A 221,890-nucleotide genomic window follows, 5' to 3' on the forward strand; every position below is an offset into this window, starting at 1 on the left:
CCTCGGCGCCGGTCTTCTTCGCAGCCTCGATCAGCCGCTCGACATTGAGATAGCTGTCGCGGGCGCGCGCGGGCCCGAGCAGCACGGCCTCGTCGGCGAGCGCGACATGCATCGCGTCGCGGTCGGCCTCGGAATAGACCGCGACCGTGCGCAGTCCCATGGTGCGGGCTGTGCGGATGACGCGGCAGGCGATCTCGCCGCGGTTGGCGATCAGGAGCGTACGAAATCGGCGGTAAAGCTTTGAGCGGTCCATCGCATCACATCCTGAACAGGCCGAATTTCGTCGGCTCGATCGGCGCATTCGACGCCGCCGAAAGGCCAAGGCCGAGCACGAGCCGCGTGTCCGCGGGGTCAATCACGCCGTCGTCCCACAGACGCGCCGTCGCGTAATACGGATGCCCCTGGCTCTCATATTGCGCGCGGATGGGCTCGCGGAATTTATCTTCCGCTTCCTTCGACCAGCTATCGCCCTTGGCCTCGATATTGTCGCGGCGAACCTGGCTCAGCACCATCGAGGCCTGCTCGCCGCCCATCACCGAGATGCGCGCGTTCGGCCACATCCACAGGAAGCGCGGTGAGTAGGCGCGGCCGCACATGCCGTAATTGCCAGCACCATAGGAGCCGCCGATCACGACAGTGAATTTCGGCACCGAGGCGGTCGCAACCGCCGTCACGAGCTTCGCGCCGTCGCGCGCGATGCCGCCGGCCTCATATTTCTTGCCGACCATGAAGCCGGTGATGTTCTGCAGAAATACCAGGGGAATGCCGCGCTGGCAGCACAGTTCGATGAAATGCGCGCCCTTCAGCGAGCTCTCGCTGAAGAGAATGCCGTTGTTGGCGATGATGCCGACCGGATAGCCCCAGATATGGGCGAAGCCGCACACCAGCGTGGTGCCATAGAGCTTCTTGAACTCATCGAATTCGGACCCATCAACCACGCGGGCGATGATATCGCGCACGTCGAACGGCTTTCTGCCATCGACCGGCACCACGCCGTAAATCTCCTCCGCCGCGAACAGAGGATCGCGCGGCGGATGCATGTTGAGGTTCGGCCGCGCCGACGGCTTCAGCGTGCCGACGATGCGCCGGGCAATGCCGATCGCATGCGCATCGTTCTGGGCGTAATGATCGGTCACGCCCGATTGACGCGAATGCACATCGGCGCCGCCGAGTTCCTCCGCGCTAACGACCTCGCCGGTCGCGGCCTTCACCAGCGGCGGGCCGCCGAGGAAGATGGTGCCCTGGTTGCGCACGATGATGCTCTCGTCCGACATCGCCGGAACATAGGCGCCGCCGGCGGTGCAGGAGCCCATCACGACCGCGATCTGCGGAATGCCTTGTGAGGACATCTGCGCCTGGTTGTAGAAGATGCGCCCGAAATGCCGTTCGTCCGGGAAGATCTCGTCCTGCAGCGGCAGGAACGCGCCGCCGGAATCGACCATGTAGACGCAGGGCAGATTGTTCTGCCGCGCGATGTCCTGCGCGCGCAGATGCTTCTTCACGGTCATCGGATAATACGTGCCGCCTTTGATCGTGGCGTCGTTGGCAACGATGACGCATTCGCGGCCCGAGATGCGTCCCACGCCGGTGACGACGCTCGCCGAATGGACGTCGCCGCCATAAAGCCCGTGAGCTGCGAGTGGCGACAGCTCCAGGAACGAGGTGCCGGGATCAACGAGGAGATCGACGCGCTCGCGCGCCAGCATCTTGCCGCGAGAGGTGTGGCGGTTGCGCGAGGCCTCCCCGCCGCCGCCGGCGACTTGGGCGAGCTTCTCGCGCAGATCGGCGACGAGCGCGCGCATGGAGTCGGAGTTGCGCGCAAAATCCTGGGAGGATGGATCGATGCTGGAATGGAGCGGCATGGGGTCCCGCGTTTCTGATGACGTGGTTGAAGGTTTAAGCGGTTTCGGACATCAGCTCGCGGCCAATCAGCATGCGGCGAACCTCCGAGGTGCCCGCGCCGATCTCGTAGAGCTTGGCATCGCGCCAGAGACGACCGACCGGAAACTCGGAGGTATAGCCGACGCCGCCGAGCGCCTGGATCGCCTCGCCCGCCATCCATGTCGCCTTCTCCGCGGAATAGAGGATCGCGGCGGCGGAATCCTTGCGCAGTGTGCGCGCGTGATCGGCGCGGTCGCAGGCCTTTCCCACCGCATAGACATAGGCGCGCGTGGCCTGCCAGGTCGAATACATGTCGGCGAGCTTGCCTTGCATCAGCTGGAAGTCGCCGATCGGCTGGCCGAACTGCTTGCGCTCGTGCATGTACGGCACCACCGCATCCATGCAGGCAGCCATGATGCCGAGCGGGCCGCCGGAGAGCACGGCGCGCTCGTAGTCGAGGCCGGACATCAGGACCTTGGTGCCCTCGCCCACCTTGCCCAGCACATTCTCCTCCGGCACCTCGCAATCGTCGAAGAACAGCGGATAGGTGTTGGAGCCGCGCATGCCGAGCTTGTCGAGATGCTGCCCGTGGGTGAAGCCCTTGAAGCCTTTCTCGATCAGGAAGGCGGTCATGCCGCGCGGTCCGGCTTCGGGATCGGTCTTGGCGTAGACCACCAGCACGTCGGCATCGCCGCCATTCGTGATCCACATCTTGGAGCCGTTGAGCACATAGCGGTCGCCACGCTTGTCGGCGCGCAGCTTCATCGAGACCACGTCGGAGCCGGCGCCCGGCTCGGACATCGCCAGCGCGCCGACATACTCGCCGGAAATCAACTTGGGCAGATAGCGCGCCCGCTGCGCGTCATTGCCGTTGCGGCGGATCTGATTGACGCAGAGGTTGGAGTGGGCGCCGTAGGAGAGCCCGACCGCGGCCGAGCCGCGCGAAATCTCCTCCATCGCGACGATATGGGCGAGATAACCCATGTTGGAGCCGCCATATTGCTCCGGCGCGGTCATGCCGAGCAGACCGAGGTCGCCAAAGCGCTTCCAGAGGTCGGCCGGGAACAAATTGGCCTTCTCGACCTCGGCAGCGCGCGGGGCGACCTCCGCTTCCACGAAGGCGCGCACGGTGTCGCGCAGCATGCCGATGTCTTCGCCCAGATCGAAGTCGATGCTCGGGATGTTCAAGGCGATTCCTCCAGATTTCTTATCGGCCCCGAACCTACCCCCGCCCGGGCGCCGTGGCGGTCGAAAAGGTTGCATTTTCCGCCAAGTTTGGCGAGGATTTTCCAAAGGACGTCCGATGCCCTTCCAGGCCGCAACCGCCACACCCCGCCGCGCCATGACCCCTGCCGCCTTCGTCCGTGGCGTGGTCGCGGCCTATCGCCGCTACGGGCGGGATCCGGCCGAGGCGCTGAGCAAGGGGCAGGTCCTGCCCGACCTGATCGGATCGGCCGACGGCCGGGTCACGGCGGCGCAGTTCGAGGCGCTGGCAGGCCATGCCATGCGCGAGCTCGACGACGAGGCCCTCGGCTGGTTCTCGCGGAAGCTGCCCTGGGGCACCTATGGCATGCTGTGCCGCGCCTCCATCACGGCCCCCACGCTCGAGGTCGCTTTGAAGCGCTGGTGCCGGCATCATCGCCTGCTGACGGAAGACGTGCTGTTCGAACTTGTGGTCAGCGGCGAGATCGCGACCATCTCCCTGCGCGAGCAACGCGATCTCGGAGCCTTGCGCGAATTCTGCCTCGTCACCCTGCTCCGCTATGTGCTCGGCTTCTCGTGTTGGGCGGTGGACTCCGCAATTGCGCTACGCGCGGCGGAATTCCCGTATCCCGAGCCCGCGCACGTGTCCGTCTATCCGACCATCTTCTGCAAGCACGTCCGCTTCGATGCGAACGGTGCCCGCATCGTCTTCGACAAGCATTATCTCTCGCTGCCGCTGACCCGCAGCGCGGCCGATCTCGACAGCATGCTAAAAGGCGCGCTACGCCTGACCGTGCTGCCCTATCGCCGCGACCGCCTTTTGGTCGAGCGCGTCAGGCGCGTGCTGCGCGCGGCGCGCGGCCGCATTCTGGGTGCGGAGGATGTCGCCGGCGAACTCGCCCTCTCCACCCGCACCATGCACCGGCGGCTGCGCGAGGAAGCCACCTCTCTGCGCGACCTCAAGGAGGAAGCCAAGCTCGAGCTCGCCAAGCAGGAGCTGATGCGCGGCCGCACCCCGATCAAGCGAATCGCGGAGATCGCAGGCTTCCGCAACGAAAAGAGCTTTTCCCGCGCTTTCCGGACCTGGACCGGCGCCAGCCCGCGCGAGTTTCGCTGCCGGTATCGCTGAGGGCGCACTGAGCCGATGCGGCGCTTATCCCGCCGGTGCCGCAGCCACGATCTCCTGCACCGGCAGCGGCACGTCCTTGGCGACACCGAGCACAGGAAAGCTGCGGACGTTCTTCACGTTGGGCATGGCGGCGAAATGCAGGAGCTGCTGGCGCATGCTCTCGACGCTCGGCGCCACGCATTTGAGCAGATAATCGGTGTCCCCCGAAATCCGCCAGCATTGCTGGATCCGCGGGATCGCTGATATCGAGCCCTCGAACGCCTCGAGCACCGGCTGGGCCTGGCTGCCGAGCTGGATCGAGACGAACGACACCACCTCGTAACCGAGCAGCCGCTCGTCGATGACGGCGCGCACGGCGCGGATCACGCCGCGGCTGAACAGCGATTTGAGCCGCCGCAGGCAGTTCGGGGCGGACACGCCGACGCGTAGCGCCAGCTCGTTGTTGCGAACGCGCCCATCCTGCTGGAGCTCGGAGAGTATCTTCAGATCGACGCCGTCGAGCTGGTCACGCCCGGCCATCCCCCACCTCGTCATGGTCGTGTCATGCGAGGCAGCGAAGCACGCTGTAGACGGAGTGCCAAGGGCTCTCCGGAGGGACGGCCGAAGGGTGGGCCCTCAGTGCGTCCAGGGCTCGCCGCGGCGGAAGGAGAAGTTGTCGGCGTAGGCGACCTGGCGGTGCAGCGATTCCTGGGGCTCGATCACCTGGTAGGCGATACCCTTGCGCTCGCAATAGGCGACCGCCTCGTCCTTGGTTTGGAAGCGCAGCGTGATCTGCTGCTTCATGTCGCCGGACGAGGTCCAGCCCATCAGCGGCTCGACCGCACGCGGCTGCTCCGGCTCGTAATCGAGCTGCCATTCCTTGGTCTTGGACCGGCCGGATTGCATCGCGTTCTTGGCGGGCTTGAAAATGCGTGCGGTCATTGGTGGTCCGGCCTCTTGGTCTATTCGTTCGATTTTAATGCGTCACGGTAGCGATTGGTGGAAACCGCGGGCATAGTATAGAGACACCTTTCGGGAACTGATCGGTGATTCCGGCTCGTCCGGGTCTCTCGCCGATGGGTATAGTCATTATGCTGCACTGTGACAATTGCGTCCCCGCCTGCCGCCCGGGAATACCGCCCGGCGGCTCCTCCTCGCCGTATCCGTCCCCTTCGAGAGCTTCCGTCGCATGGCCTTCCTGAACATCAACGCCACGCTCCCCGAAAAGGGCCGTGACCTCAGGCTCGACCTGTTTCGCGGCATCGCCAACTGGGCGATCTTCCTCGATCACATCCCCGACAACGTCGTCAACTGGATCACGACGCGCAACTACGGCTTTTCCGACGCGGCCGACCTGTTCGTCTTCATCTCCGGCTACACCGCATCCTTCGTCTATGCGCGGATGATGCTGGAGCGCGGCTTCATCGTCGGCGCCACGCGCCTGACCAAGCGGGTCTGGCAGCTTTACGTCGCCCACATCATCCTGTTCGTGATCTACATCGCCTCGATCAGCTATCTGGCGCTGCGCTTCGGCGATTCCGAGATGATCAACGAATTCAACGTCGCCGGCCTCGTCGACAACGCCACCGAGACGCTGCGCCAGGGCCTGTTCCTGCGCTTCAAGCCGCTCAATCTCGACGTGTTGCCGCTCTACATCGTGCTGATGGGCCTGTTTCCGCCGGTGCTGTGGTTCATGCTGCGCAAGCCTGACCTGACGATGATACTGTCGATCATCCTGTGGCTGACCGCGCGGCACTTCAGCCTGAACCTGAACGCCTATCCGGCCGGCCAGTGGTACTTCAACCCCTATTGCTGGCAGGTGCTGTTCGTGTTCGGCGCCTGGTGTGCGATGGGCGGCGCGCGCCGCTCGGGCAAGCTGATCAACTCACCGATCACGATATGGCTTTGCTTTGCCTATCTGGCGTTCGCACTCGTCATGACCATGGCCGGTCGCTTCCCGACCCTCGGCGGCATGTTTCCGGAATGGCTGTTCTCGGCGTTCAACCCGAACGACAAGACCAATCTGGCGCCCTACCGCTTCCTCCACTTCGTCGTGATCGTGATCCTGGTGATCCGCTTCGTGCCGAAGGAATGGCCGGGCCTGGAGTGGAAGATCTTCGATCCGGTGATCGTGTGCGGCCAGCAATCGCTCGCCGTGTTCTGCGTCGGCGTTTTCCTGTCCTTCGTCGGTCACTTCGAGCTGTCGATGAGTTCGGGCTCGTTGTTCGCCCAGCTTTTCGTCTCCATCGCGGGCATCGCGATCATGACGACGGTTGCCTACTACATCTCCTGGTCGAAGCGGCAGGACAAGCCGCTGAAGCCTCCGCCGGCGAAGCCCGTAGCTTCCCCGGCCACCAAGGCTGCCGAGAAGGCCGCCTGAGACCCGTGGCGGCGCCAGCTCAGGCCGCCGCCCCGCCGTCGTATTCGGTGAATTTCTTGTAGATCCAGTCGCGCCCGTCGTGACGGCGCCAGACCTTGCCGTAGACGAGCTGCCCGTTGATCGAGCGGCGCGGCACAAGGACGGTCCAGAGATGCCAGATCTCGGTCCAGTTCGACCGTTGGGGAAGAGTTTTCGAGGTGAGATCGAAAGCCATGACGGACAACTCGCGCGAAACGAAACGCCGCGACGAATGTGTGATCTCGTGTGAGCCGCTGATGGGCGTCGTCGCGTGCCGGGACCGGTTTGATACCAGTCGTCGAAGCCGCCGCAACGACAGCTCGTGCTTAACCTAACCGATCAACCTTACCTGACGACGGATAAGCCGCCTTGACGGTTGAAACGCCCGCCCATCTTTCCTAAGATGCTTGCGCAATTTGAGAATGCGCACGCCGTTTGCGAAGTGCCTGCCCTTTGATTTCGAACTCAGACCGAATTTTGAAACACTGATTGCGCAGGTTGACGATCATGAATTTGCACAGTGCATATTTGCGCCTGGCGATGTTTTCATCGCCGGCTATACCGGTTGGCAAGTCGACCCATGACAAGTCAACCCACGGCAAGCCAACCCACGACGGGTCTCCGAAAGCCGCAAACGACAACTATCCCGTCTGGCCGCTAATTCCGTTTCCGGCAGGCTGGCACGCCTCGAGCTGAACCCGAAAAGCGCAACGCCGCTCAAGCGGAATATCATCGCTTGGCGGCGTCCGTTTAGACATTGGGCGCTGAAATCCCCAACACTGATATGTCTATGGCGACGTCGAAAGGTTCGATGGAGCCCGGGTAATTCTGCGCGAGGAGAGCACATCCCGCCCTGTTCTGCTCTTCAACGCGGGGAATGCATGAAGCAGGCGCTGCAAAGGCTAAAAATGTGCGGCTGCGATCGCCGTCCCGGCTCCGGGCCTGCAACCAATGATCGCGTTGCGAGTTGCAGGTTCTTCCCACCTGTCCGCTGGGCTCGCGCGCAGTTCGCTGTCGGCTCCCGCTTGCCGTGAGTGGACATTTCATCCCGTCTCACGTCCGTGTGAGTTGGAGCGCGGCCGGTGAATTTTCGTGAGCCAACAGAGACCTATAAACGGCAGGCCGATGGCCAGGGGGATACTGTGAGCCAGGCTGATACGACCGAGAAACTGTCCGAGGCCGGGGCGCCCCGGACATCGTTGTTTGCCATGTGCTGGCTGGGGGTCGCAGCGATCGCGATGACCGGCTGGATCTGCGCGTTGGGCTGGGCGGCTTGGCGTCTCGTCGATTGGCTACTGTCGTGACGGCCGCGCCGGCCAGCTGCTCCCGAACAAATGAGTAGTGGCAGTTCACGCCGATCATCGTCGCGGCATGAATCGCGTGCTTGAGATGGGCCACCGCGAGGCCTCGCCCGGACTGAATTGAATCAGGTCGCTATCGACGGTGCATGCACGCTTGCACGTACTCCTTGATGGCGGGATCCCCGGCGCTCTTGGTGAGCCCCATCGATCGGGCCTCGCCCTTGCACCTTTCCAGTCTTCCTTCGAACCCCGGATGGTTCGCGGCCGCGCACTGACGGCGAAGGGGACCTTGAGGAATTTGCGCGCAGTTTTGCGCTTGAGCGCTCGAACTGCCGAGAACCAATGAGACAACAACCAGCTTTCGGAGAGTGCCTGAATGAATGGTCTGCACCATGTCATTTCTCCTCGCCCTGACCCAACGAGCAGATGCTCCAGCAACCACGGAGCGCCCGCAAGCGAATTTCCCCGAGCTGGGGGATCTCTCGAATTGAAGAACAGGCAAATGAGCCGCGAGATGTCCGGGGGACTCAAGGCCCACCTCGGATTTCTCGGAGGCTGGACGATTCTTTTCTGCTGCAAGTGCTTGAAAATGCTGGTCGGGGCAGCTGGATTCGAACCAACGACCTGCAGTACCCAAAACTGCCGCGCTACCAGGCTGCGCTATACCCCGAATGTCCGGCGAGCCCCGTCGATACACGCTTCCAGGGGGGCCAGCAAGCGTCCGGCCGCCAGTCAGGGCGCGCTCCAGAACCTATTTGCTACCAAACAGGGGGTGACCGACCCGATCGCCGGGGCGGATGCCGTACTTCTGCGCTGTTCCCGCCACGACCTCCAGGACGGCCCGGGCGGGACCTTTTGACGAAATGATCCTGGTCGAGAGTGGCTCGGTATTTTCCGCGATGCGCAGGATGCGACCGTCGGCGCGAATGAAGATCATGTCGAGCGAGACATAGGTGTTCTTCATCCACATCGAGACTTCCTGCTCGGGGTTGAAGTCGAACAGCATGCCTTTGCCGTCCGCCAACTCCTTGCGGTACATCAACCCGGTCTGCTTCTCCTCCTCCGTGGTCGCCATCTCCACGGAGAACACCTGCACGCCGTTCTTGGTGACGATCTCGAGCGGCTGGAAGCTGGCGGCGCGAACAGGCGCGCCGCCGTTGCCCAGGCCGACAATGACGAGAGCGGCGGCAAGCCAGCCCCGGGCAACGGACCAGGCGGTCTTTCGATCAAAGCTCATGGGCGGGAAACTCGCAGGAAACTCGGGATGGCACGGGACCACAAGGATCGGGCCCGACGGCGTGGCACTGCGACATCCTTACGCGGCCACCGTCCCAAAAGCCAGAAGCGCGCGACCCCGGCCGCGCGCTTCTGCTCACAATCCGGATATTTGAAGCTGTTAGTGCGACTGGAGCCCAGGCGAGCCCGTCTCCGGATGGATCTCGGCTGCCATCATGCCCTTGGAGCCAGGCCCAAAACGGACGAGCACGTACTGGCCTGGCCGCAGCTCGGTCATGCCAAAGCGACGCAGCGTCTCCATATGCACGAAGATATCGGGAGTGCCCTCCCCACAGGTCAGGAAGCCGAAGCCGCGCAGCCGGTTGAACCATTTGACCTGGGCCCGCTCAAGCCCGCTGGTCGCGGTGACCGTGACGTGAGTGCGCGGCGGCAGCATCTGCGCGGGATGGATCGCGGTCGATTCGTCCATCGAGACCACGCGGAAGGCCTGGTAACCCTTGGCCCGCTGGATGCACTCGACGACGATTCGGGCGCCCTCATACGCGGTCTGAAAGCCGTCGCGCCTGAGCACGGTAACGTGCAGCAGCACGTCAGGCCACCCATTGTCGGGAACGATGAAGCCGTAGCCCTTTGAAGCGTCAAACCATTTGATGACGCCGTGGACCTCGACAAGGTTGCCGGTCCCCTCACCTAACCCGGTGAAGGGACTGAGCGCCGCGCTATCGCGACCGGCGCCGTGCTCGCCCGTCGCAGGAACTCCCAGCTTCTTGGACTCAAATCCGTCCGACGACCCCATAACCCCGGACCCCACACATGCCATGCAACCCGCCACATTGGCGGCGCTCGAATCACGCGTCTTAAGAGAATGTTCTCACTTCGACGCGACGCGAATCTTTCGACTCAAAAGATAACACTCCCGGTTGAGAGGGATAGACAAAAAAGAGATTCGCCGGAACCTATGAACAGCTTGCACAGGCGCGAATCAAACTAACGCCTCAATTGGCGACGAAGGGCCCGAGTGCTTCGCCGATGTCGTGGCGGATGACGAGGTCGGCGATGTCGTCCTGCTCGGTTGGCTCGCGGTTGATGATCACCAGACGTGCACCGGCGTTCTTGGCCATCATCGGAAAACCCGCCGCCGGCCACACCACGAGCGAGGAACCGATCGCGATGAAGAGATCGCAGGTCTGAGACAGTTCGGTCGCGCGTTGCATTTCATCCTCGGGCATCGCCTGACCGAATGAGATCGTTGCGGTTTTCACCGGCTCGTCGCAAGCGGTGCAGTCGGGCGCGGCGCCGTCCTGGTCGAACCGCTGTTTCACCCAGTCGAGCGGATAGGCCAGCCCGCATCCGATGCAGCGCGCGTAAGTCGTGTTGCCGTGAAGTTCAATCACGCGATCGGCCGCGAAGCCCGAGGCCTGGTGCAGATTGTCGATGTTCTGGGTGATCACCGCGGGAATCTTGCCGGCCCGATGCAGCGAGGCGAGCGCGCGATGACCGCGTCCGGGTTTGGCTGCGGCGAACACCTCCTCCATCGCAAAACGCCGGCGCCAGGATTCATCGCGCGCTTCCTGGCTTGCGACGAACTCGTCGAATTGAATCGGCCGGTTGCGAGTCCAAATTCCGCCCGGCGAGCGGAAGTCAGGGATGCCGCATTCGGTCGAGATGCCGGCGCCGGTGAACGGCACGATGATTTCTGCATCAGCGATCATCTCGCCGAGCCGTTCGACGCCGCTCTGAAGGTCCTTTGCAATCACGCGCCGCCCCCCGATTCAAATTCGTGCTGTGCATCATGCGCAAGCGACAAGATTGTTGACGCTCTTATCCGCCGCCGCGCAAGTCGCGCTCTGTCGGTGGGCGGCAATTTTTTCCGACCTTCGCTTATCACAATCCTGCAATGCCTCCTCCCCATTGACGCCCCAATCCAAAGCGCCAATGCATGTGTTGACGCGACTCAGTGATTGCGGCGGCAGTACTTGAGTTCAGAAGTGCACACATACTCCGGTGTAGTGGGGATTTGACATGACCGAAGACGAACAACGCAAGATCCGCGAACGCGAAGAGATCGCCGCCCGCGTCGCCGCATTCCGTGCCACGCAGGAAAAATTCAAGCGCGAACGCGAAGAGTATTTCGTGTCGACACTCGATAACGCCCGCAAGGCGGAGCGGCCCTCGCTCTGGCCGTGACAGATCGCGCGGGACTGCGCGCGTACGAAAAAAGCCCGGAGCATCGCTCCGGGCTTTTCGATTCATCCGCCGTTACCAATGACGGTAATAGCGATGGTGTCGATAGTAGGGTCGGCCGTAATAGGCGTACGGGCCGGGGCCGTAATATGCGGGGCCGCCATAATAGGCGTAACCTGGGCCGTAATAGCCATAGCCGTACGGATGGGACGCCGCGACGGCGCCCGCGGTGAGCGCACCAGCGGCCAGACCGAACGCGAGGCCTGGGCCGATGCCGCGTGCCTCCGCAGGGGCCGGTGTCGCGACCGCGGCCACGCCGACGGCAGCGACGGTCGCCAGAACTGCGAGTGTCTTCTTCATGATTTCCTCCTTCGCATCTCGCAGGGACAACGCGGACCTGGCGTGATGGTTCGCGTCTCTTGGAACCGCGCGGTGCGGAAAAAAATCTCGCCGCCAACGGAACAATCTCTGCAAACGCGGATTGGAGTTGCAAGTGCAGGAGCCTCCGCCATCCGGGTCGAGGCGCCAGCGCGAAGACCCCGTCAGCATCTCCGCGGTGCTGGCGGGGTTTTCAGTTTCGAACGACATAAATGGCAGCAACCATAAAGCGCTGCCAACGGGGCGGAGATCGAGGAGGAGAGATTGCCGATATCCGCTTTGCTGGCCCGCATCCGCAGACTTGTTCCCAGATCCAACCCGCGACACTACGACGAAATCGTCCGCAATTTCGGTGTGGGCGCGCTACGTCCGCCGCCGACACCGATGAGCGACAGTGAACTTGCCCGCGCCATTGCCGAGTTCCTGAAGGACTCGCCGAATCCGGAATCGGTTGCAGCGCTGGGCCGGCGGCTCGATCCGACCTCGCCGCTCTGAGCGTTTCGTTTGCCGGCCCGGAACCTATTGCCGCGCACACACGTTGAGGTAGTCTTCCTTCAAGAGGAGGCCCGCCATGCCCGCCTGGCTCGAAGTTTTGCTCAATTTGTCCGGCTATGCCGGCTTCGTCGCGCTGGCGACCAGCGGCGTCGCATGCCCGCGGGAATCCGCCGATGACGAGGTCTACGGCGGCAAGCGCTAGTTGGCGTGCAGCGGCTGGCCCGCGGTGCGCACCAGACGATCGGCCTTGACCGCGACGCGCGTGTCCTCGAATTGCGGCCGCAGCGAAAAGCTGATCACCACAAAAGCGAGACAGAACAGCGTGCCGACGACGGCGACGCGGCGATAGGTCTGGCGGTCGCCCTGATAAAATGACGGCTCTAAAAAAGGTGTCATGAATGGGTACTTGGCAATGAGCGGTATTCTTGTTGTCGTTGCCAGACACCTATCCCAACGCACGCCAAGTGCAACGCGATTGGGCTTTTAACCTAACCGAATAGGGTTATCGCGATCCGCGCAAGTTTTCGTTAGGAGGTTGCGCGGGCGCCGCCGCGCTTCAGATTTCGGCGAGCCACTTCAGCGACGCGCGAAAGCCGAGACTGCGATGGCCTGCAACCAGCACGGTCCCGTACACCTCGGCCCCCTCCTCGCTGAACGTGCCGGAGAAGCCGCTTGTCGCCTCGGCGCCGGCGAACAATGGTCTCACAAGGGGATCGGCGAACGGCGTATGCTGGTTGGTGGCAAGCTCGCCCTTCCAGGTGCCGTTGTCTGCCGTGTAGGAGCCGTGCGACCAGAAGTAAGGTCCGCCACCGAGCAGCACGCCATCGCGCAGGATCAGCACGCCGCTGTCGCGGCCCTTCACGCCGTCGAGCATGTGGATGTGAACCGAGTAGAGCCCGTTCTTCATGGGATGCGCCTGCCGTCCTCCAGGACGATAGCGCGGGCTATGGGAAGCGTCGAGACGGTAACCAGCTTTGTTCCGGCTTCACCGCCATTTTCGTTCCTGGGGAACGAATCGGAATCGACGAAATCAATGCGAGGCGTCTCTTAAAAATTCGTTTGCACGCAAACAAGCGGCAAAACGCCGCGAGCGAACGATCGTACCGTGTCGTCGGACAGAGTTCGAGGCGGCCGCAGCGATATCATGATGATGCGCAGCATCGCGCCGACTCGTTTTGATACAAGCCGCGAGCATGACCGCGAGTGCGCGCGACCTGTTCTGCAAACGACTCCATTTCGTTCCCGAAGAACGAATCGGGCCGGCAAAAACCAGTGGGACGCAATTCCTAACGGTCGATGAAGCGACGTGCCGTCGCGTCTCCGCGGCTTCGGGCCGAAAACGCTCAGGCCGCGCGCTTGGCGCTGTTCTTCTCCGAAAAGCATTCCAGGATCTGGATGCGGAGTTCCTCCGCGGCCGGACCCTCGACCTTCCTGAGCTGGTTCCAGAGCCGGATCACTTCGCGCTGTTTCTCGACGGTCATGAGTCATCTCCCAGACTGATGACTCAATAGAACAAACTGAGAACAAAAAGTCCAGCCCGCCTCCCTGATTTCCTGTGGGCGTCGCGTTGAACCTTTTCGGCGCGCCGAGGACCAATGAAGGCTGGGGATTTCAGCGCCCAGGCAATATGGCAGCGCCGCGATCGACGAACATATTCCGTCACCGCGGCGCTGTTGCTTTTTAGATTTTCAACCTTAAGTTAGAGGCACCGCTGGCGGCCAGGCGCTGAAATCCCAACGCCGTCGGCAAGAGAGCCCCGTGCGCAAGCGCGGGGTTTTTCTCTGGGCTGTTCTGTTGCTGGAGAGATCGACGGAAGCGCAGGAACGAACGCGCGGCCTCCGCATTGTCAGACCGAAATCAGTGGTGCTGTCGGTTGTGCGACGCGACCGCCAGCTTGGAAAAACCCCGTAGCCCCTGCACGGGGTTTTTCTTGTTGGAATCCTGCGGGTGATCGTGATGACGGTCGCCGTGTTCGCGATCATGGTCGTGCAGCACTATCACTTCGCGCGATGAACTTTTTCGGTGCTGGCGCGTCTAATCAATGAAGCTTCCCCCAGGCTTCACCCCATCAGAAAACCCCGCTTCCCCCAGGCGGGGTTTTCCCCTTTTTGCCGACATCGCATCGTCAGCCCCTGCGCGGCGCTTGGGCCGCGCGAACGGCTCGATCAGACGGAGTCCTTGGCAACCTTCAGTGGCGAGGCCTTGACCGACTTGCTCGCCGGCTTCGCCGCGAACTGCATCGGCTCCTTGGTGAAGGGATTGACGCCCATGCGGGCTTCGGTCGCGGGCTTGTTGACGACCGACATCTTCACGAAACCGGGAATAACGAACTCGCCGGACTCGTTGAGCTCCTTGTAGCCGACGGTCGCCATGTACTCGATGACCGACTTCACGTCGTTCTTCGCAAGCTGCGTGCCCTCGGCAATCGCATCGATCAACTGAGTCTTGGTCATCTTCGCCATGTCTGAATTCCTCTGAATTGGGTGCGCACAAGCCGCGATGTTGCTTGGTCCGGGAAGCGGTAAAACTGCGCGGGCAGCGCGTCTGTTCATGCCTGTCGGCCACGAAGCAGCCGGGCTTAGAACCTATCGACGCCGAAAACGCAAGCAGCAGTTCTACCTGAGTTCCGTATTGTTTGCCTCAGGCAATTGCGCCCGAGCAACACTGGCGAGATATTTGGCCGGCGGCTTGCCCAGCGCCTTCCTGAACATGGTGATGAAGGCCGTCACCGATTCATAGCCAAGGTCTGCCGAGACCTGCTGCACGCTCGCGCCCGCCGAAAGTTCTCGGATCGCGACGATCAGATGCAGCTGCTGACGCCAGCGTCCGAACGTCAGCCCCGTCTCCTTCGCGACGAGACGCGCAAGACTGCTCTCACTGAGCGCGACGCGATCGGCCCATTGCGCAAGCGTGCGACGGTCCGCCGGATTGTCCGCCAATGCGCTGGCGATGCGCTTCAATCGCGGTTCGGTCGAGAGCGGCAGATGCAATTGCTGCAAAGGCATGCGCGGCAACTCGCCGAGCAGCACGCCGATCAGACGCTCCCGCCTCGCCTCGTCATGCTGCGCGCCATCGGACAGCTCGACGATCAATTCACGCAGCAAGGGCGAGATCGAAATCGTGCAGCAGCGCTCCGGCAGATCGACCAGCTCGGCCTCGATGTAGACGAAGAACAGCCGTGCATTGGCGGTCGCGCGATTGCTGTGCGCCATGTCCGAGGGAATCCAGACCGCGCAGTGCGGCGGCACCATCCAAAGACCATCAGGCACGCGGCACGTGACGCCGCCGCCAAGCGACACGACGAGCTGTCCCTTGCGATGCCTGTGGTCGGGCACCTCGCCCCTGGTCCCGTCGGCATCGACGCGCACGGCAATGACCGGCGCGGACCGGTCGTCCACGTCCAGGTCGAGCCAGGGATATCGAAGCCTTTGCCTGATCATTGCCGGTTTTTAGCTATCGATTGGAATTATACGCAAATTCACCCAGCCGCAAAGTCGATAGTTCTGACGTCGCCCCAACAAGGAGATCCGACCGTGCATGGCTCGATGACCTCTGGAGCTGCCCGGCTAAGCCGACAGGTCCACACCCAAGCCGGCCAGGTGCGCGGCCAGCCACGCGACGCAAGCGGCGTGCTCGCGTTCAAGGGCATCCCCTACGCTGCAGCTCCGCTCGGGCCGTTGCGCTGGCGCGCACCGCAGCCGCCGACGCCGTGGACTGGCGTGCGCGATGCGCTCGATTTCGGCGCGGCAAGCCTCTCGTCGCTCGCAGACGATCCGCGACCGGGGCCGCACGCTGAGGATTGCCTCACGCTCAATATCTGGACCGCCGCGCGAGAGGCGGACGAGAAGCGGCCGGTGATGGTGTGGATCCACGGCGGCGGCTTTCAGTTCGGCTCCTCGGCCAATCCCGCCACCGACGGCGCCCTGCTTGCAGCCAAGGGCGTCGTCGTCGTCAGCTTCAACTATCGCCTGGGTCTCCTGGGCTTTCTCGCCCATCCCGAGCTCGATGCGGAAGCCCCCTCAGGCAATTACGGCCTCCTGGATCAGCTCGCCGCGCTGCGCTGGGTCCAGGCCAATATCGCGGCGTTCGGCGGCGACGCCGATAACGTCACCCTCTTCGGTGAATCCGCCGGCGCGATGGCCGTCGGCATTCTGATGGCGTCGCCGCTCGCGCATGGACTGTTCCGCAAGGCCATCGCCGAGAGCGGCGCCTTCTGGGATGGCCGGCACGGGCCGCTGCAAAGCTACGGGGAAGCCCGCGCGCGCGGCCTCGCCTTCGCGCGCCGGCAAGGCGATGTCTCGATCGCAGCCTTGCGCGCCATGCCGGCCGCGCACCTGAATGCGGCCGCGCCCTGGAGTTTTGCCCAGGATCACGTCACGCAGGCCTTCTCGCCGAGCATCGATCACCATGTGGTGCCGGACGCGCCCGCGCGACGCTTCCTGCGCGGCGAACAGATGCACATCCCCCTGCTCGCCGGGTGGAACAGCGCCGAGGAATTCCCCTTCATGTCGCTGTCGCTTCCGCATCAACAGGCGCGGGTCTTTCGCGCAGCCGCTGAGGCGATGTTCGGCAAGCACCGGATGGCGGAGGCCCTGAAGGTTTACCCCGCCGACACCGACGCACAGGCCAGGGCATCCGCCGCAGCGCTCGCCGGCGACTTGGTGATCGGCGAGCAGTGCTGGCAGGCGCTGCGCCTGCATCGGCGCGGCACGCGCGCGCCCGTTTACGGCTATCACTTCAACTACACCTCACCCTACACGCCGATCGCCTCGCACGTCACCGAGATCCCCTTCGTGTTCGGCACGCTGACGCCGCAGCGGGTGATCGGCAGCACGACGCCGCCGGCTGAAGCCGACCGCGCCCTGGCGCAGACGATGATGAGCTACTGGATCAACTTCGCGACCTCAGGGGATCCCAACGCATCAGGCCTGCCGTTCTGGCCCGCCTATGATGAGGCCGATATCGTGCAGATCCTCGGCGCCTCGATCGAAGCCCGTCCCAATCCGCAGGCGGATCGATTCCGCCTCCTCGGCAGCTTCAGAGAGGACGGCGTTCTGCCGATGCGCTGGCGCGAGGTAAATTAGCGCCAGCGGGGAGCTTGCGCCTGTTCTCCAAGGCGGAGTTTTCCACACGCGGTGTCACCTCACCGTGAAAGTTTCATCTCGATCGATGTTGTTCAGACTCTGGTAACCCAACGCCGCCACTCTCCATCCAGTCTTGTTGCGTTGGAGTACCCCACAGTGCTGAATTTTGATGAGCTGCGTGAACTCGCAGCCGATGTCCGCGTGTTTGTCGATGTCGCCGAAGACAAGGCCGCGGCGCTCCGATCCGTCATCGACGCCTATGACGTCGTGCTGGCGATATTCCCGTCCGGGGACGGCATGGGCCTGCACGTCATCAAGGGCAAGGCGATCCTGGACGGAATCGCAAAGTCCGGCTCGATCTACAGCCACACGGCGATCGCGGTTCCCGATCTCGAGCATGCCGAAGTTCTGAAGTACCTGACAGCGCCCGTCGATCAGCGGATCGCGGCGTAAACGGGTCATCGACAAACCTCGTGCGGGCGGAATTTGCGCTCAGCCCATTTGAACCGGCTGGGCAGAACGGCGTTGTCCAACGCACTGCCGGGTGTCAACCGGACGCAACAGAGATGTCGGACGCGGAGCATTTTTCCGGTTTCTGCCCGCGACATCAACGCATCGGTACGCGCTGACGACTAACCTGTTCCCGGCAGATGCACCTTCGCCACGTGCGGACGCCTTCACGATGTCCGGCTCACTGTCCCCACACGGTGACTGCGAAGCCGATCGCGATGAAGCCGAGCCCGATGATGACAGCAGCCACTTCGGCAGCGTTGTCCCCACCGAATAATTTAACGATGACAGCCCCGGCCGTGCTGAGGACGATCTCAAAGATCATGCCGAACAGGGCATCGAGCATGGCCGCTCATCCTGCCTTGCCGTACTTCATGCCGTGCACCACGTCGCCGATGGTGCCGCCGACGACCAGCGCGGCGAACACAGGCCAGCCTGCGGACGCAACCAGGATCGTCGCCAGATTCGCGTCTTCGCCCGGCCGCCTGTAGGCATCGAGGCCGGCGAAGAACACCGCCGCGATCAGGCAGCCAATCAGATATCGTTTGGACCAGCTCACGGCGAAATGCCCTTGTTTACAGGCATTCGTCGCCTCAGGCGCCACGCGGGTTCACCGCGCCGGCTTCGCCGCTGTTGGGTTCATCTGCTCTGTGACAACGATCACAGCGGCCCGCGAGCGTTCGACGTACTGCTGCAATCACTGGTGCAAGGGGATCACTCCCCGTCGACGGCGGAATGGTCCGCCGCTCGATCCCAACAGGAGCAGACCATGCAGAGCAGTGATCATGCGAAACCGGGAATGACCGAGCTGACCGATGCTGAACTCGATACGATCGTCGGCGGCAACTGGCTGGGCGACGCGTTCCGCGCCATCGGCAGCGCCATCGTCCACGCCGTCGAATGGGTCGGCGGCTTCATCACTGGCGGCTTGCAGGGCCCCGGCAATCTCCGCGGTCCGTTCGGCCCCGGCTCGGGACCGGGCCAGCCGCCGCTGTAATAACCATCCTTCCGGATCTCATCGCGAAAGCTGGAGGCCGCCTCGATTGGCGGCCTCCTTGATTCATGATCCGCATCTGCGGCTTGCTGCCGTCGCGCGATCGAACCGAGCGCGTGCACGACGCCGGTCTGGAACGCCTCGCCCGCCGCAGAGTTGGCCATGCATGAGCAGAGAATCCCTCGAGCATCAGGCCGACCGGGCCGAAGCCCTCGCCGCACAGACCGCAGATGCGGAGGTCAAGCAAAACCTCCTCGACGCGGCGCGGGAATATCGAAGCCGGCTCAAGTCGGAGCCGTTCGAGCCGAAGCCCGAATGGGACTTGCCGAAAGAGATTTCCTGACCGTTCTCGCTGCTTAGCGCCACATCGTCGGAGCGCTCTTCAGCGCGTTCATCCCGGCTTCCCTGATGCTTTCAAGCGTCGCCTCGCGACCGGCTGCCGCAAGCATCTGCGCGGCCACATGAGCCCTCGTGGCGGTCTGATACTGGTCGATCTGTCCGCAGACTTCGTCCAGAATGGTGCGCAGCAGCGCTCTGGTATCGGCATCGAACATGGAATGCCCCTCGATCTGAAAGGCGCATCATTCCGGCGGCGCGGAGTTCCGACATTTACATTGGTTAACATGCGTAAGGAAATCGATGCTGCAACGCCGCTGTGTGCGCGATCTGTCTGGCTAGCTTCCATCTCACTTCGCTTTTGCTATCGCCGCAGGCCTGGACGGAACCGCCATTTACTGAGGTAAACGCGGATTCAAGGCCGGTAAAAACACGGAGACTGGCTTAGCTTTCGGAGAACAATTGACCGCCGACAGCACGAATTGCCGCAAAACCGTGCGGTTGTTAAGCATCAATCTAACGTCGCCTTTACCGGAGCGCTCCTAGCATTCAAGCATAAGCTGAGGCTGGGAGGAACGCATGTCCATTGATCGCACTGCTGCTCGTGCATTGGTTGAAGCCGGCTATATGCCGCTTTCGGAGTACGTCAGACTTTTCGGCGACACCGTCACCGCACCTGACATCGTCCCGTCGATCGACACCGCGCCGCGTGAAGACACAGGTCCGGACGCCGGTACCGCTGCATCTGGCGGCGTCAGCCACAATTCCTGAGACCGCCGGTTACTGCCGAAAGCGCATTGATATCTCCGACCATGATGGTGTGCGGCGCGAGCAGTCTGCAACTGCTCCCTGCGATGAATAGAAAAGGCCGCGGCTTTCACGGAGGCCCATCCCTCATCCGGTCCTGCTTCACCGACCCATGCACTTGTCCCAAGCCCTGCGCTGAGCCTTGGTCGTCTGCCCGGCCTGCCATTGCGCGAACGTGAACCCGGCTTGCTGCTGGCATTCGCTTGCTGTCTTGCCGCTCGCGCCAGTGTTGGGCTTGGTGCCGCCGGCCGCACGGGCCGCTTCGCAATTGCCCGCATTGCGCAGGCTCTGGCAGGTAGGATTGTTGTTGCACACCATCCCGCCGCAGCCTGCGGCAAAGGCGTCCGATGCAAAAACACAAATCGCGAGTACCGCAAAAAACGCTGATTTCATAACTCTTCCCCAAGTTGCAATATAGTACAATACTCAACCGATGAAGTTCGGCAAGCCCGGCCAGCGCGGCCGCAACCCAGGGAAGATTCATGAAACGCGTCGTCATCATTGCTTCGATACTTTGCTGTGCGGTCCCGCTCCATGCCGCCACGAACAACACGCCCCATGCGCTCGATTGCATGGCGAAGAACGGCTTCACGCACGAGATGTGGGTGGCGAAACATGCCGGGACCAACGCGCAGGTTCAGTCCTACATCGCCTGCCGCGACGGCATTTCGATCCAGAAGGCCAGAGCTGTCGGAAGAAAGGACGGAAATTTCGACACCGGAAATCCGAGCAGGCACTAAAGCCCGCCGGGAATTAAGGTGACGGTGCACTCAATTCGCTGAGCACTAGAAGCCCGCGAGCGCCGTGACGGTCACGATTGAGACGATGGCCGTCACGCCGAGAAGCAGCCCGATGACGACCCGCCCCGCCCGGCTCGGAATCCTGGCATCAAGCCAGTTTGCCAGCTTCAGGAATAGCGCGCTGCCCCAGTCCGAAATGAAGGACCTCACCATGGGAGCCAGCAGATCGTGGACAACCTTTTCCATGGCCGGTTAGTCGCAGCCAAATTGGCGCGGGTTCACGGCTCCTGAGCCTCACTCCGGCTTTGCCGTGCCCAGCAACCCGAGCATGAGCAAGATGACGGCCAGGATGATGGCCAGGCCGATGAAGACGAACCCGCCGGTGATCATTGCCTCCTTCCAGGGCTCGGCTTCGTGCCCCACCGCCGTGATCGGCGAGAGCGCGGCTGTCCCAAGCACGGCGGCCGATGTCGTGACGATCCAATTGCCGTATGTCCCGACGAGCAGTGCCCAAAAGGCCGCGGCTTTCGTTGGTGCCGATAGCCTGACCTCATTCCAGATGGCGCCGACCGCCAGCAGGAACGTGCCGTTCATCACGCCCTCCAGATGAGCGGCCAACGCCATCCTCACATTGGTGAAGTGCTGCTCGACCAGCCCGGTCAGCAATCCGATCAGAAACAAGACTGTGCCATGCCAGAGGAGCCTTCGCTTCGCGTCCACCATAAGCCTGCCCTCCTGTCGCGGACGTTGAATGACCGTACTCTATTTCAAGCCGCAGCAAGCGGCACCCTTTCAACATGACACATGTGCTGGACGAATATCCGGATCTCGCGGCCTGCGTGGCGCGCGGTGAAGCGCGGCCGGCGTTCCGGCGCGCGTTCGATGCGCAATTGGCGGTGTTCACCGCCACATCGCGCGGCTCACGCGCTACAATCCCGGTGATCTCGCCGCCCAGGCCTTGGTGGCCTGGCAGCTGTCCATCGCGCGGGCGTAGGCCGGGCGTGAAGTCGTGCGCGCGAGATAGTCCCGCTCGATGGTACCGGGAACGTAGTTGCCGGTTCGCAGGCCGAGCAGGAGCGCGTAGCTCACCGAGATGTCGGCAGCGGTGAAGCGGTCGCCGGCGAGATAAGGGCAATCCGCCAGGCGGCGGATCACCAAACCCAGCCGGCTCTCAAAGGTCTCGAATGCCCATCGGGTCACCCGGGCATTTCGCTCGGCTTCGGGTGCAAGTGCGCGACCGACAAGGACGGCGTTCATCGGCCCGGCGAGCCCCGCTTCGCCCAGATGGAGAAATTGCAGAAAGGACGCGAAGGCGGGATCATCAGGGGCGACGGCAAGCGAGCCTGCCCCATGGCGCGCGAGCAGGTACTGAAGGATCGCGATGGACTCGACCATGATCGTCTCGCCGTCCTGCAGCGCGGGAATGAAGCCGGCGGGGTTGATCGCAAGAAATTCGCGATCACTCTCGTCCGCAAGCAGATCGACCGGCCGCAGCCGATAAGCCAGTCCGAGTTCTTCGAGCAGCCAAACAACACGGAACCCGCGACCTTCGCCATAGACGGTGAGCATGGTTGAGCATTCCCAAATTGGGCTGGATGTACCAACTCGAATTACAGTGGCAGCACTGTCACCGTAATCTCCAAAATTTCAAACCCCATGACGGATTTGTCCGCAGCGATGAAGCCACGCGCGAAGCAGTCGTACAGGATCAGGATGGCACCGACGGACGGCCCAGAGCAGTTATTGCCCTGGGCCTGAGGCCGGATCCGAATTCAGCTGCTCACATGGCCCTTGGGAGGCTCGACCATGTTGATGCGGTTGCCCTCAGCGTCGAATATCTGAGCCACGGCCCCAAACTTGCCTTCCACCTTGTTGACGAGTTGCAAGCCGAGGCTCGCCAGCCGTGCGTTCTCGACTGCGAGCACGGGCGTGACGATCGTCATGATCCCCTTGCCGGCGCGTTCGTCATCCTTCCAGAGCTGCAGGCCGGCCGCGCCCATGTTGCGCCATTGGGCCATGCCCGGAATCGGTTGGTCGTCGGCCGGGCGCCCCATCAGCTTCTCATACCAGACGAGAGCCTCGTCGAAGTTGGAAACGGTGGCGCAAGCGTAAATGCCTTGGACAGTCATCCTTGTCGTCATGATCGTTCTCCTGGGTTGGACCAACGGATGTCGTCCAGGACGTCCCGATTTCGACAGGCGACGACAAAAAGTTCGCGATCAGCTCAAAATTTTTGAGCGCTGTTCTTCGAGGTAGCGCCGTTCCCCCTCCGACCAGCACAAGCCGATCGCGACTGTGAAAGCTTCCACCGCCTCCGTGCGCTTGCCGAGATCGGCACAAATCTGCGCACGGGCCGCCCAATAGGGCAAATAATCGGCCATCCTGGCATCGCCAGAAAGTGCATCGATGTCGGCAAGAGCCGCATCCCGGTGCCCCATCCGCGCAAGAGCAACGGCGCGGTTGAGTGTCACGACCGGCGAAGGCGCGATCTTTCCCAGCACATCGTAGAGAGACACCACAGTCTGCCAGTTCGACGCGCCGCCCAGACGGCGCGCGACATGGGCGGACTGGATCGCGGCCTCGATCTGATAACGACCGGTGGGACCGTTGGCGTTGGCCTCATGCAAGAGCCCCTCCGCCATCTGCAATTGCGCGCGATCCCAAAGCCTGACGTCCTGCTGGTCCAGCGGCACGAATTCCCCGTCGCGGCCCTGGCGGGATGACCGTCGCGCTTCCGCATAAAGCATCAGCGCGAGCAGGCCTTTTGCCTCGGGCTCCTGCGGAAGCAGGGATACGACCACATGCCCAAGCCAAATCGCCTCGTGTCCAAGCGCTTTCGCACCATCAATCTCCATCCACCCGTTCGTGTAGGCGGCATAGATCGAGGCCAGCACCGGCGGCAGACGTGTCGGCAGTTCCTCTCTTTCAGGCACGAGGAACGGAATATTCTCGTCCCTGATCTTCGCCTTGGCTCTCACGAGCCTCTGGCCCATGGTCTTTGGGGACACGAGAAATCGTGCGCTGATATCGATCGCGGTCAGGCCCAGCACGGTCTGAAGCATGAGTGGCGTTCGGGCCGCCGCATCGATGCTGGGATGCGCACAAGCAAACATGAGTGCCAGTCGCCTGTCCGGAATCCCGTCAGCCAGCTCCGCTGCGGCCGAGAGCTCGTCGGCAACGAGATCGAGATGATCTGCGCCCTTTTCCCTGACTTTCTCCTTGCGCCAATCATCGAGCCTGCGCCTTCGCGCAATGGTCAGCAGCCAGGCATCGGGATTATCGGGCACGCCGGTATCAGGCCATTTCTCGAGTGCCGCCAAAAACGCTTCCGCGAGTGCATCCTCTGCCGACGCCAGATCACCCGAGCGCCCGCTGAGATAAGCGACCAGGCGACCATAGCTCTCGCGCGCGACTTTTTCCGCAAGGGATCGCGCCACGGCGGACTCCGAAACCGTCATCCCGCATATTCCGATCGATCCCTGATGCGGCGCACTTCAACCGAGCCCCATGTCGCGGCAGGACAGCGTGCTGCCCATTTGTTGGCTTCGTCGATATTGGCAACGTCGATGATGAAATAGCCGCCCAACTGTTCGCGAGCATCGGCATAGGGGCCGTCCAGAACACTGACCTCACCGCCCTTAACGCGTACGATGCTCGCCTCCGAGGAACCGACGAGGGCATCCGTCGAGATGAATACCGCGGCCTTCTCCAGAGCCTGTTGATAGGCAAACATCTGACCCATGAAACGCGCCATGTCCTGCGGTGCCACGGCTTGTCCGTCGGCTTCGTTGGCGTGGAGCATAAGCATGTAACGCATGAAGTCCCGTCCTCAATGAACGCTTGCGAAGTCAATTTAGCGCAGAAGTTCCTGAAGCGGAGTCAAATTCGATGGTTTGGAGAGCGCCTGCGAGTCCGCAACAAAAAAGCCCGACCGCTCGACGCGGCCGGGCTGAGTTTTTGACTGGAACAGATCCTTCAGACGATCAGTAACGCGCGACGACCGGGCCGCCGAACTTGTAGTTCACGCCGATCTTGGCGATCGACAGCTTGTTCTTAATGTCGACGTTCGCAATCGTCGTGACACCGCCAGCGAGCGGCGACAAATCCCAGACGACGGTCTTCTTGTCGAACTCGATGTAGTTGTATTCGATGAAGGCGCTCCAATTGTGGTCGAACGCATATTCGGCGCCGAGGCCGAGCACCCAGCCAAGCGGCGTCGTGCTCGAGCGCGACTCGAACACGCCCGGGACACCGATCGAATCGCTGGAGTGCATCCAGGCCGCGCCGCCCTTCGCGTAAACCAGCGTGCGATCAGCCACGACACCACCGATGCGGCCCGTGACGGTCGCCAGCCAATCGCTCTTCGTGGTGCAGGTCACGAAGCCAACGCACGGCGCGTTGCCCTTCACGTCCAGTCCGGAGATGTCACCCTGGACACCGAACACGACCCAGCCGCTCTGCCAGTTGTAACCGAGCTGGCCACCGCCCAGGAAACCGCTGCGGCTGTTCTGGGCCAGAGCCGTACCGACGGGAATTGCGCCGATGGCGCCGTTGACCGAAGCCAGGGTGGATTCCGTGGTGCCCCAACCGGCGCCGACATTGCCGCCGAGATAGAATCCGGTCCACGACCACACGGCGGCGGGAGCGTACGGGGCCTTGACGGCCAGGTCAGCCGCGAAGCTCAGGCTTGTTGACGCAAGAAGCAGTGCAGCGGCGGCGAGATTTGTTTTCATACTTTCCTCGGACTTCCAAAAATTCCGGCCAATGGCCATTCACGCAGCGGTTGTACAGACCGAAAAACCGCAGCCTAGTGCACGGCAGCAACACGTCTGTCGTTTCGTCACAAGTCACAACGAATTCACGACGACACTTCTCAACGCGCGCACGCAGTCGCTGAACGGTGCGCGCGATGACCGCAACGGCAGCGCAAGTTTGCTCAAGCACGCAGTCTATCACGGCAATGAATACGTCTGCTTCGCCGTGCTTTTCGCTCTGATTCATTCAAAAAAGAATCGTGATGCGCTTGCCATCTGGGGGCATGTGATGGTGATGAGATCGTACGGGAGCGAGCGTGACTCGCTCACATCACGCTGTGAAGCATGAACGCTGCTGGCAGCCTCTTCAATTCGTCGTGGTCTTGCCGCCGCGCATGAACACGAGCTTTTCCTCACGAAATCGGAGAATGAGCCATGCGGTCTCATCGAAACCGTGTGCGAGCTTTCCGGCGTGGGAATACACCATCTGAGCAGCTTCCGACTTCGACGGCGGTCCCAGCACCGTCACGACCTCCGAACGCGACATCCCTAAATGCAGCTTGCCGTCGAAGACGAGCGGCGCGGACTTTTCCGGGATGATGGCGCAATCGGTCGAGGTCTCGGTGTCTTTTTCGGTGAGCTCTTCAACGATCTCTGTGACACGATGGTCCGGGCCGCCCATCTCTCCGCTGGACACGACCCATAGTCGATGCTGCGCGCGCCTGTAACACAGCCAATAAACGCTACCTCCAGCGTCGCCCTGGTGTTGGATGGTCCCTTCGCCCACGGCTTCGCGGACCGCGCCGAGCGACGTCTCCTCCAAGCGGCCGGCGAATGCGCCCAGCGAAAAGCGGGTCGCCAATCTCTTCGCGACCGTCGGCGGCACGCGCTCGAGCGCATGTTCGTCGAATGGCGGCGGCGGTGTCTGCGCGGAGCAGTCGTCGGCGGGGATCGCGAAAAGGAGAAGCAGCAAGAAGAGCGTCTTTGTCTGAGCCATGCAGCTTAGTCGCGTTGGCTCGACAAGGGTTCAGACGGCTTTCACCATTCACTGCAGAGTCTTGATGCCGTTGGGAATACCGTGACAGTGCACGAAACGCCACACATCACCGCGTGCGGTTGCTAACGGTCATCGTGAAATGGATTCACCTTCACCGCAATTGCGACGGCGCCCTGCCGAAGGAATTTTACAAACCCTTTACCGCTGCTCGGTGGCAATGCGTAAACCCAGAGCAATCAGGACCATTCCAGTCACGCCCTCCACGAGGCGACGCACGGTAGGCCGTTGAAGTGCATTCCGCACCTTGTGGATCGCTGCGGCATAAAATGCGAGCCAGAGGAAGGTCATTCCCGCAAAGACAATTCCAAGCGCGAGCAGTGTCGCAAAGGTCGAACCGCCGATCGGCGCGAACTGGGGAAGCAGGCTTGTGAAGAAAACGGCCATCTTGGGATTGCCGAGATCGCTGATGAGCCCCTGCCTGAAAGCCATCCAGGGGCTGACGCGGCCATGCGAGTGGTTCTCCATCGCGATCCACGAACCTTGCTCCCGCGGCCAAAGGGCTTCGTACAACGCGACGATGCCCAGATAGATCAGATAAGCAGCCCCCAGATACTTGATCGCAAGAAACAGTGGCGCCGAAGCCACCAGAAGAGCAGCAAGGCCGACGCTGGTCGCCAGCGCCCAGACCACCTGTCCAACTGCGATGCCAGCCGCTGTGCAAATCCCGCCAGTCCGCCCGGCCAACAGGGTGCTGCGGATTGTCGTGGCCGTGTCGGGCCCCGGCGTGACAATGACGATGATCGACGTCCCGATGAATGCAAGAAACGATAACATGCTCCGCTGCTCCTCCGCTCGTCGTCGATTAGAGGCATGAGTTCGTAGGATGTGTTGAGCCCCTGCGAAACCCATATCTTCTCGATCGCCGCTCCGTAAGCCCGACACCACCTATCAGCAACGTCAGCTTCCGCTCGGCCGGATTGACCTTGAAGAAGCCTTTACCCGGAACGAAGTTGTGACGGTCCACGGTCATGCCGAGTCTCGACCACGCAACAGGAGCGATGGGTTTCGCGAGAGCTCAACCCATCCTACGGGCTACGAAATGGGAGTTCGGCCACAAGGCGGGTTCTCATTTCGAGCCAAACATTGCACAATGCGACATGGCTAAAGCAAGAGTGACTTTCAGAACCGTACGTGTCGCCGAGGGCGACTGGAAAATACTCGCTGACTATCCGGACGCCGAGCAGCGTGAAATCACCGGATTCGCCAGCAAGGTGGATGCCGACGCCTGGATCAACGGTGACCGCAAGATCGCGTGGCTGCGCTCTCAAGGCTACGCCAAGTGACCTAACAGGTCCCGACAATTCGCCGCGAGCACATCGCGATAGAGCGCATGGTCGCGATCGTCAAAGAACGTACGCGCCAAGCCATTGCCGCTCTGAGTGACATGGTGGGGACGATCGGGGGCGACGACAGGAGCAAAACGGGCCATGCCGCAACATGCTCGTAACCGCGAATTGCATCAATTTGCTGCAGAAACACAGCAATTCGTAATTCTTCACGAGCGATCACGGCAAGGAAAGCGCGGCAACGGAACTCATTAGCGCGGACTTCCGAGGCCCTTTACGAACTCCCATAGGCGAACGTTGATTTCCCCGAGTTTGTCAGCTGTATCTTTGACGTTGGAGACCTTCAAAGGTTTTCCGCGGCTCTGATAGAACAACGGCATAAGCAACACATCAACGACAGGCGTTGCACCCGTGGTTTCTATCCGCAACCCTTGGCGAGCAATCAGGTTGCGAACGGCTTTGTGCGCCTTCAGGTCTTTGTAAATGGCCTGCCATGCGGCTATTTCCTCTGGGTGATTGGCACGCGTAACCATGAAGTCAACCAGCTTCAGCTTACGCTCAAAGCTGAATTGCGAAGCGAACATCTCCTTCGCAGTTTCATAAGGGACGGGGTTGCTCACGATACAGAAGATAGCCGCTAGAAGGTTTTCCGCGTTTGATAGTTCGATGATGGCGCGGCCGGCCTCCGAGTAGAGTTCTTTCTTCTCATCATCGCCCGGACGGGGCATCAATGCTTTGGCAAGAGCACTGACTGCCGAATTCGACTTTTTCGACATCGACCATCACCCCGCACGTAAGCAGCGGCAGAAATCACGCCCGCCGCCGTCCGACTACCGCAGCAACAATACCAACAATGATGATTGCAGCGACGATAGCCCAGAGGCCTTCGGCGCTGATACTCACGCCCCACAGGTTCACCAGCAACTTATCAGACATGATCACAGCTCTCTGTTGCGCAACTCCGGTTTTTCCGGCGCGCTATGCGATTGACAGAAAGCCTGGAGAAAGCGACAACGCTCAACGTTGCGGAGGAGAAGTCATCTGCTCTCCACCAGGCTGTAGGTAGTGCTCGCCAAAGCACTACCTACTTCCCGCATATCAGCGGTTCGCGTTGACCGAAAGGCCACTGCGGAATATGAGCATCACTTATCCCGTGGTGATTTGAGCGGTCGATTTTGACAGTCTCGCCCTTGATTTGTGAATCCGGCAAAGCCGTCAAAGCCTTAGGGTGTTGATAAGTATCCGCCCTGCTACCTTGACATGGGATAACTTTTTTCAGACCTCCCGGCCCGTACGTGCCTTTCCCCGCTCTTGATGCTGATTCGCAAATCACCGCTGATGGCCACAAGGGTACTGCCCATGAGCACGCTGACGTATTGGGTCTACTGGGCCCTAGGGATAATTGTTGAGGCTTCGGTTGGCGCCGGGATGGCTGAAAGCCTGCTGTGGCTACGTCCCGCCTGCGGCTGATGAGTCTTCGAACGACTTCCGCCTGAAGTTTCGGTGACAGTAAATTCGTCCGGCGCTGCCGCGCCTGCAGCTTCGGTCGACACTGTGCCGATTTACTTCACTACACACCCCTCACGCACACGTTTCCCCCCGCCCCCTGCCCCTCCCGCCACTTTCCTGCTATCTCTCCCCCGCCGTTCCGGCCCAGACAAAACCCTCTGATCATCCAAGGGAGCAAGAAACATGCGTTATCTCCACACCATGCTGCGCGTGCGCAATCTCGATGTCGCGCTGAAGTTTTACCAGGATGCGCTGGGGCTGAAGGAGGTGCGGCGGATCGAGAACGACAAGGGGCGCTTCACGCTCGTGTTCCTGTGCTCGGCTGACGATCTCGAGGCGCTGAAAAAGCAACCGCAGACGCGCGGCGCGCCGCTGGTCGAGCTCACCTGGAATTGGGACGAGGAGAAGTATGGCGAGGATCGCTTCTTCGGCCATCTCGCCTATGAGGTCGACGACATCTACGCCACCTGCGAGAAGCTGATGAAGGCGGGCGTCACCATCAACCGGCCGCCGCGCGACGGCAACATGGCCTTCGTCCGCTCGCCCGACCTGCACTCGATCGAGATCCTGCAGAAGGGCGACCCGAAGGCGCCGGCCGAGCCGTGGGCGTCGATGCCGAATACCGGCCATTGGTAGGCGAACTCGGCAGGAACCAGCGCCGTACCCCCGCGTTCACTCCAGGACAATGCGATTGGAGGAGAACGCGATGGGACGCGGAATTTTGTTGTGGCTGCTGGGCGTGCCGATACCGGTGATCATTCTGCTGTGGCTGTTCTTCGGCCACTGATATCAGCGCAAACGCATCTCGTGTTTGTCGCGCCGGCTGACTTCCAGCAATGAAAGCTCCGCTCTTCGAGCGGAGCTTTTTGCATGAGGGGCTCGCGACAATGCGCATCGTTCGCCGGGGCGAATTCGGCTATCACCTGCGGCACATGAACGCCGCGGGAGATGCTTGATGCCGGACACACAGCTGACGATCTGGGGCCGCGCCAATTCGGTCAACGTGCAGAAGGTGCTGTGGTGCCTCGCGGAGCTCAGCCTGTCCTATCAGCGCATCGATGCCGGCATGCAATACGGCAAGACGCGCGAGCCGAATTATCTCGCGATGAACCCCAATGCGCGGATCCCGACGCTGGTCGAGGGTGACTTCGTGCTATGGGAGTCCAATTCGATCATGCGCTATCTCTGCATGGCGCATGGGCGCGGCACGCCGATCTATCCGGAAGCGCCGAAGAGCCGCGCCGGCGTCGACCGCTGGCTCGACTGGACGCTGTCGACCGTGCAGCCGGTCGACCGCCCGGTGTTCTGGGGCATCGTGCGCACGGCGCCCGCCGAGCGCGACATGGTCAAGGTGCAGAAGGATGCCGATACGGCCGCCGAGGTCTGGGCGATCGCCGACCGCCTGCTCGCCACGCGGCCGTTCCTGGAGGGCGACGCGTTCACGCTCGCCGATATCGCAGTCGGCGCCTATGCGCGGCGCTGGCTCGGCGTCGAGGGAATCACCCGGCCGGCGCAACCGAACCTCACGCGGTGGCTCGCCGAGCTCGGCCGGCGGCCCGGATTTGCCCGGCACGTGGCGCCGCCGATGTCGTGAGCCGCTGACGCGGCTTAAGCTGTGGTGACAACGCGCGGAATCGCGCCGGCCGCGCAAATGGCCCGGATCGGCCGGCTACTGTGCATGGGGTTGTTTTCGCGTTTTTGCTTGGGCGGCCTAGTGCCAGCCGCGCTCGACCAGCAGGACGACGGCGATCAGCGCCAGCGTGACGACCGCGGTGGCGAGCTTTGCGGTCATGGAGAGCCCGCGGCCGACCCACCACAGCAGCGCGCAATACATCAGCGCGGGAACGAGCAAATCGAGCCGCAACAGGTCCGGCGACATCGGAGGCCCTCAGCGCCTTACCGTGGCGTCGATCGAGCCGCCGATCTTCACGCAGGTCCCGGTCGCCTCGACGAAGGTGAAGCCCTGACCATAGGAAGCGCAGCCGTTGGCTTTGGCTGCTCCGGTGGCGCCCCTCAGCGGCAGGGCCTTGCCGGACTGCGGCTGCCCGGTCGGCGGCAGGCGCAAGGTCTCGGCCCCGGCCGCGGAGGTCAGTGCGAAAGAGATCAGGAAGAGGACCGTTGCGCGCATGCGGTCTTGTAACCCGGACCCGGGCCAGGCGCTATCCGGCGGCCTCAGAGGAACCGGACGCCGGCCGACTTGCCCCGGCGCCAGACCACCTGGCAGCTCCGCCCGGTCCGCGCGTCCCGCGCAAAGGCCATCCGGATCACGCCCGGGAGCTGGCTCGCATCATCGTCCATAGTGATCCTGGCGCCCGAGGCCGATATGTCCTGAACCAGGCAATGCCGCGCCGCGAATCCGCCCTCGAGCGTGATCCAGGCATGCTGCGACAGCAATTTGCGGGCTGCGCGCTTCTTGGGCTGCGGCATCGGCGAAAAAATCTCCAGCCCCAGCGCTAACCCATGGAACCCTAAAAAACCGTTGAAATGGCCGTCCGAACGATCCCGGACGAGGCTATCCACCGGCCCAAAAGAGCGTTCCGGAACGGCTTGCCCATGGACGCAAAGGCCACTATACGTTCGCCCGCTGCAAGCCACCGGGCACGACTCGGACGGCCAGCGGGCCTGTCGCCACGTGCTATCAGGCCTTGCGTTTGCTCCCTTCGTCTATCGGTTAGGACGCCACCCTTTCACGGTGGAGAGAGCGGTTCGATTCCGCTAGGGAGCGCCAACAAAATCAATTACTTAGCGTCCTGCTTTGCCACCATGTCCAACACATGGCCAATAAACGCGCGTGGACACTTGAGCAGCGGCGACTGCGCGAGTTGGAGCGCATTTGCCTGGAATGGGCAGATCATGCGGATCTGATCCTGGCGCGAGACGGGCTGATCGCGCTGGCGGCCGGCTCCGGCGCCGCGGCGGACGCGATCGCGAGATCGTCGATGCCCTGCTGATGCTGCCTCACGTCGCGCGGTGGATTTTGTGTTTCTGTTGCGTTTTGTGTTTCTGTTGCGTGCGGTAAGATGCCCCCCGGTAGCCACTCACAGTTTGCTCTGGAGTGCATGATGCAGAACTTTGTAACCGGAAGCGTTGTGGTCGCTGTAGGTTTTATGGTCTTGCTTGCCTTCTCCCAAAAGCACCATCAATGCTGGAATGGGCACGTGCTGCAAGATTTGCACGAGCATGTGCTAACTCACCAGCCTTGCGGATCCCTCAGTAGCGCCTCGATGTAGGAGCCCGCCGCTCTCTGGAGCTTTCCACACCGCGCAGTGGGTCGCGTCCGTTCGGAGCCGATCGACGATTTGCGGGGCAGGCTTGACGACAAACTACAGCGCTATTCAATTCGCAGCCATGCCGGATTTGCCGGCAAGCGTGGAGCCCGGTTTGCCCCATGACTCACCAGCCGCGCGCCGTATTTCCGGCGGTGCGCGACTCCCCGAACTCGACGGTGCGCGCGGACTTGCCGCTCTCAGCGTCGTCATTGCGCATTATTTCGGCGAGGTCGATCACGCTCTGTATGGCTTCGAATTCGGCTGGATGGGCATTGACCTGTTCTTCGTACTCTCGGGGTTTCTGATCGGCTCGATCATTATGGAGCGAAAGGATAGTCCGAATTTCCTCGCCGTGTTCTACGCCAAGCGCAGCTTGCGCATCCTGCCGGTCTACGCGCTGATCCTGACCGCGACGCTCGGGTTCATTCAGCTGAAGGCGCCGGAGCCGTGGATCGCTAACACTCTCCCCGCAGCAACTTACGCCACCTTCACGCAGAACATTGCAATGGCTTGGCTCGGCGATCGCGGCTCCCTTTGGCTGCTGCCGACATGGACGCTCGCGGTCGAAGAGCAATTCTACCTAGCCGTTCCCCTTTTGATGATGCTGATCTCAGCACGCGCGCTGCTGCCGGCGATCCTGGCTGGCATCGGGCTCTGCCTGCTGACGCGCACCGCGCTCTACCTAGTCGGATCGGACTTTCCCTCGCGGCTGCTGCTCGTTAGCAATGGCCACATCCTTTTGATCGGGGTGCTCGCCGCCTACATCCAGCACCACGACGTCAGGATTCCGCAGCTGGTTCTACGCCTCGTTCCGCTGGCGTCGATCGTAGTTTTCGATGCCATCATTTTGATGGCGCAAGTCCATGTGTTCCTGGCGCTGCTCGCTCCCCTGTTTGCCTCGTACATTCTACTCGCGGCGCGCGGCTGGCCACGGCTCGGCTTCCTACGGGCACGTTGGCTGCGCGCGCTCGGGGCCATCTCCTATTGCCTCTATTTGGTTCATCAGCCGATCAGCGGCATGATGCATGGCCTGATCCTCAACGGAGTGCCTGATATCGCGACGATGCCTCAGGTTCTGGTGACGTTCGGCGCAATAGTCGTTTCGGTCGCCATCGCTACCGTCTCGTATTTTCTATTGGAACGACCATTTGTGCGGTTCGCCAGAACCATCTTCTATGCCGATGCGCTCCCGCGCGGCGAAAGGCCAGACCACCAGCCGTTGTCGGCCGACGAGCTGCACTGATGGGATGTTCGAGCACAGCATATGAGCATTTTTTCTATCTTCTTGGTGTCGCTAAAGCGGGCGGACCGCCAGCGTGAACCGGCGGGCCGCTCGATCTGCGTTCGGCATCTAATTCCGATCACCCGCCGGCTCGAATGCCGCAGGGTAACTGCGCGGGCGGCTTTTCCTCGGTCCAGCCCAGCACTTGGCATGCAAGCGTCGCCATATAGGGCGTCGGCTCGGTGATGCGGGCTACGACCTGTCGGTGATCAGGGTATTCCGTCCCAGGCACGGTGGAGAGAGCGGTTCAATTCCGCTATGCAGCGCCACCTCATCCAGGTCCCTTCACCGTTCGGCCAGGAAGCTGTCGCGCACCTTCGCGCAGGCGAGCCCGACGGTATAGACGTGGACCCCCTCGATCTCGCAATGGTCCAGCTTGAGCGCCAGCAGCCCGATCGCATTCTCGGAATCAAGCGCCACCGACGAGCGGACGACGATGCAGGGATAGTCGGTCGCAAGCTTGGCGTAGCTATAGGGGCGAAAGTCGTACTTGAGGACGTGCGTGTAGATGTTGTGATCCAGCAGCGGCACCGTGAAGTCGCTGGCGTAGGCCGCGGAAAACCTCTCCCGCATCGCCCGGTCGCCCCACAGCTGCAGCGTCATGTCCCAGCCGTGGTTCATGTCGTTCTCCGGCGCGCGCACGAACATGCCGGAGACGTTGGCGCAGGCGGGGCCGGCCGCGACCACGGCCTTCGAGAGCCTCGCCCCGATCGCGTTCAGGGCTGACGATTGCAGCGCCGCAGCGCGGGCGTCGATCAGCGTCACCGCACCCGTCACGACGCACAGGCTGCCTGCGAGCAGGCTCGGCGCAGCCCGCCAAATCGCCGGCACGAGACGCCTGAGCAGCACCACGACCAGCACCAGCACGCCCCCAGTCTGGACCCACGGCACCAGCATGTAGTGAAGCGCAAAATGCTTCGACGTCGCCACCAGATGCGTACCGTAGATCAAGACGGCAGCACCGAGCGTCAGGCTGACCGGATCCTGCCGGCTCCGACTTTTGATGGACCACGCCAGTGCCGTGCTCGCAGCAGCGACGTAGACGCCCGGCACCAGCGGCGCTGATGCCACGATCTCGCGCATGTTGGACCAGAACGTCCCGAAATCGATGAACCCTGCCTCGCCCTCGCCGTACTGTCCCTTGTGAGTGGCGATTTGCGCAAGCCATCCGAACCCGCGCGTGATCGTTCCGGGATTGAAGATCAGACTGAACGCCACGAAGCCGACCGCGCCGGTGATCATGGAGGCCACCAACGCCCGCCGGTTTCGCAGCAGGCACACGGCAAACAGCGCTTGCGGGAGATAGAGATATTTGGTCGAGAAACCGAGCGCGAAGATCACCCCGGACACGACACCGAGGCTGGTCGACGGAGCTTGCTCGTCGAGCGCAGCCTTGACCACCATCGCCATGCCGAACAGCGCGAACGCGGCCATCAGGCCTTCCGGCGCCAGCACCATCTGATAGTGAAATGCATCGGGGTGCACGAACGCACCGGCCTGAAACAGCATCGCAGCGATCGCGCTCCGCGTCGTCCGCCCGATGATGAGGCCGCCCGCCAGCAACGCGCCCGTCAGCACCAGCGCCTCGCCGGTTCGCGCCGCCCATGTGATCGCATCATAGTGCTTGAGCCCGAACGCAACGATATCCTCGGCACCGGAGACCAGCGCCCAGCCCCTGACGATCAGCTCGACGAGCAGCGTCGTCGTCGTTCCCGGGTGGTCGAATTTCAGCGAGCCGTATCCGGCCGCCGCCACCAGTCCATTCATGGTGTAGGCCGATTCCGGATCGACCTGGACGCCCCACACCGCCTGCCAGGCAGAATAGAGCAGCGTCGCCGCCAGATACAGCGACGGGACAACAAAGATCAGCAGCGTTCTGATCCTCCCGCTCACGTGCGTGTCCGGAAAGCAGCAATCGTCTGACATATATTGCGGCCTAGATCGCCTTGATCTTGAAGAAGGCGAACGCCACCATCTTCAGCAGCATCCAGCCATGGCGAAACCTGGAGATCTGAGTCTCGCCATAGGTGCGTGCGGCGTAGCGGATCGGCAGATCCACGGATTTCAGATTGAGCTTCGATGCGCCGAAGATCAGATCGAAATCGCCGAACGGGTCGAAATCACCGAAATAGGCTTTGCCGGCCTTCAGGCGTTGATAGTCGCTGCGCCGCAGGACCTTGGTGCCGCACAGCGTATCCGTGTAGCGCTGATTGAGCAGCCAGGAGAACAGGTAGGAAAAGATCTTGTTGGCGATCAGATTGAGAAAGCGCATCGCGCCGTCGTCCATGGGATAGACCAGACGCGATCCGTTGACGAACTCGCCCTTGCCCGACAACAGCGCTTCGGCAAATTTCGGAATCTGCTCCGGCGGCATGGTCAGGTCGGCGTCCAGAATGATCAGCACATCACCTCGGGCTACGTCGAATGCGGTGAACACGGCATCGGCTTTGCCCTTGCCGGGCTGGCGCATCACCTTGATGTCCCTGGACGGGTACGCCTGCCTGACCCGCTCCATCTCCTCGAAGGTCCCGTCCTGACTATGGCCTTCGATGAAGATGATTTCGATATCGCTGCAAAAGTCTGGAATGCGCTGAACCGCAGGCTCGATATTGCCGCACTCGTTGCGCGCAGGCACGACGACAGTAGCCGAGGCGAATGTCTCCCTCGCCCTGCGGTTCGAGCGTGCCACCAGATAGTGCCGAAGTGCCAGCTGGCGGATCCCCGGCAGAACGCTGACGAAACGATTGAGAAAACGTCCAAGCCCGAACATCCGCACCGGCGAAAGCACGCGTTGCTCCGACTTCACTGGGTCGAAATCCGCAAGCCTGGCAAGGCCGCGCAAGTCGGACGGCGACAGCACGTTCTGCGCCGGCTGCGGCATTCTGAGGCCGACGAACTCGGCGAATTTCAGAACGGGGTACCAGAGGTGCGAGAAGTAACCGATCACCAGCCGCGTATCCCGCGTGCAGAAGGGATGCAGCTGGGCGATGAACTTCTGGCAATCCTCCAGCGAGCCGATCGTATCGAGGACGAGAATGAAGTCGAACGGACCTTGCAACGCTTCGAGCGTCGCCGGGTCTTCGGCATCGCCTTCGACGAAAGTCAGGTCAGGGTGGCGCTGCCGCGCGATTGCGATTTGCTTGTGACAGAAATCGACTCCAACGCCATGTGATGGTGCGAGGCTTGCGAGCGTATCGCCAATGCCGCAGCCGATGTCGAGGACGCGACTTCCCGGCGGGATCAGAAACCGGAGATACCGTTCATCCTCGTCGTGGAAAAAGCCGTTCCTTTCGCGCCACGCCAAACGATCCGCGGCGATACGGTCAGCATGATCGAGAATACCTGCTTTCCGCGGCGCCAGGCAGCCGGACGTCACAGTCATGTCCATCGGAGGACACAGGTCTCGATGAGCCTGCCCGAACTGAAACGAACTGCAAAATCAAACGCGGCTGCGCAAAACGCAGCCATGAAAATAGCCATCAACATGGTCCCCCCAGACCTGTCCGTACACAAGCGCAACTAGGGCGCGAGATCAACAGAAAGATGGTCGATGAACGATTACGCGATGGATCCGGCATCGATCCCGTGAAAATCCGCAATGCCGGGATGAACCTCCCCGGCCCTTACGTCCGACCAATGTCCGGAGGAACCGTCTCGCTCGCCGGAACGCCTCACGAATGGAAGGATCTGGATGGGCCATGGAGCAGCGCAAGTCGATCCCGGAAGGCCAGTCCGGCGCGCCGCTGCCGGCATGGATGCAGCGCACGGCGTCCTACTCGCCGGACCGACGCGCCAAGATGCTGGAACACATGGCGCGCGCGAGATCGGTGCCGCCGGCCCAAGTCGCTCAGGCCAGACTCGCCAAGGCCCAAGTTGCTAGGGCCCAAGTCGCGGAAGTAACAGAGCCGTCGCGCATGAGCGGCTGGGACATTCTCCGCGACGCCTACGTCTGCGCCGTCCTGTCAGCGATCATCGCGTTCATTTTCCAATCACGCGTGCCCTTTTATCTCGGCGCGTTCATGTTCCTGACAGACGGCGAGCGTATCGAAAGCGCGCTCGGCATGGTCGGCATCCGGTTCGAGCCCGAAGCGATCGGGCCCGACATCGTCAAGGGTTTCATCTCCCTGTTCGGATGGTTCGCGCTGCTCGCGTCATTGCGGAGCTCCGCCCCCTCCTGGCTCGCAACGTGGATGCCTCCGACCGACCCATCCTGGTCTTTTATCGCCGGAATTGCCCTCGCGTTCGTTATCCTCGAAACGCTCGCGACACGCGCGATGCGACGCGGATTGCCGTGGTTCGGTTGGGACAACCTGACCTGGAAGATCGGCAAGCTCGCCCTGGCCATTGGCGCACTGGCTCTGCTGGTACTGCTCAGGGCTCTCTGAACGCGACCGCTCCGGGTGGACCAAAAGCCCCGCGTCAGGTCTCCGTAAGCCCATACAGCTAATTTGACAGCGCCCGATTCCGGGCCCCCAACCTCCAGCAGCAGATGGCGTTGCCGCGCGGTGAGACATGAGCTCCTTGGAGCCGCAGAAGCTCCGACAGATCGCGATCGTATCGCGCGCGCTGGCACGTCGGGACGGGATCGACTATCGGCAGACATCGCGGCACGAACGGCATCGATATCGTCGCGAGGCGATCATCACACTCCTCGGCAACTGGACCCTCGACGACATGCGCCTGGTCGACGGCAGTAAATGCCGGAGCGGCTGACGCAGCGAGACTCCCGATTACTCCGCATCGCTCCGCCCTTCGATCCTTGGCGGCCAGTCGCAATGACGTGGTTGTGAACCTACGCGCCCCACGACTGGGTCGTTTTGCCGCCATACCCGGCACATTTCCGCGCCGGCCATTTACCGGAAATTTACCCCTGCTCCTGAGCCGCGGTATCATTTGCTTAGAATTTGATCGCTACCGTGGAATTACGGAAACAATCCGAAACACAATCTGGCACCCATGTCCGTCGCAGAATTCCTCAGGCAGCGAGCAGTGGAAGTGAGCGTGAGCGGCAACTATTCGCTGCATCGCTGGTACGATTGCGAGGGTAAACTGCGAAACTTCGCCTGCCGTACCAAGCGCGTCTCGCCGTTCCGCATGATCGTGGACGTGCCGGTCGTCGGCAAGATCGGCGAGCGCGTGACCTCTTACTTCCAGGATTTCGGCGAATTCCAATGCACGATCAGCGCGACGCTGAAGTCGGGCTTTCTGATGGAGCTCGACATGACGCGGGCACGTCGCGCCTGGATGTCGGAAAAGCTGACCTGGCTCGAAAAGAAGCAGAAGGACGACAGCATCCTGGAGCTGCGGCGCGACGCGCGCTTCGTTCCGCAGTCCTCGCACACGGCCCTGACGCTTGCCGACGGCAGCACTCATTCCTGCTTCATCATCGACGTCTCCACGGCCGGCGTCGCGATCTCCTGCGAGTACGATCCGCCGGTCGGAACTCCGCTCGCAATCGGCGCCTGTGTCGGGCGCGTCATTCGCAAGTTCCAGAACGGCTTTGCGGTGCAGTTCGCCGAGAAGCAGCAGCAGGACGACCTCGTCCGCCTGATCGTACGCCAATCGGTGCCGCAGCCTGTCTGAAGCCGGCCAGATCAATCCGCATCGCTGCCCTATCACGGCCCCATTGCGGGATCAGCTTCTGGCAGGTCGAAGCCTTGGGCCGGACGTCAATGGCGGACTTGCGATCGGGGGACCGGATGGCAGTCAACAAGATTACCTGGGACAGGGTCGGCCGGGTCAGTGAGCCCGGACGCTACATGTATACGTTCGGCTGGCTCACCATCACGGCCGGCGACCTCGATATCTGGAAGCAATATCCGCAGGCCGCATTCACGCTGCTCGCGCACCATTCCGAGCCCGACGAGACCATCGGCGAAGAATTCAGTCTCGGCGCTTTCGACATCGCTCCCAACACCCCGCCGCCTTTCACCACTCACTGAGGACGGCAAGCGGGAACGCTCATGGCCCGGCGGGGCAACGTCACGGCGCGCCAGCCAAGCCCATTCAGGAACACATGGCATGGGCGTTGCTTATTCAACGCATGACCCAGATTCCTCCTGCCGACCAGGCCTTCCTGTTGCTGCTCATCGTCTCCTGCCTTGGCACGTGCCTCATACGCGCGCTTTGGGAGCTCGAGCAGATGCGAGGCCGCCGGATTGCGTCACGCGCCCGCGGGCGCCAAACCAAGCCTGACTAGGCCAAGCAGCTGGCCGCGCGTCGTCCAAACGAGGTTCATCCTGCCTCTGGACTCGCCGCGGGCGTACGTGCATCGTGAATCGAAGAAACCTGCACATTGCCTTGATCCGACTTATCAATCGCAATCCGGTGACGCCCGCGAACCCGTTACCGTCGCCGATGACGGGGTGGTTCTGTCATGCAATTGATTGCGCTCATGTTCTACACCTTGCGGTCCTGATGAACGCCATCTGTCGCGCCTGTTAAGCAACGCGACAGCAAACGAATGACAGATGGTCGCATCGGGAGACGTGGATAAGCGGACCGAGGGAACCTATTTTCGCGCCGATGTACCTGATTGAATCGCTCCCCACCGTCATCGGAACGGCCGCCATCGCCCCGGCGCTGCTGATGCTCTGGCTTGTCATTGCCGCCGAAGAACGCCCCGGACCGCCGGCCCAGGTCTGGACCGCCTTCCTGTTAGGAGCGGCCAGTATCTCGCTGCTGGGTCTCGCCCGGGCCCCGTTCGCCAAAATGGTTGCGGCGCCCGACAATCCCTGGGCGGCGCTCGTCATGCATTCGGTCTTCGGCGTCGCGCTGCCCGAGGAGGCTGTGAAGGTGATCGCGATCGTGCTGGTGTCCTCGACCAAGCGGCGAACCTTCGCCAACCCGATGGACACCGTGGTCTATGGCGCGGCCGTTGGCCTCGGCTTCGCGGCCTACGAAAACCTCGCTTATCTGGTTCAGCATGCCGAGATGTGGCGGTCGCTGGCGGCCCTTCGCAGCGTCCTGACCGTGCCATTCCACGGCGCGCTCGGCATCATCGCCGGCGCCTATTTGACGCTCGCGCGTGCCGGTACGGCGCTCGGCGCGAACCGCCATCATCGCGACTGGGCCCGCCTCTCCAGCCGCCTGCTGATCTTCGCCGGCCCGCTGGCGCTGCATTCGGCCTTCGACTTTCCGCTGCTCACGCTCCAGCGCATGCCGGACCTCGATCCCAACTTGCGAATGTGGCTGGGCGGCGCGAGCCTGCTGATCGGCTTCAGCTCGATCGCCTTCGCCATTCGCCTGGTCCGCCGCGTCGCGCGCCATCACGTGCCCCGCACCGACATCGCGCGGGAACGGCTGAGCCAGTTGCGGCGGATGTGGGCGCTGCTGCTCGCCGGAGGCGGTGTCGGCTTCCTTGGTCTCGCCTTCGTGCTGACCTCGATCCACCATTGGCTCGTCAACCCCGAGCGCAATCTGACGCTGGCATTGATCCCCATCGGCTTCGTCTCGATCCTGCTCGGCCTTGCGCTCCTGATCGTCACGACCGCGATCTACATTCTCGGCCGCAATCGCATCCGCACCAGCGGCGAGGGTTTTTCGTCAGCGCACGGCGGCGGTTGACCCGCGGGATGGCAAGCGTGGTGTGTGCGTATTAGATTGTGTGCACATCTATCGATCCGGAGCTTGCCGATGACATCGCCTGAGGATTTTTCACGGCTGCAATCCGCGATGAGCCGGGCGGTGAAGGCGCATTGGAAAGCGTTTCTGTTCGAAGGCATCTTGCTCACCATCCTCGGCATTGCCGCGCTGATCCTGCCGCCGCTCGCAAGCCTGGCCATCACGATCTTCCTCGGCTGGATGTTCATGGTCAGCGGGGTCGGCGGATTGATCGCGACCTATTGGGCGCGCGCCACGCCGGGCTTCTGGTGGTCGTTGATCTCGGCGGCGCTGGCCGTACTTGCCGGCATGCTGCTGCTGGCCCGCCCGATGCAGGCCGTGCTGACGTTGACCATCGTGCTCGGCGCCTACTTCCTCGCTGAGGGCGTCACCACCATCATGTACGCGCTGGAGCATCGCCGCGAGCTGAGCGGCCGCTGGTCGTGGCTGCTGATCTCGGGTTTCGTCGACATTGCGATCGCGTTCATGGTGATCACGGGACTGCCGAGCACGGCGGAATGGGCCATTGGGGTGCTGGTCGGCATCAACCTGCTGTTCGGCGGCGCGACCCTGATCGGCATGGCGCTGGCGGCGCGCAAAAGCAACAGTTGAGGCGCCTCGAAGCCCCGCCTTCCCAATTGGGGGGTGACAAGGCGCCAGTGGCACGCTATATGGCGATCCATGATCACCGTCGCCACCAGCTATTTTTGGTACTTTAGCTACGACAGCTTGCTGGCGGCAGGAGGATCGCGCTCAATCTAGAATATTGAAGCAAACGTCCGAACAGCCGCCAGACCTGGCGGCTTTTTTATTGGCCGGCAGGTTCTCAACAGACAGGAGCCCGCCGTGCTGAGCACGACTGACGATCTTCGTATCCGCGAACTGAAAGAGCTGAGCACGCCCGAGGAGGTGATGCGGGAAGTCCCGCGCACCCTCACGGCTACCCGCGTGGTGATGGCGGCGCGCAACGCCATCCACGCCATCCTCAATGGCCAGGACGACCGGCTCCTGGTTGTCGTCGGCCCCTGCTCGGTGCACGATCCCAGGGCCGCGCTCGAATATGCAGAACGGCTTGCGGCCTTGCGCGAAGAACTCGCCGACCAGCTCGAGATCGTGATGCGGGTCTATTTCGAGAAGCCGCGCACCACGGTCGGCTGGAAGGGCCTGATCAACGATCCCGATCTCGACGGCAGCTTCGACATCAACAAGGGCTTGCGGCTGGCGCGCAACGTGCTGTCGGCGATCAACAACCTCGGTCTGCCCGCCGGCGCCGAATTCCTCGACATGACGACGCCGCAATACATCGCCGACCTCGTGTCGTGGGCGGCGATCGGCGCGCGCACGACCGAGAGCCAGATCCATCGCGAGCTGGCCTCGGGGCTGTCATGCCCGGTCGGGTTCAAGAACGGCACCGACGGCAATGTCCGCATTGCGGCCGATGCGGTGAAGTCGGCTTCGCATCCGCATCATTTCATGGCGGTGACCAAGCTCGGCCGTTCGGCGATCGCCTCGACCGCGGGCAATGAAGACTGCCACATCATCCTGCGCGGCGGCAGCAAGCCGAACTACGATGCGGCAAGCGTCGCGTCGGCTTGCAACGATCTGGCGAAATCCGGTGTCGCGCCGCTGGTGATGGTGGATGCGAGCCACGCCAATTCGAGCAAGAAGCCGGACAACCAGCCTCTGGTCACGGCCGACATCGCCGGCCAGATCTCGGGCGGCGAGAACCGCATCATGGGCGTGATGATCGAGAGCAATCTCGTCGCGGGTCGTCAGGACGTGGTGCCCGGCAAGCCGCTGACTTACGGCCAGAGCATCACGGACGGATGCATAGATTGGGCGACCACGGCCACCGTGCTGGAGCAGCTCGCTGATGCGGTCGAGATCCGCCGCAACGCCGCGCGCGCCGGACTGCACGAGCGCTCCGCGTAGTCAGGGCCAAAGGCGGGCGGGGCGATGCTGTTCGCGCCCTGCCCGTCACTTCGCAGGTGCGGTCTAACAGCCGCGGCAGATGCTCTTGATCTTCTTGTCGAGCAGAGCGTCTTCCTTGTTCACGGGATTGTTCGGATCGTTCAAGCTCTTCTCGCTCGGCACGTCGCCGGCACGCGGCTGGCGGTGACCGATGGGCGCCTGCGGCACCGTTCCCGACGTGGCGCCGCCCGACGTCGACGATCCTTTTGCGCCGCTCTGCGCAATCGCCGTGCCGCCCAGCAAGACCACGAGCGATGCTGCCACGATGATCTTCTTCATGTCCGATCCTCCATTCCTCAACCCGGCGTCTCCTCCGTCACCGCTCAGGTTTCGGGCGGATAGAGATGAACGTCGCCGCAATAGTCCACGATACGATAGCGCGTTTCCGTCCCCGCAGCATCCGCATCTGGTGCGGTATTTTGCGCCGCCAACACATAATTCGGTCCGACCGGCGACTTGCCGGCCCCACCGGGAATGTCGATCACATATTCCGGCTGACACAGCCCCGACACCCGCCCGCGCAGCTCGCGCATCAAGTCCTGCCCATGCGCCAGCGTCGTGCGCAGATGCGCCGTGCCAGGCGCGAGATCGCCGTGATGCAGGTAATACGGCTTGATCCGGCACTCGACGAAAGCCCGCATCAGATCCGACAGAGCGACGACATTGTCATTGACGCCGCGCAGCAGCACGGACTGGCTCACCATGGGAATCCCGGCATCGACCAGCCGCGCACAGGCGGCTCGGGCCGTGTCCGTCAGCTCGCGCGCATGGTTGGCATGCAGAGCGACCCACGTGGTTGCGCCTTCAACCTTCAGCGCAGCGACCATGTCGTCGCTGATCCGCGCAGGATCGGCCACGGGCACACGGGTGTGAAGACGGATAATCCTGACGTGATCGATCGCGGCGAGGTCGGCCATGATCTCGCTCATTCGCCTCGGCGACAGCATCAAGGGATCGCCGCCGGTCAGGATCACCTCCCAGATCTCGCTGCGCGAGCGGATGTAATCGATCGCGGCGCGGTAGGCGGCCTCCGAGAGTGCGTTCTCCTTGCCTGGTCCGACCATCTCGCGGCGGAAGCAGAAACGGCAATAGACCGCGCAGACGTGAACCAGCTTGAACAGCACGCGATCGGGATAGCGGTGCACGATCCCCGGCACCGGTGAGTGCGGATGATCGCCGATCGGATCGACGTTCTCGCCCGGCTGCATCTCAAGCTCAGCGGCGGTCGGAACGAACTGGCGGGCGATCGGGTCGTCGGGATCGGATGTGTCGATGAGTTCGACCAACGCCGGCGTGATCGCGACCGCATAACGCGCGGCAACGCGCTCGAGCGCCGGCAGCGCCGTGGCAGGCGCGAGGTCCGCAGCTACGAGTTCGGCTGGTTCGCGCAAAGTCCGTGCAAGGTTGCTTTTGGTCATCTCTCGTTCAACGTCTCTTCTGCAGGCGGTGTCCACACCACCTGATCAATCCGTGTTGCGCCGCTCGCCAGCATCACCAGCCGGTCGAACCCGAGCGCGACACCGCTCGCCTCCGGCATCGCCGCAACTGCGGCCAAAAAGTCATCGTCCAGGGGATAGGCCTCGCCATAGCGGCGCTGCTTCTCCGCCATCGACTCGGTGAAGCGCTTGCGCTGTTCATCGGCGTCGGTGAGTTCGCCAAAACCGTTGGCGAGTTCGACGCCACAGGCATAGACCTCGAACCGCTCGGCGACCCTGGGATCGCTGGCCTTCACCCGCGCCAGCGCAGCCTCTGGAGATGGGTATTCGAACAGGATGGTCAAACGCCCCTGCCCCAGATGCGGCTCGACATGCTCAACCAGGACCTTGCTGAAGATGTCCGACCAGGTGTCGTCCTCGGCGACCCGGACCTTGCCGGCGGCGGCTTGAGCGAGCGCGGCACGGTTACCCTCATTGCCCGAGATTGTCGACAGCAGGTCGAGCCCGGCAAACCGTTCGAAGGCGCCCGCAACGGTCAGCAACTCCGGCTCGGCGAAGGGGTCGGCCATCCGGCCCCGGAAGGCAAAGGTCCCGATCCCCGTCGCCTGCGCGGCCTGGGCTATGACAACCACCGTGTCGGCCATGATGGCGTCGTAGGGGGCGCCCGCCCGGTACCATTCCAGCATGGTGAATTCGGGCAGATGCAGGTCGCCGCGCTCGCGGTCGCGGAACACCCGGGCGAACTCGAAAATCCGCTCCTCCCCGGCCGCCAGCAGCTTCTTGCAGGCGAATTCGGGCGAAGTCCGCAAGTATCGGCTGGCCCGGCTGCCATCAGGCCGGATGATCTCGGTCCGGGGGGCGTGCAGATGGGTCTCATTGCCTGGGGAGACCTGGAGGACAGAGGTTTCGACCTCGACAAAGCCCTGCTCGGTGAAGAAGCCCCTGACAGCCCCGGTGATGGCTCCCCTGGCCTGGAGGAACGGCCGCCGGTCGAGGTGCCGCGAAGGGGTCCAGAACGGCGAAATCAGCTTGTCCCCAGCCATTAACCGACTGCCCCCTGAGCCAGCAAAGTGCTGGCATCCAACGGCAAAATCAGTATGTTGCGGCCCGAAACGGGCGCCGAGGTCTGATTTGAGGCCCCAAGTCCCCCATCGAATTGACCACGTCCTGGCCTGAGCCGGGCCAAGCAAGCAGGAAATATAGCTTTGAGAGTCATCGCCAGTTCTATTCGCAAGGGCAACGTGATCGAGCAAGACGGCAAGCTGTATGTCGTCGTCAGCGCCGAAAACATCCATCCCGGCAAGGGCACCCCGGTCAGCCAGATCGAAATGCGCCGAATCTCGGACGGGGTAAAGATCTCCGAACGCTACAAGACCACCGATCAGGTCGAAAAGGCCACCATCGAAGAGCGCAACTACACCTTCCTGTATGAAGATGGCGACGGCTACCACTTCATGAACCCCGAGACCTACGATCAGGTCCAGGTCTCCAAGGATGTTGTCGGCGAAGCCGCCGCCTATCTTCAGCCGGAGATGATGGTCAAGCTTTCGACCCACGACGTCAACGTGGTCTCGCTGGCGCTGCCGCAGCGCGTGACGCTGGAAGTGGTCGAGACCGAGCCGGTCACCAAGGGCCAGACTGCCTCGTCGTCTTACAAGCCGGCGGTGCTTTCCAACGGCATCCGCACCACCGTGCCGCCGCATATCGCCGTCGGCACCCGCATCGTGGTAATGACCGAAGACGGCTCCTACTCCGAGCGCGCCAAGGACTAAGCGAGATCAGGACAGGTGCCGCCGGGGGGCGAGACAGTGGTTGGGAAGAGTTTCCGCTTCGTCTCGCTGTTTCTGGCGTCGCTCTCGCTCCTCACCGCCACGCCGGTCGCTGCGGACGAGATCCGCAGCCCGTCCCTCACGGCTTTGCGCGTCGACTGGCGCGCAGCGCTCGACCAGCTCCGCACCGAGATCAACAGCCACCCGCAGATCGCGGGTGATTTCATCTTCATGCCGCGTCGTTCGGTACCGCGCTTCGATCCGCGCGCGATGCCGGCGCTGGTGCAACTCAACGCGGTCTCCTCGCAATTCTTCACCGGCATCGCCCGCAGCCCCGTTCCCGTGCTGTTGCCGTTCGATGCCGCCGCCTATCTCGAAGCGCAACGCAGCGGTGCCCAGACCCCACTGGCACTGTCGCGCTACCAGGCCGACTTTAATCCCGTCGACATGTTCGACGCCGGCCCCGCCGGCTACAGCGCGAGTTTTTCGCTAGAGCCCGGCGCCGGTGACGGCATGCCGACACGTGCCTTCGCGAGGCCGGTGGAGATTCAGATCACGGGATCCGCGCTCGTGTACGACATCGCCGATCCCGCCGGCGGCAAGGGCGAGCAGTTCAAACCGCTTGCGACCATCTACCCGGACCTGCGCAGATTCATCCGCGAAGGCTATGTGCGTTACGCCTTCACACGCTTCGGCGCCGCCTATGTGGTGTCGGTCCAGTGCCTCGACAGCGTCGCAAAGCCGCGGCGGCTCGCCTGCAAGGAAGCCTATCCCGTTGCCGAGCGCTTCCTGAAGGCGCTGCACGTCGCCGGTGGCCAGCGTATGCGGCCACTGATGGATGTTGCCTCGTACGTGATCGATCGCCCCGCCGCGCGTTCGGCGGATTTCAGCTACCGGCCGAGCGGCGACATCATCCCCAATACCGGCTATCGCAAACAGGGCGGCCATCCCGATCCGATGGCCTATGCACAGATCCGTTTCCCACTTGAGAAGGCGCCGGCCTTTGTGCATTCGCAATCCTATGCCAAACGCGACAAGGACGAGGGCCCGAGGGCTTATCCCTGGCGCGACAATTTCTGCGAGTCTCGCAGCTTCGAGGTCTGGCAATGCGGCAGCGGCTACGGCCACCAGGGAGAGGACATCCGCGCCGCCGACTGCGCCTCGCCAAGCGATGCCCGTGAGCCCTGCGATCCCAAGCAGCGCGGCGTCGTTGCCGTGCGCGACGCCATGGTGATCCGAGCTTCCAAGGACCAGGCCGCGACGCTCGAGGTCAACACGCGCACGGAGCACATCCGCTTCCGCTATATGCACATGAACCCGCAGGCGTTGAACGCCGATGGGGTGCTGAATGGCCGCATCGTCGCGGAAGGCGAGAAGATCGGCGTGATCTCGAACTATCTCGACCATCCCGCGGGCACGTCGATGCACCTGCATTTCGACGTCCAGGTGTTCACGCGCGATGGCTGGATCTGGGTCAGCCCCTACGTCACGCTGGTCTCGGCCTACGAACGCCTGATCCACGCGCGCGGGCGCGAAATCGGCCCGGAGATCGCGAGCACCCCGCAGCCGGTCGCGCACGCGCTACCGGAAGATGTAATCAAGCCTGATCTGCGTGAGGGATCGAGCAGCGAAGAGAATTGAGCGCGAAGACCTCGATCGGATCCCGGACGAGCGAAGCCTCATCCGGGATCCGATCGGCTCGCTAGTCCAGATACGTCGTGAGCTGGGCGCCCTCATCAGCCACGAATACGGCGATCAGTTCGGCGGGTTCGGTGGTGCTGGCATTGGCGGAAACCAGATGCGTGGCGCCCGGCGGCTCGAAGAAAGACTGGCCGACGCCGAATGTCTCAACCGGACCACCACCCAGTTGGGAGCGGATCTCGCCCTTGGTAATGTAAGCGGTCACCGAGCCAGCATGCCGGTGCGGTCGTGAAAATCCACCTGGACCGTAGAACACGCGCACGATGGTCACGCGCTTTCCCGGAACGTTGGGCAGCGCGTAGGACCCGATCGGCTCGACCTTGTCGAGCGGCGAACTTTCGGCAGCGGTGGCGCAGAGTGGCGCGAGCGCACCCGATACGGTGTCCATCGTCGCCGGAAGCACCTTGCCGATCGCAAGCGCGCAGACAAGCCCGCCGACGACGGCCAGCGCCATCGAGCGCAATGGCACAGGTCCCTGCATGGTGGCCAAACTCATTGCAGTCATGACAACCTCCCTCGTTGCGATCAGGATGCCGCGGCATTCGCCGCGACCGGCCGCTTCGCCGGTGTCCAGCGATAGGCCGCACCGAAACGATTCCAGACATTGATCGAAGCAATGGCCGACGTCAGGTACATCAGTTCGGTCTCGGAAAATTCGCGGGACGCCTCAGCATAGACCTCATCGCTAACGCCGTCAGGCAGGAAAGTCAGCGCTTCGGTCCACGCCAGCGCGGCGCGCTCTCGGGCCGAAAAGATCGGCGCCTCGCGCCAGACCGCTACCAGATTGACCTTGTCGACCGACACATGGAGCCGCTCCGAGAACAGAATGTGGTGCTGCACGCAAAAGGCACAGCCGTTGATCTGCGAAGCGCGCAACTTGACGAGTTCAAGGAGCTGCTTGTCGAGGCCGGCCTTGGCCGCAACCTGGCCCAGCGCAAGCACCAGATCATACGCGTCCGGCGCAATCCTCTTGAAGTCCTCGTATTCGCTGCGGGCGTGTGACATTGCCGTTTACCTCGTGATATTGTAAGAAGGCTTATATCTTATAAGAGTTCTTATATGTCACGCAAGACTACCGATATCACAAGATCGCAACCGGAGCGGAAGACGCCCGCCAGCGCACAGGATAGCCTGGTGCACCTGCCCGCGCCCGGTGAAGGCAAGCGCGGCGAGCAGGGTTATCTCGGCTACCTCCTGCGCCAAGCCCATGCTGCGGTCCGGCTCAAGATGGAACGGACGCTGGCCGATCTCGGCGTGACCTCGCCCCAATTCGCGGTGCTGACCATGCTGAATGCCTATCCGGGCCTGTCAGGAGCCGACGTCGCCCGCCTCACCTTCCTGACGCCGCAAACCGTCGGGGTGATCATCCGCAACCTCGACCGTGACGGTGCGATTGTGATGACGCCGCATCCCGTCCACGGCCGCATCCAGCAATGGACGGTGACACCCCGCGGATCGACGCTCTTGAAGGCCTGCAGGGAGCGCGTGATTGAATTGGAGAAGCGTCTTGCCAGCGGTCTCGATGCCAAGGCGGAGGCAAACATTCGCCGCTGGCTCGCCAACGTCGCGGCGGGGTTGCAGGAAGGTTAGGCGAGCCTAGTCGCCGCCTCCTCCGTCGCCGCCACCATCGCACCCGCCGAAATCAGCGAAATCACCGCCCGTGCCGCCGTCACCCTGAATGCCGCGGCCAAAGTTCTCGGCGATGATCATGAGGACGACGACGAGCAATCCGGCGCCGAACGGCCAGGGATTGGCTCGGATGATGCTGAAAAGCTCGTGCATGCCCGCATTCTGCACAGGCAGAAGCGAACCGAGCGTAAAGCGACGCGCATAAAAATGGGGATACCCGGCGTGGCGCGAGCGAGCCCTAGTCGCCCCTCAACACTTTCTTAACTTGGCCGTCGGTCCAGCTTTCGCCGGCGGCGCTCACGCGAACGCGGCTTTGGTCCGTGCCATTGACCAGCACATGCGAACTCACCCGGTCACCGCTCGGCTCCAGGTTCGGCTCCAGGTGCAACTCGGTTTCAGGTTTCCAACTCAGCGTCGCCGCCAGATCGCCGGGAAAAATCTTCCAGCACGATCCGTCGTCCAGCTGGACCACATGGCTTTCCGTGTGCGCGCGCATCTTCATTCCACCCCGAAGTCTCGCTCCTGACGAAGGCGGGCCCCGGCGTGCGGCCGGGGCCCTGCTCCGTCAATCGTTGTCGTGATGAATCACGGTCTTGCTGCGATTGCCGAATCCATCTTCCTTCTTGATGACAGTGGTGCGGTCGGCGGGCGCCCGCTCCTTGATCACGGTGGTCCGATCGCGGTCGCGATACGCATGAGATTCGCCGACCGTCACGCCGGCCCCGACCGGACCAACGTGAACACCAACCTCGTCCGCGAACGCCGGAGCTGCAATGGCGGTGACCATCGCAGCTGCAAACAGATATTTCCGCATCTCGTCCTCCTCAGTGTTGTGCGAAGAGAATGCGGACGTGCGACACTTTGTTCCGGACGGAACACAGGCTGAGGCGTCACTCGTGTTCCAGGAACCGGCCCCCCATAGCGGCGTGATTCCGGCTACAATGCTCCGATGAAACACGATGATTCCACCCATCGCATTAGCCGCCGCACCCTGCTCCGCTCCACGCTAGGTGCAACCACGCTGCTCGCAGTCCCGACGCGTGTCCTCGCCTCGCCACCCGGCTTCGACGAATGGCGCGAAGGCTTTCGCGCACGCGCGATGGCGAAAGGCATTTCGGCCGCCACCTGGCAGCGCGCGATGGCGCGGGTCGAACCCGACATGAGCGTGTTCAAGCAGATGCGCAGCCAGCCCGAATTCCACGAGCAGATCTGGCAATACATCAACCGCCGCGTCTCGGACTGGCGCATCATCAACGGCAAGATCGCGCTGAAGAGCAACGAGGCGCTGTTTTCGCGGGTCGAGCGCGACTTCGGCGTGGAGCGCGGCACGCTGCTGGCGTTGTGGGGTGTGGAGTCGGCTTACGGCGATCCGCTGGTGCAGCAGAACCACATGACGCCGGTGTTTCCGTCGCTCGCCGCACTCGCCTGGAACGAGCCTCGCCGCAAAGCCTATTGGGAGACCGAGTTGATCAATGCGCTGCGCATCGTCGACAAGGGCTGGAGCACGCCCGACGAGATGCGCGGCTCGTGGGCGGGTGCGATGGGCCACTCGCAATGGATGCCTGAGGTCTGGCTCAATGTCGGCATCGACTATAACGGCGACGGCAAGGTCTCGCCGTTCGGCAAGCCCGACGACGCGCTGGGATCGACGGCAAAATATCTGGTCAATCGCGGCAAATGGCACCGTGGCGAGCATTGGGGTTACGAGGTGCGCGCGTCCAGCCAGATGAGCGGCAGCCGCACCTACGCGGCGTGGCAGGCGGCCGGCGTCGCCCGCGCCGACGGCCAGCCATTTCCGCAGCCAAATGCATCAGCGCAGATGTGGACGCCGGTTGCAGGCGGACCAACGTTCCTGCTCGGGCCGAACTTCTATTCGGTGAAGAGCTACAATCCATCGATGAACTATGCGCTGGCGATCTGCCATCTCGGCGATCGCTGCCTCGGCGCGCCACCCTTCATCCAACCCTTCCCTGGCTCCGAGCGCGTGCTGACGCTGGCCGAGGTGCAGGAGATGCAGACGCGGCTGACCAAGGCTGGTTTCGATACCGGCGGCACCGACGGCCGCGTCGGCAACGACACGATGAAAGCGGTCAAGGATTTTCAGCAACGCGCCGGCATCACGCCCGCCGACGGATATGGCGGGCTGAAGGTGCTGGCGAAGCTGCGGCAGGGATCGTAGCCGACCTTAGTGCCGGTACTGCGGTTCCTCAGCATCGAGCTGTCTACGGATCGCGGCGAGATGCAGCCGGGCGGATTCGGAATCGCCTTCGCGCATCTGCTTGTAGGTTTCAGCGGCTATCGCCGGATCGACCGGCTGCACCTTTCGTCCCGTCGACATCGCCAGCACCTGCACCTCGGCAGCGCGTTCGAGATAGTAGAGATCGTCCCAAGCCTCCGCGATGGTCGGGGCCAGGACCATCACGCCGTGATGCTTCATGAAGACGATGTCGGCGTCGCCCACTGCGGAAGCGATGCGGGCGCCCTCGCGGTTGTCGAGCGCAAGGCCGTTGTAATCGCGGTCCACTGCCGTGCGACCGTAGAATTTCAGCGCGGTCTGACCGGCCCAGATCAAGGGATCGCCCTCGATCATCGACAGCGCCGTGGCGTAGGGCATGTGGGTGTGGAAGGCGACCTTCGCGCGCGGCAAGCGCTTGTGCATCTCGGCGTGGATGTAGAACGCCGTCGCCTCGGGCTCACCCTCGCCGTCCAGCACGTGACCGTGGAAATCGCAGATCAGAAGCTTCGACGCTGTCAGCTCACGAAAGGCGTATCCATAGGGGTTGACCAGAAAGAGATCATCATGCCCGGGCACGACGGCCGAGAAGTGATTGCAGATGCCTTCCTCAAAACCGTTGCGCGCGGCCATGCGGAAGCAGGCGGCGAGATCCTCGCGCGCGGTGCGGATCGCATCGGTCGCGAGGTCCGGCCGGTTCGAGCGAACGGCTGCGGGTGAGGAGGCATGAAGGCTGTGCGCCATGGCGAAGGAAACCTCTTTCGGGCGGGAGACGGCTGCGTTTTACAGGGCCGGCGACTGCGCGTCAGCCCCTGCGGCCGCCACCCTGCCCTGCGCGTCTCAGGCCCGCCGCGGCACCCCGCCGGCGTTCATGCCTCCGTCGATGACGAGTTCGCTACCGGTGACGTAGCGCGAGGCATCTGACGCCAGATACAGCACGCCCGAGGCAATCTCTGCAGCCTGGCCTGCGCGAGCGAGCGGGGTTGCGACCTTGGCGCGCTCCTCCGGATCAATCGGCGCGTTCTGGCCCGCGCCATTCGCGCCGGTGGGGATCTTGCCCCAGATCGGCGTGTCGATAATCCCGGGGTGGACCGAATTGACGCGAATTCCGTCGCCTGCTGCCGCGCACTCCATGGCGATCGATTTTGCGAAAAGCCGGACGCCACCTTTGGTCAGCGAATAGGCCGAGAGGCCCGGCGCGCCGCGCAGGCCCGCCAGCGAAGACATCATCACGATCGAACCGCCGCCGGTCTTGCGCATCAAAGGCAGGCAATGCTTCGCGGAAAGAAACACGCCATCGAGATTGATGGCGTTCTGCTTGCGCCAGTCAGAGAGCGTCATGTCGGTGATCGAGGGCACGGCGATGCCGATGCCGGCATTGGAGACCATGATGTCGAGCCGGCCGTGACGCTTGGCGATTTCTGCGACGATCTCGACCCAGCGCTCCTCGCTGGCGACGTCCTGCTCCAGGAAGATGGCCTTGCCGCCGGCTTTTGTCACGCGCTTGGCCAGTTCGGGACCGCGGAGCTCATCGATGTCGGTGATGACGACAGTCGCGCCTTCGCGCGCAAACAGCTCGACAATGGCCTCGCCAATTCCGGACGCGCCGCCTGTGACCAGCGCAACCTTGCCTTCAACCTGCCCTGCCATGCTCACTCCCTTTTTTGTTGTTTGAAGTCGCTACCTGATCACGGATGGTCCTTGGTCCGGTAGTGCGACGTCGATGACGCGGAACTGCACCCGCTCGGCACCCTGGTAGCGATCGACCGACAACGAGCCCGCGACATGCAATTGCTGGCCGCGGTTGGCGAGCAGTGCATTGCCAAGCTTTTGCCCGACCGAACGGAACGCGATGCCGTTGACGATGGCGCCGTCGCCCGACTTGAAGCGCAGCCGCAGATGCGCTTGTCCGACCTCATCGGCAAAGACGAGCTGATGCGCCGGCAGCGCAAGCACCGGCTCCGGATTGCCGCTACCGAAGGGCCCTGCGCGATTGAGCGTGGTCGCAAGCTCCGTCGTCACCGCCCGCGCCGAGATCGCGCCGTCGATGTAGAGCTCGTTGACGTGACGCGCTTCAGCGACGTCCTGCGCCAGCGCGTTTTCGAGATAGGCACGGAATTCGGCGAGTTTCTCTTTCCGCAGCGTGACGCCCGCGGCCATCGCGTGGCCACCGCCCTTGAGCAGAATACCGTCGGCGACCGCCTGCCGGACCACCTTGCCGAGATCGACGCCGGTGATCGAGCGGCCGGAGCCGGTGCCGATGCCGCCGGGCTCAAGCGCAATCGCGAAAGCCGGCCGCGAAAACTTCTCTTTCAATCGCGAAGCGACGAGGCCCACCACGCCGGGATGCCAGCCTTCGGACGCGGTGACGATGACGCCGAGCTTGTCCTCCAGCCCGATCGAGGCAAGCGCCTCGGCTTCGGCCTGCGCTTCGGCGGCCTGCTCGATGACGCGGCGCTCGCTGTTGAGGCGGTCGAGCTCGGCGGCGATCCGTGCGGCCTCCACGCTGTCGCCTTCCAGCAAGAGCCGCACGCCGAGATCGGCGCGGCCGATGCGGCCGCCGGCGTTGACGCGCGGGCCCAGCATGAAACCGAGATGCCAGGCCTCCGGCGGACCGTTGAGCCGCGCCACGTCCATTAGCGCGGTGTGGCCGATATGGTCGCGACGCCGCATCGCGATCAGCCCTTTTGCAACGAAGGCGCGGTTCAGGCCGATCAACGGGGCGACGTCGGCGACGGTGCCGAGCGCGACGTGATGCAGCATGCCGAGCAGATCGGGCTCGGGCATCTCCGCGTTCCAGAAGCCGCGCTGCCGCAGCTCGCGATTGACGGCCACCAGCGTCACCAGCACGAGGCCGACGGCGGCGAGGTGGCCGAGGCCGGAGAGATCGTCGAGCCGGTTCGGGTTGACCAGCGCGTCAACCTCCGGAAGCTCCGTGCCAGCCTGGTGATGATCGATCACGACGACGGACATGCCGAGCCGCTTGGCTTCGGCCAGCGGCTCGATGCTGGTGGTGCCGCAATCGACGGTCACGAGCAGCGTGGCGCCCTTGGCAGCCAATCCACGCACCGCTTCCACGTTGGGGCCATAGCCCTCGAAAATGCGGTCGGGAATGTGGATCAGCGGATCGAGCCCGCAATGACGCAGATGCCAGGCGAGCAGCGCCGCCGAGGTCGCACCGTCAACGTCGTAGTCGCCGAAGATCGCGACGGTCTCGTTCCCGGCGGCAGCATCGGCGATGCGCTTTGCGGCGACCTCCATCTCCGTCACGGTGAACGGATCGGGCATCAGTTTGCGGATGGTCGGGTCGAGGAAGTCGGGCACAGCGTCGATCTCGACACCGCGGCCGGCCAGCACCCGCGCCAGCAATTCCGGCAACTGGTGACGCTGCACGATGGCGAGCGCCGTTGCCGCCCCCCGCGCATCCAGCCGCGTGCGCCAGAGCTTGTCGGTGAGCGAGCGGGCGACGCCCAGGAAAGCCTGGGGCATTTCGACGGGCAAGGCGGTGGCGGGCGGCGTCATGATTCGTGGTTCAGGTCGTCGGGGAGTTACGCAACGGCGCGGTGGCCGGTCTGAAGGATTCACCGGGAATCCTCCGCCAATTGCAATGTCAGCGCCTCACAAAGCGGTGGATTGCCGAAATGCTGAGCGAGTTGACTACCATTTGAGCAGCGGCGCGGACAGCAAATTAAGTGGGCGTTAGCGGGAATCTTCGAAAACCGCGCTTATTCGATCTGTGATTGTTGTTCCCGGTTCATTGCAGATCAGACCTCATTGCCAAGGGAAGTCCCGATGTCTGCTGCGCTGGGTCTGAAAACCAAGCCTGTTGCCACTGAGCCCACCGACGATTCCGATATCTCCGCGCTGATCAATCGCCTGACCGCGGAGGTCAACCAGATCGCGGTCGACAAGACCAAGTCGATCCAGCAGATCACCAACCAGATGAAGATGCTGGCGCTGAACGCACTGATCGAGAGTTCGCGTGCCGGCGCGCAAGGCGCGGGCTTCGCCGTGGTGGCTCAGGAGGTGCGCGGCGTCGGCCAGCAGGTCGAGACCATCGCCCGCGAGCTCGAGACGCAGCTGACCAAGCGCACCGGCGATCTCGTCGCCTCGATCGAGCGCATGAGCCAGCGCTCGCGCGGCGAGCGGATGATGGATCTGTCCTTGAACGCGGTCGAGCTGATCGACCGCAACCTCTATGAGCGTACCTGCGACGTACGCTGGTGGGCGACCGACTCCGCCGTGGTCGATTGCGCGGCCTCGCCGGCGCCTGCGGCGGTCAGCCATGCTTCGCAGCGCCTCGGCGTCATCCTTGGCGCCTACACCGTCTATCTCGACCTCTGGCTCTGCGACCTCGACGGCAACGTCGTCGCCAATGGGCGCGCGGATCGTTTTCGTGTCGTCGGCCAGAACGTCGCCCACACCAAATGGTTTCGCGAGGCGAAGACCTTGCGCTCCGGCGACGACTATGTCGCGGGCGACATCGAGAACCAGCCGCTGCTCGGCAACGCAGAGGTCGCGACCTACTGCGCCAGCGTCCGCGCCGGTGGCCAGGCCAGCGGCGCGCCGATCGGCGTGCTCGCCATCCATTTCGACTGGCAGCCGCAGGCGCGCGCGATCGTGCAAGGCGTGCGCGTCGGCGACGCCGACAAGGCGCGCGTGCTGCTGGTCGACTCGCATTTCCGCGTCATCGCCGCCTCCGACGGCCAGGGCATTTTGAGCGAGCGCATCTCGCTCTCCCTCAACGGCCAGCGCTCCGGCGTCTACCACGACCGGTCAGGCGCGATGATCGCCTTCCACGCAACGCCGGGCTACGAGACCTATCGCGGGCTCGGCTGGTACGGCGTAATCGTCTGCGCGGCGTAAGGCTCGATCTCAAACCGTGAAACAACCCCATGCACAGTAGCGATGGGGTTGTTTTCACGACGGTTTCTGGTCTGCCATTTGACGCGTCGGGCAAAGTGGTTTGACACGTCGGGCAAAACACCGGCATGATGCGATGATGGCGCCGTTGGCAGCCGAGGCTGTTTGCGTCAGATGACCAAGCCCCCTATTTCAGATCCTGTCGCCCGCGCGACCTCCGACAGCACGGGCAGCGCACCACGTGACGGCTTTGCTGATCTCGTGCCCGAGCTCAGCGTTTCGAACATCCAGGCCAGCCTGTCGTTCTGGTGTGACCTGCTCGGGTTCGATATCGCTTATGACCGTCCTGAGGCGCGATTTGCTTACCTCGTCAGGGGGCGCTTGCAGGTGATGCTATGCGAGTTGAACGGCCGTTGGGAGACGGCAGAGATGCAGCGCCCGTTCGGGCGCGGCGCCAATTTCCAGATGGTCGTTGATCGCATCGATCCCATGCTGAGGGCACTCGACCACGCGAAATGGCCGCTCTACGAGCCACCGAATGAGGCCTGGTACCGGGTCGGCGAGCAGGAGGTCGGGCAGCGTGAGTTTCTCGTTCAGGATCCCGATGGTTATCTCGTGCGCTTCGTTGAACGCCTGGGAACGCGCGCCCCCTTGTGAGGCAGAGCGTCTTCGTGACTCGGCTCCAAGCGCAACGAGCCGTCAAGCCATATTCCGATAAAGCAGGTCTGTTCCTACAAGAGCGCGCCGCCTTACTCTGGTAAGCTGCATCTGGCATCACGCCTGGCGGCGTAACGTGGTGGCTGAAAGTCTTGACCGCGTCGCGTTCGCCACATGCTGAGGAGACTTTTGTCATGAAGATCGTCGTGATTGGCGGAACCGGGTTGATCGGGTCCAAGCTCGTGGCGCAACTGAGGCAGCAGGGCCACGACGCCGTGGCTGCCTCCCCCAGATCGGGAGTGAACGCCGTGACCGGTGAAGGCCTCGCTGCGGCACTGGCCGGCGCGGACGTCGTCGTCGACGTCGCCAACGCACCGTCCTGGGAGCCTGCCGCCGTGCTCGAATTCTTCGAGCGTTCGAGCAAGAATCTCATCGCGACCGAGGCCGCGGCGGGCGTCAAACATCACGTCGCGCTGTCGATCGTGGGGACCGATCGCTCGCCCGGCATCGCCTATTTTCGCGCCAAGCTGGCGCAGGAGACCATCATCAAGGCAGGTTCGGTCCCCTACTCGATCGTCCGCGCCACCCAATTCCTCGAATTCCTCGGCGCAATCGGCGAAGCCGGCGTCGCCGGAGACAGGATCGTCGTCCCATCGGCGTCGTTTCAGCCGATCGCCTCCGACGACGTGGCCGATTGTCTCGCGGATATCGCGACGGGAGCGCCGCTGAATGGCACGATTGATCTCGCGGGCCCTGAGAAGGCTCCCTTCAACGAATTCGTAGCGCGCCGGCTGAAGGCGGCCGGTGACACGCGTTCCGTGGTGGGAGACCCGAAGGCGCACTATTACGGCGCCACCATCGACGACACGACGCTGGTCCCGCTTGGCGAGGCCCGGCTCGGAAAGACGTCGCTCGCGACATGGCTCGCCGGCCTCTGACGGACTCCGCCTTCGTGACGGGACGTCGCATCGCGAATTTCTGGTCCAGGATCGCCATGGCTATTTGATCCGCCTCGTCGAACGCCCAGGCAGGCGCGCGCCGCAGTAAGCTGCGGCGGCGCTAGGCCCTGCCGACGCCGTCCGCTTCCGACTGCCATGTCGTAACGCCGAGCGTCTGCGACGGGCGCTCTCCGAACATCGCGAGGTAATACTGCGCGAAGCGGCCGAGCTCGTAAAAACCCTGATCCATCGCCACGGCCGCCACGGTGGTCGAGCCGGGCGCGCTCTCACGCAGGATGGAATGCACCGCGCAGAGCCGCTTGTGCCGGAGGAAGCTGACCGGGCCGAGACCGAACACTTCCTGGAAGGCACGGTGCAGGGTCCGGCGGGACACGCTCATGGCGGCACAGATTTCCGACACATGCACCGGGCGCGTGCCGGTTGCGTCGAGATAATCCTCGACGCGGCGGATCAGCCGGCGCGCCGAAGGCAGCCAGCCGCTATCGTCTGGAGGTAGCGACGACATGACGTTGACCGCCATGCACTCAGCGATCGCTCGCCGCCAATATTCGGCGGTCGATGGCGTCAGGCCCAGCTTGTTGGTGCGCAAATGCGACATGATCGCGACAAGACGGCGCGTGGCGATGGCGCCGTTCGCCGCGTCGGCCCTGAAATGACCGCGGCTACGCCAATTGTCGGGATCGCTGAGTTTCGCCTCGCCGCCGAACAGGGACGCGACCTCGCTGAGATCGAGGCGCATCGCCGCGTATGCGGACGCGCCGTGAAACACTCCGTCATGCTCGAGCAGGGGCGGAATGACGAGCACATCGTTCAGCTGCATGTCGAACGACCAATGGGCGACGCGGTCCTCCGCCGCCAGGAGCATTCCGATGATCAGCTTGTCATCGCTGGAGACACGCTGCGTGCGCATACCGACATTGAAAGTGCCGATGCTGAGCGAGAAGTCGCCGATCCCGATGTGAGACAACGTCCCGCGCAAGCGCCCGCGGCCGAGCTGCATGACGTCGACATGCGATCCGTGGACGGCCTGATGAAGACCTTCAAAGCCATCCAGCTTTTTCGAATCAACCAGAAGAAATTGCCCCATGGCCCTACCCTGTTACTGAAGCGCGACAATTCTGGGGCAGATAGCAGCATAATACTACCATAGCGCGAGGCCTTGCGGCAAAGTGATCTCGCGTTTTGATCTAAATCAATGCCGAATTTGACGCGAGGTAAGTGCCGGATCGCGCTGCAGATTGAGCGATTTTCGACATGGGTCATTAAGTCTCACCTGCCGCCTGCACGTACTGGCACAATTTGCACATCACAGCCGTCCAATCTTCGGATACCGTTTGCAACCTTAGCGATACAGAACGACAGCGCTCTGCGGATGGCCGAGTGCACGTGGTGATTATTTGCCGCGTGCTGGAATGCGCGCGCAAAGGAAAGAGATGTTGACGCAATGGCGCGTCTTCATCCCGCGCGCCAAAATGAGGGGACCAGGCAATGCGTCCAACGTACCGGGAAACGTGCCGTCGCCTGCCGATGCGTGCGCCATAGCGTCAGTGGAATACGCGTATCGGAGTTTCCACCATGCTGCGGGCAGACCTGGACCACTGCGAGTGGTTGCCGGATGATGTGAAGACAGGCGAGATGGTCTTCATTCCTGGCGGGACCTTTCGCATGGGGTCCGACCATCATTATCCCGAGGAGGCGCCGAGCCACCGCGTCTCCGTCGACGGCTTCTGGATCGATCGGACGCCGGTCACAAACCGGCAATTCAAGCAATTCGTCAACGCGACCGGCCATGTCACTGAAGCGCAGATCGTTCCCGATGCGAAGGACTATCCCGGCGCGGTGAAGGAGATGCTCTTCGCCGGATCGCTGGTGTTCTCGCCGCTGCCGCGCATCACCGACCTTACCGACTGGAGCCAGTGGTGGTCCTTCATGCGCGGTGCCAACTGGCGCCATCCTTACGGCCCAGGCAGCAACATCAAAGGCCTCGACGACCATCCGGTGGTGCACATCTCCTATAGCGATGCCGAAGCCTATGCGCGCTGGGCCGGCAAGGACCTGCCGACCGAAGCGGAATGGGAGTTTGCCGCCCGCGGCGGCCTCGAGGCCGAAGAGTTCGCCTGGGGCGATGCACTCATGCCCGGCGGCAAGCACGTGGCCAACATCTGGCAGGGCAACTTCCCTGTCCAGAATCTCGCCGAGGATGGGTTCGAGCGGACGTCGCCGGTCATGGCCTTCCCGCCCAACGGCTACGGCCTCCACGACATGATCGGCAATGTCTGGGAATGGACCTCCGACTGGTGGTCAGCCCGGCACGCAGCCGATGCCGCAAAGCCCTGCTGCATCCCGCAAAATCCCCGTGGCGGCGGCGAGGCTGCAAGCTACGACCCTCGCCTCCCCGACATCAGAATTCCCCGCAAGGTCCTGAAGGGCGGCTCGCATCTCTGCGCCCCCAATTACTGCCGCCGCTACCGCCCGGCCGCGCGCCACGCCGAGCCGGTCGACACTTCGACCAGCCATGTCGGCTTCCGCTGCGTCGCGCGGTCGCCGCTCACCATTCACCGCGAACACGAAGGATCTGCTGCAACATAGGGAGTGAAGCATGAGCAGCGAGTCGAAGAACAATAACAACCAGTCCGGGGCTGACCAATGCAAGCCTGACCAGCCGATCAATCGCCGAAACCTCCTGTTGGGCACATCCTCAATCGTCGCCGCGGCGACGCTGACCTCAGAAGCGCTGGCGCAAGCGCAGAAGGCGGCGCCGGCTGCCGCGCCGGCAGCAACCGCGCCTGCGGGCAGCAAGCCGAACATCCTCATCATCTGGGGCGACGATATCGGCATCACCGACATCAGCGCCTATTCAAGCGGGCTGATGGGCTTCGAGACGCCCAACATCGACCGCATCGCTCGCGAAGGCCTGAAGATGCAGCATTACTACGGCGAGCAATCCTGCACCGCTGGCCGCGCGGCTTTCCTTACCGGTCAGCACGGCATCCGCACCGGCCTCACCAAGGTGGGCTATCCTGGCGCGCCGATGGGCGTCAGCCAACTCGATCCGACCGTCGGCGGCCTGATGAAGAACCTTGGCTACGCCACCGGCCAGTTCGGCAAGAACCATGTCGGCGACCGCAACGAGAACCTGCCGACGGTGAACGGATTCGACGAATTCTTCGGCAATCTCTACCACCTCAATGCCGAGGAAGAGCCGGAGTTGCCGGACTATCCCAAGGATCCCGCGTACCGCGCAAAATTCGGCCCGCGCGGCGTGCTCCGTTGCAAGGCGACCGACCGCGACGATCCAACCGAAGACCCGCGCTTCGGCAAGATCGGCAAGCAGACCATCGAGGACACGGGCCCGCTCACCAAGAAGCGGATGGAGACGGTCGACGACGAGACCTCGGCCGCCGCGATCGACTTCATGAAGCGACAGCAAGGCGCCGGCAAACCGTTCTTCTGCTGGTTCAACGCCACGCGCATGCATCTGCGCACCCATGTGCGACAAGACCATCGCGGCCGCTACGGCCACGGAGATAGCGAATACATCGACGGAATGATGGAGCACGACGACATCGTCGGAAATCTGCTGAAGGCGCTCGACGACATGGGGATCGCTAACAACACCATCGTTGTCTACTCCACCGACAACGGGCCCCACATGAACACATGGCCGGATGCGGCCATGACCTGGTTCCGCTCGGAGAAGAATACCAATTGGGAAGGCGCGTTCCGCGTCCCGTGCGTCGTGCGCTGGCCCGGCAACATCAAGCCCGGCACGGTCAGCAACGAGCTGATGAGCCACAACGACTGGATCCCGACACTGTGTGCGATCGCGGGCGAGCCCGACATCGTCAACAAGCTGAAGGCCGGATACACCGCGAACGGCAACTCCTACAAGGTGCACCTCGACGGCTACGACCAGTCGGCCTTCCTGCGCAATGTGAGCGGGTCTGCCGCCAACAACAACGGCACCAAGAGCGCGCGCAACACATTCTTCTATTCAGATGATGACGGCATGCTCGTGGCTATCCGGCAGGGTGACTACAAATACACATTCGCCGAACAGCGCCTGCAGGGCACGATGGGTGTCTGGGCCGAGCCTTTCACCACGCTGCGCATGCAGAAGATCTACAATCTGTTCCAGGATCCCTTCGAGCGCGCGGACATCACCTCGAACACCTACTGGGACTGGCTGATCAACCACGTCGGCACGGTCTACGGCGTCATCGATGAAGTTGCGGTCTTCGCCGTAAGCCTGAAGGAATTTCCACCGCGCTCGTTCCCACCGAGCTTCAACCCTACAACGATCGTGGAGGAGATCACCGACGGCATCAAGGACGAACGAAGCCGCGCGGCAGGGAGAGCACAGAGCATCGACAGGATCCGCTCCAATCTCAGGCAGATGATCGACCAGCAGATCCAGCAGCGCGGGCGATAGCGATCCCGGAATGTGATGAAAGGGGATCGGATATGATCCGCCGCGGATTGGTGATTGGCTTGGCGATGCTCGGTGCGGCGAGCATCGGGCAAGTCTTTGCCCAGTCCGATCCCCTGCCGTCCTGGAACGACGGCGCGACGAAGACCTCGATCGCGGCCTTCGTCGCGCGGGTGACCAAAGACGGCGGGCCGGACTTCGTCCCGCCCGCCGAACGCATCGCCGTGTTCGACAATGACGGCACGCTGTGGTGCGAACAGCCCATCTATTTCCAGCTCGCCTTTGGTCTCGACAGCGTCAAGGCCATGGCGGCCACGCATCCCGAATGGAAGCAGCAGCAACCGTTCAAGGCATTCCTCGCCGGCGACAAGGATGCCCTCGCCGCGCAAGGCGAGAAGGGCCTGCTGACATTGGTCGCCGCTGCCCATAGCGGCATGACGACGGACACCTTCGCGGCATCGGTCGCCGACTGGCTCGGCCGGGCCAGACATCCGCGCTTTCATCGCCCGTACAACGATCTCGTCTACCAACCCATGGTAGAGCTGCTCGCTTATCTCCGCGGCAACGGCTTCAAGACCTTCATCGTCTCCGGCGGCGGGGTGGAATTCATGCGGGTGTGGGCCGAGAAAGCCTACGGCATTCCGCCGGAGCAGATGATCGGCTCCTCCGGGGTCACGCAGTTCAAGCTTGGCGCCGATGGCCGGCCGGTCCTGCTGAAGCTGCCGAAAGTCGAGTTCATCGATGACGGCCCCGGCAAGCCGTCCGGCATCAATCGCTTCATCGGTCGCCGCCCGATACTCGCCTTCGGCAACTCCGACGGCGACCACCAGATGCTGCAATGGACCGCGGCCGGATCGGGCGCGCGCTTCCTCGGCATCGTCCATCACACCGATGCCGCCCGCGAATACGCCTACGACCGGCAGTCCAGGATCGGAAAGCTCGACAAGGCCTGGGACGAGGCCATGCAGCGCGGCTGGACGGTCGTCGACATGGCGAAGGACTGGAAGACGGTGTTCGCATTCGAGCGTGGCGGCACGGGAGCTTCGCAATGACGAGGCGCCGCGGGTGAAACGAAGGACTGAAGAGAAGAAAAAGAAAGGTACAACGATGTCTGATCATGCGCACATGACACGACTGGCAGGCTGCGTTCTGGTGCTGGCGGCCACCATATCGATGTCACCGGCCACGGTATCGGCCGCCCCCCTTCATCCGGCTGCGATCGAGCGTGACGCCGCGCCTGCACCCGACCTGATCGAGGTCCGAGCCGCCGGCCGCCATGGCGGAGCCGTGGTCGGTCCGCGGGGCGGCGCGGTGGTCCATCGCGGCGGCGCGGTCGTTGGCCCGCGCGGCGCGGCCTATCGCGGACGAACGGTGGCTGTCGGACCTCGCGGCAATGTCGCGGTTCGCAGCACCACGGCGGTGGTGGGACGCGGAGGCTGGGCACGACCGGGCTGGTACGGATGGCCGCGCGGCGGTGCGATCGCCGCAGGGGCAGCGATCGGCGTCGTGGCAGCGGCAACGGCCGTGGCGTGGGCCGGCGCTCCGCCCGCGCCGGGCATGTGCTGGTATTACACCGATCCTTCGCGGACCCAGGGCTTCTGGGACTATTGCCAGTGACGGCGGCACACCAATGAAAGCGGGGCGTCCGTCATGAGCGGATACGACATCTTCGCCTGGATCGTGCTGGTGATCCTGCTCGCCAGCGCCATCGGGGTGATCTGCATTGCCGGCTGGCTGCCCGGCCACATCGCCAAGTCGCGCAACCATCCCTATGCGCAGGCCGTCACCGTCGCCGGCTGGATCACGCTGATCTTCGGCTTCGCGCTCTGGCCCCTCGCCTTCATCTGGGCCTATGTCGATGTGCCCGCGCGCAACGCTGGAGAGGCGTGATGGGCGTCGCGATCTTCAACACCTACCTTGTGCTGCTGTTCTTGCTGGTGCACTTCGGAATCGTGCGCTTCAACCTGTTCTGGAAGGCCTCTCCCGTCATCGTCATGGTGCTGCTGCTGTTCGGGCTCCTGATCCCGATGGGCTGGGGCGCGCCGCAAGGCAATGCGCTGGTCGTGCGTAACGCGGTCGCGATCGTTCCTGATGTCGCAGGCGAAGTGACCGACGTCCCCGTTGTCGCCAACGTGCCGCTGCGATCCGGCGACGTGCTGTTCAAGATCGATCCGACGCCTTATGCCGCGCAGGTCAAGGCGATCGACGCCCAGTTCAAGCTTGCCAGGACGCGGCTCGGCCAGATGACGGAGCTGTTCCAGCGCGACGCCGGCCGCGGCTTCGACGTCGAACAGCGCCAGTCCGAGGCCGACCAGCTCTCCGGCCAGCTCGAGGCCGCGCAGTGGAATCTCGACAAGACCGTGGTGCGGGCGCCGGCCGACGGATACGTCACCAACCTCGCGCTGCGCAAGGGCGCGCGCGTCGCCAATCTGCCGCTGTCGCCGGTGATGGCGTTCATCGACACCTCCAGCACCATCATCGGCGTCGAGATCAACCAGATCGATGCGCGCTATGTCGCGCCTGGACAGGAGGTCGAGGCCACCTTCAAATTCGCGCCCGGGCAGATTTTGACCGGCAAGGTCGAAAGCGTGCTGCAGGCAATCGCGACCGGGCAGACGCAAACCTCAGGTCGGGCCGTCATGCCGAACACGATCGAGGCCGCGCCCTTCATCGTCCGCGTCAGGCTCGACGATGCGGAGTTCGCAAGGCGCCTGCCCGCCGGCAGCGCCGGCACGGCCGCAATCTACACCGATCACGTCGCGCCGACCCACGTCGTCCGCCGGGTTATCCTACGCCAGCTCGCGATCCTGAACTACGTCAATCCGTTCTGAACGAGAGAAAGCAATGAAAAGAACCACGCTGATCGCCCCGATCCTCCTCGTGACCACCGCCCTCGCCCATGCGCAGACCATTCCGGTGACAGTCGACAATTTCGTGCGCGCCGAGTCCGACAGCTACATGGGGACTCTTGCCAAACAGGCTGGAGCACTTGGCAAGATCTTCCACCATCGCGAGCCGGCTCCGATCGACGACCAATCCATCATCAGACTCAATCGCGACACGCTGTACAGCTTTGCCGTCGTCGATCTCGACGCCGGACCGGTCACGGTGACGCTGCCGGATGCAGGCGGTCGCTTCATGTCGCTGATGTCGGTCAGCCAGGACCACTACGCGACCACCGTGTACGGCAAGGGCGAGCATGTCTTCAGCCGCGACAAGATCGGCACGCGCTACGCGCTGATCGGCGTTCGCACCTTTGCCGATCCGAACGATCCGGCGGACGTCGAAAAAGTCCATGCGCTCCAGGACAAGATCAAGCTGGCGCAGAAGGAGACCGGCAAGCTGGATCTGCCGAGCTGGGATAAGGCCAGCCAGAAGAAGGTTCACGATGCCCTGCTCGTGCTCGGCTCGACCATCACCAGCTTCGACCACGCGTTCGGCACCAAATCGGAGGTCGATCCCATCCGTCATCTGATCGGCGCCGCCGCAGGCTGGGGCGGAAATCCCGACCGGGATGCCAAGTACCTCAACATCATGCCGGCGAAGAACGACGGCACGACGGTCTACCAGCTCAAGGTCAAGAACGTGCCGGTGGACGCGTTCTGGTCGGTCAGCGTCTACAATGCCGACGGCTTCTACACGAAGAATCCGTACAACGCCTATTCGCTCAACAGCGTCACCGCGAAGAAGGACAGCGACGGCACTGTCGCCATCCAGTTCGGCGGCTGTGATGGCAAGATTCCGAACTGCCTCCCCATCGTGAAGGACTGGAACTGCACCGTCAGGCTCTATCGGCCGCGCCAGGACATCCTGAGCGGCAAATGGAAATTCCCGGAGCCGCAGCCGGTGAACACGGTGGGAAGCGCAACGAAGTAAGCGCAGGTCGCCATGCGCGAGCTGTTGGGATGGAAGGACACACGACATGACGGGACATTTTCGCAAGGCCACGCTCGCGACCGCATTGGCCATGGCGGGCTTCGGCACACAACCGGCCCTCGCTGACGCCGGTGGCGTCAGCTTCTGGCTGCCGGGCTTGATGGGCAGCCTTGCTGCGACACCGGCGGTGCCGGGCTGGGCCTATTCGACCATCTATATCCATCTCCAGGACAATGCCGGAAAGGGCCAGAGCTTCATTACGCCCGGCGGCGGCACCGGCGCGGTGACCGCCGGCCTCAACGCGCATGCCGACGTGCTTGTGCAGGGCCTCACCTACACATCGCCGCTGTCGGTGTTCGGCGGCCAGGCAGCCTTCACCGTGCTCGCCGCGCCCGGCAACATCGGCGTCGGGATCGATGCGACCCTGACGGGGCCGAGGGGCAACACCATCTCCGGGAGCGCGTCCGACAATCGCACGACCATGACCGACGTGTTCTACCAGGGCACGCTGAAATGGAATCAAGGTGTGCACAACGAGATGGTCTACATCACCGGCAACATCCCGAGCGGCACCTATGATTCGAGCCGTCTTGCCAATCTCAGTTTTGGCTTTCCAGCGGTCGATGCGGGCGCCGGATACACCTATCTCGACCCCAAAAGCGGCCATGAATTCTCGGTCGTCAGCGGCCTCACCTACAATTTCATGAACGGCGCGCTGCAATACCAGAACGGCATCGACTTCCACGTCGACTGGGCCGCTTCGCAATTCATCACCAAGACCATCCATGTCGGACTTGCCGGCTATTACTTCCAGCAGCTCACGGACGACAGCGGACCGGGCGCCAAGCTCGGCGGCTTCCGCGGCATGTCGGTCGGAATCGGTCCGCAGATCGGCTTTATCATTCCGATGAACAACGGCTACCAGGGCTATCTCAACCTCAGGGGCTACAAGGACCTCGAAGTCGAGAACCGTCCCAAGAGCTGGACCGGCTGGGTTACCTTTTCGCTCTCGCCGGCGGCGCCGGAGCCGGCGGTGACAAAACCCATCGTTCGAAAATACTGACGGAGGCGTCAGCGCAGCTCCGATGACCGGGGAGAAGACCAGGCGCGTCATTCGCATCGGCTTCCAGACATCGATCATCACGGTGTTCGTGGGCGTCGTGCTGCTCGTCGGCCTGACGCTGGTCTATCTCAGCTTCGCGCGGGTGACGTCGATCACGCGGACGGCCGCAAGCGGCTTCATCGAGAAGGTGGCGCAGCTGGGGGCCGATCACGTCGACGAGCAGTTCAAGAACGTGCGCGACAGTCTCGACATCCTGTCGGGCCTGCCGCCGATCCAGGAAGCGGACATTGCGGACAATTCACGGCTCTACAGCCTGATGGCCGCGATGCTGCGCAACAATCCGCAGCTGTTCAATCTCTATGTCGGTTACGAGGACGGCTCGTTCATCGAGATGGACGTGATCGACCGCGCCAAGCCGGCGTTCAGGGCGGGTCTCAAGGTGGATCAGGACGCGGCGTTCCGGCTGGTCGTGATCACCCGCACGGCGGGAGCCGCACCGGTCACGCAATATCTGTCGGAAAACCTGATCCAGGTTGCGGAGGTGCCCGGCCCCACCGGCTACGACCCGCGGCAGCGGCCATGGTACGTCGAGGCGTTCAAGAACGACAAGACGCTGCTGACCGGGCCTTACGTTTTCTACGCCACCGGCGAGCCCGGCTACACGCTGCGGACGCCGCTGAAGGAGGGACGCCGCGGCGTCGTCGCCGGCGACGTGCTGTTGAACCGGTTCGAGGACATGCTGGCGGAGCAGAAGCTCGGCCAGTCCGGCCAAGCCTTCCTGTTCAACGATGCCGAACGCATCGTCGGCCATCCCGGGATGAACCGCCTGATGGCCGAGATGCCGGGGCGACAGGACGAGCTGCCGCAAATCGGCGCGCTGAAGCTGCCCGCGCTGGTCCCAATCATCCGGTCCTGGCGCGACGGCGGACCGGCGCAGCAGTTCTTCGACGATGCCGCCGGCCGGACCTATGTCGCGGCGGTCCACCGGCTCGATACCACCGGCTCGGCCAATGTCCGGCTCGCGCTGGTCGCGCCGCTTGACGAATTCTACGCCCGGATCATCAACGAGCGCCGCACGCTGTTCGCGCTGGCGCTCGCCTTCGTCGGCGCCACGATCCCCTTCGCGTTCTGGCTGGGATCACGGATGGCGCGGCCGCTGCGCAAGCTGGTCGAAGAGACCGACGCGATCCAGCGCTTCGACATCGCCGAGCGGCCGCGCATCCATTCCGCCATCGCCGAGATCGAGGAACTCGGCCGCTCGGTCTTCACCATGCGCAGCGTGGTCAGCAGTTTTGCGAGCTTCATACCGCGCCCGATCGTGCAGCAGCTGATCGAGACCGGCTCATCGCTGCGCCTCGGCGGTTCAAGGCGCGAGGTTACGGTGCTGTTCACTGATGTCGCCGACTTCACCGCCAAGACCGAGCAGGCCGATCCAACGCAGGTGATGATCTATACCTCGCGCTATTTCGCAGCGCTTTCTGACAAGATCATGCGATGTCACGGCACAGTCGACAAATATATCGGCGACGCCGTGATGGCGCTGTGGAATGCACCTGCGGATGATCCCGATCACACCGTCAACGCCTGCCGCGCCGTCCTTGCCTGCCTCTCGGCAAACGACGCGCTCAACAGGGAGTTCCGGCGCGAGGGTTGGCCGCCATACGAGACGCGTTACGGCCTGCATGTCGGCGACGCCGTGGTCGGCAATGTCGGCTCCAGCGACCGCATGAACTACACCGCGCTTGGCGCCACCGTGAACCTGGCCTCGCGGCTCGAAGGCCTCAACAAGAACTACGGCACGCGCGTGCTGGTCAGCGCCGCCGTCCGTGCGCGCGTGGGCCATGCGTTCCTGTTCCGCAGCGTCGACAGCATCACCCCGAAGGGATTTGCCGAGCCGATCGAGGTGAGCGAGTTGCGGGGCGAGCTAGCGCAGACCAAAGAGGCCGAGATGACCATGTGCCGGCGCTGGGACGAGGTGTTCGCGTCGATCGCGCAGGATGGCGCGACGGACACGACCCTGGTCCGCCTGTCCGGCTTCCTGCTCGACTATCCCAAGGACGGTATCGCGGAGTTCCACGCCCGGCGTTTTCGGGCCGCGGTCGGGAATGTGGGAACAGCAGCATGAGCGCCCGCCTCGTCAATCGTCGGCGACTTCTAGGCGGTGGCGCGGCGCTGGCAGCCGCCACGGTCCTCGGCGCGCCGACCATCGCGCAGGCGCGCACAAGAGTCCGGCTCGGCTATCTCCATGTGGTCGCCGTGGACGGGCACATCTGGACCGGCCTCGATCGCGGCTCGTTCGAGCGTGAAGGTATCGACTTCGATCTGCACGAATTCGACACGGGCCCCGAGGTGTTCGAGGCGATGATGCGAGGCGAGCTCGACGTCGCCTCGGCCGGCGGCGTCATCTCCAATTACCTGGCGCTCGACCGCGGCCGGGGCTTTCTCATCAACGACATCGAGGTCGCGACGGCACAGCTCTGGGTCCGGCCGGCGCTTGGCGTGAAGGCAATCGCCGACCTCAGGGGCAAGCGGATCGCGACGACGATGAAGACGACGGCGCACATCTTTCTCGACCGGGCCTTGCGGGCCAACAACATCAAGCCGTCCGAGGTCGAAATCGTCAGCGCCAGCATGCCGGACGCGGTCAGGACATTCATCGCCGGCGACGTTCCAGCCGTCGCACTCTGGGTACCATTCAATGTCGCCGTACGTGAGGCACTGCCGGATGCCGTGAAGCTGGTGGACGCTTCGGCGTTCTATCCCCAATCCGCCGTGCTCGGCGGTTGGGCGGCTCGGAAGGACTATTTCGACGGCAACAGCGAGGTCCTGAGCCGGATCATCCGTGGCTGGATCGATGCCAACGACCACATGGTGCGCAACTCCGCCGCGACCGCGGATGCGCTCCAGGCGCACTACAAGTCGTCGCGCCCCGCCGATATCACCGAGGCGTTCAAGGCGCAAAAGCTCTACTCCGCACGCGAATGGCGACGGCTCTACGCGGACGGCACGGTCGCCAAATGGCTGCAGCAGGTCAGCGACTTCTTCATGGCGGACGCCGGCGTTACCGGCGCGCTGCGCGCGTCGGATTATTTCGATACGCAGCTTTACCTGGCGGCGGTCGGATAAGGGCGATCCGGGCCGCCCCCTTCCGGCCTCCGATCGCATCCTCTTGATGCAAATCAACACCAGAAGGTCGTCGGGGCCGCGATCCTGCTCGTAGCGGACGATTCCGGGATGAGCGGCGCAATGGATGATCTCTCGAAATTTGGCATCGATGCCGGCCGGCTGCCAGCCTGGCTTCGTATCGTCCTGGTCGCGGCATTCGTCGCGCTCGTCAGCGGCGCCGGCCTGTTTGCCTATCGCTGGTACGTACAACCGGTCACATTGTCGATCGCGGTTGGATCGCTCGATGGCGACGCCCCGAAGATCGTCTCGGCGCTTGCGAGCCGGCTTACCGTGAACAATGCGCAGGTGCGGCTGAGGGTGGTCGAAACCGGTGGTCCGCGCGAGTCCGCAGCCTCGCTCTCATCTGACAAGACCGATCTCGCCGTCGTCCGCGGCGACGTCGGCGACCTCTCGCAGGCTCAGGCCATCGTCGTGCTCGCCGAGGCCGTCGCCATGCTCGTGGCTCCGCCCGGGTCGACCATCGCCGATCTCGCGGATCTGAAGCGTGCAACTGTGGGCGTCGTTGCCGGTGACACCAATCAGAAGATCACCAGCATCCTGACCAGCTCGTACAATCTCGACCGTGCCAATGTCATCTTCAGGAACCTTGCTCTCGACGAGGTCCGCGGCGCGTTCGACAGCAAGCAGATCCGCGCGGCGCTCTTCGTCATGCCGCTCAGCGAGAAATACCTGTCACTGGTCCGGGGGCTGTTTCCGCAAAACGCCAAGACCGCGCCCGTGCTGATCGCCATCGAGAATGCAGGAGCTATCGCGGAGAAAGAGCACGCCTACGAGAGTTTTGACATTCCCAAGGGAACGTTGCGTGGATCACCGCCCGTCCCCGACGACGACGTAACCACCCTGCGCGTGCCCTACTACATCGTCGGCAAGAAAAGCCTAGACAACGACGTGATCGCCAACCTGACCAAGGCCCTCACGGCCGCGCGCAGGGACATCTTGCCGGAATGGCCGATCGTCGCACAGTTCAAGGCGCCCGATACCGACGCGGGCGCCTATCTTCCCGTTCATGCCGGTGCCGCGGAGTACTACAACGGCACTCAGCTGAGCTTCCTGGACAAATGGGGCAATGCCATCTTCCTTGCACCAATGGTCCTGGGTCTGCTGGCCTCGGTCGGCGCAGCGCTGTGGCGATTTCTCCGGTCCGGCGAACGCAAGCCGAAACAGCCGGCGCTCGACGCGCTCTACGCACTGGGACGCAGGATACGTCAGGCGAACAGCGACGCCGAGCTTACGGAGATCGAAAATCAGATCGATGATGTGCTACGCGCCCAACGCTCCGGTACCGATGAGGACGAAAACACGCTCGATGCGGCGACACTCAATGTGGCGGCGCACCGGCTGGAAAACCTCATTCATGACCGCAAGATCGCGCTGAACGCGACCCATTCCTAGCGAACGCCGTCAGCAAGGCGCCTCGCATCAACCCGAGCCCTCGACGAACGCGACCGGCGTCCCCTTCGCGACGCTGGATGCGACCCGTTCCGCATCCCAATTCGTCAGGCGCACGCAACCATGCGACTGCCCCTTGGAGATGTTTTGCGGCGACGGGGTGCCATGAATGCCGTAGCCGTCGGCGGACAGGTTGATCCACACGATTCCGACCGGATTGTTCGGACCCGGCCTGATCTTGAAGGGCTTTTGGGAATGCACACCCTTGAAGTGATAAGCGGGGTTATAGCGATAGGTCGGATTTTGATCGATCTCGGTGACCTTCAGCGTGCCGGAAGGTGACGGCTTCTCCTCACTTCCGACGCTCGCCGGATAGAAGCCGATCAGTGCATTCGACTTGTCGAACAGCTTGACGGTTTGCCTGGCCTTGTCGATCTCGACCCTGTCGGCCTTGGCAGGAGTTGCACTCCCGCTGTCCCCTGTGTCGACGACGGCGATCGTCTCTCCGGCCCGGTCGAAGTGGCGGCCAGGATTGAGCGCCGCCAGCAGTTGCTCGCTCATGTGAAACTTCTCGGCTAGCTCCTCCCGCGGGCTGGTGTAGCCGAGATGCGGGATATCCTTCATGTCCTCCATCTTCGACGGAAGCTTGTGCAGGAATGGGCCCGCAACGTCCTTGTCGGTGATGGTGTAGGTCGTCGTCAGTTGCCGGTCGTCCGTCTGGAGCGCTTTCCAGACGTCATCCGTCAGCTGATCCGAGTTCGGCAATTGCCACGCCTCTGCAAAAGCGCGAAGCGCCTTCCTGGCGTTCTCGCCGAACTTGCCGTCGATTTCGCCGGGCGAGAAGTGGGCCCGATCCAGCAAGACCTGCAGACGCACGCCCGCCGGGGTCGGCTTCTCACGCGAGAGGCTCTTCTTGGAAGGTTCGGCGGAAGCGATGGATGCCGCATCCATCCCGGCGGCGAGCGCGGGCGCGGCCGCGAGACCGAAGAGCGCAACAGCGAGCGCCATAGCTGCCGCGCGTGGCACCTGCACGGTCATGTTCCAGCTCCGACATGGATAGGTTCGTCGGATCGGCAACGCGCTCAGCCGCGGAAGTTTCCAGTTTTTCCCGTCAGCGCCGGCCCGGTCAGCCCGCCCGACGCCCAGCCATCTCGGCTGCCAGCAGCACCGCGGCGCGGCTGGCGCCGGTCGATGCAATGCCCTGCCCCGCGATGTCGTAGGCGGTACCGTGCGCGGGCGTGCAGATCGGGAACGGGAAGCCACCGAGCAAGGTAACGCCGCGGTCGAACCCCATCAGCTTCATCGCGATCTGGCCCTGGTCGTGATACATCGTCAGCACCGCATCGAAGGCGCCTGCCTTGGCACGCAGGAACACGGTGTCGGCGGGAAACGGCCCCTCGACGGCAATGCCGGCGCGCTGGCCCGCGTCCACCACGGGTGCGATGACATCGATCTCCTCGCGGCCGAAATTGCCGCCATCGCCGGCGTGCGGGTTGAGGCCCGCCACCGCGATACGCGGCCGCGCAAAGCCGGCGTTGCGCATGCAGCTATCGGTCAGTTTGAGCGCGCGCTGGATGCGCTCACCGGAAAGTTTTGAAGCCACGTCCTTGAGGGGAATGTGCGAGGTCACCCGCGCGTTCCAGAGCTCACCCAGCACGTTGAATTCGCTCGCCGGGGTCTTGAGGCCGGCCACCTCCGCCGAGAACGCGATCTCGTCGTCGTAGTCGGCGCGGGCGTACCGCATCGCCTGCTTGTTGAACGGCGTGAAACAGACGGCATCGACACGGCCGTCGCGGGCGAATTCGAGCGCATGGCGATAGTTCGTCAGCGCGAATTTGCCGCCGGCCAGGGTCGCGGTCTTCGGTTCGACTTCTGCGGGATCAAGATGGCCGAGATCGACGAACAGCGCATCGCCCTTCGTCGCGCGAAAATCACTCCCCTGCTCCGCCCTCGTCAGCTCCGGCGTGACACCGGCGACCCGCGCCCCCTCGTCGAAGATGCGGCGGTCGCCGATCACCACGAGGCGGGCACGACTGCGGATCTCGTCCAGTGCCACGAGCCTGGCGGTCAGCTCCGGACTGATGCCGGCGGGATCTCCCATTGCCAGCGCGACAAGCGGCTTTACGGTCATATGATCACCTTTTCCTGGGCGGTCGTCTCGGTGGTGGGCGCGGCGGGCTTGCGAAACAGACGGGCGAGCTGCAGCACGAGCGGAAGCAGCAGCAGCGCGATTCCGCCCACGACCAGGCACGTCACCAGCTTGTTGGCAAAGAAGATGCCGAGGGATCCCTTGGACATCAGCATCGACTGCCGGAATGCATCCTCGGCCTTGTCGCCGATCACGATCGCGAGCACCAGCGGCGCCAGCGGATAGTACAACTTCTTGAAGAGATAGCCGACCACGCCGAAGCCGAGCATCATCACCACGTCGAGATAGGAATTCGACACCGAATAGGCGCCGACGACGCAGATGATGACGATCAGCGGTGCGATGATCACGAAGGGAATGCGCATCAGGGCGGCAAACACCGGCACGGTGAGCAGGACCAGCGCGACCGCGACGATATTGCCGACATACATCGAGGCGATCAGGCCCCAGACGAAATCCTTCTGGTCGACGAACAGCATCGGCCCCGGATTGAGCCCCCAGATCATCAACCCGCCCATCATGACGGCGGCGGTCGCAGAGCCGGGAATGCCGAGCGAGAGCATCGGCAGCAGCGCACTGGTGCCGGCGGCGTGATCGGCGGTCTCCGGTGAGATGATGCCTTCGACCTCGCCGGTGCCAAAGTAGCGGCCTCGGCGCGAGAAGCGGCGGGCGATGCCGTAGCTCATGAAGGATGCCGCAGTCGGGCCACCCGGCGTGATCCCCATCCAGCAACCGATCGCGGCACTCCGCAGCAGCGCAACGCCGTGGCGCGGCAGGCGACCGACGGCGCGAAACACCTCGCGCCATTCGATCTTCGACGAGACGGCGCGGGCATGAAACTCCTCCTCGACCGCAACCAGCAGCTCACCGATGCCGAACAGGCCCATCACCGCGACGACGAAATTCACGCCCTTGACCAGCTCGTCGATGCCCATGGTGAGGCGGACGCTGCCGGAGACGGTGTCGATGCCGATCGCGGCGATCGCAAAGCCGATCGCAAGCGCCACTACCGTCTTGATCGGAGCCGCGCCGCCCATGCCGACGAAGCTCGCAAACGCCAGGAAATAGACCGCGAAATACTCCGCAGGCCCGAACGCAAGCGCGACCTGCGCCACCCATGACGCCAGGAAGGTGATCAGGATGACACCCATCAACGCGCCAAACGCCGCCGAGCCGAAGGCGGTGGCAAGCGCGGTGGTCGGCCGGCCGTCGCGCGCCATCGGATAGCCGTCGAAGGTGGTTGCGACCGAGGACGGCTCGCCGGGGATGTTGAACAGGATCGAGGTGACGGAGCCCCCGAACAGCGCGCCCCAATACATGCTGGAGAGCAGGATGATCGCCGAGACCGGCTGCATGCCGAAGGTCAACGGCAGCAGCAGCGACACGCCGTTCGGCGCGCCCAGCCCCGGCAGCACGCCGACGAGAATGCCGAGCAGCACACCGATGGCCATCAAGGCCAGATGCGGCACGGTGACCGCGATGGTGAAACCGTGGAGGAGCTCTGAGAGATTGTCCACCGCCCTCTCCTTCAGAACCCGAGCGCCGCGGCGAGCACGCCGTGCGGCAGGCTCACCTGGAACATGCGCTCGAACACGACATAGAGCGCCAGCGCCGTTGCCGCCGCCGTGACCGCCGAACGCAGAAGCGATTGATGCCGGGGGATCGCGAGCACAGCGAAGATGTAAGCCGCCGAGGCGATGTACATCCCGAGCAGCGGGATCGCGGCAACGAAGATCGCGGCCGGCACGAACAAGCCCGCGAGCCGCCGCAGCTCAATCGACGTGATCGCGATGGGGACGCTTGCCAGCGAAACAACCGGCACGACCCCGCGCCCCAGATTGTAGAGGCTGCCGGCGATGATGATGATGCCGGTCAGGAACGGAAACGTGCCGGAATCGACACCCGCGCTCGACCAGCCGATGCCGTTATCCAGGCTCTGGACCACCACCGCAACACCGAAACTGCCGGTGAGGATGGCGGTCGCAAGTTCGAGAGCGCGGCGTGAGATCATGGGAGACTCCGGTCAAGCGTCGCACTGGGGCCGGTTATGCATCGCCACCGCGCTTTCCCCGGCATCCGGTGTCGTCCCGGCGAAGGCCGGGACCCGTGACCCCAGGGAGACGTTTGACGAAGGCCAGACGTGCAACGTTCCACGGTACGACGAGTGCCGCTCAAAGATAGATCACGCGGTATGGGTCCCGGCATTCGCCGGGACGACAACGGAGCGTGAGGCGAGCCCTGGCTCACTTAACCAGCCAGCCCTGCTCGCTCGCGACCTGCTTGACGTGCTCGAGGTCCTCCTTGATGAACTTGTCGAACTCGGCTCCCGTGAGGAACGTGTCGATCTGCGAGCTCTTCTCGATGTAGTCCTTCCATTCCGGCGTGGCCTGCACCTTCTTCATGAGGTCGACATAGTAGGCGGCCTGCTCCGGCGTGACCTTGCCGGGCAGCCAGACCGTGCGCGGCTGCTCGTATTGCTTGATATCGAGCCCCTGCTCGACGCAGGTCGGAACGTCACTCCAGCCCTCGGTGGCCGTGATCTTGGGGCCTGCCGGAAGCCGCTTCGGGCTGAAGGCGCACAACGGACGCTGCGTGCCGCCGCGCCATTGCCCGAGGCTTTCGCTGGGGTTGTTGACGTGGGAATCGATGTGTCCGCCGGCGAGCTGCACCGCGGCCTCGGCGCCGCTCTTGAAGGGAATGTAGGTCAACTTCACATGGCCGGTCTTCTCGATCATGCGGGTCAGCACCTCGTCGGTGTCCTTAGACTGCGCGCCGCCCATCTTGAACTCGCCAGATGCGGCCGCCTTCAGATAGTCGCCCGCAGTCTTGTAGGGCGCATCCTGCTTGACCCAGAGCAGGAACTCGTCCTGCGCCATCGCCGCGATCGGCGTGAGGTCCGTGTAGTTGAAGGCCACCTTGGAGACGAGCGGCTGCTGCCATGCATTCGAGGTCCCGAAGATCACCTTGTAGGGATCACCGGCGGAGGCCTTGCCGTAGACGTAGCCTTCGGCGCCGCTGCCGCCGCCCTTGTTGACGACGACGATCGGCTGATCCGTCAGCTTGTACTTGGTGATGATGTTCTGCACCGCGCGGGCGATGTTGTCGGTTCCACCGCCCGGACCTGCGGTCGCCACGAACTCGATCGGCTTCTGCGGCTGCCAGGCCGCAAACGCCGGCGCGCTGCCTGCGAGCACGGCCGCACTGACGGACAACAGGAGTAAAGACGTCCCACGCATGATTTCCTCCAACTGATTTTTCTGTTTTGTTAGATCAGCCGTCTCGACGTCCGTTCAGGCGACGCGTTCTTCGCGCTCCCTGGAAGCCGAGACGATTGCGCCTTCCTTCTCGAGCGCTTCGATTTGTGTCTGGTCGAATCCATGTTCGGCCAGCACCTCGCGCGTATGTTCGCCGTAGACCGGCGCACCGGACACGACCTTGCCCGGGGTCTCCGAGAACTTGACGGGCAGACCGATCGTCTTGACCGGGCCGAGCGTGGAATGCTCGACCTCGACGACCATCTCGCGCGCCAGCGTCTGCGGATCGCTCAGCGCCTCCAGCATGTCATGCACGGGGCCGCACGGCACGCCCTTCTCATCCAGCGCCGCGAGCCAGTGCGCGCGCGTCCGGGTGCGGAAGCGTTCGCTCAAGACGGCTTCCAGCTCCTTCAAATTCGCCATACGGTCGGCGCCATTCACGAAGCGCGGATCGGCAGCGAGTTCGCTTGCGCCGAGCGCTTCCAGCATCAACAGCCAGTGCTTCTTGTTGGCGCCGCCAACCACCAGCCAGCCGTCCGAGGCCTCAAAGGCCTGATACGGCGCGTTGAGCGGATGCGCCGAGCCCATCGCGCGCGGCGCCGTGCCGGCTGCGAGCGCGATGGTCGACTGCCAATAGGTCTGCACCAGCGCGGCCTCATAGAGCGAGGTTTCGACCCATTGCCCCTCGCCGGTCTTGAGGCGATGCGTGTAGGCCGCAAGGATACCCATGCTCGCGAGCAGGCCCGCGGTGATGTCCGAGAGCGGGGGTCCGCACTTCACCGGCGGACCATCGGGCCGCTCGCCGGTAAAGCTCATGATGCCGCTCATGGCCTGTGCGACCAGATCAAAGCCGCGACGGTGCTTGTAAGGGCCGGTGCGACCAAAACCCGACAGCGAGCAATAGATCAGCGCCGGGAACTTGTCGTGCAATTCTTCGTAGCCGAAGCCCAGACGTTCCATTGCGCCCGGCGCAAAGTTCTCGACCAGCACGTCGGCATCCGCGATCAGCCGCCGCAATACCTCCTTGCCGCCGTCGGTCTTCAGATCCAGCACGATGCCGCGCTTGTTGCGGTTCATCATCAGGAACGACGCGGCTTCGTCACCGATCTTCGGCGGCACCGAGTGACGCGTATCGTCGCCGTTCGGCCATTTCTCGATCTTGATGACGTCGGCGCCCATGTCGGCGAGCATCAGGGTGCAGGTCGGCCCCGCCATGACATGGGTAAGATCGATAACCCTGAGGCCGGCGAGCGGCCCGGAACGGCGTGAAGTGGATTGCGATCGATCGCTTTGCATCGGGGCGTCCTGTTTATTGACCGCGCCACTGCGGGGCGCGCTTGCTGAGGAAAGCATCGAGCCCTTCGCGAAAATCCTGGCTCGTGTAGCACATCAGGATGAGGTCTTCGCCCTCGTCCCGCGTCAGCCGCTTTTGCAGGCGGGCCACCGCCTGCTTGGTCGCATTGAGCGTCAGCGGCGCGTTGCCGGCAATGAGGTGCGCAACCTCGTCGGCGCGCTTCTCGAGTGCCGCAAGGTCCTCGACGACCTCGCCGAGCAGCCCGACAGAAGCGGCTTCCGCAGCATCCACAAGGCGCGCAGTGAAGATGAGGTCCTTGACCCTCGCGGCGCCAATGAGCGCCGTGAGACGGCTGACATTGGACATCGAGAGGCAATTGCCGAGGGTTCGAGCGATGGGAAATCCGATTTTTGTGCTGCGGGTGCCGATGCGCAGGTCGCAGGCCGCGGCGATGCCCGCCCCGCCGCCGGTGCAGAAGCCGTTGATCGCCGCGATGGTCGGCACCCGGCATTGCTCGAGGGTCGAGAGCACCCGGTCGATCCGGTTCTCGTAGTCGATGGAATCCTGCGGCGTTTTGAACTCGCGGAACTGATTGATGTCGGTACCCGAGGCAAAGGCCTTGTCGCCGGCCCCGCGCAGCACCAGCACCTTGATGGACCTGTCGTCATTGGCCTGCTCGCAGATGGCGGCGAGCCGCTCGTACATCGCGAAAGTGAAGGCGTTGCGCGCCTGAGGGCGGTTGAAAGTGATCCGCCCAATCCCGTCCTTGCATTCAAAAACGAGGTCGTCCGCCTCCACGGCCTGATCCATTTCCTCAATCCCTCATGTTTTTTGCATTTTTGAATGCAAAACTTGGGAATATCAAGATATAATTACCTGACTTTCGTCTATTGGATCATTTTTGCATTCAAAATAGGGATTATCCCATGCTGCATGAGGAGGTCGTCGGCCGCATCCGCGACATTCTGCTCGACGGCGAGATTCCACCGGGCGCGCGAATCCCCGAGCGCGAACTGTGCGAGCGGCTCGAGATTTCGCGCACACCGCTGCGTGAAGCGCTCAAGGTTCTTGCAGCCGAGGGCCTCGTGCAGCTCCTGCCCCATCGCGGCTCGCGCGCGGCAAAGTTGACCGACAAGGACATGCGCGACCTCTTCGAGGTCTGCCAGGGTCTCGAAGCATTGGCCGGCGAGCTTGCCTGCGAGCGCATCACCGATCGCGAGATCGCGGAGATTGCCGCGGCTCACGCAGCGATGGTGCAGCATTATCGCGAGGACGATCTGCTCCAGTATTATCGCGGCAACCGCGCCATTCACGAGGGAATTGTCAACGCCGCCGGCAACCCCGTGCTTTCGGGGCTCTACGCGTCAGTAACCGCGCGCATCCGCCGCGCCCGCTACGTCACGCCGATGACGCCGCAGCGCTGGGCCTTTGCCGTCAGCGAGCACGAGGCCATCCTGAACGCGCTGCAGCGCCGCGATGGCGCCGGCCTCTCCCACATCCTGCGTGCCCATCTGCGGCACAAGCGTGAAGAGGTCCTGCAGGCGGGCTTTGCAGAGACGGAGACGAGCGAGCTCGCGCTGAAGATCGCGTGAGGCACCTCACCTCTCTTTCCTAGGCGCGATTGCCGAACAGATCGAGCGTGATCGACCGCAGCCAACGATGGGCGGGATCGCGATGGTAGCGCTCGTGCCAATATTGCGCGATCTCGATCCGCGGCAACACAACCGGCGTCTTGAACACCGTCATTCCGAGCGGTTCGGCGATGATGGCGGCGAGATTGGCGGGCAAGGTCGCGATACCATCGGTTTGCGAGGCCACAATCGCGCCGGCGATGAAGCTCGGCACCTGCAACAGGATATTCGTGCGCGCGATCGCGCGCGCCAGCACGCGTCGCGTTTCGCGATGGGCCGCATGCCCGGTCTCGGACGCCGTGATCAGGATATGCTTCTCATCCAGAAATCCCCGGCGCGTGCGCGCCTCCGCCGGTCTCGGATGGCCCCGCCGCACGACGCTTGCATAGCCGTCCGAATAGAGCCGCTGCGAGCGAAGATGCCCGGCCGCGCGCGGCAAGGCGCCGAGCGCAAGATCTGCCTCGCCGGACTCGAGCTTGACCGCGAAATGCCGGGAGTCGAGCGGGATTGCGCGCAACTGAACGCGCGGTGCGAGCTCTGACAGGCGCGCGACCAGCGGCGGCAGGAACCGCACCATGCCGACGTCGGTCAAAAGCAGGCTGAAAGTCTTCTCCGATTTTGCGGGATCGAACGGCAGCCGCTCCTGCCACAGCCGGTCGGCCATTTCGAGCAAGGCGCGGATCTGGTCCGCCATCTCGACCGCGCGCGCCGTCGGCTGCACGCCGCTGCCACGTCGCACGAACAGTGGATCGTCAAAGCGCAGCCGCAACCGCGCCAGCAACTTGCTGATCGCCGGCTGCGTGGTCTCGAGGCTGACGGCCGCGCGCGTGATGCTGCCCTCTCGGATCAGCGCGTCGAGCACGCGCAGATCGCGAAAGTCGATCCCGGAAGATTCCATTTTGGACATGCGAAACATTCCCTTGCAGCCATGGACCGAGCTTCGCCCTTTGCTATCCTGCAGTCAATCGAACGGCCGAAGGGCCGCAGCAGACCCGGAGGACGCCATGACCAAATTCGTGATCGAGTCTCATTTCCGCCTGCAGGAATGGGTGGCCGAGGAGAAGGGCTACTTCCGCGACGAAGGGCTCGACTACGAGTTTCGCGAACTGATCCGCTCGACCGAGGGCCAGCACCACAACAAGGTCAATGAAGGCGCCTTCCAGAGCATCGAGAAGGGCCGCAAGGCCGACGTCAGCTGCGCCTGCCACTGGACCGTCAATGTCGCCGCATCGACCGGCCACGCCAAGCTCTACGCCGACGTCTATTCGGTCGCGCCGTCGGGCATCTTCGTTCCCCAGGATTCGAAGATCCGTACGCCTGCCGATCTCGCCGGCGTGCCGATCTCGGTCGGCTTCCAGTCGGGTAGCCATTACTCGACGATCCAGGCGCTCGAGCCTTATTTGGCGCCCGAACAGATCAATCTCACCTTCGAGGACGGCATGCTGTTCCGCCGGATGGAGCTGCTGTTCGAAGGCAAGAGCGAGGCAGCCTCGCTGTTCAACGGCCCCTATTATTTCGCCGAGCAGCTCGGCTATCGCAAGATCATCGACACCACGTTCATGATCGCGTCCATGATCAATGGCGATCCGGCGCCCGAGGACATCAAGCGCTACTTCCGCGCGCTGAAGAAAGCCCAGCGCGATATCGACCTGCGCCCGGAGCTGTTCACGCACTACTACAAGAACGAATTTCCGGATCGCTTTCACGCCGTCATGGACACCAGGCGCTGGGGGCCCGGCGAGCGGATCGTGTTCGAACCCTATTCGCGCGAGATCTACGAGCAGTCGTTCGACTGGATCGAGAAGCACGGCATCTTCGAAGCCGGCACGATGGGTGACGGCGCCTACGACAAGGCGACGGTGGCGTTCGGCAGGATATGAGCGTCGGCGGAGCCGCGCGCTAGCAGCCGAGTTTGTCGGCGACGCCGCCAAAATCCCTGGCGACGATGTCCCAGGCGCCGGTGGCGTCGAAATCGACCTTCTGCAACGGGCCGTACTCGGTCGGCCGCGCCACGAAAGCCGTCTTCAGTCCGTACTTCTGGGCGGCGGCAAGATCGCCGTTGTGGGCGGCGACCATCATGACCTGCTCGGGCTTGAGACAGAGCAGCTTTGCGGCGCCGAGATAGGCTTCGGGATCCGGCTTGTAATGCTGGAACAGCTCGGCCGACATCACGAGGTCCCACGGCAGGCCGGCATGCTTCGCCATGTTGGTGAGCAGCGCGACGTTGCCGTTCGACAGCGGCGAGATTACGAATTTGGTCTTCAGCCGCGTCAGGCCGGCGACGCTGTCCGGCCAGGGATTGAGGCGATGCCAGCCCTTGGTGAGATGATCGAGATCGGCCTCGGTGAGGCCCTTGATGGCGAATTTCTCGACCAGCTTCTCCAGCGAACGCCGATGCAGATCGTCGAGCATGACATAGCCGCGCTCGGGATGCTCACGCACGTCCTGCATGGAGGCGACATACATGCCGCGCCAGCCGTCGACCAGCGCGGTCCAGTCGGCGCTGATGCCGCGCCCCTTTCCCCACCACATGAAGTCGGTGATCAAGCTGGTGCGCCAGTCGACGACGGTGCCGAACACGTCGAACACCAGGGCTTTGACGGCGGAGAGATCGGACATGGCGCTTCCTTGTTATTTTTATCGTTGTCATTCCGGGGCGATGCGCAGCATCGAGTCCGGAATCCATTTCACCTCTGTCTCTGCTGCCCGATGGATTCCGGGCACTCGCTTCGCGAGACCCGGAATGACAGGCTCTTAATCCAGGTGGAACTTCGCGAGCTCGCGGTGCTCGGCCTTGATGTAACGCACGGTGCCGGTCACGGAGCGCATCACCACCGTCTCGGTCTCGATCACGCCGTCCTTGCGGAACTTGACGCCCGACAGCAGCGAACCCGTGGTCACGCCGGTGGCGGCGAACAGGCAGTCGCCGCGCGCCATGTCCTCGATGCCGTAGATCATCTTGGGATCGTTGACGCCCATCTTGGCGGCGCGCTCGATCTTCTCGCCGGAATCCAGGATCAGGCGGCACTGCATCTGGCCGCCGATGCAGCGCAGCGCGACGGCCGCAAGCACGCCTTCCGGCGCGCCGCCGGTGCCGAGATACATGTCGACGCCGGTGTTATCGGGATCAGCGCAGTGGATCACGCCGGCAACGTCGCCGTCTGTGATCAGGCGCACGGCAGCGCCCGTCGAGCGCACGCTCTCGATGATGCTGGCGTGACGCGGACGGTCGAGCACGAGGACGGTGATGCCGTCAGGCTTGACGCCCTTGGCCTTGGCGAGGCGGCGAACGTTGTCGGCCGGGCTCGCGTCGAGATCGACGACACCCTTGTCGTAGCCGGGTCCGATCGCGAGCTTCTGCATGTAGACGTCGGGTGCGTGCAGCAGCGTGCCGCCGTCGGCCATCGCCATGGTGGCGATCGAGCCCGGCATGTTCTTGGCGCACAGCGTGGTGCCTTCGAGCGGGTCGACCGCGATGTCGACTTCCGGACCCGTGTTCATGCCGACCTTCTCGCCGATGAAGAGCATCGGCGCCTCGTCGCGCTCGCCCTCGCCGATCACGATGGTGCCCTGGATCGGCAGCTTGTTGAGCTCGCGGCGCATGGCATCGACCGCGGCCTGGTCGGCCGGCTTCTCCTGCCCATGTCCGCGCAGCCGCGCCGACGACACCGCTGCCCGTTCCGTCACGCGCACGATCTCCAGCGTGAGAATACGCTCGAGCAAGGCGTGCGGGGGGACTTCAATATGGGTCGACATCGGCTAACTCCTTCGAAACCGTTTTGGGCGGGCATCTGCGCCCACATCAACTCGTAACACCCACAGTTCGTTCGAACCGTGTCAGTTCTTCTCAATCCTGATGACCTGCGGCCGACCGCTGATCACCTTGTCCTTCTGCACGGCCGCGAGCGCGCGGCGAACCGCGTCTTCATGCGTCGCATAGGTGATCAGGATGACAGGCACAGGCACGGCCTTGCCATTTGCCGGTGCGGCGCCGCCATTGGGATGGCGCTGCACGATCGACTCGATCGAAATCTTCTGCTCCGCGAGCCGGGTCGCGATCGCGGCCGCAGTGCCCGGGAAATCGCGCGCCAGCAGGCGGATGTAATAGCCGCCCTCGTGCCGCTCCATCGGGGCTTTCTTGGTATCGCGTAGTTGCGCGATCGGCCGGCCGAACGGATTGGCGCGGATGCCGCGCGCGACGTCGGCGATATCGGCGACGACGGCCGATGCGGTCGCGGCACCGCCGGCGCCGGGGCCGACCAGCGTGATTGGCGGAATGCCCTCGCCATCGATCGTGACCGCATTGGTGACCCCCATCACCTGCGCAATCGACGAGGATTTCGGAACCATGGTCGGATGCACGCGCTGCTCGATGCCCTTGGCCGTGCGAACGGCAACGCCGAGCAGCTTGACGCGGTAGCCGAGATCAGCGGCCGCACGTAGATCTTCCGGCGCGATGGAGGAGATGCCTTCGACATACACGGCGCTTTGAGCAACCTTTGTGCCGAAAGCGAGGCTGGCGAGGATCGCGAGCTTTTGCGCGGTGTCGTGGCCGTCGACGTCGAAGGACGGATTGGCCTCGGCATAGCCGAGCCGCTGCGCATCCTTGAGGCATTCGGCGAAGGACAGGCCCTCCTGCTCCATCCGGGTCAGGATGTAATTGCAGGTGCCGTTGAGGATGCCGTAGACGCGGTTGATGCCGGTTCCCGCAAGACCTTCGCGCAGCGTCTTGATGACGGGGATCGCGGCGCCGACCGCTGCCTCGTAGTTCAGCGCACCGCCATGTTTTTCGGCGGCTTTTGCCAGCTTCAGACCGTGCTTGGCGAGCAGTGCCTTGTTGGCGGTGACGACGGACTTGCCGGCGGTCAGCGCGGCCTCGACCGCAGAGAGCGCGGGATCGCCGGCGCCGCCCATCAATTCGACGAAACAGTCGATGCCGGGATGCGTGGCGAGGGCAAGCGGATCCTTCACCCACTCGACGCCGCGCAGATCGACGCTGCGCTTCTTGGCTTTCGAACGCGCGGTGACGGCGACGACGCGAATGCCGCGGCCGCTGCGGCCCGCGAGCACGCGCGCCTGCGTTTCAATCAAACGGACAACTTCGGCGCCCACGGTGCCGAGCCCCGCTATGCCCACTTTCAGGGGTGCAACCATGATGCTTTAGTGAACCTGCAGAAGAGAATTAGCGCCTGTTGGCGAGTGGAACGACGTTGTGCAACGTTTCGATGCCGCTTTCAAGGAAGCGGCGCACGCCGCGCGCGGCCTGCCTGATCCGTTGCTCGTTTTCCACCATGGCGATGCGGACATATCCTTCGCCATGCTCGCCGAAGCCGACGCCGGGCGAGACCGCGACGCCTGACTTCTCCACCATCAGGGTCGCGAACTGCATGCTGCCGACACTACGGAAGGCTTCCGGCAGCGGCACCCAGGCGAACATCGAGGCTTCCGGCGGCGGAATCTCCCAGCCGGCGCGGCCGAACGATTCCACCAGCGCGTCGCGACGTTTGCGATAGGTATCGCGCATCTCCTTGATGCAATCGTCAGGACCGTTCAGCGCGGCGGTCGCGGCCACCTGCACCGGCGTGAACGCGCCGTAATCGAGATAGGATTTGACGCGGGCGAGTGCTGCGATCACGCGCTCATTGCCGACCGCAAAGCCCATGCGCCAGCCGGCCATCGAATAGGTCTTCGACATCGAGGTGAACTCGACGGTGACGTCGATCGCACCCGGCACCTGCAGCACCGAGGGCGGCGGATTGTTCTCGTCGAAATAGACCTCGGCATAAGCAAGGTCCGACAGGATCAGGATCTCGTGCTTCTTCGCGAAGGCGACGAGATCCTTGTAGAAATCGAGGCTCGCGACGTAGGCCGTCGGGTTCGAGGGATAGCAGACGACGAGCGCGAGCGGCTTCGGGATCGAATGCACGATCGCACGCTCCACCGCCTCGAAGAATTGCGGCGTCGGCTCCGACGGCACAGAGCGGATCACACCGCCCGCCATCAGGAAGCCGAAGGCGTGAATCGGGTAACTCGGGTTCGGACAGAGGATGACGTCGCCGGGCGCGGTGATCGCCTGCGCCACATTGGCAAAGCCCTCCTTCGAGCCCAGCGTCGCCACCACCTGGGTATCGGGATTGAGCTTCACACCGAAGCGGCGGGCGTAGTAGCCGGCCTGGGCCCGGCGCAGGCCGGGGATGCCGCGGGACGCCGAGTAGCGGTCGGTGCGCGGTTTGCCGAGCGTTTCCTTGAGCTTCTCCAGCACATGCGGGGGCGCCGGCAGATCCGGGTTGCCCATGCCGAGATCGATGATGTCGGCGCCGGCATTCCGCGCGGCCGCCTTGGCCCGGTTGACCTGCTCGAACACGTAAGGCGGAAGGCGGCGAATGCGGTAAAAATCGTCCATGGCTCTCTGGGCTCCGGGCCATTGGTCAGGACAGAATCGAGGGGCAATGATTGCCCCATCGAGGAGACATCGCCTGACACACGAAAATCGTCCACAATCAACTACTTGGAGCGATCTTCGGCGACAAGGACTGAACTCCTTCGCCCTGACTCTCGGCTGAATTGAAGTCTTTTTAGCACGGAGTGGCGGGCGTGCCAGCGATTACCTTGCGGGCCGCGACGGTCCTCCCGCCCGTGTTTGGCGCTGCTATTTGGCGTCCTTGGCGGCGACAGCCTGGCGGTCGCGGGCGGCCGCAAGCTCGGCTTCGATCTTGGCGCGCTGGTCGGGTGGGATGATCGCCTGATCGCGGTCCGGCGGCAAATCGTGGACGGGCAGATAGGCACCAGGCTCTCTAGGATGAGCCGGCGCGTCGGCGGCCGTCATGTCGGCAAGCTGACTCGAGCAGCCCCCCAACGCGAACGTCGCCATCAGCAGCGCGCAGCACGCAAGCCGCGTCTTTTGCAGGTCCCACAACGCCAACACTTGGGAAATCCCCTACTCGTCCCAATGCAAGGCTGTCGGAAGCTTAACCAACAACCTGCCCAAGCTCAAACCATTGCTGCCCACAAATGGCACGAGCGAGAAATCATCCAAGGCCCACGGCACTAGAGGTGCACGCCGATTGTGACAAAAGCAAGAAGGCTTGTCGCAGTGCAGCACATCTTCGCGTCTGTTTAACGCGAAACCAGCGAGCTTCGCGGTGACGAATACGGAATGAATCGTTACTGTCGCCTTCATGAGTACCGCCACGACCGACACGCCCAAGTCAAAGCCCGAAACGAAGTTCGATGCCGAGGCCTTCGCGATGAATGTCGCGCGGGCGATGGAGAGCGGCGGCAAGGCACTCGCCGCCTATCTGAAGCCGCGTGAAAGCGGCGAAGTGCAGGACCGTCCGCCGGCCGAGCTCACCGAAATGGTCAAGACCTTCTCGTCGGTCGCCGAATACTGGCTCTCGGATCAATCGCGATCGTCCAGTCTCCAGACCAAGCTCGCCAAGGATTATCTCGATCTCTGGGGCTCGGCGGCGCGACGGATGGCCGGCCAGGACGCTCAGCCCGCGATCGCACCCTCGCCGCGCGACAAGCGCTTTGCCGATCCGGAATGGAAATCGAACCAGTTCTTCGATTTCATGATGCAGCTCTATCTGCTCACGACCAAATGGGCGCAGGCGCTGGTGCATGACGCCGAAGGGCTCGATCCGCAGACGCGGCGCAAGGCCGAGTTCTACATGCAGCAGGTCACCAACGCGATCTCGCCGTCGAACTTCGTGCTGACCAATCCGGAGGTGCTGCGCGAGACAGTTGCAAGCAGCGGCGAGAACCTCGCACGCGGCCTGACCATGCTCGCGGAGGACATCGCCGCCGGCAAGGGCATGCTGAAGATCCGCCAATCCAACCCGGACAACCTCGTCGTCGGCGTCAACATGGCAACGACACCGGGCAAGGTGATCTACCAGAACGAAATGATGCAGCTGATCCAGTATTCTCCGACCACGGAGAAGGTGCTGCGCACGCCGCTGCTGATCGTGCCGCCCTGGATCAACAAGTTCTACATCCTCGATCTCAAGCCGGAGAAATCCTACATCAAGTGGTGCGTCGACCAGGGCATCACCGTGTTCGTGATCTCATGGGTCAACCCCGACAAGCGGCTCGGTGCCAAGAGCTGGGAAGACTACATGAAGGAAGGCCCGCTCACGGCGATGGACGTGATCGAGAAGGTGACCGGCGAACTGAAGGTGCACACGGCCGGCTATTGCGTCGGCGGCACCATGCTGGCGACCACACTCGCCTGGCTTGCCGAGAAGCGACGCCAGCGCGTGACCTCGGCGACGTTCTTCGCTGCGCAAGTCGACTTCACCCATGCCGGCGATCTCCTCGTCTTCGTCGACGAGGACCAGATCGCGGCGCTCGAGCAGGACATGAAGGCCTCCGGCGTACTCGAAGGCTCCAAGATGGCGATGGCCTTCAACATGCTGCGCTCGAACGATCTGATCTGGTCCTACGTGGTCAGCAACTACCTGAAGGGCCAGCAGCCGAGCGCGTTCGACCTCCTGCACTGGAATTCCGACGCGACGCGGATGACCCAGGCGAACCATTCCTACTATTTGCGCAACTGCTACCTGGAGAACCGGCTGTCGACGGGCACGATGGTGCTCGACAACACGCTGCTCGATCTCTCCAAGGTGAAGGTGCCCGTCTACAACCTCGCCACCCGCGAGGATCACATCGCGCCGGCGGAATCGGTGCTGTACGGCTCGCAGTTCTTCGGCGGTCCCGTGAAATACGTGCTGTCGGGCTCCGGCCACATCGCCGGCGTCGTCAATCCGCCGGCCTCGAACAAGTATCAGTACTGGACCAACGACAACATCAAGGACGTCAACGTCGCCCAGTGGATGAACGGCGCGGTGGAGCACAAGGGTTCGTGGTGGCCGGACTGGCGCGAATGGCTGGGCGGGCTCGATCCGGAGGAAGTCCCGGCGCGCAGCCCCGGCACGGACGCACTGCCCCCGCTCGAGGATGCCCCCGGCAGCTATGTCAGGGTACGCGCGTAGCCGGATTCCATTGCGCATGGCGCAATCCTGGCCGCTTGTATAAGCTTACTCTCGACACAGCGACGACAGAGGGGACTGGGCTATGACGCGTGAATTGTTCTGGCTGACGTGCACGGTGATCCTGACGGGAATTCTCTGGATTCCTTACACCATCAACCGCTGTCAGATTCGCGGCCTCGGCGGCGCGATGGCCAACCCCTCGCGTGGTGACAAGCCACAGTCGGAGTGGGCAAACCGTCTGATGTTCGCGCACGACAATGCGGTCGAGAACCTCGTGCTGTTCGCACCGCTGGTGCTGATCCTGAACGCGATCGACTATTCCTCGAAATGGACCGTGCTCGCCTGCGTCGTCTATTTCTGGTCGCGCGTCGCGCATTTGATCGTCTATGCGCTCGGAGTCCCGGTGTTCCGCACGCTGGCCTTCAGCGTCGGCTTCCTGGCACAGGCCGTGCTGGTACTGGCGATCTTCAAGGTATTCTGATCGCCCTCTCCGTCATTGCGAAGCGACGAAGCGATCCAGGCTATCTCCGCGATGGGATTCTGGATTGCTTCGCTTTGCTCGCAATGACGAAGACTGACGGTGCGCTGGCGCCTACTCCTCCGGCAAGCCCAGCATCAGCCGCATATTCTGCACCGCGGCGCCCGAGGCGCCCTTGCCGAGATTGTCCAGCCGCGCGACCAGCACCGCCTGGTGGTACTTGTCACTGGCGAAGACGTAGAGCTCGAGCATGTTGGTCTCGTTCAGTGCTTCCGGCTCGAGCCGGCCGCCCTTTGACGCCTCGTTCTGAAGCGGCATCGCCGAGACGTATTTTGAACCCGCATAGCGCTTGGCGAGCGCGGCTTGCAAATCCGCCCCCGTCGGCTTGCCCGGCAGCGTGTCGAGCTGGAGCGGGATCGAGACGAGCATGCCCTGCCGGTAATTGCCGACCGAGGGAATGAAGATCGGCCGCCGCGTCAGGTTCGAATAGAGCTGCAGCTCGGGCAGGTGCTTGTGCTCGAAGCCGAGACCGTAGAGCTCGAAGGACGGTGCGCTGCCGTCGTCAAAACTCGCAATCATCGACTTGCCGCCGCCCGAATAGCCGCTCACCGCGTTGACGCTGATGGGATAGTCGGGCGGCAACAGCCCGGCATCGACGATCGGCCGCAGCAATGCAATGCCGCCGGTCGGATAGCAGCCGGGGTTGGAGACCTTCTTGGCGGCCTTGATCTTGCCGGCCTGGTCCGGCGCCATCTCAGCAAAGCCGTAAGCCCAATCCGGCGCAACCCGGTAGGCGGTGGAAGCATCCAGCACCTTCGGCCCCGAGGAGCCCATGCTGTCGATCAGCGCGACCGTCTCCCTGGCGGCATCATCGGGCAGGCAGAGGATGACGAGATCCACCTCCTCCATCAGCGCCTTCTTGGCCGCGGGATCCTTGCGCTTGTCGTCGGCGATCGTCTTCACCACGACATCGTTCTGGAGCTTGAGCCGTTCGTTGATGCCGAGCCCGGTCGTGCCGGAACCGCCGTCGACGAAGACGGTGGCGGGCTTGCTAACGGTGCCCGACTTCGGGGCGCTCTTGGTGTCAACGAGGCTCATGGCACGCTCCTTTCGAGCTTTTTCGTATCGTCTGCAAAAACGTGCGGCCTTGCCTGCCGCATCAACTCTGAAATTTGCTTCGCGTCGGCATCGCCTTCGCCAAGCGCATTCGCGATCGCTGCATAGTCGGCGTCCGACTTGTGCTGGTTGAGCTTGAAGCTGCCTTCGACCTCTTCAACCGTCATCACCAGACCCACGATCGCCTTCTTCAACGTCTCGAACCGGCCTGCCGTCATCTTGCCTGATGTCCACGGCGTCTTCGGCAACAGCCAGCTCTCGAAGATGTCGCTGAGCGTGTCGATCTGCACCGCCAGCTCATCGTCCGACAACAGCCGCACCGGGCCGCTGAGATGCACCGACTGGTAGAGCCAGGTCGGCACCTGATCAGGCGAGACGTACCAGTCAGGCGATACATAGGCATCGGGGCCGTTGACCGCGAGCAGCCAGGACACCGCGCCATCCGCAAGCGTTACCAGCGGATTGTGACGGGCGACATGAAAGGCAGCCTGTGGCGTGCCGTCGGCCGCATACGTCAAGTAAAACGGCAACGGCGATGCGACCGGCTTGTGGCCGTCGAAGGCGCACATGGTGCCGAAACCGCGCTCGCCCGCGAATTTCAGGCTTGCGGCGCGATCCGGCTTGAAAAAGGGTGGCGTGTACATCGTGGTCTCCTGCTGGGCCTCCTTGGGGGCCGCCGGATCAGATCGCGCTGACAGGAGAGAGAATGCCGCGGATCGGATCCAGCGGCAAAGACGATGATCTCAAACGCGATCGACCGCCCAAACCGCTAAAGAGCGGCGGCGGCGACGGGCGAACAGGATGGTCGCGGCGTTGATCATGGCGCGCGGCTATAAGGCGAGATGCGGTTCTCGTCAAGTTTCCGGCGTCAGATCACCCGCCAGATCCACTCCATGACCGTCGCGATCACGTCACCGAACAGCAGAAGCGCGGCCGACCAGACCAGGGCCGAGGTGAAATTGGCGGCCTGGAAGCTCCAGTACGGCATCTCGAAAATGCCTGCGGCGAGCGGCACGGAGGCGCGCAAGGGGCCGAAGAAACGGCCGATGAAGATGCTAGGCACGCCCCAGCTGCGCACGAACGCCTCGCCCTTGGGCAGGAGTTCCGGATAGCGCGAAAGCGGCCACATCTGCGCGACCCGCTCCTTGTAGCGATAGCCGAACCAATAGGAGACCCAGTCGCCGAGCGCCGCCCCGATCCCGCCAGCGATCCAGACCGGATAAAAGCTGATGCCGCTCGCGCCGATCAGTGCGCCGATCGCCACCAGCGCACCCCAGGCCGGGATCAGCAGCGAGATGAAAGCGAGCGACTCCCCAAACGCCAACAGGAACACGATCGGAGCAGCCCAGGCCTGGTGAAGGCGCACGAAATCGGCCATTGCGTGCGCGTACTGCTCCATTCCAGATCGCCTTCCCGCGCCGCCCTGATGAGGTCCTACTCGATGAAAAGCACTGGTAAGCCAGGGACTTGTGTGACATCAAGTCACAAAGCCCGGCACCGAGCGGACCGCAGCGTCAAATTGCCGGGATTGGTTAGTCTGCGGCGTAAAATCGCCGGGATTGGCTCCCAACGACGCCTTGGAGCGGCCCGGCGGTGACCTTTGCCGGCCAGCCGTGGCATAGTCGCCCTGACCGATTCGCCGCCCGCGCGGCCCTCAAAACCTATCAAGATATATGTCCAAGCAGTTGAAAACGAAAACAAAAGACGATTTGTTCGCGGGAAATGAGCCGAAGGGGCGCGCGAGCGCCGCGAAGGCCGCTCCGCGCGCCAGCGGTGGCGAAGCCGATTACACGGCCGCCGATATCGAAGTGCTCGAAGGCCTGGAACCGGTGCGGCGCCGGCCCGGCATGTATATCGGCGGCACCGACGAAAAGGCGCTGCACCACCTCTTTGCCGAGGTCATCGACAATTCGATGGACGAGGCGCTGGCCGGACACGCGACCTTCATCGGCGTGGAACTCACCGCAGACGGCTTCCTCACCGTCACCGACAACGGCCGCGGCATCCCGATCGATCCGCATCCGAAGTTCCCGAAGAAGTCGGCGCTCGAAGTCATCATGTGCACGCTGCATTCGGGCGGCAAGTTCGACAGCAAGGTCTATGAGACCTCGGGCGGCCTGCATGGCGTCGGCATCTCCGTCGTGAACGCCCTCTCCTCGCTCCTTGAGGTCGAGGTCGCGCGCAGCCAGAAGCTCTACCGCATGACGTTCGAGCGCGGCCACCCCAAGGGCAAGCTCGAGGACCTCGGCAAGATCAACAACCGCCGCGGAACGCGTGTGCGCTTCAAGCCCGACACCGACATCTTCGGCGCCAAGGCCGCGTTCAAGCCGCAGCGCTTGTTCAAGATGACGCGCTCGAAGGCGTATCTGTTCGGCGGCGTCGAGATCCGTTGGAACTGCGCGCCCGAGTTGCTGAAGGGCGTCGAGGATGTCCCGGCGGAAGCGACCTTCCATTTCCCCGGCGGTCTCAAGGACTATCTGGCGGCGGCGATCCACGCCGACACGCTGGTGCATCCCGATATCTTCTCCGGCAAATCGGGCCGCAACGGCGCGCATGGCGCCTGCGAATGGGCCGTCGCCTGGACCGCTGACGCCGACGGCTTCCTGTCGTCCTACACCAACACTGTGCCGACGCCCGATGGCGGCACGCATGAATCCGGCCTGCGCAGCGCGCTGCTGCGCGGCCTGAAAGACCACGCCGAGCGCGTCGGCCAGGGCAAGCGCGCCTCGTCCATCACCTCGGAAGACGTGATGGTGGGCGCAGCCGTGATGCTGTCGGTGTTCGTGCGCGAGCCTGAATTCCAGGGCCAGACCAAGGATCGTCTCGCCACTGCCGAGGCGCAGCGCATCGTCGAACAGGCGATGAAGGATCCGTTCGACCATTGGCTGTCGGGCAATCCGAACATGGCCAACCGGCTGCTCGATTTCGTGATCGACCGCGCCGAGGAAAGGCTGCGGCGGCGTCAGGAAAAAGAGACCGCGCGGAAAACCGCCGGCAAGAAGCTGCGCCTGCCGGGCAAGCTCGCCGACTGCAGCAACGCCGGCCTGGACGGCTCCGAGTTGTTCATCGTCGAGGGCGACTCGGCCGGTGGTAGCGCCAAACAGGCCCGCAACCGTGAAACACAGGCCGTGCTGCCGCTGCGCGGCAAGATCCTCAACGTCGCTTCAGCCGGCAAGGACAAGCTGACCGCGAACGCGCAGCTCTCCGATCTCGTGCAGGCGATCGGCTGCGGTCAGCTCCTGCAATACCGCGAAGAGGATCTGCGCTATCAGCGCATCATCATCATGACCGACGCAGACGTCGACGGCGCGCACATTGCCTCGCTGTTGATCACCTTCTTCTACCGGCAGATGCCGAAGCTGATCGACGAAGGACATCTCTTCCTCGCAGTGCCGCCGCTCTACAAGCTGACCCACGGGCAGAAGTCGGTCTACGCACGCGACGACAAGCACAAGGAAGAGCTGATCAAGAGCGCCTTCAACGCCAACGCCAAGGTCGAGGTGAACCGCTTCAAAGGCCTCGGCGAGATGATGCCGGCCCAGCTCAAGGAAACCACCATGGATCCGGGCAAGCGGACGCTGCTCAAGGTGGTCCTGCTGCCAGACGACCGCGACACTACGGCGGATTCGGTCGAGCGCCTGATGGGCACCAAGGCCGAGGCCCGCTTTGCCTTCATCTCCGACAAGGCCGAATTCGCGAGCGACGAGCTGCTCGACGTCTGAACGCCCGATTCCCGCTCAAAGCCCCGGCCCAGGCCGGGGCTTTGTCGTTTTGGGGACAGTGTGGCCGTCCTCCAGCGATGCATCCGGGCAATCCTCGGCCAACGACTCACCGTCGACCCAGCCGCCGTCGAGGTGAGGCAGGATTGCCGCCATTTCCGACGAAGCCGAATTCCTAACGAAAACCTACCCAAAAGGAAAACTCTGGAAAGTTCGCAATATATTGAATTTGCTTGGCTTTCCTTGAACTCGTGACGACGCCCCAAATCCCAACCGGCGGGCGTTTTCCGGCGACTGTGCCTGCGCTGCAACAGCATTTCGGCGAGAACTGTCTATAGTCCGGGCATCAGATCACACGGACTTCAGTGCGCTCGCGCCTGCTACGAACCAAGGTTGGGGATTTTATCATGAAGAAGATTGCTCTCGCACTGACCGCGATTGCGGCGATGACCGGTTCGGCTTCGGCGGCTGACCTTGCGGCCCGTCCCTATGTCAAGGCTCCGATGGTTGCTCCGGTTGCCAACTGGACCGGCTTCTACATCTTCGGCGGTGGCGGCGCTGGCCTCTCGAACTCCGACCAGTCGATCCAGACCAATCCGGGCGCGGTTCCGCTCACCATCACCCAGCGTCAGGGCGGTTCGGGCTGGTTCGGCACCGTCGGCGCCGGCTACGACTGGCAGTTCAGCGGCACCTGGGTGGCCGGCGTGTTCGCTGACGGTCAGTTCGGCAGCATCCGCTCCACTCTGCAGGATCCGATCAACGGGTTCACTGGCAACCAGAAGCTGGAAGACTCCTGGGCCGCTGGTGTTCGCCTCGGCTGGCTGGTTGCCCCGAACGTTCTCTCCTACGTCAACGGCGGTTACTCGGGCGCACACTTCGGCGGCACCAACTTCACGACCCTGGGCGGCGCTGCGACGGGTATCCACACCAACAGCTACAACCGCAACGGCTGGTTTGTTGGCGGCGGTGTTGAGAACAGCCTGAACATCTTCGGCATCTCCTCCCCCGGCTGGTTCATGAAGACCGAGTATCGTTCGGCCTTCTACGACACCAAGACCATCAACGAGCTTGATGCGACGAATGCTACCAATGGCTTCGACATTCGTGCGAACCACTGGAACCAGACGATTTCGACCTCCCTGGTCTATCGTTTCAACTGGACCGGCCCGGTCGTCGCCAAGTACTGATACGATCTGAACTCAACCTCAGACGTCAAAGCCCCGGCATTGCCGGGGCTTTTTCGTTTTGGCCACCTCGTCAGCTGACGTTCTCCTTTAACGACTTGCACGCTGCTCCAAGTGGGCCGCTCGGATCGAACGCCCGCAGATGCGCCTTGCGCACGGACATGCATCCTCCCCGCGGCCTGCGTCCTCGGCCATTGTATCAGAGCCGAAGCTACGGCTAGTCTGGCGGGAAGTTTTCGTACCCCGCGGCGATCGTTCCAGCCGTGGGTCTCGACAGAACCAGTCCAACGGGGAGGAATGCATGCGCAGATTTCTGCTTGTAGCAGGCCTGTTTGCCCTCGCCGTCGGGCTGCTCTGGATCGGACAGGGCACAGGCACCGTCGCCTGGCCCCGATCGAGCTTCATGGTCAACCAGCTGCAATGGGCCGGCTATGGCGCCGCCATGGCCGGCTTCGGATTGGTCCTGATCTGGCAAAGCAACCAATAGAAGAAACCAGGAAGTGAAAGCATGACATCCAACCGGTTCGATCTCCGCGGCAAGGTCGCGATCGTCACAGGAGGCAATGGCGGCATCGGGCTTGGCCTCGCGCACGGGCTCGCCGACGCCGGCGCCGATATCGCCGTGGTCGGACGCAACGAGGCCAAGTCGGCCGCGGCCGTCGCCGATCTCAAGGCGCGCGGCGTGAAGGCGATCTCGGTCACCACCGACGTCGCCGACAAGGCTGCGATCGCCGCGATGGTGGACCGCGTCGTCAAGGATCTCGGCCGTATCGACATCCTCATCAACAATGCCGGCATGAGCATCCGCAAACCGCCGCACGAGCTCGAGCTCGACGAGTGGAACACGGTGATTCAAACCAACCTCACCGCAGCCTTCCTGTGCTCGAAGCTGGCCTATCCGGCGCTGAAGGCGTCGGGCAACGGCAAGGTGATCAACATCGGCTCGATGATGTCGATCTTCGGCGCGAGCTTCGCCGCCGCCTATGCTGCGAGCAAGGGCGGCATCGTGCAATACACGCGCGCCTGCGCCAACGCCTGGGCGCCCGACAACATCCAGGTCAACGCCATCCTGCCGGGCTGGATCGATACCGATCTCACCCGCGGTGCGCGGAAGCAGGTGTCGGGCCTGCACGAGCGCGTGCTGGCGCGCACGCCGGCGGGACGCTGGGGCGACATCGACGACTTCGCCGGCATCGCCGTCTTCCTCGCCTCATCCGCCTCGAACTTCGTCACGGGTACCGCCATCCCCGTCGACGGCGGGTTCTCCGTGATGGCCTGATGCGCCGTGACGGCAGCACGCAAAAAAGAAGCCCCGGTGGAAACCGGGGCTTTTAATTTGGTCGTGATCTTTTCTTTGATTGGTCGTTTGTTGCTCAGTAGCGCGCGATCACAGGCGCGTCGAACTTGTAGCTGGCGCGAACGACAGCCCACTGGATGTCGCGCGGCTTGGCATCGAACGTGTAATTGCCCGAGGTGCCGCCGAGCTGATAGGTCTGGCTGCCGAAGGCTGCGTAATTGTACTCGAGGCCGACGATCCAGTTGCGGGTGATGCCGTATTCCCAGCCAGCACCGACGGTCCAGCCGTTGGCCCAGTGCGTCTGACCGCCCGTCCCCGTCACGACCGGGTCGGTGACCGAGAGCCGATTGTTGACGCCGGCGTAGCCGCCCTTGAAGTAGAACAGGTTATTCTGAACCGCGAAGCCAGCGCGACCGACGACTGTCGCCAGCAGATTGGCGCGCCAGGAGAACACGTCGTTCGCCGCACCGAAAGCGGTGTTCGTGAACGAGCCCTTGTTGTCGAGGCCCGAGATCGTGCCTTCCATGCCGAACACGTAATTGTTGGCCTGCCAGTTGTATCCGATCTGGGCGCCGCCCATGATGCCGGAGTTGCGCTGACGATAGCCCTGGCCCGGCGTCAGATCGCCGAACGGTGCGCCGACGCCATTGTTGATGAACTGCTCGTTGGTCCAGGCGCCACCGATATGGCCGCCGACATAGAAGCCGGTCCAGTTGAACAGCGGCTCGATATAGGCCGGCGCCTTCGTGTAGGGGCGCGCAGCGAGGTCGGCGGCGGAAGCGGCGCCGGTCGAAACCAGAGCGGTCGTGCAGGCGAAGGCGGCAATCAGTTTATTACGCATGGTACATCCCGTGTCCTTTGATGGGCGCACGCTCACACGCAGTTCTTACTCAAATTTGAATCAAGAAAGTTAAGGCGCCGGATTGGCCCGTCGCGGTCCTTGAATCCGGTTGCGCTGTTGCACGCGCGCAACGCGGAAGCCGCAATTTAACGCGGCATTATCCCTACCAAATCGCTTTCGTCAGGATGCCGGCGCAGCTTTCGAATGCACGTGCTCGGGTCGCACGCCGATGGCGATGAAGCGCGCGGGAATGCCCTGAAGCCACGGCCAGGCGGAGATCAGGCGCAGGATCAGCGGCACCTTGAGCGGCCGATCGCCGCCCTTCAGCGCGCCGCTGATGATGTTGTTCTGCACGATCACCTGCATCGCCTGCGTCATCTTCACCGGGAATTCGCGCCGGCGCCTGACGGCATCGAGTTCATCGTCGGATGGACAGCCGCGCGTCAGCTTGTCGGCGAGCAGGTTGGCGGTCGCGACCGCGTCCTGCACGGCCAAGTTGACGCCGACGCCACCGACCGGCGACATCGCATGGGCGGCGTCGCCGATACAAAGCAGCCCGGGCCGCGTCCAGCGGCTCAAGCGGTTGATCGCGACCGTCAGCAACTTCACGTCGTCGAAGCTCTTGACGTCGGCAATGCCGTGCTTGAGAACCGGCGCCATGCGCACGACATCGTCGAGCAGCGCCGGCAATCCCCTCGCCTTCACCGCTTCATGTTGCCCCTTGGCGATGACGTAGGCGCATTGCCAATAATCGCCGCGATCGAAGGTGACCATCATCTTGCCGGGCTCGATGCGCGCAAACAGGTTCTCGGTCTCGTCCGGCTTGCGGCCGACGCGGAACCAGAGCACGTCCATCGGCGCACCGATCTCCGCGACGGCAAACCCTGCACGTTCGCGCACCGTCGAATGCCGGCCGTCGCAGGCGATGGTGAGATCGGCCTCGATGTCGATGACACCACCAGGCGTTCTGGCGCGCACGCCGGCGATGGCCTCTCCGCGGTGGATGAGGTCGACGGCTTCGGTGTTCATCAGCACTTCGAGCGAAGCAAAGCGCTTGCCCGCCTCGCGCAGGAAATTGAGAAAGTCCCATTGCGGCATGAAGGCGATGAATGGGTATTTCGTGTTCAGCCGCCTGAGATCGGCGATCCGCACCTTGGTGCCGCCGATCAGGCCATCCATCGTCTGCAGGCGCTGATGCGGCAGCTTGAGGAAATCGTCGATCAGGCCGAGTTCGTCCATCACCTGAAGCGTCGAGGGATGCACGGTGTCGCCGCGAAAGTCGCGGAAGAAGTCAGCGTGTTTCTCCAGCACCACGACATCGATGCCGGCACGTCCCAGCAGATAGCCGAGCATCATGCCCGCGGGCCCGCCGCCGACGATACAGCAGCGGACTTTTCGAACGCGCGCCACCGGCTGTTCTGGGGTAACTGTCTCCATGATCCGACTTTCGCTGCTGCGTCACTCGCGTGACTGTAGCGCCGGCGAGCGTCGGACGCATGTTCAATTTAAGATAACGCTCAATTGTTGCTGCGGTTCGCCGTGCGGAAACTCTTCACCTCCGACACGCTGCCGTCGCGGTAGGTCAATTCGACCGACATGAACTGCGTCGCCGGGGGCAGCTTCTCATAGAGCATCATGCCGGCCGTGATGGCCGAGGGATCGCGGAGATCGCAGGGCGGCAGCTTCAGCACCTTGTCCGGCACCGCCGTGTCGATGCCGATCCGCACCTCGCGGATCGCGCAGCGATACGACACCAGATGGGAATAATAGACCAGCAGCCCGTTGAACTGCCGGAACGACAGCCAGCTCGTCGCGGTCATGTCGAGGATCTTGCGCTGATCGCGGATCAGCGCCGCCTCCGGATCGAACTTGATCGGGAACGGGCCCTGCATGTCGCCGGAGGCATCGACGTAACGGACCTCGATCGTGCCGGCCTGCGCATCCGGCGGCAGCTCGATCGAAGGATTTGGCATTCGCTTGCGCGTGCGCGGATCGAGCGCGTCGATGAATCCGGTCTCGCGGAAATCACCGCTGCCGGCCATGCGCCAGGACACCCCGAGCGTCGGATCGGCAAAGGAGAACGTCACGCTCCAGCCGCCATTGTGGCGGGAGAAGCTCGCAATCGGCGCGTTGGTGGTCTCCTCTTTCGGCACGCGTGGCACCGAGACCGGCGGCAGCGCCGCAAGCTTCTGCGGCGCCGGATCGGCCGGACGCGCCGCGGCGGCAGCCGCGTCCTTCGCAGCACCGCTGAGGAAGACGTCGTCGACCATCTGGTCGAAATAGACCGGCACCTGCTTGTGCTTGACGGTGTCGGCCATCTCGCTGACGAGGCGACGCGTGTGCTGCGCGACCTGCACGAGGTTTTCGCCGGGCTGAAGCAGCTCTCGGGCGAACGTGCGCGTGAATACCGAATTGGGATTGGCATCGTCGTTGGAGAGACGATCGAGCGCGGTCTGGCGCGGGCCTGCCGAGAACACCGAGAACACGCCCTCGGGCAACTGCGTCATCGGCGCGAGGCCGCCGCCGCCGGCGACCGCGCGCGTGCCCGAACGCTCGAACGGATTGTTGCGGCAGGCGTCGAACACCAGGATCGAGGTGCGCGCCCTCTTGTTCTGGAGACGCTCGACGACACGGTCGGCGAGAATGGAGGCGTCACGCACCAGCTCTTCCTGGCCTTCGGTCGCCGCCGGCACGTCGGTCGGCAGCAGATAGTTCTGGCCCGCGATCTCGAAACCGTGGCCGGCGTAAAAGAAGAATGCGGTGTCGCCGGGCTCGATCGCGCGGTCGAAGGCGAGCAACGTCTCGGAGAATTGCTGGCGGTTCTGGTTTTCGGCGACCATCACCTGGAAGCCGAGCTGCTTCAGCGTATCACCCATGGTGCGGGCGTCGTTGACGGCCTTCAGGAGTTTTGGAACGTTCTTGTAGTCGTTGTTGCCGACGACGAGCGCGACACGCTTTTCGGCGTGTGCAAAGCTGGCAAAACCGCAAAGGCTCGCAGCCAGGCCTAGCGCTGCCAGAATTCTGAAAACCCGACGCGTCATCGTGACATTCCCGTTGCAGAACGGCTCCCGTTTGGCGCCATGCGGAACCTTACGCCGTTGATGTGATAGTCGGTCCAGCCGCAACGGCGGTTCAACCGCCGTGCTTGCGGTTCCATCATCTGGCCTATGGCAGATTCGCGCGGAATCTGCTTTTTCTTGGGTGCAATTCCGTTCGAGACGAGGGGCTGCCGTGTATCGCTGGTGCACCGACGAGGTCGAGCCGCACGATCGCTTCGACTATTGGCGCGAGGTTCGCGCCAAGGGACTGTTCGGTGTCACCGCCGAACTGGAGCGCGAACAGCGCGGCGACTTTTACGGCGAATTCTCGCTGGGCCAGGTCGGCAATGGCGCCCTGGTGGAGCTGAAGGCCTCGTCCTACGCGGTCGAACGCAGCCAGGCCGACATCGGCTACGCACCGGGTGACAGCATCTGCGTCTACCAGCAACTCGGCGGCGGCGGCTGGTTTGGCGGCATGCGCTCCAGCGATTTCGCCATTGCCAATGGCAGCTTCGCCACCAGCCATACCGATTTGCCCTACCGCACGAGGCCGCTGGGTGGCGCCGGCTTCCACCTGCGGATCCTGAAGATCCCCGTCAGCGGCCTGGCGACCCAGGACAAGCGCGCGCGAGAGCTTGCGCCCAAGCCCTTCAACGATCCCGCGCTCGCCCCCCTGCTCGACGCCTGCTTTACCGATCTCGGCGAGGCGGCCGCGAGTGAGGGGTCGCTTGACGCCGTCCCGCTGGTGCAGGCGTTGGGGCATCTGGCGCTGATCGAGCGGGGTATCGTCAGGCCGGGCAGCCGGCGCGGACAGGCCGCACTCCGGACCGCCCGCCTGTCCCTGGCGCGGCGCCTGATCGCGCGCAATTTACAAGACCCCGATCTGGCGCCGACGCGGGTGGCCGACCTGCTCGGGGTCTCCGTGCGCCATTTGCACATGCTGTTCGAGGTGGCTGACCGCAGCTTCTCCCAGACCGTGACGGAAGAACGGCTGAAACAGAGCCGCCGCCTGATGCGTGAAGCGCCGGAGCGGCTGATCGCCGACATTGCCACCGCCTGCGGTTTCGAAAGCCTGGCGACCTACTACCGGGTCTTCAACGCCGCCTATGGCATGGCACCCGGCGATTTCCGGGCCCAGGCCGCAGGGGCGCGTTAACCACCCGACCGGCCGCCGTGGCGAAAAGCCCAGCCGCGCCCGTTATTTGGTAAAACCTGAGGGTTTTTAGGACCTTCCCGTGCCTGCTCCATTGACTTTGGCCGATTCCGCCCTATGTTCCGGGTCGACGCAGCTCAGATCGAAAAGCGATTCCTGAGCTTGGCGCTTTGTTCGCGTGAGTCAGCACCCCCAGCTTCTTTGAGAGCGCGCCGTTTCGGGGTGGAACGCGACAGCCTTTTTACTCTCGATTCCGAACGGCGGTTTCGACCAGAGGCTCAATGTCCTTTTCCAATCTCGGACTATCCGAAAAAGTCCTCGCCGCAGTGGCGGCCACCGGTTACACCACCCCTACCCCCATCCAGGAACAGGCGATTCCCCACGTCCTCGCACGCAAGGATGTGCTCGGCATCGCCCAGACCGGCACCGGCAAGACCGCAGCCTTCGTGCTGCCGATGCTCACCATCCTCGAAAAGGGCAGAGCCCGGGCGCGCATGCCGCGGACGCTGATCCTCGAGCCCACCCGCGAACTCGCGGCTCAGGTGAAGGAAAACTTCGACCGCTACGGTGCCGGCCAGAAACTCAACGTCGCGCTCCTGATCGGCGGCGTTTCCTTCGGTGACCAGGATGCCAAGCTGACGCGCGGCGTCGACGTGCTGATCGCGACCCCGGGCCGGCTGCTCGACCACACCGAGCGCGGCGGCCTGCTGCTCACCGGCGTCGAACTGCTGGTCATCGACGAAGCCGACCGCATGCTGGACATGGGTTTCATTCCCGACATCGAGCGCATCTGCAAGCTCGTCCCCTTCACGCGGCAGACCCTGTTCTTCACCGCGACCATGCCGCCGGAAATCCGGCGCATCACCGAGGCCTTCCTGCACAATCCGCAGAAGGTCGAAGTCTCCAAGCCGGCCACCACCGCCGTCACCGTCACGCAGTCGCAAGTTCCTGCCGGTCGCGAGGCGCACGAGAAGCGCGAGCTGCTTCGCCGCCTGCTGCGCGAGGCCAAGGATCTCAAGAACGCGATCATCTTCTGCAATCGCAAGCGCGAAGTCGCGATCGTGCACAAATCCCTCCAGAAGCACGGCTTCAGTGTCGGCGCCCTGCATGGCGACATGGACCAGCCGGCCCGCATGGCGGCGCTCGAACAATTCCGCAAGGGCGAGCTGCCGCTGCTGGTCGCCTCCGACGTCGCCGCCCGCGGCCTCGACATTCCCGAGGTCAGCCACGTCTTCAATTTCGACGTCCCTCATCATCCCGATGATTACGTCCACCGCGTCGGTCGAACCGGCCGCGCCGGCCGCACCGGCACCGCGATCTCGATCGTTACGCCGCTCGACCAGAAGTCGATGGTTGCGATCGAGAAGCTGATCGGCCAGAGCATTCCGCGCGCCGAAGGCGATTACGAGGTGCAAGCGGATTCGGGTGAGCAGCGCGACCGACCGCGCGAGTCGCGCGGCCGCGATCGTGAACGTTCCCGTGGCGGACGCGGCAAGCCGCAGCGCGGTCGCGATCGTGGTGAGCGCAGCCACGAGGCACGCCCCTCCTCCGAGGCAACGTCTTCGCCGGACGCAAGGCCGGCTGCCGAGGCACGGCCTGCTCGCGAAGCACGGCCGGCACGCGAGGCAAGGCCGCCACGCGAAGCCCGGCAATCGTCCGAGCCGCGTCATGGTTCGCGCCAGCAGGCCAACAACTCGCACGTGCCGTCGATCGGCCGTCCCGAGCCGCGCCGCCAGCGCGAAGCCGACACCGAGCCCGGCGATCACTCGCATCTTCCGGCATTCCTGCTACGGCCGGTCCGCTCCCCCGCCGGAGCCTGACGCCACAATACACGCGTGAGTTGAACGGCGGGCCGTTTACCGACCGTTCATGAACGTCCGTTAGCCTGCGAACATAATTTAAGCATTGCTGCGGTCGATGGGCGCATCGACCGCATGGGGTATGTTCCGTGGTCAAGGTGCTCGACGAACACGAACGCACGATGGCGTTCGCCGAGGTGGCGCTCGGTCAGATCCGATCGCTCAAGCAGACTGCAATCCCCCGCAATTACGAGATCTGGTACGTCTACGCGACCGGCTACAACGCGCCGCTCAACAAGATCATCAACGAGACGCTCGCGCGCAACGGCAAGCTTTCCGAATCCGATCTCGAGCAGATCTACGATACCTATCTCTCCCACATCAAAACGACCGACCGCATCGACAAGGTCGGCTCGCGCGTCATCGGCGAGATCGACGACGTGATGACAGTGTTGAGCGACGCGCTCGGCATGACCGGCGCCTACGACGCCAGCCTGGCGGGCGCGACCGACCAGCTGTCCTCGGCCAAGAGCCGCGAGCAGATCAAGACGATCGTCGAAGCGCTGCTGCGCTCGACCGGCGAGATGCGTGAGACCAACAAGGCACTCGAAGACCGGCTGACCTTGTCGAAAAGCGAGATCAGCAATCTCCAGCAGAGCCTGGAGGCGATCCGCGCCGAGAGCCTGACCGATCCCCTGACCGGTCTCGGCAACCGCAAATATTTCGATCGTATGATCGGCATGGCCGTGCAGAGCGCGCTTGCGAGCGGCGAGCCGCTGTCGCTGCTGATGTTCGACATCGACCACTTCAAGTCGTTCAACGATTCCTATGGCCACCTGACCGGCGATCAGGTGCTCCGGCTGGTCGGCCTGTCGCTGAAGCAAACCATCAAGGGCCAGGACATCACCGCGCGCTATGGCGGCGAGGAATTCGCGGTCGTGCTGCCCAACACCGCGTTGCGTCAGGCTCTCACTGTCGCCGACCATATCCGGCGCGCCGTGATGGCCAAGGAATTGAAGAAGAAATCCACCGGCGAGATTCTCGGCCGCGTCACCATTTCCGTCGGCGTCTCCATGCTGAAGCAGGGCGACGACACCGACGCGCTGATCGAGCGTGCGGATGCCTGCCTCTATGCCGCCAAGCGCAACGGCCGCAACCGCGTGATCTGTGAAATCGACCCGGAGTTCGCGGTCGAGTCGCACAACCGGGTGGCTTGATACGGGCAGCGGACCCGGCTCAGCTTGACATTCCGACCTGACGAACAACATCTTCCTCGCCAATCCGCATCGGGGACTTGTCGTCGTGCCCAATCCTCTTGATTTTCACGCACCGCAGCCGTCCTACACCAGAGACGAGCTGCTGAGATCGAGCGAAGGCGGCTATTTCGGCCCAGGCAACGCGCAATTGCCGGCTCCGCCGATGCTGATGATGGACCGCATCTCCGAGATCAGCCTGGATGGCGGCGAATACGGCAAGGGCCACATCGTCGGCGAGCTCGACATTGTGCCGGACCACTGGTTCTTCGACGCTCATTATATTGGTGACGCCATCATGCCGCCGACGCTCGCGCTGGACGCCATGTGGCAGATGGTCGGCTATTGGCTCGGCTGGTCGGGCTCGCCCGGCAAGGGCCGCGCCATCGGCGTCGGCGAGGTCGAGGCCACGGGCGAAGTCACACCAAACGCAAAACGCGTGCGGTACGAGGTCGCCATGCGCATGGTCCGGCGCGGCAAGCTGGTGCTCGGCATTGCGGACGGTCGTGTCATCGCCGACGGCGTCAGCGTCTTCATCGCCAAGGATATGCGGGTCGGCCTGACCAAAGCCGCTGATTAAGGTCTCGTAGGGTGGGCAAAGGCGCACCGCGCCGTGCCCACGATCTCTTCCCGTAACGACCTCATCGCGGGCACGCTCCGCTTTGCCCACCCTACCGTACCGGTTTCTTGGCAACTTTCTTGGCCGACCGCTTCTTTGCTGCAGACTTCTTCGGCGCGACCTTTTTCGTTGCCTTCTTCCCCTTCGGCCGCTTCTTCACCTTGGCACGCTGGGCGGCGGCGAGCGCTGCCCTCGCCCATTGCGCGAGCTCCGCGGAATCGTCGAACAGGCGCGCCGGCAACTCCCAATAGGAATTCACCAGCACCGTCTTGGCGCGGGTCGAATACTGGAACGGCTTTGAACCCTCTGCCTCAAAGTCCGGGATCGTCACCTCATCGGCGCGGAAGAACAGGCCGGCCCGCAGCGACAGCGCGAAGTTGATGCCATCGGCGGAGATGCCGTGGCCGGAGAACATCTTTCGGATGGTCACGGGGCCGAAATCGGCGAACAGGTCGATCAGGAATTCGCGGTCCATGGCCCAACTCTCCCCCACGGTCGTCCTGGCGAAAGCCAGGACCCATTGCCCCAGGGAGTAGTTTAGCGAAGACTGGAAGTGGTGCCAGCTTTGGTACCGACACCGCGCGTCACCGTCACATCACGCGGGATGAATCCTGGCTTTCACCAGGTTGACAGCTGAGCAAAGCGTGAAAGCCGGGTCTACCCGTCGATCTTCGCCGGGCGTAACTCGACTGACTCGCCGCAGCCGCAGGCGGAGATCTGGTTGGGGTTGTTGAAGACGAACTGGGCCTGCATCTTGTCGGCCGTGTAGTCCATCTCGGTGCCGAGCAGGAACAGCACGGCCTTCGGATCGACCAGGATCTTGACGCCCTTGTCCTCGACGACCTCGTCGGTCGGGCGGACGTCATGGGCATACTCGACCGTGTAGGACTGGCCGGCGCAGCCGCCGTTCTTCACGCCGACGCGCAGGCCGACGATCTCGGAGTCTGCGCGCTGGGTCAGCTCGGTGATGCGCTGGGCAGCGGCATCCGTCAGCCGCATCACCTGCGGACGCGGGCGCCGCGGCTTCGGAGTAGATGCTGGTGTTGCCTGTGTCATGTCAGTGATGTGGTCCGTTGCGGAGCGAATTCAATATCGAGGTTACACGTCACCACATGTTGAGGACGAGGCGCGCCTCGTCGCTCATGCGTTCCGGCGTCCAGGCCGGCTCCCAGACGACCTTGACGTCGACCACGCCGACGCCGGGGACGCTGGCGACCGCGTTCTCGACCATGGTCGGCAGCTCACCGGCGGCCGGGCAGTTCGGCGTCGTCAGCGTCATCTGCACGTCGACCGAACGGTCGTCCTTGATCTCGACCTTGTAGATCAGGCCGAGCTCGTAGATGTCGGCCGGGATCTCCGGGTCGAACACAGTCTTGAGCCCGGCGATGATCTCGGTGGTGAGACGCTCGGTCTCCTCCGGCGGCAGCGCCGAATGGGTCTGCATCGGATTGGCTTTGATTTCGGCCGTGTCACTCATGCGAACAAATCCCGCGCCTTGAGCAGCGCCTGTGCCAGATGATCGACTTCTTCCCGTGTATTATACATGCCGAACGAGGCGCGGCAGGTGGCCGTCACGTTGAACCGCTCTAAAAGCGGCATCACGCAATGGGTGCCCGCGCGCACCGCGATGCCCTGACGATCGATCACGGTGGCGACGTCATGGGCATGCGCGCCCTTCAGCTCGAAGGAGATCACCGGGCCCTTGCCTCTTGCCGTGCCGATCAGCCGCAGCGAGTTGATCTCGCGCAGCTTCTCCTGGGCGTAGGCGGTGAGATCGGCCTCATGCGCGGCGATGCGCTCCTTGCCGATCGAATTGACGTAGTCGATGGCCGCACCAAGGCCGACAGCCTCGACGATCGCCGGCGTGCCGGCCTCGAACTTGTGCGGGGGATCGCCATAGGTGACGATCTCGCGCGAGACCTCGCGGATCATCTCGCCGCCACCGTTGAAGGGGCGCATCGCGACGAGGTGATCGTACTTGGCCCAGAGAACGCCGATACCGGTCGGGCCGTACACCTTGTGGCCGGTGAAGACGTAGAAATCGCAGCCGATGTCCTGGACGTCGACCGGCAGATGAACCGCGCCCTGGCTGCCGTCGACCAGCACAGGAATGCCGCGGGCGTGGGCGATCTTCACGACGTCCTTAACCGGCACGATGGTGCCGAGCGCATTCGACATCTGCGTGATCGCGACCAGCTTGGTCTTCGGCGTCAGCAGCTTCTCGAACTCGTCGATGAGGAAGTTGCCCTCGTCGTCGACCGGCGCCCACTTGATCACGGCGCCCTGACGTTCCCTGAGGAAATGCCAGGGCACGATGTTGGAGTGATGCTCCATGATCGAGATGACGATCTCGTCGCCTTCTCCGATATTCGGCCCGCCCCAGGACGACGCGACCAGATTGATCGCTTCCGTCGCATTTCGAGTGAAAATCACTTCTTCCGTGCGGGGTGCGTTGATGAACTGCGCGACCTTGGTGCGGCCGCCCTCATAGGCTTCAGTCGCAGCGTTCGCGAGGTAATGCAGGCCACGATGCACGTTGGCGTATTCGCTACTGTAGGCCTGCGTCATCCGGTCGAGCACAGCGCTCGGCTTCTGGGCCGAGGCGGCGTTGTCGAGATAGACCAGATTCTTGCCGTAGACCTGCATGGCAAGCGCCGGAAAATCCTGGCGCACGCGCGCGACGTCATAGGCGCCGTTCTTGACCGCGGGATGCGTACTCATGACCGACGCTCCAGCCAGCGCTCGGCAATGCCGATCACATGCTCGCGCAAATCATCTGCAGCGATCTGCTCGATCGCCTCACCGACGAACGCCTGGATCAGCAGCGCCTGGGCTTGCTTTTCCGGCAGGCCGCGGGCCTTCAGGTAGAACAGCAGGCTGTCGTCCAGCGCGCCGGCGGTGGCACCATGGCCGCAGGAGACGTCGTCGGCGAAGATCTCGAGCTCAGGCTTGTTGTCGGCCTCGGCTTCGTCCGAGAGCAGCAGCGCGCGCGTCATCATCTTGCCGTCGGTCTTCTGCGCGTCGGGACGGACGATGATGCGGCCCTGGAACACCGAATGGGCGCGGTCGTCGATCACCGCGCGGAACACTTCGCGGCTGACGCAGTTCGGCACGGCATGGTCGACCACCAGCGTGGTGTCGCCATGCTCGGTCTTCTGCAACAGGTTCACGCCATTGGCCGAGAGCTCGCTGCCCTCGCCCGCCAAGGTAATGAAACCCTGCAGGCGGCTGACAGCCGCACCGGTCGTCATGTTGAAGAAGTTGAATTTGACGTTCGCGCCGATGGTGACGAAGTGCGACGACACGTTTACCGCGTCAGGCGCATCGTCCATCAGGCGGATATGGGCAACATCGGCATCGTCGCCGACCGTGAGGATCACGGCGTCGTTGACCTGGTAGGCCTTGGCCCCGGCCGCAACGAAGCTCTCGACGATGGTGGCGCGAGCGCCCTTCCCGATCGCCACCTGCGAACGGGTGAAGGCCGACGCCGACGCAGCGGTCGCGATGTGGAGGATCTGGATCGGTGCGGATAGCTGCGCGCCGTCGGCGATATCAAGCACAAGGCCGTCTGTTGCCATCGCCGCGTTGAGCGCGATCACGGCGTCGGTGGCCGCCGTCTTCAGCAGGCCGGCATCCTTCTCCAGCGTCTCATGCAATGTCTTGAAACCCGCCTCGGCGGTGAGCGCCTTGAGGTCGGAGAGATCAGCCGCGAACACGCCGTCGACCAGCACCAGCTTGCGAGCACCCGCGATCGCGTGTGCCTTCACGGCATCTGCCGCGCGCTTCAGCGCGGCCGCATCGGGCGCGGCTGCCAGCGGCAGCACCTCGCCGACCAGCGCGCGCAGATCGGTGTATTTCCATTCCTCGATCCGGCGGTGCGGCAGGCCGAGACGCTCATAGGTCTCGAACGCCTCGCGGCGCACTGCGACCACTCCAGGCGAACCCGGCAGCCGGCCCTCAGCGCTGGCGAAGAGATCGCTCACCGCGCGGCCGTTTCCGGTCTTTGCCACAGCAACGTTCATCGCAAAATTCCTTACGCGGCATCCTCGAACTGGGCGTAGCCGGACGCTTCCAGCTCCAGCGCCAGTTCCTTGCCGCCGCTCTTCACGACACGGCCCTTCGACATGACGTGCACGATGTCGGGCACGATGTAGTTCAGCAGGCGCTGATAATGGGTGATGACGACCATCGCGCGCTTGGGCGAGTGCAGCGCATTGACGCCGTCGGCTGCGATGCGCAGCGCGTCGATGTCCAGGCCTGAATCCATCTCGTCGAGGATGCACAGGCTCGGCTCGAACAGCGCCATCTGCAGCACCTCGTTGCGCTTCTTCTCGCCGCCGGAGAAGCCGACATTGACGCCGCGCTTGAGCATGTCCTGCGGGATGTTCAGCGACTTCGAGACTTCGCGGACCTTCTTCAGGAAGTCCGGCGTCGAATATTCGCTCTCGCCGCGGGCCTTGCGCTGCGCGTTCAGCGCGGTGCGCAGGAAGTTCATGGTGGCGACGCCGGGAATCTCGACCGGATACTGGAACGCCAGGAACACGCCCTTGGCGGCGCGCATGTCCGGCGACATCTCCAGGAGGTCTTCGCCCCTAAACAGGATCTGGCCGTCGGTGACCTCGTAACCGGGCTTGCCGGCAATGACGTGCGAGAGCGTCGACTTGCCCGAGCCGTTCGGCCCCATGATCGCGTGGATTTCGCCTTCGTTCACGGTCAGCGTCAGGCCGTGGAGGATCTCACGCTCCTCGACACGAACCTTGAGGTCTTTCACTTCAAGCAAAGCCATCTTGGTATCCAGTTTAATTCAGATGATGCATGGAGCGCCTAAGCGCACCGCTGGGGTCGGCGATCAGCCGACCGACCCTTCAAGCGAGATCGAAATCAGCTTCTGCGCTTCCACCGCAAATTCCATCGGCAGTTGCTGCAGCACGTCCTTGACGAAGCCGTTGACGACGAGGCCGACAGCCTCTTCCTGGCTAAGGCCGCGCTGGACGCAGTAGAACAGCACGTCCTCGGAGATCTTCGACGTCGTCGCCTCGTGCTCGAACGTTGCCGAGGAGTTCTTGGCCTCGATGTACGGCACGGTGTGCGCGCCGCATTTGTCGCCGATCAACAGGGAATCGCAGGCCGTGAAGTTGCGGGCGCCGGTCGCCTTGCGATGCGCGGTGACGAGGCCGCGATAGGTGTTCTGCGACTTGCCGGCGGCGATGCCCTTGGAGATGATGCGGCTCGACGTGTTCTTGCCGAGATGGATCATCTTGGTGCCCGAATCGACCTGCTGGAAGCCGTTCGAGATCGCGATCGAGTAGAACTCGCCGCGGGAGTTATCTCCGCGCAGGATGCAGCTCGGATATTTCCAGGTGATCGCCGACCCCGTCTCGACCTGGGTCCAGGAGATCTTGGAATTATTGCCACGGCAGTCGCCACGCTTGGTGACGAAATTGTAGATGCCGCCCTTGCCTTCCGAGTTGCCCGGATACCAATTCTGCACCGTCGAATACTTGATCTCGGCGTCGTCATGCGCGACGAGCTCGACCACGGCGGCGTGCAGCTGGTTCTCGTCGCGCTGCGGCGCGGTGCAGCCTTCGAGATAGGAGACGTAGGAGCCCTTGTCGGCGATGATCAGCGTGCGCTCGAACTGGCCGGTGTTGCGCTCGTTGATACGGAAATAGGTCGACAGCTCCATCGGGCAACGCACGCCCGGCGGCACGTAGACGAACGAGCCGTCGGAGAACACCGCCGAGTTCAGCGTCGCGTAGAAATTGTCCGAGGTCGGAACCACCGAGCCCAGATATTTCTGCACCAATTCGGGGTGCTCGCGGATCGCCTCCGAGATCGGCATGAAGATCACGCCGGCCTTCTTCAACTCCGCTTTGAAGGTGGTCGCGACCGAAACCGAATCGAAGACAGCATCGACCGCGATCTTGCGGCGCGCGGGGTCTTGCTCGCCGGGCTTGGGCTCGACGCCCTCGAGCATGGCAACTTCCCGCAGGGGAATGCCGAGCTTCTCGTAGGTCTTGAGGATCTCCGGGTCGATCTCGTCGAGCGAGGTCACCGTCTTCTTCGGCTTCGGCGCCGCGTAGTAATAGAGGTCCTGGAAGTCGATCTTGGGATAATCGACGCGCGCCCAGGTCGGCTCGGTCATGGTCAGCCAGCGGCGATAGGCCTCAAGCCGCCACTGGAGCATCCAGGCGGGTTCATTCTTCTTCTGCGAGATGAATTTTACGATCTCTTCCGACAGCCCTTTGGGGGCCTTCTCGGAGTCGATCAGGGTTTCAAACCCATAACGATACTGGTCGACGTCGATGCGCTTGACGCGCTCGACCGTCTCCTGGACGGCTGGCATTCTATCCTCCGCTCGTGGTTTCAAGGACCACGGTGGATCAAACTCGGACGAGTATTACGATGTTTCTGTGCGGAAAGCACGGGCTTAGAACCGTTCAAGCCGTGTTTCATCGCTTAGGCTCTAAGTAGGGTATTACCGAGCTTTCGCCAAGCCTCTAACGCCCTATTGATGTCCTCAGGCTCCGTGGACCAGCCCAGACTGAGACGCACCGCTCCTTGGGCCACGACAGGGTCAAACCCCATCGCCGAGAGCACGTGGGAGGGCTGGACCTTGCCTGAGGAACAGGCGGAGCCCGAGGAGACGGCGATACCTTCGAGATCGAATCCGATCACCGCGGTCTCGGCCTTCAGCCCGGGTGCGGTAAACAAGACGGTATTCGGCAACCTCCTCCCGTTGTCCGAGAAGACGCTCGCTCCCGCAATGGATTTGAGGCCATTTTCCAAGCGATCTCTGAGGCTTGATATCCGTTCCGCATCCTCCTGAAGAGTCTGAAGCCCGGCCCTCACCGCGGCGCCGAAGCCCGCGATCCCAGCGACATTCTCGGTTCCCGCCCGCCGGCCGAGTTCCTGTCCGCCACCCCTGAGCACCGGCTCAAGTCCGGCCAGCCCTTCGGCCACGACCAGCGCTCCGACACCCTTGGGGCCGCCGATCTTATGCGCAGAAAAGGTCGCAAGGTCCGCGCCAACTGTATTCATATTGAATGCAATTTTGCCGAGCGCCTGGATCGCGTCGACATGCAGGAGGCCGCCGGCCTCCTGCACGAGCCCTGCCGCCTCCGCCACCGGTTGGAGCGCACCGGTCTCGTTGTTGGCCGCCATGATCGAGACCAGCGCCGGCGGTCCATCGGCGAGCAGTTCTCTGAGGTGATCGAGATCAACCACGCCGGAGCGCGTGACCCGGACCTGGCGCGCACTCTCTGCCGGGAACCGGCCGCCCGCCAGCACGGAGGCATGCTCGACCGCGGAGACCAGAAGCCGCAGCACCGGCTCGCCCGATCGGCCGCGCAGACCGGGCGAAAGCGCCAGCGTATTGGCTTCGGTTCCAGCGGACGTGAAGACCACGTTCCGCGGCAGCGCGCCTACGGCCGTCGCCAGCACACCACGTGCATCCTCCACCAGCCGCCGCGCCTCCCGTCCCTCGGCATGGACCGAGGACGGGTTGCCGATCAGTTCGTATGCGGCCAGCATCGCTGCGCGTGCTTCGACGCGCAGCGGTGTGGTCGCATTCCAATCGAGATAGACACGGCTCGGCATGACGCCCTCTTAGCACCTTTTGGCATCGCGCCAATCGGGGGCCACCGCACATCAGGCCGGCTGCTGCCGCGCGATCGCCGGCGCAGAACGCAACTCCATCCGCAGCCCGAACAGCGGACGCAGCCAGCCAATCCGCCGCACGATCTCGTAGGTCGCCGCACAGGTCAGCGCGGTGCCAGAAATCACGATTGCGGCCTCGCTTGCGGCAGACAGCCCGGTGCCCTGCAGCGCGTGCCCAATCACGATGATCGCGGTCTGATGCACGATGTAATAGGGAAAGATCGCATCGGTCAGATAGCGGCGCACGGGGCCGTCGGCGGTCAAATGGCGCCGCGCGAAGCCAAGCACGGCCGCCATCGCGAGCCATTGGTAGCAGCCATAGGCAGAGCCTGCGAACCATCGCAGCATTGGCGATCGCGGGAACACGCCCGCATAAATCAGGATGAAGACGATGAAGCAAACGGCTGCGAGCATGAACGCCAGCCATCGCTGTTGCTCAAGGTCACGCCAGATGCCGCCCTGGCGTGCCAGCAGGAAGCCGATCAAGAACGCGCTCGCGTAGTCGGCGTGGGCGTACCAGTCGCCGAACAGGGCGTGCGTCGCGGGGAAGATCGGCGACAGAAACAGCCGCCAGGCCGCAAACACCATGCACGGCAGCACTAGAAGCCACGGCCCGGCGAGCACCACCGCGAGCCTCTCGCCGATCCGGTCGGCGGCCGTCGGCCACAGGACCAGCACGCCAGCCAGGGCCATCGTGTAGACCCAGAGATAGACCACGAACCAGAGATGGTTCCAGGTCGGCTGCGCGATGCAGGGGTTCGGACAGAATTGCGCGCTGAACGCCAGATAGTGGTGGACGTAATAATCAGCAAAGCCTTGAAGGTAAGAGGCGTGGGAATAGCCAAGGCTCTCGACAATCTGGAGATAGGATTGCGGCGGCACGATCACGAGCATGCCGAAGATCAGCGGGATCAGCAGCCGTACCGACCGCGCCCGGGCGAAGGCGGCGAGCGGAACCTTGCCCAGCATGAAGCGGCTGGCGACCCCGGAGACCACGAACAGCAGCGACAGCCGCCAGGGATTGAGCACCAGCATCACGGGCTCGAGCCAGGTCAGCCTGTGCGCACTCTTGATGTGAAATCCCCAGGACACGTAAAGCATGCCGACGTGGTAGAAGATCAGCAGCCCGAAGGCTAAAATCCGCACCCAGTCCAGATCGATGCGTCGTTCCGGGTTTGATTCTTGCTGTGGTGTTGACATGAGTTTCTGCTCCTTGACGTCTCGATATCAGCGGTTTTCGGGCCATGGCTGACGGCCAAAATGCGCCGGAAACGGAGCCGGTCGAGACGGTTTGGGATCAGAACCGGACGCGAGGGGACGAGGTGTCGTCCTCAGGGACCAGCGGTTGGTCCCGCGGGATCAGTGGCGACTGGACGATGTTCGCCGCGATCGCCGCCATCGCGATCGTCATCGGCATCGTCAATGCGCTCTCCGGCGCACAGGACGCCGCCTGGCGCGGCGACAGCTCCGATATCGGCCGGCGACTGTTCTGGGAGATGTCGAGCATCATCGTCATTCTGGTGCTGGTGCCGATCCTGATGCTGTCGGTGCGGCGCATGCGCCGGACCACGAGCCTCGCGGCGCGGATCGGAATCGGTGCGGCCGCCCTGCTCGGCTTCTCGGTCCTCCACATCACCGGCATGGTGGGGCTGCGGAAGTTCATGCTCTGGCTCGCGGGCAGCGCCTACGACTTCCATTTCTCGCTGGCGTCGATCCTCTACGAGTTCCGCAAGGATGCGGTGACCGCATCGCTGATTGGGGCAACGCTCTGGCTGATCGACAGCCGCCGCGACCTGCGCAAGGCCGCAGCGGAAACCCTCTCCATACCGGCCGCCCAGCAGGAGCAACCGTCCCCCGATCTGATCTGGCTCCGGGATGGCACCAGTCGAATTCGCGTCACACCGCGCGATATCCTGTGGGTCGCCTCCGCGGGCAACTACATCGAATACAGCCTCGCCAACGGCACCCAGCACCTGATCCGGGGCACGCTTGCCGCGACCGAAAGCGAGCTCGCCCGCTTCGCCATCGTGCGCGTTCACCGCACCCGGCTTGCCAATCTCGCCCGTGTCAGCGGCGTGGACTTCAAGCCGTCAGGCGATTTCGAGCTCACATTCGACAACGGCAGGACGCTTGGCGGCAGCCGCCGCTACCGGCCCGCCGTTGCCTCGCTCGGAGGCCGTACCGCGCCTGTGTGAACCGCCGTTGAGATCGTCCGACCGTCGATAAACGATCGTGATTTCAAATGGTTGTCGCCCCACGGAGCGCTTACCGTCCCCTGTTCGCTCCCGGCCGTGTCAGGCGTGACGCCGGCATGACCGGCTAAGGTCTTGAGCAGATTGGCGGATGTCGAAGATGCTTGCTTTCTGCCCCGCTGCCTATGTTAGAACGCGGCCGTCAAATCACCGCGCGCCATCAGCGCATCACCGCGAGACGCACGCCTTCTCATCCTTCCATTCGCGCTTTCGTCGGCATCGCCGTCGATGAGGCCACAATCGGTTGATTGCCCAGGGTCACCTCTCCAGCCAATCAATCCAGAGATCATCGATGCCTGAAGTTATTTTCACTGGCCCCGCCGGCCGTCTCGAAGGCCGCTATCACCCGGCCAAGCAGAAGAACGCGCCGATCGCGATGATCCTGCACCCGCATCCGCAGTTTCACGGCACGATGAACCATCAGATCGTGTACCAGTGCTACTACGCCTTTGCGCATCGCGGCTTCTCGGTCTTGCGCTTCAACTTCCGCGGCGTCGGCCGCAGCCAGGGTTCGTTCGACCACGGCACCGGTGAATTGTCGGATGCGGCCGCAGCCCTCGACTGGGCGCAGACCATCAATCCCGAAGCGCGCGCCTGCTGGGTTGCCGGCTTCTCCTTCGGCGCCTGGATCGGCATGCAGCTTCTGATGCGCCGCCCCGAGGTCGAAGGTTTTATCTCGATCGCTCCGCCCGCCAATCTCTACGATTTCTCGTTCCTCGCGCCCTGCCCGTCCTCGGGCCTGATCGTGCATGGCGAGAAGGACGCCGTGGTGCCGCCGAAGGACGTCAACACGCTGGTCGAGAAGCTGAAGACGCAGAAGGGCATCGTGATCGACCAGCAGGTCATTCCCGGCGCCAACCACTTCTTCGACGCCAAGCTCGAGCCGCTGATGGAAACCATCACGGCCTATCTCGACATGCGCCTCGCCAACGTGCGCTAGCGCTGTCATGGGCGCGTTCGTGGCTTTGCTGCGGGCCGTCAATGTCGGAGGCACCGGCAAGCTGCCGATGACCGAGCTCAAGGCGATGTGCGAGGAGCTCGGCTTTGCCGCCGTACGCACCTACATCGCCAGCGGCAATGTCGTCTTCACCAGCCGCAAATCGGAATCCGCGATCAAAGGTACGCTGGAGAAGCGCCTGCACGCCTATGCCGGCGCACCGGTCGGCGTGCTCGTGCGCAGCGCTGCCGAGATGGCGCAAGTGGCCGCTGACAATCCCTTTCCGAAAGCCGCGCCCAACCGCACCGTCGCAATCTTCCTCGACAAGCCGCCGCCCAAGGACGTATTCGCTGGCGTCCGCGGTCAGAAGGATGAAGAGATCAAGCTCGGCCGCCGCGAGATCTACGTGCACTATGGCCACGGCATGGGGACCTCAAAACTCGCCATCCCCGCCGCCAAGACAGGCACGGCGCGCAACATGAACACGATCGCGACGTTGGCGAAGATGGCCGCGGAACTCTAGGCCAGCTTGAGCGCGACGATCCCCGTCAAGACAAGCGCGATGCCCGCAAGCTTCATCGCGCTCATGGTCTCGCCGAACAGCACGACGCCCATGACGAAGGTGCCGGCGGCACCGATGCCGGTCCACACGGAATAGGCGACGCCGATCTCGAGCACCTTCAAGGCGCGCCCGAGCAGGAAGACGAAGGCCGCCAGCAACACGAGCGAAGCGATGCTCCAGCCTGCGCGTGTGTAGCCTTCCGCATATTTCATCGAGATCGCCCAGCCGACATCGAGGGCGCCGGCAATCACCAGCATGAGCCAGGCCAAAGATTGCGACATGAGGCTCAGGCCGCGAGCTTGAGCAGATGTGCATCGTGGCGCACGAGGAACGCGCGCAGCAACTCCGGATAGTCCGCGCCGACCGCCGTGCGGACACTCGGACGTTTCGCGAGCTCCGCGCGCCAGGCGCGCACCTTCGGCACGTCATCAAAGATACCGTGCTCGGTCAGTTCGTCGAACAGGTCGAAATAGCGGAAGACCGGTGCGAAGACCGCATCGACGAGACTGAACGCTTCGCCGGCGAAATAAGGCCCAGCTCCAAGCGCTTCCTCGACACGCGCGAACTTCTCCGCAAGTGCCTGGCGCTTGCTCTCGAACGTCGCCGGATCCGCCGTGGTCTCCAGGCCCCAGAGATCGCCGAGGATCGCCGAGCCGAACTCCATCCAGGCGCGATGTTCGGCGCGCGTGAGCGCATCGTCCGGATGCAGCTTGAGGCCTGCCTGCGTCTCCTCGATGTACTCGCAGATCACGTTGCTCTCGAACAGAGCGACCTCGCCCTTGTCGGTCGCAACCACCAGCACGGGCACCTTGCCGAGCGGCGACAGCTTCAGAAACCAGTCGGGCTTTTTGGCGAGATCGATATCGACGCGCTCAAAAGGCACGCCCTTCTCTTTCAGCGCGATCACCGCGCGCTGAACGTACGGGCAAAGCTTGTGGCTGATCAGTTTCAGTGAAGCGGTCATGGCGTTGATCCCGGCGGTTCGATGCATCTGCATCTAATATAGATGCAATTGCATGCACTCGTCAAGATCAATGCACTTGCATCAACCAGGCGTGACCTCAGGCGATCGTCCTATGGTCTGGCGATCACCCCGCCCGTCATCGGCATCGGCACGCCCGTGGTGGCCGGATAGGACAGCGGCAGGCCCTTCAGGCCGCGCGCGGCGAGGAAGCCGAAGGCCTGCGCCTCGATGGCATCGGAGGCCCAGCCGAGCGTCTCTGCGGCCTCGACGGTCGCCGAGCCCACCCGCTCTCGCAGCATGCGAAGCATGGTGAGATTGCGGGCTCCGCCGCCGCAGATGATCCAGCTGCGCGGCCGCCGCGGCAGCAGGGGAATGATGCGCGCGATCGCAGCGGCGGTGAAAGCGGTCAGTGTCGCAGCGCCGTCCGCCGGCTGGACGTCGCCGAGCTTGAGCGCGGCAAAGTCGTTACGGTCGAGCGATTTCGGCGGCGGAAGAGCGAAGAACGGCAGTCCCAGCGCCCTTGCGATCCAGGCCTCATCGGCCTTGCCGAGGGCTGCGAACTTGCCTTCCGTATCGAACGCCTGGTTCATGGTGCGGTACATGAAATCGTCGAGCAGCGCGTTGCCGGGCCCTGTGTCGCACGCGATCAGCGTGTCACTGCCGTCGATATAAGTGATGTTCGAGACGCCGCCGATATTGACCACGACGATCGGCCCCTCGCGCGCCAGTGAATTGGCGAGTGCCCGGTGATAGACCGGCACGAATGGCGCGCCCTGCCCGCCGGCCTCGACGTCGGCGGCGCGGAAATCATGCATCACGGGGATATGGATCGCCTTCGCCAGCGCCGGTGCGTCGCCGATCTGGACCGTCAGCCGCCGCTCGGGACGGTGCAGCACAGTCTGGCCGTGGAAGCCAACAATGTCGATCTCCTCCGGCTTCATCCGGTTCTGGGCGACGAAGGCGGCGACCGCCTCGGCATGCGCCAGCGTCACCACGCGCTCGGCCTCGGCCAGGATCCCCGGCCTGGCATCGCGCTGCGGAAGGTTCACGGCCTCGGTCAGCGCCTGACGCAGCAGGCTGCGCTCGGCCGGGCTGTAGGGCCGGTAGCCGGACGGTCCGAACGATTTCACCTGCTTTCCGTCGGTTTCGATCAGCGCGACGTCCACCCCGTCCAGCGAGGTGCCGCTCATCAAACCGAGTGCCGTCAACATCATCTCAAGCTGGCCTCGACGCCCCCCGCCCCGACGCCTGACTTGTATCAAACAAGCACATCTTATAATGCCACAACGCGCATTATTGCGGCAGCCCGGATGGCGCGGGTTCCTCAACTTGCGGCAATGATCGTAAAATAAGAATGATCAGGTTCGCCGACAGATGACTGTATTTAAATCGGATTTCCTCAATACCCTGCAAGAGCGTGGATTCATCCACCAGTGCTCCGATTTCGAGGGGCTGGACGCCCTCGCCGCCAAGGGCGAGGCGATCGCCTATGTCGGCTACGACTGTACCGCCCGCTCGCTGCACATCGGTAACTACCTGACCATGATGATGCTGCACTGGCTGCAGCAGTCCGGCAACAAGCCGATTACGCTGATGGGCGGCGGCACCACCATGGTGGGCGATCCCTCCGGCAAGGACGAGACGCGCGCGATCCGCACCGTCGCCGAAATCGAAGCCAACAAGGCGTCGATCCGCGGCGTGTTCGCAAAGGTACTGCGCTATGGCGAGGCCAAGAGCGACGCCATCATGCTGGACAATGCCGAGTGGCTGACCAAGCTCAACTGGATCGAGATGCTGCGCGACGTCGGCAAGCATTTCTCGGTCAACCGCATGCTGACGATGGACTCCGTACGCCTGCGCCTCGAGCGCGAGCAGGAGATGAGCTTCATCGAGTTCAACTACATGATTTGCCAGGCCTACGACTTCGTCGAATTGGCCAAGCGCACCGGCTGCCATTTGCAGATGGGCGGCTCGGACCAGTGGGGCAATATCATCATGGGCGTCGATCTCGGCCGCCGCATGGGCACGCATCAGCTGTTTGCCCTGACGACGCCGCTGCTGACGACCGCCTCGGGCGCCAAGATGGGCAAGACTGCACAAGGCGCGGTGTGGCTCAACGCCGACCAGTTCTCGCCCTATGATTTCTGGCAGTACTGGCGCAATACCGAGGATGCCGACGTCGGCAAATTCCTGAAGTTGTTCACGACGCTGCCAATGAGCGAGATCAAGAAGCTCGAGGCGCTCGGCGGCTCCGAGATCAACGAGGCCAAGAAGGTGCTCGCAACGGAAGCGACCGCGCTGCTGCATGGTCGCGACGCCGCGAACGAAGCCGCCGAAACAGCGCGCCGCACCTTCGAGGAAGGTGCGCTCGCCGAAAGCCTGCCGACGGTAGAAATTCCGCGCGGCGAACTGGACGCCGGGCTCGGCGTGCTGAACGCCTTCGTCAAGGCCGGCCTCGTTGCCTCCAATGGCGAAGCGCGTCGCCAGATCAAGGGCGGCGGCCTGCGCGTCAACGATGCGGCAGTCACCGACGAGAAAATGGCGCTGTCGGCAGCCAGTCTGACGCCGGAAGGCGTGATCAAGCTGTCCTTCGGCAAGAAGAAGCACGTCCTCCTCAAGCCTGCATAGGCGTATGAGCTTTTGATGCTTGTCAGGGCGCGCCGAAGCGCGCTCCCTGACGGACAATGGATCAGAAGACACCCAAGGAAACGGCTGGGGAACAAGAAGTCGCACAGCAAGGCGCGGTGCGCACCGCCCTCGTCGTGCTCGCGCTGTGCTTCACGCTGGCCGTGCTCGGCCGCGGCCTGAGCGAGAGCTTCACCGTCTTCCTCAAGCCGATCTCTGAAAACTTCGGCTGGGACCGCGGTCAGGTCGTCTCGATCTATTCGCTGACATGGCTCATCAGCGGACTAACCGCGCCACTGGTCGGTCGCCTGTTCGATCATTCCGGACCACGCATCGTCTACGCGCTCGGCCTGTTGCTGCTCGGCTCGGCCTTCCTGATTGCGGGGCATGCACAGTCGCTCTGGCAATTCCAGCTTTCGATCGGATTGTGCGTCGGCATCGGCGTCGCCTTCATCGGCAACGTGCCGAACTCGATCCTGCTCGGCCGCTGGTTCGGGCCAAAGCTGCCGACCGCGATGGCGGTTGTGTACTCGGCCATGGGCGGCGGTGTGTTGGCACTGCTGCCGGCGTCGCAACTCCTGATCGATCATCTCGGCTGGCGCGAGACCTACCAGCTCTACGGCTTCGCCGCGCTCGGCCTGCTGGTGCCGTTCATGCTCCTGCCCTGGCGCAGATTCGCAGCCGGCTCGCCTTATGTGGCAAAGAAGACCGATCCTGATTTCATCGACAATGGCTGGACGCTCGTGAGCGCGATGCGCCACCATGCGTTCTGGGCGCTGTTCTCGACCTTCTTCTTCACCGCGGTCGGCATGTACTGCATCGCGGCCCAGATCGTTGCCTATCTGATCGATGCCGGCTTCCCGCCGCTTCAGGCTGCAACGGCCTGGGGCTTTTCGGGGGTCGTGCTGGTGTTTGGCATGATCGGCGTCTCCGCGCTCGACGGGCTGATCGGACGCCGACCGTCCGTGCTGCTCAGCTACGCGATCTCGATCCTCGGCATCTTCCTGCTCTGGCTGCTTCAGTATTATCCAAACGTCATTCTGCTCACCGGCTTCGTCGTGTGCTTCGGCAGCATGATGGGATCGCGCGGGCCGCTGATCACGGCGACCGCGATGAAGATCTTCCGGGGCAAACGGGTCGGCACCATCTTCGGCACGATCTCGATCGGCAGCGGCCTTGGCTCTGCGTTCGGCTCCTGGAGCGGCGGCCTGATCCACGACGCCACCCATGGCTACAACGCGCTGCTCGTCTTCGCACTTGCGAGCGTCGTGCTTGGAATGATTCCATTTCTGATTGTGCCCGCCTTGCGGCGCTAGGTCTCCCAGAGGTAACCTGCATTCATCGGCGTCACCGGGGAACTACGGGCGGTGCGACGCGTAGTCGCTTAAAAATGCGAACAGCGCGTGGCTGAAATCACAGCCTGCGGTGTTTTGTCCGACATGACAAAATTGTCAGCGCTAATTGACCTGGCGCAGCTTGCAGGGCGGAACCGAATGCGGTCCTAGTCGCAGCATTGGATGGAGGGCACGAACCAATGAACTTTCCCTATCTCACTCGCTTTCAGCCGGTTCTCTTGAGCCTGTTTCGCTTCATCACTGGACTGCTGCTGTTCCAGTATGGCGTGGCCAAGCTGTTCAAGTTCCCGGTGCTTCCCTACTTCGCCGACATTCCGCCGTTGATCTATGTGGCCGGCACGCTTGAGCTGGTGCTCGGCGCGGCCCTGATGCTCGGCTTGTTCACCCGCCTCACTGCTTTCATCCTGTCGGGTGAAATGGCCTTCGCCTACTTCATGGGCCATGTGATGAAGACCGGAACGCCGGTGCTCCTGCCGCTGCTCAACGGCGGCACCGCCGCGATCCTGTTCTGCTTCGCCTGCCTCTACATCTCGGCAGCCGGCGGCGGTTCGGTCAGCGTCGATGCGTTGATCGGCAAGGAGAGCGACGCAACGGGCGGCGCCTTCGCACGGCGCTGACGCGCACCACCAACCACGCGCAAGATGGCGCCGGCGATTTGCCGGCGCCGTCTTAGCGAGAGCCCAGCACGTTCCAGATCAGAACGAGGGCCGCGACAAGCAGCACGGACATGATGAGGCGGTGAACGATTCGGTTCATTGCAGGTCCGGCCAGGTGCGATCATCACCAAAGTCTGAGATCGTTTTTCTCCCGCAAGAATACGGGTGCGCGGCGCTGCATGGCGTTTTGCCTGCACGCTTGCGCATATGGCGGCAAAGCCGCTCCAGTGCGGCAAGCGCCGACAGGTCTATCTTCATGATTGGTAAGAACTTCATGCTAGCGATGGGACCAATAACAAACATGTCGTAGGGGCTACGATGAAGCTGCTGAGTCATTTGAAGATCCGCACCAAGCTCACCAGCATGGTGTGCCTCGCAGCTCTAACCGTCACCGCTATCATCGCGGTATCGGCGGTCCTCAGCAAGAGCCGCATGATGGACGACAGGGTCCAGCAGATGAAGGCCGCGGTCGATCTGCTCCACGGCCTTGCGCAGAATTTCCAGGATGACGTCGCCGCCGGCAAGATGACGTTGGACGACGCCAAGCTCCAGTTTCGCCAGCGTGCCCGCAACATGAAGTTCGGCGGCGGCCAAGGCTATCCCGTCGTCTACAACCCCGACACGTCGATCCTGGTCAACGGCGCCAATCCTCAGCTCGAAGGCAAGATCACAGGCGCCACGGATTCGAACGGCGTCTTGATTGCCGATGCTCAGCTCAATGCCGCGAGGCAAGCGCCGCAAGGCGGAGTCACATCCTATCTCTACCCGCGTCCGGGACAGAAGGAGGCCGTCCGCAAGACCGTGTTCGTCCGCCAGTTCACGCCCTGGAACGCCACGATCAGCTACGGCCTTTACGTCGACGATATCGACGCCGACGTGCGTGCGCTCACGCTCGAACTGGCCGCGATCGGCGGCGGCCTGATGCTGCTGATGGCGACGCTGTCCTGGCTGATCGCCCGCGATGTGCTCAGCGCGCTCAACCGCCAGAAGTCCCGTATGCAGGACATTGCCGACGGCTCCATCGACAGGCCGGTCGAGGAGACCGATCGCGGCGACGAGATCGGCCGCATGGCAGAGACGCTGGAAGTGCTCAGGCGGACCGCCTTGACGGCACGTAACCTGGAGGCCGAGCAGGTCGCAGCCAAGGCGCGCAGCGAGCAGGAAAAGCGTGACGCCCTGATCTCGCTTGCCGATCGTTTCGATGCGTCCGTCGGTCAGCTCGTCGGCATGATGGCCTCGGGCTCCGGCGAGCTGGAGACCACGGCCAAGTCGATGTCGTCGACTGCGGAGGGCACCAATCAACGCGCCACCCTGGTCGGCTCGGCTGCGACTGAAGCAAGCCAGCGCGTGCAGACGGTGGCGGCCGCCGCCGAAGAGCTCTCCTCCTCCATCACTGAAATCAGCCGCCAGGTCGCGCAGTCGGCCGAAGTGACCGGCCGCGCGGTGGAAAGCGCACGCCGCACCGACACCATCGTGCGCGCACTGTCCGAGGGCGCCCAGCAGATCGAGCACGTCGCCGAGCTGATTTCCAGCATCGCGGCACAGACCAATCTCCTCGCACTCAACGCCACCATCGAGGCCGCGCGCGCCGGTGAAGCCGGCCGCGGTTTTGCCGTCGTCGCCTCCGAGGTGAAGTCGCTGGCGAGCCAGACCGCGGAAGCCACCCGCGAGATCGGTGACAAGATCGCCCAGATCCAGGGCGCAACGAAAGAAGCCGTCGACGCCATCGGCGGCATCACCACCACCATCGAGGAAGTCAGCCGGATCGCCACCTCGATCGGCGCGGCCATCGAGGAGCAAGGTGCTGCCACCGCCGAGATCGCGCGCAGCGTCTCGCAGACCGCCGAGGCCACCAAGGAGGTCACCACCAATATCGGTGGCGTCAGCACGGCGGCCAACGAAACCGGCAACGCGGCCGGCATGGTGCTCGCGGCCGCGTCGAATCTCTCCAAGCAAGCCGAGCAGCTTTCGGGCGAAGTCGGAACATTTTTGGCAGGCGTGCGCGCGGCGTAAGCGGCGCAAAAGTCTCAGCGGGAGATCTTCAGGCCCGGGCACATTCCCGGGCAAGGACGGCGCGGCTAACGCCGCGCGAGGCTGCAGCCGTTCGACAACGTCCTTGCCGATCCCGTCGAGCTGTCACCGGAATGCGACGACGGCAGTTCGTCGATCGGCGCGTTCTGCTGCTTGCCGGTGTTGAACTCGAAGATCTTGCGGAACAATCCCGGTGCCATCGCGGAAATCGGGTTCACGCGCATCGACGGCTTGTCCGGCGTACCGACCACCTCGTAGGTCACTCCGATCAAGCCCTCGTTGTTGCCGCCACCGAGGAAGATACCGAAAAGCGGAATCTGTCCGAAGATGTTGTTCACGCCGTACATCGGCACGAACGTGCCGCTCATGCACACCTGGTTGCCGGGATAGTCGATCGAACCTTCAATGGTGGCGCCGATCATCGGACCTTTCACCACGCCATCGCGGACTGTCAGCGCGCCGTTCTGCCGGGTGAATTCGGCGCGCAACGCGCTGAAGGACACCCCGGTCCCGGTCCCGTTGGGTGCGCCCGCAGCCACCCGATCGAGCTGCCCCTCTCCCTTCACGGTGAAATCGCGCACATTGATGAGGCCTTCCCTGGGCACCGAAGCATCCGCCGCGGGCGGCTCCATCGCCACCACCATCTGGCCACCGACGGCCTTGGTATAGGTGTCGGTGAACTTCAGCAGCGATCCGGCATCATTGGTCTGGAGATAGATCACCTCGCGGCTGCCTTGCGCCCGCCCGCCGCGCAGATCGGCCGCAACCGGGGTGTTCTGGCCGATCCTGCCGCTCAGCGAGAACGCCTTGATGGCCCCGCTCCGCTTCGACATCTTGGCGTCGACGCTGCGCATCGTCTCGCCGTTGAATCCGGCGACCGTGCCGAGCTTCACATCGATGTCGAAATCGACATTCTTCAGCTTGCTCTTGCTGTCGTCCTTGGAATTGCCTGAGATCGCCGACTTCAGGAAGCCGCGGCCGTCGAACACGTCGCCGCGCATGGTGCCCCTGATCACGCCGTCCTGACCTCGCTCCACCTTCAACGACGTCTTGTCGCCATCGGACGGCGCGTAGACCGGGAAATTCGCGTTCATGAGGTCGCCGTTCGGGTCGACTTCCAGCGACCCCTTGATCGAAGCGCCGCCGCCTTCGATCACGATGTCCTCGAGCCGCGTCGATTGTGCTGTCGGCACCACCTTGAACGTCGCCTTGCTCGATTTGCCCGGCAGCTTGACCCAGCCGGGAAGGATGTTGTCGAGCTTGACCGAGGTGAGGTCAGCCTCGATGCCGAGCTTCGTCGTCTGGTCGGGACCGCCGGCAATCTTGCCCGAGACCTTGATCGGCACTGATCCGCTGACCGCGGGGCTGAGGTCGAAGCCCAGCCGGGCCCGGCCGGCGTCGTCCAGCGTCGTCTGGAGCTTGACGTCGGCGTCGCCATCAGTCGCCTTGCGGTAGTCGAGCGAGGCCGCCTGCCCGTTGATCTTGACGTCGCCCTTGACCTGATAGCCCTGGTTGTTGGCGACGATCTTGAGATTGTTGGCCTCGAGCTTCTGGTTCATCACCAGCTTGTCGGCGGCAAAGCCGTTGAGATCGGCCGTGACGGCGTAGACGGTGTCCGCCTTGGTCAGTTCACCCTTGACCGGCAGAGCGAGCTGGATGTTCGCCGTGAACGTGCCCTTGCTGGTGTTGGGATCGACGACGGTCGACGACAGATCGCTGAGCCGATCATTCGACAGCATTTCGGCCGCCGCCGGCACCGGACCATCGACGCGGAAGCGCGTCCGCGACGGCGACGGCTTCGGCGCCATGTCGGGCACTTCGAAGGTGAAGTCGGAGATCGTGATCTTGCGGCCCGCGGGCGTGTCGGCAATGCCCTGGGCGATATTCACGGTGGCCGTGCGTCCGGTCACGTGCGCCTTGAGGTCGGCGTCGTGCACGACGGGCATGCCGTCCACGGGGCGAACCGTGACGCCGCTCGCCACGATATTGACCGACAGGCCGTCATCCGGAATCGGCGGTCCTTTGCGCGGAAGGTTGCGCGTCGGTGAGTTGACGCCGACCTCGATGCGCTGAAGCGTTCCGCGCTCGATCCGCTCGATCACCCATTGGCGCAACTCCGGCACCACCAGCGTCGGCCACATCCGCTTCAGCGCGGAGGCCGACATTGGCGTTCCCGCAAAGCCGAGCGTCAGGCGCGGCTCACCCGAATAGTCGATCGCGCCGGTGCCGGCGACACCGATCTCGCCGTTGCTGATGTCGGCCTGCGTCAGCAGCAGGCGCTTGTGGTCGGTGTCGAAGCGGAAGCCGATCGCGATGCGGTTGAAGACCAGCGGAGGCTCGTTGTCGATGCCGCCGAGCAGGATCGAACCGCCGCTGAAGCCGAGCTGCCAGTCGTTGGTGGTGCCGTTCGGCGGCTCCAGATGAGCCAGCAGCGTCATGCGATTGGCGCCCGACAGAATCTTGAACGGTGCGACCAGCACCCGCCGTCCCGCGTCCCACTCGACGTTGATCTCGGCCGAGTCGATCGCCATCGGATAGTCAGGCGTGTCGGTGTCGATGATGTTGCCCGCGCCGATCGTGACCTTGCCGCGGAAGAAGGTTGGCACGCCGTCACGGCCGAGTTCGCCCTTCATCTCGCCGGTCAGGGGCAGATCGGCCGTATAGGTCAGGTCCTTGACGCGCAGCGCCAGCAGGATGTTGGAGGTCGAGACCTTGTCTGCGCGGATATCGACCGAACGTACGCCGTTCTCTGTGGGCCCGATCGTGGCGCGCAGCGACCACGGATGCGCTCCCTCCTCGCCGAGGCTGAGGGCAACACCGCCATGGCTCGGCCGGCGCAGGCTGAGCGTGATGTTCTCGAACGTCCATTTGCTGCCGCGCTGCTGGTCGTCGACAATCAGATTGCCGTTCTTGAGACCGATCTCGTTGAGGTTCTGGCCGTCGAGGCCGGTCATGCTCAGGCTGTCGAGCCAGTCGAGGCCCTGAAGAATTCCGCTTTGCGCAGTGGCCTGCGGTGCGGCCGGAGTCGCATCCGGGGTTGCGGGCGCCATCCCGAAGGGCGGCGGCGGGACGCCGTTGCGCGGGAATGTCGGCGGCAGGCCCGCTTCCTTCTTGGACGCGACGCCGGTTGCGAGCGGCTTGGCGGTGTCGCCTGCGGAAACCGTCACGGTGCCGTCGGGCGCGATCCGGATCGCGAGTTCGGCATCGACGAGGTTGAGGCTTTCGGCGCGCAGATGCCCGGTGAGAAGTGCGACGCCCGACAGCCTGACCTCGGCCTTCGGAGCGCTGGCGACGATGGCGCGGTCATGATCGCGAACGATGATGTCGCGGATACGCACCGCAATCCTGATCCGCCCGGCACGCTCGATCTGGGTGCCGCCGACCTCCACGGTGTTGCCGTGGCCGATATTGTCCTCGATCGCGGCCGCGAGCCAGGGCGTTGCCATGTCGAGATTGATCGGGCCGGCGCCAAGCCGCCACCACAGGGCGCCAAAGCAGCCGACGAAGATGACGATCAGGGCTCCGAGGACGACTGAGATGCGGCGCAGCCAGCGGCCGCTCGGCAGTACCCGCCGGAATGCCGAGAAGCCGTCACCGACCCGGAAGCGCGAGCTGGAACGCGACAGCAGGCGGCGTGCGCGATGCCCCGCCTCCTCCTCCTGATCCTGATCCCAGTCGGCCTCGTCCCATTCCGGCTGCTCGTGACGGCCGCCGTGCCGATCGAGGTCCCTGATGTGATCCTGGGGCGACGTATTCCTTGCCATTGCCTCTCGATACAGGCGCCCGTCATAGGATTGAGCGCCGCCGGGACCGCAGCCGTCGACGGGAATCGACGCTCCCCGCCCCGGCACTGCCGCCATACCTCTGATGTTCCTGCTGTTCGTCATTTCGCCCCGGGAGCGCGTTCAACGAGCAGTGGGGTGGTGCGTGGAATTCCTTGTAACCATACTCCGTCGCCGCCAAAATTGCCCAGCCGAGGGCGCGAATCCGGCACACCGGACGAGAGCTGCAATACCGCTTTGGTTGACCCGCCGAAAGCGACGAAAGGAAGGCGTATGTCCAAGAAATCCCGAAAGAAATCGTCCAAAACGCCCTCCGGCAGTTCGACCGCCAAAAAGAAGTCCCTGAAAATACGGGCATCGAGTCAAACACGCAGCGCGAAAACACAACCGGCATCCGCCGGCAAATCCAGCAAGGCAGGCGCGAAGTCAGCATCGCACAAGGCCGCATCGAAACGGTTAAAATCTTCTGAAAAGGCCTCCAAGCCCGCCGCTGCGGCGGCCGGCGCCAAATCGACTCTGGCCGAGGGCCGGAAGGCCCCGGCGTTTCGCCTGCCGCGCGACGGCGGCCAAGTCGTCACATCGGCGGATTATTCCGGCAAGAAGCTCGTCTTGTTCTTCTATCCCCGGGCCGACACGCCGGGCTGCACCCGCGAGGCGATCGACTTCACCCGCCTCAAGGACGCCTTCACCTCTGCCGACACTGCCGTGCTCGGCATTTCGGCCGATCCGTTAAAGGCCCAGGAGAAGTTCCGCGACAAGCACAGCCTTGGCATTCCCCTGATCTCGGACGAGCAGCACGAGATGCTGGAGGCCTATGGCGCCTGGGGCGAAAAATCCATGTACGGCAGGACCTTCCTTGGGATTCTTCGCACCACGGTGCTGATCGGCGCCGACGGCAAAGTGGCCAGGATCTGGCGCAACGTCAGGGTCGATGGGCATGCCGACGAGGTGCTCGCCGCGGCAAGAGGTCTTTAACCAGCCCGTTAAAATCGAGCGTTCCCGTTTCCGGAAAATTAACCATGACAGGCCCAGATTGCCGCGGCAATTAGGCCGCAAGGAACGTTCCGACCGGCGCGGGAGTGCCGATGTCGAAAAGTTCTGCCCAATATTCGCAGTACCCCCAGCATCACCCCCACGACCACGGACGGGCCTATCATCGCCGTCCCGCCGCCGCAGCAGCAGCCGCTATTCCCCTTCCCGATACCGACGACGCCTACACCATCCAGCATCACGGCAAGCAGGTTCGCCTCGGCCCGGTGGTGTTCTGGATCGTGGTCGGCACCGTCGTCCTGCTCGGGCTGTGGTCGGCTGCGACCGCCACCTATTTCGCCTTCCGCGACGACGTCCTGACCCGGCTGATCGCCCGCCAGGCCGAGATGCAGTACGCCTATGAGGACCGCATCGCCGAGCTGCGCGCCAAGGTCGACCGCGCCACCAGCCGCCAGCTGCTCGACCAGGAACAGTTCGACCAGAAGCTCGACCAGATCATGAAGCGCCAGACGGCGCTGGAGTCCCGTGCCACGGCGCTCGGCGCCATGCCCGATGTCACGGGGTCGATTCCCCGCTCGACGCAGCAGCGCGGCGAGACGACGACGCAAGGCACGCCGAAACCGTCGCCAATCAGCGACACCGTGACCTTCGTGGCGCCGCCCGACCGCGAAGCGCGGCTCGAATCGCGCGCGCCTGCCGTGGTCGCCCCGCCGGCCAATCAATTCGCGAGGAACCAGGGCTTTGACAACGTTCTGGTCCGGCTGACGAACTCGCTTGATCAGGTTGAGCGTCGCCAGGTCGCGGCGCTCGGCGCCGTTGAGGAAGGCATGGATTCGCGCATGCGCCGGATGCGCGGCGTGGTCAGCGATCTCGGCCTGAACCTCGCCAGCCTTGAGGCCGCCGTACCGCGCGCGGCGATGGGCGGCCCGTTCGTGCCGGTGAAGCTCACCGCCAACGCGGGCCCGTTCGAGAAGCAGCTCTATCGCATCAACGTCACCCGCGCCGAGCTGGATCGGCTCAATCGCACGCTCGCGCAGGTGCCCTATCGCAAGCCCGTCGTCGGCGAGGTCGAGTTCACCTCGGGCTTCGGCGTTCGCAGCGATCCCTTCCTCGGCCGGCCCGCGATGCACACCGGTCTCGACTTCCGCGCCGCCACCGGCGATCCCGCACGCGTCACGGCCAACGGCAAGGTGGTCTCAGCCGGCTGGTCCGGCGGTTACGGCCGCATGGTCGAGGTCGATCACGGCAACGGCCTGTCGACGCGCTACGGCCATCTCTCCGAGATCAACGTCAAGGTCGGCGAGATCGTGAAGATCGGCCAGGTCATCGGCCTCGTCGGCTCGACCGGCCGCTCCACCGGTCCGCATCTGCACTATGAGACCCGCATCGACGGCGAAGCCGTCGACCCGCAGAAATTCCTGCGCGCCGGAGTGCGCCTCAGCGCGGGCTAGGCCCGCGTCCTGCGCGTGCAGCGTATTCGCCCCCTTACGCGGGCCCCCGGCGGCTCCGCCTCCGGGACCTCCAAAGCCGCCGCTACTGGCTGTGTTCGTGGCCGACCTCGCCGGTGATGACCTCGCCGAACGGCTGCCAGGACTGGCCGTTGAAACGCATCAGCTGCATCTGCTCGATCGGGAAGTAATCGTCAGGCGACGTGTTGACCATGATGCCGGGCATCATCAGGTCACTGTGAAAATTCTTCAGATTCGCCGCCTGCTTCATGACGTTGTCGCGCGTAAGATTGTCACCGCACTGCTTCAACACCTGCACCATCGCCTCGGCCTGCACATAGCCGTAGACATTGTTGGCATTGGTCTTGTCGCCATCGGGATAATATTTGTCCATGAAGTCGCGCCACTTCACCACCGCCGGATCCTTGTCCCAGGTCGGATCGGTCGGCTCCTTCAGATAGATCGTCGAGATGATGTCCTTGGAATATTCGAGGCCGGCGGGCTTGAGCACCGAGGCGACCGACGTTGCTGTATTGGCCAGGAAGAACTTCGGTTTCCAGCCGAGCTCGCCGACCTTCCGGATCGCCTGCGCCGAGCCCTTCGGCGCAGCCCATGAAAAGAAGATATCGGCGCCGGAATCATGCAAGGCGACGATCTGCGAGTCGATCGAGGGATCGCTGACCTCGTAGGATTTGTCGGCGATGATCATGCTGGCCTTGTCGCCGAGCCCGTCCTTCAGACCCTTGAACTGGTCCTTGCCGGCATCGTCGTTCTGCCAGAACACCGCGATCTTGCCGTTCGGAAAATTGTCGCGAATGTATTTTGCGTAGATCCGCCCCTCGCTCTGGTAGTTGGGCTGAAAGCCCATGGTCCACGGAAAGTTCTTGGGGTCACCGAACTTGGTGCCGCCGGAGGCAACGAACAGCTGCGGCACCTTCTTCGCGTTCATGTATTTCATGATCGCGGAATTCGAGGGTGTGCCGAGCGACTGGAAGATCAGCAGCACCTCGTCGCTCTCGACCAGCTTGCGTGCCTGCTCGATCGCCTTCGGCGGCGAATAGGCATCGTCATAGCTGACGAAGTTGATCTTGCGGCCGTTGATGCCGCCCTGATCGTTGATCATCTTGAAGAACGCGGCCTCGGTCTTGCCGATCACGCCATAGGACGACGCAGGGCCGCTATAGGGCATGATGTTGCCGATCTTGATTTCGGTGTCGCTGGCGCCGGGATCATATTTCTTCTGCGCAAAAGCCGGTGCCGTGAAGAGCACTCCGGCAGCAAGCATAGCGAGGGCAGCAAAGCCAATCCGACGACCCGGCATCGTTCTCTCCCCAATTTTGTAGTCTTGTTTTGTGGAGAGTGTCGCAAGGTGTCCTGCGGCTGGCAAGCGCTTCGATTTTCCGCGAGGTGAAACGACGTATCGGAACTTACCCGACGCGCTGCAGCATTCGCAGCGCCCGTCCGTCGATCACGATCAACGCGCCGCCGATGACGATCGCACCGGCGATCTCGCGCATGGAAATGGGCTCACCCAGCACCAGCCATCCCAGAAGGATCGCGGTGACAGGAATGAGGAGCGTCACCAGCATCACGTTCGTTGCGCCTGAGCGCCGCATGATCTGGAAGAACACGATGTAGGCGAGTGCCGTCGAGAGCGCGGCAAGGCCAAGCACGGCGAGCCAGGTGGTCAGCCCCGGCATCGGTAGCCGCCACGGCTGCTCTACCACAGCGGCGACGACCGCCATCATCGCCGTCGACGCCATTAGTTGAAACGTCGCTGTACCCAGCGGCGCCGAGTCCTTCAGCAGCCTCCGGGCGGCGAGCGCGGCAAAGCCATAGCTCAGCGCGCCACCGAGGCAGAGCAGGATGCCGAGCCCCTGCCCCGACAACGCATCGATCCCCCATCCCCGCAGAATGATCACGCCGGCGAGGCCAAGCACGACGCCAGCCACCCGCCGCGCCTGCAATGCCTCTTCGCCCGCAGCTGCCATCACCAACACCGTGAACAGCGGCGTCGTGGCGTTGAGGATCGACGCCAGTCCACTCGGGATGAAGGTCTGTCCGGCCACGATCAGCGAGAACGGAATGACGTTGTTGAGCAGCCCGATCACGAGGAACGGCTTCCAGCCCGCAACACCTCTCGGCAAACTGATCCCCTGCCGGCGCAGCAGCGGCAGCAGCATGGCAGCGCCAAGCGCGACGCGCAAAAACACGAGCGTCAGCGGCGGCAATTCCCGCAACGCCGCGCCGTTGAAGAAGAAGGAGCCGCCCCAGAGGATCGAGAGCAAAGCGAGCAGCGACCAGTCTCGCGCGTCGATCCTGATATCGTTCGGGGGCATGGGATCTCGCATCAGCAACTGATGCAGTCGCTAGTACGACGTGGCAGGCATTGCCACCCGATTTCCGAGACCGCGTTCCGATCGCGGCTGTCCGATGTCGAATTCCAGTTAAGACGGCTTCTTCGGCCGCGACACCAGCTCGATCATCTTGCCCTCATCGTCGTCGGGCATCGCGGCCTTCGCCTGCGCGTAGGACTCGACGGCGGCGCGCGAGACCAGCGGCTTGTCGGCCAGCAGGCTCTCGGCGAGTTTCACGGCGTAGGCGGCATCCTTGTGCCGCAGGGCCGCCGTGAACGTCGCGCCGCTGAAGTCGCGGGCGACCATGCGCTTGGAATGGCGTTGCACCTGCGGGCTCGCAGCCACGCTCGCCTGGATCGACTCCAGCACCAGCTTCATGTCGAGCCCGGCCTGCTCGGCAATTGCTAAGCCCTCGGCGAGGCCCGCGATCTGGATCGCGCCCATCAGATTGTTGATCAGCTTGTAGACCGTGCCGGAGCCGACCGCGCCGAAATGGCGGATGGTCGAACCGATGGGTTCGAGGAACGGTCGCGCACGCTCGAGGTCGGCGGGGTCGGCACCGGCAAGCAGCGTCAGCTTTCCGGCCGCGGCCGCATCCGGCAGTCCCGTTACCGGGCAATCGATATAGATCAATCCACGCGCATTGAGCTCGCGGCCCATCTCGCGCGCGTGGTCGTAGGAAACCGTGGAGCACTCAATCGCGATGCTGCCTGCTTTCGCTGTCTTGGCCGCGCCGTTGAGCCCGATCCAGACAGCGCGCGAAGCCTCGTCGTCGGCGACCATGGTCACTACGGCGTCGGCATCGATCGCGGCATCTTCAGGCGAGGTCGCCCACTTCGCGCCGCGCGCGATCAGGTCTTCAGCTTTTGACTTGCTGCGATTCCACAGCGTCACCGTAAAACCGGCACTGACATAGCGGCCGGCCATCCCATGGCCCATCCGCCCCAATCCGATGAAGGCGACGCGGGGCATGGTCAGTCCACGTCCTCGATGTCGGCGCCGGTGGTGCCGAAGGCGCGCTGCGCCAGGGTCGCGGCCATGAAGTCGTCGAGCTCGCCGTTGAGCACGCCCGAGGTATCGGAGGTCTGCACGCCGGTGCGCAGGTCCTTCACCATCTGGTAGGGCTGCAGCACGTAGGAGCGGATCTGGTGGCCCCAGCCGATATCGGTCTTGGCGGCCTGGTCGGCGGCGGCCTTCTCCTCACGCTTCTTCAGCTCGATCTCGTACAGGCGCGCGCGCAGCATGTCCCAGGCCTGGGCCCGGTTCTTGTGCTGGGAGCGGCCGGCCTGGCAGACCACCGCAACGCCCGTCGGAATATGCGTCAGGCGCACCGCGGATTCGGTCTTGTTGACGTGCTGACCGCCGGCGCCGCCCGACCGCATCGTGTCGGTACGAACGTCGGATTCCTTGATGTCGATCTTGATGCTGTCGTCGATGACGGGGAACACCTGCACGCTCGAGAACGAGGTGTGTCGCCGCGCATTGGAATCGAACGGCGAGATCCGCACCAGACGATGCACGCCAGCTTCGGTCTTCAGCCAGCCATAGGCATTATGCCCGGAGACCTGGATGGTCGCGGACTTGATGCCGGCCTCTTCGCCCTCGGACTCTTCAAGAAATTCGACCTTGAAGCCGTGCGTTTCGGCCCAGCGCGTGTACATGCGCAAGAGCATCTGCGCCCAGTCCTGGCTCTCGGTACCGCCGGCGCCGGCATGCACTTCGAGATAGGAATCGAAGCGGTCAGCCTCGCCCGACAGCAGCGCCTCGAGCTCGCGGCGCGCGACTTCCTTCTTGAGGTTCTTGAGTGCCGCTTCAGCCTCGGCCACGACGCCGGCATCGCCCTCGGCCTCGCCGAGTTCGATCATGCCGACATCGTCTTCGAGCTGCTGCTCGACCTTGCCGATGCCGGAGAGCGAGTCCTCGAGCGAGGTTCGCTCCTGCATCAGTTTCTGGGCTTTCTGGGGATCGTTCCAGAGGTTGGGATCTTCTGCGAGCTTGTTCAGCTCAGCGAGGCGCGCCGTCGATGTCTCGACGTCAAAGATGCCTCCTCAGCAGCCCGACTGACTGCTTGATCTCTTCTACCAACCGTTCGATTTCGGCGCGCATGTCGTTCTCTGGTCTCGCGGAATCCCGCGTGCAATTCAGATGGGGGATGTAGCGGCGGCGGCTGCAAAGCGCAACCGCCGGAACCGCCCTCGTCAGTCTTATCCGCTGGCCTAGTACAGCCCGCCGGTGCCCGACCGCATGAAGAAGCCTGAGTCCGGTGCCTGCGTCGGCGGCGGCGGAACGACGCCGCGTCCGTCGGCGTCGGCGACGCCGATGACAGAGTAATTGTCCGGCGGCGCGGTGCCCGGCTTGAAAGCTTCGAGGATGGTTCCACCGGTTTCGCCGGGGCCGGCGCGCATGCCGGTCTTGGAGACGACACGGATCAGCTTGATGCCGGCCGGCACCTTGAACGGAACGGCGGGCTTGTCGGCCAGCGCAAGCTTGAGGAAATCGCGTGCGATGGGCGCGGCCAGATGGCCGCCGGTCGCGGCGTTGCCTTTGCCGAGCGGACGCGGCTTGTCGTAGCCCATGTAGATGGCAACCGCGATGTCGGGCGAGAAGCCGACGAACCAGGCGTCCTTGGCCTCGTTGGTCGTACCGGTCTTGCCGGCGATCGGCTTGCCGACCTCCCTCACGACGGTTGCGGTACCGGCCTGGACCACGCCTTCCAACAGCTCGGTGATCTGATAGGCGGTCATGGAATCCAGCACCTGCTCGCGGCGGTCGATCAGCTGCGGCTCGGGCTGGTTCTTCCAGCCACCGGGCGCGTCGCAGCCGCGGCATTCGCGCTGGTCGTGCTTGAAGATGGTGTGGCCGTAACGGTCCTGGATGCGGTCGATCAGGGTCGGCTTCACGCGGCGGCCGCCATTTGCCAGCATCGAATAGGCCGTGACCATGCGCATCGCCGTCGTCTCGCCGGCGCCGAGCGCGTAGGAGAGATAGTTCGGCAATTCGTCATAGACGCCGAAGCGGCGCGCATATTCGCCGATCAGGGGCATGCCGATGTCCTGCGCGAGGCGCACCGTCACCGTGTTGAGTGACTGCCGCAGCGCGTTCCGCAGCGTCACCGGTCCCTGATATTTGTTCGCCGAGAAGTTTTCGGGCCGCCAGACGCCGGCGCCCTGGCCCTGGTCGATTTCGATCGGCGCGTCGAGCACCACGGTCGACGGTGTATAACCGTTGTCGAGCGCGGCCGAATAGACGATCGGCTTGAACGACGAGCCGGGCTGCCGGTAGGCCTGCGTGGCGCGGTTGAACTGGCTCTGGTCGAACGAGAAGCCGCCGACCATCGCGAGCACGCGACCGGTCCAGGGGTCCATCACCACCATCGCGCCCGACACTTCGGGAATCTGGCGCAGACGGTACTGGCCTTCGACTGGTTGCCCTTCCTTGGTGAAGAGCGGATCGGCATAGATCACGTCGCCGGGCTGCAGCACCTGCGCCACCGATGTCGGCGTCTTGCCCTTGGTGTTGCCCTGGGCCGCCTTCGCCCATTTGACGCCATCGAGCGTGACAAGCCCGGTCTCGCGTTGCTTGCTGACGGCGCCGCCGAGTTCGCGGTTCGGCTGGAAGCCGATGCGCGCGGACTGGTCGCTGGTCTCGAGCACCACCGCCATCCGCCACGGCGAGATGTCGGAGAGCGACTTGATCTCGGCGAGCTTCACGCCCCAATCGCCCGAAATATCGAGCTTGCTGATGGCGCCGCGATAGCCCTGCTGCTCGTCATAGTTCACGAGGCCGGCGACCATGGTCTTGCGCGCCATGACCTGAATCTTCGGATCGAGCGTGGTGCGGACCGAGAGGCCGCCCTCATAGAGCTTCTTCTCGCCATAGCGCTCGAAGATGTCGCGGCGGACTTCCTCGGCGAAATATTCGCCGGCAAAGGTGTGGGCGCCGTTGGAGCGGCTGGTGACGACCAGCGGCTCCTTGCGCGCCTTGTCGGCGTCGGCCTGCTTGATCCAGCCGTTCTCCTGGAGACGGTCGATCACGTAGTTGCGGCGCTCGATGGCGCGGTCGCGGTTACGCACGGGATGCAGCGTCGCCGGCATCTTCGGCAGCGCCGCGAGGTAAGCAGCTTCCGCCACGGTGAGTTCGTTCACCGACTTGTCGAAATAGACCAACGACGCGGCGGCGATGCCGTAAGCGCCGAGGCCGAGATAGATCTCGTTCAGATACAGCTCGAGGATCTTGTCCTTCGAATACGTCTTCTCGATACGCATCGCGAGCAAGGCTTCCTTGATCTTGCGCGCGAACGAGACTTCGTTGGTCAGAAGGAAGTTCTTGGCGACCTGCTGGGTAATGGTCGAGGCACCCTGCGGGCGGCGGTTGGAACCGTAATTCTGCAGGTACAGCAGGCCCGCGCGCGCCATGCCGGTGTAGTCGATGCCGCCATGCTCGTAGAAATTCTTGTCTTCGGCGGCGAGGAACGCGTTGATCACGAGCTTCGGCACCGCCTGGATCGGCAGGTACAGCCGCCGCTCCTTGGCGTATTCGCCGAGCAGCGAGCCGTCGACCGCATGCACGCGGGTCATGACCGGCGGCTCGTAATCCTGAAGCTGAGAGTAGTCGGGCAAGTCCTTGGAGAAATGCCAGATCAGGCCTGCCACGGCACCGACACCGACAAGGAACACCACCGTTCCCGCGGCGAACAGGAAGCCCATGAACCGCACAAGCAAGCGCATTATATGTTTATCCGTTCAATCCCAGGATCAGCCCAAGGCGCCCAAACAAGGCGCCCCAACGGCGCCGTCCTCACGTCGCGAATTCACCGGCCTACTCAATACCATCGATGCCGGACCGAAAGACGCTTGCCGAACGGGATTCTCGTCGATTCCGGAACCCCCTGCGCCGTTTTTATAAGGCGTCCGCTGTGGCCAAACTAGGGCTTAACAGCGGAACCCGCATGCGCTTCTCAATTGCTGGCCCCCGCCGTCGCCATCCGCTTCGCCAGGAACGTGTCGATTGCCTGGGCCATCGAGCCCACCGCACGCGACCGCCAGCCCTCGGAGATGAGGTGTTCAAGGTCGCCCTTGTTGGAGACGTAGCCGATTTCGACCAGCACCGCGGGCACGTCCGGGGCCTTCAGCACCCGGAATCCGGCCGACTTCAGAGGGTGCTTGTGCATCCGCACAGTCGACTTCATTTCCCCCATCAGCAAATGGGCAAAGCGGTTTGAAAAGGTGCGGGTTTCCCGCTGCGTGAGGTCGATCAGGATATCGGCGACGTCAGTCGGCTCTTCCGCCAGATTGAAGCCGGCAATGGCGTCGGCGCGGTTTTCGGCGTCCGCCAGACGCTGGGCCTCGGCGTCGGAGGCCTTGTCCGAGAGCGTGTAGATCGTAGCGCCCTGGGCGTCGCCCTCGGCCTTCGGCAGCGCATCGGCATGAATGGAGACGAACAGCGCGGCGTTCAGATTGCGGGCAACCTTGGGCCGGTCATTGAGCGGGATGAAGGTGTCGTCGTCCCGGGTCATCACCACCCGGTACTTGCCTGATTTCTCCAGCCGGTCGCGCAGCGCTAGGCCAAAGGCCAGCACCAGATTCTTCTCGCTCTCGCCGCTCGACTGGGTGCCGTTGTCGATCCCACCATGGCCGGGATCGATCACGACGACCGGCCGCCCGTCGGCCTGCACGCCCGACTTCGCGGACGCCGCGTCCGGCGCGGCAGGAACCGTCGTCGGCGGCGCGGCCGCGATCGACGGTCGCAGCTCGGAGCGATTCTCGGGGGCCGGCGTCTGCACGAAGGCCGCGCGATCGACCTCCTCCAGCTCGAGCACCAGCCGGGCCGGTTGGCCATTGGCCGCCTCGAGCACGTAGGAATTGGTGATCTTGGCGGGCCCGGTCAGGTCGAACACGATTCGGGAGCCGCCGGGCATCACCAGACCGTAGCGGAAGGCCTTGACCAGCCCTCGCCCGGCCCCGGTGCCCGGCGCCAGCTGAAAATTCACCTGGGGAACGTCGACCACCACCCGGTAGGGGTCGGCGAGCGTCGTGGCGCGGAAGGTGACGGTCTGATCGAGGTCGAGAATGAACCGGGTCTGCTTGCCGTCACCGGCGAGACGCGCCGCGGTGGCAATCGGAAAACCAGTTGTCACGACAGAGGGTTGCGACGGGCTTTCAGCCGCGCTCAGACCCGAAAAATCGGCGCACGGCAATGCCGCTGCACACAGCAGCGCCAATCCCAGCAAAACCCGTTGATTTGTGCGGCTCGCCACCGAATCCGTGCCTCCGAGCAGCCCTCTTTAACGCAATAGAACCACAGGGTTAATCGATCCTTAATGACGCAAACGCGAAACTCTCCGACTGTGACCGGCGTGCGACGCTCCTTGCACGGATGGTCCATTCCTCGTATGTACGGAATGCTGACGGCCAATAGTTTCCGGCTGTGTCGCAACAAGCCTCCCGGTGCAGCGCCGGAGCTCCCAAGGTTTGGGAATTCCAGCGTTTTTCTGTTCCCCTCAACGACCAGCGCGGTGCGCGGCAGCGAGGCGGAACAGGGCAAGCCCCGGCGGCGGACGGTTTCCGGTTACCTCACTGTTTCCGGGACAGTTTTGACAGCGACGCGGCCTGTTACCCGGCTCCTTAATCCCAAGGGGGCGGTTTGTGATCCAGGGCGAGCGCCCACGCGCCATGCCTGGCCAGCAGCAACTGATTAGGGGCGGCCCCGCCGTCCAATGTTTCATACGGGCCGACGCTTGATGCGCCAGACTGTGCCGACGAATCCTGAAGGACCTTTCGCGACGCTGCGGAGTGAAAATCCCGCGCGCCGCTTTGGTCCTGAAGCTTCCGACCCGGCAAGGCGCGAGAGACGGCGTTTCGGCCTTCCCCTCACCCCCGAATCAGGTGGACCGTCGCGTCACCCGGCAGCGCTCTTCGCGCCCACGGTCGATCGCGCCCGCCGCCGCCAAGAGTTAAGACATGCCCAACAAGATGTTGATCGATGCCACCCACCCGGAAGAGACCCGGGTCGTCGTGGTCCGCGGCAATCGCGTCGAAGAGTTTGACTTCGAGACCGCGCAACGCAAGCAACTGCGCGGGAATATCTACCTCGCCAAGGTCACCAGGGTCGAACCCTCGCTCCAGGCCGCCTTCGTTGAATATGGCGGCAACCGCCACGGCTTCCTCGCCTTCAGCGAAATCCATCCCGACTACTACCAGATCCCGGTCGCCGACCGGCAGGCGCTGATCGAGGCCGAGGAACAGGCCCATCGCGAAGCCGAGGAAGAGAGCGAGAACCGCTCCCACGGCCGCCGCCGCTCACGTCACCGCAATTCTCGCCGCCGCAGTCAGGGCGAGCGCGTCCGCAGCGACATCGTCGAGGGTCTCGACGCCGGCGCCGATCCGGCCGCCCAGCCGGTCGAGGGCCACCCCCTGCCCGAGGGCGTTGCGCATGAGGGCGAGCACCTGCACGCCGATGCCGAGCATCATGGCGAGCACCACGAGGGTCACGACCATGACCATCACGATCATGGACATGATGATCATGGGCACGACGATCATCATCACGCCGACGATGACGATCACCATCACGCTCATGATCATGACGACCATGGTCATGATCACGAGCACGATCATCACGAGCATGATCACGCCGACGAGGCGCCGGCGCCCGTCGCGGCGATCGGCGCCGAACCCGCTGTCGCAGCCGAAACCTTTGCCGAGCCTCAGGACGCTGTCGCCTCTGAAGCCCATGCCGAGGCTCTCGCCGAAGCCGTGACCTCAGCCGCCGAACCGGCCGATGCCGTTTACGCCGCTGGCGAAACGGCCGAGGCGCCGCATGGCGAGGCCGCGGAAGCTGCCGGTGACGACGACGAGGACGAAGAAGACGGCGAGGAAGCCGAAGAGGAAGTCGTCGAGTCCGTCGGCGGTGACGACGTGCTCGAGGAAGTGCCGGAGCGCAGCTTCCGCCCGCGCCGCCAGTACAAGATCCAGGAAGTCATCAAGCGCCGTCAGGTGATGCTGGTGCAGGTGGTCAAGGAAGAGCGTGGCAACAAGGGCGCGGCGCTCACGACCTATCTGTCGCTTGCCGGCCGCTATGCCGTGTTGATGCCGAACACCGCGCGCGGCGGCGGCATCAGCCGCAAGATCACCAGCGCGCAGGACCGTTCCCGCCTGAAGGAAGTGGTGCAGGATCTCGACGTGCCCGAGGGCATGGGCATCATCCTGCGCACCGCAGGTGCTGCCCGCACCAAGCCCGAGATCAAGCGCGACTTCGAATATTTGATCCGGATGTGGGAAACGGTGCGTGACCTGACGCTGAAGTCACAGGCCCCGACCCTCGTGTACGAGGAAGGTTCGCTGATCAAGCGCTCGCTGCGCGATCTCTACAACAAGGAGATCGACGAGATTCAGGTTGCCGGCGAATCCGGCTACCGCGAAGCGCGCGACTTCATGAAGATGCTGATGCCCGCCAATGTCAGCGCGGTGAGACAGTATCGAGACGGCCAGCCGCTGTTCTCGCGCATGGGCGTCGAGAGCCAATTGGACGCAATGTTCTCGCCGACGGTGCAGCTACGCTCCGGCGGCTACATCGTGATCAACCAGACCGAGGCGCTGGTCTCGATCGACGTCAACTCCGGTCGATCGACGCGCGAGCATCATATCGAGGACACCGCGCTCAAGACCAATCTGGAAGCGGCCGAAGAGGTCGCCCGCCAGCTTCGCCTGCGCGACCTCGCCGGCCTGATCGTCATCGACTTCATCGACATGGACGAGAAGCGCAACAACCGCGCGGTCGAGCGCAAGCTGTCCGATTGCCTCAGGCAGGACCGCGCGCGCATCCAGGTCGGCCGCATCTCGCATTTCGGCCTGCTCGAGATGTCGCGCCAGCGCATCCGCGCCAGCGTACTTGAATCCTCCACCGATCCCTGTCCGCATTGCGGCGGCACCGGCCATGTCCGCTCGGTGTCCTCGGTGGCGCTGCAGCTGCTGCGCGGCCTCGAAGAGATCCTGATGAAGGGCGCGACCCACAATCTCGTGGTCCGCACCCGCACCGACGTCGCGCTCTACGTGCTGAACCACAAGCGCGGTCATTTGCGCGATCTCGAAAACGGCTTCAAGGTCACGCTGTCCGTGATCGCCGATGCGAGCGTCAGCGGACCGCAGGCTTATCTCATCGACCGCGGCGAGCAGGTGCATACGCTCGAAGCCGCCAAGGCTCTCCTGGTGGCACAGGCGGCCGCAACCCCGCCGCCGCTGCCCGAAGAGGCCTTTGACGACGAGGAGTTCGATTCCGAACTGGAATCCGAGGTCGAGACCGAGGAGACCGAAGGGCTCACCGAGGAACAGGCCGCAGGCGAGGCTTCGCCCGAGCAGGACGGCCAGCGCGGCCGCAAGCGCCGCCGCCGTCGGCGTGGCCGCGGTGGTCCGCGCGAAGGCGAGGCGCGCGAGGATGGCGCTCCCGTTTCTCCCGAAGGCGTTGCCGCGGTCGCCAGCGAAGGCGAAGAGGACGCCGAGGCCGAACAGGACGGCGAGGAAGGCGAGGAACAGGCCGCCCGTGGCGAGCAGCAGGGCAACGGCGACCGCCGCCGCCGGCGTGGTCGGCGCGGTGGGCGTCGTCGGCGCGGAGGCGCCGAGGAAGGTCTCGTCGGCTCCATCGGCGACGAGCTCGCGGGCAATGCGCAGTCGGAAGCAACCGATGCCGTGGCCGATTTCGACAACTCCGGCAGCGTGACGGCGCCGTCGATTGCGCAATCGGAGCACATCACTCCGGTTGAGCCGCCGACACCTCAGCCTGAGCTTCAGTTCCAGGCACCCATTGAAACGCCGGTCCAGCCCGCGCCGGCTGCTGCCGTCGCGGAGGAAGAGCCCGCCGACGACAAGGCGTCGCGACGGCGCTCCACCGTCCGCGAGAAGGTGAGCTTCGCATCGAGCAGCCCGAGCGAACCGGCGATCGCGGCAGCGCCGGAGCCGGTTGCTCCGCCTGCGCCTGAACCAGCGCCGGAAGCAAGCGAGGAGACGCCGGCCGCACCACGTCGCGCCGGCTGGTGGTCACGCCGTTTCGGCGGCGGCGAGTAGAACGAACAAGGCAGTTGAAACCGCCCGGCCAAACCGGGCGGTTTTGATTTGGCGAGGTCAGTATCGATGCAAAGCGCAATCATTCTCGGCGGTGGCATGGTGGGCGTCGGTGCCGCCCTGCATCTGAGGCAGCGCGGCTGGACCGTCACGCTGGTCGACCGCAGGGAGCCGGGCCGCGAGACCAGCTACGGCAATGCCGGGATGATCCAGGCGGAGGCGGTGCGGCCCTATCCGATGCCGCGCGATCTCGCATCGCTCCTGAACATCGCGACCGGCCGCACCAACGACGTGCGCTACAGCCTGTCCTCGCTGCATCGCCATGTCGAGCCGCTGCTGCGCTACTGGTGGCACTCGGCGCCGAAGCGGCATCGCGAAGCGATCGCGGCCTGGGCGCGCCTGATCGCCTATGCGACACCCGAGCACGACGTCCTCATTCGTGAGGCCCATGCCGACAATCTGATCCGCCGCGCCGGCTACCGCGTGCTGCACCGTGACGCCGCATCGTTCGACCAGGCGATCAAGACGGCGGAGGACGACCGCCGCGAGTTCGGTGTGAATTTTCGCGTGCTCTCCGGCAGCGAACTGACCAAGGCCGAGCCGATCCTGCGCGACGACCTTCCCGGCGCGATCCACTGGCTCGACACCTGGACCGTGTCCGATCCGGGCGCACTCGTCACCGCCTACGCCAACCTGTTCGAGCGCCTGGGCGGCACCATCGTGCTCGGCGATGCGCAGTCGCTCCAGCAGACACCAACCGGATGGTCGGTCGACACTGACAATGGCCGCATCGATGCGGCCAACGCCGTCGTGACGCTCGGGCCATGGTCGCCGGACCTGTTGCACAAATTCGGCTACCGGATTCCGCTGGTGCGCAAGCGCGGCTATCACATGCATTACAGCGGCGGCGCCTCGCTCGATCTGCCGCTGGTCGACAAGGGCAGCGGCTACGCCATGGGACCGATGGCCAAGGGCATCCGCATCACCACCGGCGCGGAGCTGACGGGGCCGGATGCGCTGGCAACGCCGGTGCAGCTCGCAAGTGCCGAAGCCTCCGCGCGCGAGCTGATCGATCTCGGCAAGCGCGCCGAGCCGGAGCCGTGGTTCGGCACCCGCCCCTGCACGCCCGACATGGTACCCGTGCTCGGACGCGCCCCACGCCACCCCGGACTCTGGATGAACTTTGGCCACGGCCACCAGGGCTTTACGCTCGGCCCCGCCACCGGACGCCTGCTCGCGGAGATGATGAACGGCGAGACGCCGTCAATCGATCCGACGCCTTATCGGCCGGAGCGGTTCTAGCTCTCTGCTTTCGCGGCCAGCGCCGCGAGCGCGGCCGTCAGCCGCATTCTGCTCAGATGATCGGCAACGCCTCGGCGTGCCGTGGTCTCGAAATCGCCCGATGAAGCCGAGAGCATTTCGGCTGGGAGCCGAAAGAAAAGGGCTGATCGAGGATCCCGACCAGCCCTATTCCTTCAAGACCTGACGGCGCACCGCGCCGTTGGATCCGCATCAGTCCGTCGTGACGGCAGTTTCCATGTCAGTCGGATCGATCTGCTGGTTCAGCCGCGCGGTGAGCTTGTCGCGATCGAGCTCGCCCTCCCACCAGGCGACGATCACGCAGGCCACGCCGTTGCCGCAGAGATTGGTCAGCGCGCGGCACTCGCTCATGAACTTGTCGATGCCGAGCACGATCGCCATGCCCGGCACAAGCCGCGGATCGACCACGGCCAGCGTCGCCGCCAGCGTGATGAAGCCCGCACCGGTGATGCCGGAAGCGCCCTTCGAGGTCAGCATCGCCACGACCAGGATCGTGAGCTGCTGGCCGAAGGTGAGATCGAAACCGAGCGCTTGCGCGATGAAGAGCGTCGCGAGCGTCATGTAGATATTGGTGCCGTCCAGATTGAAAGAATAACCCGTGGGCACCACCAGGCCGACCACCGATTTGGAGCAGCCGAGACGTTCGAGCTTCTCCATCAAGGACGGCAGTGCGCTCTCGGAGGACGAGGTGCCGAGCACGATCAGCAGTTCGTCCTTGATGTAGGCCAGGAACTTGAAGATCGAGAAGCCGGCGAGCCGCGCGATGGTGCCGAGCACGACGAAGACGAACAGCGCGGCGGTGAGGTAGAAGGTCGCGATCAGGCCCATCAGATTGAGGATCGCGCCGGTCCCGAACTTGCCGATGGTGAAAGCCATCGCGCCGAAGGCGCCGAGCGGCGCCGCGCGCATCACGATGGAGATGACGCCGAACACCGCATGCGCAGCGTCGTCGATGAAGCTGCGGATCACGTGGCCACGCTCGCCGAGCCCCATGATGGCGAAGCCGAACAGCACCGAGAACAACAGCACCTGAAGAATCTCGCCCTGCGCGAAGGCGCCGACCACGGTGTCCGGAATGATGTGCAGGATGAAATCGACGCTCTTCTGACCCTCGGCCTGCTTGGCGTAATTGGCAACGGCCTGCGCGTTGGCGGCGGCACTGCCGAAGCCTGCGCCCGGCTTCACGACGTTGCCGATGATGAGACCGATGACGAGCGCGAAGGTGGAGACGATCTCGAAATAGAGCAGCGCCTTGACGCCGATGCGTCCGACCTTCTTGGCATCCTGGATGTGGGCGATGCCGGAGACCACGGTGCAGAAGATGATCGGAGCGATCACCATCTTGATCAGCTTGATGAAGCCGTCGCCGAGTGCCTTGATCCAGTCGTTGGTGGCGACTGATGGCCAGAGCCAACCGACGATCGCGCCGAGCACGATGGCAATCAGCACCTGAACGTAGAGAACCTTATACCACGGCTTGGCCGTAACAGGTGCGACCGGCGCGCCAGCCATCGTTGTCGTTGTCATTGTTTCACTCCCCCTCAAAAGCTCAGAGCCAGCCAAGATCAACTTGGCCGGCCCTGTCAATTAGAACATTCCGTGTGGTGGAATCTAACCCCGGCGATCGACGATCCGCCGTACCGCCGGCATCAACGCAGCCCCGAGCGCGTTCTTGATCACCGAAGCCGCAATGAACGGCGCAACACCGACCAGCCACGCCTTGTCCGCGCCAAGGCCGATGCCGTAGGCCAGCCAGCCGAAGCCGACGATGAAGATGACGACATGGGCGACTGCCATCGCCGCAAACAGCAGCAGGACGTTGCGATCCCAGCCGCGCTCGGCGAGCCAGCCGGTGATGAAGGCAGCTGCCACGAAGCCGTAGAGATAACCGGCGGTCGGTCCGAGCAGTGGTGCAATTCCACCGACCGGCCCGGCGAACACCGGCAGCCCCATCGCGCCCTCGGCGAGATAGGCAATCATGGTTGCGCTGCCAAGACGCCAGCCGAAGGCCGCGCCGATCATCAGCACGACCAGGGTCTGCAACGTCATTGGCACGTAAGGCAGCGGCAAATTCACTTTGGCCGACAGCGCCATCAGCGCGGAGCCGAGCGCGATCAGCACGACGGCGCGCAAGGCGCCGACGGTCTCGCCCGGTCGGGTCGGCCACATCACTGCGGCAAGAGGGGAATACGACGTGGCGGCGGACTGGACGGTTCGGTCAGACAAGATGCACTCCGGAAGGCTGCTCGAAAACTGGCGGCTATTTAAGCCAGTGAGCGATCCGGTCAACTGCCTCCCGCATCTCGGCGGCCGAACGTGCATAGGATAACCGGATGAACGAGCGACCGTGGATCGGATCAAAATCGACGCCGGGAGTTGCCGCAACGTGGGCTTTCTCCAGCATCTGCTTGGCGAAATCCAGACTGTCGGAGGTGAAATCCGAGACGTCGGCATAGAGATAAAACGCGCCGTCCGCCGGCAGGAACTTGCTGAGTCCCGCCTTCGGCAAGCCCTCGATCAGAATGCGCCGGTTTTCCTGATAGCCGTGCTTGATTTCCTCCATCTCGGCCGCGCCGTCGAAGGCCGCCTCTGCCGCGATCTGCGACAGCGACGGCACCGAGATCGAAAGATTCTGCTGGAGCCGCTCGATCGGGCGCACGAGCACGTCGGGCACGACCATCCAGCCGACGCGCCAGCCCGTCATGCAAAAATACTTCGAGAACGAGTTGATCACGAGCGCGTGCTCCGACAGTGACGCCGCCGTCACCGCCGGAAACGCATAATCGAGCCCGTGATAGATCTCGTCGGAGATGAAGCGGATGCCGGCGTTCTCGGACGCCGCGATCAGGCCGGCCAGCGCATCCCGGGACATCATCGTTCCCGTCGGGTTGGCGGGGCTGCCGACCAGCACACCCTTGAGCGGCGCCTTGCGATGAGCGGCGAGCAGTGCCTCGCCGGTCAGCGCGTGGCGCGTATCGTTGGTGGTCTCGATCAGCACCGGCTCGCAGCCGAGCGCGGTGAGGATATGACGATACGGCGGATAGCCCGGCACCGTCACGGCGACGCGATCGCCAGGCTCGAACATCGACAGGAACGCCAGGATGAAGCCGCCGGAAGAGCCCGTGGTCACCACGATCCTGTCAGGGCTGACGTCACAGCCATAGGCGTCGCGATAATGCCGCGCGATGCGCTCGCGCAAAGACGGGATGCCGAGCGCCGACGTATAGTCGATCCGCCCCGCTTCGAGCGCCGCATGGGCAGCCGCGATCGCCGTCCTCGGCGCCCCCGCCGCGGGCTGGCCGACCTCCATGTGAATGACGTGACCGCCGGCCGCCTCGATTCGGGCCGCCGCGGCCATCACGTCCATCACCATGAACGGGGGAACATCACTGCGGCGGGAGGGCTCGAGCCACTGCCCCGCCCGGTTCCTCAATGTCGCATCGTGCATCGATTTCTGCTATTTCGCTGGCCGACCGGTCCGTCCGGTCCGGAAAACAGGGCGCTTGCGCCCCAGACTAGCCGCATTATGCGGCTCATAAGGGCATATCGCGTATCCGGTCCGCCGCCAATCGCCAAAACCAAGCACAAAACTGCATTCAAAGCCCGTTTGACCCAGACCGTTTGATGTTGCTCCAGATCTCATTGCGCAAGAAGGCCTCAGCCCTTACCGCCCTCGTCACCGCGGCAGCGATCGCGCTACTGCCGATCCCGGCGACGCATGCGCAGCAGGGCAAAGGGCCGCCGATCCTGCGCGACACCGAAACCGAGCAGCTGCTCCGCGAATATACCCGCCCAATCCTGCGCGTTGCCGGTCTGGAGAAGCAGAACATCCAGATGGTGATCATCAACGACGGCCAGTTCAACGCGTTTGTCGCCGACGGCCGTCGCATCTTCGTCAATTACGGCGCGATCCTTCAGTCGGAGACGCCGAACCAGCTGATCGGCGTGCTCGCGCACGAAACCGGCCATCTGGCCGGCGGCCATCTGTCCAAGCTGCGCGAGCAGCTCGCCAGTGCCCAGACCCAGATGATCATCGCCATGCTGCTCGGCGCAGGTGCCCTCGCCGCAGGCGCCAGCCGCGGCAGCAGCAATAACGGCCTTGCCAATGCCGGCGCGGCTGCGATCGCGGGGCCGCAGGAGATGATCCGGCGTTCGCTGCTGTCCTATCAGCGCCAGCAGGAAGAGAACGCCGACCGCGCCGGCGTGAAATTCCTGACCGCGACCCAGCAGTCGCCGAAGGGCATGTACGAGACCTTCAAGCGCTTCACCAGCGAGAGCCTGTTCGCGGCGCGCGGCGCCGATCCCTATCTCCAGTCGCACCCGATGCCTGCCGAGCGCGTTGCAGCGCTCCAGGAATTTGCCAGCACCAGCCCGTATTGGGACAAGAAGGACGATCCCGCGCTGCAGCTTCGCCATGACATGGTGCGCGCCAAGATCTCCGCCTTCATGGAGCGGCCCGAGACGGTGTACCGCCGCTATCCGCTGACCAATGACAGCATGCCGGCGCGCTATGCCCGCGCCATCAGCACCTATCTGCACGGCGATTTGCGCAGCGCGCTGACCCAGATCGACGCACTGATCGCGGTGCAGCCGAACAACCCGTATTTTTACGAGGTCCGCGGCCAGGCCTTGCTCGAAAGCGGCAAGCCGGCCGACGCGATCGCCCCCCTGCGCAAGGCTGTCGCACTCTCCAACAATGCGCCCCTCATCGAGATGTTACTTGGGCAAGCTCTGGTTGGAACCGATAATAAGGCCTACACGGACGACGCCATCAAGATTCTCCGTGCCGCGGTGGCGCGTGAGCCCGAGGCGCCGATCGGCTACACCCAGCTCGCGATGGCCTATGGCCGGAAGGGAGACTATGCCGAGGCGGATCTTGCCTCCGCCCAGGCCGCGTATTTGCGCGGCGACAACAAGACCGCCCGCGAGCTCGCCACGCGCGCGAAAACCCGTTTCGCCGTCGGCACGCCCGGATGGGTCAAGGCCGACGACATCGTGGCGTCGAAACCGCCGCGCAACTAGACCGATACCTGAACTGCCACTTTGACGTCACGACACCGCGATTAAGTCCGCCGGGACGTTTGTTAGAAACCTGCTCTGGATAAGAGGATTTGCCAATGCCTTCGTTGCGCCTGCTTGCTCCCGCGCTGTTTGCGCTCGCCATCTTCGGCGCAACGGGACCGGCTTCGGCCGACAGCTTCTCGGATGCCCAACGCACAGACATCGAGGCGATCATCAAGAACTACCTCGTCAGCCACCCTGAGGTGCTCGAAGAGGCCATGACCGAGCTCACCAAGCGCCAGGCCGCGGCCGAGACCGAGAAGCACGAAGCCAGCATCGCGCAGAACAAGGATGCGATCTTCAACTCGCCGCGTCAGGTCGTGCTCGGCAACAAGGACGGCGACGTCACCTTCGTCGAGTTCTTCGATTACAATTGCGGCTACTGCAAGCGCGCGATGAGCGACATGCTCGATTTGATGAAGTCCGATCCCAAGCTGAAGGTCGTGCTCAAGGAGTTTCCGGTGCTGAGCCAGGGTTCGGTGGAGGCCGCGCAGGTCGCGGTCGCCGTGCGCATGCAGGATCCCTCCGGCAAGAAATATCTCGATTTCCACCAGAAGCTGCTGGGCGGTCGCGGCGCCGCCGACAAGGCGCGCGCGATGCAGGCGGCAAAGGACGCCGGCCTCGACACCGCCAGGATCGAGAAGGACATCGCCAGCCCCGAGGTGCGCGCCACCATCGAGGAGAACTTCAAGCTCGCCGAAGCGATGGGCATGAACGGCACGCCGAGCTACGTGATCGGCAAGCAGATCGTGGTCGGCGCCGTCGGCCTCGACGGCCTCAAGGAAAAGATCGGCGTTGCCCGCTGCGGCAAAGCGACCTGCTGAGAAAGGGCGCTTGCCGATCCGACGTTTTACAACTCACGCACGCAACGGGGCCGGCTGAAAAGCCGGCCTTTTTCGTTGGCCGAAGCTCTCCACAAATCCTGGCGTGAATCCGGCGCGCATGTTCATCCCGCGTTTAAGAAACAAATACTTGGGAACAGCAGATGTTCCGGAACAACTCAAATCGCCTTTCGTTGGTGGCGCGGGCAATGACGCAAAAGAAACACGTGAGGAGAATTCAATGTCTAACCGCTTTATGATTTCCGCTGCCGTACTCGCGCTGGTCGCGGGCACCGGTCTGGCGAATGCGCAAGGCACGATGAAGAACGAGAGCGGCGCCGGCGCGCAGACGACGCAGCACTCGCAGTCCGAGCACGGCAGCTCGATGGGCAAGGAATCCACCCATGAGAAGAGCCATGAGAAGGGCACCGTCGGCCAGGCTGGCGGCTCCAGCAGCATGAAGTCCGGCACGTCGGCCGAGGAGAAGTCCTCGGGCGCCATGAAGGACGAGCGCTCCGGTCACGAGATGAACAAGAACGCGGCCGAGGAGAAGTCCGGCACCAAGAGCCAGCGCAGTGACGAACGCGCGCAGGGTCAGCAGGACAAGTCCAAGAGCATGAGCCAGGACACCAGCAAGTCCGGCGCCAAGGACAAGGACATGAAGGCTGAGGGCACCAAGAGCGGCGCCTCGACCAACAATGCCGAGAACCAGAAGGGCAACGAAACCCGCACCAACCAGAACGCCCAGACCAACACCAATTCGACGGTTGGCCAGGCTGGTGCCGGCGCCAAGCTCTCGACCGAGCAGCGCACCCAGATCACGTCCGTGATCCACGAGGAGCACGTGCGTCCGGTGACCAACGTGAACTTCTCGATCTCGGTCGGCACCCGAATTCCGCGCGAAGGCATCGAGCTGCACGCCCTGCCGACGCGGGTCGCGACGATCTATCCGGAATGGCGGACCTACAAGTTCGTCCTGGTCAAGGAGGAGATCGTGATCATCAATCCGGACACCTACGAGATCGTGGCGGTGATCAACTCCTAAGCCGGTCCTGACAGGCCTTTTGGGGGCGGGCAGCGATGCCCGCCCCTTTACGTTGGTCCGGCAGCCATGCTTTGGACTGGTTAACAAGCAATTTCCGTAGTTTCCGCACAGGTTTTTGCACACTGGATGAGGTGCCTGAACCGGCCCGGGAGGCCCTTCAAGGCTTCCCCTCACGCGCTTTGTTACCTATAACCCCCGCCACGCCGAAACACCTTTTGCCGGGATTGGAATGGCCGAGCCAGCAACCGACACGATCCTCGTCCTCAACGGGCCGAACCTCAACATGCTGGGGACGCGCGAACCCGAGAAGTATGGCCATGCGACGCTGGCCGACGTCGAGGCGCTGTGCCGTGAGACGGCGGCGGCCTTCGGCCTGAAGGCCGATTGCCGGCAGTCCAATCGCGAAGGCGAGCTGATCGACTTCATCCACGAGGCGCATGGGCGGAAGATGAAGGGCATCATCATCAATGCCGGCGGCTATTCGCACACCTCGATCGCCCTGCACGACGCGCTGCTGGCGGTGCAGATCCCGACGGTCGAAGTGCATGTGACCAACATCCACGCCCGCGAGAGCTTCCGTCACCATTCCTACACCGCGCGCGCGGCCTTCGCGTCGCTGTGCGGCTTCGGCATCGAGGGCTACCGCCTCGCCATCCAGGGCCTTGCCGCCAAGGTCGGCATCAAGCCCAAAGCCTGACGCTCCCTCTTCACCCAGAACATTCGGATCAAAGAACATGGCGCGCCAGCCAGACGACAAAGCAGCCGCAAAGTTTTCCAGCGAGGATTCCGCGCTCGTTCGCGAGCTCGCCCTGCTGCTCGATGAGACCAGCCTCACCGAGATCGAGATCGAGCGCGCCGGCCTGCGTCTGCGCGTCGCCCGCAACATCAGCGTCGCCGCGACCATGCCGGTACCGGTCGCAGCCGCCGCAGCACCGGCGCTCGTCGCGGCGCCCGCCGTCGCTGTTCCGGCCGCAGGGCCCGATCTGTCGAAGCATCCCGGCGCCGTGACCTCGCCGATGGTCGGCACCGCCTATTGGTCGCCGGAGCCCGGCGCCAAGCCGTTCGTCGAGGTCGGCTCGAAGGTCGCGGTCGGCCAGACCCTGCTCATCATCGAGGCGATGAAGACCATGAACCAGATCCCCTCGACCCGTGCCGGAACCGTGACGCAGATCCTGGTCGAAGACGGCCAGCCGGTCGAGTTCGGCGAGCCGCTGGTCATCATTGAATAAGCGAGTGGCGAATTTCGCCCGCTGAGGCACCATGTTCGACAAGATCCTCATAGCCAATCGCGGCGAGATCGCCCTTCGCATCCTGCGGGCCTGCAAGGAGCTCGGAATCGCGACGGTCGCCGTGCACTCCACCGCCGACGCCGACGCCATGCATGTGCGTCTGTCGGACGAGAGTGTCTGCATCGGGCCGCCGCCGTCGAAAGACAGCTATCTCAACATCCCCGCACTGCTCGCGGCCTGCGAGATCACCGGCGCGGATGCCGTGCATCCCGGCTACGGCTTCCTGTCGGAAAACGCGCGCTTCGCCGAGATCCTCAGCGAGCACAATCTGCAATTCATCGGCCCCAAGGCCGAGCACATCCGCCTGATGGGCGACAAGATCGAGGCCAAGAAGACCGCCAAGAGACTCGGCATCCCCGTGGTGCCCGGCTCCGACGGTGCGGTTGGCCCGAGCGACGACGCCATGGCAATCGCGAAGAAGATCGGCTTCCCCGTGCTGGTGAAGGCGGCTGCCGGCGGCGGTGGCCGCGGCATGAAGGTCGCGCAGACCGAGGCGGATCTGCAGATCGCGCTGTCGACCGCGGCCAATGAGGCGAAATCCGCCTTCGGCGACGCTTCCGTCTATCTGGAAAAATACCTGCAGAAGCCGCGCCACATCGAGATCCAGATTCTCGGCGACGGCCGCGGCGGCGCCATCCATCTCGGCGAGCGCGACTGCTCGCTGCAACGCCGCCACCAGAAGGTCTGGGAGGAAGGCCCCTCGCCCGTGCTGGCCGCCGCTGCGCGCGCCAAGATCGGCGAGACCTGCGCGAAAGCGATGCGCGAGATGAAATATCTCGGCGTCGGCACCATCGAGTTCCTGTTCGAGGACGGCGAGTTCTACTTCATCGAGATGAACACGCGCATCCAGGTGGAGCATCCCGTCACCGAAAGCATCACCGATATCGACCTCGTGCTGGAGCAGATCCGCATCGCCGCCGGCGGCGAGCTGCCGGCCAAGCAGAACGAGGTCCAGATCATCGGGCACGCCATCGAGTGCCGCATCAATGCGGAGAACCCGCAGACCTTCCGCCCCTCGCCCGGCCGGATCTCGCAATACCACCCGCCCGGCGGGCTCGGCGTTCGCATCGATTCCGCGGTCTATCAGGGCTACCAGATCCCGCCCTATTATGACTCGCTGGTCGGCAAGCTGATCGTCCACGGCAAGACCCGCGCCGAGTGCCTGATGCGCCTGCGGCGGGCGCTGGACGAGATGGTGGTCGACGGCATCGAGACCACGCTGCCGCTGTTCCGCGACCTGGTGCGCCAGGACGACATCATCAACGGCGACTACCACATCCACTGGCTGGAGCAGTACCTCGCCGGTAAGGTGGAACCGGCGGGGAAATAATCGCCCGCTCCCTGGAACCCTTTGAACCCAATCGCGTTTGGGACGTGGGGACAGTTCCAAGGGGGCGTTTTGACTTTCCAGTTTGATCGGGCGAGACCGTCGTGACGGCTGACGCACAGCGGCGGCGCGCATTTTGGCAAATCCTGCTGTTTGCAGCGGGCCTGGTCGTGCTGACTGCAATCAGCGCCGGCTCCGTCTATCTGGTCAACAAGGCGCGCGAGGACAGCAAATGGGTGGTTCATACCCTCGAGGTGGAGAACCAGCTCAACGCACTGCTGTTGGAGGTCCGGCGCGCCGAGAGCGGCGCGCGCGGCTACCTCCTGACGCAGGAGCCGAACTTCAAGGCCGATCACGACAAGGCCGTCGCCGCGATCGTGCCGGCGGTGGACAGGATCACGCGCCTGATCGGCGACAATCCGGCGCAGCGCGAGAGCGTCGAGAAACTGAGTGCTGCCATCGAGACCAGGCTCGGCCAGTTCGCGCAGGAAATGGACTTTGTCCGGCAGGGTCAGATCGACAAGGCCAGCGCACTGGTCCGGGAGGCGGCCGCCGCTAACACCACCTCCCTCATCAGCAGCGCCGCGGGCGCAATGATCCAGGAGGAGGAGCGATTGTTCCGCCTCCGCTCGGCGAATGCCGACCATAGCCAGACGATCGCCGCGTCGATGACCGGTATCGGCTCCGGCCTCGTCGTGCTGCTCGCCCTGATCTCGATCTGGCTGGTGCGGCACTCGGTGCAGGCCCGCGATGACGCCGAGAGCCGCCTGCGCGACGCCAACCTCAACCTCGAGGCCACCGTCGACGAGCGCACGGCAGACCTGCGCGAAGCCAACGACGAGATCCAGCGCTTTGCCTATATCGTCAGCCACGACCTGCGCTCGCCGCTGGTCAACATCATGGGCTTCACCAGCGAGCTCGAAGAATTGGGCAAGGACATTTTTCGGCGGATCGGGGGGCTCACGGGTTTGCCGGCAGGCACCGCCGCGCTCGATGTCGCGGAGATTCCGCTCGACGAACCCGACAAGCAACTGTCGGCCGATTTTTCCGAAGCGCTCGGCTTCATCAAATCCTCGATCGCCCGGATGGACCGGCTGATCTCGGCGATCCTCAACCTCACCCGCGAGGGCCGGCGCGAATTCCAGCCGGAGAAGATCGACACCCGCGAGTTCGTCGAGACCATCGTCTCGACCCTGGCGCACCAATCCGCCGAAGCCCAGGCCGAGATCCACATCGAGCCGCTGCCTGCCATCATCAGCGACCGCCTTGCGCTGGAGCAGATCTTCTCCAATCTGATCGATAATGCGATCAAATATCTGAAGAACGGGGTTCCGGGCGAGATCCGGATTCGCGGGCGCACCAAGCTCGGCTACGCCATCTTCGAAATCAGCGACAACGGCCGCGGTATCGATTCCAAGGACCATCAGCGGATTTTCGACCTGTTCCGCCGTGCCGGAACCCAGGACAAGCCCGGCCAGGGGATCGGTCTTGCCCATGTACGTGCACTTGTGCGTCGCCTCGGCGGCACGATGTCGGTATCATCGGAACTGAACGCGGGCAGCACCTTCACGATCACGCTGCCCATCGCCTGGAACGCCAGCAACCGGAAGTCCGCCAAATGACTCTGCCCGTCAGCATCATCATGATCGAGGACGACGAGGGACACGCCCGCCTGATCGAGCGCAACATCCGCCGTTCGGGGGTGAACAACGAGATCATCTCGTTCGCCAACGGCACCGATGCGATGAAGCATTTGTTCGGGCCCGATGGCAGCGGGCTCGTGCAGAAGGGCAATGCGCTGCTGATCCTGCTCGACCTCAACCTGCCTGATATGACCGGGATCGATATCCTGAAGCAGATCAAGGAGAACAAATATCTCAAGGCCTCGCCCGTGGTGGTGCTGACCACCACCGACGACAGCCAGGAGATCAAGCGCTGCTACGAGCTCGGCTGCAACGTCTATATCACCAAGCCCGTCAATTACGAGAATTTCGCCAATGCCATCCGGCAACTCGGCCTGTTCTTCTCGGTCATCCAGGTCCCGCCCGCCGCCCCATGAACCAGCAGCGCACGCCAACATTGCTCTACATCGATGACGACGCGGCGCTGGCGCGCCTGGTCGATCGCGGCCTGACGCGGCGCGGCTACAAGGTCATCCACGCCGCGAGCGGCGAGGAAGGCCTGGAGCGCATCCGCAGCGCCAGCAGCCGAGGCAGTAGCGATGGCTGCATCGATGTCGTGGCGCTCGACCAGTACATGCCGGGTCTCGACGGGCTCGAGACGCTCGAGCAGATCATGGCGATATCAGGCGCCCCGCCAGTGGTGTTCGTCACGGCCTCGCAGGATTCCAGCATCGCCGTCACCGCGCTGAAGGCAGGCGCGGCCGACTATCTGGTCAAGGACGTCAAGGGCGACTTCATCCCGCTGCTGCATGTCGCGGCCGAAGGCGCGCTGCGCCAGGCCGAGTTGCAGCGGGCCCGCGAGGAAGCCGAGGCCGAGATCCATGCCTCGCGCGACCGCTACGCCGCGCTTGCCGCCGAACGCGAGCTGCTGCTGCGCGAGGTCAACCACCGCGTCGGCAATTCACTCCAGATCATCGCCTCACTCCTGCATCTTCAGGCGAGCTCCGCCGGACAGGACGAGGTCAAGGCCGCGCTCACCAACGCGATGGGCCGCGTCGCCGCCGTCGCCCAGGTACATCGCCGCCTCTACACATCTCAGGATCTGAAGAGCGTCGTGCTCAACCAGTACCTGGATTCCCTGCTCGAGGATCTCCGCCGCTCCGCCGAAGGCAACCGGATGTCGCGCCTGACGGTGAAGGCCGAGCCGATCGAGATCGACCCGGACCGCGCGGTCGCGGTCGGCATCATCGTCAACGAGCTGGTGATGAACGCGGTGAAATACGCCTATCCCGATGGCGCCGGGCCCATTCACGTCGAGCTGACCTCGCAGGGCGAGGATCTGCTGCTGTCGATCACCGACGACGGCGTCGGCGACAACGCCAAGGCCGATCCCCGCTCCACCGGCATGGGCCAGCGCATCGTTGCGGCCATGGCAACCAAGCTCGATGCCACCGTCGAGCGCGATCCCGGCCATTCCGGAACCCGCATCATCCTGCGGTTCCCCCGCATCCCCGCCGCTCCAGGCAAGGCGAACAGCGCCGCGGCGGGCTGATCACCGAGATCGTCCCCCATCGCACGCGCGTCGTGATCCTGCTATTGTTGTGATCATGACTTCGCGCGACTCCGCCTCGTCTGAAATCACGCCGGCCGTGCTGCTGCGCGCCTATGCCTGCGGCATCTTTCCGATGGCCGAGAGCGCCGACGACCCGACGCTGTTCTGGGTCGAGCCGGAAATGCGCGGCGTGATTCCGCTCAATGGATTTCGTGTCGCCTCGCGGCTTGCGCGCACCGTGCGCACGGATGCGTTTCGCGTCACCGTCAACACCGCGTTCAAGGCGACCATTGCCGGCTGCGCGGCGCCGCAAGCCGGGCGCGAGGACACCTGGATCAACAAACGCATCCGCGATCTCTATGGCGGCCTCTTCGAACTCGGCCATTGCCACAGCGTCGAGGCCTGGCAGGGCGACGACCTCGTCGGCGGCCTCTACGGCGTGAGCCTGGGGCGTGCCTTCTTCGGCGAAAGCATGTTTCACACCGCGCGCGACGCCTCCAAGGTCGCGCTGGTGCATCTGGTCGCGCGCCTCATCCATGGCGGCTTCGAGTTGCTCGACACGCAATATGTCACCGAGCATCTGAAGAGCTTTGGCGCGGCCGAGATCTCGCGGCGGCGCTACACCGCGCTGCTGGACAAGGCACTCGCGGGCGAGCCCGGCGATTTCCTGCGATTGTCCTCAGGCGACGCGATCCCGGGCACGCGCGCACTTGAGATCATCGCCACACGGCAATGAAGCGGGATGACCGGCTGCATTATCAGCGGGATTTGGCCTGGCGGCCAAACCCGGGGGAATTTGGCCTGGCGACGAAACCCTGAGGATTTGGCCTAGCGGCCAAACCCTGGGATACCGAACAGGCCCGGCCGCTGCTCCGGCGGCGGAGGTGGCGGCGGGGCCGGCTGCGGTGGCGGCAGAGGCTGCTGCGGACGCTGCACGGCCTGCTTGGGCGCGGCCTTTTTCTGGGCCGGAGGCGGCGGTGGCGGCGCGGGCTTGGTCGCGGGATCCGGAGCCGCGGTCGCAATGGTCTGCTGCGGCTCTTTGCAGTCGGTGAGCCAGATGTCGTAGATCGGATGCTCGACGCCGTGCAGGCCGGGGCTTGCGGCATACATCCAGCCGGAGAAGATCCGCTTCACCTCGCCCTGCAAGGTGATCTCGTCGACCTCGACGAACGCGTCGGTGTTGGCAGCTTCGGTCGCGGGCCGGGTGTAGCAGGCATCGGTCTTCACGCGCAGCGCGCCGAACTGCACGGTCTCGCCGATATCCTCGTCGAAATTGATGATGCGGCCGGTGATCTTGTCGAGCCCGGAGAAGGTCGCCTTCTTGTTGACGATCTTCTGGGCCGGCGGCTCGGTCACGACCTCGTCACCCGGCTGCAGGCTCGCCGGGGCCTGAGGCACGGCGCCTTGCTGGGTCCCGCCCTTCTGCTGCGGCTGGCGCTGGCCAGGAGCTGCGCCGGGAGGTGCAACCACGACGGGCGGCTGGTTCTGTGGCGCGACGGGGCTGCCCGGCGGCGGCGCCAGCGGCTGGGTCTCGACCGGTCCCGGCAAGGCATTGCCCTGGCGCGGCATCGGGCGCGACGGCAGCACGCGACCCTGCGGCGGCAGCTCGGGCACCTCTTCGTCGTCATCAGGGGTCGGCTGTGGCTGCGGCTGCCCGCCACGGGGAATGCTCCCCGGCGGCCGCAGCGGCGGCGGATCGGAGAAGATCGTACCGATCTGCGCATGGGCCGGCGTTGCAACCGTCAGCGCGGTGGCAGCCAGCAGCGCCGCAAGGCCTGTCAGGGTATAGGTTTTGAACATCTCGCGCGGCTTCAACAGCGAATCGGGCTTGTTGGACATTCTACAGGGGATACCGCCGCTCGCAGGCCCTCCGGTTAACACGCCGAATACGGCGGGGAAAGGGCGGCATTCCTGCCCTGCCCGGCGTCGACTGGCCAGACCGGGTCACGGATGGGATAGTCCCAGGGGATTTGGTCCCGAGGCTCCTCCCCGGGGCGCTCCAGAACGCCGGCCGCCCCTGGCACCGGCAGACAATGCTCTCACTCCATGCCGTCTGTTCTCCAAGCCGCCTTCGCCCTCCCCCTCCGCGGCCTGACCTGGCTTGGCAGCCAGGGCACGCGCGGGGTCGCCGCCGTCGTGTTCATCGCGGCGGCCGTGCCGCCGCTCGGCGCGCTGCTGCGCCCCTACATTACCGAGGCGATCCTCGTCCTGCTCTGCATCTCCTTCATGCGGGTCGATCTGGTGGCGCTGTACGGCCATCTGCGCCGACCGGCGCTGGTGGCGTCAGCCACGGCCTGGACCACGATCGGTGTACCGCTGATCGTCGGACTGATCGCGCATGCGAGCGGCCTGACCGACCGGGCGCCCGGCCTGTCTCTCGCGCTCATGCTCCAGAGCATGGCCTCGCCGATGATGGCCTCTCCGGCGCTCGCCGCCCTGATGGGGCTCGACGCCACGCTGGTGCTGATCACGCTGGTGACCGCAACCGCGATCGTGCCCTTCACCGCCTCGCTGTTTGCAAGTCTCTTTCTCGGCGGCATGCTGGCCATCTCGCCGCTCACGCTCGGCCTGAAACTGCTCGGCATCCTCGCGACGTCGCTGCTGGCAGCGACGTTGATCCGCTGGGGCTTCGGCACTGACGCGATCCAGCGCCACAAGCGGCCGATCGACGGCTTCAACATCATCATCCTCTTGATCTTCGCGTCCGCGATCATGGGCGATGTCGTGAGCGATCTGGTGGCGCAGCCGGTCTTCACCATCAGCCTCGCGGCTCTGTCGTTCGCGATCTATTTCACGCTGCTCGCCGTCACGACCTTGCTGTTCCGCCGCATCGGCTACGAGCGCGCGCTGGCGCTCGGGCTGATGGTGTCACAGCGCAATCTCGGCCTGATGCTGGCGGCGACTGCCGGCGCGCTGCCGGCAACGACCTGGCTCTATTTCGCGATGACGCAGTTTCCGATCCACCTCTCGCCGTACATCCTGACGCCGATCGCGCGGCGGCTGACGGCAAGGGCCGGTACGGCCGCGGCGACGGCCGCAAACAGCACGACCTGAGTCCGCGACCGCAATCGAAGTGATCCGCCCGGGCATGAAGCTGATCCGCGGGGGCATTCACTGCGGAAGCCGTCGGGATACTCGTCCTCCAGCAGGAGAGCCTCGCGAAGGCTCGCCACATCAGGAGGAGGAACGTCATGCCCGCGATGACCAAGGACGGCGACAAGGTTTCCCATCTGCCCGCGCTCTCACGTCGTGGTTTCTGCCTGTGCTGTATGACGGCCGCCGGTTTCGCCGCAACGGGCGGATGGTTCAGCCCCGCGACCGCCTACGCCAAGGCGCGCAGCATCGTCGACCTGATCCGCGACGAGGCTGCCAAGGCGCACATCAAGGTTCACAAGCTTCGCGGCAATGTCAGCATCCTCGAAGGCTCCGGCGGCAACATCGCGGTGCTGACGGGACGCGACGGTAAAGTGTTCGTGGACGCTGGAATCACGGCCACGCGGCCGCGAATCCTGGAGGCTGCCAACAGCCTGAGCCGCGATCCGATCACGCACCTGATCAACACGCATTGGCACTTCGACCACGCCGACGGCAATGCATGGCTGAACGCGGAGGGTGCCGAGATCACTGCGCACGAAAATACCCACAAGCACCTGATGTCCGCGCAGAGGGTCGAGGACTGGGATTTCAATTTTACACCTGCAGCGCTGGCTGCCGTTCCGACCGATACTTTCGATACGGAGAAGACCCTGAAGCTGAACGGATCGACGCTTCAGCTCAAATATTACGGACCGGCGCACACCGACAGCGACATTTCGGTCAACTTCAGCGAGGCTGACATTCTTCATGTCGGCGACACCTACTGGAACGGCATCTATCCCTTCATCGACTATTCCACCGGTGGAAGCATCGGAGGCATGATCAAGGCGACGGAAGCAAATCTGGCTGCCGCAACGAAGCAGACCATCGTCATTCCGGGTCACGGCGCTCCGGTCAGCAACCGCGACGAACTGTCGTCCTACCGCGACATGCTGGTCACCATCCGCGACAACGTCGCGCGTCTCAAGCAGCAGGGACGTTCAATCGAGGAAGCCGTCTCGGCCAAGCCGACTGGCGCTTTCGATGCCAAATGGGGCCAGTTCGTCATTACGCCAGAGTTTTTCGTGCGCCTGGTCTATCAGGGCGTCTAAGCTGCAGGATTGCTCGTTGCCTCGAGCCAGCGACACGCTCGGGCCGATCGTGCGGCGACTGACGCCATGCGGCGACGCAGCGACGGCAGGCCGCACCAGCTAGGGCGATCTCAGATCGGCGTCGGCAGGTTTCGACGCCCGGAAGAGATAGCGATTGGTGCTGAAAAAATACTGTCCCGCGCCGGCCAGGCGCGTGAACTCGTCGTGCCACGCCTTCAGATCAGCGGCCGTAACGTCGTTCTTGCGGCCGACGAAATCCCTGATGCCCCGGGCCAGCCCCTTGCTGTAGCTGTCGTCGTCATACCGCAAGTTCAGGATTGGAAAGATGGAGGCTCCGTCCAGATGAAAACCTGACTTGGTCAGTCTGGACGCCATCGATCTGGGAAGACGCGGATGGGCACAATGCGCTTCCCATGATCTCATGACCGAGGCCATGCGCGCCTGATCGTCGGAATGCCACACCACCGCATCCCAATCGGTCGCGACTATAATCGTTCGCCCACCTGGCCTCAGGACGCGAAAGGCCTCCCTGAGAACGCGGTCGACATCAGGGACGTACTCGGCGACCTGTGTACACACGACGGCATCAAACGATGCATCGGGCTGGCCCAATTCCGTCGCGTTGCCGATGGCATAGGAAATCCATTCCGAAGCCTTCTGCCGGTTGCAGACGGCAATCAGGTCGGTCGAGACATCGATACCGACGACGGCGCCGTCCGGCCCAACAAGCTGCGCCATGCTTTCACAGAGATATCCCGGACCGCATCCGATATCGAGAACGCGCTCGCCGGCCGATAATCCAAGTTGCCGGATCGTCTCCGCCCGCTGAGCCCTGACATCGCTGGTCAGATAAATCCGCTGGAGCCGTTTCGCGTTCTCGTCGCTGTACTCCATCCCGCTCATCGTCGCCTCCTCGTTCGAGTGGCAAGTCATAAATCTATCGCACCCGCCCCGCGGTGCCGGCGGTGGTGCGGCAGCGTCAGGCCGCTCAACTTAAGACCAGCGTCGCAAGGCCGACAAGCATCATGGATGGCGCGCTCTCTTTTTCTTGCACTCCGCCAAGATCCAATCGCGAAACGCCTTCATCGCAGGCGAGTGCTTTTTTGATTTCAGGGATGAGAGCCAATACGATCCGAGATAGACTTGGCTGTCATAGGGGCAGACCAGTCGCTTGCGCGACAGATCGTCCGAAAACAGAACGACCGGCAATAGTGCCACCCCGGCGCCTTGAGCCGCCGCGTGCGCCAAAGAGACAGATGAATCGAAGGTCGGGCCGGTCATCCGGGGTTGCCTGCATTTCACGCCATCGAACCACTGAGCCCACTCGCCCAACCGATATGACCGCAACAGCACCTCCTTATGGAGGTCGACGGGGTTCTTCAGTCGCTTTGCAACTGTTGGGGCGCACATCGGCGTGAAATGGGCGTCGACCAGAGGCTCGGCGTTCGTTCCGTGCCACGCACCGTCGCCAAATCGAATAGCGTAATCCAGCCCTTCGCCGCCGAGGTCCACGCGATTGTTATTCGCGAAGATCCTGACATCGATGTGCGGATGAGCGGCGGTAAAGCTCCTGAGACGCGGAAGCAGCCAGCCGGACGCGAATGTTCCAACCACGCCAATTGTCAGAATCTCGCGTATCCGACCGTTCTCGAACCGGTCCAGGACCTGGTTGATCTGGCTGAATGCATCCGAGATCGCCGGCAGCAACGCCTCGCCCTCTTCCGTGAGAGCGAGCCCGCGAGTCAATCGGCGGAAAAGCTTCACGCGCAGGCTCTCTTCCAGAATCCGCACCTGCTGGCTCACGGCGGCCTGCGACACGCGAAGTTCGAGACCGGCCTTGGTGAAGCTGAGATGGCGCGCAGCCGCTTCGAATGAGCGGAGCGCGTTCAGTGGCAGGCTGGAAATGCTGGCTGGGCGGCGGGCCACATCTGATCCAAGTTTTGCTTATGGATGGCCTTACGAACCATCGTTTGTCAATCGCAGGAGCGCAACGCAAAACCTTCCCGCATTCACGGGAGTTCTCGATGCTAACACGACGTCAATTCAGCTCATCCGCATTTGCGGTCGCCGGAGGTCTCTTGCTGCCGAACGTTTCGGCTGCAGCGTCGGATGGAACTGCACAGCTCATCGAAGCCGTCAAACAGCTGGAGCTCAAGAGCGGTGGTCGGCTCGGCGTGTCCGTGCTCGACACGACAACTGGCGTGTCGTTTCATCACAAGGGAGACGAACGCTTTCCGATGTGCAGCACGTTCAAGGTCCTGGCGGCGGCTGCAATACTCAAGGACGTGGGCGGCAAGCTGGAACGCCTTGAACGGCGCGTTCGTATCGAGCAGGCCGATCTCGTCGAGAATTCGCCCGTCACCCGCGAGCATGTCGGCGGAGAGGGAATGTCGCTCCGTGAACTTTGCGATGCTGCCATCACCAGAAGCGACAACACCGCCGGAAACGCGCTTCTGAAACATATCGGCGGCCCCGCCGGTTTGACCAGCTTTGCGCGGAGCCTCGGCGACACCATGACGAGACTGGATCGGACGGAAACCGAACTGAACGAGGCCGCGCCGGGCGATCCCCGCGACACGACAACGCCGAACGCAATGGCCGGAAATTTCAGGCGCTTGCTGCTCGGCGATGTCCTCCGGCCGGAGGGGCGCGATCAACTCGCCAAATGGCTCATCGCGAACAAGACCGGCGATAGTCGCTTGCGTGCGGGCCTGCCGCAAGCCTGGCGAGTGGGCGACAAGACGGGAGCAGGTGAACATGGCACCACCAACGACGTTGCCATCGTATGGCCGCCTGAGCGTTCGCCCCTCATTGTCGCGGTCTACCTCACCGGCGCATCGCTCGACCCGACCGGACGAAATGATGTGATCGCGTCTGTCGGTCGCGAGGTCGGCAAGGTCGGCAAGGGTCTGGGCTGACGATCGCGCGCCCCGCCCCTACCCCGCTCGTGCCGCGCGCCGCAGCGCTTGCGGCGGCTGGCCGAAGGCGCGGATGAAGGCGCGGCGCATGCGCTCGGGATCGCGGAAGCCGGTCGCCTCCGCGACCAGCTCGATGGCTTCGCGCGAGGACTGCACGCGCTCGCGGGCAACTTCGATCCGCAACCGCTCGATCGCTTTCGACGGCGTCGTGCCGGTCTCGGCGGCAAAGGCGCGGGCAAAATGCCGTGCGCTCATGCCGGCGCGATCGGCGAGGTTTTCCACCGTGAGCGGCGCGTCGAGATTTTCCCGCGCCCAGGACAACAGCGCGCCGAAGCGACCGTTCGGCGTCTTCAATTCCAGCAGCGATGAAAACTGCGACTGGCCGCCGCTGCGGCGATGATACAGCACGAGCTGGCGCGCGGTCGCCTGCGCGATCTCCTCGCCATGGTCCTCGGTGACCATCGCGAGCGCGAGGTCGATGCCGGCCGTGATGCCCGCCGAGGTCCATACATTGCCGTCGCGGGTAAAAATCTGATCCGGCTCGAACTTGACCTTCGGATAGCGCGCGACGAAATCGCGCGTACGGCCCCAATGCGTGGTGGCGCGGCGGCCATCGAGCAAACCGGCTTCCGCGAGTAAGTAGGCGCCGGAGCAGACGCTGGCTATCCGCACGCCGCGCCTGGCCAACCGCTGCACGAACGCGAGGGTCTCCGGACAGCGCGCCGCGGCCTCGACGCCCGAGCCGCCCGCCACGACCAGCGTCGTGATCGCATTCGCCGACTTGAAATCACGCGCCATCATCTCAACGCCGGAGGACGAGCGCACGGCACCGGCGTTCAGCGCCAGCACCCGCAGCGCAAGGGGCTTGTCGCCGGCGCGTGCCGCGATCTCGAACACCGAGATCGGACCCGCCGCATCGAGCAACTGGAAATCCGGGAAGATCAGGAAGCCGATCATGGTTTTGTCCGAAAGTGAGGGAAATATGCCATTTTGGACAAGAGAGCACCATGCCATTTTGCGCCCGTCAAGCACTTCATCGGAGGCTCTCATGTCGGCACCGCTCCAGATCGGACTTTTGGTGTTTCCCCGCGTCACCCAGCTCGACTTCACCGGTCCCCTGCAGGTGTTCGCCAATGTTCCCGGTGCAAAACTGCATCTGATCTGGAAGCGCATCGAGCCGGTGCCGAGCGACTCCGTGCTGACGCTGACGCCGACCACGACATTCGCCGATTGTCCGCAGCTCGACGTGATCTGCGTGCCCGGCGGCGGCGGCACCGATGACCTGCTCAATGACGAGGAGGTGCTCGATTTCCTGCGCAGGCAGGCCGAGGGTGCAAGGTACGTCACCTCGGTTTGCACGGGATCGCTGGCGCTCGGTGCCGCGGGCCTGTTGAAGGGCTATCGCGCCGCGACCCATTGGAGTGCGATGGAGATGCTCAGCCAGTTCGGCGCGACGCCAACCAGGACGCGCGTCTGCGTCGATCGTAACCGCATCACCGGCGGCGGCGTCACCGCAGGGATCGATTTCGCGCTGACGCTGGTCTCGATCCTGCTCGACCGCACGACGGCGGAAGCGATCCAGCTTCAGCTCGAATATAATCCGGCACCGCCGTTCAACTCGGGCTCGCCGGAGACCGCGCCTGCGGAGGTGCTCGCCTTGCTCCGGGAGCGTGGCGCGCCAAGGCAGGCTCGCCGTCTCGAAGCCGTCGCGCGCGCGTCGGCACGATTGACGTAGCTTCCGCCTCTCGCGTCCCGGACGCGTTGCAGCGCTCTTGCGTTGCTGCGCGGATCCGGGATCCAGAAGCGGCATGCGGTGAGATGGGCCCCGGCTCTGCAGCACACCGCGGTAGAAGCGCTGCGCTGCGTCCGGCGCACAAGACCTCTGCTCCCAACAGAAAAAGGCCGCTCGGTTTCCCAAGCGGCCTTTCCTGTCTCACGGCGGCGCACATTCTCATCGGGCGATGTCGGAGCTTCCAGACCGGGGGCCTATCTCCCGATCGAGTCCTTCCTCGGCGGCCGCTGCATTTCGGGACAGTCGCGAACTGTTGCCCGAACCGAACGCGATGGTTTCCCATCTCCGTAAGATGGGTTCATTGAGCCGCATCGCTCGTGCGGGCGCAACGGCCCGGCAGCCGGCATCCCCGCTGATCCCGTTGTCCACAGCGACGACGTCAGGATGCGTGTGCATCCAATCCAGTGAAGGAAGAAGCTAACCAGGCGTCCAGGGCTGGTAGTCGCCAGTCGCCTTCGGCCGCTTGCCGCTGGCCAGGGTCGAGCCGGAGGGCCGGTAGGCCTTGGCCGTGCCCGTGAGATTCGGCTGGTGCGGCTTTTCCCATTCGCGCGGCTGGTAGTTGATCTCGGTCGGCGGCACGTCAACGACGTGATGGATCCAGCCGTGCCATTCCGGCGGAATGCGGCTCGCCTCGGCATAGCCGTTATAGATCACCCAGCGCCGCTCGAAGCCGAGCGTCGGATCGATCTTGCCGCCGGCCGTGCGGTAATAGCGGTTGCCCTGCTCGTCCTGACCAACCAGCTCCCCGAACCTGGAGGTCCAGAGTTGGGTGCCAAAAGTCTGGCCGTTCCACCAGGTGAAGAGCTTCAGGAAGAATTGTTTCATGCGGCAAGGGCCCTGCTTCGTGGGGTCCTGATGCCATCCGGACGGCCAAATGTCCAGTTCGGCCGGCGCGGTCGTGCTCCGCCCCGAATACGACGACCGGAGCACATGACAGCCGCCGCAAATCGGACGCGTTCCGTTCATGCCGGGTACAGCGGCGGCGTGAAAATCTGCTCTTCATGCGCAAACCGGTGTGATCCCTGGAACTGTCGCCCTTTCAGGGGATTTGCTTCCGGGAAAGGAGTTTGAACATGAACAGTCTAAGAGTTTTGGGTGCGGCCGCAGCGCTGGCACTGGTACTTCCGATGGCAACCCCGAGCTTCGCCCAGGGCCATCACGGCGGTGGCGGCGGAGCTCATTTCGGCGGCGGCGGTCATTTTGGTGGCGGCGGCGGTGCCCACTTCAGCGGTGGCGGTGCCCGCATGGGCGGCGGCAGCTTTGGCGGCGGCGCCCGATTCAGCGGAGGCGGCGCCAATGTTGCAGCGAGTGCGGCGGTGCGCCCGAGCGGCGGAGCCACCTTCAGCGGCGGCACACGTAACTTCGCAGCGGCCGGCGGCCATTGGAATGGCGGCGGCGGCAACTGGCATGGCGGCGGCTGGCACCACCATCACGGTGGCGGCTTCTGGCCCGGCGTCGCAGCCGGTGCTGCGATCGGCGCGATCGGCTCGTCCTACGCCTATTACGGCGGCGGCCCCTATTACGGCGATGGCTATTATGACGACGGCTATTATGACGACGGCGCGACCGTCGCCGTGGTGCCCGACGGCGGCGGCGACTCGGTTGCCTATTGTGCCCAGCGCTACCGGTCATACGATCCGGCGTCAGGGACCTATCTCGGCTATGACGGCGAACGCCATCCCTGCCCGTAAAGCAGTCTGACGTGCATCGTTCAAGGGCGGCACCGGCAATCGGCGCCGCCCTTTCGTTTGGGCGCTCGTGTCTTGTCGTGTCGCAAACGCGCGCGCGTACGATCGCATGGACCGCGCGCGATCTTGCGCGCTCCACTCTTGCAAATCCTGTCGCGAACAGCTTTCGCAGGTCGCGCGGATTTGTCTCAACCTGTCATTGAAATCCGAGGAAATTCACCTCGATCGACGCTCGCTCGCGAACGTCGATGCGCAGGGCTCGCAGAGGCGCTATGCATTCCGCCGTGCATATCTATCGCGACCCAATCCCAAATTGACCCAGCGCACGATTCGCCTATATCAGCACTCAGTATGGGGACTTCGATCTACTGGGAAAAGTCATGCCGCGTATTCTCGTGGTAGACGACGATCCGATGGTCGGCGCGACTATCGAGGTCCTCCTCCTGAGACAGGGCTTCGACGTCACGTTGACTGACGGCGGCGAAACCGGGCTTGCTGCGCTGGAAGCGCAGACGTTCGATGTGATGCTGGTCGATATCTTCATGCCGCATATGCGCGGCTTTGAATCCATCCGCATTTTTCACGAGCGCGCACCGACGATCCCGCTGATCGCGATGTCGGGCTACGCCTTCGCCTCGTCCGCTTCGCCCTCTCCGGACTTCCTGCGCATGGCGCTGGAACTCGGTGCGGCGCGCTGCCTGCGCAAACCGTTCACGCCAGAGACGCTGCTGACGACGATCCGGGAATGCCTCGGCGAGCACGCGCCGCCGAAGGACCAGAAAGAGGCCCCTTGATCCCCTCGCAGCGCGTCATTCTCGGTGCTGGACTTGCCGTTCTCCTGCTCATCACCGCCGCCTCGATCGGTCTCGACGTCAAGTCGCGGTCGGACACCGCTTGGCTCAACCACACCGTCGAGGTGCTGAAGAAGATCTCGGATCTGCGCGTGCTGATCCGCCAGGCCGAAAGCGCCGCGCGCGGCTACGAGATCTACCGGAGTGCGAGCTTCAACGACGAGTTCCAGTCGGTGCACGCCCAGATCGCGCCTGCCCTCGCCGACCTCAAGCGCAGCATGCGCGACAATCCCGATCAGGTCACCCTGCTCGAGGCCACCGAGCCGCTGGTGCTCCGCCGGATCGACATTGCCGCAGAGGCGATGCGCCTGCGCACCGCCAATGACGGCGACGGCATCGCCGCGCTCAATGGCAAGGCCGAAGGCCGCGGCCTGATGGACACGGTGATGGGCAATCTCGACCGCCTGAGTTCGGGGGAAGAACGCTTGCTCAACGCGCGATCGCAGGATTCGCGCCGCACCGGCATCGTGCTGCTCGGCATCGACCTTGCCGGCGCGCTTGTGATCCTGCTGCTGGTCGTGATGATGATGCGCGAAAGCCGGCGCACCGAGGTCGCGCTCAAGAGCACGCTGCTGGAGACCACGGCGGCCAACCAGCAGCTCGAGGCGGCCGTTGCCGAGCGGACCGTGCATCTCGTCGACGCGCATGACGAGCTGCGCCTGTCGGTCAACGTGCTCCAGAGCACGTTCCGCAGCATGGCGGAGGCGGTGCTGGTGATCGACAGCGACGGCAACGTCCTGCTGTCCAATCCGGCTGCGGAGCGCATGCTGCTGCACCGCGCCGGCATGAACCTGCGCAATCTGCGGGCGCTGTCCGACGTCTTCCACGGCGACGGTGTCACGCCGCTCGGGTCCGACGAGCTGCCGTCCGTGCGCGTGCTGCGCGGCGACGAGTTCGAAAACCTCGAGATGATCGTCCGCCCGCACAGCGGCAACAATGTGCGTCATCTGATGGTCAGCGGCCGGCCGATGCGCGACGGGCAAGGCAACATCTCCGGCGCCGTGCTGGTCTATCACGACGCGACCGCCTCGCGCGAAACCGAGCGGCAGCTGCACCAGTCGCAAAAGCTCGACGCGATCGGCAAATTGACCGGCGGCGTCGCGCACGACTTCAACAACATGCTGACCGTGATCTCGGGCAATACCGAGACGCTGGTGGCGAGCCTGAAGGAGCAGCCCGAGCTGCAGCGCACCGCGCGCCTGATCGACGATGCTGCCGAGCGCTGCGCAGAACTGATCCAGCACCTGCTGGCGTTCGCGCGAAAACAGCCGCTGCAGCCGCGCGACGTCGAGATCAACGCCGCCATCGCCGACATCGCCAAGCTGCTGCGCCCCACCCTCGGCGAGCAGATCCAGATCGAGACGGCCCTGCAACAGGGACCGATGACCTCGCATATCGATCCGTCCCGGCTCACCAATGCCGTGCTCAACATGGCGATCAACGCCCGCGACGCCATGCCGAACGGCGGCAAGCTCCTGCTCGAGACCCATCGTGTCGTGCTGGACGAGGCCTATGCGCAGGCCAATCCCGACGTGCGGCCTGGCGCCTACGTGATGTTCGCCGTCAGCGACACCGGCACCGGCATGCCGCAGAGCGTGCAGGACAAGGCGTTCGAGCCATTCTTCACCACCAAGGAGGTCGGCAAGGGGTCCGGCCTCGGCCTCTCCATGGTCTACGGCTTCGTCAAGCAGTCCGGCGGCCACATCAAGATCTACAGCGAGGAAGGCCACGGCACCACGATCAAGCTCTATCTGCCGCCGGGCCAGGGCGTGGCGGAAGCGGCCAATTCGATCGCGCCGCAGGCCGAAGGCGGCGCCGAGACCATCTTCGTGGTCGAGGACGACAATCTGGTGCGCAACTTCGTCACCGCCCAGCTCGAGAGCCTTGGCTACAAGACGGTCTCCGCCGGCGACGGCCATGCCGCGCTGCAGATGATCGAGGCCGGCCAGGCCTTCGACCTGCTGTTCACCGACATCGTCATCCCCGGCGGCATGAGCGGACGCGAGCTCGCCGACGAGATTGCGAAGCGCCGGCCGGGCCTGAAGGTGCTCTACACCTCCGGCTACACCGACAACGCCATCGTCCATCACGGCAAGCTCGACGACGGCGTGATGCTGCTGACCAAACCCTATCGCCGCAACCAGCTCGCCGAGATGATCCGGCGGGCGCTGAATGGTGGCGGCTAGCGCGTCGCCAGCACCACGGCTGCGAGCGTGAAGATCAGCGAGGCGATCTGCCCCGGCCCCAGCGGCTCGCCCAGCGCGAGCGCAGACGCGACGACGCCGATGACGGGCACGGCCATGGTCCCGATCGCGGCCACGGAGGCCGGCAGGCGCGCCAGCGCGGCAAACCAGCTGACATAGGCGATGCAGAACTGCACCACGGTCGAATAGACCAGCAGCCACCAGCCTGTTGGCGTCACCCTGTCCAGATGCGAGGTCTCGATCAGCAGGCCGATGATCGAGATCGGCAGGCAGCCGATGCCGATCTGCCAGGCGGCGGCCGTGATCGGCGGCAGATGGATCGGGTATTTCTTCGAGAACACGGTGCCGACGGCAAAGCCGATCGCGCCACACAGCGCCATGATGATGCCCGGCGCCTTCTCGGCGCTCGCGGCAATGCCGTTGCCGCCCATGATCGAGGCGAGCCCGGCAAAGGCCATCAGCAGGCCGAGCGTGCGCAGCAGCGTCGGCCGCTCGCCGAGCACGGGCCAGGCGATCAGCGAGGCCCAGACCGGCATGGTGTAGGCGATCAGCGCCGCCTCGCTCGCCGGCAGCCAGAGCAGCGCCAGCCCCATCAGCACCATCCAGCCGGTGACGTTGAGGATCGCGGCCGTGACCAGCCGCGGCCAGATCCCGGGCGCGACCTTCAGGCTCTGCCGGCGGAGGATCGCGAGCGCAGCCAGCAGCACGGCGCCGAGCACGCCGGTGACGCCGCGCAGGGTGAGCGGCGGCAGCTCGGAAAGCAGGAATTTGGTCACCGGCCAGTTGAATCCCCAGCCGATCGAGGTGATCGCGAGGAACATCAGGCCGGCCGGGGCGATGCGTGGCCGCAGCACCGGTTTGGTCGAATCAAGCATGTGGGCAGTCCGGCAAGTCAGAGGTCACCTTCGCCCGGATTCGGCGCGCCGACCACCGCCCCGGCGGGCATGCCTGCCCTCTTCTTCCGTACCACTACGTGAGTCCCGCTGACGCAATCCCACGGGGCAAAAATATACCTGCCCTGTGAACAGCGGGATGAAGCGCCGGGACCATCACAACATACAAATTTTTTCGGTTGGGAATCCCTGAGGACTCACCGATACTTGGCTCACCAACAGGTGTGGGCTTGCCCCCTGTTATCCCCCGCAATCCACCATATTTAGTATTTGATTCAGGAACCCGCACTAGTTCTTGACGGGCGCTTTGGAGAGTCCTAGCTTTCGATCCGTTCGGCGCGAGTGAGTTTGCGTCCCGCCGGCACTCCCCCAAAGGGTCTCGCAAAACTGCACTCCGCCAAGCCAGACGAAGGCCGCGGGATGAGGGCTTGTCTGCCCGCGGGACGCGGACTTTTCGGGGCGCCAGAACGGGCCGGTCACAGGCTCGGACGGCATCGGTAGACGTTGTGACGGTGTGGGGCGTTTGAACGCATGTCGGGCTCATCCCCTTGGGGGCGGATGTGTCTGGACATGCCGGCGGATGAGGGGTGCTCGCACCTCGCCAGCGCCGGGAAAAACAGGGCCGGAGACCACCGGCTGAACTGCGAAGGCCCTTCAAGCCCTCGCGAAATGAAATGTCGACCGGACGCCTGAACGGAGGCTGTCGGGTCAAAGATAAGGACGGGGCAAGACCATGCGGATTGAGCGGCGCCACACCACGGTAGGACAGTCACCTTACGCGGGAATCGATTTCCGCCTGACCACGTCGGAGATCCGGAATCCCGACGGCTCGGTCGTGTTCAAGATGGACGGCGTCGAGGTCCCGACCGAATGGTCGCAGGTCGCCTCCGACGTGCTCGCCCAGAAATATTTCCGTAAAGCGGGCGTCGCCGCGCGCCTGAAAAAGGTCGAGGAGGAATCCGTCCCCTCCTTCCTGTGGCGCTCCGTGCCCGACACCGAGGCGCTCAGCCTGCTCCCCGAGAAAGAGCGCTTCGTCAGCGAGCTCAGCGCCAAGCAGGTGTTCGACCGCCTCGCCGGCTGCTGGACCTATTGGGGCTGGAAGGGCAAGTACTTCTCCTCCGACGAGGACGCCCAGGCCTTCTACGACGAGCTCCGCTACATGCTGGCCATGCAGATGGTCGCGCCGAACTCGCCGCAATGGTTCAATACCGGCCTGCACTGGGCCTACGGCATCGACGGCCCCGGCCAGGGCCATTATTATGTCGACCCCTTCACCGGCAAGCTGACCCGCTCGAAGTCCTCCTACGAGCACCCGCAGCCGCACGCCTGCTTCATCCAGGGCGTCGGTGACGACCTCGTCAACGAGGGCGGCATCATGGACCTCTGGGTCCGCGAAGCCCGCCTGTTCAAGTACGGCTCCGGCACCGGCTCCAACTTCTCGCGCCTGCGCGGCGAAGGCGAGCGCCTCTCCGGCGGCGGCCGCTCGTCCGGCCTGATGAGCTTCCTCAAGATCGGCGACCGCGCGGCCGGCGCGATCAAGTCGGGCGGCACCACGCGCCGCGCCGCCAAGATGGTCGTCGTCGACGTCGATCACCCCGACATCGAGACCTATATCGACTGGAAGGTGAAGGAGGAGCAGAAGGTCGCCGCTCTCGTCACCGGATCCAAGATCAACCAGAAGCACCTCAAGCTGGTGCTGAAGGCCTGCGTGAACTGCGAAGGCTCGGGCGACGATTGCTTCGATCCCGAGAAGAACCCTGCCCTCCGCCGCGAGATCAAGCTCGCGCGCCGCAGCCTCGTGCCTGACAATTACATCAAGCGCGTCATCCAGTTTGCCAAGCAGGGCTACAAGGACATCCAGTTCGACGTCTACGACACCGACTGGGATAGCGAAGCCTACCTCACCGTCTCCGGCCAGAACTCCAACAACTCGGTCTCGCTGAAGGACGATTTCCTCCGCGCTGTCGAGACCGATGGCGACTGGAATCTCGTCGGCCGCACCACCAAAAAGGTGACGAAGACGCTGAGGGCGCGCGACCTCTGGGAAAAGATCGGCTACGCCGCCTGGGCGTCCGCCGACCCGGGCCTGCACTTCAACACCACCATGAACGACTGGCACACCTGCAAGTCCTCAGGCGACATCCGCGCGTCCAATCCGTGCTCGGAATACATGTTCTTGGACGACACGGCGTGCAACCTCGCCTCCGCCAACCTGCTGACCTTCTACAACAACGAGACCAAGCAGTTCGACGTCAAGGGCTATGAGCACCTCTGCCAGCTCTGGACCATCGTGCTCGAAATCTCCGTGATGATGGCGCAGTTCCCGTCGCGCGCGATCGCCGAGCTCTCCTACGAGTTCCGCACGCTCGGCCTCGGCTATGCCAATATCGGCGGCCTGCTGATGACCATGGGCCTGTCCTACGACTCGAAGGAAGGCCGTGCGCTCTGCGGCGCGCTGACCGCTGTGATGACCGGCATCACCTACAAGACGTCGGCGGAAATGGCGGCCGAGCTCGGCACCTTCCCCGGCTATAAGAAGAACGCCGCGCACATGCTGCGCGTCATCCGCAACCACCGCCGCGCCGCGCATGGTGAGGCCTCCGGCTACGAGGCGCTCTCCGTCAACCCGGTGCCGCTCGACCACGCCTCGTGCCCGCAGCAGGACATCGTCACCCATGCCAAGGCGGCCTGGGATGCGGCGCTCGAATTGGGCGAACAGCATGGCTATCGCAACGCCCAGACCACCGTCATCGCGCCGACCGGCACGATCGGCCTGGTCATGGATTGCGACACCACCGGCATCGAGCCTGATTTCGCGCTGGTGAAGTTCAAGAAGCTCGCCGGCGGCGGCTACTTCAAGATCATCAACCGCGCGGTCCCCGCAGCGCTGCGCGCGCTCGGCTATCGCGAGAGCGAGATCGCGGAGATCGAGGCCTACGCCGTCGGCCACGGCTCGCTCTCCAACGCCCCCGGCATCAACGCCTCGACGCTGAAGGCCAAGGGCTTTACGGACGAAGCCATCGCCAAGGTCGAAAAGGCGCTGCCGACGGCCTTCGACATCAAGTTCGCCTTCAACAAGTGGACCTTTGGCGAAGATTTCATTCGCGACCAGCTCGGCATTGGCGCTGAAGCCATTGCTGCTCCCGGCTTCGACCTGCTCCAGGCCGTCGGCTTCACCAAGCGCGAGATCGAGGCGGCCAACGTCCACATCTGCGGCGCGATGACGGTGGAAGGTGCCCCGCACCTGAAGGCCGAGCACTACTCCGTGTTCGATTGTGCCAACCCCTGCGGCAAGATCGGCAAGCGTTATCTGTCGGTCGAGAGCCACATCCGCATGATGGCGGCAGCCCAGCCCTTCATCTCGGGTGCGATCTCCAAGACCATCAACATGCCGAACGACGCCACCGTGGAGGACTGCAAGTCCGCCTACATGCTGTCGTGGAAGCTGGCGCTGAAGGCCAACGCGCTCTATCGCGACGGCTCGAAGCTCTCGCAGCCGCTCAACTCGCAGCTCATCAGCGATGACGAGGACGAGGATGATGCGGTCGAGGCTCTCTACGAGAAGCCGATGGCGGCGCGCGCCGCCCAGGTCTCGGAAAAGATCGTCGAGAAGCTGGTCGAGCGCATCATCGTGATGCGCGAGCGCGAGAAGATGCCGGATCGCCGCAAGGGCTACACCCAGAAGGCGGTCGTCGGCGGCCACAAGGTCTATCTCCGGACCGGCGAATATGACGACGGCCGTCTCGGCGAGATCTTCATCGACATGCACAAGGAAGGTGCTGCGCTCCGCTCCTTCATCAACAATTTTGCGATCGCGGTCTCCCTCGGTCTGCAATACGGCGTGCCGCTCGACGAATATGTCGACGCCTTCACCTTCACCCGCTTCGAGCCGGCGGGCCCCGTGCAGGGCAACGACAGCATCAAGTACGCGACCTCGATCCTCGACTACGTCTTCCGCGAGCTCGCGGTGAGCTACATGTCGCGCTTCGATCTCGCCCATGTCGACCCGACCGAGTCGAATTTCGACGCGCTCGGCAAGGGCGTCGAGGAAGGCAAGGAGCCGGACGAGACCCATCACGCGACCAAGCTGGTCTCGCGCGGCCTCACCCGCTCCCGCACCGACAACCTCGTGGTGATGCGCGGCGGCAGCGCCGCGATCGCCCAGGGCAATGACAGCGCACCGTCAGGCGGCAGCAAGGTCACTGCCTTGGCGCATGGTGCTTCGGCCCGCGTCGGCGACGCCATCGAAGGCGCCGTCGCCCTGAAGCAGGAAGCCAGCCACGACCTCTCCCCCACGGAGAAGCTCGAGGCACTGCAGTGGAGCAAGGCCGGCAGCGCCGCAACGGTTGCGGCTCCCAGCAAGGCCGAGCGCCGCGCGGAAGCCAAGGCCAAGGGCTATGAAGGCGAGATGTGCAGCGAGTGCGGCAACTTCACGCTGGTGCGGAATGGGACGTGCATGAAGTGCGATACTTGCGGCAGCACGACGGGGTGTTCGTGAGGCGGTAGAGCGCAAGGATCATCCCTCACCTGAACTCAAGACAGGGGGCGTCCGAAGGGCCGCCCCCTTTTTATGTTTCACGCACGGTCTCTTTAATCGAAGAATATCATGTGGCAACCTACGCGAGCAATCAGTGGAGCGGCGCATGCCCGTCAAAGTGAGCATCGGCGACTATCCAACATTCTGGAAGTTCGCCGGCTACGGCTTCCTTCCCGAGGTTCTTCCACCAATCTTTACTTCGGTTGGCTTCGCAAGTAGCTGCCAACTCGGTGTCGAGGTCGACCAAAAGGCCCAATCATTCGATAGAACCTCTTACAGCTGCACAAAGCGCGGCTATTCGAGACGCATCTTCAATTTGATGCACCCGATCTCAGTAGCATTTGCATCCGGATGGCTCTCGTCGCATTGGAGTCAAATAGCTATGTTCTGCAACGAACGAAATTCGACAGCCACACAACTCACACTATCGAGCGATTCCGACAACGGCCGAGCAATCCAAACAGCGTCTTTCGAGGCCGTGCAGCGAGAAGCAAAGAGGAGATCTGCACGAGCACGACACATCGTGCGGGCGGATATCGCAAAGTTCTATCCATCAATCTATACGCACTCGATCCCATGGGCCTTGCATGGCAAGCAAGCTGCCAAGGCCAACACGGACCCAAACGATGCAACACTCTACGGAAACTATATGGACTGGGCTCTGCGACTGGGACAGTCCAGCCAAACCATAGGAGTTCCGATTGGAACTGACATTTCAAGGGTGACGGCAGAGATAATTGGCTCCGCCATTGATGCGATTGTACTCGAAACTTCGGGGGCTAGAACTGTCGGCTATGTCCGAAATATTGACGACTTCTACATTGGATGCACCAGTCTTTCAGATGCTGAGACCATCTTAGCTAGCCTCTCATCCGCACTTCGTGAATTTGAACTCTCGCTAAACGACGAGAAGACCGAAATCATCGACGCCAGCGAGTTTTATGATGATGACTGGGCCTCCGAGCTAGACGGGTACCTAGCGGCAAACGCGGGTAACCGAGCGAAGGTCATTGCCCGCGCGTTCGATCGGACCTTCCATTACGCCTCGAAAAACAGGTCCGACAGCGCGGTGAAATTCCTCATTCGGCTCATCGACAAAGAGATTGCGGCCGGGCTGATCAAATTTTCCGACATTGAACACGACTTAATGCGCTCTGTAGTCAATTTCCCTCACTGCGTAGACTACGCACTAACGCTACTCATGGTTCAATCTACCAAGGGCGACTTTAGTAGAGCCGAGTGGCAGGCAGCACTGAATGATGAACTCGCTCGGCACGCCTCAGCAGGTCACGATCACGAAGTCTGCTGGATGCTCTGTGCAATGTACGTTGCCAATCTCAAGATAACTTCATTTTCCTGGTTGGAAGAGGTCAAAAATCCGCTTTCTATCTGCCTTTGCTATCTGTTGGCAGACAGCAAGCTACTAGCCGCGAACCTGAACAACATCTTCGTCCCGCAGATCCGGGACGCAAAGGCATCAACGAATTGGATGCTAGTTCACGAAGGCACTCAACGAAGCTGGTTCAAAACCGACGACATTGGATACAATTATAGAGAGGGCATAGAATCTCTTTTGCCGGACAAAGTATCGTTTCTCGACAGCACTCTCGTTTCTGAGTTCTCCAAAAAGCCGGTAGACAATCCATCGATTCCGGATCGATATCTTCGCTACGATGAATCGTCGGACGAAGGATACATCGAATATTTGGTTCGTCGTATAATCGATCGTGAGCAGTAACTCGTAGGATGGGTAGAGCGAAGCGAAACCCATCGACCGCAACCAAGACGATGATGGGTTTCGCAGAAAGCTCAACCCATCCTACGCGCTGGCTTGGCGCGGGGCCCTCATGAGAAAACATGCATCGAAATCTACCGAAGCATCCTCTTTGCCGAAAAATGACGGATCAGCGCGTAGCGTAGATCGGGTTGCAGTGGCAGTGCACTAAAGGCACTAGCTCCGATCTGCGGCTTCGTTTTGCGATTGTGAACGGCGCCATTTGGTGCACTGTCACCGTAATCGCCGACTTTGCAGCGACGATAGGGGGAAAAGATTGGCGGATTTAGCGATGCGCGCGCGTGTCATCAGGCTCTTGAGTGGCGATGTTCGCGCTGATGACCTGTCACGCCTTTTCCTCTACGCAAGGGATCGATGCGATGGTCGAGAGGCAGTTCAAGAGATTGGTGATTTCGTGGCTCATCACTCGGAGCGAACAAAGGGGATCATAGCCCGCTCCACCAGGGATTGGTTCGCAACCGCGCGTTTCGCAGCGGCCGCGGCTCAAGGCCCGTTGGATTCTAAACACCTTCCTTCCGTCATGCCCGAATTCCTGCGAGCGAATGTCCAGCGATTGGAACAGAAGTATTTGCGAGAGGCTGGGTTGGGCAAAGCGTCCGCGATCAAGGCAACGTCCGCGCTTGCGAGCAAGCTCGTGAAAAACGCTGATAGCACCTACTCTGTACCCACTACTCTTTCGCGTGAGGAGGTCACACTTTTCGATGTGCTAGTTAGCAGATGGGTCGCCAAAGCCGCGTTCGACGGCGAGCGGTTATGCGACGACTATTGGGAGACTTTGAAAAGCAACGGGCTGATCAGAAAATCGGAAATGGAAGCGGCGGTTGCCCTGAACGCAGTAGTGCAACTCTTTGCGATTGCGAATATCCACGGCTGCGCAATCACGATGACTGACGGCACATCGATCGAACTACGCGCCACGCCCAAGGCTAGCCCTCTTGGGGTCAGCGCGGCGATACCGATGCAGCTTAACGGAGGGCAATCCATCTTTCTCGCCACGGACATCTTCGTTACCAAGCTCGACTGCCGTGAGAATTGCGATCCCGCGCTGATTGCACAAGAGACCTGGGATGGAGCACTCGAGCTTGGGAGCGATCGCAAACTGCGATCTTTGAGTTGATGGGGCTCGGGAATTACGATGACAACGCATGAAATTGATACGCTATCGTCGTCGTGCCCGATGATCCACAGTTCCGACGCTTAGCGGACCGCGCCAACCATGCGCACCCTCACCGCAATCCGCCACCATTTCCGCATTCAAAAGCCGCCCTACCTCACCATCCCCACCACCGCCGCCGCCATCTTCCTGTTGCCCTCGACGCTGAGATGACGTCCGTCGGGACCGACGCTGCCCGGCTGCCGCCAGACCGACATGTAGGTGCCCCAGACGTCGACGACGCGGATGCCGCGGGCCTTCAACTGGCTCTTGATGGCCGCGATGTTCTGCATGGCCTGGGCCGGGCTCATGTTGTGCCTGACATCATTGCCCGGGTTGTCGCAGAGGATGACGAGCCTGGTCCCATTGGGGACGGCGCTCGGCGTCCGGGCCAGTGTCGCATCGGTGGTCTCGCCCCAGACGCCGGCATTGGCGACGTGAACCTGGGACCCCCTGGCGCGCAGCAATCCCTCCAGCACGGCCGGCCACATCTCGGACTCGGCGACGTTGCCGTGCACCGCGCTATGGCCGAGCGCCACGATCTGCGCGGATGCGGGATTGACCGAGGCAATGGCGATGACTGCGACAACTGACAAGAAAATCCGGAAGCTCGAACGGGTCATGACCGGCTCCATTATCTTCTGAAATCGCGTCGATCGGGGCCGAATGAATGCCCCGTCGATATCAGGTCAATGTTCGCCAACGCTCTGTGTTTGGCAATCGCGATTTGCGGCGGAGGGCGGCCATCGGCCCGGGCAGCATCTGCGATCGACCGCAACTCGCTCTCCGTCCGGAAACCGATGACGTGCGGCACGGTCGAGATCGATGTTTGCCGGCTCGGCATTCACCTTCGGGATGAGGCGAGCGCCCTGCTCCAACCCGTTCCCGGCCCGCCATAATTTTTCCTTCGCGCGCGCGTTGTGTTGGGCAGCGGCGAGACCTATCCTTCGCGTGATCGGACTGCCTCCCATTGACGCCCGTCCGGATGGAGAGCGCATCGGTGCCTGAAACGAACGACGCCAACCCTGAGATGGCCAGGCCCGATATCGGCAAGCCTGATATCGCCAGCCCTGATGCCGCGAAGCCTGATGTCGCCAAGCCTGATGCGAAGCCGGACGAGGCGCGCGCCGAGGGCGGGTTGGCGCGGGCCTACGACCGGATCAAGAGCGCGGAGCAAGACCTGGCGCGGCTGGACCGGCTGGTTTCCGGAATGGAACATGCCAGCGAGGCCCGGCCGGCCTCGCACGCAGAGCCTGGTGCCCCGACAGCCGTGACATCCGGAAACGAGGCGCCGCCGCCCGCTACCGAGGTTTTGAATGCCGGGGTTCGCGATCAGGGCGTGAAGGGACATCGGACCATGGTGCGCGTCCTGGTCGGCCTCGTGCTGGCGATCGGCGTTCTCGGTGGCGCCCTCGCTGCGCAATATCGCGATGAGGCCAAGTCAATCGGCAAGTCGTTCAGCAAGTCCATCATGGCGCGGTTGGCGCCGCCGGCCGCGAGCACACCCCAGCCGGCGTCCACGACGGAAAGTCGGGCGCAACCGCCGGCCGTGCTGCTGGCTGCTGCGGGCGAGCCGAGCCCACCGCCCGCGCCGGTCGTCAAGGAAGTCGCCAAGGACACGGAAAGCGCCCCAAAGCCTGGCGCCACGACGCCCGACCCGTCCTCGTCCGATCTCGCGCAATCGCTCAAGTCCATCACCAGCGAGCTTGCGAGCATCAACGGCAAGCTCGAGCAGTTGAAAAGCAGCAACGCGCAGGCCCTGCGTGAGCAGGCCGACACCATTCAACAGCTCAAGGCGGCGCAGCAGAAGGATGCGGCGGACAATGCGCGCCTCGCCGCGCAGGTCCAGGCGCTGCAGACGCAACTGACGGCTTCACCGGCGTCTTCGGCATCCGCAGTCGCGAAGCCCGCTATGCGCAGTGTGAGCAACGATGCAGCGGCGCGGGCGCGACCGCACGTGCCGGACGCCCCACCGCCCCGGCGACCCCGACCGCCGCGAGAACGCTGGATGCCTCCGCCCTACATGGACGGCCCTTATTACGGCGATCCGGATTGGTGAGCCCGCCTGGCGCGCGGGGCTTGACCGTGGTTGGTGTGGTGGTGCCGTAGGATGGGTCAAGCGAAGCGAAACCCATCCTACGCCGATCGCTACCACCAATACGGCCAGCGCCATCCCTCGTAACGCACATAGGAGGGCACGAACGGCGGGCCGTTGAGATCGACGCGATCATCCTCGGGGCGATAGCGATAGCGCGGAACGACGTTGTAATCCCATGGCGTCGGCCTGAGCACGGGCGCCGTGACGATCAGTCTCTCCTGCGGCGCGCGAACGACGACGACCTTTCGCGTCCGCGCTTCGGCGCCTGACATTCCGATGCCGGCCAGCACCAGGGCCGTTCCGAGTGCACAGGCGACAGTCTTGATTTTCATGTGTTGGCCTCCATTCCGCAAAGAGTGCGCAAGGTCGCAATGCAAGGCAAGGAAATTCGCCCGCATCGCGGCCCAATGACCGCTTCTTGAACGATGGTCCGCCGCGCGAGCCGGAGATCGGTCGCGATCGCATGGCCCTGAACTTTTTGGCCACTCGGCCGTTCTCTCTTCCAGTGGAGAACGGAGACGACGGTGTTTGATTTGAGGGCTTTGGTGATCGCGACAAGTTTGATCCTGGCGTCCATCGCGGTGGCCGCCGCCGAGGGCGCACAAGACCAGCCTGCGAGGCCCGCCGCCGCGACGGCCGATCATGCCGGCCAGGCCCATCCGATCCGCGTGATCCTTCCGGCGCCCTGGGAGCCCGCCCCGGCTTCATCCCGCGCACAGACCATGGTGCAGAAATAGGCTTTGGCCGCGCGCGGGACGCCATTCACGCGTCACGCTCGTCGTTCAGCAGCGCGAGCGCGCGCGGCACCTGATCGCTCTCGGCGACCAGCACATATTCCTGCCGCGTCAGACTCGTGCCGCTCGCAACCACGATCGATTTTTTCGGGCACAGGCCGAAGCATGCGGTCATCACCAGCTTTGCCGGCTTGGTGCCGTCGCGCTTGTGCGCCTTCAGTTCCGATTTCAGCGCACGCCTGACAGCGCGGCCCTCGTCGCTGCGCTTGAGACACTTGCGGCACACCAGCACGGGCGCCGCACGGCGCGGGCGCACGACCATGGGAGCAGCGGATTTCGAAGGCTTTTCGGGCATTGCACACCTATGTCGGGGGACTTTTCCCATATAGGTATGGAACCGCGGTCTCGCCGCCCGGCCAACTTTGCGAAGCCCTCGTCACGCCAGGATCACCCATGACAGTCCTCCGCATCGCAGCCTTCTCCGACGGCAACACCGGCGGCAATCCCGCCGGGGTCTGGATCGGCGATGCCCTTCCCGATGCCGCGACGATGCAGGCGATCGCGGCTGAGGTCGGCTTCTCCGAGACCGCCTTTGCCGCGCCCGCAGGCGGGGCCTGGCGCGTGCGCTATTTTTCGCCGGCGATGGAGGTGCCGTTCTGCGGCCACGCCACCATTGCGCTCGGCGCTGCGCTCGCGCACCGCTTCGGCGATCGCAGTTTTGAGCTGCATCTGAATGCGTCCGTCATTTCCGTCTCCGGGCGGCGCGACGGCAACACCATCGCCGCCGCGCTGCAGTCGCCGCCGACGCGCAGCGCGCCGCTCGATGGTCGCTTGCGCGATGCGCTGCTCGACCTGTTCGGCTACACAAGTTCCGATCTCGATCCAAAGCTGCCGCCGGCGAAAATTCATGGCGGCGCCGATCATGGCCTGCTGGCGTTGACGTCGCGCGCGGCGCTCGCGCGCATGGCCTACGATTTCGAGCGCGGCCGCGCCTTGATGGCGCGCGAAGGCCTCGTCACCATCGCGCTGGTGGCAGCGGAGACGCCGCGGCTGTTTCATGTGCGCAATGCCTTTGCCGCCGGCGGCGTGGTCGAGGATCCCGCCACGGGCGCGGCGGCCGCAGCATTCGCAGGCTATTTGCGCGACATCGGCTGGCCGCATGGCGGCGCCATCGACATCGTCCAGGGCGAGGACATGGGCGCACGCTCGCTGATCCGTGCCGAGATCGGCGCGGCCAAAGGCAGCTCGATCCGGGTGTCCGGGACGGCGCGCTTCATGGACGGGGCGTGAGCATCGTACCTGACCACTGTGACATCATGCGCCTGTTTTGCCCGACGGGTCAACAAATATTCGGGATCGCCGAAATTTTGAATTCCGCAGGCGCTTCTACTGTGCATGGGGTTGTTTTCACGTATTTGAGTCCAGCAGCGCGTCATATCCTTTCGCGCTGAACGCCAGCAGGCAGAAGCCGTGGCCGAACGGATCGGCCAGCATCGCGATCCGTCCATAGGGCGCATCGCGCGCCGGCGCCTCCAGCACCGCGCCGGCGGCGAGCGCGCGCGTGACGGCGGCATCGACATCGTCGACCACGACATCCAGATGCACCGGCGTCCAGTGCCTGACATAGCGGCGGCTGTCCTGGCCGGCGCCCACGGTGCCGGCCTGCTTGGTCAGCAGATAGACCGGCGCCGGCCAGCCCAGCAGCTCGACGACATCACGGCCGAAGCGGCGACCGACCGTGAGGGCGAACGCGGCGGTGTAGAACGCGGTGGCGGCCTCGACATCGGGGACGTCGATGTTGATCAGGAGGGTCATGGCGTCATCGGCTCCCTGGTCGCGCTCGGCCTCATCTACCACCTCGCCAGCGTCGCCGTCGCGATGTCCGGAGCGGCGGATCGTAGCACTGGCCGCGCCCTGCTCCCGCCACCGTTCTCGGCCGCGGGATTTGGTGCTAGGCTGTCGCGGAGCGGCCGTCCACCTCGCGTCACAACGGCGTGCGAGGCTCAAGGCTCGGCTGATGGAGGAGCGCGTGATGAGGCACCTTCCGCGATATCTGCTGGCCCTTGCGGCGCCGGCGCTTCTGCTCGGCGCGGTGTCGGCCGCCAACGCCGATATCATCTGCGGTCCCGGCTGCCATCCCACCATCATGGGCGCCTGCGTGGTCGACGGCTGGGGCACCGGCGCGCGTATCCGCAATGAATGCCCGGCGACGACCCGTCCACGCCCGCCCTGCGGCGGCCCGGACTATGTCTGGAGCCAGCGCAAGCAAGCCTGCTTCCCGCGGGTGAAGGACTGGATCTGACGCAGCGCTGAGGGCGACTGCGAGCGCTGTCGCTAGCGCTGCCTCTGCGCCAGGTAAAATCCGCACAGCACCGTCACGAGGCCTGCCGCCTGCAACGACGTCGGCGGCTCGCCGAGCAGCAGCCATCCGGTCAGCAGCGTCAGCGCCGGCACGCAGGCCGGAAACACCGCCGCGCGCGCGACGCCGAGGCGCTGCACCGAGACCGCGAACAGATAGAGCGCGGCGGGGCCTGCGAGCACGCCCTGCGCCAGCGCCTGGATCGCGTTCTCGGTGAGGCCGATCGCCGCGATGTGGGCGAGACCGACCGTCGCGACGTAGATCGGCAGCAGCAGCAGCGACAGCACGTTGATGACGAGCGCAGCCGACACCGCCGAGACCCGCCAGTGGCGCAGCAGCGCACCGAAGCCCGCGAACATCAGGCCGGTCAGCACGAAGATCAGATCGCCCTGCACGCCGTCGATGCCGATATGGCCGATCGATTCCGCGCCGATCACGCCGAGGCCGCCGACGATGACGATCGCGCCCGCGAGTCGCGAGGCGGAGACCTTCTCTTTCAGGAACAGTGCGGCCAGCAACAGCCCGCCGAGCGTCGCACAGGACGGCTGGATCACGCTGCCATGGGCGAGCGGCACGAACAGGAACCCGGTGTAGGAGATCAGCGACATCACAGGTCCGCCGAGCACCATCAGCGCAAGGCCCCTCGCCCAGCCGATGCCGCACAGATCGGAGATGCCGGCGCGGAACACCAGCGGCAGGAAGGCGATGCCCGACCAGACGTAGCGATGCACCAGCAGATCGACCGGCGTGAAGCCGACCTTCAGGCCATGCCGCGTGCCGGCAAAGCCGAGCGCCCAGAACAGCGCAGCCGACAGCCCGCAGACGACGCCGAGCAGCGCCTGCGTATTGTCGTTCCTGTGAGTGAGAGCGTCAGCGCCGCTCGTCCGCTGATCCATCAGCCAGCCTTATGTCGGCGTGCAGATCGGCTCAACCCACGCTGCTGCAGGGCTGGCACGCAGCTGACAACGCGGGGTCCGCGCATCACACTTCCTCGCCGAACACCATGCGCCATCCCTTGCGCGTATCCATATATTCCCGCACCTCGCGGATGCGATCGCCGGCCAGCGTGAACACGAAGCAATAGTCGTTCTCATAAGGCTTGCCGCTCGGAAGCGTGGCGCGCATCCGCTCTTCCACGATCACGGTGTCGCCGTCGGCATGGATCCCGCGAAAGGCGATATCGATCCCGGAAAACATCTTGTGCATTTCCTGCGCGATGAAGCGCGCGATCTGCTTTCCCCCGACCATGTGGTCGGTGTGATCGAGCGCGACCGCCGTGGCATTGCCTTTCGGCGCGATCCACTCGGCATCGTCAGTGAACAGCGCCGCGATGCGATCCGCATCGCGCGACGAGAAGGTTTTCCAGGCGTTGATTACGATGTCCTTCGGACCGGTCACGATGCGCTCCCTCGACTTGCGTTGCTGTGAGGGCCGCGTTCTAGGCCGCGATGCGCGCTGCGGCTCGCCACAATCGGACTCGGTCATCCCGCGGCTCTTCCGTCCGCGCCGGCATGCGCTATCATCCGTCCATGCTGAGCTTCGAGACCTGCAATGCCGCGCGGCTGCGCCGCGATCCCCGCTATGATGGCCGCTTCTTTACCGCCGTGAAAACGACGGGGATCTATTGCCGTCCGGTCTGCCCGGCCAAGCATCCGCTGACGCGCAACGTCGCCTATTACGCCACCGCAGCCGCGGCCGAGGCGGCCGGATTTCGGCCGTGCCTGCGTTGCCGGCCCGAGACCGCGCCGTTCTGCCCGGCCTGGAACGGCACCCGCTCGACCGTTGCCCGCGCCGTGAAGCTCATCAATGCGGGTGCGCTCGACGAGGATACGGTGGTGACGCTCGCAGCGCGGCTCGGCATCTCATCGCGTCATCTGGCGCGGCTGTTCGAGCGCCATGTCGGCGCGACACCACAACAGCTTGCCAAGACGCTTCGTGTCCAGCGCGCCAAGCGCCTGCTCGATGCCGGCGAACACACCATGACCGACATCGCGTTCCAGTCGGGCTTCGGCAGCCTGCGCCGCTTCAACGCCGCCTTCGCCGAGCTCTATGGCCGTTCGCCATCGAGCCTGCGGGCAGTCCGGCGCGTGTCGTCGCTCAGAAGACGCGGGGGCTGATACACGCACCGACCGCGCAAAAAAATGGCCGGGACAAGCCCGGCCATGATGTCGTGAACAGCCTGGCACGGAGCCACCGGCGTCGTTCGACGTCCGTCTTAACGGGCGGAGCCCACGGTCGCAGTCTTCACCTTGCGCGGCGTCAGCACGCTGGCCTGGAGCGCGGTCACACTGGTGGCGGGCGCATCGATCTGCTGCTCGACATGGGCGGCGCCCAGCACGCGGATCTGCATGGGCGACGCCGGAATGCCGTTGGCCTCATAGGCCGGCAGCTCGGCGGCGAAGGTGGCAGTCGAGCCCGCAAAAGCGAGGACGGCGGCTGCGATCGACAAAGTCTTCTTGTTCATGGTGATGCTCCAAAGAGTAGTTCGGAGCCCATGTAAGCCTGATTTGTTGCAATGCGACATGCGCTGCTGCAACGCAATATCGCGCGCCTTGCATGGCGATTGTTGGAGCTCCCTGTCCCCGACGAAGCCCGCACCGGCGGTCGCCGCCTGCGCGGAGAACCGCTGGTTCACTCACGATGACGGGACGGTGGCTGCTTTACTTCAACGCAGTCGCCAGCGATTGCAGCTTCGCGACAAGGTTGGTGCCGAGGGCATAGATGACTTCGATGATCGCGAGCGCGATTCCCGCCGCGATCAGGCCATATTCGATCGCGGTGGCTCCGGATTCATCGGCCGCAAATTCAATCAACAGGCATTTCAATTTCACAAGCATGTCCTTCCCAGAATCTACCGGACGTTGCCGGTACGGAAGTAATGCATCACCGCAATCCAAGATTGAGTAAATCCGACTCGTTCAATTTTATGAGCAAATAGGACCGATTCTGCCCGATGTTCCCGTTCGAGAACCGCAGTTGCATTCCGGCAACACCCTCCCGAAAAGCCGATCTTGGGAGATTTGTGCCATTGCACCGCCACATCGTCCTCCGAACAATTGACGCGCCGCGTGCTTGGCTGTGCAATCTGGTTCGTTGACGAACCTTGGAGGCAGGGATCATGAATGATCGGCGGTCTCTTCTTGTGGCGGTCTCGTGCCCCTCGGCCGTGATGGCCGGCTGGCTGGCGCTCTCCCTCTCCGCCTATGCCCCTGCTTTGATCGAGAACAGCGGCGCCAACGCTGCTGCCGTCTCCCGCGCCAAAGATCTTACCCGCCTCGAGCTTGCCGACATCCCGCGCGCCGCGACGATTGATGATGGCATCGCCTTGACCGCCGATATTGCAGCCGCGACGCCGAGCGTGGCGATCATCGAAACCTCGCCGCCCGAAGCACCCGCTCCCACTGTCCAGATCGCCTCGGCCGATCCGACCGACATCGTGCCCGCGGCCGCACCCGCTCCGCAAATCGCGCCTGAACCAGCGCCTGTTGCGCGCGAGGCCGCTGAATCCGCGCCCGTCGAAAGCGAAGCCAAGGCTGATGAGATCAAGGCTGATGAGACCAAGTCTGCTGAGGCCAAGTCTGATGAGGCAAAGGCTGACATCAAGACTGAGCCCGCAGCCGAGTCTGAGCCAACGCAGGCGCCCACCATCAGGCTTGCCTCCGCCGATCCCGGCGATTTCGTGCCGTCGGAGACGCTGTCGCCCGCCGCGATCGCGAGCGGGCCTGTGGCCGAGAGCAAGGCCTCGCCGCCCGCCGACACCGTGGCCGTGCTCGACGAATGCTTCGCGATGGACGCCTGCATCGACCGCTATCTCTGGGCGCTCTATCAGCGCACGCCGAAGGAAGACTCGATCAAGGTCGAGGACCGCCGTGCCGTCACCGTCAAGCGCAAGGGCAAGAAGGTCACGGTGATGCGCAGCTTTACGAAGCTCGTCGATGAGGATTTTGCCTGGAAGGATCCGAAGGCGGCCGAGCACGCCAACATGCCGCTGATGGACTACGTCATCGGCGGGATGGACAAGAGCTTCAAGCGGAAGCTGTTTCGCATGCTCCTCGCTGCGGAAGCCGCTGGTCTGTCACCGGGAATCACCAGCGCGTTCCGCGACGACTACCGCCAGGAGATTGCGAGCGGCCTGAAGGCAGCCTCCAACCGCTCCTATCACGGCGGCAGCCTTCGCGGCGGTTATGGTCACGGCATGGCGGCCGACATCGTCAGCACCCAGGGTAACAATCGCGCACAACGCTGGGCCTCGACGGAAGTGCTGTGGAAATGGGTCGATGCCAATGGCAAGGCGCTCGGCATCGGCCGGCCCTATCTCGGCCGCGATCCGCCGCACGTCGGCCCGGTCGACGGCGCGGAATACATTTCGAAGCGCGGCGTCGCCACCGACCGCAAGGAAGCCGCCAACGCCAAATCGAAGAAGGCGCGCGCGGTTGCCAGCGCCAAGCGACCGAAGGCCCAGGCCGCGCGTGAGCAGAAGAGCCCGGCAAAGCCGCAAAAGTCTGCACAGTCAGCCACGAAGCGAACGACCTGATTCAGGTCTTACGTACCTGACGCGGGCAACGGGACGAGACGCATCTCGGATGATCCCGCCTGCTCGGTGCGAACGAGCACCGCAAAGATGGTCTCGACCGCGAGCCGCACCGCCGCCTCGATTGCCGCACCCTTGGCAAGATGCGCAGCGATCAGGCCGGTCAGGAGATCGCCGGTGCCATAGGGGCGGATCGGCAAGCGCGGGGTCGCAAAGCGCGACAAGTGCCCGCTGGCACACAAAATCGTTTCCACCTGTTCCGGTGGCGTGTCGGCGAGTGTGCAGCCGGTGGCGACAACATCGATCCGGCGTTGTTCCGCAATCGCAGCCGCGGCGGATCGCAGACCGTCCGTGTCCGCAACCTTGACGCCTGAGAGAAGCTCTAGCTCGAACTGGTTCGGCGTGATCAGATGCGCGGCGGGCAGCAGCCGGTGCCGGAGCACGTCTAAAATGCCGTCTGCGACATAGACGCGGCCGTCGTCCCCGATCACGGGGTCGCAGAGATAGACGAGCTTCGAATTGCGCGACAGGGCACGCTCGACGAAATCGGCGATGACGGCCGCGTTGTCGGGCGATCCGAGATAACCGGTGACAAGCACGGCGGCCTCATCGACGAGGTCCCGCTCCTCGACGCCTCTCAGCAGATCGGCAACCAGCTCGGCATCGAGCACCCGCCCGCGCAAGGTCGGGTAGCGCGGATGGTTCGACAGCAGCGTCGTCGGCACAGCGGCGACGTTCACGCCCTCGGCCTGCATGGCGTGGACCGCCGCGCTGTTGCCGACATGGCCGTGGACCACCTGGCTTTGAATGGAGATGACGAGCATGCGGAGGTCCGTGGGTTCAAACGTGGCGCAAGGCAAGCATGGCCCGGATCACGAAACGTCGTAGCCGAGTCCCGGCCTCAACGCCTGCATCTTCCGCGCCAGCCGACGGTGCCCGCTCTCCTCCGACCGCGCCAGTTGGTCGGCGACCGCGACATGGTCGGCGTCGCTCTTGTGCTGATTGAGCTTGGCCTGCCCCTCGACCTGATCGACCACGAGATCGACGACGCGGATCGCCGCCAGCATGCTTTCGCGTTTGCCCGGCTCCATCTGCGCGAGATCCCAGGGCTGTTTGGGCAGCCGCGCCTCGGCAACCGCGAGCAGCGTATCGCCATGGCCCCGGTTCTCATCGTGCCCGCGCAGATGCGCTACGCCCGACAGGTGCACCGCCTCGTAGAGCCAGGTCGAGACGTTATCGCGCGAGGCGTACCAGTCGTTGGAGATGTACGCATCGTCGCCCGAGACGATCAGCAGGAAGCGCCTGGCGCCGTCGGCAAGCTCGACCAGCGGATTCCTTGCCGTGAAATGCACCTGCACGATCGTGCGCCCGTCGCGCTCGGCTAGCAGGAACGGCACATGCGAGGCCCGCGGACCGTTTGCATCCGCCGCCACGATCACCCCGAAGCCGCGCCGGCGTGCGAACTCCAGCGCGCGCTGCTCCTCGATGTGGAATTGGGGCCGAAGGACATGCATGGCGCGGCGCTCGATCCGAAGGAAAGACGATCCAAGGCTACCCCATCAAACTCCGGATTCCGAAACGATATTGGGCCGCAAATGCAGATGTCAGGAATGACGTCCGCGTCGCGCAAGCTCATCAAGATAGGCGCAGAACATGTCGGCCAGCCCGTCGGCATGACGCACGATCGCCGCTCCGCTGCGCGGCGTCTCCGAGAAGCGCTTGCCGACTTCGGCGAGCGTCGTCTTGATCAGCTCCCCGGCGAGCTCACGTGTCGCCTCCGAGGCTTCCGGCAGCGCCTCGCGCATGAAGCCCGCAACGATGCCCTCGCCCGCTGCCCGCGCCTCCTGCGCCTCGGGCGCATCGCGATAGAGCGGTGCGGCATCGCTGAGCGCGCCTCGGACCGCAGCTTCCTCGCATTCGGATCGGATGAAGGCGTGGACCAGTGCCCGCAGCCGTACGGCCGGCGGCTTCGTCCGGTCTGCAAGAATGCCCCGCAGAAGCTCGCTCGTGCTTCGCCACTCGTCGCTTTGCAGGCGAAACAGGATCGCCGCCTTGTTCGGAAAGTATTGGTAGAGCGAACCGACGCTCACCCCGGCCCGCTCCGCAACCCGCGCGGTGGTAAAACGCTGCGCCCCTTCCTTCGCCAGAACCTGAACAGCCGCACCCAGGATAGCCGTCACCAACTCGTTGGATCGAGCCTGCTGCGGCAGTTTTCGTGAGGAAACTGAACGGCTTCGACGTTCGGCCATGGCTCGCCTGAGGGAATGCGAATAGGAAATGCGACGAATTAGTCGTATTTCAATTCCGACGCAAGCACGCGTTTTGCCCGCACCTCTGGAGACCTCTCATGACCATCCCGACCATCACCTCGCTTGCGCCGCTGCTGGATCGCCTGTTCGGCGAGGACGAAGCTGCAAGAGACGTCATTCGTGCCGCCGTGGCTGACCTGTCCGACGCCGATCGCACGAAGATGATGCAAAGCAAGACCGATTACCGCGACCTCTACCACCGCCTGAAGGACGCACCGCTCGCGGTCTCGCGCGAGACCGGTCACCTGCTCTACATGCTGACGCGGAGCTCGCGCGCCAAGGCGATCGTCGAGTTCGGCACCTCATTCGGAATCTCGACCCTGCACCTTGCCGCAGGTTTGCGCGACAATGGTGGCGGCCGCCTCATCACCAGCGAGTTCGAGCCGACCAAGGCGGCGCGGGCGCGCGAAAACCTCTCGGCCGGCGGACTGATCGATCTCGTCGAAATCCGCGAAGGGGATGCGCTGAAGACACTCAGCGTCGATCTGCCCGATCAGATCGATCTGGTGCTGCTCGATGGCGCCAAGGCGCTCTATCCCGAAATCCTCGATCTGGTCGAAGAGCGTCTGCCTCCGGGCGCGATCATCGTGGCCGACAATGCCGACGATAGTCCCGACTATTTGGCGCGCGTGCGCGCGCCCGGTAGCGGCTATATGTCCACGCCTTTCGCAGGCGATGTCGAATTCTCGGTGCGGATCAGTTAGGACCGCATCGAACATATCGCGCTATCCCGGGGCCGCCGCACGCTTCGCCGTGCGGCGGCTTTATGTTGTCGGCCGACAGGTTCCGCGCTGTCGCAGGCTCGTCACCGATACGTGATATCTGCTCCCGACAAAAGCCATGTTGCGCGTGCTAAACATACCAACCGCGCGGTATCTTTTCTCGTTATATCCCGAGCATCCCATGACGTCCGCCTTTACCTCCTATGCAGCGCTTGCCCTCGCCATCGTGCTCGAGGTGACGGCGTCCGCCTTTTTGCAGCAATCCGCGCAATTCACGCGGCCGTGGCCGACGCTGGCGATGGTGCTGTTCTACGTCGCCTCGTTCTACGCGCTGTCGGTCGCGATCCGGGTCATTCCCTTGAGCATCGCCTACGCGATCTGGGGTGGGGTCGGCATCATCCTGACCGCCACCGTCTCCTTCGTGCTGTTCCGCCAGATGCTCGACGCTGCGGCCTTCGTCGGCATCGGCCGGATCGTGTCGGGCGTCGTGGTCATCAACCTGTTCTCGCAGACGACGGCGCACTGATGCCGGCGAGCGCCTACACCCGCGCCAAGCAACCCGAGCAGGTGCGGCGCGCCTTGCTCGACTGCGCGGAAGCCATCGCCATGGACCACGGTGTCTCCGGCATCACGGTGCAAGCCGTGGCGGCGGCAGCGGGCGTCACCAAGGGCGGGCTGTTTCATCATTTCGGGAGCAAGCAGGCCCTGATCGAAGGCCTGTTCGCTGACCTGCTCGCCCGCGTCGATGCCGAGATTGACGCCGCCGTCGAAGCGGATCCGAAGCCGCGCGGCAGCTTTACGCGCGCCTATGTGAGTGCGGTATTCACTGGAAAAGCCTTCGGCTTTGCCACGCCATGGGCGGCGCTGAGCATGGTGGTCGTCACCGATCCGTCGCTGCGCAGATTGTGGAACGACTGGATGAAGGCGCGTCTGAAACGCCACCGCAGCACCGATGCGGCGCCGGAGCTTCAGATCCTGCGTCTCGCCGCCGACGGTGCCTGGCTGTCCTTCGTCACGACGGGACAGACCCGTATGAATGCCGATTTGCGCGCCGTGCATGAACGCCTGATCGAGCAGACCTACCGGCGCGCGTAACCGGCCGACTACTGGCCCTGCGCAGGCTTCGGCGGACGCGGCTTGGATCGGGATGGCTTTGGCTTCGCCGCAGCAGCGGCAGGCGGCGTATCGACCGACACCAGATAGGCTGCGAGTGCCTTGGCGGTGTCGGGGCCGGCCGAATAATGGTCCTGGAGGAACCAGGACAGCGTCAGGCTGTAGCGCCCTTTCGCGAGCCCCCTCGGGCTGCGATGGCAGGTCGTGCAACCGTCAGCGAAGAGCTTTTCGGGCGATTTGCCGGCGTCGAGATTTTGCGCGGAGGCAAGCGGCGGTACCAGCACCGCGGCAATGGTCCCCAAGGTCACCAGAGGCGCGATAACTTCGCACCCCCGTCGAATGAGCGATCTCAATGTCGTCCCCTGGCCCGTCCTGCAATCACGCCGCCAGCAACTGATCGAACTCCGGCGGCGCGTAGGCCTTGCCGTCATGATCGGTGATGACGACCCGCCACCCTTCACTTGCCCAAACCTTTGCCTTGGCCACGATGAGCAACCTGCTCTCGCGGGCAAAACTGTACTTCTCATTGTCGCGTTCTGCGATCATTTTGTAGGCCAATTCGCATCCCCTGCGTCGCCCTGCACCCGCTCTCGTCGTGGCAGCGGGCTTTGGCGGCAATTCGCCGGGAGCGTGGCAATTTGGTGCCCTCCGCGGCAGCATTGTGCGCCGAACCCGGTTCCTTCCGAGCCGTCGGCGCCTCCTGATGTGCCGCACCTGAACGCGATTCTGCTTGCCGTGAGTTGTTCGTCGCCTCGCCTGCGGACGCGCAGGGGCAGAGCCGCCAGCCGGGCTCCGGCCTATCGCCGCCGCGACAGAACCGATAGCGCCCGAAATCCGCTTAGTGGACGCGGATCACATGTGGCCGGCCCAGATCTATCAGACCCTGCACGGCCGACAGGCGGTCGTCCAGGGCAGCAATGGTGAGCAACAGATTGTTGCGGCGCTCGTCGAGCATACCCATGTCGGCGCCGCTGAGCTTTGTGCTCGCCCGTTCCTTGTGGATGCCGTCGAGGGATTTGCGCAAGCCGGCAATCAGGCCGGCCAGTTGCTTGGCCTCTTTGGTCATCGACCGCTTCGCGACATTTTGGCGGCGCGACTCCGCCTGGTTCTGTCTCATCGTCATCCTCCCGTAGCCCCGCTGCCCCGAGTGGAGGCTTACAGCTTTGAGTAGACATATTACGATCGATGAAATCTGCCCGCGAAGAACTTTCTCAAATTTTACGCGCACGGAACCTGCACGCGGCCAGCAGAAAGCCCGGCGCGACGGCCGGGCTTTCGTTGGGAAACGCTAGTGCTTGTGCGGACCGCCGCCGGGGCCGCCGCCGTGCGGAGCGGCATTGGCGTGCGGAGCGCCGCCTCCGCCACCCGGATGCGGCATCGCAGGCGCAGCCGCACGCGGTGCCGGCATCTGCGCATGCGCGTTCATCGGCGCACCATGGCTGACATTCGGCTGAGCCATGTGCGGCATGGCAGACCGAGGCGCAGCAGACACACGCGGCGCTTCATGCACACGCGCCATCGGCTGCGCACGCACCGCAGCCCGGGCAGAGGCCGGCTCGTGCATCATGCGTGCCTGCGCATCACGGGGATTGCGTCCCTGCCGCACGGCGGCTCGCTCATGCGCGATGCGCTCACTTCCATGCGCGATGCGTTCGCTTCGTCCGGCACCGGTCCGATCGGCCGTCACTGCAGCGTCGCGCTTCGTGATGGCTGCGTCACGCCGCGCCGTCGCAGCATCACGCCCGGAGATCGCGGCGGCGCCGTTGACATTGCCCTTGCCGTGGATGCCTTCGCGTCCCAGTGCGACTGCAGCGTCACGCGTCGCCGCGCGGCCGATACGGGCCGCGTGCGGATTGATCGTCATCCGCGTCGCCGAACGCTCGTGCGAGCTCCAGTAATTATTCCAATAGGCGTGGCGGCGATACCAGGGACGTCCCTCGTAATAGCTCGACCAGTACGAGCTCAGCACGAAGGGAACGACGGGCACGTCGATCTCGTCCGCATAGTCGGGCAGATAGACGTAGTGATTGCGGTAGAGATATTCGAGATATTGCGACGATACCCAGCCGCGGTCGTCGGAGAAGCTCACGTCACACCAGGCATTGCCGCGCAGGCAACCATGGATGTTGACGCGGGCACCCTCGGGGATGCGATCGACCATCGGAAATCCCGCACCCGGGCCGGCGCGCAGGCCGGTCGAGACGGTAACGACACCAGGCGCGGCCAATGCGGCCGTCGGCGCGAGCAGCAATGCGGCAACTAAAGCGGTTCTCAGTCTCATGATGAAATCCTCCTCTGAGAGGCGGAACGCGCGAGCGGAATAAAGCGTTCCGCTCACGACCATCGCATCATCCAAAAGATTGAGAGACGCGCGGCGCGCCGGGTTCAATATTCATCCGCCATTCATCGGCGCGGCACGTGTCAGTTCACCTGTAGCATGAAGCCATCGAAATATGCCGCAAGTGCAGCAAAGTCGTTGAGCGGCAGCACCTGCGCGACATACTGATCCGGCCGCACCACGACCATGCAGCCGGACGTGCGATCGATGCCGCGCATGGTGAAAACGTCCTGGCCGCTCTTGAGGTCCGGACAGAACATCTTCTCGTAGTCGTACAAGCCGTAACGGCCCTTGCTCGGGAGCAACATAGGCGGCATTGCCTCGATCGCGAGCTCGCGATGATCCTGCTGAAACACCGCACGCAAATCGATCATGGCGTCGATATCGGCTCCCACGGGCGTGTATCGCCGGATCGGCGATTGCCGGGACTCCGTGAGGAAATTGCACAAGGCACGAATGGCCGAGCCCGACGCTGCGGGATTCTCGGCGGGAGAAAACGCATAGATGCGGAAGCGACCGTCAGCTTGCGCCGCGTGACCGAGATGGACCGGCTTGGCATCGCCGAGCCGAATGACCGGTGCCGAGTGGAAGCGCTTGCCGATGACGAAGCCTGGCGCGAGATGCTGATGCGAGGATGCGCCGGTGAGGATCGACGGCGTGTAATGCGTCGCCGTACCCGCGGTGTAGCGACCATGCCTGACAAAATAGTCCTGCGTCTTCGCCGCATCGGCACCGCCAGCCTTGGCCGCGGAGGCCAGGATCCCCGCCCACTCGCGATCGAAATCGATCAGCTCCTTCGCCACTGCCTGCCGCTCGGCCGAATAGGAGTGCAGCAGGTGTGGGGCACATTGCCCGCGGAGAACTGCCGCGAGCTTCCAGCCCAGATTGAAAGCGTCCTGCATCGAGACGTTCATGCCCTGCCCGGCCTTCGGGCTGTGGGTATGGCAGGCATCGCCGGCGATGAAGATGCGCGGCAGGCGCGAAGCGATCTCGGCTTCCGGCACGTCATCGAACTTGTCGGTCAGACGCTGGCCGATCTCGTAGACCGACCACCAGGCGATCTCCTTCACCTCGAGCGTATGCGGCGTCAGGATCCGCTGCGCTTTCGCGATCACGTCGTCGGCCGTGATGTTACGGTTGGCGACGCGCTCGCCGACGTCGAGCTTTGCCAGTTCGACATAGAGGCGCACCATGTAGCCGCCTTCGCGCGGAATGATCAGCAGGCTGCCGTCCTTCGCCGACTGGATCAGGGCCTTGAAGCGGATATCGGGAAAATCGGTCACGGCCAGCACGTCCATCACGCCCCAGGCATGATTGGCGGAATCACCGTGCAGCTCGCGGCCGATCGATTTGCGCACGGTGCTGCGCGCGCCGTCGCAACCAACGACGTAGCGCGCCTTGATGGTCTCGACCTTGCCTTCATCAGCGCTATCGACGCGTTCGAGGCGCACGGTCACGGCATGATCAGCGGGGCCCGCGGCCGGATCGACCTGGAAATCGAGCAAGCGTCTGCCGTAATGGGGCTCGAGCTTTGCGGACGACTTGCGCATGACGTCGAGAAAGCCGTCATGGATGCGCGCCTGGTTGAGGATGACGTGCGGGAATTCCGACAGCCCGTCCTCGACGTCCTGCACCCGGCCGCTGCGGACGATCTTCTCCGGCGCCCGCTCGTCCGGCTTCCAGAACGTGGTCTCATTGACCCAATAGGCCTCCTTCAGCACCCGCTCGCTGAAGCCATAGGCGTGGAACATCTCCATGGTGCGGCAGGCGATGCCGTCGGCCTGGCCGACCGCGAGCCGGCCCGGCTTCTGCTCGACGATGCAGGTCTTGATCTCAGGGAATTGCGCGAGCTGCGCGGCCAGCGTCAAACCGGCAGGCCCGCAGCCGACGATGAGGACATCGACCTCGCCGGGCACGGCGCCGACGGCACCCCCGGCCTGCACGCGCTCGGCGGCATCGGCGATTTCAGGATCGCCCGGCTGGAATCCATTGAGATGGAATTGCATGAGCACTCTCCCGTTGACGACTTGTTCGATATTGCTCAGTATGCTGACTATCAGTATACTTGTCAATAATCGTCCACCGTCCCCGCCCTGATGGAGAATTCGGTGAAAGACAACAACGACATGCCCGGCCATCTGGCTCGGCGATTTCAGCAGATCGCGGTCGCCGTGTTCCTGGCCGAGGTCGGCGAAGCCGGCTTCGACCTCACCCCGGTGCAATACGCGGCGCTTGCGACCATCAAGGCCAATCCGGGCCTCGACCAGGTCACGCTGGCAGGCCTGATCGCCTATGACCGTACCACCATCACCGGGGTGGTCGATCGCCTCGTGCAGAAGGGCCTTGCCGAGCGTCGCGCCAATCCCCGCGACCGCCGCGCCCGCGAGCTCGAGATCACCGATGAGGGCCGCCGCACACTCCGCAAGATCACGCCGGCGGTCGAATCCGCCCAGCAGATCATGCTGCGCGGCCTCAGCACCAGGGAAGGCGAGGACCTGATGCGTCTGCTGCGCAAGGCCATCGCCGCCGGCAACGAACTCAGCCGCGCCCCGCTGCGCGAGGCTTGACGCGTTTCGAGCAAAGCGGCCGATGCGGGTGAGGAAAACCCGGCTGGCAAAAGGCCATCACCCCGTAGTTTTGTACGTACTTGTCGCAGTATCCAGAAACCAGGAACTAACCTTCGGCTGCTACCGTCCCCCCCAATTCGGCGCTTAACGCGCGATTAACTTTGCCGGTTTGGAGTTTCGGATGTTCAGGTTCGTCATTGCGACCGCAGTCATGGCACTGTCCGCCGGCCACGCGCTCGCCAACGGACACGGCGGCGGCGAAGCCCCTCCGCCGAAGCCCGAGGCGACGACCGCGCCCGCGAAGGTCATCCTGACCAAACAGGGTCCCAAGCTCGTCGATCTCAAGGGGATGACGCTCTACATTTACGAGCGCGACACCAGCGGCAAGACGTCGAGCTGCAACGGCAAGTGCACTGAAAGCTGGGTGCCGCTCGCCGCAACAGCCGAAGCCAAGCCCATCGGCGACTTCACCGTGATCAATCGTGAAGACGGCAGCAAGATGTGGGCATACCGCTATCGCCCGCTCTACACCTCACCGGCCGACAAGGCGCCGGGCGATGCCAACGGCAACGCCACGACGCTGCAATGGCGCGTCGCCCGCCCCGACAATTAGGGTGCGAACGGCGCGTGTCCGCCGCCGCTCGACGCACCGGCGAGCTTGGCCTGGGCCGCGGAATCGACCGCAGCGTAATTCACCTCCGGCGGCCAGTGCAGCGCCGCGTACAGCACCACGCCGGCCAGGATCGATCCGTAGAATCCGAGCATGGCCAAACGCCACTTGCGCACGACGCGACTGTCGTTCTTGTCAAATTGACGAATGAAATTTTGCATGATGCCTCCAATGGCAACGAGCCATCGAGGCATAACGCAACCGACTCACGGCGCCTGTGAAGCAATTCACCATTGCTGTCGCCGCGCCGTCGATCGGCGCGGCAGACATTCAAGGTTCAGTGATGCGCTTGATGCAACAGGTCAGATCGACTGTCTCACCCGCGCCAGCTCGGGGCCGACTCGATCTGCGCGCTCTGTCCCGGCGGAAGCACCACGACGGTCGCGTTGAGCTTCACCCGGTCGAACAGATCAATCACGTCCTCGTTGCGCATCCGGATGCAGCCCGACGAGATCGCCTGCCCGATATACTCAGGCTGGTTGGTGCCGTGAATGCGGTAGAGCGTGTCCTTGTTGCCGACATACAGATAAATTCCGCGTGCACCCAGCGGATTGGCGGGACCGCCCGCCACGCGCGCCGGATAGGGCCCGAGCCGCGCCTGGATTTCCGCCGTCGGCACCCAGTCCGGCCATTCCGCCAGACGGCCGACGCGCGCAACGCCCGAGAAGGCCATCGCCTCCTCGCCGACCGCAACGCCATAGCGGATCGCCTTGCCGTCGGGCAGCACGTAATAGAGATAACGCGCGTCGGTATCGACCAGGATCGTGCCCGGCTGTTCCTTGCGCGGATAATCGACGACGTGACGGAGATATTGCTCGGGCACGCTCGCCTGGGCGTAAGGTGGATGCGCCAGCAACTGCCGGTCGCGCGGCGTCATGCTCGCGTCGGTCGACGGCGACAGTGTCGCCTGCATGCAGCCGCCGAGCGGCAGAAAGGCGGCAACGAAAAGTGCGATTGATGATCTTGGCACCGCCGGCCCCCCGATAGCGGATAGCAGCGCCCCCAGCAGGCTGAGATGCTGCCCAAATCGTGCTGAAAACAAGGCAATATGGAACACGTGCCCGTGTTCGGCCAGCCCGGTTCCATCACCACATCTGGCGGAAGACGGTCGCAGTGTCTCCATCGCCTCGCCTTGCTTTGGTCAAACCCGGCTGGACTCGTGCGCCATCGGGCCAGCCTGATCGGATCGGGATGGGTTCACACCAACAGATCGGCTCGCGCCAATGCGGGCGCCAAGGGGTCAAAGGAGCTGCGATGCTCGCGACGTTGAACAGCCGGCAGATCGTGGATGAGATCGTGAAGGATACGGTCAAGGACAACGATCCGCATGACGCGGTGCAGATTTCGCCCGACGAGATCAGGGTCTCGCGCGCCGGCAGCGAGGCGCCAACGTTGGCACCGGAGTTCACGGCCCGCCCGGAGCCGAAATTCGCGCCGGAGCGCAAAGTGACGATGGAGCCGAAGTTCAGCCTCGTGTCGGAGCCGCAAGCAGCTGCGCCCCCGGTCGACACCGCGGTACGCGTGACTGCGAGCGACGGTCTCAACCGGCCGAAGAGATCGGCCGCCGGCAAATGGCTGCGCGGTGCGTTCCTGACCTTCCTGTTTGCGGGCGGCAGCGCCGCTGCCACCGTCGCCTGGGAGAAGCACGGAGATACCGCGACCAGGATGCTTGCCGAATGGACACCGGCGCTGGCGTCGCTGCTGCCTTCGGCGTCGCAGACCGCACCGGTCGCAGCCGCGCAGGCGGCGTCGCCCGTCGCCCAGGATCAAACCGCCGACCAAACTGCAACACCGCCCGCAGCACCGGTTGCCACTCCCGCTGATGCACCTGCACCTGCCGCGACACAGGCCGAGGCGGCGCCGTCGGTGGAATCGATGACGCGTGACATGGCCGCGATGGCGCAGCAGATCGAGCAGCTCAAGGCCAACATCGCCGAGTTGAAGACTGGTCAGGAACAGATGGTGCGCGAGATGGCGAAGCTGCCGGCGCCAAAGCCGGTTGCCGAGGCGCGACCGGTCAATCCGCCCGCGCGCGCGTCGGCGCTGCCGCAGCGCGCTCCGGCACCGGTTCGCAAACCCAAACCGGTCGTGTCGCATACTTACATGCCGGCCTATACGCCTCCGCCGCCGCCGTCACAGGCTGCCGCGCTCCCGCCGCCGCCACCACCGGTCGCAACGACACAAGCCGTCGCCGATGATGACGGACCTGTCGTGCGTCCGCCGATGCCGCTGCGCTAGGATTGCATCAAGCGAATGCTGTCCGACTCGATGCGATGATGTGAGTCCGTGCGACTACGGTGATGCGCCGCTATTCGCCCAAGAGAAAAGGCCGTCGGGATCTATGCCGCCGGCCTTCTCTTGCAGCTGCCGGTTCGCGGAGCCCGGTTCTGCTGCAATTCCATGCCTCATGATCAGGCCGACATATTTAATAAAACCTTAATGAACGCGAACGTTGCACATCATTTCTGCGCCATAAGCGCAGAGATTGCGCGCTCCGTTCATCGGATAGATATCGACTCAGTGGTAAGATCCATCATGTTTTGAAGACTTCCGTCGAAGGCTTCGTTTAGAGATTTGGATCGTCACACCGGGGAATTCGGATGCCATACTACTCCTTCGATCTCGTGGTCGGTGAAGAGTTCAAGAACCAGGGTGGAATCATCCTCGAAGATATCGAGGTCGCCTCCGATCGCGCCGTTCAACTGGCCAGCGAGCTGTCGCAGGTGAAGCCCGAATTGCAGCGAACGGGTTGCGCGGTGCGCGTCACCGATCGCGATCACAACGAGGTCTATCGCACGCCACTCGATCCCGTGCCGGCCTGGCGGCGATAACTAATCGTCCAGCACCGGCGCCTCGAACCAGTTCGTCAGCGACAATCCACCATCAACGACGAACGCCGCGCCGGTCACGTAACCTGAGAGCTTGTTCGACAGCACGGTGAGCGCGACTGGCACGAGGTCGTTGGCCTCGCCGAGACGCCCGAGCGGAATGTGTTTCGCCAGCGAGGCATGCGCGACAAAGCCGCCGGCCGCGATCGCACCCGGGACCAGCGCGTTGACGCGGATGCCGTGACGGCCAAAGCTCTTCGCAAGCTCCTTCACCAGCATCGTCATCCCCGCCTTCGCCGTCGAATAATGCGGCAGGTTGCGCGGCGTGCCCGCATGCAACGAAGTAAGAAACAGGAACGAGCCCGATCGTTTCGCCGCGATCAACCGTTTTGCGATCTCCCGCGCCAGATGAAAGCCGGCCTCGAGATTGACGGCGTGCATCTCCCGCCAGGTCTTGCGATCGACCGCGAGTGCGTGATCGCCCTCGCGCCGCGGCGGAGAGGCGCTGTGCACGAAATGCGTGACCTCGCCCAGCGCTGCGTCGGCGGCTGCAAGCAGCTCGTCGCACGCCTCCGGTTTGGCGAGATCGCCGACCCAGGGCAGCGCGAGGTCTGGCGTCTCGCTCGCGCCGATGGCGGCCTTCACCCGCTCGGCACCCACATCGGCAAACAGCGTCCGAACGCCCTCGCCGACCAGACCCAGCGCGACCGCGCGGCCGATGCCGTTGCCGGCACCGGTGACGAGCGCCCTGTCGCGTGCGGGATCGAACGGCGTGCTGAACAGGCTCATGACGTTCTCCGGGACCTACGAATGGCTCAATCTAGCGCGTCGCGCCAACACGCGACAATCGGGCCGGCAACCATTGCGGAGCGGCCCGCCGGGCGCTAGCCTCCCCAAAAACGAGGAGGACCCAAGGATGCGCTACCCCTTGCTGATGGCAGGCCTGTTGCTGATCGCAGCCCCCGCCCAGGCGGCTGACGACCACACGCGCTCGACTTACGTGACGATGGTCTTGCAGGCTTTTGCCGCCAAGGTCGAATGCCCGAACACGGATGTCGCCTATCAGGATCTGGTGCAGAAGGCGCAGCAGATGCAGCTTCCCGACGGCACCACCGAGCAGGTGCGCAAGGCGATTGCCTGGATGCACACCGGCGGCAAGATGGGAGAGAAGCAGGCCGACGACATCATGGCGGAGGTCGCGGTCGCGACCCAGGCGACAGATCTCGACCAGCGCCGGCTCGGCATGACCAATTGGTGCGAGAAGCAGAAGACCAGCCTCGCCGGTCTGATCCGCAGCAAGGGTGGCTAGACCTTTCTCGCCGTTAAGGACGCTATGACGGAACCGACGCCCCGGCCCATAATCGTCACATTCCTGGCGAGCATGCGGGGCGTCTTCAATCCGGAGAATCCCATGCGGATCACTCATCTCGTCTTCGCCGGAGCGCTCGTGGCGAGTACCGCGCTGACCGCGTCAGTGCTGGCGAAGAATGCCGATACCCAGAAGGGCGAGGACAAGGCGACCTCGTCATCTTGCAGTGCCTATCAGCAGGCGCCGGACGGATCGTGGGAGCAGCTCTCCTGCAAGGAGACCGGCGAGCGTGCGCAGCCGCAGACCCAGCACAAGCCGGTGACGCAAGGCGCCGATCACGGCGAGCGCTGATCAGAACTGGGCGGGAACCGGCCGGCGCCCGCTGGGTTGAGCCCGGCAGCTTGCCGCGGTGCAGAGGCCGGTTAGAATGCCGTGGGCAGGGCTGATGAGCAGCCCTCTGGAAACGCCAACCCCGCGAGCGCTTGTGGATTCGACCGAGTTTGAGGACCTGCAATGCCGCCTGAAGGCGCTTGAGGAGGAAAACGCACGCCTTAAGGCGCAGGGAATCTCTGTCGTCAGCGAGCGGCAAAAGGCGGAGTCCGCGCTTGCCGAAAGCGAGCAGCGTTACCGGACGCTGTTCAACTCGATCGACGAAGGCTTTTGCATCATCGAGTTTTTCGACGGCCCGCACGGCCCGCTCAGCGACTACGTTCATGTCGAGGCCAATCCCGCCTACACCCAGCATGCCGGCATTCCCAATGTGGTCGGCCAGAAGGTCCGCGAGATGGTGCCGGCCGAGGCCGACGGCTGGGTGGAGCTCTATGGCGGCGTCCTGCGTACCGGCGTTCCGATCCGGTTCGAGCGCGAGCTGGTTGCGACCGGCCGCCACCTCGAGCTCGCCGCCTTCCGGGTCGAGCCGGCAAACCGCAAGCAGGTCGCCGTGCTGTTCCAGGACATCACGCCGCGCAAGCGCGCCGAGCAGGAGCTACAACGCCTGAACGAGACGCTGGAAGCGCGCGTGGTCACGGCAATGGCCGAGCGCAACGTATTCGCCGACCTCGTCGAAGGCACCGACGCTTTCGTGCAGGTCGTCGATCCGAACTTCCGCTGGCTTGCCATCAACGGCGCGTCGGCACGGGAATTCCACCGCATCTTCGGCGTCATGCCGAAGGTTGGCGACAATATGCTGGAGGTGCTGAAGGACCAGCCGGAGCATCTCGATGCCATCCGCACCGTGTGGTCGCGGGCGCTTGCCGGCGAAGCCTTCGTCGAGATCGCCGAGTTTGGCGAGCCCGGGCGCGCCCGCCGCTTCTACGAGATGCGGTTCAACTGCCTCCGTGACGGCAATGGCCAGCTGCTCGGCGCCTACCAATATTCCTACGACGTGACCGAACGCCTGAAGGAGCAGGAGCGCCTGCGCCAGGCCGAGGAGGCGTTGCGGCAATCGCAGAAGATGGAAGCAGTCGGCCAGCTCACCGGCGGCATCGCGCACGACTTCAACAATCTGCTGACCGGCATCACCGGCTCGCTGGAGCTGTTGCAGACCCGGCTCGGCCAGGGCCGCGTCAAGGAGATCGACCGCTATGTGAACGCGGCGCAAGGCGCGGCCCGGCGTGCCGCGGCCCTCACCCATCGCCTGCTCGCCTTCTCGCGACGGCAGACGCTCGATCCGCGGCCCACTGATCTCAACCGGCTGGTGATGGGCATGGAGGAATTGATCCGCCGCACCGTCGGCCCGGAGATCGCGCTGGAGGTCGTCACCTCAGGCGGATTGTGGGCAACGCTTATCGATGCCTCGCAGCTCGAAAACGCGCTGCTCAATCTCTGCATCAATGCCCGTGACGCCATGCCTGCGGGCGGCCGCATCACCATCGAGACTGCCAACCGCTGGCTCGATGAGCATGGCGCCGGCGAACGCGATCTCGAACCCGGTCAGTATGTCTCGCTTTGCGTCACCGACACCGGCATCGGCATGACGGCCGACGTGATCGAGCGCGCCTTCGATCCGTTCTTCACCACCAAGCCCATGGGTCAGGGCACCGGCCTTGGCCTGTCGATGGTCTATGGCTTCGTACGCCAGTCCGGCGGACAGGTGCGCATCTATTCGGAGGTGGGCCAGGGCACCACCATGTGCCTCTATCTGCCGCGCCATTACGGCAAGGAAGCCGAGAAGCCCTCGGCGCTCGCCAGCAAGACCACGATGCGCTCGCAGGCGAGCCACACCATCCTGATCGTCGACGACGAGCCGTCGATCCGGATGCTGCTGACGGACGCGCTGGAAGAGATCGGCTTCGACGTCATCGAGGCGCATGACGGTCCGACCGGGCTCAAGATCCTGCAATCGGACGCCAGCATCGACCTGCTCGTCACCGATGTCGGTCTGCCCGGCGGCATGAATGGCCGCCAGCTCGCGGACGCCGCGCGCGCGACCAAGCCGGCGCTGAAAGTGCTGTTCATTACCGGCTATGCCGAGAATGCGATCATCGGCAACGGCCAGCTCGCGCCTGATACGCAGGTGCTGACCAAGCCGTTCGTCGTCGAGGCGCTGGCAAGCCGCGTGCTCGATATGATCAAGGATGGAACCGGACCGGGCTGACGGATCCGGTTCCAGCGCGTCAGCTAAGGGCCGGTCCGCGCATGATCTTCATGGCATCGGCGATGTGACGCCACTCCTTGGCCTCTTCGGCATCGCCGCGCCCCTCGCAGGCCTGGGCCTGCTCCGCGGCCTTGGCGATCGCCGCGAAACCATGCTGTTCCAGCATCTGCCGGGCGACGGTATGAACCTGGACCTCGGACATCATGGGCGCTTCTCCCTGATTTGACGATCCCGCGGCGCATCGTTCGCGCGCTAGGCGGGTCTCTGACAACGATCACACCACGCGCCCCGTTCCGCATACGCACAAAACAAAGGCGGCCCGCTATGCCCAGCGGACCGCCTTCATCCACCCCAAAGTCTGCGGCCGCGTCCCCTACGCGACCGCCGCCTTCTTGCGCTCGAAGTCGTTGGGCACCTCGATATCGACCTCCAGCGTCGATACCTCGTCGCCGCGCTCGAGCCGCACGATCACCTTGGTCGGATCCAGCATGACGTGCTTGGAGACCACGGCGAGAATTTCCTCACGCAGCACACCGAGCAGGTCGGGCTGGCCGCGCATTCCGCGTTCATGGGCCAGCAGGATCTGCAACCGTTCGCGAGCGACGGGTGCGGACGCCTTGTTGCCGCGGAGAAGCCGGAGCAGACCCATGCTCATGCAGCCCTCCGTCGCAGCAGACGATCCATGAAGCCCTTGCGTTCCGTCGGCACCTGCATCGGCACAGTGTCGCCGCAGAGCCGCCGCGCCGCGTCGATATAAGCCCGCGCCGGGGCGCCTTCGGCGTTCGACAACGTCACCGGCGTGCCGACATTGGAGGCCTTCAGCACGTCCTGGCTCTCGGGGATGATGCCGAGCAAGGGCGTTGCGAGGATTTCGAGGATGTCGTCGATGGTCAGCATTTCGCCCCGCGCGGCGCGCGACGGATCGTAGCGGGTGATGAGAATGTGCTTCTCGACGCGCTCGCCCTTTTCGGCCCGAACGGTCTTGGAATCGAGCATGCCGATGATGCGGTCGGAATCGCGCACCGAAGAGACTTCCGGATTGGTGACGATCACGGCCTCGTCCGCAAAGCGCATCGCCATGGAGGCGCCGCGCTCGATGCCGGCCGGGCTGTCGCAGATCACCCAGTCGAAGCGGCTGCGCAGGTCGTCGATGACCTTGCCGACGCCCTCTTCGGTCAGCGCGTCCTTGTCGCGGGTTTGCGAGGCCGGCAACAGCCAGAGATTCTCCAGACGCTTGTCCTTGATCAGCGCCTGCGGGAGTTTCGCGACCCCCTGCACCACGTTGATGAGGTCGAACACGACGCGGCGTTCGGCGCCCATCACGAGGTCGAGGTTGCGCAAACCGACGTCGAAATCGACGACAACGACCTTGTCGCCGCGCTGCGCGAGCGCAGCTCCCAGCGCGGCGGTCGTGGTCGTCTTGCCGACACCGCCCTTGCCTGATGTCACGACCAGTACCTTGGCCATCTCAAATATCTCCTTCTGGTCAGTTCAGCGCAGTAATTCGCATGGTATTGCCCTGCAGCCAGGCCTGGGCCGGCTTGCCGCGCAGGGCCTCGTCGATGTCGTCGGCAGTCTGATAAAATCCATCGATTGCAAGCAGTTCGGCCTCGATCTTCTGGCAATAAATGCGCGCGCTCGTGTGACCGTTCACGCCCGCCATGGCGCGGCCGCGGAGCGCGCCGTAGATGTGAATGGACCCGCCGGCGACGACTTCCGCGCCTGAGCCGACCGAGCCCAGAATGGTGACATCGCCTTCGGGGAAGATCACGGTCTGGCCGGAGCGCACGGGGCTGTCGAGCAGCAGGGAGGTCGGCTTGGCCTCGACCTTGGCCTCGGGCTTCTTGGGTGCGGTCGGTTCGATCACGCAGCTGCGCCCGCCCGAGAGCAGTGGCGGCATCGACGGCGTCAGCCGCGCCTCCTCCACGCCCTCGATGCCGAGCACGCGGATGTTGCGGTCCTGGAGGCTGGTAAGGAGATGGCCGATACCGGACTGGCTGAGATCGACCGAGGACAGATCGACCACCACGGGCCGGCCAGCAAAGAAGCCCGGCGAGCGCGCGATGGTGGTGTCGATCTCCTGGAGCCAGTCCTGGATCGGAACCGTCGGCACAAAGACGAAGGCCACATAGGAGCGCCCGCGCAAGCGCACCATCTGGCGTTGAGGTTTTGCTAGGGCCTCCATGGCGGCCGACTCGTTCCCTGTTATTGAATGGTTAACGATGCCGCCGATATGGTTAATGGCCGGTTAATTTCTCCGTGGGGTACGCGGGGAGTTCGCCGGCGGGGCCGCTCTCGTGCCCGGCCCTGGCGATGTGGGGGCGCCGCCATTTCCCCATCGTCCTTGCGAGCGCAGCGAAGCGATCCAGACTGCCGCGGCGGGACGATTCCGGATTGCTTCGCTACGCTCGCAATGACGGGAGAGAGAGGAGCAGCCCCCCCTACTTCTTCACCTTGCTCGCATCCATCTTGATGTTGGGATCGAGCATCTTGGTCGTGAACGCGGTGGTCACGTCGAACGGCTTCTCCATGCCGAGGTACGTCTGGACCAGCTCGTAGTCCTTCTTCATCCGCTCGCCATCGATCCAGCCGAGACCCTTGGTCGTCGTGAACTCGTCGGTCATCAGGTATTTGATGCGCTCCCACTGGCGCTCCTGGTTCGCCTTGTCGAGGCCGGAGACCTGGTCGAGCAGCGCCTTCAGGCACGGCTCGACATCGGCGACGCAGGCCGCAAAGGCCTTCTGCGAAATGCGCACGAACTCTTCGGCGATCTTCGGATTCTTCTGCAGATAGGCGCCGTTGACGATCAGCGAATTGCCGTAGGGATTGAGGCCGATGTCCTTCCAGTTGACGTAGCCGAGGTCCTGCCCGAACTCGATCACCTTGAGATCGTGCTCGTTGTAGAAGTCGCTGATGATGTCGACGGTGTGGCTCTTGAGGCCTGCGATCTTCGCGGTCGGGCCGATATTGACGAAGCTGACCGAGTCGGGCGCAATCCCCGCGGCCTTGGCGAAGGCCGGCCACATCACGCGCGAGGCATCGCCCGGCGGATTGCCGATCTTGTGGTTCGGGAAGTCCTTCACGCCGTTCACGCCGTAGCTTTTCAGCCAATAGAACGTCTGGCCGGTATTGGCGTAGATGCTCATGAGCGCGACGTCGTCGGCGCCCTTGCTCTTGGCGACCAGCATGGTGGCGAGATCGGCGATGCCGAAGGGGGAGCCGCCGGAGCCGACCTTGGCCGCGGAGACGCCGGAGCCCTTGCCGACCTCGATGGTGAGGTCGATGCCGGCCTTCTCGTACCAGCCCTGCGCCTTGGCGTAATAGAACGGCGAATGGTCGGCGGTCGGCGTCCAGTTCAGGATCAGATTGACCGCCTCGCCCGCGCTGGCCGGCACCGCCGGCAGACCGAGCACCAGCGCCACAACAGCCGCCTGTAAACGCTTCATCGCATCTCTCCCTGTGCCAGCCCCCGGCTTGTCGCTCTCGCCGTGTGAGGATACCAATGCAACAAGGCCGCCCTCAACTTGTCAACTGTTTGGTTGGAAATGCCCGCAAAACGTTCAGGTGACACCGTGCCGCAGCGCCGCGACCCCGTCGCCACCCGCAACAAGCTGCTCACCGCGGCGCGCCTGGAATTCGCCAAGCACGGTTTCGCCGGCGGCCGCGTCGACGAGATTGCGGAGCGGGCCGGCGTCAACAAGCAGCTCGTCTATCATTACTTCGGCGACAAGGACGCGCTGTATCTTGCCGTGCTCGAATGGGTTTATGCCGACATCCGCGAGCAGGAGCGCCAGCTCAATCTCGAAGGCCTGCCGCCGGAAAAGGCGATCCGGAAGCTGATCGAGGCCTCATTCGATTACCTCGCCACCAACCCTGATTTCATCGTCCTCCTGAACGACGAGAACCGCGGCGGCGCCCGCCACGTCCGCGGCTCGACGCGGCTCGAGGCGATGCACTCGCCGCTGATCCGGAGCGTGTCCCACATCCTGCACGAGGGCGTCCGCGCCGGTGTGTTCCGGAAAGGGATCGATCCGATTCAACTCTATATCTCCATCGCCGGCCTCAGCTATTTCTACCTGTCCAACACGCCGACGCTGTCGGCGATCTTCGGCAAGGACCTGTCGAGCCGGGCCGCAAGGCGCTCCCGCCGACGGCACGTCGCCGATCTCGTGCTGCATTCGCTCCGGCCTTAATCAACCAACTGGTTGAAACCCCCCGCAAGGCCGGTTAGGCTGACGACCGGCAGCAGGGTGGCTGCCGGCAACAGGGAGCAACCCGTGACGGGAGACGCAGCCCGCACCTCGCGCAACTTTGCGATCATCCTGATTGCGCACCTCGCCGTGCTCGTGCTGTGGCAGGTCGCGGTCGACGCCTTCCATGTGCCGAAATTCATCCTGCCCTCCCCGCTGGCGACCATTCAGACGCTGGGAACCGCAAGCTATTCCTGGGGCGCCAACACGCTGGTCACCGCCGTCGAGATCCTTGGCGGCTTCGCGCTCGGCGCGGTCGTCGGCGTCGCGCTCGCCGTGATCTTCAGCTGGGCGCCGCTCGTGAGCCTCGTGCTGCTGCCGCTGTTCGTGACGATGAACATGATCCCGAAGGTCGCACTCGGCCCGCTCTTCATCGTCTGGTTCTCCTACGGCATCGTGCCGAACATCCTGATCGCCTTCAGCATCTGCTTCTTCCCGATCCTGCTCACCACCGCGCGCGGCTTGCGCGAGGTCGAGCCCGATCTGCTCGACCTCGTCAAATCGCTGCGCGGCTCGCGCTGGACGCTGTTCCGCAAGATCCAGTTGCCGGGATCGCTGCCTTACGTGTTCTCCGGCATGAAGGTCGGCGCCATCCTCGCGGTCGCCGGCGCCATCGTCGGCGAGTTCATCGCCTCCGAGCGCGGGCTCGGCTACCTCATGATCCAGGTGCAATCCTCGCTCGACACGCCCGCGATGGTGATGGCGGTGGTCTTGCTGACATTGCTCGGCGTCGCGCTCTACGGCCTGGTGCTCGTCCTCGAACGCATGTTCGTGGTCGGCGACGCCAGACAGAACTAGAACGGCAGAACTAACGAAGGACCGCCCCATGCTGCTCACCCGCCAGACACTGCCGAAGACCATCCCCGATATCGCGGCGCTTGACGATCTGCTGTGCCGGCCGACCCAGGCGCTGATCGACGATCTCGCCAAGGTCGAGGGCGACATCATGATCTTGGGTGTCGGCGGCAAGATGGGCCCGACGCTGGCAGGGCTGGCGAAGGCCGCCGCGCCGGATCGCCGCGTCGTCGGCGTGGCGCGCTTCAGCGAAGCCGGCGTGAAGGAGTGGCTGCATGCGCGCGGCGTCGAGACCATCAATTGCGATTTGATGGACGAGAAAGCCATCCAGGCGCTGCCGAAAGCACCCAACATCATCTTCATGGCCGGCCGCAAGTTCGGCGCCGAGGGTGACCTGTCGCTGACCTGGGCGATGAACGCGCATGTCCCGGCGCTGGTCGCGCAAGCCTTCCCGTCGTCGCGCATCGTCGCGTTTTCGACCGGCTGCATCTATCCATTCGTGCCCGTCGACGGCAAAGGCTCGACCGAGGACATGGCACCGAACCCGCCGGGCGAGTACGCCCAGTCCTGCGTCGGCCGCGAGCGCATGTTCGAGCACTTTTCGCGCAGGTTCTCGACACCGGGGCGACTGTTCCGCCTCAACTACGCCATCGACATGCGCTATGGCGTGCTGCACGACATCGCGACGAAAGTGCTGACGGGCACACCGATCGACGTCAGCCTTGGGCACGTCAATTTCATCTGGCAGGGCGATGCCTCCGCGCAGGCGCTGCGATGCCTGGCGCATTGCACCGCGCCGACCTCGCCGATCAATGTCAGCGGCCACGAGATTCTTGCAGTGCGCGATCTCGCCGCGAAATTCGGCGCCCGCTTCGGTCGCGCGCCGGTGCTATCAGGCAAGGAAGAGCCGACGGCGTGGCTGACCGACACGTCGAAGTCCGTCGAGCTGTTCGGCCAGCCGGTCGTCGATACCGAACAGCTGATCGCCTGGACTGCAGACTGGGTTTCCCGCTCCATGCCGAGCCTCGGCAAGCCCACCAAATACGAGGTGCGCGATGGACGCTACTGACGGGCCGGCCGTCATCAAGCTCGGCGTCGAGGACGCGATGGCCGGGCTCGTGCTCTCGACGGAGGCGCGCTGGAACCAGACCGAGGACGACTGGCGCGTTTTCCTGCACGACGGAATCGTGTTCGGGATCCGCGACGGCATGCGGCTGGTCGCCACCGCGGCGCTGCTGCCCTATTCCGGCAACAACGCCTGGATCAGCATGGTGCTGGTCTCAGGCACCCACCGCCGCCGCGGCCTGGCCACACGCCTCGTCGATGCCTGTCTGGAGACGGCACGCACGAACGGCTTGACGAGCTGGCTCGATGCCACGCCCGATGGCGCCGCCGTCTATGGTCCGCTCGGCTTTGCGCCGGTGCTGCAATTGCGCCGGCTCAGGCTGGTGAATTCAGACCGCGCGTCGGCGCAGGCGCCGGCGGCCGCGACGCTCGATTCCCTTTGTACGCGGGACCGTCGCGCCAACGGCTTCGACCGTACGACCCTGCTCTCAAAATTCGCGCAGCGCTCCGGCTCGCGCATCGTCTCCGCGAACGGTGCCATCGCGCTGGTCCGTGAGGGTCGAACCGCCCGCCACATCGGCCCGCTGCTTGCAGATAACGCTGCCGCCGCGCTCGCCCTGGTCAACGCGATCGCGCAATCGGAAGGCAGCCCGCTCCTGCTCGACGCCGTTGCCTCGCAAACTGCGTTCCTGGAAGGATTGACCGCCTCGGGCTGGACCATCGAACGGCCGTTCCAGCGCATGCGGTTCGGCTCCGCCACCGCCACGGGCGAGGAAGTGCCATTTGCCGTCGCCGGCCCTGAATTCGGATAGGACATCATGCACCACAGCCAGATCAACGCCGACATCCGCAAGCTGATCGCCGAGGGCACCGTGATGCCGGCGCATCCCCTCGCGCTCACCGCCGAGCGCCAGCTCGACAAGCAGCACCAGCGCGCGCTGACGCGCTATTACATCGACGCCGGCTCTGGCGGCCTCGCCGTCGGCGTCCACACCACGCAGTTCGCGATCCGCGACGTCGGCCTGTATCGCCCCGTGCTCGAGCTCGCCGCCGAGACCGCAGCGAACTGGACCAGGCGGCCGCTGGCGATGGTTGCCGGCCTTGCCGGCCCGACGAAGCAGGCAGTCGCCGAGGCCCGCACCGCGCGCGACATCGGCTATCACGCCGGCCTGCTCAGCCTCGCCGCGATGAAGAGCGCCTCCGAGGACGAGATCATCGTGCATTGCTCGGCGGTCGCGGCCGAAATTCCGCTGGTCGGTTTCTACCTTCAGCCGGCCGTCGGCGGCGTGATCCTGTCCAGCCGCTTCTGGCAGCGCTTTGCCTCGATCGACAATGTGATCGCGATCAAGATCGCGCCATTCAACCGCTATCGCACGCTCGACGTGCTGCGCGGTGTCACCGCCGCCGGCGCGCTCGACCGCGTCGCGCTCTACACCGGCAATGACGACCACATCCTGCTCGACCTGATGCTGCCGTTCGACCTGCGCGACAAGGGTGTCACCACGCGCACCTATTTCAAGGGCGGCCTGCTCGGCCACTGGTCGGTCTGGACCGCAAGCGCCATCAAGCAGTTCGAGCGTTGCAAGGCGGCGCGGCACAAGGACAGCGTGCCGGCCGATCTGCTCGCGCTCGATGCCCGCGTCACCGACTGCAACAGCGCCTTCTTCGACGTCGCCAACAATTTCCACGGCTGCATCGCCGGCTGCCACGAGATCCTGCGGCGCCAGGGCCTGATGAAAGGCCTGTGGTGCCTCGATCCGAACGAAGGTCTCAGCCCCGGCCAGAAGGACGAAATCGACCGCGTCACGCGCGAGCACGCCGACCTCAGCGACGATACATTCGTGGTGGCCAATCTGGATAAATGGCTGGCATGAGCTCAAAACCCTTCATCAGCCTGCAAGGCGTCCGGAAAGTCTATCGTAGCGGCGGCGCAGAGTTTCTGGCGGTGTCCGACGTCACGATGGACGTGCAGGAAGGTGAGCTGGTCTCGCTGGTCGGCCCGTCCGGCTGCGGCAAGACCACGGTGATGAAGATTCTGGCCGGCCTGCACGGTGCCGATGGCGGCACTGTGAAGATCGGCAACGCCGAAAGCCCGTTCGATCCGAGCCGCGACATCGGCATGGTATTCCAGCAGGCCCTGCTGTTGAAGTGGCGCACCATCCTGGACAATGTGCTGCTGCCGGCCGAGATCGTGGGACTGCCGATGAAAGCCGCGCGCGAGCGAGCCCATGACCTGCTCAATCTCGTCGGCCTCGCCGGCTACGAGCAGAAATATCCGCAACAGCTTTCCGGCGGCATGCAGCAGCGCACCGCCATCGCGCGCGCCTTTATTCACGATCCCAAGCTGATCCTGATGGACGAGCCGTTCGGCGCGCTGGATGCGCTGACGCGCGAGCAGATGAATCTGGAGATGCTGAGGATCTGGCGCGAGAGCGGCAAGACCATCATCTTCGTCACGCACTCGATCCAGGAAGCCGTGTTCTTGTCTTCACACTGTGCCGTGCTGACGGCAGGGCCGGCGAAGATGGCCGACTATTTCCCGATCGATCTCCCCTTCCCGCGCGACCTGCCGCTCAAGACCACGGACGCATTCGGCGTCTATGCACGGCGGATCTATGCGAAGCTGGGGTTGGGTGCGGCGTAAGGCGCTCTCCCGCTTGTCATTCCCGGGCGCGACGAAGTCGCGGGCCCGGAATCCATCAGGCAGCAAGACACGCGGAAAACGGACTCCGGGTTCGCGCCAAGAGGCGCGCCCCGGAATGATGACGTCCGTCAGCTCTTGTTGCGCATCTTGCTGAGCAGATAGTTGTCGTAATAATTCTCGGCGATCTGCGTGTAGAACAGCAGCTCCTTCATATACGCGTCGTGGCTGTCCTTGGTGCGCTTGAACAGATCGCTCTTGGCGGCGAGCTCGTTCAGATGCTCCTGGGTCGCGTTGTAGCAGGCTTCCATCACCGGCTGCGGGAATGCCTTCAGCTCAGCGCCGTTGGCGATCAGTCGTTTCAGCGCCGCCGGATTCACGCTGTCGTATTTCTCGAGCATCCAGGCGCCGGCCGCCGAGGCCGCCTGGTTGACGATCGCCTGGTACTGCTTCGGCAGGCTCGCCCATTTCTCGTCATTGACGATCATGTGCAGCATGGCGCCGCCTTCCCACCAGCCCGGGAAGTAATAGTACTTCGCGACCTTCTGGAAGCCGAGCTTCTCGTCGTCATAGGGACCGACGAATTCAGCGGCATCGATCGAGCCCTTCTCCAGCGCCGCGTAGACGTCGCCGCCCGCGAGCTGCTGCGGCACGATGCCGAGCCGCGCCAGCACATGGCCGCCCATGCCGGCGATGCGGAATTTGAGGCCCTTGAGGTCGTCGACCGTCTTGATCTCCTTGCGAAACCAGCCGCCCATCTGGGTGCCGGAATTGCCGCAGAGAATGGCGTGCGCCTTGAACGGCTTGAGCGCCTCGTTGGTGAGGTCGGCGCCGCCGCCGAACGCCCACCAGGATTCCTGATGCCGATGGTTCATGCCGAACGGCACGCCGGTGGAATAGGCCAGCGCCGGCTCCTTGCCGATGTAGAAATAGAGCGGCGTCTGCGCCATTTCGACCGAGGCGACGCTGACGGCATCGAGCGCCTGCAGGCCGGGGACGAGCTCGCCGGCGGCGAAGGTCTGGATCTGGAATTTGTTGTCGGTGGCGTCAGCGACGTATTTCGCAAAGGTCTGCGCCGTGCCGTAGATGGTTTCCAGCGATTTCGGGAAGCTCGAGGTCAGGCGCCATTTGATCTCGGGCGCGCTCTGCGCGATCGCAGGTGCCGCAACCAGCGTCGTCGCGCTGGCGACTGCGCCGCCTTTGAGGAATGTACGGCGTTTCATAATGAGCTCTCTCCCTTGAAATCGGGCTTGAAATGGATGGCGTAAGCCACGGTCTTCGCGGACCATTTGCCCGTTCCAGCCATGCAGTTCAAGCCATGATGAGGGAGGAGCGCCCTGCCAAATCGCCGGTGCGACGCAGCCCTATCCGTCATGGCGAGCGCAGCGAAGCAATCCAGACCGCCTCCGCGGAAAGACTCTGGATTGCTTCGCTGCGCTCGCCATGACGGAGTATGAGCGCTGGATCGGCTTACGCAGCCTCCTCGTACAGGCCCGCGATAAAGTCGCCGAACGTCGGCGTGAGCGCCAGGACATAGCCCCATTTGTCAGACATCGCTTCTGCAAGCGTCCACGGCCTGTCGTATTCAGCGACCTCGTGATCGATGAACCAGATCTGGCCGAAATGCGCCTTGTCGATCGTCATGCAGATCGGATTGCCGCCGTGATCGCTCATGATCCATAGCAGTTCGTCGACGGTAGGCCATTGCGGAGTCTCACGCGTCCGCACCAGCGAGCATTCGTCGCTTCGCAGTCCGAGCACCTCCTGGACCGCACCGGCCCAATGCCCTTGCGGCCAGTTGAACTCGGCCGAACCCTGGAAATAGCCGCCGGCGCTGGCCAGCACGAATTGACGATAGTCATCCGGCAAGCGGCACCCGTGCGTTTTCTCGAACGACGCGAGCGCAGCTTCGGTCGGCGGCTCACCGGCGGCGCTATCGACTCCGGCGATGAATTTGGCGATGTGCATGCATTCTCTCCACGGCGCGTCCAGGCGCCATGGCTTCGTCGCGGCCGCAGGGAAGCCGGTTCGAGGAGGAGAGAACTTTGCCTAGAGCAGCTTCGCGCTCACGAACAGCGCGCGCACCGCGTTGGTCGCCTGGACCGCGAGCATGGCGTTGTCGGCCGCGCCTTCAAGTGCATGGACGGCGTCGTCATGCAGCGAGCGGAATTCCATCCACTCGACCGATTTGAAATTGGTGAGGAATTGATAGGCCTGGCCGACAGTCGCGATCGCCAGCGTGTCACCGTTCAGCTTGATCTTGAACGTCGTGCGCAGCGGGGTCTCGGAGCTTGCTGGATCACTCATGGGCTGCTTCTGAACGACAACGGCTTAACGAAGGGAAAACGGCAGCCCCGCCGCAGGCAAACGTCAGACATCGACGATCAGGAATCGGTGCTGCCGCGCTGCGAGGCGGTCGTCGCACCGCTCAGGCTTGGCACCACGACCAGGCGGTTGAACTCGCCATTGTCGTAGGCCTTCATGAAGCGATCATAGTCCTTGATCGAAACGCAACCGTTGGAATCGCCGCGCGGTCCGAGCATGTAGGTGTGGGTGAGCAGGCCGACGCGGCCGAGCGCGCTCGTGCCGTCCGTCGGAGTCAAACGCAGCGCCCGCACGCCGTGGAACAGCTTTTCGCGCGGCTTCAAATCGTAGGTCGCAGGCGGGGTCGCGCCGACCATGCGCTGGTCGACATGGTCAGGGTCGTCCATCAGCGCGCCCATTCCGGAATGGGCCTCGAGCGCGACGCCGCTCGGCAGGTAAAGCGCCTTGGCCTTGATGTCATAGACCGCCGTGCGCGAATCGTAACCGAGCGCGGCGAGATCCGGCGCCTTGCCGAACAGGCCGCTGTCAGGTGTCAGCGAAGCCAGCCTGATCTTGTCGGTGAATTTCTCGAAGAAATTGCGATTGTCGACGCGGGGATTGCTCTCGGCAAAGGCCTGGCTGGAGGCGATCTGGGCGCTGAGATCCGCCTGCACGGGCCGCGAGCGCGGCATCGGGACAGCGTCGGCGCGCTGCGAGGATTTCGCAGTCTCGTCGGTCGGGGCCTGATCGTTTTCGGTCAGGGTCGAACGCCAGTCGTCGCCTTGGAGCTTTTGGGCGAGCATCGCCTTGGCATCGCGCAGCTTGAGCTGGACCGCATTCAGGGCGGAGCGCTCCATCGTCCGCAGGCCAAGCTCTCGCGCTGGCGGATTGCCCGACAGCGAAGCGAAGCGATCGTCGAACGAGGGAGAGTTGGCCGGCGGAAGTGCGGCGGTGACCAGCGGCGTCGAGTCGCCGATATCAGCGACCCACGCAGCGGCGCCAAGCGCCAGCGCGATGGCGGCCATAGACAGCAGTATCGTCTCGGCTCGCCCAATACGGCGGCGCGACAACAGCCTCTCGGCGCTTGCGCGGTCGGAAACCATTAGATCCCCAAATCGACCCCGGGGGACCCAACCCCCACCCGGAGACTCTCTATACCAGCTACCACATTGGGAGCCAAAAGTTAGGCATAATCGCGGCCGGCAAGCCTTCGGGAGGTATCCAATGACCGATCCTTTCGATCTAGAGCGCTTCCTGAGAGCCCAGGAGCCGGTTTTTCGCGCCGTTTTGGCCGAGCTGGCCCGAGGCCGGAAGCAGAGCCACTGGATGTGGTTCGTCTTCCCGCAAATCACCGGCCTCGGCTTCAGCGCCATGTCCCAACGCTACGCCATCGGCTCGCGGGCGGAGGCCATAGCCTATCTCGCCCACCCCGTCCTCGGCCCGCGACTGATCGAATGCACCCGCCTCGTCCTCGCCGTTGAAGGACAGACCATCAATTCGATCCTCGGCGCACCCGACGATGCCAAATTCCGCTCGTCGATGACGCTGTTCGGCGAGGTCGCCGACGAGCCCGCTTTCAACGAAGCGCTCGCCAAGTATTTCGCCGGCGAGCGCGATGATGCGACGCTGGATATCCTCGCGTCTCTCGATCGAACGACCAGCTGACCGCGACAACGGCCGCCCCAGCGTAAACCCGCGATTAATACGCTCCCCTTATTTTTCGGAGAATATCTTTCTCTCCCCTGCGCCAATTGCCGGAAGAATCATGAAAATCGGTACGCTGCTGACCACCGCCATCGTCTCGCTCTCGACCGTCGGCGGCGGCCTCGCCGTCTACGTTGCCGTGACGAAATACCAGACGATCGAACGGATCACCGAGGCGCAGGGCCGGCTCGCGATCGTCCGCGCCGCCAGCGACATCCCGCGCTACCTCAACCCCGAGCGCGGCTTCGCCACCAACATCCTCTACGGGCCCGCGACCGTCGACCCGGCACAGCTCGCCCAGCACGACAAGCTGCGCAAGCACACCGACGGCGCCCGCGACAAGATGAACGCCCTGCGCAAGGAGCTGCCGGGCTCGTTCGACGACGGCAACACCATCGGCAGCAACATCGACGCCATCAATTCGAAATTCACCGCGCTGCGCGAAGCCATCGACAAGGCGATCGCAGGCCCCGCGGAAGCGCGCAAGGATGCCGCAAGGAAGGTCGTCGCCGACAATGCCGTGCTCAACGCCGGCATCACCGCGCTGCTCAACGAGCAGGTGCGCCGCATGGCGATCCTGAACGGCGATGCCTACCGCCAGGCCAACAACGCCAATATCGCCATGACGCTGCGCGACATCGGCGGCCTCAATGCCAGCGTGCACAAGAACCTCGTCGGCAGCAAGAAAGTCGCGAACGACGCCGAGAAGGCCGATATCGCCCGCATGCAGGGACGTAACGATCAGATCGTGATGTCGCTGATGGAATTGCGCGGCAATCCCGCGACCCCGGCCAATGTCGGTGCCGCGCTCGAGGCGCTGAAGTCCGGCTATGTCGAGGAATTCGGCCACGAGCTCAAGCTGGTCAAGGACGGCGCCGCCAGCGGCAAGTATGAGCACGACGTCGAAACCTATTACGCGGCCTCGCAGCGCGGCTTGGGCACGGTCATCGGCGTCCGCGACGCATTTTATGACAACGCCGAGCAGATCCTCGCCGGCGCGTCCGCCGCCGCACGCACCAGCTTCACGATCGCCCTGATCGGCCTGCTCGCCGTGCTGATCGCCAGCGCCGGCCTCATCGTGATGGTCCGCCGTCGTGTCTGCGCCCCCATCGTCAGCCTGACGAGCCGGATGTCGCGGCTCGCCGATGGCGACGTGGCCGGTGATATCCCCGGCGCCGCGCGCTCCGACGAAATCGGGGCGATGGCTGCAGCCGTCCAGGTCTTCAAGGACAACATGATCCGCGCCGACAAGCTGGCGGCCGAAAAGCAGGCCGAGAACGACGGCAAGATGCGGCGCGCCCAGGCGCTCGACGAATTGACCCGCTCCTTCGAGGCCAAGGTCACCGAGCTCGTCGGCGGCCTGTCGCAGGCATCCTCCACCATGGAGAGCACCGCGCAGTCGATGACCTCGACCGCAGCCCAGACCAACAGCCAGGCCGCAGTCGTCGCGGCCGCCTCCGAGCAGACCTCGAGCAACGTGCAGACGGTCGCCAGCGCGACGGAAGAGCTGACCTCGTCGATCGCCGAGATCGGCCGTCAGGTCGCGCAATCGACCGAGATCGCGGCCCGCGCCGTCGACAACGCCCGCCGCACTGGCGACACCGCGCGTGCGCTCGCCGAGGGCGCGCAGAAGATCGGCGACGTCGTCACGCTGATCCAGAGCATTGCCGAGCAGACCAATCTCCTGGCGCTCAACGCCACCATCGAGGCCGCCCGTGCCGGCGACGCCGGCCGTGGCTTTGCGGTGGTTGCGTCCGAGGTGAAATCGCTGGCCGGCCAGACCGCCAAGGCCACCACCGAGATCTCCGAGCAGATCACGGCGATCCAGGCCGCGAGCGACGAGACCGTGAACGCGATCCGCAACGTCGCCGATGTCATCGCCGAGATCGACCAGATCGGCACCGCGATTGCGGCCGCGATCGAAGAACAGGGCTCGGCGACCAAGGAAATCGCCCGCAGCGTCCAGGAAGCCGCCCGCGGCACCCAGGAAGTCAACACCAACATTTCAGGCGTGCAGCGCGCCGCCGACGACACCGGGACCGCCGCGCAGGAGGTTCTCGGCGCCGCCGAGCAGCTCTCGACCCAGTCGCGTGACCTCGCCGGCCAGTTCGACCGCTTCCTCGGCGAAGTCAGGGCGGCTTAGGGCGATCAGCGGCGTCAGGCGGGCTTTGTCACCATCCGCCTGCGACCAACCTCGATGAAAGGCACTTCGACGAAGCGCCACATCAGCCAGGCCGCCGGCGTCGTGATCAACACCCCCGCCAGGAACAGGATCGCCGCGCGCGCAACCGGCTGCTGGTCGAACGGCAGCAGACGGGCCGCAATGGCAAGCCCGATCATGTGCAGAAGATAGAAGCTGTACGATATACGTCCGTAGTACCTGATCACATCGAGATCGAACGGCCGCAGTACGGCAAGCGTGCGCGGACCGAAGGCAGCAAGGCAGATCAGCACAGACGCGCAAAGCGTTTCGAACGCGATCGTGACCGCGGTCTGCTTCCGGATCGCGACGATGAACATGACGGCAAACGCAGCAGAGGCAACGAACGTCGCCCGGGACGGCTGCAAATTCGATTGCGATGCATCGCTGAGCACGGTCCCGCCCGATTGCATCAGCAGGCCGACGACGAAGGCGTAGAGCGGCGCAAGATTGGTGGCGCCGTCCAGCAAGTGCACATAGGGGCCCCAGAACGAGAGCCCGACGAGAACGGCGACCAGGATCCATACCGGCATCGGTCCGTGACGCCTCAGCAGCGCATGGGACATCAGGATCACCGGAACCGCGACGCACTCCACGGTCAGCGACCACATGACCCCGTTGATGTCGCTCTTGATG

Annotated in this window: 234 protein-coding genes, 2 tRNA genes and 1 pseudogene (2 of these 237 running past the window's edge); 111 read left to right on the forward strand and 126 right to left on the reverse strand. The window is 63.9% G+C overall.

What is annotated here, in order from left to right; genetic code table 11:
* The 3 genes in view from JQ631_RS10605 to JQ631_RS10615 are tightly spaced (at most 34 nt apart) and all read right to left on the reverse strand, a layout consistent with a single transcriptional unit that may run on beyond the window.
* On the reverse strand, nt 1-253 hold the start of the coding sequence (locus JQ631_RS10605) for an acetyl-CoA carboxylase biotin carboxylase subunit (RefSeq protein WP_212326028.1). The gene continues 1,751 nt to the left of window position 1, outside the view; 253 of the gene's 2,004 nt are visible here — the first part of the coding sequence; it begins with the start codon at nt 251-253; its stop codon lies beyond the left edge, outside the window.
* A gap of 4 nt (nt 254-257) precedes the next feature.
* Nucleotides 258-1,862, reverse strand: a complete 1,605-nt coding sequence (locus JQ631_RS10610) for a carboxyl transferase domain-containing protein (protein ID WP_212326029.1) — start codon at nt 1,860-1,862, stop codon at nt 258-260.
* A 34-nt stretch (nt 1,863-1,896) separates the two neighbouring features.
* Nucleotides 1,897-3,024, reverse strand: a complete 1,128-nt coding sequence (locus tag JQ631_RS10615) for an isovaleryl-CoA dehydrogenase (protein ID WP_283841797.1) — start codon at nt 3,022-3,024, stop codon at nt 1,897-1,899.
* 160 nt (nt 3,025-3,184) lie between these two features.
* Here JQ631_RS10615 and JQ631_RS10620 point away from each other — a divergent pair, with 160 nt between their 5' ends.
* Nucleotides 3,185-4,213, forward strand: a complete 1,029-nt coding sequence (locus JQ631_RS10620; protein WP_212326031.1) for an AraC family transcriptional regulator — start codon at nt 3,185-3,187, stop codon at nt 4,211-4,213.
* Nucleotides 4,214-4,237: 24 nt separating this feature from the next.
* Here JQ631_RS10620 and JQ631_RS10625 read toward each other — a convergent pair whose 3' ends face one another.
* Both JQ631_RS10625 and JQ631_RS10630 read right to left on the reverse strand, forming a co-directional pair.
* The gene (locus JQ631_RS10625; protein WP_212326032.1) at nt 4,238-4,732 is read right to left on the reverse strand and encodes an Lrp/AsnC family transcriptional regulator; all 495 of its coding nucleotides are present in this window, start codon (nt 4,730-4,732) and stop codon (nt 4,238-4,240) included.
* 96 nt (nt 4,733-4,828) lie between these two features.
* A complete protein-coding gene (locus JQ631_RS10630; protein ID WP_212326033.1) occupies nt 4,829-5,134 on the reverse strand; it encodes an ETC complex I subunit in 306 nt (101 codons plus the stop codon).
* A 247-nt stretch (nt 5,135-5,381) separates the two neighbouring features.
* Between JQ631_RS10630 and JQ631_RS10635 the strand changes: the two genes are divergently transcribed.
* Entirely contained in the window at nt 5,382-6,572 is a 1,191-nt protein-coding gene (locus JQ631_RS10635) for an OpgC domain-containing protein (protein ID WP_212326034.1), read from the forward strand.
* Nucleotides 6,573-6,591: 19 nt separating this feature from the next.
* Here the strand turns inward: JQ631_RS10635 and JQ631_RS10640 are convergent, their stop codons facing one another.
* Nucleotides 6,592-6,786, reverse strand: coding sequence for a hypothetical protein (locus tag JQ631_RS10640; RefSeq protein WP_212326035.1), 195 nt, complete (start codon nt 6,784-6,786; stop codon nt 6,592-6,594).
* A 226-nt stretch (nt 6,787-7,012) separates the two neighbouring features.
* On the opposite strand from JQ631_RS10640, the gene JQ631_RS10645 reads away from it, so the two are divergent.
* The gene (locus JQ631_RS10645) at nt 7,013-7,174 is read left to right on the forward strand and encodes a hypothetical protein (RefSeq protein ID WP_212326036.1); all 162 of its coding nucleotides are present in this window, start codon (nt 7,013-7,015) and stop codon (nt 7,172-7,174) included.
* Between the two features lie 1,310 nt (nt 7,175-8,484).
* On the opposite strand, the gene JQ631_RS10650 is transcribed toward JQ631_RS10645, so the two are convergent.
* The 4 genes from JQ631_RS10650 to JQ631_RS10665 all read right to left on the reverse strand — a co-directional run bounded on the left by JQ631_RS10650 (nt 8,485) and on the right by JQ631_RS10665 (nt 10,884).
* Nucleotides 8,485-8,561 (reverse strand) — tRNA-Pro (locus tag JQ631_RS10650).
* Nucleotides 8,562-8,642: 81 nt separating this feature from the next.
* Nucleotides 8,643-9,128, reverse strand: a complete 486-nt coding sequence (locus tag JQ631_RS10655) for a DUF192 domain-containing protein (protein WP_212326038.1) — start codon at nt 9,126-9,128, stop codon at nt 8,643-8,645.
* A gap of 159 nt (nt 9,129-9,287) precedes the next feature.
* Nucleotides 9,288-9,923 (reverse strand): cold-shock protein, encoded by a 636-nt coding sequence (locus JQ631_RS10660; RefSeq protein WP_212326040.1) that lies wholly within the window; start codon nt 9,921-9,923, stop codon nt 9,288-9,290.
* A 199-nt stretch (nt 9,924-10,122) separates the two neighbouring features.
* On the reverse strand, nt 10,123-10,884 hold the full coding sequence (locus tag JQ631_RS10665; RefSeq protein ID WP_212326042.1) for a Sir2 family NAD-dependent protein deacetylase: 762 nt from the start codon (nt 10,882-10,884) through the stop codon (nt 10,123-10,125).
* Between the two features lie 265 nt (nt 10,885-11,149).
* On the opposite strand from JQ631_RS10665, the gene JQ631_RS10670 reads away from it, so the two are divergent.
* Nucleotides 11,150-11,314 carry a hypothetical protein gene (locus JQ631_RS10670; protein WP_018457755.1) on the forward strand — a complete coding sequence of 55 codons (165 nt, stop codon included), beginning with the start codon at nt 11,150-11,152 and terminating at the stop codon, nt 11,312-11,314.
* 72 nt (nt 11,315-11,386) lie between these two features.
* On the opposite strand, the gene JQ631_RS10675 is transcribed toward JQ631_RS10670, so the two are convergent.
* Nucleotides 11,387-11,671, reverse strand: coding sequence for a hypothetical protein (locus tag JQ631_RS10675; RefSeq protein ID WP_212326044.1), 285 nt, complete (start codon nt 11,669-11,671; stop codon nt 11,387-11,389).
* Nucleotides 11,672-12,260: 589 nt separating this feature from the next.
* Between JQ631_RS10675 and JQ631_RS32480 the strand changes: the two genes are divergently transcribed.
* Nucleotides 12,261-12,386, forward strand: coding sequence for a hypothetical protein (locus JQ631_RS32480; protein WP_283841760.1), 126 nt, complete (start codon nt 12,261-12,263; stop codon nt 12,384-12,386).
* Here the strand turns inward: JQ631_RS32480 and JQ631_RS10685 are convergent.
* The 5 genes from JQ631_RS10685 to JQ631_RS10705 all read right to left on the reverse strand — a co-directional run bounded on the left by JQ631_RS10685 (nt 12,383) and on the right by JQ631_RS10705 (nt 15,621).
* Nucleotides 12,383-12,580, reverse strand: coding sequence for a hypothetical protein (locus JQ631_RS10685; RefSeq protein WP_212326048.1), 198 nt, complete (start codon nt 12,578-12,580; stop codon nt 12,383-12,385). The genes JQ631_RS32480 and JQ631_RS10685 overlap by 4 nt on opposite strands.
* A 160-nt stretch (nt 12,581-12,740) precedes the next feature.
* The gene (locus JQ631_RS10690; RefSeq protein ID WP_212326050.1) at nt 12,741-13,091 is read right to left on the reverse strand and encodes a GrlR family regulatory protein; all 351 of its coding nucleotides are present in this window, start codon (nt 13,089-13,091) and stop codon (nt 12,741-12,743) included.
* Nucleotides 13,092-13,527: 436 nt separating this feature from the next.
* Nucleotides 13,528-13,665 carry a hypothetical protein gene (locus tag JQ631_RS10695; protein WP_212326052.1) on the reverse strand — a complete coding sequence of 46 codons (138 nt, stop codon included), beginning with the start codon at nt 13,663-13,665 and terminating at the stop codon, nt 13,528-13,530.
* Between the two features lie 684 nt (nt 13,666-14,349).
* Nucleotides 14,350-14,646, reverse strand: coding sequence for an HU family DNA-binding protein (locus JQ631_RS10700; RefSeq protein WP_027531020.1), 297 nt, complete (start codon nt 14,644-14,646; stop codon nt 14,350-14,352).
* A gap of 153 nt (nt 14,647-14,799) precedes the next feature.
* The gene (locus JQ631_RS10705; protein ID WP_212328565.1) at nt 14,800-15,621 is read right to left on the reverse strand and encodes an AraC family transcriptional regulator; all 822 of its coding nucleotides are present in this window, start codon (nt 15,619-15,621) and stop codon (nt 14,800-14,802) included.
* A gap of 96 nt (nt 15,622-15,717) precedes the next feature.
* Between JQ631_RS10705 and JQ631_RS10710 the strand changes: the two genes are divergently transcribed.
* Both JQ631_RS10710 and JQ631_RS10715 read left to right on the forward strand, forming a co-directional pair.
* Nucleotides 15,718-17,268: a carboxylesterase/lipase family protein gene (locus tag JQ631_RS10710; RefSeq protein ID WP_212326054.1), complete on the forward strand. Its 1,551-nt coding sequence runs from the start codon at nt 15,718-15,720 to the stop codon at nt 17,266-17,268.
* Nucleotides 17,269-17,424: 156 nt separating this feature from the next.
* Nucleotides 17,425-17,721 (forward strand): hypothetical protein, encoded by a 297-nt coding sequence (locus JQ631_RS10715; protein ID WP_212326055.1) that lies wholly within the window; start codon nt 17,425-17,427, stop codon nt 17,719-17,721.
* 238 nt (nt 17,722-17,959) lie between these two features.
* Here JQ631_RS10715 and JQ631_RS10720 read toward each other — a convergent pair whose 3' ends face one another.
* Both JQ631_RS10720 and JQ631_RS10725 read right to left on the reverse strand, forming a co-directional pair.
* Entirely contained in the window at nt 17,960-18,124 is a 165-nt protein-coding gene (locus tag JQ631_RS10720) for a hypothetical protein (protein WP_212326056.1), read from the reverse strand.
* Nucleotides 18,125-18,130: 6 nt separating this feature from the next.
* Nucleotides 18,131-18,337, reverse strand: a complete 207-nt coding sequence (locus JQ631_RS10725) for a hypothetical protein (protein ID WP_212326057.1) — start codon at nt 18,335-18,337, stop codon at nt 18,131-18,133.
* A gap of 210 nt (nt 18,338-18,547) precedes the next feature.
* On the opposite strand from JQ631_RS10725, the gene JQ631_RS10730 reads away from it, so the two are divergent.
* Nucleotides 18,548-18,775, forward strand: a complete 228-nt coding sequence (locus JQ631_RS10730) for a hypothetical protein (RefSeq protein ID WP_212326059.1) — start codon at nt 18,548-18,550, stop codon at nt 18,773-18,775.
* 163 nt (nt 18,776-18,938) lie between these two features.
* On the forward strand, nt 18,939-19,115 hold the full coding sequence (locus JQ631_RS10735; RefSeq protein WP_212326061.1) for a hypothetical protein: 177 nt from the start codon (nt 18,939-18,941) through the stop codon (nt 19,113-19,115).
* 13 nt (nt 19,116-19,128) lie between these two features.
* Here JQ631_RS10735 and JQ631_RS10740 read toward each other — a convergent pair whose 3' ends face one another.
* Nucleotides 19,129-19,326 (reverse strand): hypothetical protein, encoded by a 198-nt coding sequence (locus JQ631_RS10740; RefSeq protein ID WP_212326063.1) that lies wholly within the window; start codon nt 19,324-19,326, stop codon nt 19,129-19,131.
* 361 nt (nt 19,327-19,687) lie between these two features.
* Between JQ631_RS10740 and JQ631_RS10745 the strand changes: the two genes are divergently transcribed.
* Nucleotides 19,688-19,879, forward strand: coding sequence for a hypothetical protein (locus JQ631_RS10745; protein ID WP_212326066.1), 192 nt, complete (start codon nt 19,688-19,690; stop codon nt 19,877-19,879).
* 138 nt (nt 19,880-20,017) lie between these two features.
* Here the strand turns inward: JQ631_RS10745 and JQ631_RS10750 are convergent, their stop codons facing one another.
* Nucleotides 20,018-20,308 (reverse strand): hypothetical protein, encoded by a 291-nt coding sequence (locus tag JQ631_RS10750; protein ID WP_212326067.1) that lies wholly within the window; start codon nt 20,306-20,308, stop codon nt 20,018-20,020.
* Nucleotides 20,309-20,397: 89 nt separating this feature from the next.
* Here JQ631_RS10750 and JQ631_RS10755 point away from each other — a divergent pair, with 89 nt between their 5' ends.
* Nucleotides 20,398-20,655: a hypothetical protein gene (locus JQ631_RS10755; RefSeq protein ID WP_212326069.1), complete on the forward strand. Its 258-nt coding sequence runs from the start codon at nt 20,398-20,400 to the stop codon at nt 20,653-20,655.
* A gap of 45 nt (nt 20,656-20,700) precedes the next feature.
* On the opposite strand, the gene JQ631_RS10760 is transcribed toward JQ631_RS10755, so the two are convergent.
* Both JQ631_RS10760 and JQ631_RS10765 read right to left on the reverse strand, forming a co-directional pair.
* Nucleotides 20,701-20,901 (reverse strand): hypothetical protein, encoded by a 201-nt coding sequence (locus JQ631_RS10760; protein WP_212326071.1) that lies wholly within the window; start codon nt 20,899-20,901, stop codon nt 20,701-20,703.
* A 48-nt stretch (nt 20,902-20,949) separates the two neighbouring features.
* The gene (locus JQ631_RS10765; protein ID WP_212326074.1) at nt 20,950-21,378 is read right to left on the reverse strand and encodes a styrene oxide isomerase; all 429 of its coding nucleotides are present in this window, start codon (nt 21,376-21,378) and stop codon (nt 20,950-20,952) included.
* A gap of 83 nt (nt 21,379-21,461) precedes the next feature.
* On the opposite strand from JQ631_RS10765, the pseudogene JQ631_RS32290 reads away from it, so the two are divergent.
* Nucleotides 21,462-21,575, forward strand: a pseudogene (locus JQ631_RS32290) (glutathione S-transferase family protein); the annotation flags it as partial.
* Nucleotides 21,576-21,582: 7 nt separating this feature from the next.
* Here JQ631_RS32290 and JQ631_RS10770 read toward each other — a convergent pair.
* From JQ631_RS10770 to JQ631_RS10790, 5 genes are all read right to left on the reverse strand, one after another.
* Nucleotides 21,583-22,224: a glutathione S-transferase family protein gene (locus JQ631_RS10770; protein WP_212326076.1), complete on the reverse strand. Its 642-nt coding sequence runs from the start codon at nt 22,222-22,224 to the stop codon at nt 21,583-21,585.
* Between the two features lie 203 nt (nt 22,225-22,427).
* Complete coding sequence (locus JQ631_RS10775) at nt 22,428-22,796, reverse strand: VOC family protein (protein ID WP_212326078.1); 369 nt, start codon at nt 22,794-22,796, stop codon at nt 22,428-22,430.
* A gap of 78 nt (nt 22,797-22,874) precedes the next feature.
* Nucleotides 22,875-24,113 (reverse strand): RNA polymerase sigma factor, encoded by a 1,239-nt coding sequence (locus tag JQ631_RS10780; RefSeq protein ID WP_212326080.1) that lies wholly within the window; start codon nt 24,111-24,113, stop codon nt 22,875-22,877.
* Entirely contained in the window at nt 24,110-24,472 is a 363-nt protein-coding gene (locus tag JQ631_RS10785) for a YciI family protein (RefSeq protein WP_212326081.1), read from the reverse strand. Before JQ631_RS10785 ends, JQ631_RS10780 begins: the two co-directional genes overlap by 4 nt.
* A 166-nt stretch (nt 24,473-24,638) precedes the next feature.
* Entirely contained in the window at nt 24,639-25,388 is a 750-nt protein-coding gene (locus tag JQ631_RS10790) for an outer membrane protein (RefSeq protein WP_212326082.1), read from the reverse strand.
* Nucleotides 25,389-25,419: 31 nt separating this feature from the next.
* Between JQ631_RS10790 and JQ631_RS10795 the strand changes: the two genes are divergently transcribed.
* The gene (locus JQ631_RS10795; RefSeq protein ID WP_212326083.1) at nt 25,420-25,758 is read left to right on the forward strand and encodes a hypothetical protein; all 339 of its coding nucleotides are present in this window, start codon (nt 25,420-25,422) and stop codon (nt 25,756-25,758) included.
* Nucleotides 25,759-25,776: 18 nt separating this feature from the next.
* Here the strand turns inward: JQ631_RS10795 and JQ631_RS10800 are convergent, their stop codons facing one another.
* Together JQ631_RS10800 and JQ631_RS10805 are read right to left on the reverse strand one after the other, a co-directional pair.
* Nucleotides 25,777-26,406 carry a hypothetical protein gene (locus JQ631_RS10800; protein ID WP_212326084.1) on the reverse strand — a complete coding sequence of 210 codons (630 nt, stop codon included), beginning with the start codon at nt 26,404-26,406 and terminating at the stop codon, nt 25,777-25,779.
* Between the two features lie 198 nt (nt 26,407-26,604).
* The gene (locus JQ631_RS10805; RefSeq protein ID WP_212326085.1) at nt 26,605-27,240 is read right to left on the reverse strand and encodes a LysE family translocator; all 636 of its coding nucleotides are present in this window, start codon (nt 27,238-27,240) and stop codon (nt 26,605-26,607) included.
* A gap of 194 nt (nt 27,241-27,434) precedes the next feature.
* On the opposite strand from JQ631_RS10805, the gene JQ631_RS32295 reads away from it, so the two are divergent.
* On the forward strand, nt 27,435-27,749 hold the full coding sequence (locus JQ631_RS32295) for a hypothetical protein (protein WP_249160249.1): 315 nt from the start codon (nt 27,435-27,437) through the stop codon (nt 27,747-27,749).
* Between the two features lie 254 nt (nt 27,750-28,003).
* Here JQ631_RS32295 and JQ631_RS10815 read toward each other — a convergent pair whose 3' ends face one another.
* Together JQ631_RS10815 and JQ631_RS32485 are read right to left on the reverse strand one after the other, a co-directional pair.
* Entirely contained in the window at nt 28,004-28,528 is a 525-nt protein-coding gene (locus JQ631_RS10815) for a hypothetical protein (protein WP_212326086.1), read from the reverse strand.
* A gap of 34 nt (nt 28,529-28,562) precedes the next feature.
* Nucleotides 28,563-28,688, reverse strand: a complete 126-nt coding sequence (locus tag JQ631_RS32485) for a hypothetical protein (protein WP_283841761.1) — start codon at nt 28,686-28,688, stop codon at nt 28,563-28,565.
* A 756-nt stretch (nt 28,689-29,444) separates the two neighbouring features.
* On the opposite strand from JQ631_RS32485, the gene JQ631_RS10820 reads away from it, so the two are divergent.
* Together JQ631_RS10820 and JQ631_RS10825 are read left to right on the forward strand one after the other, a co-directional pair.
* The gene (locus JQ631_RS10820; protein WP_212326088.1) at nt 29,445-29,897 is read left to right on the forward strand and encodes a VOC family protein; all 453 of its coding nucleotides are present in this window, start codon (nt 29,445-29,447) and stop codon (nt 29,895-29,897) included.
* A gap of 319 nt (nt 29,898-30,216) precedes the next feature.
* The gene (locus tag JQ631_RS10825) at nt 30,217-30,855 is read left to right on the forward strand and encodes a glutathione S-transferase family protein (RefSeq protein ID WP_212326089.1); all 639 of its coding nucleotides are present in this window, start codon (nt 30,217-30,219) and stop codon (nt 30,853-30,855) included.
* Nucleotides 30,856-30,972: 117 nt separating this feature from the next.
* Here the strand turns inward: JQ631_RS10825 and JQ631_RS10830 are convergent, their stop codons facing one another.
* From JQ631_RS10830 to JQ631_RS10840, 3 genes are read right to left on the reverse strand one after another with little or no spacing between them, the layout of a single operon-like run.
* Nucleotides 30,973-31,140, reverse strand: a complete 168-nt coding sequence (locus tag JQ631_RS10830; protein WP_212326090.1) for a hypothetical protein — start codon at nt 31,138-31,140, stop codon at nt 30,973-30,975.
* Nucleotides 31,141-31,149: 9 nt separating this feature from the next.
* Nucleotides 31,150-31,389: a hypothetical protein gene (locus JQ631_RS10835; RefSeq protein WP_212326091.1), complete on the reverse strand. Its 240-nt coding sequence runs from the start codon at nt 31,387-31,389 to the stop codon at nt 31,150-31,152.
* A gap of 44 nt (nt 31,390-31,433) precedes the next feature.
* Nucleotides 31,434-31,688 (reverse strand): PilZ domain-containing protein, encoded by a 255-nt coding sequence (locus tag JQ631_RS10840; RefSeq protein ID WP_212328567.1) that lies wholly within the window; start codon nt 31,686-31,688, stop codon nt 31,434-31,436.
* Between the two features lie 226 nt (nt 31,689-31,914).
* Here JQ631_RS10840 and JQ631_RS10845 point away from each other — a divergent pair.
* Both JQ631_RS10845 and JQ631_RS10850 read left to right on the forward strand, forming a co-directional pair.
* Nucleotides 31,915-31,989: transfer RNA gene (locus JQ631_RS10845), tRNA-Glu, on the forward strand.
* Nucleotides 31,990-32,035: 46 nt separating this feature from the next.
* Nucleotides 32,036-32,212, forward strand: a complete 177-nt coding sequence (locus JQ631_RS10850) for a hypothetical protein (protein ID WP_212326092.1) — start codon at nt 32,036-32,038, stop codon at nt 32,210-32,212.
* A gap of 87 nt (nt 32,213-32,299) precedes the next feature.
* Here JQ631_RS10850 and JQ631_RS10855 read toward each other — a convergent pair whose 3' ends face one another.
* Nucleotides 32,300-32,443, reverse strand: coding sequence for a hypothetical protein (locus JQ631_RS10855; RefSeq protein WP_212326093.1), 144 nt, complete (start codon nt 32,441-32,443; stop codon nt 32,300-32,302).
* 130 nt (nt 32,444-32,573) lie between these two features.
* Between JQ631_RS10855 and JQ631_RS10860 the strand changes: the two genes are divergently transcribed.
* Nucleotides 32,574-33,773 carry an acyltransferase family protein gene (locus JQ631_RS10860; protein WP_212326094.1) on the forward strand — a complete coding sequence of 400 codons (1,200 nt, stop codon included), beginning with the start codon at nt 32,574-32,576 and terminating at the stop codon, nt 33,771-33,773.
* 324 nt (nt 33,774-34,097) lie between these two features.
* Here JQ631_RS10860 and JQ631_RS10865 read toward each other — a convergent pair whose 3' ends face one another.
* Together JQ631_RS10865 and JQ631_RS10870 are read right to left on the reverse strand one after the other, a co-directional pair.
* A complete protein-coding gene (locus JQ631_RS10865; protein ID WP_212326095.1) occupies nt 34,098-35,705 on the reverse strand; it encodes a hypothetical protein in 1,608 nt (535 codons plus the stop codon).
* A gap of 43 nt (nt 35,706-35,748) precedes the next feature.
* Nucleotides 35,749-37,194, reverse strand: a complete 1,446-nt coding sequence (locus JQ631_RS10870; RefSeq protein ID WP_212326096.1) for a glycosyltransferase — start codon at nt 37,192-37,194, stop codon at nt 35,749-35,751.
* A gap of 316 nt (nt 37,195-37,510) precedes the next feature.
* On the opposite strand from JQ631_RS10870, the gene JQ631_RS10875 reads away from it, so the two are divergent.
* The 7 genes from JQ631_RS10875 to JQ631_RS10905 all read left to right on the forward strand — a co-directional run bounded on the left by JQ631_RS10875 (nt 37,511) and on the right by JQ631_RS10905 (nt 43,346).
* Nucleotides 37,511-38,197, forward strand: a complete 687-nt coding sequence (locus JQ631_RS10875; RefSeq protein ID WP_212326098.1) for a hypothetical protein — start codon at nt 37,511-37,513, stop codon at nt 38,195-38,197.
* A gap of 136 nt (nt 38,198-38,333) precedes the next feature.
* A complete protein-coding gene (locus JQ631_RS10880; RefSeq protein ID WP_212326099.1) occupies nt 38,334-38,525 on the forward strand; it encodes a hypothetical protein in 192 nt (63 codons plus the stop codon).
* 243 nt (nt 38,526-38,768) lie between these two features.
* Entirely contained in the window at nt 38,769-39,395 is a 627-nt protein-coding gene (locus tag JQ631_RS10885; RefSeq protein WP_212326100.1) for a PilZ domain-containing protein, read from the forward strand.
* Between the two features lie 116 nt (nt 39,396-39,511).
* The gene (locus JQ631_RS10890; RefSeq protein ID WP_212326101.1) at nt 39,512-39,754 is read left to right on the forward strand and encodes a hypothetical protein; all 243 of its coding nucleotides are present in this window, start codon (nt 39,512-39,514) and stop codon (nt 39,752-39,754) included.
* A 583-nt stretch (nt 39,755-40,337) separates the two neighbouring features.
* On the forward strand, nt 40,338-41,378 hold the full coding sequence (locus JQ631_RS10895) for a PrsW family glutamic-type intramembrane protease (RefSeq protein WP_212326102.1): 1,041 nt from the start codon (nt 40,338-40,340) through the stop codon (nt 41,376-41,378).
* Between the two features lie 69 nt (nt 41,379-41,447).
* Nucleotides 41,448-42,026, forward strand: coding sequence for an HdeD family acid-resistance protein (locus tag JQ631_RS10900; protein ID WP_212326103.1), 579 nt, complete (start codon nt 41,448-41,450; stop codon nt 42,024-42,026).
* 234 nt (nt 42,027-42,260) lie between these two features.
* Nucleotides 42,261-43,346, forward strand: coding sequence for a 3-deoxy-7-phosphoheptulonate synthase (locus JQ631_RS10905; protein WP_212326104.1), 1,086 nt, complete (start codon nt 42,261-42,263; stop codon nt 43,344-43,346).
* Between the two features lie 63 nt (nt 43,347-43,409).
* Here JQ631_RS10905 and JQ631_RS10910 read toward each other — a convergent pair whose 3' ends face one another.
* From JQ631_RS10910 to epmA, 3 genes are read right to left on the reverse strand one after another with little or no spacing between them, the layout of a single operon-like run.
* The gene (locus tag JQ631_RS10910) at nt 43,410-43,664 is read right to left on the reverse strand and encodes a hypothetical protein (RefSeq protein WP_212326105.1); all 255 of its coding nucleotides are present in this window, start codon (nt 43,662-43,664) and stop codon (nt 43,410-43,412) included.
* Between the two features lie 44 nt (nt 43,665-43,708).
* Nucleotides 43,709-44,803, reverse strand: a complete 1,095-nt coding sequence (locus tag JQ631_RS10915) for a lysine-2,3-aminomutase-like protein (protein ID WP_212326106.1) — start codon at nt 44,801-44,803, stop codon at nt 43,709-43,711.
* On the reverse strand, nt 44,800-45,864 hold the full coding sequence (gene epmA, locus JQ631_RS10920) for an EF-P lysine aminoacylase EpmA (RefSeq protein WP_212326107.1): 1,065 nt from the start codon (nt 45,862-45,864) through the stop codon (nt 44,800-44,802). The genes JQ631_RS10915 and epmA overlap by 4 nt, the downstream gene beginning before the upstream one ends.
* A gap of 162 nt (nt 45,865-46,026) precedes the next feature.
* On the opposite strand from epmA, the gene efp reads away from it, so the two are divergent.
* Nucleotides 46,027-46,593 carry an elongation factor P gene (gene efp / locus JQ631_RS10925; protein ID WP_212326108.1) on the forward strand — a complete coding sequence of 189 codons (567 nt, stop codon included), beginning with the start codon at nt 46,027-46,029 and terminating at the stop codon, nt 46,591-46,593.
* 15 nt (nt 46,594-46,608) lie between these two features.
* Complete coding sequence (locus tag JQ631_RS10930) at nt 46,609-48,231, forward strand: M23 family peptidase (protein WP_212326109.1); 1,623 nt, start codon at nt 46,609-46,611, stop codon at nt 48,229-48,231.
* 61 nt (nt 48,232-48,292) lie between these two features.
* Here JQ631_RS10930 and JQ631_RS10935 read toward each other — a convergent pair whose 3' ends face one another.
* Nucleotides 48,293-48,796, reverse strand: a complete 504-nt coding sequence (locus tag JQ631_RS10935; protein ID WP_212326110.1) for a cupin domain-containing protein — start codon at nt 48,794-48,796, stop codon at nt 48,293-48,295.
* Nucleotides 48,797-48,816: 20 nt separating this feature from the next.
* The gene (locus tag JQ631_RS10940; RefSeq protein WP_212326111.1) at nt 48,817-49,296 is read right to left on the reverse strand and encodes a carboxymuconolactone decarboxylase family protein; all 480 of its coding nucleotides are present in this window, start codon (nt 49,294-49,296) and stop codon (nt 48,817-48,819) included.
* A 54-nt stretch (nt 49,297-49,350) separates the two neighbouring features.
* Here JQ631_RS10940 and JQ631_RS10945 point away from each other — a divergent pair, with 54 nt between their 5' ends.
* A complete protein-coding gene (locus JQ631_RS10945; RefSeq protein WP_212326112.1) occupies nt 49,351-49,881 on the forward strand; it encodes a MarR family winged helix-turn-helix transcriptional regulator in 531 nt (176 codons plus the stop codon).
* A gap of 6 nt (nt 49,882-49,887) precedes the next feature.
* On the opposite strand, the gene JQ631_RS10950 is transcribed toward JQ631_RS10945, so the two are convergent.
* The 3 genes from JQ631_RS10950 to JQ631_RS10960 form a co-directional block, all read right to left on the reverse strand.
* The gene (locus tag JQ631_RS10950; protein ID WP_212326114.1) at nt 49,888-50,073 is read right to left on the reverse strand and encodes a hypothetical protein; all 186 of its coding nucleotides are present in this window, start codon (nt 50,071-50,073) and stop codon (nt 49,888-49,890) included.
* An 85-nt stretch (nt 50,074-50,158) separates the two neighbouring features.
* Nucleotides 50,159-50,422 (reverse strand): hypothetical protein, encoded by a 264-nt coding sequence (locus tag JQ631_RS10955; RefSeq protein WP_212326116.1) that lies wholly within the window; start codon nt 50,420-50,422, stop codon nt 50,159-50,161.
* Between the two features lie 63 nt (nt 50,423-50,485).
* Nucleotides 50,486-50,734, reverse strand: coding sequence for a hypothetical protein (locus tag JQ631_RS10960; protein WP_212326117.1), 249 nt, complete (start codon nt 50,732-50,734; stop codon nt 50,486-50,488).
* A gap of 135 nt (nt 50,735-50,869) precedes the next feature.
* On the opposite strand from JQ631_RS10960, the gene JQ631_RS10965 reads away from it, so the two are divergent.
* Nucleotides 50,870-52,099: a lytic murein transglycosylase gene (locus tag JQ631_RS10965; protein WP_212326118.1), complete on the forward strand. Its 1,230-nt coding sequence runs from the start codon at nt 50,870-50,872 to the stop codon at nt 52,097-52,099.
* A gap of 6 nt (nt 52,100-52,105) precedes the next feature.
* Here JQ631_RS10965 and JQ631_RS10970 read toward each other — a convergent pair whose 3' ends face one another.
* From JQ631_RS10970 to recJ, 3 genes are all read right to left on the reverse strand, one after another.
* Nucleotides 52,106-52,897, reverse strand: a complete 792-nt coding sequence (locus JQ631_RS10970) for an aldolase (protein WP_212326119.1) — start codon at nt 52,895-52,897, stop codon at nt 52,106-52,108.
* 96 nt (nt 52,898-52,993) lie between these two features.
* Nucleotides 52,994-53,803, reverse strand: a complete 810-nt coding sequence (locus tag JQ631_RS10975; protein WP_212326120.1) for an SDR family NAD(P)-dependent oxidoreductase — start codon at nt 53,801-53,803, stop codon at nt 52,994-52,996.
* A 30-nt stretch (nt 53,804-53,833) separates the two neighbouring features.
* The gene (gene recJ / locus JQ631_RS10980; protein WP_212326121.1) at nt 53,834-55,675 is read right to left on the reverse strand and encodes a single-stranded-DNA-specific exonuclease RecJ; all 1,842 of its coding nucleotides are present in this window, start codon (nt 55,673-55,675) and stop codon (nt 53,834-53,836) included.
* Between the two features lie 270 nt (nt 55,676-55,945).
* Between recJ and JQ631_RS10985 the strand changes: the two genes are divergently transcribed.
* The 3 genes from JQ631_RS10985 to JQ631_RS10995 all read left to right on the forward strand — a co-directional run bounded on the left by JQ631_RS10985 (nt 55,946) and on the right by JQ631_RS10995 (nt 58,611).
* Entirely contained in the window at nt 55,946-57,019 is a 1,074-nt protein-coding gene (locus tag JQ631_RS10985; protein ID WP_212326122.1) for a methyl-accepting chemotaxis protein, read from the forward strand.
* A 171-nt stretch (nt 57,020-57,190) separates the two neighbouring features.
* Nucleotides 57,191-57,673 carry a bleomycin resistance protein gene (locus JQ631_RS10990; RefSeq protein ID WP_212328568.1) on the forward strand — a complete coding sequence of 161 codons (483 nt, stop codon included), beginning with the start codon at nt 57,191-57,193 and terminating at the stop codon, nt 57,671-57,673.
* Nucleotides 57,674-57,867: 194 nt separating this feature from the next.
* The gene (locus JQ631_RS10995; RefSeq protein WP_212326123.1) at nt 57,868-58,611 is read left to right on the forward strand and encodes an SDR family oxidoreductase; all 744 of its coding nucleotides are present in this window, start codon (nt 57,868-57,870) and stop codon (nt 58,609-58,611) included.
* Between the two features lie 121 nt (nt 58,612-58,732).
* On the opposite strand, the gene JQ631_RS11000 is transcribed toward JQ631_RS10995, so the two are convergent.
* Nucleotides 58,733-59,719 carry a helix-turn-helix domain-containing protein gene (locus JQ631_RS11000; protein WP_212326125.1) on the reverse strand — a complete coding sequence of 329 codons (987 nt, stop codon included), beginning with the start codon at nt 59,717-59,719 and terminating at the stop codon, nt 58,733-58,735.
* A gap of 488 nt (nt 59,720-60,207) precedes the next feature.
* Between JQ631_RS11000 and JQ631_RS11005 the strand changes: the two genes are divergently transcribed.
* From JQ631_RS11005 to JQ631_RS11055, 11 genes are all read left to right on the forward strand, one after another.
* Nucleotides 60,208-61,221 carry a formylglycine-generating enzyme family protein gene (locus JQ631_RS11005; RefSeq protein WP_212326127.1) on the forward strand — a complete coding sequence of 338 codons (1,014 nt, stop codon included), beginning with the start codon at nt 60,208-60,210 and terminating at the stop codon, nt 61,219-61,221.
* A gap of 10 nt (nt 61,222-61,231) precedes the next feature.
* On the forward strand, nt 61,232-63,064 hold the full coding sequence (locus JQ631_RS11010; RefSeq protein ID WP_212326129.1) for an arylsulfatase: 1,833 nt from the start codon (nt 61,232-61,234) through the stop codon (nt 63,062-63,064).
* A 65-nt stretch (nt 63,065-63,129) separates the two neighbouring features.
* Nucleotides 63,130-64,113 carry an HAD family hydrolase gene (locus tag JQ631_RS11015; RefSeq protein ID WP_249160574.1) on the forward strand — a complete coding sequence of 328 codons (984 nt, stop codon included), beginning with the start codon at nt 63,130-63,132 and terminating at the stop codon, nt 64,111-64,113.
* A 73-nt stretch (nt 64,114-64,186) separates the two neighbouring features.
* On the forward strand, nt 64,187-64,678 hold the full coding sequence (locus JQ631_RS32300; RefSeq protein ID WP_249160253.1) for a hypothetical protein: 492 nt from the start codon (nt 64,187-64,189) through the stop codon (nt 64,676-64,678).
* Nucleotides 64,679-64,711: 33 nt separating this feature from the next.
* A complete protein-coding gene (locus JQ631_RS11025) occupies nt 64,712-64,951 on the forward strand; it encodes a DUF3302 domain-containing protein (protein WP_212326133.1) in 240 nt (79 codons plus the stop codon).
* Entirely contained in the window at nt 64,951-65,892 is a 942-nt protein-coding gene (locus JQ631_RS11030) for an HlyD family secretion protein (RefSeq protein ID WP_212326135.1), read from the forward strand. Before JQ631_RS11025 ends, JQ631_RS11030 begins: the two co-directional genes overlap by 1 nt.
* 13 nt (nt 65,893-65,905) lie before the next feature.
* Nucleotides 65,906-66,937 carry a DUF1254 domain-containing protein gene (locus JQ631_RS11035; protein WP_212326137.1) on the forward strand — a complete coding sequence of 344 codons (1,032 nt, stop codon included), beginning with the start codon at nt 65,906-65,908 and terminating at the stop codon, nt 66,935-66,937.
* Nucleotides 66,938-66,983: 46 nt separating this feature from the next.
* The gene (locus JQ631_RS11040; RefSeq protein ID WP_212326139.1) at nt 66,984-68,000 is read left to right on the forward strand and encodes a SphA family protein; all 1,017 of its coding nucleotides are present in this window, start codon (nt 66,984-66,986) and stop codon (nt 67,998-68,000) included.
* A gap of 22 nt (nt 68,001-68,022) precedes the next feature.
* Complete coding sequence (locus JQ631_RS11045) at nt 68,023-70,125, forward strand: adenylate/guanylate cyclase domain-containing protein (RefSeq protein WP_212326141.1); 2,103 nt, start codon at nt 68,023-68,025, stop codon at nt 70,123-70,125.
* Nucleotides 70,122-71,126 (forward strand): ABC transporter substrate-binding protein, encoded by a 1,005-nt coding sequence (locus JQ631_RS11050; protein WP_212326143.1) that lies wholly within the window; start codon nt 70,122-70,124, stop codon nt 71,124-71,126. Before JQ631_RS11045 ends, JQ631_RS11050 begins: the two co-directional genes overlap by 4 nt.
* A 120-nt stretch (nt 71,127-71,246) precedes the next feature.
* Nucleotides 71,247-72,578 (forward strand): TAXI family TRAP transporter solute-binding subunit, encoded by a 1,332-nt coding sequence (locus JQ631_RS11055; RefSeq protein WP_212326145.1) that lies wholly within the window; start codon nt 71,247-71,249, stop codon nt 72,576-72,578.
* Nucleotides 72,579-72,605: 27 nt separating this feature from the next.
* Here JQ631_RS11055 and JQ631_RS11060 read toward each other — a convergent pair whose 3' ends face one another.
* The 7 genes from JQ631_RS11060 to JQ631_RS11090 form a co-directional block, all read right to left on the reverse strand.
* On the reverse strand, nt 72,606-73,613 hold the full coding sequence (locus JQ631_RS11060) for a L,D-transpeptidase family protein (RefSeq protein ID WP_212326147.1): 1,008 nt from the start codon (nt 73,611-73,613) through the stop codon (nt 72,606-72,608).
* An 88-nt stretch (nt 73,614-73,701) separates the two neighbouring features.
* On the reverse strand, nt 73,702-74,706 hold the full coding sequence (locus tag JQ631_RS11065) for a 4-hydroxythreonine-4-phosphate dehydrogenase PdxA (RefSeq protein WP_212326149.1): 1,005 nt from the start codon (nt 74,704-74,706) through the stop codon (nt 73,702-73,704).
* Nucleotides 74,703-76,241, reverse strand: a complete 1,539-nt coding sequence (locus JQ631_RS11070) for a tripartite tricarboxylate transporter permease (protein WP_212326151.1) — start codon at nt 76,239-76,241, stop codon at nt 74,703-74,705. The genes JQ631_RS11065 and JQ631_RS11070 overlap by 4 nt, the downstream gene beginning before the upstream one ends.
* Nucleotides 76,242-76,252: 11 nt before the next feature.
* Nucleotides 76,253-76,735: a tripartite tricarboxylate transporter TctB family protein gene (locus JQ631_RS11075; RefSeq protein ID WP_212326153.1), complete on the reverse strand. Its 483-nt coding sequence runs from the start codon at nt 76,733-76,735 to the stop codon at nt 76,253-76,255.
* A gap of 232 nt (nt 76,736-76,967) precedes the next feature.
* Nucleotides 76,968-77,960, reverse strand: coding sequence for a Bug family tripartite tricarboxylate transporter substrate binding protein (locus JQ631_RS11080; protein ID WP_212326155.1), 993 nt, complete (start codon nt 77,958-77,960; stop codon nt 76,968-76,970).
* 54 nt (nt 77,961-78,014) lie between these two features.
* The gene (locus JQ631_RS11085; RefSeq protein ID WP_212326156.1) at nt 78,015-79,274 is read right to left on the reverse strand and encodes a CaiB/BaiF CoA transferase family protein; all 1,260 of its coding nucleotides are present in this window, start codon (nt 79,272-79,274) and stop codon (nt 78,015-78,017) included.
* Between the two features lie 13 nt (nt 79,275-79,287).
* A complete protein-coding gene (locus tag JQ631_RS11090; RefSeq protein WP_212326157.1) occupies nt 79,288-80,082 on the reverse strand; it encodes an enoyl-CoA hydratase/isomerase family protein in 795 nt (264 codons plus the stop codon).
* Between the two features lie 116 nt (nt 80,083-80,198).
* Between JQ631_RS11090 and JQ631_RS11095 the strand changes: the two genes are divergently transcribed.
* Complete coding sequence (locus JQ631_RS11095; protein ID WP_212326158.1) at nt 80,199-80,864, forward strand: GntR family transcriptional regulator; 666 nt, start codon at nt 80,199-80,201, stop codon at nt 80,862-80,864.
* Between the two features lie 19 nt (nt 80,865-80,883).
* Here JQ631_RS11095 and JQ631_RS11100 read toward each other — a convergent pair whose 3' ends face one another.
* Nucleotides 80,884-81,810 carry a LysR family transcriptional regulator gene (locus JQ631_RS11100; protein WP_212326159.1) on the reverse strand — a complete coding sequence of 309 codons (927 nt, stop codon included), beginning with the start codon at nt 81,808-81,810 and terminating at the stop codon, nt 80,884-80,886.
* 97 nt (nt 81,811-81,907) lie between these two features.
* On the opposite strand from JQ631_RS11100, the gene JQ631_RS11105 reads away from it, so the two are divergent.
* On the forward strand, nt 81,908-82,783 hold the full coding sequence (locus JQ631_RS11105; protein WP_212326160.1) for an ABC transporter substrate-binding protein: 876 nt from the start codon (nt 81,908-81,910) through the stop codon (nt 82,781-82,783).
* A gap of 19 nt (nt 82,784-82,802) precedes the next feature.
* Here the strand turns inward: JQ631_RS11105 and JQ631_RS11110 are convergent, their stop codons facing one another.
* The 5 genes from JQ631_RS11110 to JQ631_RS11130 form a co-directional block, all read right to left on the reverse strand.
* Nucleotides 82,803-83,522 carry a haloacid dehalogenase type II gene (locus JQ631_RS11110; protein ID WP_212326161.1) on the reverse strand — a complete coding sequence of 240 codons (720 nt, stop codon included), beginning with the start codon at nt 83,520-83,522 and terminating at the stop codon, nt 82,803-82,805.
* Between the two features lie 135 nt (nt 83,523-83,657).
* Entirely contained in the window at nt 83,658-84,659 is a 1,002-nt protein-coding gene (gene glpX / locus JQ631_RS11115) for a class II fructose-bisphosphatase (protein WP_212326162.1), read from the reverse strand.
* Between the two features lie 81 nt (nt 84,660-84,740).
* Nucleotides 84,741-86,057, reverse strand: coding sequence for a homoserine dehydrogenase (locus JQ631_RS11120; RefSeq protein WP_212326164.1), 1,317 nt, complete (start codon nt 86,055-86,057; stop codon nt 84,741-84,743).
* A 28-nt stretch (nt 86,058-86,085) separates the two neighbouring features.
* On the reverse strand, nt 86,086-87,306 hold the full coding sequence (locus JQ631_RS11125) for an LL-diaminopimelate aminotransferase (RefSeq protein WP_212326166.1): 1,221 nt from the start codon (nt 87,304-87,306) through the stop codon (nt 86,086-86,088).
* 246 nt (nt 87,307-87,552) lie between these two features.
* On the reverse strand, nt 87,553-87,828 hold the full coding sequence (locus JQ631_RS11130) for a hypothetical protein (protein WP_212326168.1): 276 nt from the start codon (nt 87,826-87,828) through the stop codon (nt 87,553-87,555).
* A gap of 253 nt (nt 87,829-88,081) precedes the next feature.
* On the opposite strand from JQ631_RS11130, the gene JQ631_RS11135 reads away from it, so the two are divergent.
* Entirely contained in the window at nt 88,082-89,896 is a 1,815-nt protein-coding gene (locus JQ631_RS11135; protein ID WP_212326170.1) for a PHA/PHB synthase family protein, read from the forward strand.
* Between the two features lie 82 nt (nt 89,897-89,978).
* A complete protein-coding gene (locus JQ631_RS11140) occupies nt 89,979-90,377 on the forward strand; it encodes an MAPEG family protein (protein ID WP_212326172.1) in 399 nt (132 codons plus the stop codon).
* A 111-nt stretch (nt 90,378-90,488) separates the two neighbouring features.
* On the opposite strand, the gene argC is transcribed toward JQ631_RS11140, so the two are convergent.
* The 3 genes from argC to JQ631_RS11155 all read right to left on the reverse strand — a co-directional run bounded on the left by argC (nt 90,489) and on the right by JQ631_RS11155 (nt 92,889).
* Entirely contained in the window at nt 90,489-91,472 is a 984-nt protein-coding gene (gene argC / locus JQ631_RS11145) for an N-acetyl-gamma-glutamyl-phosphate reductase (protein ID WP_212326173.1), read from the reverse strand.
* On the reverse strand, nt 91,469-92,134 hold the full coding sequence (locus JQ631_RS11150) for an FMN-binding negative transcriptional regulator (protein ID WP_212326174.1): 666 nt from the start codon (nt 92,132-92,134) through the stop codon (nt 91,469-91,471). Before JQ631_RS11150 ends, argC begins: the two co-directional genes overlap by 4 nt.
* A 224-nt stretch (nt 92,135-92,358) precedes the next feature.
* Nucleotides 92,359-92,889: a DedA family protein gene (locus JQ631_RS11155; RefSeq protein WP_212326175.1), complete on the reverse strand. Its 531-nt coding sequence runs from the start codon at nt 92,887-92,889 to the stop codon at nt 92,359-92,361.
* 274 nt (nt 92,890-93,163) lie between these two features.
* On the opposite strand from JQ631_RS11155, the gene parE reads away from it, so the two are divergent.
* From parE to JQ631_RS11175, 4 genes are all read left to right on the forward strand, one after another.
* A complete protein-coding gene (gene parE / locus JQ631_RS11160) occupies nt 93,164-95,212 on the forward strand; it encodes a DNA topoisomerase IV subunit B (RefSeq protein WP_212326176.1) in 2,049 nt (682 codons plus the stop codon).
* Between the two features lie 404 nt (nt 95,213-95,616).
* Nucleotides 95,617-96,396 carry an outer membrane protein gene (locus tag JQ631_RS11165; protein WP_212326177.1) on the forward strand — a complete coding sequence of 260 codons (780 nt, stop codon included), beginning with the start codon at nt 95,617-95,619 and terminating at the stop codon, nt 96,394-96,396.
* Nucleotides 96,397-96,694: 298 nt separating this feature from the next.
* Complete coding sequence (locus JQ631_RS11170; RefSeq protein WP_007591540.1) at nt 96,695-96,880, forward strand: hypothetical protein; 186 nt, start codon at nt 96,695-96,697, stop codon at nt 96,878-96,880.
* A 21-nt stretch (nt 96,881-96,901) separates the two neighbouring features.
* On the forward strand, nt 96,902-97,672 hold the full coding sequence (locus tag JQ631_RS11175; RefSeq protein WP_212326178.1) for an SDR family NAD(P)-dependent oxidoreductase: 771 nt from the start codon (nt 96,902-96,904) through the stop codon (nt 97,670-97,672).
* A 94-nt stretch (nt 97,673-97,766) separates the two neighbouring features.
* On the opposite strand, the gene JQ631_RS11180 is transcribed toward JQ631_RS11175, so the two are convergent.
* The 3 genes from JQ631_RS11180 to JQ631_RS11190 form a co-directional block, all read right to left on the reverse strand.
* The gene (locus JQ631_RS11180) at nt 97,767-98,531 is read right to left on the reverse strand and encodes an outer membrane protein (protein WP_212326179.1); all 765 of its coding nucleotides are present in this window, start codon (nt 98,529-98,531) and stop codon (nt 97,767-97,769) included.
* A 180-nt stretch (nt 98,532-98,711) separates the two neighbouring features.
* Nucleotides 98,712-99,968, reverse strand: coding sequence for an FAD-dependent oxidoreductase (locus JQ631_RS11185; protein WP_212326180.1), 1,257 nt, complete (start codon nt 99,966-99,968; stop codon nt 98,712-98,714).
* Between the two features lie 80 nt (nt 99,969-100,048).
* Complete coding sequence (locus JQ631_RS11190) at nt 100,049-101,572, reverse strand: caspase family protein (protein ID WP_212326181.1); 1,524 nt, start codon at nt 101,570-101,572, stop codon at nt 100,049-100,051.
* A gap of 190 nt (nt 101,573-101,762) precedes the next feature.
* On the opposite strand from JQ631_RS11190, the gene JQ631_RS11195 reads away from it, so the two are divergent.
* The 4 genes from JQ631_RS11195 (at nt 101,763) to fabA (ending at nt 106,354) form a co-directional block, all read left to right on the forward strand.
* Nucleotides 101,763-102,725 carry a helix-turn-helix transcriptional regulator gene (locus JQ631_RS11195; protein ID WP_212326182.1) on the forward strand — a complete coding sequence of 321 codons (963 nt, stop codon included), beginning with the start codon at nt 101,763-101,765 and terminating at the stop codon, nt 102,723-102,725.
* Between the two features lie 278 nt (nt 102,726-103,003).
* Nucleotides 103,004-104,542 carry a DEAD/DEAH box helicase gene (locus JQ631_RS11200; RefSeq protein WP_212326183.1) on the forward strand — a complete coding sequence of 513 codons (1,539 nt, stop codon included), beginning with the start codon at nt 103,004-103,006 and terminating at the stop codon, nt 104,540-104,542.
* A 128-nt stretch (nt 104,543-104,670) separates the two neighbouring features.
* A complete protein-coding gene (locus JQ631_RS11205; protein WP_212326184.1) occupies nt 104,671-105,738 on the forward strand; it encodes a GGDEF domain-containing protein in 1,068 nt (355 codons plus the stop codon).
* An 85-nt stretch (nt 105,739-105,823) separates the two neighbouring features.
* The gene (gene fabA, locus JQ631_RS11210; RefSeq protein WP_212326185.1) at nt 105,824-106,354 is read left to right on the forward strand and encodes a bifunctional 3-hydroxydecanoyl-ACP dehydratase/trans-2-decenoyl-ACP isomerase; all 531 of its coding nucleotides are present in this window, start codon (nt 105,824-105,826) and stop codon (nt 106,352-106,354) included.
* 91 nt (nt 106,355-106,445) lie between these two features.
* Here the strand turns inward: fabA and JQ631_RS11215 are convergent, their stop codons facing one another.
* The 9 genes from JQ631_RS11215 to JQ631_RS11255 all read right to left on the reverse strand — a co-directional run bounded on the left by JQ631_RS11215 (nt 106,446) and on the right by JQ631_RS11255 (nt 115,252).
* Nucleotides 106,446-106,868: a TfoX/Sxy family protein gene (locus JQ631_RS11215; protein ID WP_212326186.1), complete on the reverse strand. Its 423-nt coding sequence runs from the start codon at nt 106,866-106,868 to the stop codon at nt 106,446-106,448.
* 182 nt (nt 106,869-107,050) lie between these two features.
* Nucleotides 107,051-107,449, reverse strand: coding sequence for a HesB/IscA family protein (locus JQ631_RS11220; protein ID WP_212326187.1), 399 nt, complete (start codon nt 107,447-107,449; stop codon nt 107,051-107,053).
* Nucleotides 107,450-107,498: 49 nt separating this feature from the next.
* Nucleotides 107,499-107,870: an SUF system Fe-S cluster assembly protein gene (locus tag JQ631_RS11225; protein ID WP_212326189.1), complete on the reverse strand. Its 372-nt coding sequence runs from the start codon at nt 107,868-107,870 to the stop codon at nt 107,499-107,501.
* Nucleotides 107,867-109,114 (reverse strand): cysteine desulfurase, encoded by a 1,248-nt coding sequence (locus JQ631_RS11230; protein ID WP_212326191.1) that lies wholly within the window; start codon nt 109,112-109,114, stop codon nt 107,867-107,869. Before JQ631_RS11230 ends, JQ631_RS11225 begins: the two co-directional genes overlap by 4 nt.
* Nucleotides 109,111-110,415: a Fe-S cluster assembly protein SufD gene (gene sufD / locus JQ631_RS11235; protein ID WP_212326193.1), complete on the reverse strand. Its 1,305-nt coding sequence runs from the start codon at nt 110,413-110,415 to the stop codon at nt 109,111-109,113. The genes JQ631_RS11230 and sufD overlap by 4 nt, the downstream gene beginning before the upstream one ends.
* A gap of 11 nt (nt 110,416-110,426) precedes the next feature.
* Nucleotides 110,427-111,179 (reverse strand): Fe-S cluster assembly ATPase SufC, encoded by a 753-nt coding sequence (gene sufC, locus JQ631_RS11240; protein WP_212326195.1) that lies wholly within the window; start codon nt 111,177-111,179, stop codon nt 110,427-110,429.
* A gap of 63 nt (nt 111,180-111,242) precedes the next feature.
* The gene (gene sufB / locus JQ631_RS11245; RefSeq protein ID WP_212326197.1) at nt 111,243-112,739 is read right to left on the reverse strand and encodes a Fe-S cluster assembly protein SufB; all 1,497 of its coding nucleotides are present in this window, start codon (nt 112,737-112,739) and stop codon (nt 111,243-111,245) included.
* Nucleotides 112,740-112,852: 113 nt separating this feature from the next.
* Nucleotides 112,853-113,992 (reverse strand): cysteine desulfurase family protein, encoded by a 1,140-nt coding sequence (locus JQ631_RS11250; protein ID WP_212326199.1) that lies wholly within the window; start codon nt 113,990-113,992, stop codon nt 112,853-112,855.
* 51 nt (nt 113,993-114,043) lie between these two features.
* Nucleotides 114,044-115,252: an acyltransferase family protein gene (locus JQ631_RS11255; protein WP_212326201.1), complete on the reverse strand. Its 1,209-nt coding sequence runs from the start codon at nt 115,250-115,252 to the stop codon at nt 114,044-114,046.
* A 176-nt stretch (nt 115,253-115,428) separates the two neighbouring features.
* Between JQ631_RS11255 and JQ631_RS11260 the strand changes: the two genes are divergently transcribed.
* From JQ631_RS11260 to JQ631_RS11270, 3 genes are all read left to right on the forward strand, one after another.
* A complete protein-coding gene (locus JQ631_RS11260; protein ID WP_249160255.1) occupies nt 115,429-116,247 on the forward strand; it encodes a LytTR family DNA-binding domain-containing protein in 819 nt (272 codons plus the stop codon).
* Nucleotides 116,248-116,596: 349 nt separating this feature from the next.
* Complete coding sequence (locus tag JQ631_RS11265; protein ID WP_014495555.1) at nt 116,597-117,244, forward strand: alpha/beta hydrolase; 648 nt, start codon at nt 116,597-116,599, stop codon at nt 117,242-117,244.
* 7 nt (nt 117,245-117,251) lie between these two features.
* A complete protein-coding gene (locus JQ631_RS11270; RefSeq protein WP_212326204.1) occupies nt 117,252-117,764 on the forward strand; it encodes a DUF1697 domain-containing protein in 513 nt (170 codons plus the stop codon).
* Here JQ631_RS11270 and JQ631_RS11275 read toward each other — a convergent pair.
* The 3 genes from JQ631_RS11275 to JQ631_RS11285 form a co-directional block, all read right to left on the reverse strand.
* Nucleotides 117,761-118,084, reverse strand: coding sequence for a DMT family transporter (locus JQ631_RS11275; protein ID WP_212326205.1), 324 nt, complete (start codon nt 118,082-118,084; stop codon nt 117,761-117,763). The genes JQ631_RS11270 and JQ631_RS11275 overlap by 4 nt on opposite strands.
* 5 nt (nt 118,085-118,089) lie before the next feature.
* A complete protein-coding gene (locus tag JQ631_RS11280; protein WP_212326206.1) occupies nt 118,090-118,767 on the reverse strand; it encodes a glutathione S-transferase family protein in 678 nt (225 codons plus the stop codon).
* A gap of 110 nt (nt 118,768-118,877) precedes the next feature.
* Nucleotides 118,878-119,981, reverse strand: a complete 1,104-nt coding sequence (locus tag JQ631_RS11285; protein WP_212326207.1) for an anhydro-N-acetylmuramic acid kinase — start codon at nt 119,979-119,981, stop codon at nt 118,878-118,880.
* Between the two features lie 160 nt (nt 119,982-120,141).
* Between JQ631_RS11285 and tyrS the strand changes: the two genes are divergently transcribed.
* From tyrS to JQ631_RS11300, 3 genes are all read left to right on the forward strand, one after another.
* Complete coding sequence (gene tyrS, locus JQ631_RS11290; protein ID WP_212326208.1) at nt 120,142-121,395, forward strand: tyrosine--tRNA ligase; 1,254 nt, start codon at nt 120,142-120,144, stop codon at nt 121,393-121,395.
* A 56-nt stretch (nt 121,396-121,451) separates the two neighbouring features.
* On the forward strand, nt 121,452-122,708 hold the full coding sequence (locus tag JQ631_RS11295; RefSeq protein ID WP_212326209.1) for an MFS transporter: 1,257 nt from the start codon (nt 121,452-121,454) through the stop codon (nt 122,706-122,708).
* A gap of 218 nt (nt 122,709-122,926) precedes the next feature.
* Nucleotides 122,927-123,364 carry a DoxX family protein gene (locus tag JQ631_RS11300; protein WP_212326211.1) on the forward strand — a complete coding sequence of 146 codons (438 nt, stop codon included), beginning with the start codon at nt 122,927-122,929 and terminating at the stop codon, nt 123,362-123,364.
* A gap of 135 nt (nt 123,365-123,499) precedes the next feature.
* Here JQ631_RS11300 and JQ631_RS11305 read toward each other — a convergent pair whose 3' ends face one another.
* Complete coding sequence (locus tag JQ631_RS11305; protein ID WP_212326213.1) at nt 123,500-123,739, reverse strand: hypothetical protein; 240 nt, start codon at nt 123,737-123,739, stop codon at nt 123,500-123,502.
* Between JQ631_RS11305 and JQ631_RS11310 the strand changes: the two genes are divergently transcribed.
* Nucleotides 123,722-125,416 carry a methyl-accepting chemotaxis protein gene (locus JQ631_RS11310; RefSeq protein ID WP_212326215.1) on the forward strand — a complete coding sequence of 565 codons (1,695 nt, stop codon included), beginning with the start codon at nt 123,722-123,724 and terminating at the stop codon, nt 125,414-125,416. The genes JQ631_RS11305 and JQ631_RS11310 overlap by 18 nt on opposite strands.
* A gap of 65 nt (nt 125,417-125,481) precedes the next feature.
* On the opposite strand, the gene JQ631_RS11315 is transcribed toward JQ631_RS11310, so the two are convergent.
* A complete protein-coding gene (locus tag JQ631_RS11315; RefSeq protein WP_212326217.1) occupies nt 125,482-129,294 on the reverse strand; it encodes a YhdP family protein in 3,813 nt (1,270 codons plus the stop codon).
* 195 nt (nt 129,295-129,489) lie between these two features.
* Here JQ631_RS11315 and JQ631_RS11320 point away from each other — a divergent pair, with 195 nt between their 5' ends.
* Nucleotides 129,490-130,191 (forward strand): peroxiredoxin, encoded by a 702-nt coding sequence (locus tag JQ631_RS11320; RefSeq protein ID WP_212328570.1) that lies wholly within the window; start codon nt 129,490-129,492, stop codon nt 130,189-130,191.
* Between the two features lie 110 nt (nt 130,192-130,301).
* On the forward strand, nt 130,302-131,657 hold the full coding sequence (locus tag JQ631_RS11325; protein ID WP_212326219.1) for a M23 family metallopeptidase: 1,356 nt from the start codon (nt 130,302-130,304) through the stop codon (nt 131,655-131,657).
* Between the two features lie 82 nt (nt 131,658-131,739).
* Here JQ631_RS11325 and JQ631_RS11330 read toward each other — a convergent pair whose 3' ends face one another.
* The 6 genes from JQ631_RS11330 to JQ631_RS11355 form a co-directional block, all read right to left on the reverse strand.
* Nucleotides 131,740-132,975, reverse strand: coding sequence for an ABC transporter substrate-binding protein (locus JQ631_RS11330; RefSeq protein WP_212326221.1), 1,236 nt, complete (start codon nt 132,973-132,975; stop codon nt 131,740-131,742).
* A 106-nt stretch (nt 132,976-133,081) separates the two neighbouring features.
* Entirely contained in the window at nt 133,082-133,993 is a 912-nt protein-coding gene (locus tag JQ631_RS11335) for a DMT family transporter (protein ID WP_212326223.1), read from the reverse strand.
* A gap of 108 nt (nt 133,994-134,101) precedes the next feature.
* Entirely contained in the window at nt 134,102-134,983 is an 882-nt protein-coding gene (locus tag JQ631_RS11340) for an NAD(P)-dependent oxidoreductase (protein WP_212326225.1), read from the reverse strand.
* Nucleotides 134,984-134,985: 2 nt separating this feature from the next.
* Nucleotides 134,986-136,117 (reverse strand): peptide chain release factor 2 gene (prfB, locus tag JQ631_RS11345; protein ID WP_212326228.1). Its coding sequence is split into 2 segments (ribosomal slippage): nt 134,986-136,047 and nt 136,049-136,117, totalling 1,131 coding nucleotides; the frame shifts between segments, so codons are not numbered across the junction.
* Nucleotides 136,118-136,227: 110 nt separating this feature from the next.
* Nucleotides 136,228-138,738, reverse strand: coding sequence for a penicillin-binding protein 1A (locus JQ631_RS11350; RefSeq protein WP_212326230.1), 2,511 nt, complete (start codon nt 138,736-138,738; stop codon nt 136,228-136,230).
* A gap of 230 nt (nt 138,739-138,968) precedes the next feature.
* Nucleotides 138,969-140,267: an N-acetylmuramoyl-L-alanine amidase gene (locus tag JQ631_RS11355; protein WP_212326232.1), complete on the reverse strand. Its 1,299-nt coding sequence runs from the start codon at nt 140,265-140,267 to the stop codon at nt 138,969-138,971.
* Nucleotides 140,268-140,970: 703 nt separating this feature from the next.
* Here JQ631_RS11355 and JQ631_RS11360 point away from each other — a divergent pair.
* Both JQ631_RS11360 and JQ631_RS11365 read left to right on the forward strand, forming a co-directional pair.
* Entirely contained in the window at nt 140,971-144,069 is a 3,099-nt protein-coding gene (locus JQ631_RS11360; protein WP_212326234.1) for an Rne/Rng family ribonuclease, read from the forward strand.
* Between the two features lie 66 nt (nt 144,070-144,135).
* Nucleotides 144,136-145,368: an NAD(P)/FAD-dependent oxidoreductase gene (locus tag JQ631_RS11365; protein ID WP_212326236.1), complete on the forward strand. Its 1,233-nt coding sequence runs from the start codon at nt 144,136-144,138 to the stop codon at nt 145,366-145,368.
* A 210-nt stretch (nt 145,369-145,578) separates the two neighbouring features.
* On the opposite strand, the gene JQ631_RS11370 is transcribed toward JQ631_RS11365, so the two are convergent.
* From JQ631_RS11370 to JQ631_RS11380, 3 genes are all read right to left on the reverse strand, one after another.
* Entirely contained in the window at nt 145,579-146,913 is a 1,335-nt protein-coding gene (locus tag JQ631_RS11370) for a dicarboxylate/amino acid:cation symporter (protein WP_212326238.1), read from the reverse strand.
* Between the two features lie 84 nt (nt 146,914-146,997).
* On the reverse strand, nt 146,998-147,555 hold the full coding sequence (locus JQ631_RS11375; RefSeq protein ID WP_212328571.1) for a biotin transporter BioY: 558 nt from the start codon (nt 147,553-147,555) through the stop codon (nt 146,998-147,000).
* Between the two features lie 91 nt (nt 147,556-147,646).
* On the reverse strand, nt 147,647-148,834 hold the full coding sequence (locus tag JQ631_RS11380) for a pyridoxal phosphate-dependent aminotransferase (RefSeq protein ID WP_212326240.1): 1,188 nt from the start codon (nt 148,832-148,834) through the stop codon (nt 147,647-147,649).
* A 176-nt stretch (nt 148,835-149,010) separates the two neighbouring features.
* Here JQ631_RS11380 and JQ631_RS11385 point away from each other — a divergent pair, with 176 nt between their 5' ends.
* The 10 genes from JQ631_RS11385 to aat all read left to right on the forward strand — a co-directional run bounded on the left by JQ631_RS11385 (nt 149,011) and on the right by aat (nt 158,839).
* Nucleotides 149,011-150,408, forward strand: a complete 1,398-nt coding sequence (locus JQ631_RS11385; protein ID WP_212326242.1) for a M48 family metalloprotease — start codon at nt 149,011-149,013, stop codon at nt 150,406-150,408.
* Nucleotides 150,409-150,503: 95 nt separating this feature from the next.
* Nucleotides 150,504-151,271 carry a DsbA family protein gene (locus JQ631_RS11390; protein ID WP_212326244.1) on the forward strand — a complete coding sequence of 256 codons (768 nt, stop codon included), beginning with the start codon at nt 150,504-150,506 and terminating at the stop codon, nt 151,269-151,271.
* A gap of 238 nt (nt 151,272-151,509) precedes the next feature.
* Nucleotides 151,510-152,313 (forward strand): DUF1236 domain-containing protein, encoded by an 804-nt coding sequence (locus JQ631_RS11395; protein ID WP_212326246.1) that lies wholly within the window; start codon nt 151,510-151,512, stop codon nt 152,311-152,313.
* A 229-nt stretch (nt 152,314-152,542) separates the two neighbouring features.
* On the forward strand, nt 152,543-153,010 hold the full coding sequence (aroQ, locus tag JQ631_RS11400; RefSeq protein ID WP_212326248.1) for a type II 3-dehydroquinate dehydratase: 468 nt from the start codon (nt 152,543-152,545) through the stop codon (nt 153,008-153,010).
* Between the two features lie 37 nt (nt 153,011-153,047).
* Entirely contained in the window at nt 153,048-153,542 is a 495-nt protein-coding gene (accB, locus tag JQ631_RS11405; RefSeq protein ID WP_212326250.1) for an acetyl-CoA carboxylase biotin carboxyl carrier protein, read from the forward strand.
* A 31-nt stretch (nt 153,543-153,573) separates the two neighbouring features.
* Entirely contained in the window at nt 153,574-154,932 is a 1,359-nt protein-coding gene (gene accC / locus JQ631_RS11410) for an acetyl-CoA carboxylase biotin carboxylase subunit (RefSeq protein WP_212326252.1), read from the forward strand.
* A 101-nt stretch (nt 154,933-155,033) separates the two neighbouring features.
* Entirely contained in the window at nt 155,034-156,551 is a 1,518-nt protein-coding gene (locus JQ631_RS11415; protein ID WP_212326254.1) for a sensor histidine kinase, read from the forward strand.
* Nucleotides 156,548-156,988 (forward strand): response regulator, encoded by a 441-nt coding sequence (locus JQ631_RS11420; protein ID WP_212326255.1) that lies wholly within the window; start codon nt 156,548-156,550, stop codon nt 156,986-156,988. Before JQ631_RS11415 ends, JQ631_RS11420 begins: the two co-directional genes overlap by 4 nt.
* Nucleotides 156,985-158,103, forward strand: a complete 1,119-nt coding sequence (locus JQ631_RS11425; RefSeq protein ID WP_212326256.1) for a sensor histidine kinase — start codon at nt 156,985-156,987, stop codon at nt 158,101-158,103. The genes JQ631_RS11420 and JQ631_RS11425 overlap by 4 nt, the downstream gene beginning before the upstream one ends.
* 55 nt (nt 158,104-158,158) lie before the next feature.
* Nucleotides 158,159-158,839 carry a leucyl/phenylalanyl-tRNA--protein transferase gene (gene aat / locus JQ631_RS11430; protein ID WP_212326258.1) on the forward strand — a complete coding sequence of 227 codons (681 nt, stop codon included), beginning with the start codon at nt 158,159-158,161 and terminating at the stop codon, nt 158,837-158,839.
* A 92-nt stretch (nt 158,840-158,931) separates the two neighbouring features.
* Here the strand turns inward: aat and JQ631_RS11435 are convergent, their stop codons facing one another.
* Nucleotides 158,932-159,942 carry a DUF2155 domain-containing protein gene (locus JQ631_RS11435; RefSeq protein ID WP_212326260.1) on the reverse strand — a complete coding sequence of 337 codons (1,011 nt, stop codon included), beginning with the start codon at nt 159,940-159,942 and terminating at the stop codon, nt 158,932-158,934.
* A 207-nt stretch (nt 159,943-160,149) separates the two neighbouring features.
* Between JQ631_RS11435 and JQ631_RS11440 the strand changes: the two genes are divergently transcribed.
* Both JQ631_RS11440 and JQ631_RS11445 read left to right on the forward strand, forming a co-directional pair.
* Complete coding sequence (locus JQ631_RS11440; protein WP_212326262.1) at nt 160,150-161,157, forward strand: Na+-dependent transporter; 1,008 nt, start codon at nt 160,150-160,152, stop codon at nt 161,155-161,157.
* Nucleotides 161,158-161,294: 137 nt separating this feature from the next.
* A complete protein-coding gene (locus JQ631_RS11445; RefSeq protein ID WP_249160256.1) occupies nt 161,295-162,290 on the forward strand; it encodes an MBL fold metallo-hydrolase in 996 nt (331 codons plus the stop codon).
* Between the two features lie 99 nt (nt 162,291-162,389).
* Here the strand turns inward: JQ631_RS11445 and JQ631_RS11450 are convergent, their stop codons facing one another.
* Both JQ631_RS11450 and JQ631_RS11455 read right to left on the reverse strand, forming a co-directional pair.
* Nucleotides 162,390-163,193: a methyltransferase domain-containing protein gene (locus JQ631_RS11450; protein ID WP_212326264.1), complete on the reverse strand. Its 804-nt coding sequence runs from the start codon at nt 163,191-163,193 to the stop codon at nt 162,390-162,392.
* Nucleotides 163,194-163,313: 120 nt separating this feature from the next.
* Nucleotides 163,314-164,216, reverse strand: a complete 903-nt coding sequence (locus JQ631_RS11455) for a LysR substrate-binding domain-containing protein (protein ID WP_212326266.1) — start codon at nt 164,214-164,216, stop codon at nt 163,314-163,316.
* A 152-nt stretch (nt 164,217-164,368) separates the two neighbouring features.
* Here JQ631_RS11455 and bla point away from each other — a divergent pair, with 152 nt between their 5' ends.
* On the forward strand, nt 164,369-165,208 hold the full coding sequence (bla, locus tag JQ631_RS11460; protein WP_249160257.1) for a class A beta-lactamase: 840 nt from the start codon (nt 164,369-164,371) through the stop codon (nt 165,206-165,208).
* An 18-nt stretch (nt 165,209-165,226) separates the two neighbouring features.
* Here bla and JQ631_RS11465 read toward each other — a convergent pair whose 3' ends face one another.
* On the reverse strand, nt 165,227-166,165 hold the full coding sequence (locus JQ631_RS11465) for a GlxA family transcriptional regulator (RefSeq protein WP_212326267.1): 939 nt from the start codon (nt 166,163-166,165) through the stop codon (nt 165,227-165,229).
* A gap of 91 nt (nt 166,166-166,256) precedes the next feature.
* Between JQ631_RS11465 and JQ631_RS11470 the strand changes: the two genes are divergently transcribed.
* Nucleotides 166,257-166,943, forward strand: coding sequence for a DJ-1/PfpI family protein (locus tag JQ631_RS11470; RefSeq protein ID WP_212326268.1), 687 nt, complete (start codon nt 166,257-166,259; stop codon nt 166,941-166,943).
* A gap of 474 nt (nt 166,944-167,417) precedes the next feature.
* Here the strand turns inward: JQ631_RS11470 and JQ631_RS11475 are convergent, their stop codons facing one another.
* Nucleotides 167,418-167,825 (reverse strand): NADH:ubiquinone oxidoreductase subunit NDUFA12, encoded by a 408-nt coding sequence (locus JQ631_RS11475; RefSeq protein ID WP_212326269.1) that lies wholly within the window; start codon nt 167,823-167,825, stop codon nt 167,418-167,420.
* A 248-nt stretch (nt 167,826-168,073) separates the two neighbouring features.
* Between JQ631_RS11475 and JQ631_RS11480 the strand changes: the two genes are divergently transcribed.
* The 3 genes from JQ631_RS11480 to JQ631_RS11490 all read left to right on the forward strand — a co-directional run bounded on the left by JQ631_RS11480 (nt 168,074) and on the right by JQ631_RS11490 (nt 171,725).
* Nucleotides 168,074-168,691, forward strand: a complete 618-nt coding sequence (locus JQ631_RS11480) for a BA14K family protein (RefSeq protein ID WP_212326270.1) — start codon at nt 168,074-168,076, stop codon at nt 168,689-168,691.
* 377 nt (nt 168,692-169,068) lie between these two features.
* Nucleotides 169,069-169,482, forward strand: coding sequence for a response regulator (locus JQ631_RS11485; RefSeq protein ID WP_212326271.1), 414 nt, complete (start codon nt 169,069-169,071; stop codon nt 169,480-169,482).
* A complete protein-coding gene (locus JQ631_RS11490) occupies nt 169,479-171,725 on the forward strand; it encodes a CHASE3 domain-containing protein (RefSeq protein WP_212326272.1) in 2,247 nt (748 codons plus the stop codon). Before JQ631_RS11485 ends, JQ631_RS11490 begins: the two co-directional genes overlap by 4 nt.
* Here the strand turns inward: JQ631_RS11490 and JQ631_RS11495 are convergent.
* Entirely contained in the window at nt 171,722-172,618 is an 897-nt protein-coding gene (locus JQ631_RS11495) for a DMT family transporter (protein WP_212326274.1), read from the reverse strand. The genes JQ631_RS11490 and JQ631_RS11495 overlap by 4 nt on opposite strands.
* Before the next feature lie 751 nt (nt 172,619-173,369).
* Between JQ631_RS11495 and JQ631_RS11500 the strand changes: the two genes are divergently transcribed.
* From JQ631_RS11500 to JQ631_RS11510, 3 genes are all read left to right on the forward strand, one after another.
* On the forward strand, nt 173,370-177,134 hold the full coding sequence (locus tag JQ631_RS11500; RefSeq protein WP_212326276.1) for a vitamin B12-dependent ribonucleotide reductase: 3,765 nt from the start codon (nt 173,370-173,372) through the stop codon (nt 177,132-177,134).
* 145 nt (nt 177,135-177,279) lie between these two features.
* Entirely contained in the window at nt 177,280-178,911 is a 1,632-nt protein-coding gene (locus JQ631_RS11505) for an RNA-directed DNA polymerase (RefSeq protein ID WP_212326277.1), read from the forward strand.
* A 328-nt stretch (nt 178,912-179,239) separates the two neighbouring features.
* Nucleotides 179,240-180,085 (forward strand): hypothetical protein, encoded by an 846-nt coding sequence (locus JQ631_RS11510; RefSeq protein WP_212326278.1) that lies wholly within the window; start codon nt 179,240-179,242, stop codon nt 180,083-180,085.
* Nucleotides 180,086-180,234: 149 nt separating this feature from the next.
* Here JQ631_RS11510 and JQ631_RS11515 read toward each other — a convergent pair whose 3' ends face one another.
* Complete coding sequence (locus JQ631_RS11515) at nt 180,235-180,744, reverse strand: GDSL-type esterase/lipase family protein (RefSeq protein ID WP_212326279.1); 510 nt, start codon at nt 180,742-180,744, stop codon at nt 180,235-180,237.
* A gap of 377 nt (nt 180,745-181,121) precedes the next feature.
* Here JQ631_RS11515 and JQ631_RS11520 point away from each other — a divergent pair, with 377 nt between their 5' ends.
* Nucleotides 181,122-182,180, forward strand: coding sequence for a hypothetical protein (locus JQ631_RS11520; RefSeq protein ID WP_349644971.1), 1,059 nt, complete (start codon nt 181,122-181,124; stop codon nt 182,178-182,180).
* Between the two features lie 89 nt (nt 182,181-182,269).
* Here the strand turns inward: JQ631_RS11520 and JQ631_RS11525 are convergent, their stop codons facing one another.
* The gene (locus JQ631_RS11525) at nt 182,270-182,551 is read right to left on the reverse strand and encodes a hypothetical protein (protein WP_212326281.1); all 282 of its coding nucleotides are present in this window, start codon (nt 182,549-182,551) and stop codon (nt 182,270-182,272) included.
* Between the two features lie 192 nt (nt 182,552-182,743).
* Between JQ631_RS11525 and JQ631_RS11530 the strand changes: the two genes are divergently transcribed.
* Nucleotides 182,744-182,956, forward strand: a complete 213-nt coding sequence (locus JQ631_RS11530; protein WP_212326282.1) for a hypothetical protein — start codon at nt 182,744-182,746, stop codon at nt 182,954-182,956.
* A gap of 25 nt (nt 182,957-182,981) precedes the next feature.
* Here the strand turns inward: JQ631_RS11530 and JQ631_RS11535 are convergent, their stop codons facing one another.
* Nucleotides 182,982-183,308 carry a hypothetical protein gene (locus tag JQ631_RS11535; RefSeq protein WP_212326284.1) on the reverse strand — a complete coding sequence of 109 codons (327 nt, stop codon included), beginning with the start codon at nt 183,306-183,308 and terminating at the stop codon, nt 182,982-182,984.
* 98 nt (nt 183,309-183,406) lie between these two features.
* On the opposite strand from JQ631_RS11535, the gene JQ631_RS11540 reads away from it, so the two are divergent.
* Nucleotides 183,407-184,243, forward strand: coding sequence for a PhzF family phenazine biosynthesis protein (locus tag JQ631_RS11540; protein ID WP_212326286.1), 837 nt, complete (start codon nt 183,407-183,409; stop codon nt 184,241-184,243).
* Between the two features lie 117 nt (nt 184,244-184,360).
* Here the strand turns inward: JQ631_RS11540 and JQ631_RS11545 are convergent, their stop codons facing one another.
* On the reverse strand, nt 184,361-184,768 hold the full coding sequence (locus tag JQ631_RS11545) for a VOC family protein (RefSeq protein ID WP_212326288.1): 408 nt from the start codon (nt 184,766-184,768) through the stop codon (nt 184,361-184,363).
* A 217-nt stretch (nt 184,769-184,985) separates the two neighbouring features.
* Here JQ631_RS11545 and JQ631_RS11550 point away from each other — a divergent pair, with 217 nt between their 5' ends.
* A complete protein-coding gene (locus JQ631_RS11550) occupies nt 184,986-185,255 on the forward strand; it encodes a hypothetical protein (RefSeq protein WP_212326290.1) in 270 nt (89 codons plus the stop codon).
* A gap of 32 nt (nt 185,256-185,287) precedes the next feature.
* Here JQ631_RS11550 and JQ631_RS11555 read toward each other — a convergent pair whose 3' ends face one another.
* Together JQ631_RS11555 and JQ631_RS11560 are read right to left on the reverse strand one after the other, a co-directional pair.
* Nucleotides 185,288-186,208: a DMT family transporter gene (locus JQ631_RS11555; protein WP_212326292.1), complete on the reverse strand. Its 921-nt coding sequence runs from the start codon at nt 186,206-186,208 to the stop codon at nt 185,288-185,290.
* A gap of 85 nt (nt 186,209-186,293) precedes the next feature.
* Nucleotides 186,294-186,710: a nuclear transport factor 2 family protein gene (locus JQ631_RS11560; protein ID WP_349644972.1), complete on the reverse strand. Its 417-nt coding sequence runs from the start codon at nt 186,708-186,710 to the stop codon at nt 186,294-186,296.
* Between the two features lie 113 nt (nt 186,711-186,823).
* Here JQ631_RS11560 and JQ631_RS11565 point away from each other — a divergent pair, with 113 nt between their 5' ends.
* A complete protein-coding gene (locus JQ631_RS11565; RefSeq protein ID WP_249160259.1) occupies nt 186,824-187,429 on the forward strand; it encodes a bifunctional transcriptional activator/DNA repair enzyme AdaA in 606 nt (201 codons plus the stop codon).
* Between the two features lie 98 nt (nt 187,430-187,527).
* Here the strand turns inward: JQ631_RS11565 and JQ631_RS11570 are convergent, their stop codons facing one another.
* Nucleotides 187,528-187,776: a hypothetical protein gene (locus JQ631_RS11570; RefSeq protein WP_212326295.1), complete on the reverse strand. Its 249-nt coding sequence runs from the start codon at nt 187,774-187,776 to the stop codon at nt 187,528-187,530.
* A gap of 196 nt (nt 187,777-187,972) precedes the next feature.
* The gene (locus tag JQ631_RS11575) at nt 187,973-188,137 is read right to left on the reverse strand and encodes a Flp family type IVb pilin (protein WP_212328575.1); all 165 of its coding nucleotides are present in this window, start codon (nt 188,135-188,137) and stop codon (nt 187,973-187,975) included.
* A 293-nt stretch (nt 188,138-188,430) separates the two neighbouring features.
* On the opposite strand from JQ631_RS11575, the gene JQ631_RS11580 reads away from it, so the two are divergent.
* Entirely contained in the window at nt 188,431-189,846 is a 1,416-nt protein-coding gene (locus JQ631_RS11580) for a hypothetical protein (RefSeq protein ID WP_212326297.1), read from the forward strand.
* Between the two features lie 8 nt (nt 189,847-189,854).
* Here the strand turns inward: JQ631_RS11580 and pdxY are convergent, their stop codons facing one another.
* The 3 genes from pdxY to JQ631_RS11595 all read right to left on the reverse strand — a co-directional run bounded on the left by pdxY (nt 189,855) and on the right by JQ631_RS11595 (nt 192,092).
* Nucleotides 189,855-190,667: a pyridoxal kinase gene (gene pdxY, locus JQ631_RS11585; RefSeq protein ID WP_212326299.1), complete on the reverse strand. Its 813-nt coding sequence runs from the start codon at nt 190,665-190,667 to the stop codon at nt 189,855-189,857.
* 48 nt (nt 190,668-190,715) lie between these two features.
* Nucleotides 190,716-191,357, reverse strand: a complete 642-nt coding sequence (locus JQ631_RS11590) for an FMN-binding negative transcriptional regulator (protein WP_212326301.1) — start codon at nt 191,355-191,357, stop codon at nt 190,716-190,718.
* Between the two features lie 90 nt (nt 191,358-191,447).
* On the reverse strand, nt 191,448-192,092 hold the full coding sequence (locus JQ631_RS11595) for a TetR/AcrR family transcriptional regulator (protein WP_212326303.1): 645 nt from the start codon (nt 192,090-192,092) through the stop codon (nt 191,448-191,450).
* 98 nt (nt 192,093-192,190) lie between these two features.
* Here JQ631_RS11595 and JQ631_RS11600 point away from each other — a divergent pair, with 98 nt between their 5' ends.
* The 3 genes from JQ631_RS11600 to JQ631_RS11610 all read left to right on the forward strand — a co-directional run bounded on the left by JQ631_RS11600 (nt 192,191) and on the right by JQ631_RS11610 (nt 193,969).
* Nucleotides 192,191-192,856 (forward strand): O-methyltransferase, encoded by a 666-nt coding sequence (locus JQ631_RS11600; protein WP_212326305.1) that lies wholly within the window; start codon nt 192,191-192,193, stop codon nt 192,854-192,856.
* Nucleotides 192,857-193,055: 199 nt separating this feature from the next.
* Nucleotides 193,056-193,400, forward strand: coding sequence for a DMT family transporter (locus JQ631_RS11605; RefSeq protein ID WP_212326307.1), 345 nt, complete (start codon nt 193,056-193,058; stop codon nt 193,398-193,400).
* Complete coding sequence (locus tag JQ631_RS11610; protein ID WP_212326309.1) at nt 193,400-193,969, forward strand: TetR/AcrR family transcriptional regulator; 570 nt, start codon at nt 193,400-193,402, stop codon at nt 193,967-193,969. The genes JQ631_RS11605 and JQ631_RS11610 overlap by 1 nt, the downstream gene beginning before the upstream one ends.
* Before the next feature lie 8 nt (nt 193,970-193,977).
* On the opposite strand, the gene JQ631_RS11615 is transcribed toward JQ631_RS11610, so the two are convergent.
* The 5 genes from JQ631_RS11615 to JQ631_RS11635 form a co-directional block, all read right to left on the reverse strand.
* Nucleotides 193,978-194,295 carry a hypothetical protein gene (locus JQ631_RS11615; RefSeq protein ID WP_433995505.1) on the reverse strand — a complete coding sequence of 106 codons (318 nt, stop codon included), beginning with the start codon at nt 194,293-194,295 and terminating at the stop codon, nt 193,978-193,980.
* 70 nt (nt 194,296-194,365) lie between these two features.
* On the reverse strand, nt 194,366-194,545 hold the full coding sequence (locus tag JQ631_RS11620) for a hypothetical protein (RefSeq protein WP_212328662.1): 180 nt from the start codon (nt 194,543-194,545) through the stop codon (nt 194,366-194,368).
* Nucleotides 194,546-194,825: 280 nt separating this feature from the next.
* Complete coding sequence (locus JQ631_RS11625) at nt 194,826-195,104, reverse strand: hypothetical protein (protein WP_212326311.1); 279 nt, start codon at nt 195,102-195,104, stop codon at nt 194,826-194,828.
* Nucleotides 195,105-195,275: 171 nt separating this feature from the next.
* Nucleotides 195,276-196,268 (reverse strand): SH3 domain-containing protein, encoded by a 993-nt coding sequence (locus JQ631_RS11630; RefSeq protein WP_212326313.1) that lies wholly within the window; start codon nt 196,266-196,268, stop codon nt 195,276-195,278.
* 140 nt (nt 196,269-196,408) lie between these two features.
* Nucleotides 196,409-198,331 carry an FAD-binding monooxygenase gene (locus JQ631_RS11635; RefSeq protein WP_212326315.1) on the reverse strand — a complete coding sequence of 641 codons (1,923 nt, stop codon included), beginning with the start codon at nt 198,329-198,331 and terminating at the stop codon, nt 196,409-196,411.
* A gap of 102 nt (nt 198,332-198,433) precedes the next feature.
* Here JQ631_RS11635 and JQ631_RS11640 point away from each other — a divergent pair, with 102 nt between their 5' ends.
* On the forward strand, nt 198,434-198,892 hold the full coding sequence (locus JQ631_RS11640; protein ID WP_212326317.1) for a MarR family winged helix-turn-helix transcriptional regulator: 459 nt from the start codon (nt 198,434-198,436) through the stop codon (nt 198,890-198,892).
* A 181-nt stretch (nt 198,893-199,073) separates the two neighbouring features.
* A complete protein-coding gene (locus JQ631_RS11645) occupies nt 199,074-199,505 on the forward strand; it encodes a COG4315 family predicted lipoprotein (protein WP_212326319.1) in 432 nt (143 codons plus the stop codon).
* Here the strand turns inward: JQ631_RS11645 and JQ631_RS11650 are convergent.
* Together JQ631_RS11650 and JQ631_RS11655 are read right to left on the reverse strand one after the other, a co-directional pair.
* Nucleotides 199,502-199,723: a hypothetical protein gene (locus JQ631_RS11650; RefSeq protein ID WP_212326321.1), complete on the reverse strand. Its 222-nt coding sequence runs from the start codon at nt 199,721-199,723 to the stop codon at nt 199,502-199,504. The two genes, JQ631_RS11645 and JQ631_RS11650, sit on opposite strands and share 4 nt — an antisense overlap.
* Before the next feature lie 155 nt (nt 199,724-199,878).
* Nucleotides 199,879-200,475 carry a L,D-transpeptidase gene (locus JQ631_RS11655; protein WP_249160594.1) on the reverse strand — a complete coding sequence of 199 codons (597 nt, stop codon included), beginning with the start codon at nt 200,473-200,475 and terminating at the stop codon, nt 199,879-199,881.
* 341 nt (nt 200,476-200,816) lie between these two features.
* Here JQ631_RS11655 and JQ631_RS11660 point away from each other — a divergent pair, with 341 nt between their 5' ends.
* Both JQ631_RS11660 and JQ631_RS11665 read left to right on the forward strand, forming a co-directional pair.
* Entirely contained in the window at nt 200,817-201,800 is a 984-nt protein-coding gene (locus tag JQ631_RS11660) for a hypothetical protein (protein WP_212326325.1), read from the forward strand.
* A 362-nt stretch (nt 201,801-202,162) separates the two neighbouring features.
* A complete protein-coding gene (locus JQ631_RS11665; RefSeq protein ID WP_212326327.1) occupies nt 202,163-202,393 on the forward strand; it encodes a DUF6894 family protein in 231 nt (76 codons plus the stop codon).
* Here JQ631_RS11665 and JQ631_RS11670 read toward each other — a convergent pair whose 3' ends face one another.
* Nucleotides 202,394-203,179 (reverse strand): SDR family NAD(P)-dependent oxidoreductase, encoded by a 786-nt coding sequence (locus JQ631_RS11670; RefSeq protein WP_212326329.1) that lies wholly within the window; start codon nt 203,177-203,179, stop codon nt 202,394-202,396.
* 127 nt (nt 203,180-203,306) lie between these two features.
* Between JQ631_RS11670 and JQ631_RS11675 the strand changes: the two genes are divergently transcribed.
* The 3 genes from JQ631_RS11675 (at nt 203,307) to JQ631_RS11685 (ending at nt 206,295) form a co-directional block, all read left to right on the forward strand.
* A complete protein-coding gene (locus JQ631_RS11675) occupies nt 203,307-203,699 on the forward strand; it encodes a hypothetical protein (RefSeq protein WP_212326330.1) in 393 nt (130 codons plus the stop codon).
* Nucleotides 203,700-203,801: 102 nt separating this feature from the next.
* On the forward strand, nt 203,802-204,050 hold the full coding sequence (locus tag JQ631_RS11680) for a hypothetical protein (RefSeq protein ID WP_212326331.1): 249 nt from the start codon (nt 203,802-203,804) through the stop codon (nt 204,048-204,050).
* A 94-nt stretch (nt 204,051-204,144) separates the two neighbouring features.
* Nucleotides 204,145-206,295 carry an ATP-binding protein gene (locus JQ631_RS11685; protein ID WP_249160261.1) on the forward strand — a complete coding sequence of 717 codons (2,151 nt, stop codon included), beginning with the start codon at nt 204,145-204,147 and terminating at the stop codon, nt 206,293-206,295.
* 19 nt (nt 206,296-206,314) lie between these two features.
* Here JQ631_RS11685 and JQ631_RS11690 read toward each other — a convergent pair whose 3' ends face one another.
* The 5 genes from JQ631_RS11690 to JQ631_RS11710 all read right to left on the reverse strand — a co-directional run bounded on the left by JQ631_RS11690 (nt 206,315) and on the right by JQ631_RS11710 (nt 209,741).
* Complete coding sequence (locus JQ631_RS11690) at nt 206,315-206,500, reverse strand: hypothetical protein (protein WP_212326332.1); 186 nt, start codon at nt 206,498-206,500, stop codon at nt 206,315-206,317.
* A 168-nt stretch (nt 206,501-206,668) separates the two neighbouring features.
* A complete protein-coding gene (gene minE, locus JQ631_RS11695; protein ID WP_212326333.1) occupies nt 206,669-206,950 on the reverse strand; it encodes a cell division topological specificity factor MinE in 282 nt (93 codons plus the stop codon).
* Nucleotides 206,947-207,762, reverse strand: a complete 816-nt coding sequence (gene minD, locus JQ631_RS11700; protein WP_212326334.1) for a septum site-determining protein MinD — start codon at nt 207,760-207,762, stop codon at nt 206,947-206,949. Before minD ends, minE begins: the two co-directional genes overlap by 4 nt.
* 19 nt (nt 207,763-207,781) lie before the next feature.
* Nucleotides 207,782-208,480: a septum site-determining protein MinC gene (gene minC / locus JQ631_RS11705; protein ID WP_212326336.1), complete on the reverse strand. Its 699-nt coding sequence runs from the start codon at nt 208,478-208,480 to the stop codon at nt 207,782-207,784.
* Between the two features lie 256 nt (nt 208,481-208,736).
* The gene (locus JQ631_RS11710; RefSeq protein ID WP_212326338.1) at nt 208,737-209,741 is read right to left on the reverse strand and encodes an ABC transporter substrate-binding protein; all 1,005 of its coding nucleotides are present in this window, start codon (nt 209,739-209,741) and stop codon (nt 208,737-208,739) included.
* 99 nt (nt 209,742-209,840) lie between these two features.
* On the opposite strand from JQ631_RS11710, the gene JQ631_RS11715 reads away from it, so the two are divergent.
* The 6 genes from JQ631_RS11715 to JQ631_RS11740 all read left to right on the forward strand — a co-directional run bounded on the left by JQ631_RS11715 (nt 209,841) and on the right by JQ631_RS11740 (nt 215,049).
* Nucleotides 209,841-210,488 (forward strand): TetR/AcrR family transcriptional regulator, encoded by a 648-nt coding sequence (locus JQ631_RS11715; protein WP_212326340.1) that lies wholly within the window; start codon nt 209,841-209,843, stop codon nt 210,486-210,488.
* Nucleotides 210,489-210,572: 84 nt separating this feature from the next.
* Nucleotides 210,573-211,343 (forward strand): ABC transporter permease, encoded by a 771-nt coding sequence (locus tag JQ631_RS11720; RefSeq protein ID WP_212326342.1) that lies wholly within the window; start codon nt 210,573-210,575, stop codon nt 211,341-211,343.
* A 28-nt stretch (nt 211,344-211,371) separates the two neighbouring features.
* Nucleotides 211,372-212,409 (forward strand): NAD-dependent epimerase/dehydratase family protein, encoded by a 1,038-nt coding sequence (locus JQ631_RS11725; protein ID WP_212326344.1) that lies wholly within the window; start codon nt 211,372-211,374, stop codon nt 212,407-212,409.
* Nucleotides 212,396-213,217 (forward strand): GNAT family N-acetyltransferase, encoded by an 822-nt coding sequence (locus JQ631_RS11730; RefSeq protein WP_212326346.1) that lies wholly within the window; start codon nt 212,396-212,398, stop codon nt 213,215-213,217. Before JQ631_RS11725 ends, JQ631_RS11730 begins: the two co-directional genes overlap by 14 nt.
* Nucleotides 213,218-213,223: 6 nt before the next feature.
* Nucleotides 213,224-214,279: a dihydrodipicolinate synthase family protein gene (locus JQ631_RS11735; protein WP_212326348.1), complete on the forward strand. Its 1,056-nt coding sequence runs from the start codon at nt 213,224-213,226 to the stop codon at nt 214,277-214,279.
* The gene (locus tag JQ631_RS11740; protein ID WP_212326350.1) at nt 214,267-215,049 is read left to right on the forward strand and encodes an ABC transporter ATP-binding protein; all 783 of its coding nucleotides are present in this window, start codon (nt 214,267-214,269) and stop codon (nt 215,047-215,049) included. The genes JQ631_RS11735 and JQ631_RS11740 overlap by 13 nt, the downstream gene beginning before the upstream one ends.
* A gap of 128 nt (nt 215,050-215,177) precedes the next feature.
* Here JQ631_RS11740 and JQ631_RS11745 read toward each other — a convergent pair whose 3' ends face one another.
* The 4 genes from JQ631_RS11745 to JQ631_RS11760 form a co-directional block, all read right to left on the reverse strand.
* Complete coding sequence (locus tag JQ631_RS11745) at nt 215,178-216,269, reverse strand: TRAP transporter substrate-binding protein (RefSeq protein WP_212326351.1); 1,092 nt, start codon at nt 216,267-216,269, stop codon at nt 215,178-215,180.
* Between the two features lie 247 nt (nt 216,270-216,516).
* Entirely contained in the window at nt 216,517-217,014 is a 498-nt protein-coding gene (locus tag JQ631_RS11750; protein ID WP_212326352.1) for an SMI1/KNR4 family protein, read from the reverse strand.
* Nucleotides 217,015-217,095: 81 nt separating this feature from the next.
* Complete coding sequence (locus JQ631_RS11755; protein WP_027530832.1) at nt 217,096-217,353, reverse strand: hypothetical protein; 258 nt, start codon at nt 217,351-217,353, stop codon at nt 217,096-217,098.
* Between the two features lie 77 nt (nt 217,354-217,430).
* Entirely contained in the window at nt 217,431-218,384 is a 954-nt protein-coding gene (locus JQ631_RS11760; protein ID WP_249160597.1) for a DUF2778 domain-containing protein, read from the reverse strand.
* 190 nt (nt 218,385-218,574) lie between these two features.
* Here JQ631_RS11760 and JQ631_RS11765 point away from each other — a divergent pair, with 190 nt between their 5' ends.
* Together JQ631_RS11765 and JQ631_RS11770 are read left to right on the forward strand one after the other, a co-directional pair.
* Nucleotides 218,575-219,015 carry a DUF1810 domain-containing protein gene (locus JQ631_RS11765; protein WP_212326354.1) on the forward strand — a complete coding sequence of 147 codons (441 nt, stop codon included), beginning with the start codon at nt 218,575-218,577 and terminating at the stop codon, nt 219,013-219,015.
* A 100-nt stretch (nt 219,016-219,115) separates the two neighbouring features.
* On the forward strand, nt 219,116-221,197 hold the full coding sequence (locus JQ631_RS11770; RefSeq protein ID WP_212326355.1) for a methyl-accepting chemotaxis protein: 2,082 nt from the start codon (nt 219,116-219,118) through the stop codon (nt 221,195-221,197).
* A gap of 14 nt (nt 221,198-221,211) precedes the next feature.
* On the opposite strand, the gene JQ631_RS11775 is transcribed toward JQ631_RS11770, so the two are convergent.
* A protein-coding gene (locus JQ631_RS11775) for an acyltransferase family protein (protein ID WP_212326357.1) crosses the window boundary here: on the reverse strand, nt 221,212-221,890 show its 3' portion. It continues 302 nt past the right edge of the window; the window shows 679 of its 981 coding nt (coding positions 303-981); the start codon falls outside the window, past its right edge; its stop codon occupies nt 221,212-221,214.

The sequence above is a fragment of the Bradyrhizobium manausense genome, from assembly GCF_018131105.1.
Lineage (GTDB): Bacteria > Pseudomonadota > Alphaproteobacteria > Rhizobiales > Xanthobacteraceae > Bradyrhizobium > Bradyrhizobium manausense_B.

Bases quoted from the DNA above. Each gene is read 5' to 3' on its own strand.
- JQ631_RS11095 (WP_212326158.1), top strand. From the start codon at position 80,199: ATGCTGCATGAGGAGGTCGTCGGCCGCATCCGCGACATTCTGCTCGAC.
- argC (WP_212326173.1), bottom strand. From the start codon at position 91,472: ATGAGCCTCGTTGACACCAAGAGCGCCCCGAAGTCGGGCACCGTTAGC.
- JQ631_RS11570 (WP_212326295.1), bottom strand. From the start codon at position 187,776: ATGAACAAGAAGACTTTGTCGATCGCAGCCGCCGTCCTCGCTTTTGCG.
- JQ631_RS11300 (WP_212326211.1), top strand. From the start codon at position 122,927: ATGAACTTTCCCTATCTCACTCGCTTTCAGCCGGTTCTCTTGAGCCTG.
- JQ631_RS11685 (WP_249160261.1), top strand. From the start codon at position 204,145: ATGAGCAGCCCTCTGGAAACGCCAACCCCGCGAGCGCTTGTGGATTCG.
- JQ631_RS11485 (WP_212326271.1), top strand. From the start codon at position 169,069: ATGCCGCGTATTCTCGTGGTAGACGACGATCCGATGGTCGGCGCGACT.
- JQ631_RS11765 (WP_212326354.1), top strand. From the start codon at position 218,575: ATGACCGATCCTTTCGATCTAGAGCGCTTCCTGAGAGCCCAGGAGCCG.
- JQ631_RS10670 (WP_018457755.1), top strand. From the start codon at position 11,150: ATGACCGAAGACGAACAACGCAAGATCCGCGAACGCGAAGAGATCGCC.
- JQ631_RS11595 (WP_212326303.1), bottom strand. From the start codon at position 192,092: ATGGCCGAACGTCGAAGCCGTTCAGTTTCCTCACGAAAACTGCCGCAG.
- JQ631_RS11750 (WP_212326352.1), bottom strand. From the start codon at position 217,014: ATGCACATCGCCAAATTCATCGCCGGAGTCGATAGCGCCGCCGGTGAG.
- JQ631_RS11480 (WP_212326270.1), top strand. From the start codon at position 168,074: ATGAACAGTCTAAGAGTTTTGGGTGCGGCCGCAGCGCTGGCACTGGTA.
- JQ631_RS10745 (WP_212326066.1), top strand. From the start codon at position 19,688: ATGTCCATTGATCGCACTGCTGCTCGTGCATTGGTTGAAGCCGGCTAT.
- JQ631_RS10955 (WP_212326116.1), bottom strand. From the start codon at position 50,422: ATGAAGATGCGCGCGCACACGGAAAGCCATGTGGTCCAGCTGGACGAC.
- JQ631_RS10990 (WP_212328568.1), top strand. From the start codon at position 57,191: ATGACCAAGCCCCCTATTTCAGATCCTGTCGCCCGCGCGACCTCCGAC.
- JQ631_RS11225 (WP_212326189.1), bottom strand. From the start codon at position 107,870: ATGAGTGACACGGCCGAAATCAAAGCCAATCCGATGCAGACCCATTCG.
- JQ631_RS11735 (WP_212326348.1), top strand. From the start codon at position 213,224: ATGCACCACAGCCAGATCAACGCCGACATCCGCAAGCTGATCGCCGAG.
- JQ631_RS10835 (WP_212326091.1), bottom strand. From the start codon at position 31,389: ATGCGCGCAACGGTCCTCTTCCTGATCTCTTTCGCACTGACCTCCGCG.
- JQ631_RS11740 (WP_212326350.1), top strand. From the start codon at position 214,267: ATGGCTGGCATGAGCTCAAAACCCTTCATCAGCCTGCAAGGCGTCCGG.
- aroQ (WP_212326248.1), top strand. From the start codon at position 152,543: ATGGCCGAGCCAGCAACCGACACGATCCTCGTCCTCAACGGGCCGAAC.
- JQ631_RS11055 (WP_212326145.1), top strand. From the start codon at position 71,247: ATGGATGATCTCTCGAAATTTGGCATCGATGCCGGCCGGCTGCCAGCC.
- JQ631_RS10615 (WP_283841797.1), bottom strand. From the start codon at position 3,024: ATGCTGCGCGACACCGTGCGCGCCTTCGTGGAAGCGGAGGTCGCCCCG.
- JQ631_RS11060 (WP_212326147.1), bottom strand. From the start codon at position 73,613: ATGACCGTGCAGGTGCCACGCGCGGCAGCTATGGCGCTCGCTGTTGCG.
- JQ631_RS11305 (WP_212326213.1), bottom strand. From the start codon at position 123,739: ATGACTCAGCAGCTTCATCGTAGCCCCTACGACATGTTTGTTATTGGT.
- JQ631_RS11600 (WP_212326305.1), top strand. From the start codon at position 192,191: ATGACCATCCCGACCATCACCTCGCTTGCGCCGCTGCTGGATCGCCTG.
- JQ631_RS11625 (WP_212326311.1), bottom strand. From the start codon at position 195,104: ATGAGACAGAACCAGGCGGAGTCGCGCCGCCAAAATGTCGCGAAGCGG.
- JQ631_RS10685 (WP_212326048.1), bottom strand. From the start codon at position 12,580: ATGACACCTTTTTTAGAGCCGTCATTTTATCAGGGCGACCGCCAGACC.
- pdxY (WP_212326299.1), bottom strand. From the start codon at position 190,667: ATGCTCGTCATCTCCATTCAAAGCCAGGTGGTCCACGGCCATGTCGGC.
- JQ631_RS11065 (WP_212326149.1), bottom strand. From the start codon at position 74,706: ATGACCGTAAAGCCGCTTGTCGCGCTGGCAATGGGAGATCCCGCCGGC.
- JQ631_RS10945 (WP_212326112.1), top strand. From the start codon at position 49,351: ATGTCACGCAAGACTACCGATATCACAAGATCGCAACCGGAGCGGAAG.
- JQ631_RS11265 (WP_014495555.1), top strand. From the start codon at position 116,597: ATGCCTGAAGTTATTTTCACTGGCCCCGCCGGCCGTCTCGAAGGCCGC.
- JQ631_RS32480 (WP_283841760.1), top strand. From the start codon at position 12,261: ATGCCCGCCTGGCTCGAAGTTTTGCTCAATTTGTCCGGCTATGCCGGC.
- JQ631_RS10900 (WP_212326103.1), top strand. From the start codon at position 41,448: ATGACATCGCCTGAGGATTTTTCACGGCTGCAATCCGCGATGAGCCGG.
- JQ631_RS11360 (WP_212326234.1), top strand. From the start codon at position 140,971: ATGCCCAACAAGATGTTGATCGATGCCACCCACCCGGAAGAGACCCGG.
- JQ631_RS10750 (WP_212326067.1), bottom strand. From the start codon at position 20,308: ATGAAATCAGCGTTTTTTGCGGTACTCGCGATTTGTGTTTTTGCATCG.
- JQ631_RS11435 (WP_212326260.1), bottom strand. From the start codon at position 159,942: ATGTCCAACAAGCCCGATTCGCTGTTGAAGCCGCGCGAGATGTTCAAA.
- JQ631_RS11525 (WP_212326281.1), bottom strand. From the start codon at position 182,551: ATGAAAATCAAGACTGTCGCCTGTGCACTCGGAACGGCCCTGGTGCTG.
- JQ631_RS11635 (WP_212326315.1), bottom strand. From the start codon at position 198,331: ATGCAATTCCATCTCAATGGATTCCAGCCGGGCGATCCTGAAATCGCC.
- JQ631_RS11190 (WP_212326181.1), bottom strand. From the start codon at position 101,572: ATGACGCGTCGGGTTTTCAGAATTCTGGCAGCGCTAGGCCTGGCTGCG.
- JQ631_RS11260 (WP_249160255.1), top strand. From the start codon at position 115,429: ATGTTCGCCGCGATCGCCGCCATCGCGATCGTCATCGGCATCGTCAAT.
- minC (WP_212326336.1), bottom strand. From the start codon at position 208,480: ATGGAGGCCCTAGCAAAACCTCAACGCCAGATGGTGCGCTTGCGCGGG.
- JQ631_RS10785 (WP_212326081.1), bottom strand. From the start codon at position 24,472: ATGCGTTACATGCTTATGCTCCACGCCAACGAAGCCGACGGACAAGCC.
- JQ631_RS10890 (WP_212326101.1), top strand. From the start codon at position 39,512: ATGGCAGTCAACAAGATTACCTGGGACAGGGTCGGCCGGGTCAGTGAG.
- JQ631_RS11135 (WP_212326170.1), top strand. From the start codon at position 88,082: ATGAGTACCGCCACGACCGACACGCCCAAGTCAAAGCCCGAAACGAAG.
- JQ631_RS10915 (WP_212326106.1), bottom strand. From the start codon at position 44,803: ATGACCAAAAGCAACCTTGCACGGACTTTGCGCGAACCAGCCGAACTC.
- JQ631_RS11715 (WP_212326340.1), top strand. From the start codon at position 209,841: ATGCCCGCAAAACGTTCAGGTGACACCGTGCCGCAGCGCCGCGACCCC.
- JQ631_RS11200 (WP_212326183.1), top strand. From the start codon at position 103,004: ATGTCCTTTTCCAATCTCGGACTATCCGAAAAAGTCCTCGCCGCAGTG.
- aat (WP_212326258.1), top strand. From the start codon at position 158,159: ATGACTTCGCGCGACTCCGCCTCGTCTGAAATCACGCCGGCCGTGCTG.
- JQ631_RS10840 (WP_212328567.1), bottom strand. From the start codon at position 31,688: ATGCCGCAGCCCAAGAAGCGCGCAGCCCGCAAATTGCTGTCGCAGCAT.
- JQ631_RS32485 (WP_283841761.1), bottom strand. From the start codon at position 28,688: ATGTCTGATAAGTTGCTGGTGAACCTGTGGGGCGTGAGTATCAGCGCC.
- sufB (WP_212326197.1), bottom strand. From the start codon at position 112,739: ATGCCAGCCGTCCAGGAGACGGTCGAGCGCGTCAAGCGCATCGACGTC.
- JQ631_RS11555 (WP_212326292.1), bottom strand. From the start codon at position 186,208: ATGGATCAGCGGACGAGCGGCGCTGACGCTCTCACTCACAGGAACGAC.
- JQ631_RS11250 (WP_212326199.1), bottom strand. From the start codon at position 113,992: ATGCCGAGCCGTGTCTATCTCGATTGGAATGCGACCACACCGCTGCGC.
- JQ631_RS10675 (WP_212326044.1), bottom strand. From the start codon at position 11,671: ATGAAGAAGACACTCGCAGTTCTGGCGACCGTCGCTGCCGTCGGCGTG.
- JQ631_RS11670 (WP_212326329.1), bottom strand. From the start codon at position 203,179: ATGAGCCTGTTCAGCACGCCGTTCGATCCCGCACGCGACAGGGCGCTC.
- JQ631_RS11255 (WP_212326201.1), bottom strand. From the start codon at position 115,252: ATGTCAACACCACAGCAAGAATCAAACCCGGAACGACGCATCGATCTG.
- JQ631_RS10965 (WP_212326118.1), top strand. From the start codon at position 50,870: ATGAAACACGATGATTCCACCCATCGCATTAGCCGCCGCACCCTGCTC.
- JQ631_RS10700 (WP_027531020.1), bottom strand. From the start codon at position 14,646: ATGGCGAAGATGACCAAGACTCAGTTGATCGATGCGATTGCCGAGGGC.
- JQ631_RS11230 (WP_212326191.1), bottom strand. From the start codon at position 109,114: ATGAGTACGCATCCCGCGGTCAAGAACGGCGCCTATGACGTCGCGCGC.
- JQ631_RS11280 (WP_212326206.1), bottom strand. From the start codon at position 118,767: ATGACCGCTTCACTGAAACTGATCAGCCACAAGCTTTGCCCGTACGTT.
- JQ631_RS11590 (WP_212326301.1), bottom strand. From the start codon at position 191,357: ATGCATGTCCTTCGGCCCCAATTCCACATCGAGGAGCAGCGCGCGCTG.
- JQ631_RS11380 (WP_212326240.1), bottom strand. From the start codon at position 148,834: ATGCACGATGCGACATTGAGGAACCGGGCGGGGCAGTGGCTCGAGCCC.
- JQ631_RS10830 (WP_212326090.1), bottom strand. From the start codon at position 31,140: ATGTCGCCGGACCTGTTGCGGCTCGATTTGCTCGTTCCCGCGCTGATG.
- JQ631_RS11370 (WP_212326238.1), bottom strand. From the start codon at position 146,913: ATGACAACGACAACGATGGCTGGCGCGCCGGTCGCACCTGTTACGGCC.
- JQ631_RS11475 (WP_212326269.1), bottom strand. From the start codon at position 167,825: ATGAAACAATTCTTCCTGAAGCTCTTCACCTGGTGGAACGGCCAGACT.
- JQ631_RS11325 (WP_212326219.1), top strand. From the start codon at position 130,302: ATGTCGAAAAGTTCTGCCCAATATTCGCAGTACCCCCAGCATCACCCC.
- JQ631_RS32300 (WP_249160253.1), top strand. From the start codon at position 64,187: ATGACACGACTGGCAGGCTGCGTTCTGGTGCTGGCGGCCACCATATCG.
- JQ631_RS11440 (WP_212326262.1), top strand. From the start codon at position 160,150: ATGCCGTCTGTTCTCCAAGCCGCCTTCGCCCTCCCCCTCCGCGGCCTG.
- minE (WP_212326333.1), bottom strand. From the start codon at position 206,950: ATGAGCATGGGTCTGCTCCGGCTTCTCCGCGGCAACAAGGCGTCCGCA.
- JQ631_RS10875 (WP_212326098.1), top strand. From the start codon at position 37,511: ATGGAGCAGCGCAAGTCGATCCCGGAAGGCCAGTCCGGCGCGCCGCTG.
- JQ631_RS11725 (WP_212326344.1), top strand. From the start codon at position 211,372: ATGCTGCTCACCCGCCAGACACTGCCGAAGACCATCCCCGATATCGCG.
- JQ631_RS10960 (WP_212326117.1), bottom strand. From the start codon at position 50,734: ATGCGGAAATATCTGTTTGCAGCTGCGATGGTCACCGCCATTGCAGCT.
- JQ631_RS10765 (WP_212326074.1), bottom strand. From the start codon at position 21,378: ATGGTGGACGCGAAGCGAAGGCTCCTCTGGCATGGCACAGTCTTGTTT.
- JQ631_RS11580 (WP_212326297.1), top strand. From the start codon at position 188,431: ATGAATGATCGGCGGTCTCTTCTTGTGGCGGTCTCGTGCCCCTCGGCC.
- JQ631_RS10815 (WP_212326086.1), bottom strand. From the start codon at position 28,528: ATGTCGAAAAAGTCGAATTCGGCAGTCAGTGCTCTTGCCAAAGCATTG.
- JQ631_RS11450 (WP_212326264.1), bottom strand. From the start codon at position 163,193: ATGAGCGGGATGGAGTACAGCGACGAGAACGCGAAACGGCTCCAGCGG.
- JQ631_RS11045 (WP_212326141.1), top strand. From the start codon at position 68,023: ATGACCGGGGAGAAGACCAGGCGCGTCATTCGCATCGGCTTCCAGACA.
- JQ631_RS11470 (WP_212326268.1), top strand. From the start codon at position 166,257: ATGTCGGCACCGCTCCAGATCGGACTTTTGGTGTTTCCCCGCGTCACC.
- JQ631_RS11275 (WP_212326205.1), bottom strand. From the start codon at position 118,084: ATGTCGCAATCTTTGGCCTGGCTCATGCTGGTGATTGCCGGCGCCCTC.
- JQ631_RS11680 (WP_212326331.1), top strand. From the start codon at position 203,802: ATGCGGATCACTCATCTCGTCTTCGCCGGAGCGCTCGTGGCGAGTACC.
- JQ631_RS11165 (WP_212326177.1), top strand. From the start codon at position 95,617: ATGAAGAAGATTGCTCTCGCACTGACCGCGATTGCGGCGATGACCGGT.
- JQ631_RS11185 (WP_212326180.1), bottom strand. From the start codon at position 99,968: ATGGAGACAGTTACCCCAGAACAGCCGGTGGCGCGCGTTCGAAAAGTC.
- JQ631_RS11080 (WP_212326155.1), bottom strand. From the start codon at position 77,960: ATGCGTGGGACGTCTTTACTCCTGTTGTCCGTCAGTGCGGCCGTGCTC.
- JQ631_RS10970 (WP_212326119.1), bottom strand. From the start codon at position 52,897: ATGGCGCACAGCCTTCATGCCTCCTCACCCGCAGCCGTTCGCTCGAAC.
- JQ631_RS11605 (WP_212326307.1), top strand. From the start codon at position 193,056: ATGACGTCCGCCTTTACCTCCTATGCAGCGCTTGCCCTCGCCATCGTG.
- JQ631_RS10740 (WP_212326063.1), bottom strand. From the start codon at position 19,326: ATGTTCGATGCCGATACCAGAGCGCTGCTGCGCACCATTCTGGACGAA.
- JQ631_RS11550 (WP_212326290.1), top strand. From the start codon at position 184,986: ATGAGGCACCTTCCGCGATATCTGCTGGCCCTTGCGGCGCCGGCGCTT.
- JQ631_RS11285 (WP_212326207.1), bottom strand. From the start codon at position 119,981: ATGATGTTGACGGCACTCGGTTTGATGAGCGGCACCTCGCTGGACGGG.
- JQ631_RS11140 (WP_212326172.1), top strand. From the start codon at position 89,979: ATGACGCGTGAATTGTTCTGGCTGACGTGCACGGTGATCCTGACGGGA.
- JQ631_RS11445 (WP_249160256.1), top strand. From the start codon at position 161,295: ATGCCCGCGATGACCAAGGACGGCGACAAGGTTTCCCATCTGCCCGCG.
- JQ631_RS11420 (WP_212326255.1), top strand. From the start codon at position 156,548: ATGACTCTGCCCGTCAGCATCATCATGATCGAGGACGACGAGGGACAC.
- JQ631_RS11335 (WP_212326223.1), bottom strand. From the start codon at position 133,993: ATGCCCCCGAACGATATCAGGATCGACGCGCGAGACTGGTCGCTGCTC.
- JQ631_RS11665 (WP_212326327.1), top strand. From the start codon at position 202,163: ATGCCATACTACTCCTTCGATCTCGTGGTCGGTGAAGAGTTCAAGAAC.
- JQ631_RS11610 (WP_212326309.1), top strand. From the start codon at position 193,400: ATGCCGGCGAGCGCCTACACCCGCGCCAAGCAACCCGAGCAGGTGCGG.
- JQ631_RS11515 (WP_212326279.1), bottom strand. From the start codon at position 180,744: ATGACCCGTTCGAGCTTCCGGATTTTCTTGTCAGTTGTCGCAGTCATC.
- JQ631_RS11110 (WP_212326161.1), bottom strand. From the start codon at position 83,522: ATGTCCGATCTCTCCGCCGTCAAAGCCCTGGTGTTCGACGTGTTCGGC.
- JQ631_RS11390 (WP_212326244.1), top strand. From the start codon at position 150,504: ATGCCTTCGTTGCGCCTGCTTGCTCCCGCGCTGTTTGCGCTCGCCATC.
- JQ631_RS11010 (WP_212326129.1), top strand. From the start codon at position 61,232: ATGAGCAGCGAGTCGAAGAACAATAACAACCAGTCCGGGGCTGACCAA.
- JQ631_RS11690 (WP_212326332.1), bottom strand. From the start codon at position 206,500: ATGATGTCCGAGGTCCAGGTTCATACCGTCGCCCGGCAGATGCTGGAA.
- JQ631_RS11350 (WP_212326230.1), bottom strand. From the start codon at position 138,738: ATGCGCTTGCTTGTGCGGTTCATGGGCTTCCTGTTCGCCGCGGGAACG.
- JQ631_RS11650 (WP_212326321.1), bottom strand. From the start codon at position 199,723: ATGCAAAATTTCATTCGTCAATTTGACAAGAACGACAGTCGCGTCGTG.
- JQ631_RS10690 (WP_212326050.1), bottom strand. From the start codon at position 13,091: ATGAAGAACGGGCTCTACTCGGTTCACATCCACATGCTCGACGGCGTG.
- recJ (WP_212326121.1), bottom strand. From the start codon at position 55,675: ATGACGCCGCCCGCCACCGCCTTGCCCGTCGAAATGCCCCAGGCTTTC.
- sufC (WP_212326195.1), bottom strand. From the start codon at position 111,179: ATGGCTTTGCTTGAAGTGAAAGACCTCAAGGTTCGTGTCGAGGAGCGT.
- parE (WP_212326176.1), top strand. From the start codon at position 93,164: ATGTCCAAGCAGTTGAAAACGAAAACAAAAGACGATTTGTTCGCGGGA.
- JQ631_RS10795 (WP_212326083.1), top strand. From the start codon at position 25,420: ATGGCCATTCACGCAGCGGTTGTACAGACCGAAAAACCGCAGCCTAGT.
- JQ631_RS11340 (WP_212326225.1), bottom strand. From the start codon at position 134,983: ATGCCCCGCGTCGCCTTCATCGGATTGGGGCGGATGGGCCATGGGATG.
- JQ631_RS10695 (WP_212326052.1), bottom strand. From the start codon at position 13,665: ATGACCGTCGAGAAACAGCGCGAAGTGATCCGGCTCTGGAACCAGCTC.
- JQ631_RS10940 (WP_212326111.1), bottom strand. From the start codon at position 49,296: ATGTCACACGCCCGCAGCGAATACGAGGACTTCAAGAGGATTGCGCCG.
- JQ631_RS11495 (WP_212326274.1), bottom strand. From the start codon at position 172,618: ATGCTTGATTCGACCAAACCGGTGCTGCGGCCACGCATCGCCCCGGCC.
- JQ631_RS10635 (WP_212326034.1), top strand. From the start codon at position 5,382: ATGGCCTTCCTGAACATCAACGCCACGCTCCCCGAAAAGGGCCGTGAC.
- JQ631_RS10735 (WP_212326061.1), top strand. From the start codon at position 18,939: ATGAGCAGAGAATCCCTCGAGCATCAGGCCGACCGGGCCGAAGCCCTC.
- JQ631_RS11100 (WP_212326159.1), bottom strand. From the start codon at position 81,810: ATGTCCAAAATGGAATCTTCCGGGATCGACTTTCGCGATCTGCGCGTG.
- JQ631_RS11155 (WP_212326175.1), bottom strand. From the start codon at position 92,889: ATGGAGCAGTACGCGCACGCAATGGCCGATTTCGTGCGCCTTCACCAG.
- JQ631_RS10950 (WP_212326114.1), bottom strand. From the start codon at position 50,073: ATGCACGAGCTTTTCAGCATCATCCGAGCCAATCCCTGGCCGTTCGGC.
- JQ631_RS10885 (WP_212326100.1), top strand. From the start codon at position 38,769: ATGTCCGTCGCAGAATTCCTCAGGCAGCGAGCAGTGGAAGTGAGCGTG.
- JQ631_RS11035 (WP_212326137.1), top strand. From the start codon at position 65,906: ATGAAAAGAACCACGCTGATCGCCCCGATCCTCCTCGTGACCACCGCC.
- minD (WP_212326334.1), bottom strand. From the start codon at position 207,762: ATGGCCAAGGTACTGGTCGTGACATCAGGCAAGGGCGGTGTCGGCAAG.
- JQ631_RS11500 (WP_212326276.1), top strand. From the start codon at position 173,370: ATGCGGATTGAGCGGCGCCACACCACGGTAGGACAGTCACCTTACGCG.
- JQ631_RS11645 (WP_212326319.1), top strand. From the start codon at position 199,074: ATGTTCAGGTTCGTCATTGCGACCGCAGTCATGGCACTGTCCGCCGGC.
- JQ631_RS11630 (WP_212326313.1), bottom strand. From the start codon at position 196,268: ATGAGACTGAGAACCGCTTTAGTTGCCGCATTGCTGCTCGCGCCGACG.
- JQ631_RS11085 (WP_212326156.1), bottom strand. From the start codon at position 79,274: ATGCAAAGCGATCGATCGCAATCCACTTCACGCCGTTCCGGGCCGCTC.
- accC (WP_212326252.1), top strand. From the start codon at position 153,574: ATGTTCGACAAGATCCTCATAGCCAATCGCGGCGAGATCGCCCTTCGC.
- JQ631_RS10645 (WP_212326036.1), top strand. From the start codon at position 7,013: ATGCGCACGCCGTTTGCGAAGTGCCTGCCCTTTGATTTCGAACTCAGA.
- JQ631_RS11215 (WP_212326186.1), bottom strand. From the start codon at position 106,868: ATGGACCGCGAATTCCTGATCGACCTGTTCGCCGATTTCGGCCCCGTG.
- JQ631_RS11375 (WP_212328571.1), bottom strand. From the start codon at position 147,555: ATGTGGCCGACCCGACCGGGCGAGACCGTCGGCGCCTTGCGCGCCGTC.
- JQ631_RS11315 (WP_212326217.1), bottom strand. From the start codon at position 129,294: ATGGCGGCAGTGCCGGGGCGGGGAGCGTCGATTCCCGTCGACGGCTGC.
- JQ631_RS11730 (WP_212326346.1), top strand. From the start codon at position 212,396: ATGGACGCTACTGACGGGCCGGCCGTCATCAAGCTCGGCGTCGAGGAC.
- JQ631_RS10870 (WP_212326096.1), bottom strand. From the start codon at position 37,194: ATGACTGTGACGTCCGGCTGCCTGGCGCCGCGGAAAGCAGGTATTCTC.
- JQ631_RS10985 (WP_212326122.1), top strand. From the start codon at position 55,946: ATGTCTGCTGCGCTGGGTCTGAAAACCAAGCCTGTTGCCACTGAGCCC.
- JQ631_RS11175 (WP_212326178.1), top strand. From the start codon at position 96,902: ATGACATCCAACCGGTTCGATCTCCGCGGCAAGGTCGCGATCGTCACA.
- sufD (WP_212326193.1), bottom strand. From the start codon at position 110,415: ATGAACGTTGCTGTGGCAAAGACCGGAAACGGCCGCGCGGTGAGCGAT.
- JQ631_RS10820 (WP_212326088.1), top strand. From the start codon at position 29,445: ATGCGTTATCTCCACACCATGCTGCGCGTGCGCAATCTCGATGTCGCG.
- JQ631_RS10780 (WP_212326080.1), bottom strand. From the start codon at position 24,113: ATGACGGTTTCGGAGTCCGCCGTGGCGCGATCCCTTGCGGAAAAAGTC.
- epmA (WP_212326107.1), bottom strand. From the start codon at position 45,864: ATGGCTGGGGACAAGCTGATTTCGCCGTTCTGGACCCCTTCGCGGCAC.
- JQ631_RS11385 (WP_212326242.1), top strand. From the start codon at position 149,011: ATGTTGCTCCAGATCTCATTGCGCAAGAAGGCCTCAGCCCTTACCGCC.
- JQ631_RS10850 (WP_212326092.1), top strand. From the start codon at position 32,036: ATGGCCAATAAACGCGCGTGGACACTTGAGCAGCGGCGACTGCGCGAG.
- JQ631_RS32295 (WP_249160249.1), top strand. From the start codon at position 27,435: ATGCCGAGTCTCGACCACGCAACAGGAGCGATGGGTTTCGCGAGAGCT.
- JQ631_RS10610 (WP_212326029.1), bottom strand. From the start codon at position 1,862: ATGCCGCTCCATTCCAGCATCGATCCATCCTCCCAGGATTTTGCGCGC.
- JQ631_RS10790 (WP_212326082.1), bottom strand. From the start codon at position 25,388: ATGAAAACAAATCTCGCCGCCGCTGCACTGCTTCTTGCGTCAACAAGC.
- JQ631_RS11395 (WP_212326246.1), top strand. From the start codon at position 151,510: ATGTCTAACCGCTTTATGATTTCCGCTGCCGTACTCGCGCTGGTCGCG.
- JQ631_RS10640 (WP_212326035.1), bottom strand. From the start codon at position 6,786: ATGGCTTTCGATCTCACCTCGAAAACTCTTCCCCAACGGTCGAACTGG.
- JQ631_RS10995 (WP_212326123.1), top strand. From the start codon at position 57,868: ATGAAGATCGTCGTGATTGGCGGAACCGGGTTGATCGGGTCCAAGCTC.
- JQ631_RS11170 (WP_007591540.1), top strand. From the start codon at position 96,695: ATGCGCAGATTTCTGCTTGTAGCAGGCCTGTTTGCCCTCGCCGTCGGG.
- JQ631_RS10935 (WP_212326110.1), bottom strand. From the start codon at position 48,796: ATGACTGCAATGAGTTTGGCCACCATGCAGGGACCTGTGCCATTGCGC.
- JQ631_RS11755 (WP_027530832.1), bottom strand. From the start codon at position 217,353: ATGAGTGATCCAGCAAGCTCCGAGACCCCGCTGCGCACGACGTTCAAG.
- JQ631_RS10720 (WP_212326056.1), bottom strand. From the start codon at position 18,124: ATGCTCGATGCCCTGTTCGGCATGATCTTTGAGATCGTCCTCAGCACG.
- JQ631_RS11545 (WP_212326288.1), bottom strand. From the start codon at position 184,768: ATGACCCTCCTGATCAACATCGACGTCCCCGATGTCGAGGCCGCCACC.
- JQ631_RS10805 (WP_212326085.1), bottom strand. From the start codon at position 27,240: ATGTTATCGTTTCTTGCATTCATCGGGACGTCGATCATCGTCATTGTC.
- JQ631_RS10800 (WP_212326084.1), bottom strand. From the start codon at position 26,406: ATGGCTCAGACAAAGACGCTCTTCTTGCTGCTTCTCCTTTTCGCGATC.
- JQ631_RS11505 (WP_212326277.1), top strand. From the start codon at position 177,280: ATGCCCGTCAAAGTGAGCATCGGCGACTATCCAACATTCTGGAAGTTC.
- glpX (WP_212326162.1), bottom strand. From the start codon at position 84,659: ATGTCGACCCATATTGAAGTCCCCCCGCACGCCTTGCTCGAGCGTATT.
- JQ631_RS11030 (WP_212326135.1), top strand. From the start codon at position 64,951: ATGGGCGTCGCGATCTTCAACACCTACCTTGTGCTGCTGTTCTTGCTG.
- JQ631_RS11540 (WP_212326286.1), top strand. From the start codon at position 183,407: ATGACAGTCCTCCGCATCGCAGCCTTCTCCGACGGCAACACCGGCGGC.
- JQ631_RS11075 (WP_212326153.1), bottom strand. From the start codon at position 76,735: ATGATCTCACGCCGCGCTCTCGAACTTGCGACCGCCATCCTCACCGGC.
- JQ631_RS10760 (WP_212326071.1), bottom strand. From the start codon at position 20,901: ATGGAAAAGGTTGTCCACGATCTGCTGGCTCCCATGGTGAGGTCCTTC.
- JQ631_RS10855 (WP_212326093.1), bottom strand. From the start codon at position 32,443: ATGCTCGTGCAAATCTTGCAGCACGTGCCCATTCCAGCATTGATGGTG.
- JQ631_RS11150 (WP_212326174.1), bottom strand. From the start codon at position 92,134: ATGTACACGCCACCCTTTTTCAAGCCGGATCGCGCCGCAAGCCTGAAA.
- JQ631_RS11655 (WP_249160594.1), bottom strand. From the start codon at position 200,475: ATGCAGGCGACACTGTCGCCGTCGACCGACGCGAGCATGACGCCGCGC.
- JQ631_RS10625 (WP_212326032.1), bottom strand. From the start codon at position 4,732: ATGGCCGGGCGTGACCAGCTCGACGGCGTCGATCTGAAGATACTCTCC.
- JQ631_RS11535 (WP_212326284.1), bottom strand. From the start codon at position 183,308: ATGCCCGAAAAGCCTTCGAAATCCGCTGCTCCCATGGTCGTGCGCCCG.
- JQ631_RS11330 (WP_212326221.1), bottom strand. From the start codon at position 132,975: ATGCCGGGTCGTCGGATTGGCTTTGCTGCCCTCGCTATGCTTGCTGCC.
- JQ631_RS11310 (WP_212326215.1), top strand. From the start codon at position 123,722: ATGAAGCTGCTGAGTCATTTGAAGATCCGCACCAAGCTCACCAGCATG.
- JQ631_RS11090 (WP_212326157.1), bottom strand. From the start codon at position 80,082: ATGGATCAGGCCGTGGAGGCGGACGACCTCGTTTTTGAATGCAAGGAC.
- JQ631_RS11000 (WP_212326125.1), bottom strand. From the start codon at position 59,719: ATGGGGCAATTTCTTCTGGTTGATTCGAAAAAGCTGGATGGCTTTGAA.
- tyrS (WP_212326208.1), top strand. From the start codon at position 120,142: ATGACTGTATTTAAATCGGATTTCCTCAATACCCTGCAAGAGCGTGGA.
- JQ631_RS11120 (WP_212326164.1), bottom strand. From the start codon at position 86,057: ATGGTTGCACCCCTGAAAGTGGGCATAGCGGGGCTCGGCACCGTGGGC.
- JQ631_RS11565 (WP_249160259.1), top strand. From the start codon at position 186,824: ATGCGCTATCATCCGTCCATGCTGAGCTTCGAGACCTGCAATGCCGCG.
- JQ631_RS10655 (WP_212326038.1), bottom strand. From the start codon at position 9,128: ATGAGCTTTGATCGAAAGACCGCCTGGTCCGTTGCCCGGGGCTGGCTT.
- JQ631_RS10895 (WP_212326102.1), top strand. From the start codon at position 40,338: ATGTACCTGATTGAATCGCTCCCCACCGTCATCGGAACGGCCGCCATC.
- accB (WP_212326250.1), top strand. From the start codon at position 153,048: ATGGCGCGCCAGCCAGACGACAAAGCAGCCGCAAAGTTTTCCAGCGAG.
- JQ631_RS11710 (WP_212326338.1), bottom strand. From the start codon at position 209,741: ATGAAGCGTTTACAGGCGGCTGTTGTGGCGCTGGTGCTCGGTCTGCCG.
- JQ631_RS10730 (WP_212326059.1), top strand. From the start codon at position 18,548: ATGCAGAGCAGTGATCATGCGAAACCGGGAATGACCGAGCTGACCGAT.
- JQ631_RS11510 (WP_212326278.1), top strand. From the start codon at position 179,240: ATGCGCGCGCGTGTCATCAGGCTCTTGAGTGGCGATGTTCGCGCTGAT.
- JQ631_RS11465 (WP_212326267.1), bottom strand. From the start codon at position 166,165: ATGATCGGCTTCCTGATCTTCCCGGATTTCCAGTTGCTCGATGCGGCG.
- JQ631_RS11040 (WP_212326139.1), top strand. From the start codon at position 66,984: ATGACGGGACATTTTCGCAAGGCCACGCTCGCGACCGCATTGGCCATG.
- JQ631_RS11025 (WP_212326133.1), top strand. From the start codon at position 64,712: ATGAGCGGATACGACATCTTCGCCTGGATCGTGCTGGTGATCCTGCTC.
- JQ631_RS10975 (WP_212326120.1), bottom strand. From the start codon at position 53,803: ATGGCAGGGCAGGTTGAAGGCAAGGTTGCGCTGGTCACAGGCGGCGCG.
- JQ631_RS11295 (WP_212326209.1), top strand. From the start codon at position 121,452: ATGGATCAGAAGACACCCAAGGAAACGGCTGGGGAACAAGAAGTCGCA.
- JQ631_RS11745 (WP_212326351.1), bottom strand. From the start codon at position 216,269: ATGAAACGCCGTACATTCCTCAAAGGCGGCGCAGTCGCCAGCGCGACG.
- JQ631_RS11050 (WP_212326143.1), top strand. From the start codon at position 70,122: ATGAGCGCCCGCCTCGTCAATCGTCGGCGACTTCTAGGCGGTGGCGCG.
- JQ631_RS11270 (WP_212326204.1), top strand. From the start codon at position 117,252: ATGGGCGCGTTCGTGGCTTTGCTGCGGGCCGTCAATGTCGGAGGCACC.
- JQ631_RS11320 (WP_212328570.1), top strand. From the start codon at position 129,490: ATGTCCAAGAAATCCCGAAAGAAATCGTCCAAAACGCCCTCCGGCAGT.
- JQ631_RS11015 (WP_249160574.1), top strand. From the start codon at position 63,130: ATGCTCGGTGCGGCGAGCATCGGGCAAGTCTTTGCCCAGTCCGATCCC.
- JQ631_RS10770 (WP_212326076.1), bottom strand. From the start codon at position 22,224: ATGCTCACCGTCTATGGCGAAGGTCGCGGGTTCCGTGTTGTTTGGCTG.
- JQ631_RS11105 (WP_212326160.1), top strand. From the start codon at position 81,908: ATGACCAAATTCGTGATCGAGTCTCATTTCCGCCTGCAGGAATGGGTG.
- JQ631_RS11005 (WP_212326127.1), top strand. From the start codon at position 60,208: ATGCTGCGGGCAGACCTGGACCACTGCGAGTGGTTGCCGGATGATGTG.
- JQ631_RS11660 (WP_212326325.1), top strand. From the start codon at position 200,817: ATGCTCGCGACGTTGAACAGCCGGCAGATCGTGGATGAGATCGTGAAG.
- JQ631_RS11425 (WP_212326256.1), top strand. From the start codon at position 156,985: ATGAACCAGCAGCGCACGCCAACATTGCTCTACATCGATGACGACGCG.
- JQ631_RS10755 (WP_212326069.1), top strand. From the start codon at position 20,398: ATGAAACGCGTCGTCATCATTGCTTCGATACTTTGCTGTGCGGTCCCG.
- JQ631_RS10630 (WP_212326033.1), bottom strand. From the start codon at position 5,134: ATGACCGCACGCATTTTCAAGCCCGCCAAGAACGCGATGCAATCCGGC.
- JQ631_RS11770 (WP_212326355.1), top strand. From the start codon at position 219,116: ATGAAAATCGGTACGCTGCTGACCACCGCCATCGTCTCGCTCTCGACC.
- JQ631_RS10775 (WP_212326078.1), bottom strand. From the start codon at position 22,796: ATGACGACAAGGATGACTGTCCAAGGCATTTACGCTTGCGCCACCGTT.
- JQ631_RS10660 (WP_212326040.1), bottom strand. From the start codon at position 9,923: ATGGGGTCGTCGGACGGATTTGAGTCCAAGAAGCTGGGAGTTCCTGCG.
- JQ631_RS10620 (WP_212326031.1), top strand. From the start codon at position 3,185: ATGCCCTTCCAGGCCGCAACCGCCACACCCCGCCGCGCCATGACCCCT.
- JQ631_RS10825 (WP_212326089.1), top strand. From the start codon at position 30,217: ATGCCGGACACACAGCTGACGATCTGGGGCCGCGCCAATTCGGTCAAC.
- JQ631_RS11675 (WP_212326330.1), top strand. From the start codon at position 203,307: ATGCGCTACCCCTTGCTGATGGCAGGCCTGTTGCTGATCGCAGCCCCC.
- JQ631_RS11180 (WP_212326179.1), bottom strand. From the start codon at position 98,531: ATGCGTAATAAACTGATTGCCGCCTTCGCCTGCACGACCGCTCTGGTT.
- JQ631_RS10910 (WP_212326105.1), bottom strand. From the start codon at position 43,664: ATGAAGAAGATCATCGTGGCAGCATCGCTCGTGGTCTTGCTGGGCGGC.
- JQ631_RS11125 (WP_212326166.1), bottom strand. From the start codon at position 87,306: ATGGACGATTTTTACCGCATTCGCCGCCTTCCGCCTTACGTGTTCGAG.
- JQ631_RS11365 (WP_212326236.1), top strand. From the start codon at position 144,136: ATGCAAAGCGCAATCATTCTCGGCGGTGGCATGGTGGGCGTCGGTGCC.
- JQ631_RS11220 (WP_212326187.1), bottom strand. From the start codon at position 107,449: ATGACACAGGCAACACCAGCATCTACTCCGAAGCCGCGGCGCCCGCGT.